This window comes from Agrobacterium sp. ST15.13.015 (assembly GCF_027871645.1).
Taxonomy (GTDB): Bacteria; Pseudomonadota; Alphaproteobacteria; order Rhizobiales; family Rhizobiaceae; genus Agrobacterium; species Agrobacterium leguminum.
On the sequence record NZ_JAQAHF010000001.1, the window covers coordinates 450,387 to 657,417 of the forward strand.

Here is a 207,031-nt window from a genome sequence, read left to right on the forward strand (position 1 = left end):
CGCCTTCAGCGCGTAATTGTAAAGGCGCGTATCGGCCATGAAATCGTCGATGGATTTCACATCGCCGATCTTCGCGCGGTAATATTCGGTCTCGCGCGCCACGTCGGGCTGCTCCGACACCCGCTCAAGCGATTTGCCGATATCCTGACTGATCAGTCTGTAGCTGGTGTAGGTGGAAGTCACTGAACCGCCGCTCTCGTTTGATCCCGATCTCAAGGCGCACGTCCGCCTTTGCCGGCATAGTGCCGTGGCTTGCTTGTGCGAAACTGGCTGGAGGCGGCAGCGGGGGAGAGGCTTTGCGGACAGGTTCACGCAAGCCACATTTTTTAGACATGGGGGCATGGAACACTGTTCGGGCGTGGTCGATCAATGAATATTGTAATTGGACTTATAATCACCTTCGGCTGCATCATCGGCGGCTATATGGCGATGGGCGGTCATCTGGACGTGCTGGTTCAGCCGTTCGAATTGATGATCATCGGCGGCGCCGGTCTCGGCGGCTTCATCATGGCGAACCCCATGAAGGTCGTGAAGGACTCGGGCAAGGCGCTCGGCGAGGCCTTCAAGCATTCGGTCCCGAAGGAGCGAAACTATCTCGACGTGCTCGGCGTGCTTTATTCGCTGATGCGCGATCTGCGCACGAAATCGCGCAACGAGATCGAGGCCCATATCGACAATCCGGAAGAATCCTCAATCTTCCAGAGCGCGCCCTCGGTTCTGAAAAACAAGGAACTGACCTCGTTCATCTGTGACTATGTCCGCCTCATCATCATCGGCAACGCCCGCAGCCACGAAATCGAGGCGCTGATGGATGAGGAAATCGAGACCATCCTGAACGACAAGCTGAAACCCTATCACGCGATCACCACCATGGGCGATTCTTTCCCCGCCATCGGTATCGTCGCGGCGGTTCTCGGCGTCATCAAGGCCATGGGCAAGATCAACGAATCGCCGGAAGTGCTGGGCGGCCTGATCGGCGCCGCACTCGTCGGCACCATGCTCGGCATTATCCTGTCCTATTCGATCTGCAACCCGCTGGCGTCCCAGGTCAAGATCGTCCGCACCAAGCAGCACCGCCTCTACATCATCGTCAAGCAGACGCTGATCGCCTACATGAACGGCTCGGTGCCGCAGGTCGCGCTCGAATACGGCCGCAAGACCATCTCCAACTACGAGCGGCCGTCGATTGACGCTGTCGAGCAGGAGATGATGAACCCCGGCGGCGAAAACAAGGCGGCATGACGATGGCAAAAGCTGCAGCGCAACAAGCACCTGCCATCGACACCGCCCTTCTCGCAAAATTGACGGGAGGGTTGTCCGACCGCAAGACGATCGCCAAGATCGGCTCCGATATCGGCCATCTCTACAGCGAATTCCTGCCTGATATTTTCCACAGCGAGACCGGCATCGCAATCGACGTCGAATATGTCGGCTCCGAATCGGGACTGATGACCGACCTGATTGCCAATGTCGGGCGCAATGTCGCGGTTGCCGATTGTTCCCTGCGCAACTGGTGCCCCAATTTCATGATGACGGTCGGCAACGGCTTCGTCATCGCGCTCATGGAGCGCATGCTGGGCGCGTCGCCGGACATGATCGGCGAACCGGACGAGCGCAGCCTGTCCCATATCGAGCTCGACCTCGCGGCCATGGTTCTTGGCCGCATCGCTGGCGTCCTGCGCTCCGGTGTCAACGCGCCGGGCGGTTTTGAAGCGACCATTGAGCCGCCCTTCAATTCCAACGGAAAGAGCGCCTTCGACGAGATGATCGCCGGCCTTTACGGCGTGACCATCCGCATGAAGATCGTTATCGGCAAGGTATCCTCGGAGTTTTCTCTCATCGTGCCGCAGCGGCCGCTGCTCAAGACCTCAATCGTCGCGCCCAAGGCTTCAGCCCAGGCGCTGAAGAAGCAGGAAGAGTGGATGGAGATGATCTCGGAGCAGGTGAAGCGGTCGCAGGTCACGCTCGAGGCGCGCATCAAGCTTGAAACACTGACGCTCAGGACGATTTCCAAGCTGGTGGCCGGTGATGTCATCCCGTTCCAGGCTCTGAAGCAGGACGATATCGGCGTCGAGGTCAGCGCCAACGGTTCCAAGCTCTACAATTGCGAATTCGGCAAGTCCGGCGACCGCTACATGGTTCGGGTGAAGAACAATGTCAGCACGGACGACGAGATCTTACGACATTTGATGGGTTAAATCCTGCCTGGCCTTTTCGGGTTCTGGGCAGGCTGACGCAAGTTTCAAAGGGAATAATCAGCGCATGGCTACGAAGAAAACACCTGTGACCGATGATGCGGCGTTGCCGTCGTTTGAAGACGCCGGCGACCTCGACCAGGCTATCGGCGATCTGCGTGGCGTCCTCAAGACGGATGCGGAAGGTTCGCTCTCCGATTTCGGCGACTTCGGCGATTTCGGCAGCACGGACGAGGTCTCGACGGATACCGACCTTTCCGCTTTCGGTGGCGGAACGGCCGATTTTGGGATGGATGATTTTGCCGCCGCCCCGCAGGTTGCGGGGGTTAAGGCGCCGCTTGGCAGCGGATTGTCCGAAAACATGGAAATGATCATGGACATCCCGATCGATGTCCAGATCGTGCTTGGCACCAGCAGAATGCTCGTTTCGGGGCTGATGAGCCTTGAAGAGGGCGCAACGATCGCGCTTGATCGCAAGATCGGCGAGCCGGTCGAGATCATGGTGAATGGCCGCCGTATTGCGCGCGGTGAAATAACGGTTCTGGAAGACGACGATACGCGCTTCGGCGTAAAATTGATTGAAGTACTGAGTACGAAGAAAGCCTGATCCCTGTGGGGACGGAGAGGAAAGACCATGATGGACTTCGAGGATTTCGGTAACCCCCTGGCAGGGAAACCGTTGTCTCAGGCCGACAAGGCGGCCGCGGTGCTTCTTGCCATGGGCAAGGGCGTCGCCGGCAAGCTGCTGAAATTTTTCACGCAGCACGAATTGCAGATGATCATTTCCTCGGCCCAGACCCTGCGTGTCATTCCTCCCGATGAGCTTGCCCAGATAGTCGCCGAATTCGAAGACCTGTTCACCGAGGGAACGGGCCTCATGGACAATGCCAAGGCAATCGAGAGCATTCTCGAAGAGGGCCTCACCCCTGAAGAGGTGGACAGCCTTCTCGGCCGTCGCGCGGCCTTCCAGGCCTATGAAGCGTCGATCTGGGACCGCCTGCAGGAAGCCGAGCCGGAATTCGTCGGCAAGTTCCTGCTGCGCGAACATCCGCAGACCATCGCCTATATCCTCTCCATGCTGCCTTCTTCCTTCGGCGCTAAGGTTCTCCTGACCATTCCGGAAGAGCAGCGCGCCGATATCATGAACCGTACCGTCAATATGAAGGAAGTCAGCCCGACGGCTGCCCAGATCATCGAGAAGCGTGTGGTCAACCTCATCAACGAAATCGAGGCCGAGCGCAATGCCGGCGGTTCCACGAAGGTTGCCGATCTGATGAACGAACTGGACAAGCCGCAAGTCGATACGCTGCTCAGCTCGCTCGAGACGCTCAGCAAGGAAGCCGCAAACAAGGTCAAGCCGAAGATCTTCCTCTTCGACGACCTCATGTTCATGCCGCAGCGCAGCCGCGTCCTGCTGCTCAACGATGTCTCGGCCGATGTTCTGACGATGGCGCTGCGCGGCGCCACGATGGAAATCAAGGAATGCGTGCTCTCCAGCATCAGCCCGCGCCAGCGCCGCATGATCGAATCGGACCTTGCGGTGCCGCAGGCCTCGATCAACACCCGCGAAGTGGCAATCGCACGCCGCGCCGTCGCGCAGGAAGCGATCCGGCTCGCCAATTCCGGCCAGATCCAGCTGAAGGAAGCTTCCGCGGAGGAACAACCGGCCGCCGCTTGAGCGGAAGCCGGTTGATAACCCGCCCTTACGGCGGAAGCGGCCATTGCGATGGCCGGTCACGGACGCTAGTTTCGGGAATGACGGCCTGCCGGGATCGGCGGGCCTTTTTTTGATCCCGGAGACGTGCCTTGGCAGACGATCAGGACAAGGACAGTAAAACAGAAGCCCCGACGGAGAAAAAACTCCGCGATGCGGCGGAAAAGGGCAATCTTCCCTTTTCCCGCGAAGTGCCGATCTTTGCCTCCTCGCTTGCCTTTTATTGTTACCTGGTCTTCTTCCTGCCCGATGGCGCCGGTCGTCTTGGCGTCACATTGAAGGACCTGTTCGGCCAGCCCGAACAGTGGGACCTCAGCACCCGGCCGGATGCCCTGTCGCTATTGTATTTTCTCGGCACCTCGATGGCCTATCTGCTCATGCCGGCGATGATCATGTTCATCGTCTTCGGGCTTGCCTCGTCGTTTTTCCAGAACCTGCCGTCGCCGGTGCTTGAGCGGGTGCGTCCGCAATGGTCGCGCGTCTCGCCGGCGAAGGGCTTCACGCGCATCTACAGCAAGCAGGGTTTCGTTGAATTCGGCAAATCCGTATTCAAGATCATGATCGTCTCGGTGATCATGTTCCTTGCCCTGCGTGGCGATTTTTACAGCCTCATCGATCTGATGTTCTCCGATCCGCAGGTGATTTTCGTCCGCGTCGTCGAGATCGTCAAAAAGATGATGGTCGTTATTCTGCTTTCGACCGCGCTGCTTGCCGCCGTCGACGTTTTGTGGACGCGCCACCACTGGTTCAGCCAGCTGAAGATGACGAAGCATGAGGTGAAGGAAGAATACAAGCAGTCGCAGGGCGACCCCGTGGTCAAATCCCGCCAGCGCTCCATCGCCCGCGACCGTGCCCGCCGCCGCATGATCAACAATGTGCCGCGCGCCACACTCGTCATCGCCAACCCGACACACTTTGCGGTGGCGCTGCGTTATGTTCGCGAAGAAGGCGACGCACCTGTCGTCGTCGCCAAGGGTCAGGACCTTATCGCATTGAAAATCCGCGAGATTGCGGAAGAAAACAATATCCCCGTTTTTGAAGACCCGCCGCTTGCACGCTCCATGTTTGCGCAAGTCTCGGTAGATAGTGTGATTCCACCAGTCTTTTACAAGGCTGTGGCTGAGCTCGTTCACCGGGTTTACGCCATGAAGTCATCGAAAATACGGGTTCAATAAAACCAATGAAAAAATCCGCCTATTCCGAACAGCGGGAAATGATCGTCGCAGAGGCGATCAACCCGATTGCCACCGAACTTCGATTGTTAGACCCGGCCGACCTGATTTCGCTGCTTCGATTCGAGTGCTACGGCAGTATCGCCGACCTCGTTTCATCGGCTGCGGAGCTTTATTATCATCCCGGTACGATCAATTTCGGCGCCGGCGGCGAATATAAGCTCGAATGGGAAGGCGCGCCGGAGATCGTTCTCGATCTCGAACTGAAGCCGAAGGGCGCCACGGTCTATGCGCGATTGACGCTCGCCAACGAACATGCGGCGATTGAGATCAATCACGTCTCGTTTCAGAATCCTTCCGAAAATCCGGACGAGAACACCGAGTTTCTTCGTCAAAGCCTGACGGCTGCTCGATTCGTGCCCACCCGTCAGGGCGAAGCGGCTTAACCGGATCACCCGCTCCCCATTTCCGTCATGTCCGTTGCGCGCGCCGAAATCGCGGGCGCAACGGCCTCGTTCCGGTGCGTTTTAACCCGAGCTTGCCTGAAGCCTGCCGGTTTATGCGAAACCCGGCTGCGAAAGCGAGGAACGCCTTGCAAATCAGTCTCGTTGTTTGTTACCTATCGCATTAACGATTTGTTAACGAACGGCAGGTCGCGGTGGTCGGTTCAGGCCATTGCCGATGCGCATGATGCCCCTGGTCGTTGTCGGCACAGCGCCGGATTTTTTCTTAAATTTTGAGTTGGGTGGACCCCATGACCAGCATTTTGACCAATGCGGCGGCAATGGCCGCGCTGCAAACCCTGCGGATGATCGACAAGAATCTGGAAACGACGCAGGCGCGCGTGTCTTCAGGCTATCGTGTCGAGACTGCGGCGGACAACGCGGCCTACTGGTCCATTGCAACGACAATGCGCTCCGACAATAATGCGCTTTCGGCCGTGCAGGATGCTTTGGGTCTGGGCGCCGCCAAGGTGGATACCGCCTATGACGCGCTTGAAAGCACGATCGAGGTCGTCAAGCAGATCAAGGCCAAGCTCGTCGCCGCCTATGGCGTGGGTGCCGACCGCAGCAAGATTCAGGATGAAATAAAACAGCTTCAGGAACAGCTGAAGAGCATCTCCGAATCGGCCTCCTTCTCGGGTGAAAATTGGCTGCAGGCCAGTATCAGCAACGGTGGCACGCCTCCGGTTGAAGAATCGATCACCAAAAAGGTCGTTGCATCCTTCACCCGCACTGGCTCGGGCAATGTCGGGGTCACCACCGTTGACTACACGCTCGACAGCAGCACCGTCCTGTTCGACCTCAGTGGCGGAAAGCTCGGTATTCTCGACAAAAACGCCGTTTTCGTCAGCAAGACGGAATATGAAGTCACCCAGACCTCGACGACCGCCGGCACGGCGACGCAGGCGGGTTTTGTCGTACCGAAGCTCACCGACGCAGAAATCGGCGCGCTGAATGCCGCAACGACGGATACGAATACGGATCCGAATGTCTATAGCGACGGCACCGCCAATTATCTCCGCCTTGCCGAAAATGTATGGGTCAAGGTGACGGGGACGGATCCGTCGAGCGGCGGCACCACCGTTTCTCCTGCCTATCGCGACACCAGCAGCAACGATTGGTTTTACGATACCAGCAGCGGAGCGGCTTCAGCCGCTCGTTCCCTCGGCTTTTCCGTTTCCACCCTCGATCTCGGCAATCTCGATATCGTTGCCGCGGCCATGGGCGGTTTTGCCGGCGGCGGCACGACCTATACCGACGCAGACGCCATCGACATGATGATGTCCTTCGTCGACGGGCAGCTTGAGGCGATGACCAGCACGGCTTCCAGCCTGGGTTCGTTGCAGAGCCGCATCAGCATGCAGGACAACTTCGTTTCCAGCCTGATGGATGTGATCGACAAGGGCATCGGCCGTCTCGTCGATGCCGACATGAACGAGGAATCGACCAGGCTGAAGGCGCTGCAGACGCAGCAGCAGCTCGGCATCCAGGCGCTCTCCATCGCCAACGCCAATGCGGAAAATATCCTCCAGCTCTTCAAGTAACGGCTCTGGCCGGCGTGGGCGCGCGGGGATGAATTGGCGCAGGCTTCCTGATCGAGCCCGCCTTCATCCTCGCACAAGTTTGAACACCTAACGTCGGGTCAATATGGGGCGGATCGCATGGCGTGATCCGGCCGGGAAACATGGAAGAGACGGGCAGGGTAGCAAGGATGACGGTGGTGCCGCCAAACGGCTTAGAGCATTTCCAGGAAAAGTGGACCCCGGTTTTCCGTCCGGAAATGCGGCGAGGCTTTTGCGATTCGCGCGGGCAACGAAACATGTCTGGCCGCTTTCTCCTATTTTGCCGGGGGCAGGCATGAGCGCGTCCATTGCACGGTTTCTCAAGGACTTCGGTGAAGCGCAACCGCAACCGGCGGCGCAGACCTTCGGCGACCCGTTGGCCGATACGGATTTCCTGTCCGGTTTTGCCGATGGCGCTTCCGGTTTCGACGAATTTGCTCCCGTCGATGTGGAGAGCGAGAAACAGGCGGCCTATGACCGCGGCCGGGAAGATGCTACCCGCGAGATCACCGAGAAGATGCAGGCGGAGCGGGAAGAGCTGATCGCTGCCCATGCGGCCGAGCTGGAGGCCCTGCGTTCGGGACACCTCGAAGAAATCGCGTCTTCCCTGTCGCGTGGTCTGCGCGAGGGTATCGACGCGATTGCGGCCAATCTCAGCGAACAGACCGCCAATATCCTTGCTCCGGTCCTGACGGAAAAGCTGTCGCTCAAGGCGGTCTCGGCGCTGGCGGATGTGGTGCGTAGCGCCATGCCGGATGGCGAAGGGGTCACGCTTGTCGTGAAAGGCCCGAAAGATTTGTTCGAGCGGCTGAAGACGCAGCCGGGCTTTGAAGAAGAAACGATGAAATTTACCGAGACCACCGATATCGATCTTTCCGTCGAGTTGGGTGAAAGCGTGTTCGTGACGCGCATGTCCGCCTGGGCGTCCAGTCTTCGCAAGGTGATGAAATGAGTGAAGGCGAAAATCACCACCACGGTAAAAATGAGATCATCATCGTCAAGCGCCACAAGGGCGGTCATGACGGCGCTCATGGCGGCGCGTGGAAAATCGCCTATGCCGACTTCATGACGGCTATGATGGCGTTCTTCCTCGTCATGTGGCTGGTCAATGCCGCCAATGAGGAAACCAAGGCCTCGGTCGCCAGCTATTTCAACCCGATCAAGCTGTCCGATGAGAAACCCTCGTCCAAGGGGCTGGAAAAGCCAGTGGACAAGGAGGAGGGCGTCCAGAAGAAGGACCAGTCCAACATCCAGGCGGAAAAGGTCACCAAAGGCTCGGCCGCGGCGACGGGCGAAGACCTTACCTCGCAAACCGGTGAGCAGTCGAACTTCTCCGAAGCCGACTTTTTCGAAAATCCCTATTCCGTGCTGGCGGAAATCGCCCAGCAGGTGGGGCAGCAGGCCAATGTCAGCGCCAAGGGCGAGGGCGGCGCCGCCGATTCCGGCCCGGCGACGGGCGCAAGCGGCGGTGAAGCCTATCGCGATCCGTTCGATCCCGATTTCTGGACCCAGCAGGTGAAAATCACCCGCGCCGATCAGCCGCAGAAACCGGTTGAACAGCAGCAAGTCGCCGAGAACAAGCAGGAAGATGCGGCCGAAAACGCTCAGGCGGTCGCGCTCAAGGCGTCCGAGACACCGGCCGACAAGGTGGAAGACGGCAAACCGATGGAAGTCGCCGCCGTTGTGCCGCAGCAGCGCCCCGATGCGGCCGAGCAGGCAGCGCTCGCACAGCCAAAGCCGGACGAGCCGCACCAGGCAAGCGATGCAGAGCAAAAGGCCAGCGACGCCGACTGGGAAAAGGCCGACACGCTGCGCGAAGAGATCGAGAAGCAGATATCCGGCATTACCGGCAAGCTTTCCGAAGGTCTGGTGGTGACGCCGGCCGAAGGCGGATTGCTGCTCACCATTTCCGACCAGACGGAAACGCCGATGTTCAATATCGGATCGGCCGTTCCCCGGCGTGAAATGGTTCTGGCCATGGAAAAAATCGGTAAACTGCTTCAGGCGCGTGGTGGCAGCGTGGTGATACGCGGCCATACCGACGGACGGCAGTTCAAGGGCGAGGCCAATGACAACTGGCGGCTTTCCATGGATCGCGCCCATAGCGCCTATTACATGCTGGTGCGCGGCGGCCTGTCGGAAGAGCGGGTAAAGCAGGTCTCGGGTTTTGCGGACCGCAGATTGCAGGTGCCGGCGGACCCTCTGGCGGACGCCAACCGCCGCATCGAAATTCTGCTTGAGGCCGATCGGGGGTGAGTGTGACGAAAACCTCGAAACGCTGGCTTCTTCTTGCGGTGACGCTTTGCGGTCTCGGCTCCGAGCCGGGCAGGGCGTTTTCGCAGTCGCAAGACAATCTCATGCCCTATGCCATGCTGCGCTCCCTGCAATTCGTGCAGGATTCGGTCGCCATGGGCGATCATTCCGCTTCGGAAATGCAGCGGTTTCTACTCCAGACCATCGACGAGCGGCTGAAGAGCGCGCCTTCGGCGATCTTCAAGGATCCGCGCAATGTCGATGCGGCGCTCATCTATGCGATGAGCGGCGGCAATCCGGCCACGCTGGAACTGCTGGTCGCGCGCGATGTGGATGGCAATTTCGACAGCCGCGTTGCCGATATCCTGCGCAAATACCTCTCCGGCAAGGGAACGCTTGTCGCGCAGAGCATTGCGGCCATGGTGCCGGAATATCGCGGCAAGCGGATTGGCGCTTATCTGGCGCTGATCGGCGGCAATGTGACGATCCCGCGCGATCCGCTGGCGGCGCTTGGTTTTTACGATATCGCCCGGCTCGAAGCGCCGGGCACCATCGTTGAGGAGGCCGCATTGCGCCGTTCGCTCGCCATCGCGGTCGAGGACGGCGATGCGGCACGTGGCGTCGAATATGCGCAGCGTTATGCGCGGCGGTTCCTGCATTCGCCCTATGCCAGCCAGTTCGCGGACCTTCTGGTCTCGCTGGTGGTCAAGCGCGCCGATTCCATCGGGGAGGAGGCGATACAGGAAACCTTCGCCATGATGGATACAGAGAGGCAGAAGGAAGCCTATCTGCGGCTTTCCCGCCTCGCGGCGATCAGCGGCAAGGATTCGCTGGCGCGCATGGCGGCGTTGAAGGCGAAGGCGCTATCTCCTGCTCTGCCGGGTGAGCCGGAAGTACAGGCAAATCTCTATGAAAGCCTTTCCAACATCGGCACGCCCGATGTGGTGAGCGCAATCGAGACAATAGGGCAGATTCCCGAAGCGCAGCTTTCGGATCGGGACAGGGCCTTGCGGGAGGCGGCAAGGGCGATTGCCGAGCAGGTGGTTCGTCCTCCTTCCCCGCAGTCCGGCGTCGAGGCTGACACTGCGGCCACGAAGGACACCGGGCGGAATGCGCCCGAAAACGAAGCGAACGCTGCCGATGCAAAGAGCATATGGCGGGTCGAAACCCAGAAGGCTGACGATGAGGGCGACAACGTGCGGCAACTCGTGACGAGCGGTCGCAGCAAGCTCGATGAAATCGACAGCCTGTTGAAGAAAGGCGAGGGGGCACCATGATCGACGCAGCCATCAATGCGATAATGAATGCGCCGCCATCCGATCCGCGCGCCGGCACCGCCAGCGTCCGGGACGACGCCAAGGGCGGCAGTTTCGGCGATGCCCTTTCCACGGTTCGGGACGAGCGCCCGCCGCAGGCGCTGCATTCGCGGCATCAGCAGGACGAGAACCCTGCTGAAGAGCAGCAGGCGCAGCCCGATGGCGAGGCGGAAAAGATGGATGTCCCGGTCAAGCGGCCCGCAACATTTCTCAATGTGATCGTCAACGAGCATGCCGGCGAAGGTCGTGCCCAGAAGACGGTGGCCGAGTTTCAAAACGCCGTGAAAACGGCCCGCACAACGCCGGAAAACGGCAAGACCGGCAAGAAGCTCAAGGACGACGCCGACAAGGACGCCGAGGTGACGGACGATGCGATCGATCCGAAGCTGGCGGCACTGCAGCTGGTGACGGCCGATGCCGCCGATATGGCGACGGCCAAGACACCGCTTGAGGAAATTGCACAGGCGATTGCCGGCAAGGCCAACGCGGTGAAATCAGACCGTGCTGAACCTGTCCGGGGCAAGGTCGAGCATTCGGTCAAGGACATGCCGACAGGGATCGCACCAGCCGGTAACGAGGCGGGTTCTGCTTCGGAAAACGAGGGGGATGCCTCGGCATTCCGTTTTTCGTCTCCGCGCTCAGGCGCGGCGCGGGCTCTGGATATGAGCACCGTTCAGCGTGAAGGCCGTGTCGAGTTCGATGCACGCGAAAGCACCGGCAAGGCGACCGACACCATAACGGTTCTCGATTCGCGGCGGTTCATCGGCCTGGCGCCCTCGACCAACGCGTCGGCCCTGACCAGCCTGATCGTCAACGATCCGGAATGGGTGAGCGCCATGCAGCCCGGTTCGTCGCTCTCCAATGCGGCCGCCCAGAGCAGCACCGGCAAGGTTGTCCATACGCTGAAGCTGCACATGACGCCGATCGAGCTTGGATCGGTGACAATGTCGCTGCGTCTTGCCGGTGACGAGCTTGCCGTTCACATGACGGTGGAGAGTGTTGCGGCCTATAAAAAGCTGCAGGAAGACAGCAAGAGCATCCTCGATGGTCTCAAGGCGCAGGGTCTGACGGTCGATAACATCACCATCAGCATCGCTTCTTCCGACAAGAGTGACCAAACGGGCACACAAGGCAACAATCAGCAAAATCAGCAGGCGCAGCAGCAGGGTCAGCAGGCCGCCGCCGGGCGCAACCGTGACGAGTCCGGGGCACGGGGCGACCGGCAAGGCAATGGCGATAATTTGGGGGTGCATAATGAAGGCATGGATGGCGTTTCTGGCTCTGCCCGCTCTTCTGCTGACAATGGCGTCTACCTCTGAGAACGCGTCCGCTTCGGCAACGTCAGGTGTCTGTGAAAGAGAGATCCAGTCGGCGGCCCGCAAATATGGCGTGCCGGAGGGAATTCTCTATTCGGTGGGGCTGACCGAAACGGGCCGCAAGGGGCGTCTCGACCCCAACGCCATGAATATCGAGGGAAAACCGGTATTTGCCTCCTCCACCGAGGAGGCTTTGACCACTTTTGAAGCGGCGAAGCGCAACGGCGCCAAGCTGATCGACCTCGGATGCATGCAGATAAATCATTATTTCCATGGCGAAAACTTCGCATCCGCACGGGAAATGTTCGATCCGCGCCGCAATGTGGAATATGCCGCCATGTTTCTGCGCAACCTCCACAACAGGCATGAAACCTGGACCATGGCGGTCGCCCGTTATCATGCCGGCCCCAACAATGACCCGGCGCAGAAGAAATATGTTTGCCGTGTCATCGCCAATCTGGTGGCGACGGGCTACGGAAAATGGACCGCCAACGCGAAAAATTTCTGCGACGGTTAACAACCTGAAATTGCTTTAAGGCGCCGCGGGACTCGTATTTTGAAATGTGGCGATAGATTGATCGAAAAAAGGCATTTCAAGCGGTTTTTTCGGAATTTTGAAATTTCTACACAAAAATTTTGTACCATATATGGTTAATACCCACTATATATAGATCAAATCGGCACAAAATGGTTAATCAATTATTAATATCTATCGATGATTTCCTACAGTTGTCCCTGAATCGCCCGATTCGTACCAATGCCTCATTGGAAAACACCACACTGATTCGGAGGCGGACGAATGATCGTAGTGGTTGATGAGCGCGAGCTCGTTAAAGACGGCTATACATCTCTATTTGGGCGTGAGGGCATTCCCTCGACCGGGTTCGATCCGGTCGAATTCGGGGAGTGGGTCTCGACGGCGGCGGAAAGCGATCTTGCGGCTGTGGAAGCCTTCCTGATCGGCCAGGGCGACCGGAGCTTTTCTTTGCCGAAGGCGATCAGGGATCGCACGACGGCCCCGGTGATCGCGGTCAGCGACCAGCCCTCGCTGGAATCGACGCTGGCGCTTTTCGACAGCGGCGTCGACGACGTCGTGCGCAAGCCGGTACACCCCCGTGAAATCCTTGCACGTGCGGCGGCGATCCGTCGCCGATTGCAGGTCATCTCGAACTTCACCGATGCTGGACCGATCCGGGTTTTCTCCGACGGCCGCGACCCGGAAGTGGGTGGTGAAGTGTTCCCCTTGCCGCGCCGTGAGCGCCGCATCCTCGAATATTTGATCGCCAATCGCGGACGCCGCGTTTCCAAGGCGCAGATTTTCAATGCCATCTACGGCATCTTCGATGACGACGTCGAAGAAAACGTCGTTGAAAGCCACATCAGCAAGCTGCGCAAGAAGCTGCGTAAGAAGCTTGGCTACGATCCGGTCGATTCCAAACGTTTCCTCGGCTACAGCATTGATTGGCAATGATTTTCATTGACCCGCGTGGTCTTTTTCAAACGCGGTATTTCCGACAGCTTCACGCAAGCCAAACGCTTTACCTTCTCCCTGAAAGATGACCACGAGGGTTTTTGAATGAGTATTTTCGGCACTATGCGAACCGGTGTGTCCGGCATGAATGCGCAGGCGAACAAGCTGGGGACCGTGGGCGACAACATCGCCAATGCAAGCACCACCGGCTACAAGCGCGCATCGACGTCGTTCTCCTCGCTCGTTCTGCCCTCCTCGTCGGGCAGCTATGCGTCCGGCGGCGTGCAGTCCAACGTTCGCTACAGCATTTCGGAGCAGGGCAACCTCTCCTACACCACCTCCAGCACCGACCTTGCCGTTCAGGGCAACGGTTTCTTCGTGGTTCAGGACGGTGCAGGCACACCCTACCTCACGCGCGCTGGCTCCTTCCAGAAGAATTCGGAAGGTTATCTGGAGAATGCGGCAGGCTTCATGCTGATGGGTTACCCTTACGGCGCCAACCCGCCGGCTGCGGTCGTCAACGGCTTTACCGGCCTTGAAGCCATCAATATCAATGACTTCGGTCTGACGGCGTCTCCCTCCACACAGGGCAGCTTCCCGGCCAACCTTAATCGTGATGAGGCAATCGTTGCTGCGGGATCGCGCCCAAGTGCCAACGTCGCAACGTCGACGGTTGGCAGCAAGACGTCGCTCACGGCGTTCGACAGCGGCGGAGCCAAGGTTCTTTACGACTTCTATTACACGCGCATTGACAACGATGCGTCCGGCAATCCGCAGTGGGAAGTGTCCGTTTATCGTCAGGATCAGTCGACGGATGGCGGCTTCCCCTATACGGCAACCGCCCCGGCTACGCTCGTCAAGGAAACGGTCACCCTGACCTTCGATCCCGCCACCAACAAGCTCACCACCGGATCGGATAGCTCGATCACGATTAATGACAACAACAGCGGCGTGGCGCAGGCGATCGAGATCGACCTGTCGCAGATGACGCAGTTCTCCTCGAAGTTCACGCCTGGCACCGCTGTTCTGAACGGTAACGGCCCGAGCCAGATCAAGGACGTCGAAATCGGCAAGGATGGCCTGGTGACGGCGGTCTATCAGGATGGTGGTCGCCGCAATATCTACCAGCTGGCGCTAGCCACGGTGCCGAGCGTCGACAATCTCAGCCCGCAGAACGGTAACGTCTATCTGCCTAGCAACGAGTCGGGTGTCGTGACCATCGGCTTCGCGCAGACCGGCAGCTTCGGTTACATCCAGAAGGGCGCGCTGGAAGGCTCGAACGTCGATATCGCCAGCGAACTCACCGACATGATTGAATCCCAGCGTATCTACACAGCGAATTCGAAAGTCTTCCAGACTGGATCGGATTTGATGGACGTCCTGATCAATCTGAAGAGATAATACTTCTCACGAGGACAGATGAATGTCGCTCACGTCAGCAATGAATACTGCGCAGTCGATTTTCAATAATACAGGTAAGCAGACGGACGTTACCTCCAAGAACATTGCCAATGTCGGCAATGCTAACTACGTCAAGCGAACCGCCATTCTCGGCACGACCATGGCTGGAGCGAGTATCGTCTCCAACGGCCGTGCCCAGAATGAAAGTCTTCTCAGGCAGACGATTTCCAGCTCTTCTCTCGCTTCCGGCCAGAGTACGGTTCTGACCGGCCTTGAGGAAATGAAGAGCATTTTCGGCGGCAACGATTATGAGAGTTCGCCGGCCACCTATATGAAGGAACTGCTGAAGAGCCTGGACGCTTACGCCGCCAAGCCGAGCGATGCCGCTCTGGCCGCAACGGCCGTCACCTCGGCCACCGATGTTGCCAGTTCCCTGAACAAGGCCTCGAACGAATTGCAGGCGATGCGTCTGCGCGCCGACAAGGAAATCGCCCTTCAGGTCGACAAGCTGAACGGGCTGCTTGCGAAGTTCGAGGAAGCCAATAACGAGGTCAAGGCGCAGACGGCGATAGGCGGCGATCCAAGCGACGCTCTCGATCAGCGCGAGACGCTTCTGAAGGATATTTCCTCCATCATCGGCATCAATGTCGTCAATCGTCCCAACAACGATGTGGCGCTTTATACGACGGATGGCGCGACGCTGTTCGAAATCGTGCCGCGCAGCGTCACCTTCAAGACGCAGCCGGGCTATGATGCGACGACCACGGGCAACGCAATCTATGTCGATGGCGTAGCGCTGAAGGCAGGAAGCGGCAGCAACACGACGTCTGAGGGCTCGCTTCAGGGCCTGATGCAGGTTCGTGACGATCTGGCGCCGACGATGCAGAGCCAGCTCGACGAAATCGCCCGCGGCCTCATCACCATGTTTGCGGAAAAGCCGGCCGACGCGACCAGCGGCCTGCCGGATATGCCGGGTCTCTTCACCTACGGCTCGCCGGCGGCGACGACCATTCCGGCAGACGGGATTGTCTCTCCCGGGCTCGCAGCCAGCATTACCGTCAACCCGGCGTTAATTATTTCCAAAGGTGGCAATCCGGAATTGTTGCGCGATGGCGGTATCAACGGTACCGATTACGTGATCAATACCGCAGCGTCGGGGGGAACCGGTTTCTCCGAGCTGATCCGCAGCTATGTTACTGCTTTCGACGCGCCCATGAATTTTGCCGCGTCGACACGTATCGATACGAATACCAGCATCCTGAAATACGGCACCAACTCGATGGGGTGGCTCGAACAGGAACGTTCCGGCGCGACTTCTGCGAACGAAGCGAAAAGCGCGCTTTATGAGCGCTCCGCCACGTCCTATTCGAACAATACGGCGGTCAGTCTGGACGAGGAACTGTCGCTGCTCATGGATATCGAGCAATCCTACAAGGCCGCGACCAAACTGGTGACGACCGTTGACGAAATGCTCAAGTCCCTGATGGACATGGTGAGGTAAACGATGAAAACGTCATTCATTTCATCGCTGGCGATGCAGAACAGCATGCGCAGCACCATCCTCAAGGCTCAGCTCGAGATGACCAATCTCAATACCGAGCTGACAACGGGCAAGCACGCCGATCTCGGCGTGACGCTTGGCGCCAACACCGCCCGCAGCCTCGATCTCAATCGCGATATCGACCGCATCTCTTCGCTGGTGAGCGTCAATTCGATTGCAACGCAACGCCTCAAATCCTCGCAGACGGCGCTGGACGGCATGGCGCAGGCCGCACAGGAAATTCAGAAGGTTCTCGTCCCCAACACCAGCAGCGAAGCGCCGACGCTGACGACGGTTGCCAAAACCATCTCGAATGCCTTCAACAATTTCACCAGCTTCGCCAATACGGCGGTCAATGGCGAGTTTCTGTTCTCCGGCATCAATACGGATGTGAAGCCCGTCGATGACTATTTCGCTGAAGGGTCTACCCTGAAGGAAGCCTATGAGACCGAGCTGAACGCATTCATGGCGGCGCAGACGCCGGCGGTTGGCGACATTACCGGCCTGTCCAAGACCCAGGCCGAAGCCTTCATGACCCATATCGAAGGTGTGTTCAACGGCACCACGACGGTAACGAACCCGCCCCATAGCAGCCTGACGGCCGGCCAGAACTACGATTTCTGGACGACTTTCGGCTCCAAGGCGAGCGACACCAACATGACGAGCCGCATCAGCCAGAACGAGGTCGTGGAAACCTCCAGCAACAGCAATTCGCAGGGCATGCGTTATTTTGCACTGACGGCGATGACGGCGATGACCTTCCTCGACGAAAAGGTGGATAGCGGCGTTCGCGAAATGGTGGCGACCAAGTCGGTGACCAATATCGGCACCGCCATCAGTGGCCTGAACCAGCAGCAAAGCCAGCTCGGCCTTTCCGAAAGCCGCGTTTCGAAGGCCAATGATTCGCTGGCAGCCCAGAAGAAGATCATCGAAACGCATCTGTTGGATATTGAGGGGATCGATACCTACGAGGCGAAGACCCGCCTCGATCTGCTGCAGCAGCAGATTGAAATCGCATACAGCCTCACGTCGCGTCTGCAAAAAATGAGTCTGGTGAACTACCTCTGATGAACAGGGGTGGCGGCAGATAAAGGATACATGAATGTACCAGTTTTCCTACGCCGAAATCATGGAGGATGGTGTCGCCAACGCGAAGGATCGCGAGCGGCAGGCGTTGACAAAATCGATCGACCTTCTGGTGGAGGCAAGGGATTCCTCTTCGCAGCGCCACACGATCGAAGCGCTTTTTTACACTCGACGGGTCTGGATCCGCTTCATTGAGGATCTCAAGCAACCCGACAACCAGCTTGCCATGGAGCTCAGGGCCAATCTGATTTCCATCGCGATCTGGATATTGAAAGAGTGCGAACTGATCCGGAAACGTCAGTCGACGAATTTCCAGGGCATAATTGACGTGACAACCATCATCAGGGATGGACTTAAATGAAAAGTACACTTCGGATTTCGCTGAAATCGGGCGAAAAGATTTTTATCAACGGCGCGGTTCTGCGTGTGGATCGCAAGGTGGCGCTCGAATTCCTGAACGATGTCACGTTTCTGCTTGAAAACCACGTCTTGCAGCCCGATCAGGCGACGACGCCGCTGAGGCAGCTTTATTTCATCGCGCAGATGATCCTCATCAACCCGGAAGGGCGCGACCAATCCACCAACATGTTCCGCAAGTCGGTCAGCATGCTGTTGAACTGCTTCCAGCATGACGAGGTTCTGGCGGAACTCAAGCGGATCGACGGACTGGTTGCCTCGGGCAAGGCTTTCGAAGCGCTGAAGGCCATTCGCGGTCTCTACCCGATCGAGGAAAAAATCCTCAACAATCAGGAAATGACCCCCGCAACGATCGAGCAGATTCGCAAGGAGATAGCACCATGGCGGTAGATGCAGTCACTTCGGCAGCGTCAAATCCCTGGGCCAATGCCGGGGCGAGCAGCTCCGACGGCAGCGCGGCGTCGCTGAACTACGACAGCTTCCTGAAGCTCCTCATCGCCCAGATGAAGAACCAGGATCCGACCAGCCCGATGGATGCGGGCGAGCAGATGTCGCAGCTCGCAAGCTTCTCGCAGGTCGAGCAGACCATCAAGACCAACACCCATCTCAAAAGCATGCTGCAGGCGGAAGCCCTGACGCGCGCCTCCGATCTGGTCGGCAAGACGGTCAAGAGCGCCGACGACACCGTCACCGGCGTGGTGAAGGAAGTCGAGGTCTATTCGGACGGCGTTGTCGCCATCACCGAAGCTGGTGACAAGGTGCTGCTGCAGGCCGGCGTGACCTTCTCCAACGGCCCGATTACGAGTACATCTGATAGCGGAACCGATTCGGATAGCGCGACCGGTTCCTGACATTGAAGAGGCGGCATGACGCCGCCTTTCCGGATTAAGGATGCGACGATGAACGAGGCCGATGCGCTTGACATCATGCAGGCGGCTGTCTGGACGGTTCTCGTCGCGGCCGGTCCCGCGGTTCTCGCCGCCATGATCGTCGGTGTCGTCATCGCCTTCATTCAGGCCCTGACCCAGGTTCAGGAAATGACGCTGACCTTCGTTCCCAAGATCGTCACGATCATGCTCGTGCTCGGCGTCGCCGCGCCCTTTGTGGGCGCGCAGATATCGCTCTTTTCCAATCTCGTCTTTTCCCGCATCCAGTCCGGCTTCTGACGCCGTCCGCTGCGGATGCCACCTTCGCGCAAGCTTCAGCCGCTAGGGATAGGCGCAAAGCATCGGGCCGAATTGCGTGCGCTTTTCGAAAACCGTTGTTACGGAACCGTGCGGCGGCTTTTCCGTCGCCCTTCTCATGAAGAGACAGGACGAATTTATGGCGCAACCACCAGTCATCTCCCTGCCCAAGGTCAGTCCGAGCACGCGTGACATCGGTTTCGCACTGGGCATCGTGGCGATCCTCTGCGTTCTCTTCCTGCCCATTCCGGTCATGCTGGTGGATATCGGTCTGGCCTTTTCGATTGCGCTTTCGGTCCTCATCCTCATGGTGGCGCTCTGGATTCAGCGGCCGCTGGATTTCTCGTCCTTCCCGACCGTGCTGCTGATCGCGACGATGATCCGCCTGTCGCTGAACATCGCGACGACGCGCGTTATCCTCTCCCACGGCAATGAAGGGCCGACGGCGGCGGGCGGCGTGATTGCGGGCTTCTCCAGCCTCGTCATGTCCGGCGATTTCGTGATCGGTCTGATCGTCTTCCTGATCCTGATCACCGTCAACTTCATCGTCATCACCAAGGGTGCGACGCGTATCGCCGAAGTCGGCGCACGTTTCACCCTGGACGCCATTCCCGGCAAGCAGATGTCGATCGATGCGGATTTGTCCGCCGGCATCATCGACGAAAAGGAAGCGCAGCGCCGCCGTCGCGAGCTGGAAGAGGAAAGCTCCTTCTTCGGTTCGATGGACGGCGCCTCGAAATTCGTGCGTGGCGACGCCATTGCCGGCCTCATCATCACCGCGATCAATATTTTCGGCGGCATCATCATCGGTTATTTCCGCCACGGCATGCCCATCGGCGAAGCGGCCGACGTTTTCGTCAAGCTTTCGGTCGGTGACGGTATCGTCTCGCAGATCCCGGCCCTGATCGTATCGCTGGCAGCCGGCCTTCTGGTCTCGCGCGGCGGCACCGCCGGCTCGACGGACCAGGCGGTCGTCAATCAGCTCAGCGGTTATCCGCGCGCGCTGATGGTCTCGGCCATGCTGATGGGACTGCTCGCCATCATTCCGGGCCTTCCCTTCCTGCCCTTCATCTTCCTCGGCGGCATCATGGCCTTCGGCAGCTGGTATATTCCGCGCCAGGCGGAGGCCGAAAGCGCGCTGCGGCGTCAGGAAGAGGAGAACAAGGTTCTCCAGACCACCGAGGCGGAAAAGGATTCGGTCAAGCAGGTGCTGAAGACGGCCGAGATCGAACTGGCGCTCGGCAAGCAGGTTTCCACCCGCCTTCTCGGGGCGCATCAGGAACTGGCCTTCCGTGTCGGCAAGATGCGCAAGAAATTCGCGACCCAATACGGTTTCGTCGTACCCGAGATCAAGGTTTCCGACGACATCATGATCCCGGAAAAAGCCTATCAGATTCGCGTTCACGGCACGACCATCGCATCCAGCAACCTGCGCGTCGGCGACGTGCTGGTCGTGACCGGGGCAGGGCGCAAGCCGAGCATTCCCGGCGACGAAATCCGCGAACCCGCTTTCGGCATGCCCGCCGTCTCCATTCTTGAGACCTTCACCGAGGATCTGAAGCGCGAAGGCTTCCATCCGATCGACAACGTCTCCGTGGTGCTGACGCATCTGAGCGAAGTCATCCGCAACAACCTGCCGCAGCTCCTGTCCTACAAGGACGTCAAAATCCTCATCGACAGGCTCGATCCGGAATACAAGAAGCTGGCCGACGAGATTTGCTCGTCGCACATGTCCTATTCCGGCCTGCAGGCGGTGCTGAAACTGCTGCTCGCCGAGCGCGTCTCAATCCGCAACCTGCATCTCATTCTCGAAGCGGTCGCCGAACTTGCGCCGCATGTGCGCAAGACGGAACAGATCGTCGAACATGTGCGGGTGCGCATGTCGCAGCAGCTCTGCGGCGATCTTGCCGACAATGGCGTGTTGCGCGTCCTGCGCCTCGGCAACAAATGGGATATGGTCTTCCATCAGGCGCTGAAGCGCGACCAGAAGGGCGAAATCGTCGAATTCGACATCGATCCCCGCCATCTTGAGGAGTTTTCCGAGCAGGCATCCAAAGTTATCCGTGAATTCATGGATCGCGGCCTGCCCTTTGTCCTTGTAACCTCGCCGGAAACGCGGTCCTATGTGCGCATGATTATCGAGCGACTCTTTGCGACCCTGCCGGTTCTTTCGCATGTGGAACTGGCCAAGGGTCTCGAGATCAAGATTCTGGGCGCCATTTCATGATAACCGACCCGCAGGGGACAATCATTGCATTGTTCCTTGCCATCTGCCGTATCGGCGCATGCTTCATGACCATGCCGGGCTTTTCAAGCTCGCGCATTTCGCCGCAGATTCGCATGCTTCTGTGCGTCGCGGTGTCCATGGCGCTTCTGCCCGTGCTGTGGGACACGATTTATCCGAAAGTTTCCGGCGCAAGCCAGGGCACGGTCGTCGGCCTCATCTTCACAGAGGTCGTCATCGGTTCGATGTATGGCCTGATCGCGCGGTTCTACACCCTCGGTTTCCAGTTCACCGGTGCGCTCATCGGCGCTTCCATCGGTCTCAGTGCGCCGGGCGGGGCCGATGTGATCGAAGACGTGCAGGAAAACCAGATATCCAACTTCATCACCTTCGGCGGCCTGCTGGTTCTGTTCATATTCGATTTCCACCACATCGTCCTCAAAGCGCTGGTGGATTCCTACACCGCCACGCCGGTCGGTGCGCTGATCAGCGGCCAGAAGATGCTGATTACGCTGACCGACACGCTCAGGGCCTCTTTTTCGATCATGCTGCGTCTTGCCAGCCCCTTCGTGATTTACGGCTTGATGTTCAACGTCGCGGTCGGCCTCATCAACAAGCTCGCGCCGCAGATTCCGGTCTTCTTTATCTCGACACCCTTCGTTCTCGCGGGTGGTCTTTTCATGCTTTACCTGTCGGTCGCGGCCCTCATCCGCCAATTCGTGGATGGTTTCGGGCCCGTCTTCATCGGCTTTTGATCGGGGGAAATGCGATGGCTTCGGACAAGCGCTCGGCCAAACTCAAGCGTCTGGTAACCGTCCAGCGGCATATGGAAAAAATGGCCGAAGTGGAACTGGCCGATACCACCCGCACACGGGCGGAAGTTGCGCAATCCATGGAGAACGTGCTGGAAGCCATGAGTTCCATGGAACCGGTGCATCAGACATTTTCCCGACACTATTCGGACCGCTACGGCCGTCTCGTCGTCCAGGACCGCCAGCTTGAAGGCGTTCAGCAGTTTCAGGAAAACAAGGTCCTGAAGGAAAAGACCAAGGCTGACCGGCTGGAGGACAGGATGCACCTTGCGCGCGATCTTGAGGACCGCGAGGCCGACGATAATGCAATCTATGATTTGTTAGAAATTACGAATGTTTCCCACACACCAGCCTCCAGCAAGGTTGGCGATCCATAGTCTGTCCTATTGTTGCATCGCGGGCGTTTTTGACGACGTCTCCGGCGATGTTTCTTGATGGAGCGGATGCGCCGGCTTTCTGTGCCGCCCATTCGTCAGCTCGGGAGATCTGGACGTGGCGATATCGGTGATAAGTGATCTGGTGATGGATGTGGTTCGCGCTGCGGACCCCCAGGAAGTTCAGGTCGCCCAGGAAAAACTCAAGGCGAACAAGGCGGCTTTTGCCGCAACCAGCCTTGCCGATGCCGGCAAGGGCTTTGGCGCCGCGGTCGACATGCTGGATGGCGCCTCCTCCAAGGCTGGTCTCGGCGACACCAATATTCGCGCGGCCCGCACCGAAATCCCGGAAACATACCGCAAATATGAAGCCTCGGTGCTCCAGACCTTCGTGGCCAACATGCTGCCGAAAGACAGCGAGGAAGTTTACGGCAAGGGCAATGCCGGCGAGATCTGGAAGAGCATGATGGCCGAACAGTTTGCCGACACGATTTCCAGAAATGGCGGCGTCGGCATCGCGGAACAGGCTTACAAGGATGCGCTTCGGAAGGCTGAAAGCAAAGGCATTACCGACGTATCGATGAATGAAAAAGACAATAATGCTGCAATTCGGATGGTGGCGGAGTTCGAGCGGCAGGTCCTCGGCGTTTCCAATGAGAAAACGGACGAGGCTTGAGAATGAAAAACCTTAACGAGGAGACAAGCATGGACCTTATGTCGAACGACCACCGTATCCAATCCGTTCTCGGCCGCCTTGAGATGATCATCGACAACGAGAACGACAATATCGGTAAGGACCCCCAGTTCGACTTCAAGGTCTCCAACGCCCACAAGAGCCGTTGCCTCTATGAGCTGACGATGCTGTTCCGCGATACCCCGCGCGAGGAAATCGCCGCCGGTTACATGGAGCAGGTCAAGGGCATCAAGTCCAAGCTCGCCACCAATGCCAGCCGCGTCGAGGCGCATCTGAATGCGGTTCGCGCGGTTGCGGACCTCTTGAAGAACGCCATTCAGGAAGCCGATACGGACGGCACCTATTCGCAGGAACAGTTCATGTACGGCGCAGCCTCCTGATGTTGAAGCTTCTTCTCACTGGCGTCTGGGTTTGCGCCGTCACGCTCGGCGCGGTGTATTTCTCCGTCCAGTTGGCGACGGCGCCCGCGCCGGATGAGGCGGGGGCGAAAAAGGCCAATCTGCAACTGGTCAAGGGCGAAAGCATCACGATCCCCGTCATCAATGACGGCGGGGTAAACGGCTATTTCCTCAGCCGTATTTCGCTGCGCGTCGACAAGACCAAGATGGCGAAGATCGAGCTGCCGGCAACGCAGCTGATGACCGACGAACTGTTCACGCTGCTTGCGGGTTCTTCCATGGTCAATATCGCCAATATTTCCACCTTCGATCCCGAAGCCTTCAAGCAGCGCATCCGCGAGGGGCTGAACAAAAGGCTCGATGACGAGGTGGTCGAGGACGTGCTGATCGAACAGCTCGATTATCTGTCGAAAGCCGACATCCGCGAGCAGAACGGCAATGGCACGCCCCGTTCGGTCAAGCTCGTCGAGGGCGAGAAGGCCGAGGCCGGCAAAGAAGCGGCGCCAAGCCACTGACGACCAGCAGGCGAGGGGCGTCGGCCGGATAGGGTATGCGGAGCATCCTTCTGGTTAATTGTCTCTTGCCGCATCCCCAGGCATTCTAGAGATTGCTTTCAAGCTAAATTCAACCTGCACCTGTATAACAAGCCCATGAACCACGATCCCGCAGACCATGCATTGGATCGGTGGCGATGGGTTTGGCATTTGGGGGTTGGCAATGAGTTTCGCGTCAGGTTTCGCGCGGCCGGAATCGCAACGGAATATCCACGGACTGCGCGTCTGTGATCTCGACTGGAATGGGGCGCTGGAATTGGTCAGCGGCAGGGCGTCTGCCTGTGAAGGGCACACGATGCTGTCCTTTCTCACCATCGAGAAGGCGAAGCTTTCGCTCAAGGACAACGCCTACCGGCAGATTCTGGAAAGCTGCCTGCTTCTGCCGCAGGGCAAGGCAATGAGGCGCGCCGCGCGCAGCGAGAATGGGGAGCCTTTGCCTGCGCCCATCGACGGCGTCGCCTTTGTGATGGCGCTTCTGACCTATATGGCCGTGCCGAAGCGTATCGGTGTGGCGGGAGATGATGCGGCGCAGATCGGCGAGGTTCTCGCCAGATTGCGGGCGCACGCGCCCTGGCACGATTTCGTCATGCTGAACCGCGATGCATCGGGCGTCAAGGTGGATATTCTGCTGGCGGGAATGTCGAAGGAAAACCAGGAGACATGGCTGCACCGCACCGTCAGCCGTGAGAATGCACGGGTCACCATCGCGGTTGGTCCGCTGTTCAAGGTCCTGTCTTCGGAAGTGGCCGGCATGCCGGAAATTTTCCGCAAGCTTCACATGAGCTGGCTCTACAGCCTCTGCGCCGAACCCTGGCACATCGCGCTCGGCAAGAGCTGAGGCCGTTCTCGCAGGCGTTGCGTTAACCATTTGTTTGCCACGATCCTTTAACCTCTCGTAAGGTTTTGACAGTCGCCCGTTGCGGGCGGCACCGAGGGCGGCAGACGGCTTCAGATGGTTGATGACAATCCGGACATGATGGCGATCCGCCCTGACGAGGATGATGTCGCTGTGCCCGTATCGCAATGGCGCAGACATTGTCGGCGGCTCCTGACGTCCGGCTGCATCGCCGCCGCCACCGTTGCCGGGGCTGCCCTTCCGCTTCTGCTGGTCGATTCGGGCTTTCGCGGGTATGTTTCGCGGGCCCGGATCGAGGTCTCCCAGACCGCTTACGATGCCCCCGATGCTGCCCGTTTTCTCGCGATGGCGCGTCGTACCCTGCTTTCACCCTCCGGGCTCGACCGTATAACCGCCGATCTCAAGCTGAAGTCCGCCGATATGGTCGGCGTTCGCAATCAGGGTGAGCTTGGCCTGCTTTTCGACCTTCTGACCGGCGCGGATGCGCGTCCGCTATCCGAGCGTGAGGCGGTGAACGGTGCGGTGGGCGAAGCGATCCGGCTGGAACTCACTCCGGATGAAAATACGCTCATCGTGACCGGCAAGGCCGCAACGCCGGAAACCGCCATGCGGCTGACCGATTACCTCTCGATGCGTGTGATCGCCGATGGCAAGGCCGGCACCATGACTCCTGCCATGCGCGAGACGGAGAGGGCGCGGACAAGGCTCGATGAGGCGGAAGCGGCGCTAAACGGTTTCCAGATGCGCCACGGTGACGCCGTGATGGCCGAGGCGCAGCAACTCGAACAGCAGCTGCGCGACGTAAACGACAGTCTGGCGCGAACCACCCGGCAGCAATTGGCCATTCAGGCCGATCTGACGGCGGCTTCGGCGCTGAAGCCGAATGATGTCTTTGCGAAGCCTCTGCCGGCCGGCGTGGGTTTTTCAGCGCTTGAGGATATCAGGCAGAAACACTCGACCGCCAGCATGGCGCTTGCTGCGGTTTCGGTCGATTACGGCCCGAAACACCCCCGCCGCATCGCCGCCCAGAATGCGGTGGATGCCGCACAGGCGCTTGCCGCCCCCGCATTGCGGCAATTGCTGGAAGGCCTGCGGGCGGATGAAAAGCGCATCTCTCAGGAGATCGCGACCGCCAATGGCGAGCAAAAGAAATACCTCGACCGCCTGAACGAACTCGGTGTCGCCCCCGGCGAGTTCTCCAGATTGCAGGGCGAACTGGAAACGGCGCGAAATGTCTATCTCGAGGCAAGCGAACGCCGCGACCTCTCCGCCTCCGCCACGCCCGCGGTCGAGACCCGTTTGGTGAAAAAGGCCGCCCCCGGCGAGTTGACCCGCGATCTGACGCAAGCTGCCATGCTGGCGGGCGGCGGCGCCTTGATCGGCCTGATGGGCAGTCTTTATCTCCTGAGCTACCGTCGCCATGATGAGGAAGAGGAGGGCGCATTGCTCAGCGAAGAGGGCGCGCAACTTCCATCCTCCGTCGAGCCGCCGGTCGAGTCTCTGCAGATTTCCGAATTCGAACCGATCGAGCCCGCTGTGTTCGACGATCTGCCGGACGTCGCCGCAGAGGACATCAAGCCGGAGGAAGACGGCTTTGCCGATTATTACGGCGAGGCCGTCAATGACGACGACGACATGCCGCTGGACGAGCGCGTGCGGCAGGTCCTGATGGGCAACCGCACGGTCAGGAGTGCTGATCCGGCCTCTTCCGGACTTCCACCGCTTCTGGCCGAAGCCTTGGCCGGGGACTTCGACCATGCCCAGGCCGAAGCCGAGGAACTGATGGAATTGCGACGCGAACTGGCGTTCCTGAGAGAGCGTCTTGCCGATTACGCCGATCGCCGCGAAGACTACCGCAAAACAGCCTGAAAACGCCGCATTTTCGCTTGCATTCCTGCGAAGGGGGCACCATACGGAGCCTACGTAACCCAGCAGGAGCAGGACGCATGGCAGTTGTGATTGACGGGAAGGCGAAGGCGGCTTCGGTAACGGAGGCGGTCCGCAAATCGGCAGAAGCGCTTGAGGCGGAAAAGGGCGTAAAGCCCGGTCTCGCGGTTGTCATCGTCGGAAACGATCCGGCCAGCCATGCCTACGTGAACTCCAAGAGCAAGATGGCCAAGCAATGCGGTTTCAACTCCATCCAGCACACGCTGCCGGAGGAAACCACGCAGGCCGCACTCCTCAAGCTGGTCGGCGAATTGAATGCCGATGCCTCCATCCATGGCATTCTGGTGCAGCTTCCCCTGCCGAAACACTTCAATTCCGATGAGATCATCCAGTCGATCCTGCCGGAGAAGGATGTGGATGGCTTGAGCGTGCTGAATGCCGGTAAGCTCGCGACCGGCGATCTCGCAACCGGTCTCATTTCCTGCACGCCTGCCGGCGCCATGCTTCTGGTACGTGGTATTCACGGCGAAGACCTTTCCGGCCTCAACGCCGTGGTCATCGGCCGCTCCAACCTGTTCGGCAAGCCCATGGGCCAGCTTCTCCTGAATGCCAATGCCACGGTGACGATGGCGCATTCCCGCACCAAGGATCTGGCCGGCATCTGCAAAACGGCGGATATTCTGGTCGCGGCGGTCGGTCGCGCGGCGATGGTCAAGGGCGACTGGGTAAAACCCGGCGCGACGGTCATCGATGTCGGCATCAACCGCATTCCGGCGCCGGAAAAAGGCGAAGGCAAGTCGAAGCTGGTGGGCGATGTCGCCTATGACGAGGCGAGCGCCGTCGCCGCCGCTATCACGCCGGTTCCCGGCGGCGTCGGCCCGATGACGATCGCCATGCTGATGGCCAACACCGTCATCGCCGCACATCGCGCGCTGGGTCTGACCGCGCCAAAGTTTTAATCCTGTTGCGTTCAATCAAACTACACGGCACAGCGATTTTTGTGCGCTGCGCCCTCACTTCCGTCATTCCGGCCTGGAGCCGGAATCCAGCCGACGCGCGTCTGCGCGGCGAGACGACTCTTTTCAGCCCAAGGACTTGGGCTGGCTGGATACCGGCTCAAGGCCGGTATGACGGCCGGGGGATTGAGGCCAGACTTTACGCTTTCGGAGCCGGCCCCGTCGAGGCGCGCACCACGAGTTCCGCCTTCCAGAGTTCCTGATGCGGTTCCGTGTGGTTCAGCTTGATGCGATTGATCAGGCGTTGGCCCACGCGCACCCCGGCCGCCCGGAGTGATGAGCGGGTGGTGGTCAGCGGCACGGAGAAATTATCGGGCTTCAAAAGTGGCAGCACGTCGTCATGGGCGATCAGCGAAATATCCTTGCCGGGTTTCAAGCCCCGCTGGTTGAGCGAACGGATCGCGCCGAGCGCAAGCGCGGTACTGGCGCAAAGGATGGCGGTCGGTTTTTCCGGGCGTGACAGCAACGCTTCCATGCCGAGATAACCTTCCTCATCGGTCATGCTGCTGTGTCTCTTGTTGTTCGCATGCAATGTCAGGCCATTTGCCGAAAGCGCGTTTTCGACCCCGAGACAGCGCCGGTAGGTGAAATCATAACCCTCCGGGCCGTTCAGAAGCCCGATCCGCGTATGGCCAAGCTGGAGGAGAAGCTGGGTCGCATCGCGGAAGGCACCCTCATTGTCCACGTCGAGATAGGGATAATCCTCCTCCACGCCAACGGAGCGGCCATGCACGAGGAAGGGCAGGGAGAGCGATTGCATCATGGCGATGCGCGGGTCGTTCTTCTTCATATAGGCGAGATAGATGCCATCGACGCTGCCGCTTGCGGCGAGCCCCCGCAGGGCTTCGCGCTCTTTTTCCGGCTCGGTCGGCATGATCACGAGATGAAAGCCGCTGCGTGATGCCTCCTCACCGAGACCGCTCAGGAATTCGCCGAAATGCACGTCGGAACGGTGATGCTCGCCAATCGGCATGACAAGCCCGATGGAGCCGACCTTACCTGTCGCCAGCCGTTGCGCGGCCGCATTCGGGCGATAGCCTGTCTTTTCGGCAGCCTCCATGACGCGGCGGCGCGTCTCGGCGCTGACCTCGGGATAGCCGTTGAGCGCCCTGCTGATGGTCGTCTGCGAAATGCCCAGCAGTTGCGACAGCTGTTTCAGGTTCATGTCTGTCATTCCTCCATGCGCGCGCCCGGGAATACGGCAAAGCCTCTCCTCAATTCCCAAAGCGCTTTAGATTTTTACCAGTCTCCACCGTATTTCTCAATCGAAAAGGATAGCCGCCTTCCGAATTAAATATGACTATTCATAGGGCGCTGCAACGTTTCCGCAGAAAGAGCCTCTTGACTCCGTCTTAATGACAATGAGATGAATAGGCAGCCAAAGCGCTTTGATTGGAGAGGACGCTTTGAGCCTTTTATGTGATGGGAGGTAAATCACATGCAGAAGACTCTTTTGGCGACGGCCGCCGTCATGGCTTTGCTGTCCGGTGCGGCCTTCGCCGCCGACCTGAAGTTTGCACCCGGCGGCGACGCCAAGTTCAACTGGAAAAGCTACGAGGACTTCAAGGCGGCCCATGCCGATCTGAAAGGCCAGACGCTGACGATTTTCGGCCCGTGGCGCGGTGAAGACGAGGCCCTGTTCCAGTCGGTGCTCGCCTACTTCGCCGATGCGACCGGCGTGAACGTCCGTTATTCCTCGTCGGAAAATTACGAGCAGCAGATCGTCATCGATACGCAGGCGGGTTCGCCGCCCAATATCGCCATCCTGCCGCAGCCCGGCCTTCTGGCCGATCTGGCCGCCAAGGGCTTCCTCGTGCCGCTCGGCGAAAAGACTGCCGACTGGGTCAAGGAAAATTACGGCGCGGGCCAGTCCTGGGTCGACCTCGGCAGCTACAAGGGCAAGGACGGCAACAAGGCCTATTTCGCCTTTCCCTTCAAGGCGGACGTGAAGTCGCTTGTCTGGTACGTGCCTGAGAACTTCGAGGAAGCGGGCTACAAGGTGCCCGAGAGCATGGAAGACCTGTTCAAGCTGACGGACCAGATCGTTGCCGATGGCGGCACGCCCTGGTGCATCGGTCTCGGCTCCGGCGGGGCAACCGGCTGGCCGGCAACGGACTGGGTGGAAGACCTGATGCTGCGCACCCAGCCGCTCGACGTTTATCAAAAATGGACGACCAACGAGGTCAAGTTCACCGATCCGGCCGTGGTCGAAGCGATCAACGAATTCGGCAAATTCGCCAAGAACGAAAAATATGTCAGCGGCGGCGTCGCGGCGGTGGCCTCCACCGATTTCCGCGACAGCCCCAAGGGCCTCTTCGACATTCCGCCGAAATGCTATCTGCACCATCAGGCGTCGTTCATTCCGTCCTTCTTCCCGGAAGGCACCAAAGTGGGTACGGATGCGGATTTCTTCTACATGCCGACTTACGCGTCCAAGCCTGATCTCGGCAAGCCGGTTCTCGGCGCCGGCACGCTGGTCACCATCACCAAGGAAGCGCCTGCCGCCAAGGCTTTCGTCGAATTCCTGCAGACCCCGATCGCCCATGAGGTCTGGATGGCGCAGTCCAGCTTCCTCACGCCCTATAAGGGTGTGAATGTCGAAACCTATGCCAATGAGCAGATGAAGCGACAGGGCGAAATCCTGACGACCGCGACAAGCTTCGGCTTCGATGGTTCCGACCTGATGCCCGGCAAGATCGGTGCCGGCGCATTCTGGACCGGCATGATCGATTTCGTCGGCGGCAAGTCCGCCGATCAGGTCGCGAGCGATATCCAGAAGGCCTGGGACGGCCTGAAGTAAAGATATCGGATCAGGCCCGGCGGTTTGCTGCCGGGCCCTTACCAAGGGCGCTGCCCCGACGACCGCATAAATCAGCGCGGCGCGGAGAGGATCAAGGGAGGGAACATGGCTCAACAACTCGTTTCGGCCATCGGCGTGATGGTGGCGGGGGTCTTTGCCTGCGCTGCTTATTACTGGCTATCCGACAAGGTGCTTCAGGCGATCTTTCCGGTCCGCTCGGGAGACGTGCTGCAGGCATCCCGCAACCTCAATCGCCGCGCGGCGGTCCGGCCCTGGCTGTTCATCGGCCCGGCTTTGATCCTCCTGCTGGTCTATCTGGTCTACCCCGTCATCGCCACGCTGATCCTGTCCTTCTATGACCGGACCGGCAGCGAATTCGTCGGTCTTGCCAATTATCGCTGGGCGTTTTTCGATGCCGGTTTCCGGCAGTCGATCTTCAACAATATCCTTTGGCTCGCCGTCGTTCCGGCCGCCTGCACCTTTTTCGGCCTCGTCATCGCCGTCATGACCGACCGCATCTGGTGGGGCAATATCGCCAAATCCATCGTCTTCATGCCGATGGCGATCTCCTTCGTCGGTGCCTCCGTCATCTGGAAATTCATCTATGAATACCGTGCCGAAGGGCAGGTGCAGATCGGCCTCTTGAACGCCATCGTCGAGTTTTTCGGCGGCAATCCCGAAGTCTGGATTTCCATGCCCTTCTGGAACAATTTCTTCCTGATGATCATCCTCATCTGGATCCAGACCGGTTTCGCCATGGTCATCCTGTCGGCGGCGCTGCGCGGCATCCCTGAAGAAACCATCGAGGCGGCCGTCATCGACGGGGCCAATGGCTGGCAGATCTTCTGGAAGATCATGGTGCCGCAGATCTGGGGTACCATCGCCGTCGTCTGGACGACGATCACCATTCTCGTGCTCAAGGTCTTCGATATCGTGCTGACCATGACCAACGGCCAATGGAACACCATGGTCCTCGCCAATCTCATGTTCGACTGGATGTTCCGCGGCGGTGGCGACAGCGGCCGAAGTGCGGTCATCGCGCTCATCATCATGGCGGCCGTCACCCCCATCATGGTCTGGAACATCCGCCAGGCGAACCGTGAGATGGAGGGCCGCTGAGATGAATATTTTCAAACGCCTTCGCCGCGTCGGCCTGCCGCGCCTCATCGTCCATGCAAGCGTTCTGGTGGTCGTGCTGCTCTGGCTCCTGCCAACGCTCGGCATTCTCGTCAGCTCGCTGCGCGACAAGGACCAGATCACCGTGTCGGGCTGGTGGACGGCCTTCTCCAGTTCAGAACAGACCTCGGCAGTGCGCCTCGCCGATGCTTCCGTGCAGAAGCAGGATGGCAGCCGCTATGTGATATCGGGCAATGTTTTCGAAAGCGGACAGGGCGGCAAGGTTGCAGCCTTCGGCGTTCGCGTACAGGAGCCCACGGCGTTCAAAGCCGGCGAGGCGGCCGATATCGGTGACGGCGAAACATTGCTCGTCAATACGGACGGCACCTATGAATACAGCAAGGCATCCAGCTTTGAAGGCTCTCGCGGCAAGCGCGTCTATATTTCCGTCGCGACGCCGCCCGTCTTCACGCTCGATAATTATCGCACGGTCCTGACCTCGGAAGGCATCGGCCAGTCCTTCGTCAACTCGCTCACCGTCGCCGTGCCGGCGACCGTCATCCCGATCCTCATTGCCGCCTTCGCCGCCTATGCGCTGTCATGGATGAGCTTTTCCGGCCGCAATCTGCTGATTGCCATGGTAGTGGGCCTTATCGTCGTGCCGCTGCAGATGTCGCTGATCCCGCTTCTCAGGCTCTATAATGAAATCGGCACCATCTTCGGCGTGCCATCCAAGACCTATGCCGGCATCTGGCTGGCGCACACCGCCTTCGGCCTGCCGCTCGCCATCTATCTGCTACGCAACTATATTTCCGGCCTGCCGAAAGAGATCATCGAAAGCGCCCGTGTCGATGGCGCGAGCGATTTTGAAATATTCGTCAAGATCATCCTGCCGCTCTCCTTTCCGGCGCTCGCCTCCTTCGCCATCTTCCAGTTCCTGTGGACCTGGAATGACCTGCTCGTGGCCATGGTCTTCCTCGGCACGCAGAAGGACGAGCTGGTGCTGACCGGTGCGCTCAATGCGCTGCTCGGTTCGCGCGGCGGCAACTGGGAAATCCTCACCGCCTCGGCCTTCGTCACCATCGTCGTGCCGCTCTGCGTTTTCTTCGCTCTTCAACGTTATCTCGTGCGTGGCCTGCTCGCAGGCTCCGTCAAGGGAGGCTGATTATTCCATGAACGCCCATACCAGACAGGACACTTCCATGACCGCTTCGGTGACTTCCGCTTTGACACCCAACAAGGACTGGTGGCGCGGCGCTGTTATCTATCAGATTTACCCGCGCTCCTATCAGGACTCCAATGGCGATGGCATTGGCGACCTCAAGGGCATCACCGACCGATTGGCGCATATCGCCAATCTGGGTGCCGACGCGATCTGGATTTCGCCCTTCTTCACCTCGCCGATGAAGGATTTCGGTTACGACGTCTCGAATTATGTCGATGTCGATCCGATGTTCGGCACGCTTGCCGATTTCGACGGCCTGATCGCCGAGGCCCATCGCCTCGGTATCCGCGTCATGATCGACCTCGTCATGTCGCATACCTCGGACCAGCACCCGTGGTTCGTGGAAAGCCGCGCCAGCCGCAGCAATCCGAAATCGAACTGGTATGTCTGGTCGGACAGCAAGCCGGACGGCACGCCGCCCAATAACTGGCTGTCGATCTTTGGCGGTTCCGCCTGGCAGTGGGATCCGACCCGCATGCAATATTACATGCACAACTTCCTGACCTCGCAGCCTGACCTCAACCTGCATAATCCGGAAGTGCAGGAAGAGCTGCTGAACATCACCCGTTTCTGGCTGAAGCGCGGCGTCGACGGTTTCCGCCTCGACACCATCAATTTCTATTTCCACGACCTCGAGCTGCGCGACAACCCGGCGCTCGCGCCGGAGCGCCGCAACGCCTCCACGGCTCCGGCGGTCAATCCCTATAACTTCCAGGAGCATCTCTACGACAAGAACCGCCCGGAAAACATCGCCTTCCTGAAGCGCTTCCGCGCGGTGCTGGACGAGTTCCCTGACATCGCCGCCGTCGGCGAAGTCGGTGACAGCCAGCGCGGCCTCGAAATCGTCGGCGAATATACATCCGGCGATGACAAGATGCAGATGTGCTACGCCTTCGAATTCCTCGCCCCCGATGCGCTCACTCCGCAGCGCGTCGCCGATGTGCAGGCGGATTTTGCGAAAGCCGCACCGGAAGGCTGGGCCTGCTGGGCTTTCTCCAACCACGATGTCGTGCGCCATGTCAGCCGCTGGGGCGAGCATGTCGAGGACAAGGACGCCTTCGCCAAGGTGCTTTCGGCACTCTTGATGACGCAGCGCGGTTCCGTCTGCATCTATGAGGGCGAGGAGCTCGGCCTCACCGAAGCGGACATCGCTTTTGAAGATTTGCAGGATCCCTACGGCATCCAGTTCTGGCCGGAATTCAAGGGCCGCGACGGTTGCCGCACGCCGATGGTGTGGGATGCCGGTCATGCCCAGGCGGGCTTCTCGACGTCGGAAAAGACGTGGCTGCCCATTCCGGCCGAGCACAAGCAGCGCGCCGTCAGCGCCCAGCAGGGCAACGGGGCCTCGGTGCTGGAACATTATCGCCGCTTCCTGAGCTTCCGCAAAAAGCATCCCGCTTTTGCCAAGGGCGGCATCGAATTCCAGCCGGTTGAGGGCGAAGTGCTAAGCTACACCCGCACACTCGGCAATGAAACCGTGCTTTGCCTCTTCAATCTGTCCGCAACGCCGGCAAAGGCGACGCTGCCGGAAGGGAACTGGGAGGTTCTCGAAGGCCACGGCTTTGCAGGCGGTCTTGAAGGCAGAAGCGTAGAACTTCCGGCATGGGGCGCATTCTTCGCCCGTTACGCCTGACAGATGAGGGAGGAACACCCATGACAAGTCTCGTTCTCAAGGATATCCGCAAATCATACGGGCAGGTGAAGGTCCTGCACGGCATCGATCTTCAGATCGAACAGGGCGAATTCATCGTTTTCGTCGGTCCCTCGGGCTGCGGAAAATCGACGCTTCTGCGCATGATCGCCGGCCTGGAGGAAATTACCGGCGGCGAGATGTTTATTGACGGCCAGCTCGTCAACGAAATCCCGCCCTCGCGGCGGGGTATCGCCATGGTGTTCCAGTCCTATGCGCTTTATCCGCATATGACCGTCTATGACAACATGGCCTTCGGCATGAAGATCGCGAAAGAGAACAAGCAGGAAATCGACCGCCGCGTCCGTGCCGCCGCCGAAATCCTGCAACTGACGCAATATCTGGAACGTTTGCCCAAGGCTCTGTCAGGCGGCCAGCGACAGCGTGTTGCGATTGGCCGCGCCATCTGCCGCAATCCCAAGGTCTTCCTGTTCGATGAGCCGCTTTCGAACCTCGATGCGGCGCTGCGTGTCGCCACCCGCATCGAGATCGCCAAGCTCAACGAGCAGATGGCCGATACGACGATGATCTACGTCACCCACGACCAGGTGGAGGCGATGACGCTGGCGGACCGTATCGTCGTTTTGAATGCGGGCCGTGTGGAACAGGTGGGTGCGCCGCTCGAACTTTACGAAAGGCCGGCCAATCTTTTCGTGGCGCGTTTCATCGGCTCGCCCGCCATGAACATCATCGCTGCAAAGATCACCGAAACCGGTGAGAGGACCTCCATCGAACTTGCCGGCGGCAAGACGCTCGCCGTTTATGTTCCGACGCCCGCAACCGAAAAGGGCAAGGCTGCGAGCTTCGGTGTCCGGCCGGAAGATCTGAGCATCGTCACCGGGGACGATTATCTTTTCGAGGGAAAAGTCGCGATCGTCGAGGCGCTCGGCGAAGTGACGCTGCTTTATCTCGAAGCGCCCAAGGGGCAGGAACCGATTATCGTCAAGGTGCCGGGCATCGTTTCCGTCGGCAAGGGCGAAACCCTGCGTTTTGCGGCACCGCAGGAAAAGCTCCACCTCTTCGACGCCGAGGGCAAGACCTATCGCAGCTAATCGCCGTCGATACCGAAACCATGCCCCGGAACCTCCTCGTTCCGGGGTTTTTGCTGACCTTTTTACCGCTGTGGAAAAATGTCAGAAATGTCCCGCTTCCGGTCTGTTTAAGCCTGCGCTGATATGAATTGTTAAAGACTATGACCTAGTCTCAATCCATTGATCGAGCATGGGAGTCTGGGCGTGCAGAGCGGTACGGGTGTCATCAGGAACCATTACCTGAGCAAGGAAGAATCCTTCATGTATGACCGCGAAAGCCGGTTTCGCATGGAAGATACCATGAACGCCGCACGCATCGAATATACCGAAAAGGCCGTGATGCACATGGCGGCGCGCCGCTGCGATGTCATCCGCATCTCCCAGACCGAAGCGGTGCTGGCTCTGCTGACGAAATATAACCTGCCGAACCAGTTCTATCTCGATATTCCCGACGCCCGCATCACCAAGATCGGCTGCGTGATGTTGCGCGTCAACGCCAACAACACCATCCACGTCCGCTTCCTGCGCATGCTGACGCAGAAGGAACTGGACCGCATTTTCGTGTTCAGCACGCATCCGGCGCATAGAGACCGGAAGCTCGATATCCGGTCGTTCTGAAGGCAATGTGATGAAGTGGGCTTAAGAGAGCCCACCCAGAACCGTCTGCTTCAACTTCAACTCTGGCACTTCCGTGAAGGCAAGATCGCTGCGGCCGAAATATTTTTGCTGATTGATGGCGGACCAGTCGTTGCAGACGAGTTTGTAGCGCTGTTTCGTTTCGGGCTTTTCCGGCATGGCGTAAAGATAATCGCCGGTGCGCGCGGCGAGCGGAATGTCGCCGTGCTGGTTGCAGCGCTTGAGGATTTGGGCAAGCGCCGCGCCATCCACTTCCGTCACCATCAGCGTGCCGTCGAAACGCACCGAGGCATTAAAATCATAGCGGCGAATATCGCCATCAGGCAGGCCCGCGCCCAGCGAGGTATGGGCAATGAAGCCGACATCCGCGCCGGTTTTTGCGGCGATGAGCTGCGCCACATGGCGGCCCGCCTCATCGACGTTCATCGCCTTCGCGCTTTTACCGACGATGGCCCGCTCTTCCGCCGTCAGGTGCTTTTCGAGCGTCTGCTCGATCAGCGTTTTGAGAGCCGGGGAGGCAGGCGCATTGAGGTCGATCGCGACCGTTTCCATGGCAGCCGCCTTGCCGGGTGTCGCAATGGTCGCAATCGTCATGGAGGTGCACCAGGAGCCGGTGTGAATATATCGGGTCGCGCCCTGTTCATGCACGAAGTTCAGGTGGTCATGGCCGCCGATCATCAACGTGCCGTCCGGCAGCAGGGGCAGGATATCGCGGTCGGCAACGACACCGGCATGGCTCATAACGATGTTGATCGCACCCGCCTTGACGATGCCGGGAAGATTGGCCTTGGCCCATTCGACCGGCTGCGGAATGTCGAGCGTCTCGCGCGTCGTCTTTGGATAGGTGTTGATCGCGTTGGTGGCGAGACCCGTAACGACGACTCTCTGTCCGCCGACATTCACTTCGGCGCTACCAGGAGCAAAAGGCTTTCCGCTGCGCTTGTCGACGATGTTGGACAGCACGGTGATGCCGAGCGCCTGGGCGCGGCTTACGAAATTGGCGAGATCGTTGTCGATATCGGGCTCATGATTGCCGATATTGACGACGGTGGGGGCGAGCTTTGCGAGCGCCGCCAGGAATGTCCATTCGATTTCCCCGGCAGACCGTGTGGCCACCGCATTGCCGATTTCGAAAAGGTCGCCGTTCAGCAAGACGATATGGGGCGCCTTGTCGGCGGCGATGCGCGTTTCGATGGCTGCGAGAAGCTGGCCGATACGCTCATAGGCCGAATGCAGGTCGGAGATGACGATTGCACGCAGCGCCACGTCCTGCGCTAGCGCTGGCTTTGCCGCTACCATCAGCGGCAACAGGGCGGTGCCCGCCATAAGCTTCAGCACATCGCGGCGTTTGCTTGAGAATATCGTCATGTCAGGCCCCATCATCCGAAACTATACCGCCGTCCCGCGGCCGGCTGAGAAGGCCCTAACGGGCGATCATCACAGCCGCATGACAAGTCTGACGTTTAAGACATGGGAAATAAAGCGGTTTCTGCACCAGCTCTCGGCGATGAGAGGTGCATTCAGGCGATACCGCAAAGTGGGGTTGAAAGGCGAAAGCCGCACCCGGCCTTCGCCCATCAAAAATCAATGGAACAGAACGCTGGCGCCCTGATCGGCCGGACCGGCATTGCGGCGGAAGGGGGCGAACAACTCGCGGCCCATGCCCCATTCATTGCCGGAAAGATCGGCCCGCGCCGGTTCGCGTTTCGCCAGTTCGGCGGCGGAAACCAGCACTTCCAGCGTGCCTGAGATTGCGTCCAGACGGATGATGTCGCCGTCGCGGATAAGCGAGATCGGGCCGCAATCGGAGGCTTCCGGCGTGACATGGATGGCGGCCGGCACCTTGCCGGAAGCGCCGGACATGCGCCCGTCGGTCACCAGCGCCACCTTGAAACCGCGATCCTGCAGCACACCGAGCGGCGGTGTCAGGCGGTGCAGCTCAGGCATGCCATTGGCCTTCGGCCCCTGGAAGCGGACGACGGCGATGAAATCGCGGTTGAGTTTGCCGTCCTTGAACGCGTCCTGAAGCTCCTGCTGGTCGTGGAACACGATAGCCGGCGCTTCGATGATGTGACGTTCCGGCTTGACGGCGGAAATCTTGATAACCGATTTGCCGAGATTACCGGTCAGCATCTTCAGACCACCGGTTGGCTGGAACGGGGTCTCGATGCTGGAAAGCACCTTCGGGTCGTGGCTCTGCTCGGGGGAGGGCTGGCGGACAACCGCGCCCTTCTCGTCAAGCATGGCATCCACGGTATAAGCCTCGAGGCCCTGTCCGAAGACGGTGCGCACATCGTCATGCACGAAGCCCTGTTTCAAAAGCTGCTTGATGAGGAAGCCCATGCCGCCGGCGGCGTGGAAATGGTTCACATCGGCAAGGCCGTTGGGATAAACGCGGGCGAGCAGCGGCACGACGTCGGAGAGATCGGAAATATCCTGCCAGGTGAGGATGATGCCGGCGGCGCGCGCCATGGCGATCAGATGCATTGTGTGGTTGGTGGAGCCACCCGTCGCATGCAGGCCGACGACGCCGTTGACGACGGATCTTTCATCGATCATCTCGCCTGCCGGGGTGAACTCGTTGCCCTGCGCGGTAATCGCCAGCGCACGCTTGGCAGCTTCACGCGTCAGCGCATCGCGCAGCGGCGTGCCGGGATTGATGAAGGAGGAGCCGGGCATGTGGAAACCCATGATCTCCATCAGCATCTGGTTGGAATTGGCGGTGCCGTAGAAGGTGCAGGTGCCAGGACCATGATAGGATTTCGATTCCGCTTCCAGAAGCTCGGCGCGGCCGACCTTGCCTTCGGCATAAAGCTGGCGCACGCGCGACTTCTCGTCATTCGGCAGGCCGGATGTCATCGGGCCTGCGGGAACGAAGACGGCGGGCAGATGGCCGAAGGCGAGGGCTGCGATGACGAGGCCGGGCACGATCTTGTCACAGACACCGAGATAGACAGCGGCGTCGAACATGTTGTGCGACAGGCCGATGCCGGCCGCCATGGCGATGGCGTCGCGGGAAAACAGCGAAAGCTCCATGCCCGGCTGGCCTTGGGTCACGCCATCGCACATGGCGGGAACCGCGCCTGCCACCTGCGCTATGCCACCCGCTTCTTTTGCCGCATCGCGGATGATCGCGGGGAAGGTCTCATAGGGCTGGTGCGCCGAGAGCATGTCGTTATAGGCGGTGATGATGCCGAGGTTTGGAACCCGGTCGCCGGCAAGGATGTCCTTGTCGGCGGGGGAACAGACGGCAAATCCATGCGCAAGATTGCCGCAGGAAAGCACGGAACGGTGAACGCCCTTCGAGACCTGCAGCCGCAGCCGCTCGAGATAGGTCTCGCGGTAGGGCTTGGAACGTTCGACGATGCGGGCGGTGATGGCCTGAATGCGGGAATCGGCGGACATGGGCGTTCATCCTGTTCGTTGGTCGGCAACCGGCGTTCCGGGAGGTGAACGGCCGGTTGTCGTGTTTCAGTCTTCATGTCTTCGGGGCGCTTTGTCGCCGGGCCGCAATCGCGGCGGTGGCGTTCGGCTTATGGCGCCCAGTATATATCCACGGGCGTTTCTGCCCGGTTCAGCACGGCGCGGATCGGCATTTCATCCTCATCCTCGCCCGACTGTGCCTTCTCCAGCGTCGCCTTCTTGGCAGCACCTTCGATATGCAGCACCAGAAACCCGGCATCGTGCAGGCTGGAGAAGTTGAAGGTCAACCGCTCCTCTCCCGCATTCTCCGCCGCCATGGTCAAAACGCCGCGCGGCTCATCGAGGTCCAGTGCTTCGTAGAGATTGTCTCCACCGGGGAAGAACGATGCCGTATGGCCATCCGTTCCCATGCCGAGAATGACGACATCGAACGGGTCGCAGATCGCCTCGGTCTTGACGGTCGCAAGCGTCGCGGCATCCTCCGGCGAGGCCGCCGGCTGGAACAGCGGCACGAAATAAGCCGACTTCGCCTTGTGCTGCAAAAGGTTCTCGGCAACGAGACGATGGTTAGAGCGGTCGCTTTCCGGCGGCACGAAACGTTCGTCCACCAGCGTCACGCTGATATTGGGCCAGTCGAGATCGTGTTTGGAAAGCGCCTGAAAGAACAGCTTGGGCGTCGAACCGCCGGAGACGGCAATGCTTGCCGCACCGCGATCCTTCGTTGCCGCATCAAGGCGTTTGGCAACCTCTGCCGAAAGAGCGGTTGCCAGTTCGGCGGCGGTGTCGAAGACGTGTATCGTTTCGCTCATCGCCGGGCCCTCAATCGGCATCGTGCCAGGTGCGGCCGTCGCGCTCGATCAGCGCGATGGAGCCGCTCGGACCCCAGGTGCCGGCGGTATAACCCTGCACGCCCTGTCCCAGATCTTCCCAGCTCTTGAGAATGGGATCGACCCAATCCCACGCCGCTTCCACTTCGTCGCGGCGCATGAACAGCGTCTGGTTGGAGCGGATCGTATCCATCAACAGACGCTCATAGGCATCGGGGCTGCGCACGTTGAAGGCTTCGGCAAAGCTCATGTCCAGCGAGACCTGACGCAGGCGCATACCGCCCGGGCCGGGGTCCTTGATGAGCAGAGACTGCTTGACGCCCTCATCCGGCTGCAGGCGAATGACCAGCTTGTTGGCCTCGATCTTGCCGGCCGCATCGTCGAAGATCGAATGCGGGATCTGCTTGAAGGTGACGACGATTTCCGAAACGCGGGTCGCAAGGCGTTTGCCCGTGCGGATGTAGAAGGGAACGCCGGCCCAGCGCCAGTTGGCGATTTCAGCCTTGATGGCGACGAAGGTTTCGGTGTTGGAAACGCCGCCTTCCAGCTCTTCCAGATAGCCCTTGACCGGGCCACCGGCGGAAGCGCCGGCACGGTACTGGCCGCGAACCGTCTGCTTTTCGACGTTGCTGGTGTCGATTGGCTTCAGCGAGCGCAGAACCTTGAGCTTTTCGTCACGCACGGCTTCGGCATTCATCGATGCCGGCGGTTCCATGGCGACAAGGCAAAGCAGCTGCAGGATATGGTTCTGCACCATGTCGCGCAGCGCACCGGCCTTGTCATAATAACCCGCGCGGCCTTCAAGGCCGACCGCTTCGGCAACGGTGATCTGCACATGGTCGATATGGGCGGAATTCCACAGCGGCTCATAAAGCGCATTGGCGAAACGCAGCGCCATCAGGTTCTGCACCGTCTCCTTGCCGAGATAGTGGTCGATGCGGAAGATCTGCTCTTCCTTGAAGACGTGGCCGATGGTGTCGTTCAGTTCCTGCGCGGAAGCCAGATCGCGGCCAATCGGCTTTTCAACGACGATACGGGTCGAGCGGGTGATGAGCTTGTGCTCGCGGATCTTGTCGGCGATATCGCCGAAAATGCCGGGCGCGACGGCCAGATAGAAGGCGCGCACGCGCTCCTTGCCCTCGTCCAGCAGCTTCTTCAGCACGTCCCAGCCATTATTGCCCTTGGCATCGACTGGCACGTAGAAAAGCCTGTTCAGGAAGGTGGCGACCTGCGCATCGTCATATTCGCCGGCCTTCAGGTGCTCCTTCAGCGCGTCCTGCGCGAATTTGCGATATTCCTCGTGGGTCATGACCGAACGCGACGCGCCAATGATGCGGGTCGGCTCCGTGAACTGGCCTTCGACCTGCCGGTGATAAAGGGCCGGCAGAAGCTTGCGCTCGGCAAGATCGCCCGTGCCGCCGAAAACGACACAATCAAAAGGTTCAACAGGAATGATCTGACTGCTCATATCGATTCTCTCGATCTTCAAAGGTTGGGGCATCAATAATCTAATCGATTTAAAAATGCCAGACTCAGTTATGTGAAATTATGAATTTTGCTTCCGCCAACTCGTCCGCCGCCGGCAACAGTCTGTAAACATTGGCCTAAAACCTGTCTCGCAACGCGTACCACGAGAGCGCGAGGAAAAGCAGCGGCGCGCGCAGCGACGCCCCGCCGGGAAAAGAGGGCACCTTCAGCTGCGCGAAGGGCGCCAGCATGTCCTTTTTGCCGAGAACGAGATCGGCATAGAGCTTGCCGCAATAGTTCGACAGCATCACCCCATGGCCGGAATAACCGCCGATGGAGGTGACGCCCGGCATGACGTCGCGCACGAAGACTTTACGCGGCAGGGTAATGCCGACGGAGCCGCCCCAGGAATGGCTGATCTCTATATCTTTCAGCGCAGGATAGATTTCCGCGATCTGCCGGCGGATATGGCTGGAAATATCGCGCGGCGTATCGGCCGTATAGGCCTCACGCCCGCCGAACAGCAGCCGGTTATCGGCCGTCTTGCGAAAGTACCGTACCACGAAACGGGAATCGGCCACCGCTTCTTTGCCGGGGATGATATCCGGATAGGCATCAAGCGGTGCGGTTGCGCCGATGAAGGAACGGATCGGCATGATATGGGCTGCCGTTACCGGTTCCAGATTGCCGATATAGGCATTGGTCGCGATCAACACCCGTGGCGCGGTGATCGCGCCGAAAGGGGTCTCGATGATCGTCTTGCCGCCCACTTGCCGGATGGATTTCGCAGGCGTCATTTCGTAAATGCCGGCACCCGCATCTTTCGCCGCTTTTGCCAGCCCCACCAGCAGCTTCAGCGGGTGGATATGGCCGGTGCCTGTATCGCGTGTGCCGCCGAAATAATGGGTGGAGCCGACGCGTTTGCGTGCTTCTGCACGTTCCATGTAGGAAATATGCGGATAGCCATAGCGATTATTCATCGCATCGACACTGCGGCGATAATCGTCCTCGTAAGCGGCCTTGTGCGCCACATAGAGCTGCCCGGGAAGATATTCCATGTCGATGCCGCGGCTGACGGCGAAGCCGCGCAGGTAGTTTTTGGCGTCCTCGGCAATGTCGAACAGCAGCTTGGATTGCTCGAAGCCGATCTCTTCTTCCATCTCGTCGGGGAAGGAACGCTGGCCGGTGCCGAATTGCCCGCCATTGCGGCCGGAAGCGCCATCGCCGAAACGATGCGCCTCGATGAGGGCGACCGAGATGCCATTTTCGGCGAGGTTACACGCGGCCTGGAGGCCGGTATAACCACCGCCAATGATCGCGACATCAACCTGCTTCGACCCGTCGAGAGCCGGATAGTCCGGCCGCTCTCCGACGGTTGCCTGATACCAGGATAGTCCCGGCGCAATCGGGCTCTGCCATGTCATGCTTTAAGAACCCCTCACACGTTGAGAAGCAGGAATTCCCGCTCCCAGGGGCTGATGACCTGCATGAAGGTCTCGAATTCCCCGCGTTTCAGGCCGGCATAAAGGCCCACGAATTCATGGCCGAATACCCGGTCGAACTGCTCTTCGCCTTCCAGCAGCGCCACGGCCTCCAGGAGACCACGCGGCAGTTCGATGGAGCCTTCATTGGCCGTATCGGCGGTGGGTTCGGTCGGCTCGATATTGTTGACGATGCCGAGCCAGCCGCAGCCGAGCGAGGCGGCAAGCGCGAGATAGGGATTGGCGTCCGAACTCGGCAGGCGGTTTTCGACACGCCGCGCCTGCGGGCCGGAAATCGGCACGCGGAAGGCGGTCGTGCGGTTGTCGTAACCCCAGGCATTGTTGACCGGGCAGGCCATGTCGGGCGTCAGGCGGCGATAGGAATTCACATAGGGCGCCAGCATGACGAGCGCATTCGGAACATAACGCTGCATGCCGCCGACGAAAGAGAAGAATTCTTTCGAAGGGCTGCCATCGGCATTGGAAAAGATATTGCGGCCGCTGTCGATCTCCACCACCGACTGGTGGATGTGCATGGCCGAACCCGGCTGGCCCTGCATGGGCTTGGCCATGAAGGTGGCGTAGATACCGTGCTTCAGCGCCGCTTCGCGGATGGTGCGCTTGAACAGGAACACCTGGTCGGCGAGCTCAATCGGATCGCCATGGCGCAGGTTGATCTCCAGCTGCGCCGGACCTTCCTCATGGATCAGCGTATCGATCTCAAGGCCCTGCTTTTCTGAGAAATGGTAGATGTCGTCGATCAGCTCGTCGAATTCGTTGATGCCGGCGATGGAATAGCTCTGCCCGCCGACGATGGAACGGCCGGACCGGCCCTTCGGCGGATGCAGCGGATAATCCGGATCGTCATTCATGGCGACGAGGTAGAATTCGATTTCCGGCGCCACGACCGGCTTCCAGCCCTTTTCGGTATAGAGCGAAAGCACGTTCTTCAGCACGTTGCGCGGCGTGTAGGGTACGAAATTGCCTTCCGCATCCACCACGTCGCAGATCACCTGCGCGGTCGGGTCCGTTTCCCAGGGCACGACGGAAAGGGTGGAAAGATCTGGCACCAGCTTCAGGTCGCTGTCGCGCGGCTCGTAACGGAAATTCGCGGTCTCATCGGGATATTCGCCGGAAATCGTATGGCGGTAGAGCGCGGATGGCAGGGCAAGCGAGGTATCGCCCGTGAACTTCGCCGTCGGCATCATCTTGCCGCGCGGAACGCCGGCAAGGTCGGGCGTGATGCATTCTATGTCTTCTATCCCGCGCGCCCGCAGCCATTGCGCGGCTTCGCGCCAGGAGGAAACGCCACGGGGGGAGGAAAGGTCGAGGGGAGGTGTCTTTGCCATGGTTGCCTGTTTCTTCGGGCGGAGCATGGTTTTCTTGGCGGGCATGTATCACCGGGTCTGTGTTTCGACTGGCGCCATCATAACCGTAGTTTGGCAATTGGCGAGGGGGAAAGCGCCATTGACAACGGGCGGCACTTCGAAAAGAGGAAAGGAAACGGATCGGATGGAATGATGACAGAGAAATGTGACGTGCTGATTTTGGGGGCGGGCGCCGCGGGCATGATGTGCGCCATCCGCGCCGGCCAGCGAGGCCGCTCCGTCGTCATTCTCGACCATGCGAAAGCGCCGGGCGAAAAGATCCGCATCTCCGGTGGCGGTCGCTGCAACTTCACCAATATCCATGCCGGGCCGAAGAATTATCTCTCCGCCAACCCGCATTTCGCCAAATCCGCGCTCGCCCGCTATACGCCGCGCGATTTCATCGCCCTTGTCGAAAAACACCGCATCGCCTGGCATGAAAAAACGCTCGGCCAGCTCTTTTGCGATAACAGCGCCAAGGACATTATCCGTATGCTGCTCGGCGAAATGCAGGCGGTGAATGCGAAGCTGCGGCTCGAAACCTCAGTCTCGGCCGTCACCCATGATGGCGGGCGTTTTCGCGTCACGACATCCGCCGGCGTCATCGAAGCGGAAAGCCTCATTGTGGCGACGGGCGGCAAGTCGATCCCGAAAATGGGCGCGACCGGTTTTGCCTATCAGATCGCCGAACAATTCGGCCTCAAGCTCATCGAGACCCGTCCGGGCCTGGTGCCGCTGACGCTCGATCCCGCAGCGCTTGAAAGGCTGAGCCCGCTTGCCGGTGTCGCGGTCCCGGCAGAAGTTTTCCACGGCAAGACCTCGTTTGAGGGAGCGCTGCTCTTCACCCATCGCGGTTTGAGCGGACCCTCGATCCTGCAAATCTCCTCCTACTGGCGTGAGGGCGATACGATCCGCCTCAAGCTGGAACCGGCGCGCGATATAGTCGCCTTGCTAAAGGAAGCGAAGCAGAAGAACGGCCGACAGTCGGCCCAAACGGCTCTTGCGGAAATCCTGCCGAAACGGCTGGCCCAACATGTGGTCGAAAAATCAGGCCTCACCGGCAATCTTGCCGATATGTCCGACAAGGCTCTGACGACGTTAGCGAATGAGGTGCAGGACTGGCAGATCAAGCCCGCCGGCTCCGAAGGCTATCGCACGGCGGAAGTCACGCTCGGCGGTGTTGATACGACCGGCCTCGATTCCCGCAGCATGGCGGCGAAATCCCTGGCCAACCTCTATTTCATCGGCGAATGCGTGGATGTGACCGGCTGGCTGGGCGGCTATAATTTCCAGTGGGCCTGGGCGTCTGGGCAGGCGGCAGGCGAATTCGCGTGACTGTCTCTGGCCATGGAGTAAGTTCGCAACTTTCTCCTCCGTCATACCGGCCTTGAGCCGGTATCCAGTCAGCCCAAGTTTTTGGGCTGAAAAGACTACTCTCGCCGCACAGACGTGCGTCGGCTGGACCCCGGATCTAGTCCGGGGTGACGGAGTATGATGAGGCCTGTTCGCCAAACTTGCTGGCTGAGTTTATTGTCCCTCTTCGCCCTTTTTAACAACCTGTTAACGGGCCCGGAGTCATCCTGACCAAATGCCAGCAAAGCCGGATCGCATTGCGCTCCCGCTGCACATGATGTCCTGCTGGAGGCCCTCAACAGGGCATGGGTCGGTTGAGTTTTTCGTCAGGAACCCGCGCATGAACAGATCTGCACATCGCCGCCCTCGCGCCATTGCCATCGTCCGCACTGACAACGAGAGCCGTCAACTGGCTTTTCGCCTGAACCTCATCGCAGCCGGTGCTCTGGCAGCTCTGATCGCTCTGTTTCACTGATCCGCGGCTCTTTGCCTTCATCCGGCTTATAAGCGCGCTGAAAAGCCGCCACGGCCGAGATGCCTGCGCCATATCGGCATAAAATTTCTCTTCTTGTAGAATGGCTTCGCGCCGTGTGCGCGGCTGCTGGTTTTCGATGATCGTCCGGGCTGCAAAAATCGCGTGCATGTCGCTCTCCTTCTAATGCGGAGGGCCATGATGCACGCCGTTTTTTGATTTATCTGCGCAAGAAAATGCGCTACGTTTTTCATCGATGAAAAACGTCACCTGGGATTCCTATCAGCTTTTCCTCGATGTGTCACGCAGCGGCGGCCTGACGGGTGCTGCGTCGCTGACGGGCTTGAGCCCCGCGACGGTGGGACGACGCATGGTAGAGCTGGAGGAGCGTATCGGCAAGGCGCTGTTCCAGCGCAGCCAGACGGGATACGCCCTGACGGCAGACGGCCGAACGCTGTTCGACCGGCTTCAGGCGATGGAGAATGCGGCGAGGGACATCGAGGGATGGCAGAAGGCGTCGTCGGCCTCGTCTGTCGTGCGCATTGCCGTCGGCACCTGGAACGCCTGGCTGCTGACCGGGAATTTTTCCGCCATCTGCACCGACCGCGACGATTTCCGCATCGACCTTTTCATTGCCGAACAGAGGGCGTCTCTGGCCCATCGCGAAAACGATATCGGCATTCGCGCTTTCGAACCGCAGGAAAAGAACCTTGCCGCCATCCGGACGGGGGAGGTGGCCTATGCGCCCTACAGGCTGCGCAACGCAGCCGTTTCCGTCGCCGACCGCTGGCTCGCGGTGGCGGAGGAAACCGCCATTTCAACCTATCTGCGCTGGCCGCATGAAAATCGTAACAACGAGATCGTGGTAACGGTGAACCGCCCGACGGCGCTTCTCGATCTGGTGCTGGCCGGGGCGGGGGTCGCGGTGCTTCCGTGTTTCGTGGGTGATGCGGATGCGCGGCTCGCTCGGGAAGGCGAAGAACTGGAGAGCCTTCGCCACAATCAATGGATCGTCATGAACAATGACGATCGCCACCGCCGTGATATCAGGACGGTGGCGGATCGGATGACCCGTCTGATCAAGAGCCATTCCGATCTCTATGCCGGGCGCAAGAGCCGCCCGGCATAGAAAGGAGGCCGTTTCAGGCGGCCGCACTTCCCTGTGCGACGATGACGGGGATAAGCAGATCGCCCCAGTTGCCGCCGCCGCCATGGTGGCGGGCCGAGCGGACCAGCTCGACGGAAACACCGGCCTCGACGGCTTTCATGACGGCCTGATTGAGGCGGTGCAGATCATTGGCCAGCATGCGGATGGCGGCCTGCTGATCCTGCGTCATGGCGGAGGACTGCTCCTCGGCGCGTTCCTTGACGTGGGTCTTGATGGGGTTATGGGCATTCATGGCATTTCTCCTCTCATTATTGGTTGGGGTTCTTGATCCGGTTTGCAAGCCCTTCCCGTCACCGGGAAGGGCAGTTTTTCGATTTTATTCGGCCGCCGGGCGGAACTGGTCGTGCTCGGTGGATTCCTTCATGGCGGTGGTCGAAGACGTGCCGCCCGAGATCGCCAGAGACACGGCGTCGAAATAGCCGGTGCCGACTTCGCGCTGGTGCTTGGTGGCGGTGTAGCCATTGGCCTCGGCTGCGAATTCCGCTTCCTGAAGCTCGGAATAGGCCGCCATCTGCCGATCCTTGTAGCCGCGTGCCAGTTCGAACATGCCGAAATTCAGCTGGTGGAAACCGGCAAGCGTGATGAACTGGAACTTGTAGCCCATCGCGCCCAGCTCGCGCTGGAACTTGGCAATCGTCGCGTCGTCGAGGTTCTTTTTCCAGTTGAACGACGGCGAGCAATTGTAAGCGAGTTTCTTGCCCGGATGCACCTTGTGCACGCCCTCGGCAAACCTGCGCGCCTGTTCGAGATCCGGCTTGGAAGTCTCGCACCAGATCAGGTCGCAATAGGGCGCATAGGCCACCGCGCGGGCGATGCAGGGCTCAAGACCGTTCTTGACCTGATAGAAGCCCTCGACGGTGCGGCCGGCATCGTAATCCACAAAGGGGCGGTCGCGCTCGTCGATGTCGGAGGTCAGAAGCTTGGCGGCCTCCGCATCCGTGCGGGCGATAACCAGCGTCGGTACACCCATGACGTCAGCCGCAAGCCGCGCCGCCGTCAGGTTGCGGATATGCGCCGCCGTCGGGATCAGAACCTTGCCGCCGAGGTGGCCGCATTTCTTTTCCGATGCCAGCTGGTCTTCATAATGAACACCCGCAGCACCTGCCTCGATAAAGGCCTTCATGATCTCGAAGGCATTGAGCGGCCCGCCGAAGCCGGCCTCGGCATCGGCGACGATCGGCGCGAACCAGGTGTCGACCGAAAGGCCCTTGCCCTCCGCCGTCTCGATCTGGTCGGCGCGTTGCAAAGTGCGGTTGATGCGCTTTGCAAGCTCCGGTGCGGCATTGGCCGGATAAAGCGACTGGTCAGGATACATGGCCGACGCCGTATTGGCATCCGCCGCAACCTGCCAGCCGGAAAGATAGATCGCCTTCAGTCCGGCGCGAACCATCTGCATGGCCTGGTTGCCGGAAAGCGCGCCGAGCGCGTTGACGAAATTTTCCTCGTTGATCAGCTTCCACAGTCGGTTCGCGCCCATCTCGGCCAGCGAATGGCGGATGTCGACGGAGCCGCGCAGCCGTTCCACGTCGGCGGCGGTGTAGGTGCGCTCGATGCCGTCGAAACGTCCCTGCGGTGCGCCCGGAACAAGTTTGTAAAAATCCGTCATACTTCTCTCTCCCATGATAAATGCGGTTTCCTTACCGGGCCGTCTTTCAACATCATATGGCGCCGTTTGATGTGACTACATTTACATTTTTCGAGATTTGAGTGCCAGAACAAACATAAAAACAGTGACTTGAAAGAGGTTATCCTGTAGTGTGCGTGACAGGCGGGGGCTGTAAAATTGTAAATTTTGTAAAATTCTTTCGCCCGCAGAGTTTGTAACAGCTTTGTATGAGTTCGCAGGCACGGGGAGGTGAGGCGGTGTCGGAAAACAAGATTTTTGCAGGCCCGCGCGTGCGTCGCATTCGCAACGGTCTGGCGCTGACGCAGACGGCCATGGCCGAGGCGCTGGCGATTTCGCCGTCCTATCTCAATCTCATCGAGCGCAACCAGCGGCCGCTGACGGTGCAGCTGCTTTTGAAGCTTGCCTCCGTCTACAAGGTCGATCTGGATGACTTGCAGGGTGAAAGCGCCGGTTCCGCCGGGCAGCTGCGTGAGGTCTTCGCCGATCCCTTGCTGGCCGGTGAAGTGCCGTCGCCGCAGGAACTGATCGAGGTTGCCGATGCCGCGCCCAATGCGGCAAGCGGTGTCCTAAAGCTTTACCGGGCCTATAGGGAGCAGGCGCAGCGCCTTTCCGACCTCTCCGATCTTCTGGCGCGGGAAGGGCATGAGACGGCGCTCTCCTCCACCCGTCTGCCGATTGACGAGGTGCGCCACGTCTTTGAAAACCGGCCGGCCTATTTCCATGCCATCGATGCGGCGGCGGAAGAACTTCACAAACACCTGTCGGCGGGCGACGATCTGGCCTCCGGGCTGAGGGCATGGCTTCAGAAAAACCACGGCATCGTGGTCCGCACCCTGCCGGTTCATGCCATGCCGAACCTCAGGAGGCGTTATGACCGCCATTCCATGCGGCTGTTTTTATCCGAACGCCTGTCGCAACCGGACCAGCTCAGGGAAATGGCGATGGAGACCTGTCTTCTGGCGCTTCGCGAAGAAATCGGGACGGAGCTTGAAGGACTCGGCCTGAAAGGGGAGGAGGCAAGGCGTATCGCCCGCTTCGAACTGGCGCGTTACGCCGCCCATGCGTTGATGATGCCCTATGGCGCATTCCTCAGCGCCGCCCAGCGGGCGAAATACGATCTCGAGGTTTTGCGGTCGCGCTTCAACGTTTCTTTCGAACAGGCAGCCAACCGTCTTGTCAGCCTGCAACGGCCGTCAGCCGCGGCGATCCCGTTTTTCCTGATGGAGATCGACAATGCCGGCAACCGTTTCCGCCTTGCAGGGGCCGGCGGTTTTCCAAGGGCGCGTTTTGGCGGCCTCTGTCCGCGTCTCAACATCCATGCCGCTTTCGCCCAGCCGGGACAGGTGCTGGTGGAGGCGGTGGAGATGCCGGATGGCGACGCGTTTCTCACAGTGTCGCGCACGCTGGAAGGTCCTCAGGCGGGTTTCGGCGAAAGGGTGAGGCGTACCGCCGTGCTTCTCGGCTGCGATCTCGCCCAGGCCGGAGAGACCGTCTATGGCCCGGCCGCTTCGGGTGCCGCGCCCGTCGCCGTCGGGCCTTCGTGCCGGCTGTGCGAAAGGCAGGGCTGTCTGTCGCGGGCGGAAGCGCCGCTGACGCGACCGCTGGGGCTCGATGAAATGGTCACCGGTCTCAGTGTTTTCGACTTCCAGTAGGTGTTTCCATTCGCTTTTTCCCGGCCGGCACACATTTGGTTGAAAATGCTGTGCTGCACATTTCCCGCTTGCTCCCTTCTGTTTTCCTTTCTAGTCTCTCCCAAAAAAGGGGATCACGCTCCCATCGTGAGGATGCGTTAACAGGAGACATCATGAAAAACCGTTCTCTCCGCCTGACCTTGGCTCTCACCACCGCGCTCGTTGCAGCAGGCTCGGCAATGGCCCAGGAGAAGGTTGTCCACGTCTATAACTGGTCGGATTATATCGACGAATCGATCCTTGCCGATTTCACCAAGGAAACCGGCATCAAGGTCGTCTATGACGTTTTCGACAGCAACGAGCTTGTGGAAACCAAGCTTCTGGCCGGCAGCTCCGGTTATGATGTCGTGGTGCCGACCGGGCCCTTCCTCGCCCGCCAGATCAATGCCGGCGTGTTCCAGAAACTCGACAAGTCCAAGTTGCCGAATCTGAAGAACATGTGGCCCGAGGTTTCCGAGCGTCTGGCGAAATACGACCCCGGCAACGAATATGCCGTGAACTACATGTGGGGCACCACCGGCATCGGTTACAACGTTGCCAAGGTAAAGGCGGCGCTCGGCGATGTTCCGGTCGACAGCTGGGATATTCTCTTCAAGCCGGAAAATGCCGAAAAGCTGAAATCCTGCGGCATCAATATTCTCGATGCGTCGGACGAGACCTTCGCCATCGCCATGAACTATCTCGGCAAGAATCCGGATAGCAAGGAAACCGCCGATCTCGAGGCGGGCGGCGACGTCTACATGAAGATTCGCCCCTATGTGAAGACCTTCAACTCCTCCGCCTACATCGATGAGCTGGCGAACGGCGACAGCTGCATCACCATCGGCTGGTCCGGCGATATCCTGCAGGCGAAAAGCCGCGCCGAGGAAGCCAAGAACGGCGTCGAGGTGAACTACGTCATTCCGAAGGAAGGCACCTATATGTGGTTCGACAACCTTGCCATCCCGGCGGATGCCAAGAATGTCGAGGAAGCCCACGCCTTCATCAATTATCTGATGCGGCCGGAAGTCATCGCCAAGGCTTCCAATTATGTTCAGTATGCGAATGGCAACCTCGCCTCGCAGGCGCTGATGGATGAGGCCGTCGCCAAGAACCCGGCGGTTTATCCCGATGCCGAGACGCTGAAGAAGCTCTTCACCATCTCGCCCTACGGACCGAAGGAACAGCGCGTCCTGAACCGCGTCTGGACGCAGATAAAGACCGGCAGCTGACACTTCCGCCCGCTGGTTGAGGAACGGCCGGCGGGCCTGTTTCTCTGATCCTTTGCCGGCAGGTTCCGTTACCTGCCGGCGCTGCCCGCCTCAAAGCATCGGACCGAAAGTCGGAAAATCCGATGCTCAAATCTACACGACCAACGGGATTTGAGGGTAGGGTGAATGGCGAAAACTCTGGGGCCGGTCAAACGCAAATTTAGCCCTTGGGACAATCCCGATGCGGTGCCCTTCATCCGCTTTGAAAACGTCACCAAACGTTTTGGCGATTTCGTCGCCGTCAACAATCTGACGCTCGATATCTATGAACGCGAATTCTTCTCGCTGCTCGGTCCCTCCGGCTGCGGCAAGACCACGCTGATGCGCATGCTGGCCGGTTTCGAGGAACCGACCGAAGGCCGCATCCTGCTGCAGGGCAAGGATATTTCCGGCGTGCCGCCCTATAAGCGCCCCACCAACATGATGTTCCAGTCCTACGCGCTTTTCCCGCATATGTCGGTGGAAAAGAACATCGCCTTCGGTCTCGAACAGGACGGCCTGCCAAAAGCGGAAATCGCCTCGCGCGTCGAGGAAATGCTGCGGCTCGTCAAACTCAGTGAGTTCGCCAAACGCAAGCCCAGCCAGCTTTCCGGCGGCCAGCGGCAGCGCGTGGCGCTCGCCCGGTCGCTTGCCAAGCGGCCGAAGGTGCTTCTGCTGGATGAACCGCTCGGCGCGCTCGACAAGAAGCTGCGCGAGGAAACGCAATTCGAACTGATGGACATCCAGACCAATCTCGGTCTCACCTTCCTCATCGTTACCCACGATCAGGAAGAGGCGATGACGGTGTCGGACCGGATTGCGGTGATGGACAAGGGCAATGTCGTGCAGGTGGCGACGCCGGCCGAGATTTACGAAGCGCCGAACAGCCGCTACGTGGCGGATTTCATCGGCGATATCAATATTTTCGACGCCAATGTCGTCGCCAATGCTTCCGATATTGGCAAACCGGGTCTGGTGACGCTGGATTGCGAAGGGCTGAAGGTGGCGGTGGAGCAGGAATGCGCCGCTGCGACCGGCAGCCAGGTGGCTTTCGCCATCCGCCCTGAAAAGGTCCGCATCTCGCTCGATCAGCCCGCCGATAGCAGCATCAATTCCGCCTATGGCGAGGTCTGGGATATCGGCTATCTCGGCGACTTCTCCGTCTTCATCGTCAAGCTTGCCGATGGCCGCGTCATTCGCGCCGCGCAGGCGAATGTCTCGCGTCTCGTCGATCGCCCGATCACCTTCGGCGATATGGTGTGGCTGAACTGGAAACCGGATTCAGGTCTTGTCCTGACACGCTGAGGGAGGCTTTCATGGCGATCACCACTCCCGAAAACCGGCAAAGCCCCTGGCGCTGGCTGGTCGTCGCGGTTCCCTATTTCTGGCTGCTGCTATTCTTCGCAGCACCGTTTTTCATCATCTTCAAAATCTCGCTGTCGGATACGGCGATCTCCATGCCGCCCTATACGCCGGTTTTCGAAGGGTTTTCGAAGCTCGGCGCCTTCTTCTCCGAACTGGATTTCGAAAATTACCTCTTCCTGACGGAAGACCCGCTTTACATTGACGCCTATCTATCATCGCTGCGCATCGCCTTCATCTCCACCTTTCTGCTTTTGCTGATCGGTTATCCCATGGCGCTCGCCATGGCGCGCGCGCCGTCTTCCGTTCGTCCGACGCTGGTGATGCTGGTGATCCTGCCGTTCTGGACCTCGTTCCTGATCCGCGTTTACGCCTGGATCGGCATTCTGAAGCCAGAAGGCCTGCTGACGGTGCTGTTCCAATGGCTCGGTCTTCTCGGGCCGGACCAGCAGGTCAATATCTTCCGCACCGAGACGGCGATCTTCATCGGCATCGTTTATTCCTATCTGCCCTTCATGGTGCTGCCGCTCTATTCGGCGCTGGAAAAGCTCGACAATACGCTGCTGGAAGCGGCCGCCGATCTCGGCTGCCCGCCATGGAAGGCCTTCTGGAAGATCACCTTCCCGCTGTCGTTGCCGGGCGTCGTTGCCGGCTCGATGATCTGCTTCATTCCGATAACAGGCGAATTCGTCATTCCCGATCTGCTCGGCGGCGCCCAGACGCTGATGATTGGCAAGACGCTGTGGACGGAATTCTTCGGCAACCGCGACTGGCCCCTGGCATCGGCCGTCGCCGTTCTGCTTCTGCTGTTGCTGGTGGTGCCCATCGCCATCTTCCAGAACCAGCAGAAGAAGGTGGGGTGAGGCCATGAAGCGCGGAAAATTCGACATCACCGTCCTCACCCTCGGTTTTGCCTTTCTTTATATCCCGATCATCATCCTGATAGTTTATTCCTTCAACGCCTCGAAGCTCGTTACCGTCTGGGGCGGTTTCTCGCTGCAATGGTACCGCTCCATGTGGTCCAACCAGGGGCTGATGGATGCGGCCTGGGTGACGCTGCGTGTCGGTATCCTCAGCGCCACCATCGGCACCATCCTCGGAACGCTGGCGGCGCTGTCGCTGACGCGGTTCGCGCGGTTTCCGGGCCGGGTGCTGTTTTCCGGTATGATCTATGCGCCGCTCGTCATGCCGGAGGTCATCACCGGCCTGTCGTTGCTGCTGCTCTTCGTGGCCGTCGGCGTGGATCGCGGTTTCTGGACGGTGGTTATCGCCCATACGACTTTCACCATGTGTTACGTGGCGATCGTCGTGCAGTCGCGGTTGCTTACTTTCGATCGTAGTCTCGAGGAAGCCGCGCTCGATCTTGGCTGCCCGCCGGTCAAGACTTTCTTCCGCATCACCCTGCCGCTCATCTTTCCCGCCGTCATTGCCGGCTGGATGCTGGCCTTCACCCTGTCGCTGGACGATCTGGTGATCGCCAGCTTCGCCACCGGCCCCGGCGCAACCACGTTGCCGATCAAGATTTATTCGCAGGTTCGCCTCGGTGTGACGCCGGAAATCAACGCCATCTGCACGATCCTGATCGGGCTTGTCACCATCGGCGTGATTGTTGCCTCCATCGCTTCCAAACGCACCGAATTGCAGCGGATGCGCGACGAACATGCGGCGGCGCGGAACTGATCGAATATCCTGCGTCGATTTTTACGCGTTACTGTTGAAATCGCGAGAAAAGTAGAAACTGTTAATTTAGTTTCGGCGCTTTACGGTCTCAGAATAGGAATTTTCGTCGGTAATTGATCGATTTTGGTTTTAACCGCTTGTTAATAGGAGTTGGCGGAAAGTAAACCCAACGCAGGGCCGTCAAATTTTTGATAGCCGGGACTGATAATTTCCATCTGGCGAGATTGTCCCCCTTTCTCTCGTTGAAAAGCACAACTCATCCAGGCGGCCGCAAGGCCGCCTTTCTTTTTGCCGCAAAGGCCCGTGCCACTCAGCGGTTTTCTGGATGATCCATCGATTTCGAGACGAGAAGCACGGGAATAAGCCCGGCAATGATGATGATGATCGCCGGCACGGCCGCATCCTGCACCCTTGAACGCGACGCATCCTCATAAACCAGCGTGGCCAGCGTGTTGAAACCGAAAGGCCGGAGCAGGATCGTGGCCGGAAGTTCCTTCATGGATTCGATCAGGACGAGCAGAAAAGCCGTCAGCGCCGCGGGCCGCATGTTGGGCAACAGCACCTTGAACAGCGTCTGCGCCCGGTTGCGCCCAAGCGTCCTCGAGGCCATGTCGATATGCGGCGAAAGCTTCTGAAAACCGGCATCGAGCGTGCCTTCCGCCATGGTCATGAAGCGCACGGCGTGGGCATAGATGATGGCGAAGGCGGTGCCGGAGAGCAGAAGCCCGGTGGAAAAGCCGAAATGTGCGCGGATAAAGCCATCGACGCCATTGTCCAGACTGGCGAGCGGAATGAGCACCCCGATGGCGAGCACGGTTCCCGGCACGCCATATCCCATGGAGCCGAAGCGGGCGGCCACCTTCGAGGTGCGCGAGCGCTCGGTGCGGATGGCATAGGAAAACACGAAAGCGGCTATCAGCGTCACGAAGGCAGCGGAAAGCGAGACTTCGAGACTGTGTCCGAGCGCTTTCAGAAGCTTCGGCGCAAACAGCGCATCGAGCCTCCTCGCGGCGTAACCGCCCAGCACGATGACGGGAATGAAAAAGCCGCTCGCCACGGGAACGAAGCAGAAAAGGCTTGCACCCCAGCGCCGCCAGCCGGTGAGCGCCTTCAGCCGGTGGCGCTGCGCCATGCTTGTCGCTTTCGGCGCGCCAAAGCGCTGTTTTTCCCGCGCATTGCGTTCGATGACGATCAGCGCACCGACGATGACGAGGATGACGGCGGCGATCTGCGTCGCATTGGCGAGATTGCCGCGATTGAGCCAGGTTTCGTAGATGGTGAAGGTCAGCGTCTGGACGCCGAGATATTCAACCGCGCCGATATCGTTCAGCGTTTCCATCAGGACCAGAGAAAGCCCGATGGCGATGGCCGGCCGGGCCATCGGCAATTGCACGGAGAAAAACACGTTCAGCGGTTTTGCGCCGAGCGTGCGGGCCGCTTCGGCCGCAAACCGTCCCTGCATGGAAAAGGCGGCGCGGGCCGAGAGATAAACGTAAGGATAGAGGACCGAACTTAGAACGATCACCGCACCGCCGAGTGAGCGTATGTCCGGAAACCAGTAATCGCGGATGCTGTGATAACCGAAAGCGGCGCGCAACGCGCTCTGCACCGGGCCGGTAAAGTCGAGAAACTCGCCGAAAGCATAGGCGGCGAGATAGGAGGGGATGGCGAGCGGCAGCACGAGTGCCGCGGACAATAACCGCCGCAGCGGAAATTCGAATGTGGTGACAAGCCAGGCGCAGACGATGCCGAAAAAAGCCGTCGTCGCGGCCGTCATCCCCAGGAGCAGGAAGGTGCGAAACCCGGCGCGCGGCAGGACATTGGCGAGAAGATGCTGCCATCCTTCCGTGCTGCCGGTCAGCGCCAGCCAGAAAATTGCCAGAATGGGCATGGCGGCAATGGCCGCGACGATGACCGCCGTGATGGGCAACACCGAGAAGCGTCTTGTTGCCGGAAGGGAAACCGTCATGGACATGCCAGTCTACTGTCGTGCAAAGGCCTCAACCGGCGACCATCGTGTCGGCGGCCTCCGCATTGCTACGCCCGCATGGCCTCAGTTGGCAAGAACCCGCTGCGACGGAAAGGTGATTTCCACCAGCGTGCCTTCATTCGGCGTGGAGGTAATGGAGAAATTCGCCCGGTTGGCGTCCACCATGGCCTTGGTCAGCGGCAGGCCGAGCCCGGTGCCGTCGCCGCGCACGCGCTTGCCGGAGGAGGCCACCTGCCGGAACGGCTTCATGGCCTGTTCCAGTTCCGCCCGGGTCATGCCAATGCCGGTGTCGCGAATGCGCAGCGACACGCTGCCATTGGCCTCATAGGCGGTGGACACCACGATCTGGCCGCCGGATGGCGTGAAGCGGATGGCGTTCGACAGGATGTTCAGCACGATCTGCTTGATCGAGCGCAGGTCGGCAACGATCTGCGGCACGGATTGCGCAAGTGCGGTGCGGATGATGACGCGCTGGTTATTGGCCTGCGGCTGCACCAGCGAGACCGCCTCGGCCACCGTTTCGTTGAGCGGCACGGCGACGAAATCCACATCCATCTGCCCGGCCTCGATCTTGGAAATATCGAGCAGATCATTGACGATATCGAGCACATGCCGGCCGGAACGGCCGATATCATTGGCATATTCCACATAACGCGGATGGCCGATCGGCCCGAAACGTTCGGTCGCCATCATGTCGGCAAAGCCGATGATGGCGTTGAGCGGCGTGCGGATTTCATGGCTGACGCGCGCCAGGAAGTCGGTCTTGTGGGCATTGGCGGTTTCCGCCGCCCGCTTGGCGTTGCGCAGTTCTTCTTCGGTGCGCTTCCACTGGGTGATGTCGCGGATAACCGCGCAATAGCCATGCGAGGATTTTAGCCGGCCGATGGTCATGAACAGCGGCAGGAAGCCGCCGGATGCTTCGCGGCCGATCACTTCGCGGCCGTCATTCAGCACGCTGGCGACACCGTTATTGGCAAGGCCGGAGAGATAATCCAGCACGGCGCGCTGGCTCTCATGGGCAAAGAGCGTAACAAAAGGCTTGCCGGCGATTTCACCATTGTCATAGTTGAACAGCGCGCTGGCGGAACGGTTGAGCGAGCGGATTTCGCCTTCGTCTCCCAGAAGCACCACGCCGTCGGTGGCCGTTTCCAGAATGGAATGCAGCTCCTCCACTTCGCCCTGCAACAGGGAGAGGCTGCCTGCTTCCGCATTTTCGGCATCGCCGGCAGCAATATTTTCGTTGGCGGCCGCAACCGGCGCCTGCTTTTCCTCAAGCGGCACCAGCGAAAGCATCAGCGCCTTGGTTTCTTCCCAGCGGATGGATTGCAGCCGGGCCTTGACGGGAATGATGTCGTTGTCAGAGCTGACGACCACCATGCCGCCTTCGTTGTCCGGCATGTCCTCCAGCTCCTGCCGCTGCAGCAGCGCTTCCAGACCGCCCACCTCTTCGAGTTCGGCGAGAGAGCCATAGCCCGTCAAGCGCAGGAAATCCGGGTTGGCGTGGATCAGCCTGTCGCCGGCATGCACCAGAAGCGCCACGGGCATCTGGTCCAGCGTCTCGGCCGTCAAGGCATTCGCGGGGCGAACGGATGGGCTGACCATGGCGGCGGCAATATCGGCCGCCGGCCGCTCGTCAGCCGCAGGCTCCTGCTTTTCGTCGGAACCGCTTTCATCCGCCGCTGCGTGAATGGCAGCAGGCTGCTCGCCACGAACATAGTCGGCGAAAAGATCGTCTTCCTCCGCCGGTTCGGTTTTCCTGTCGTCATTTTCCGTATCGGAAGGCGCGCTTTCCGAAGCATCCGCATCGATATCCCGCTGGATATCCTGCATGGTCGGCTCAGCGGAAATGGCTTCCGCATCCGTTTCCCGGTCTTCTTCGGAAGCAGCATCCGCCGGCGCAAGGGCCCGGCCGATTTCGCGGAAGGCGGCCTGCTCGCCTGCGGTCAGCCCCTCGCGGGAGCGCGAGCGGCGCTCCTCCAGATGGACGACCTTGTCGGAATAGTCCGGCTCCAGCGCGGGTGCTGCAACCGGCGCTTCGAATTCCGGCGGGGTATAATCATGGTGCTGTTCTTCAGCCGAATGCGCGGCCGCCGCATCGGCCTCCGTTGCCGGGACCTCGTCCTCAGCGATGGAACCGGTGTCTTGCGCCGCGTCGTCATCCTCATCGATAAAGGCCAGCAATTCGTGGCTTTCATCCTCAATAGTGGGCTGCGGCAGGGCTTCCGCCGGATCGGCTTCTTCGCCGTTGAGGAAGGTCAGGCCCGTGGCATGCGGGTCTTCGGCGGCATCGGCAAGCCGCACGATGCCGAAACCGCGGAAACCGTCGAATTCGCGTGAGCGCGTATAGGTGGGCAGGGCGGCAAGATCTATCGGCACCATTAGCGATGTGCCTTCCACCGGCCAGTAGATCGTCTTGCCCGACCATGTGTCGCGCCGGCCGAGAAGCTCGCGGATCTTGCCGTCGGGATCGAGATTGAACAGGGCCGCGACATCGGCAAAGCCCATGCCTTCCACCGCAGCCGCCTTGGCGCCCACAGCCTCTGCAAATTCATGCGAGATCGAACTGAAGCGTCCTTCCGCATCGATTTTCCAGACGAAACGGGAAGCGCGCGCACCGGCATTGAAAACAAAAGGCTGTGCTTCTGCGCCAGCGCCGATGTCCGTCTCCTCGGTCTCCGTTTCCGCCGTTATCTCCTCATCCGCCGCAGGAGCAGCGTCTGACGGCGCGGTTTCGACGATTTCATCGTCCGTGACTGCGTTTTCTTCGGCAGGGGCTTCGGCGATTGCCCGCTCGGTCAAGGGGGCGTTTGCTTCATCCTCATCGAGTTCGAAAAGATCGGCGATGTCGTCGGTCATCGCCACATGTGCAGCGGCGTCGGCATCCTGCGCGGAAAGCGCCGCCGGGGTCTCCGCTCCGATTGCCGGCAATGAGAGAAGGCTGTTCTCATCCTGCTGCGCTGCCACTTCTTCTTCGGGATCGGCCGGCAGTTCCTGCACCTCTTCCACATCCTCGATGCCAGCGACGGCATCGAGCACGGAATCGAAGGAGGTTGCAGCGGCAACGGGCGCGACCTCCGCAACCGGCAGGGCGGCCTCGGCGGCGGCTGGCGTTTCCTGTGGCCTGTCTTCTGCGAAACCATTGACGGGATCGAGTGTGCCCAGCGCGGTTTCGACCACGAACATCAGGTTCAGTTCGGGCGATGCCGCAATCTGGCCGGTGGCGGCGGGCAGGTAACCCTTGCCGGTCGGCACCGGCCGCTTGACGAGATGGCCGGACTGTCCGGCTGCCATTTTCACCAGTGTCCGTGCCGTGTGCGGCGTGATGCCCAGCGACGAAAAGCCGGGCGAGGCGGCGACAATCTCGTTCTCGCCGTTCAGAACCGCCATATGGATATCGGGGTCGTCGAAACCTTCGATCATGCGTCTGGCGCATTCCGCCGTGTCGGGTGCGACTTGGTCGGTGAGGGCGGAAAACAGGATGGCGGGCTGGCCGGGTTCGGCCTCGATGATTTCCGCGCGCGCCGTAACGGCAAGGCTGCGGAAACCCGACGTAATGCGAATGGTAAACGGCAGGCTGTCGCCTGCTTTGGAAAGCCGCGCCGCCGTGGCTGCCAGTTGCCGGAAGGTCACGTCCTGCGGTTTCGGGCCCTGTTCCAGAAAATCATAAACCATCGGCGTGCCGAACAGCGCCGCACCCCGGCCATTGGCCCAAAGGGCGTTTTTAAGGTCGAGCGAGAACAACGCCATGGCCTCGCCACGCCCGAAACCTTCACGCACCCGTTCATGCACTGCGATATCGATAAAGGGATACTGGACGGCGGGCATGTCGAAACCTATTCTGGCACTACCGGACCTTGCGGGCTTTTCGGCTTCCTCATGAAGCTCTAAACGTAAACCCGCCGAGGCATCACGTTAACAGAATTTTAAATAACTTCACAGCGCGGTCCGGTCCACCATCCGCCGGATGAATCGCCAAATAGAGTTAACATCAACAGGCCGCTGCGGCCTCTTTATGTCAGCCCGGCCCCTTGAAAAGCACTTGCCTTTCTCAGCCTTTTTTCGCAAAATTCGAACAGGCACTTGCAAATGGGGAAAACACCTTTTATGTCACCCCCCGTGACGCCGCTTCGGCGTTTCATGTGCGGTTGTAGCTCAGTTGGTTAGAGCGCAGGTTTGTGGCACCTGAGGTCGGTGGTTCGACCCCACTCAACCGTACCATTCCCCTCTCCCAGTAAGTTATGCGTCACAAGGACTTTCCGGGAGAGGGGAATACTTTACCAGCCCCATCCGCGCAGGCCCCTCCCGATTTCCGAAAATCCTCAAAATTATTGCCATGTCCGTGGTGGTTCCCACGCAACCTTGGTGACGTGTGAGCTTTGCGACACGCCGCCCGGCAAAAACCATTTGGCTAAAATCGCTTGCGCTGGTATTGTCCGCCCAACGAAACCTTATGAAAGCCAGCAGCATAGCGTCTACGCTTGTGCGCGGCGAAATGGACAAGACAGTGATCGACCCCGGAAACGGCTCAAAGCCGTCGGAACAAGGGGCGTCGGTGGCGAACAAAGGGAAAGCGAAGCGATCCCGTCGTGGCAAGAAACACAAGTGTGACGGTCAGCCCCGTGACGCTGCTGTGCTGTCGCATGATGTTGCCGCGGATGTTCCGGCCGGTTCCTCCTATGCATCGGCTCTTGAGCCGGATGCCGAGCCGCGCAAGAGAAAGCGCCGCAGGCGCTCTCGCGGCAAGGGTGCTTCTCAGCAGGCTGCCTCAGCTTCCACCGTGCCGGCGCAGGCTCCAGCCGCAACAGATGCTGCCAATCCATCCGCCGTGCCGCCAGGCGCAGGGCGAAAGTCGCGCCACCGCAAGCGTGGTCACCGCGATCCGCGCAGCCGCGATCCACAGGGCCGTCCGCTGGTTCCCACCCATGCGCCGAAACACGTCGGCAAGCAGAATGGTCGCGCCAATGGGGCCGGGCAGGAACCGCACCGGCAATCCGAAATATCCGCTCGCCACGCAGGCCGCCAGCATGAACATGGCCAGGAGCCGCCGGCGGATATGTATGCCGCGCTCGATCTCGGCACCAATAATTGCCGGCTTCTGATCGCGCAGCCGACGCGGCCCGGTCAGTTTCGGGTCGTCGATGCCTTTTCGCGCATCGTCCGGCTGGGCGAGGGGCTGGTGTCGAGCGGCCGGCTGTCCGACGACGCCATGGATCGAGCTGTCGAGGCTCTGAAAGTCTGCTCCGCGAAACTCTCCGGTCGCCCGATCAGGCGCATGCGGCTCATCGCCACCGAGGCCTGCCGCGCGGCGTCGAATGGCGAGGAATTTCTGGCGCGTGTCACGCGGGAAACGGGCCTGAAGCTCGAAATCATCAGCCGCGAGACGGAAGCCCGCCTTGCGGTGTCTGGCTGCGCCTCTCTCGTTGGGCGCGAGGCGCGTTCGGTCGTGCTGTTCGATATCGGTGGCGGATCGTCGGAAATCGCCGTCATCAAGGTCGGGGAAAATCGCTCGAACCGGCTCGCCAATCACATCACCCACTGGACCTCGTTGCCGGTCGGTGTCGTCACGCTCTCGGAACGCCATGGCGGGCGCGATGTGACGCCGGACGTCTTCGCCGCGATGGTGCGGGAAGTCGAAGGGTTGCTCGATGCCTTCCATTGCCCGCCTCTCGCGCCGCAAACCCATCACGAGGATTTTCATCTTATCGGAACTTCGGGCACGGTCACGACGCTTGCCGGCGTCCATCTCGATCTGCCACGATACGATCGCCGCAAGGTGGATGGCCTCTGGCTTTCCGATGCAGAGGTTACGGCGATGCAGGACAAGTTGCTGGCATGGGATTTCGCCGGCCGCGCCGCCAATGCCTGCATCGGGCCTGACAGGGCCGATCTGGTTCTGGCCGGCTGCGCCATTCTCGAGGCCATTCGCCGCCGCTGGCCGGCACGCCGTATGCGCGTGGCGGATCGCGGTCTTCGCGAAGGCCTTTTGACGGATATGATGGCGGATGACGGCGCATGGCGGCGCAACCGCATTCGGCGCATGCAGATGACACGGCAGGACAGGACGGAAGGTTTGACATGAGCAAGGCGCCGACAAGCAACAACCGCACCGGCCGCAAGATCGGCCAGAAGGTCAAGAAGACCAAGCTCAAGGCCTCGTCGCGCCGCTGGCTGGAACGTCATATCAACGACCCCTATGTGCAGCGCGCCAGGCTTGAGGGCTATCGCGCCCGCGCCGCCTTCAAGCTCCTGGAAATCAACGACAAGCACCAGATCCTCAAAGGCGCGCGCCGCATCATCGACCTTGGGGCGGCACCTGGAAGCTGGTCGCAGATCGCTTCGAAGGTGACGGATTCCACCGAGGACGATATTCGCGTTGCCGCCATCGATTTCCTCGAGATCGATCCCATTCCCGGTGTGAAAATCCTCCAGCTCGACTTCCTCGATCCCTCCGCGCCGGAAAAGCTGATGGAGGCTGTTGGCGGCACGCCCGATCTGGTGCTGTCGGACATGGCCGCGCCCACCACCGGTCACCAGAAGACCGACCATATCCGCACCATGCATCTGTGCGAAGTCGCGGCCGATTTCGCCGTTCAGGTGCTGGCGGAAGGCGGCCACTTCCTTGCGAAGACCTTTCAGGGCGGCACGGAAAAGGCATTGCTGGATATGCTGAAGAAGAACTTCAAGCAGGTTCTGCACATCAAGCCGGCGTCCTCACGCTCGGAATCTGTGGAAATGTTCCTGCTTGCCAAGCACTTCAAGGGCCGCAAGGGCGAGCCGACCGACGCATCCGAAGCCGAAGAGGCTTCCGAAGACTGATCACTCCGCCGGTTGTGAGACCTTGCCCCGGTGGCCGGAGACGGCCGCCCCGGCATTGCCGTCCATGCGGATGATCGGCACGATGGCGAACAGCGATACCAGCGCCACGATGGTGAAGGCGATGTGGAAATCGGCGAGCTGCAGGTGCGTGCCGGACATCATGCTGCTGACTTCCAGAATGGAGGCGGCGAAAGCCACACCCAGCGCCAGGCTGATCTGCTGCAGCACCGACGCCATCGAAGTCGCCTGGCTGGCCTGACTGTCCTCGATATCGGAATAGCTGAGCGCGTTCGATCCGGTGAAGAAGAAGGACCGGGCAAATCCCGCTGTTACAAGGAAGATCATGATCAGCGGATAAGGCGTTTCTGGAGTGAAGAAGCTGTTGGCGAGCGTGGTGCAGGCGCCGACGATGCCGGCCCCGATCAGTGTCGAGCGGAATCCTGTTGCCGCAAATACCCGCTTGGCCATGAATTTCGTGGTGATCGCGCCGATTGCGCCGGCAAAGGTGATCATGCCCGACTGGAACGGGTTAAGCCCGAAACCGATCTGCAGCATCAGCGGCATCAGAAAGGGTATGGCGCCCGTGGAAATGCGGAAAACGGTGCCGCCGACGGACGCTGCCCGGAAGGTCGCGTTCTGGAATATGCGAAAATCGAGAATGGGGGCGGGGTGGCGCGCGGCGTGGCGCAGATAAAGAAAACCGCAGATGAAACCGATGATCGTCGAGGCGATGCCGATGGCGGGCGGCAGCGCGGGCAGGCTGACGACGGAGAGGCCGAACACCACGCCGGAGGCGGCGATGCCTGACAGCACGAAGCCCTTCCCGTCCATCGGCGGCGGGTTGGTGGTTTCGATTTCCGGCAGGAAGATCGTCGAGAGCCAGATGCCGATGACGCCGATTGGCACGTTGATCAGGAAAATCCAGTGCCATGAAAAATAGGTGGTGATGAAGCCGCCGATGGGTGGGCCGGTAAGCGGTCCCACCAGCCCCGGAATTGTCAGCAGCGCCATGGCGGAGACGAGTTCGCTGCGCTTGGTTGTGCGCAAAAGCACGAGGCGGCCAACGGGCGTCATCATCGCCCCGCCCATGCCCTGTAGGAAACGCGAGAGCACGAATTCGAACACCGAGGACGACACCGCGCAGCAGATCGACCCCACCACGAAGACGCCGATGGCGAAACGGAAGATTTTCTTCGCGCCATATTTGTCGGCCATCCAGCCGCTGATCGGAATGAAGATCGCCAGCGCCACCATATAGGCCGTCAATGCGAGCTTGAGCGTGATCGGGCCGACATGAAGGTCGGCGGCAATTGCCGGCAGCGAGGTGGCGATGACGGTGGAGTCCATCTGCTCCATGAAGAGAGCGACTGCCAGGATGAGGGGAATGATGCGGTTCATGAGGCTGCCTGCGGCTTTCCGCTGCGACAAAGGATATCGCCGTTCCTCCTACGCCTGATAAGCGGGCTTGCCAACACGTTAATTATCAATTTCTCAAGTTCCGATCAAACCTGCGTGAGGCCGGTTTTCTTGCAACTTTATCGCTCTATTGTCCGTTGGCATGGTTCAGTTGGCGATCACGGCCAGTTGGCGATATCGGGAGAAAGATGATGACCCAATCCTTGAGCATGAGCAGACGCGGCCTCATCGGTGCGGCGGGCGCAAGCGTTCTCGGTGCGCCGCTGTTGATGGCGCGCACGGCAACGGCCCAGACCAGCCAGCCGCAAACCTCCATGGAGATAGAACACGCGATGCCGCCTGAAACCAACCGCTTCAAGCTCGGCAATTTCGAAGTACTGGTGGTGAAGGATGGCGCACGCGCGGCTCCCAATCCCGGCGAGACCTTCGGGACCGATCAGTCGGCGGAGACGGTCGGAAAATTGCTGGAAGACAATTTTCTGCCGAAGGAGCAATTCGTCAATTCCTTCTCGCCGGTCCTCGTCAATACCGGCACGGATCTCGTGCTGTTCGATACCGGTTTCGGTGAAGCCGGGCGCGGTGCGGGCAATGGCCGGTTGATCGAGGGCATGGCGGCGGCCGGTTATACGCCGGAAGATGTGACCGTGGTGGTGCTGACCCACATGCATGGCGACCATATCGGTGGGCTGATGGAAAAGGGTGCTCCGGCTTTTTCCAAGGCGCGCTACGTGTTCGGCCAGGCGGAATATGATTTCTGGACGAATGAGAAACGTGTCGGCACGCCTGCGGAAGGCGGTCACAAGGGCGTTCTCACGAACGTCAAGCCGCTGGCGGAAAAGGCGACCTTCATCGGCGACGGCGCCAGTGTCGTATCCGGGATTACCGGTGTGGCGGCCTTCGGTCATTCGCCGGGTCACATGATTTTCCGTGTCGAATCGGAAGGCAAACAACTCATCCTGACGGCGGATACAGCCAACCATTTCGTCCTTTCCCTGCAGAAACCAGACTGGGAGGTGAAATTCGACATGGACAAGGCGGCAGCCGCCGCGACCCGCAAGAAGGTCTATGACATGATCGCCACCGACCGTCTGCCTTTCCTTGGGTATCACATGCCTTTCCCGGCGGTCGGTTACGCCGAAAAGCTGGATACCGGCTATCGTTTCGTGCCGAAATCCTATCAGTTCGACATCTGATATCTGCTGCAATGCAGCAACAAAGAAAGCCCGGAAGGCAATTCCGGGTTTTTTCTATTCCCTTCCTGTCATGAACGTGTTACCAGCCCTCGCCAACTTCCAAGCAATCCTTGCAGGGCGCCGGGGTGAACTTTTCGTTCCGGAACGGCCACGCATTTTCAGTATGAAGGAATTTGGTCATGGCACGCATCATTCAAACACCCACTGGTTTGGACGCTCTCACATTTGACGATGTGTTGCTGCAACCCGGACATTCCGAAGTCATGCCGGGACAGACGAATATCGCCACGCGCATTGCCCGCGATATCGATCTCAACCTGCCGATCCTCTCTTCCGCCATGGATACGGTTACCGAAGGCCGCCTCGCCATCGCCATGGCGCAGGCCGGCGGCATCGGTGTCATCCACCGCAACCTGACCCCCATCGAGCAGGCCGAAGAAGTACGGCAGGTGAAGAAGTTCGAAAGCGGCATGGTCGTCAACCCGGTCACCATCGGCCCGGATGCGACGCTTGCTGAAGCACAGGCCTTGATGAAGGCGCATGGCATTTCCGGTATTCCGGTCGTTGAAAACGGCGGTTCCGGCGGCCACAAGAACGGCCGTCTGGTCGGCATTCTGACCAACCGCGACGTGCGCTTCGCCTCCGATCCGCAGCAGAAAATCTACGAACTGATGACCCGCGAAAACCTGGTCACGGTCAAGGAAAGCAGCGTCGATCAGCAGGAAGCGCGCCGCCTGCTGCACAAGCACCGCATTGAAAAGCTGCTGGTTGTGGATGCCAAGGGCAACTGCGTCGGCCTCATCACCGTCAAGGATATCGAGAAGTCGCAGCTGAACCCCAACGCCACCAAGGATGCGCAGGGTCGCCTTCGCGCCGCTGCCGCCATCAGCGTCGGTGCTGACGCCATCGAGCGCGCCGAGCGCCTCATCGATGCCGGTGTCGACCTTCTGGTCGTCGATACCGCGCATGGCCATTCGCAGCGCGTGCTGGATGCCGTCTCGCAGGTCAAGAAGATGTCGAACTCGGTTCGCATCATCGCCGGCAATGTCGCCACCGCCGACGGCACCAAGGCGTTGATCGATGCCGGCGCCGATGGCGTCAAGGTCGGTATCGGCCCCGGCTCCATCTGCACCACCCGCATCGTCGCCGGCGTCGGCGTTCCGCAGCTCGCTGCCATCATGTCGTCGGTTGAAGTCGCCAATGCGGCTGATATCCCCGTCATCGCCGATGGCGGCATCAAGTTCTCGGGCGATCTGGCCAAGGCAATCGCCGCCGGCGCTTCCGCCGTCATGATCGGCTCGCTGCTGGCCGGCACGGATGAAAGCCCGGGCGAAGTGTTCCTCTACCAGGGCCGTTCCTTCAAGGCCTATCGCGGCATGGGCTCCGTAGGCGCCATGGCGCGCGGCTCGGCAGACCGTTATTTCCAGGCGGAAGTACGCGACACGCTGAAGCTCGTTCCGGAAGGCATCGAAGGTCAGGTTCCCTATAAGGGCCCGGTTTCCGGCGTCCTGCACCAGCTGGCCGGCGGCCTCAAGGCCGCCATGGGTTATGTCGGCGGCAGCAACATCAAGGAATTCCAGGAGCGCGCCACCTTCGTTCGCATCTCCAGCGCGGGCCTGCGCGAAAGCCACGCCCATGACGTGACGATCACCCGCGAAAGCCCGAACTACCCCGGCGCGGTTTGATCTTTCGAGGCGAATCCGTAAAAGGATACTGAGTATTTGGCGCTCCCCGATTCATGCCGGATCGGGGAGCGTTTTCATGATTGGAGAAGAAAGCATGTCACCCACGACCGCAATGTTCTGGCCGATGATCGCCCATGTCTTTCTGGTCTTCTGGCTTTACGGGCTTCTGATCGTCCGGCGCAACAAATACACCTTCAAGGATCGCGAATCGGCGATCAAGCTGCGCGACCGGGGCGAAGAGGCGCGCGAAAGCCATCTGGTGAACCGCAACATCGCCAACCAGTTCGAATTGCCGGTGCTGTTTCACATCGCCTGCCTGCTGCTCTACATCACGGATGCGGACAATATCGTCACCGTCGTTCTGGCATGGCTGTTCGTGCTCTCGCGTTATGCCCATTCCTATGTCCACGTCACCAGCAACCGCCTGCGTCAGCGTGGCGCATTGTTCGGCATCGGCTTTGCGCTGGTCGTCTGCCTGTGGGCGTGGCTCGCCATATGGTTGGCGCTGGAGTAAATCAGCACCGTGAGGTTGCCTCATAAGTGAGACAATCCCGCCTTGCAAAATGCTCCGATTTGCGATGGGTCAATTCCATGACGCCCCATCCCCGTTAATCTCTGCCTGCCGTCGAGGATTCCAGGCGAGCAGAGATTAGGGAGTATGTCATGGCTAAGACAATGAAGGCAGCCGTCGTCCGCGCGTTTGGAAAACCGCTGACCATCGAGGAAGTGGCGATACCGGATCCCGGCCCGGGTGAAATTCTCATCAACTACAAGGCGACGGGCATTTGCCACACCGACCTGCACGCCGCAACCGGCGACTGGCCGGTCAAACCCAACCCGCCCTTCATCCCCGGCCATGAAGGCGTCGGTTATGTCGCCAAGATCGGCGCTGGCGTCACCGGCATCAAGGAAGGCGACCGCGCCGGCACGCCCTGGCTCTACACCGCCTGCGGATGCTGCATTCCGTGCCGCACGGGCTGGGAAACGCTGTGCCCGAGCCAGAAGAATTCCGGCTATTCCGTCAATGGCAGCTTTGCCGAATACGGCCTCGCCGATCCGAAATTCGTCGGCCGCCTGCCGGATAATCTCGATTTCGGCCCGGCCGCACCGGTGCTCTGCGCCGGCGTTACCGTCTATAAGGGGCTGAAGGAAACCGAAGTCAGGCCCGGTGAGTGGGTGGTCATTTCAGGCATTGGCGGGCTTGGCCACATGGCCGTGCAATATGCCAAGTCCATGGGCATGCATGTCGTTGCCGCCGATATTTTCGACGACAAGCTGGCGCTTGCGAAAAAACTCGGAGCCGATGTCACCGTCAATGGCCGCGCGCCAGATGCGGTGGAGCAGGTACAGAAAGCGACGGGCGGTGTCCATGGCGCGCTGGTGACGGCGGTGTCGCCCAAGGCCATGGAGCAGGCTTACGGCTTCCTGCGCTCCAAGGGCACCATGGCGCTTGTCGGCCTGCCGCCGGGCTTCATCTCCATTCCGGTGTTCGACACGGTGCTGAAGCGCATCACGGTGCGCGGCTCCATCGTCGGCACGCGGCAGGATCTGGAGGAAGCGCTGACCTTTGCCGGCGAAGGCAAGGTGGCGGCCCACTTCTCCTGGGATAAGCTCGAAAACATCAACGATATCTTCCACCGCATGGAAGAGGGCAAGATCGACGGTCGTATCGTCGTGGACCTCGCCGCCTGATGTGAAAATCCGGAAGCGGCGCTCACGTAAATGTGTGGCGCCGCTTGCCCCCGCCTCGTTCCCCACGGGGCGATCTGCGCTATCCTCCCGCATCCGTGCGTTCAAGGAGGATAGAGCGATGGACAAGCCCAAGATCACGCAGGCCATGATCGACGCTTACGATGAATATACCCATCTCAGCCTCGATCGCCGCAAATTCATGGAAAAGCTCACCGTACTGGCCGGGTCTGGTGCAGCGGCGGCGGCCATCGCTCCGCTTCTTTCGGCCAACAGCGCCCGTGCGGCGGTTATCGCGGCCGATGACGACAGGATCGTCGCCGAGGAGGTGACCTATTCCGCCCCCGGTGGCGAGATGAAGGGTTACCTCGTTACGCCGAAATCCGCTTCCGGCCCCATCGGCTCGGTCATCGTCATTCATGAGAACCGTGGTCTGAACGACCATATTCGTGACGTGGCAAGGCGGGTGGCGCTCGCCGGTTTCCGCGCGCTTGCGGTCGATTTCCTATCCCCGCAGGGCGGCACGCCCGCCGATGAGGAGAAGGCACGGCAGATGTTCAGCGGTCTCGACATGGACGCGACCGTCGCCAATGCCGAAGCGGGCCGGGTATGGCTCGCGGCCCGGCAGGGGGCGAATGGCAAAGTGGGCGCGGTCGGTTTCTGCTGGGGCGGCGGGCTGGTCAATCGTTTCGCCACCAAATCGGCAGGTTTAAATGCCGGCGTCGCCTATTACGGCCAGCAGGCCCCGGCGGCCGATGTATCAGCCATCAAGGCGCCGCTGCTTTTGCACTATGCGGGTCTCGATGAGCGCATCAATGCCGGCATCGACGCCTATAAGAAGGCGCTGGAGGAAAACGGCAAGACCTTTGAAATCTTCGTCTATGACGGCGTCAACCACGCCTTCAACAATGACACGTCCTCGGCGCGCTACGATAAGACGGCTGCCGATCTCGCCTGGGGCCGGACGACGGAGTTCTTCAAGAAATATCTGGCGTGATGGGGGGGGCGGCGGGCGTCTGTTCTGTTCCTTGGCAAGGGAAGGTGGAGAAGCTCTGGATATTGTCAATTGATAGCGGACCGAAGGCGTGTGGAGCTTCACCCCCCTCTGCCCTGCCGGGCATCTCCCCCTCAAAGGGGGAGATCGGCAAGAGGCCCTCTTGTCGCTTCATTCTCAAGCTTCAAGATGGACGAGACATCGCCGCAGATCGATCTCCCCCCTTGAGGGGGAGATGCCCGGCAGGGCAGAGGGGGGTAAGCCCCACGCACCTCTGGTCCGCTGATCTAAACGCCCCCAGCCCCACGCTTCAAATGCTCGTCGAGCCTCGGCATGATCTCCACGAAATTGCAGGGCAAGTGGCGATAATCGAGCTGGGCTTTCAGAATGCCGTCCCACGCATCCTTGCACGCACCCGGCGAGCCGGGCAGCACGAAGATGAAGGTCGCGTTCGCCACGCCGCCGGTCGCGCGTGACTGGATGGTGGCGGTGCCGATCTTGTCATAGGAGATGCGGTGGAAGAGGGCGGAAAACCCATCCATGCGCTTTTCGAACAGCGGCTCCAGCGCTTCGGGCGTCACATCGCGGCCGGTAAAGCCGGTGCCGCCGGTGGTGATGACCACATCCACGCCTTCAGCGAGCGTCCAGTCGCGAACCGTGCCGGCAATCGCTGCCCTGTCATCAGGCACGATGGCGCGGGCCGCGAGCCTGTGGCCCGCTTCCTCCAGCCTTGCGACGAGCGTATCGCCGGATTTGTCATTCTCCAGCGTGCGGCTGTCCGAAACGGTCAAAACCGCAATGCCAAGGGGAATGAAGGGTCTTTCGCCTGCCATGGCCTTATCCTCGAATGCCGGAGCATCGGACCGAAAAGTGTATTGCGGTTTTCGGAAAATCCGATGCTCAAACAAAACTGGGAGCGGCGGGCCCGCCGCTCTAATCTTCAAATGGTCCGCGTCGCCTGAAAATACCAGCCGGGGCGTTTCCTCCGAAGCGATGTTTCCGCTTTCCTGGCCGCTTCAAGGGAATGAAAAATCCCGAAACAGGTTGCCCCCGAGCCAGACATGCGCACAAGCGCAGCACCTTCCTGCGACAGTAACCCAATGATTTCCCCGATCTCCGGCAGAAGCGCCTGAGCTGGCGGTTGCAGATCGTTACGGCTTTGCGCGAGAAAATCCATCCAGCCGATTGTCGCAGAGGCGGGCAGGGGCGCATTGGTCTTGGTCTGCAATCGCCGGAAAATCTCCGGCGTCGAGACCGCCTTCAGCGGATTGGCGAGAACCATCACCAGTTCCGGCAGATCGGTGAGCGGTTCGATGTCCTCGCCGATGCCGCGCGCGATCAGGGATCGGCTCTCAAGGCACATCGGCACATCCGCCCCGAGCGTCAGCGCCATAGATGCAAGCGTATCCGGTGCGATCCCGGCACGCCAGTGCCGCAAAAGGCCCCGAAGCGTCGCCGCCGCATCCGCCGAGCCGCCGCCGATACCGGAAGCCACCGGCAGGTTCTTTTCAAGATGAATGGCGACCGGGGGTGCAGGTTGCCCTGTCGATGCAAGCGCATCGCGCAACAGGTCCCTGGCGCGGGTGACGAGGTTATCGCCGCCATCGCCCGCGCGCAAAAGATCGCCGAAAGGGCCTGAGATGGAGAAACTGTCGGCATCGGCGTCGCGAATACGGATCGTGTCGCCGGCTTCGGTAAAGGTCACCAGCGTTTCGAGCAGGTGATACCCATCCGCTCGCTGGCCGGTCACATGCAGCGCCAGATTGATCTTCGCCGGGGCCGCCTCGATGGTCTCTGTGGCCCCGGAAACGTCATGCCCGCGCATGCGGCGTCAGGATTTCTTGTCCGGAGTGGCAGCCGGTGCCGGTGCCGGAGGAGCCGGTGGCACCGGCGCGACTTCCTTCTTGGCGGTATTTTCGGCGTCCTTTTCCACCGGCGGCAGGCCGTTGGCGATCTTTTCCTTCACCTTGGCCTTGTCCACGTCGTCGCTGTCGCCGATCAATGCGCGGTTCCACTGATAGACCGCCTCGATCTTGCGGCCGACCCGCCAGTAGGCGTCGCCCAGATGGTCGTTGATGGTCGGATCGCCGGCTTTCAGTTCGATTGCCCGCTCCAGCTCGGTCACGGCCTCATCGAAAGCTCCGAGGCGATAATGCGCCCAGCCGAGCGAGTCGACGATGTAGCCGTCATTCGGCCGAAGCTCGACGGCGCGGCTGATCATCTTCATGCCTTCATCGAGATTAATGCCCTTGTCCACCCAGGAATAACCCAGATAGTTCAGAACCTGCGGCTGTTCCGGGTTCAGCTCCAGCGCCCGCTTGAAATTCGGTTCGGCCTTGTCCCATTCCTTCAGCCGCTCATAGGCGATGCCGCGCTGGAAGAAAACGGACCAGTCGGATTTCTGCGGCACGGAGCCGATGACCTCGATGGCCTTGTCGTAGTTCTCGGCCATCGCCTTGTAGTCCTTGGCGTCCGAAAGCACGCTGCCATAGGCGAGATAGGAACGAATGTCCTTCGGATCGGATTCGAGCAGGGATTTGAGGTGCTTGCGCGCCTCATCCACCTTGCCGGTCTGCGCAAGCGTCAGTCCGAGCTGCAGCTCGGAAATGCGATACATCGGCGAATCCTTCGGCACCTCGCGGTAGAAGGCAATGGCGCGGTCAGGCTGTTTCAGCGCTTCGGAAAGGCCGCCGAGAAGGATGAGCGTATCCGGGCTCTTCGGATCGAGTGCGCGCGACGTCTGCAGATAAAGCGTCACGATCTCTTCGGCGCCTTCGCGGTTCAGCGCGCCGGCGATGGAGAACATGACGCTGGCGGCACCTTCAACCGCATTGGTGATCTGCTGTTCCGGCTTTTCACCGTTTTCGATGGACTGGCGAAGCGCCTTCAGCGGCGCGTAATTCGGTGCGAACGTGTCTCCGACTGCAATCGCATCCAGCGCCTTTTGCTTGTTGCCGGCGGAAGCCTCCAGCCGGGCAAGCGCCATCACAGCGCGCATATAGGTATCGGAGGCGGTTGCCCCGCCTTCGCGGTCCGTCACCGCTTCGTTCAGGCTCTTGCGGGCGGCTTCATTGTTGCCGGAAACAAGGGCGATGGCCGCCGCATTGTATTTCTGGAAGATCGAAATCCAGCCCGGGCCCTTCATATTGTTGACCAGCGCCAGCGCTTCCTTCGGCTTGCCGGAACCGGCACGCGCCCACGCGGTCAAAAGCGTGTTGACCATGCGGTCGAGATCGTTCGGACCGGTATATTTCAGAATCTTCTCGGCCTTGGCGAATTCCTTATCCTTGATGGCGTCGAGACCGCGCACGATGGTCGTCACGCGCTCCACCGAGGTATCGTCCTTCATCGAATCGGCGATCTTGGCGCCGGCCTCGAAATTGCCGCTGAGAAGTTCGGCGATCATCAGCCGCTGGCGGATTTCCGTATTGGCCGGATCGAATTCCAGCGCCTTTTTGTAAAGCAAAATCGCGGTGGGATAATCCTGATCGACATCGGCATTGCGCCCGGCGAGGAAGGCGCCGGAGAAGGTGTTGACCTTGCCGGGATCGAACGTAACGGCTTTGTCTTCCGGTGTCGCCTTCGTATCCGCAAAGCCGGGGCTTGCACCCGCGCCGATTGCGAGAGCAGCGGCAAGAGCCGCGCTGCAGAGAAGACGGAGTGCTGGTTTACGCCGCATGAGGGAACCTTTGCCTTTGTGCAGAAGCACGGAAAAATCAGTTTCCATTGTTGGTCACGATAGAATGGCTTTTTTGAAGCAGCCCCGCAAGAAATTATGGCCCCGGCCACAATCACGCCTTGCGGAGAAGCTGGCCCGGAACATTGGGCGGATGGTCTTTTCCATCCGCCTTTCGCCCGGCCTCTAGCGTCAGTTCAGACGCTCGATGCAGAAGTCGATCACTTCCAGAAGCGCATCTTTCCAGGGGCTCTGCGGCAGCGGTGCGAGCGCATCGCGGGCGATGGTGCCGTAGTGCGTGGCGCGGCCGATCGTATCGCCAAGACCGTTGTATTTGGTGATCAGGCCCAGCGCCTTTTCAAGGTTCTCGTCGCTGCTTTCACCCTTCTCGATGGCCTTGCGCCAGAAGGCGCGCTCATCCTGCGTGCCGCGACGATAGGAGAGGATGACCGGCAGGGTGATCTTGCCTTCGCGGAAATCGTCGCCGGTATTCTTGCCAAGATCGGCGGATTTTCCACCGTAGTCCAGCACGTCGTCAACGAGCTGGAAGGCGAGGCCGAGATTCATGCCGTAGGATTTCAGCGCGCTGCGGGTCGCCTTGTCGGTCTTGGCGACGATGGGGCCGACTTCCGCCGCCGCCGCGAAAAGGGCGGCCGTCTTGGCGCGAATCACCTGCAGATAATCGTCTTCCGTCGTTTCCATGTTCTTGGCGACAGAAAGCTGCAGCACCTCGCCCTCGGCGATCACCGAGGCGGCGGTGGACAGCACATCGAGCGCATCGAGGGAGCCGACATCCACCATCATGCGGAAGGCCTGACCGAGCAGGAAGTCGCCGACGAGAACGCTCGCCTGGTTGCCCCAGATGGTGCGGGCGGTGGATTTGCCGCGGCGCAGATCGCTTTCATCCACCACATCGTCATGCAGAAGCGTCGCCGTGTGCATGAATTCGACGCTGGTGGCGAGCTTGATGTGATTATCGCCCTCGTAACCGAACATCGAGGCGGAGGCGAGCGTCAGCATCGGCCGCAGGCGCTTGCCGCCGGAAGAGATGAGGTGGTTGGCCACCTCGGGTATCATCTGGACATCGGAACCGGCCTTGGAAAGGATAAGCTGGTTCACCCGTTCCATATCGGGGCGGGTCAGGTCGACAAGCGGCTTGACGGATGCGAGTTTGTTTTTGCTTTCTTCAAGCGGTATGACGACGCCCAAGGGACAGGACTCCAGTTCGAATTTGAATTCGACAATAAAAACTGACGCCTTGCGCGGCAAGGGGCGAATTGCCGCTAGCCATTCAAAAAGATGGGAATTTAAGGTCTATCCATGCGTGAACTGATCCGTACCAACGATGCCGTGCTGCTCTCCTTCGCCGAAAGCCTGATGAAGGATGCCGGCATCCATTGCCTCATCGCCGATCAGGCGATGAGCATTCTGGAAGGATCGCTCGGTCTTTTGCCGCGAAGGTTTCTGGTGGAGGAAGATCGGGCCGATCAGGCCCGCCGCATTCTCATCGATGCCGGGCTCGGCGACGAGTTGCGCAACGAAGAGGCTTGAGCGGCGGTGGGCGACGGCATTTCCGAAACGATCGACGCCTTTCACCGGGGCCGGTTTCACGTCATCCAGCCGAAGGGCAGGGGACACCGGGCCGGCATGGACGCCATGCTTCTGGCGTCATTGGTGGCGGATGAGCGTGCCTGCCGGATAGCCGATCTCGGCGCGGGCGCAGGTGCCGCCGGCATGGCGGTTGCGGCGCGGCTGGAAAAGGCCGAGGTGACGCTGTACGAACGCTCGCCGGAAATGGCGCAATTTGCCCGACGCAGCCTCGAACTGCCTGAGAATGCTGCATTTTCTGCGCGCGTCAGCGTGCGCGAAGCCGATGTGACGCTGCGGGCGAAAGCACGCGCCGAAGCGGGGTTGCCCGACGAGCATTTCCATCACGTCATCATGAACCCGCCCTATAACGATGCGGGCGACCGCCGCACGCCGGATGCCCTGAAGGCCGAAGCGCATGCCATGACCGATGGCCTGTTCGAAGACTGGATCAGGACCGCAGGCGCGATCATGGTGCCGGGTGGTCAGCTTTCCCTGATTTCAAGGCCGCAATCGGTGGCGGAGATCATCGCCGCCTGCGGCAGCCGTTTCGGCGGCCTCGAAATCACCCTCATTCATCCGCGCCCTGGCGAGGATGCGGTGCGCATGCTCGTCACCGCCATCAAGGGTTCACGGGCGCGGCTGTCCTTCCGTGCGCCGCTCATCATGCATGAGACCCGCAGCCATGCCTTCACCCCATTCGTCGATGACCTGAACAATGGCCGCGCCGCCTATTCGCGTAATGTAAGGGCAATCCGGCCGGCGTCATAAATATCGCCGTTCCGCCGGCCGCAAACCATTGTGTTTTCCGGGGCGATACATACATCCCTGACGAACGGATAAATGCTGCGAGGATTGAGTAGTGGGTTTTCTGAAGTATCTGGTGCCGAAACGCTTTCGTAAAAAAGAGCTCGTCATCCCGGTGGTGCGCATGCACGGCGCGATCATGGCCGGCGGCAACCAGTTCCGCCCCGCCCTCAATCTCGCCTCCTATGCGCCGCTTCTGGAAAAGGCCTTCGCCGTCAAGGATGCCCCGGCCGTCGCCATTTCGCTCAACTCGCCCGGCGGTTCGCCGGTGCAGGCGCGCATGATCTATAACCGCATCCGCCAGCTCGCCGAGGAAAAGGAAAAGAAGGTCCTGATCTTCGTGGAGGATGTTGCAGCCTCCGGCGGATACATGATCGCGCTTGCCGGCGACGAGATCATCGCCGATCCCACCTCCATCGTCGGTTCGATCGGCGTCGTTTCCGGCGGTTTCGGTTTTCCGGAAATGCTGAAGAAGATCGGCGTGGAGCGCCGTGTCTATACGGCCGGCGAGAACAAGGTCATCCTCGATCCCTTCCAGCCGGAAAAGGAAGGCGATATCGATTACCTGAAGTCGCTTCAGGTCGAAATCCACAATGTTTTCATTGATATGGTGAAGATGCGCCGCGGCTCGAAACTGAAGGGCGACGAGGCGATCTTCTCGGGCCTGTTCTGGACCGGCATGCGCGGCCTCGACCTCGGCCTGATCGACGGGCTGGGCGACATGCGTGAGGTTCTTCGCCGCCGTTACGGCACCAAGGTCAAGCTGCAGCTCGTCAGTGGCGGTCGCACTCTGTTCGGCAAAAAGGTGCCGGGCGTCAATGCTGCTCTGGACGTGAATGCCGAAAGGCTGGCCGCCGGTGCGGTATCAGGGCTTGCGGAGGTTGCCGAAGAAAAGGCATTGTGGTCGCGTTTCGGTCTATGATGTCTCAGGAATAAAGCCTTATGGCGCAGCTCATTACAATTATTCTTCTGGTGGTGGGATCCGTCATCCTTTACCGCCGCTTCGTCCGCGATGCGGAAAAGCTCTCGGCAAAATCGAAACAGCGCGAGAAGGAACGCGAGACCGGCGCCATCGGCACGCTGATCAAGGACCCGGAAACCGGCGAATACCGCGTGAAGCGCGAGGATGAGGCGTAATTTTCCTGTAACGCAGAATTTGCTATAGTCGCTTTCGAGTAAGGAGGCTGTCATGCGTGTCACGAAATGGGGCGATAGTCTTGCGGTCCGCATCCCGGCGGATGTCGCGGAAGCCTTGCATATCAAGGAAGGCGACGAGGTGGATGTCGTTGCAGCAACCGATGCGGTTGTCAACGCGACGACTGACGAAGAGCGGCGACAGGCGCTTGAAAAAATTCGTTCCCTGCGATGGACATTGCCGCCGGACTATAAATTTGATCGTGACGAGGCTAATGAGCGTTGAGCAAGGCGCCCTTCGTTGACACCAATATTCTGGTCTATGCTTCGACCTCCGACCCGCGCTCCGAGGTGGCCAATACGATAATATCGCAGCCATTCGTTATCAGCGTCCAGGCACTTAACGAGTTTTCGGTTGTCGCGCGTAAAAAATTGCGAATGGAATGGAGCGGTATACGTTCCGCTTTGGAAGATTTCAGAACGGCGGCGGCGCAGATTGTGCCGCTGGACGTTGGTCTGCACATGGACGCGCTTGATCTTGTGCAGAGATACAATGTTGCTTTTTACGACGCCTTGATGCTGGCGGCAGCGCTGAAGGCGGAAAGCAATGTTTTCCTCTCCGAAGACATGCAGGATGGCCTCACCGTCGAAGGGCGAATGAAGATCGTCAACCCGTTCACCGCCCCTCTCCACGCATAAAACCTTGACCCTCACGCCATGCCGTGGCACGTGTCCGCATCCGAAGTAAGTCAATGCTTACTTGTCCTCCTAACGCCGCGATGACTGCAATGACCGATGTTCCCGACCATATGAACCCGAAGCGTTCTTTTCAGGCGCTGATCCTGACGCTGCACAATTACTGGGCCGACAAGGGCTGCGCGGTGTTGCAGCCATACGATATGGAAGTGGGCGCGGGTACGTTCCATCCGGCAACCACGCTACGCGCGCTCGGTCCCAAGCCATGGAAGGCCGCTTACGTGCAGCCCTCACGCCGCCCGTCCGATGGGCGTTACGGCGAGAACCCCAACCGTCTGCAGCACTATTACCAGTATCAGGTGATCCTGAAACCAAACCCCTCGAACCTGCAGGAACTCTATCTGGGTTCGCTGAAGGCCATCGGCCTCGACCCTCTGCTGCACGATGTGCGGTTCGTCGAAGACGACTGGGAAAGCCCGACGCTCGGCGCCTGGGGCCTTGGCTGGGAGTGCTGGTGCGACGGCATGGAAGTATCGCAGTTCACTTACTTCCAGCAGGTCTGCGGCATCGAATGCTCGCCGGTTGCGGGCGAGCTGACCTATGGTCTGGAGCGTCTGGCCATGTATGTCCAGGGCGTCGATAATGTCTATGACCTGAACTTCAACGGCCGCGAAGGTGAAGAAAAGATTTCCTACGGCGACGTGTTTTTGCAGGCCGAGCAGGAATATTCCCGGCATAACTTCGAGTTCGCCGATACAGCCATGCTGCATCGCCATTTCATCGACGCCGAAAAGGAATGCCAGGCGCTTCTCGCCGCCGGCGCGCCCGGTGACAACGACAACCAGCGCCTGCACAAATGCGTTTTCCCGGCCTATGACCAGTGCATCAAGGCCAGCCACGTCTTCAACCTTCTGGATGCACGCGGCGTAATTTCGGTCACGGAACGCCAGAGCTATATCCTGCGCGTGCGCACGCTGGCGAAAGCCTGCGGCGAAGCCTTCCTGCTGACGGATGCGGGCGGGCTGAACTGGAACAGGGCCGCCTGAACGTTTATGTAAGGCGGGGCAACAGTCTAACGTGCGGACGCCACTACGGTGTCCGCGCCTCTTGAGGAGGGGTCGGGAATGTTCATCACGCTGGCAGTCATCGCGGCAATCGCGCTCTATGTCGTCTTCATCTATAACGGGCTGGTCAAGGCGCGGCAGATGAAGGAAGAGGCGTGGTCGGGCATCGACGTGCAGCTGAAGCGCCGCGCTGATCTCATTCCCAATCTCATCGAGACAGTGAAGGGTTACGCGGCGCATGAAAAGAGCACCTTCGAGGAGGTGATTGCCATGCGCAACCGGGCGCAGGCCGTGCCGGCGGGCGATGTCGAGGGTCGTGCGCAGGCGGAAGGGCTGCTGTCGCAGGCGCTCGGCAAGCTCTTTGCGCTTGCCGAAGCCTATCCCGATCTCAAGGCCAATACGAATTTTCTGGAATTGCAGCGTTCGCTGGAAACCATCGAAAGCGAAATCCAGATGTCGCGCCGTTATTACAATGGCGCCGCCCGCGACCTCAACGTCAAGGTGGAAAGCTTCCCCTCCAATCTGGTCGCAGGCCAGTTCGGTTTTGCCAAGGCGCCGTATTTCGAGATCGACAACCCGGCCGACCGCGCCGTGCCGACTGTGAAATTCTAAGCGCACTGTTCCCTCGGCGGCTTAAGACCTCCCGTTCAAATTCCGATAATCCGGCTCTTCGCTGCATTCTTTGACAAGACGACAATCATGATCGAACTGACCATCACCCCGCCCGACCATCCGCTTTCCGGCAAGGTCGAGCCGCCCGGCTCCAAGTCCATCACCAACCGCGCGCTTCTCCTGGCTGGTCTTGCCAAGGGCAAAAGCCGGTTGACCGGCGCACTGAAAAGCGACGACACGCTTTATATGGCCGAAGCCCTGCGTGAGATGGGCGTTAAGGTCACCGAGCCAGATGCCACCACCTTCGTCGTGGAGGGTACTGGCGTGTTGCAGCAGCCGGAAAAGCCGCTTTTCCTCGGCAATGCCGGCACCGCCACACGGTTCCTCACCGCAGCTGCCGCACTTGTCGATGGTGCCGTCATCATCGATGGCGACGAGCACATGCGCAAACGCCCGATCATGCCGCTGGTAGAGGCCCTGCGCTCCCTCGGTGTCGAGGCGGAAGCGCCGACCGGCTGCCCGCCCGTCACCGTCTGCGGCAAGGGCACGGGTTTCCCGAAGGGCAGCGTCACCATCGATGCCAACCTCTCCAGCCAATATGTGTCGGCGCTTCTGATGGCCGCCGCCTGCGGCGACAAGCCTGTCGATATCCTCCTCAAGGGTGAGGAAATCGGCGCCAAGGGCTATATCGATCTCACCACATCGGCCATGGAGGCTTTCGGTGCGAAGATTGAGCGCGTCAGCAACGCCATCTGGCGCGTGCATCCGACGGGCTATACGGCCACCGATTTCCACATCGAGCCGGATGCCTCCGCCGCCACCTATCTCTGGGGCGCGGAACTGCTGACCGGCGGCGCGATCGATATCGGCACGCCGGCCGATAAATTCACCCAGCCGGACGCCAAGGCCTATGATGTCATGGCCAAGTTTCCGCACCTGCCCGCCGAAATCGACGGCTCGCAGATGCAGGACGCCATTCCGACCATCGCGGTTCTGGCCGCCTTCAACGAGACGCCGGTGCGTTTCGTCGGCATCGCCAATCTGCGCGTCAAGGAATGCGACCGTATCCGCGCCGTCTCGCTCGGCCTCAACGAAATACGTAACGGTCTGGCACATGAAGAGGGCGACGACCTGATCGTGCATGCCGATCCGGCCCTTGCAGGCCAGACGGTCAAGGCCTCCATCGATACTTTTGCCGACCACCGCATCGCCATGAGCTTTGCGCTGGCGGCGCTGAAAGTCGGCGGCATTGCCATCCAGAATCCGGCCTGCGTCGGCAAGACCTATCCCGGTTACTGGAAGGCGCTTGCTTCGCTCGGCGTCGACTACACCGAAAAGGAAAGCGCTGCCGAGCCGCGGCACTGAGCCATTGAGGAGGGACCGCCCGTGAAGACCATCGCCGCAAGACTTCTCGCGCTGTTCGTCTTCCTGGGCGCGGCCTTCCCGGCCTTCGCGGATGAATTCATCCGCTCCTACCATTCCGTCATCGAGCTGGCGGCGGATGGCAAGCTGACGGTGACGGAAACCATCACCGCCCGCGCGGAAGGGCAGAACATCAAACGCGGCATCTTCCGCGATTTCCCGCTTTATGCGCTGGATGCGAATAACCGCCGCACCAAGGTGGATTTCAACGTCGTTTCGGTGGAGCGCGATGGCGCGCCGGAAAACTGGCGCACCGAGAATATCGAGGGCGGCATCCGCATCTATACCGGCAGCGCCGAGCGTTTTCTGCCGACCGGCGAGCACATCTTCCAGATCACTTACACCACCGCCCGGCAGATTCGTTATTTCAGCGATTATGACGAGCTGACCTGGAATGTCACCGGCAATGGCTGGCAATTCCCCATGGGCGAGATTTCCGCGACCATCACTCTGCCGGAGGGCGTGAAGGCAACGGATACCGACGTCTTCACCGGGCCGCGGGGTGCGAAGGGCAAGGATGCGCGCATCTTGAGCGAAGGTAACGAGGTATTCTTCGCCTCCACCCGCCCGTTTACGGTTGGCGAGGGCATGACGGTCGCCGTCAAGCTCCCCAAGGGCGCGATTGCGGCACCAGACACCTCACAGGAGGCGGGCTGGTGGCTGCGGGATAATCTCGCCATCCTGCTTTCGGGCGGCGGGCTTTTCGCCGTGCTGCTTTATTACCTGCGCGCCTGGTTCGCCGTCGGCCGCGATCCGGCGAAGGGTGTGGTCGTGCCGCGCTGGGATGCGCCGGAGGGGCTTTCGCCGGCTCTGGTCAATTACGTCGATAATCGCGGGTTTTCAGGTGCCGGCTGGACGGCGCTCTTTGCCTCGGCTCTTGATCTGGCGGTGAAGGGTTATGTCGTTCTGGAGGATTTGAAGAACGCCATCGTCATCCGCCGCACGCAAAAGGCGACGGCCGACAACCTGCCGACCGGCCAGAAGACGCTGCTTGCCTCCATCGGCAGTCCGGGCGAGACTTTGACCATCGACAAGGCCCATGGGACGGAAGTTGAAAAGGTCGGAAAACAGTTCCGCGCGGCGATAGAGAAAGAACATCGCGGCAAATATTACCGCAGCAATGCCGGTTACACCGTGTTCGGCATCTTCCTCAGCATCGCCCTCATCGTTGCGACGTTGATCTTCGGCGATCTGGATGAAAGCGCCATTGCCGCCGTGCTGGTCTTCGGCTTTTTCGCCTTCTTCTTCAGCATCCTGTCGATCGGCATCGGCCGCCAGTTTTCGCGCGGCGCACCGCTACGCAAGCGGATAGGCGGCATTGTCATGCTGGCTTTTGCCGGTTTCGTGGCCTTTTCCGCCATTGGCGGCATCGCCACACAAATCCTGCTGGATGTGACGCATGACACCAAGTCGCTGGCACTGGCCGCCATCGGCGGCATCGTGCTCACCAACGCGCTGTTCCTGTTCCTGATGGGCGCGCCGACGCCGCTCGGCCGCAAGCTGATGGATGGCATTGAGGGCCTCCGAACCTATCTGACGCTGGCGGAAAAAGACCGGATGAACATGGCCGGCGCGCCCGCCATGTCGCCGCAGCATTTCGAGACGTTGCTGCCCTATGCCGTGGCGCTCGGCGTTGAAAAACCGTGGAGCCGCACCTTCGAGGCATGGCTTGCAACGGCCGCTGCCGGTGCCGCTGCTGCAAGTTATGCGCCCGGCTGGTATGCGGGCAGCAATTACGGAACCTTTGGCGACAGGATCGGCGGCTTTTCCACCTCCATGGCCAATACCATCGCCTCCACCATTCCCCAGCCTGTCAGCTCGTCCGGCTCCAGCTTTTCGGGCGGTGGCGGCGGCGGTTTTTCCGGCTCCGGCGGCGGGGGCGGTGGTGGTGGCGGCTGGTAACGCCCGCCGGCGGTAATTTAACCGATAGCTGGTGACTTTTGCCGCTGGTCTTGCTAAGTCCGCGACACTCTTTTGCAACAGATTAAAGTCCTTATCCCATGCCCGATCTTCTGCTTGAACTTCGCTCCGAAGAAATCCCTGCCCGCATGCAGCGCAAGGCGGCGGGCGATCTGAAGAAACTCGTCACCGATGCCTTGGTGGAGAGAGGGCTGACCTATGAGGGTGCGCGCGAATATTGGACGCCGCGCCGCCTGACGCTGGATATTCGCGGCCTCAACGCCCGCTCCGCCGATGTGCGCGAGGAAAAGAAGGGCCCGCGCACCGACGCCAATGAAAAGGCCATCGAGGGCTTTCTGCGCGGCGCCGGCCTCAACGACATTTCGGAAGCGCAGGTCGTTTCCGATCCGAAGAAGGGCGATTTCTACATCGCCATCATCAACAAGCCCGGCCGCCCGGCGGAAGAGATCATCGCCGAGGTGATGCCTGGCATCATCCGCTCCTTCCCCTGGCCGAAATCCATGCGCTCCGGCCCCGCCTCCATGCCGAAGGGTTCGAGCTATGCCGGTATCGAAGGCAAGGGTTCGGAAAGCCTGCGCTGGGTGCGCCCGCTGCAATCCATCGTCTGCCTGTTCGGCCCCGAACATGACGAAACGCAGGTCATTCCTTTCGCCATCGACGGCATCGTCGCCGGAAACGTCACCTATGGCCATCGTTTCCATGCACCCGGCCCGATCACCGTGCGCCGTTTCGAGGATTATGTCTCGAGCCTCGAAAAGGCGAAGGTCGTTCTCGATGCCGAACGCCGCAAGGATATCATCCTGCACGACGCCAAGGATCTCGCTTTCGCCAACGGTCTTGAACTGGTGGAAGATGAAGGCCTGCTGGAAGAAGTCTCTGGCCTCGTCGAATGGCCGCAGGTTCTGATGGGCACCTTCGAGGAAGATTACCTGCAGATCCCGGCGGAAATCATTCGCCTCACCATCAAGACCAACCAGAAGTGTTTCGTCACCCGCAATCAGGGTGCGGAAGAGGGTCTTTCCAACCGCTTCATCCTGATCTCGAACATCGAGGCAAGCGACGGCGGCAAGGAAATCATCCACGGAAACGGCAAGGTCGTGCGCGCACGCCTGTCCGACGCCCGTCATTTCTGGACCCGTGACCAGGGCGATCTGCCTGATCTTGAGACGCTGAAGGACTCGGCCGCGAAATTCGGCCTCGACCTCAATAAGCCGCTCGACCAGCGCATGGCCAAGCTCGATGCGCTCAACGTGACCTTCCATGCAAAGCTCGGTACGCAGGGTGAGCGCGTCGCCCGTATTCGCGAACTGGCAAAGGCGCTGGCCCCGGTTGTCGGCGCCGATGCCGATCTGGTGGACCGCGCCGTTGTTCTGGCGAAAGCCGACCTGCGCACCGAAGCCGTCGGTGAATTCCCAGAGCTTCAGGGCCTGATGGGCCGCAAATATGCGACGCTGCAGGGCGAAAACGAAAGCGTGGCTGCCGCCATCGAAGACCATTACAAGCCGCAGGGTCCTTCCGACCGCCTGCCGGCCGACAAGGTGGCGATCACGGTCGCTCTGGCCGACAAGCTCGATACACTCGTTGGTTTCTGGGCCATCGACGAGAAGCCGACCGGTTCGAAGGACCCCTTCGCGCTGCGCCGTGCGGCGCTGGGTGTGGTCCGCATTCTGCTTGAGAAAAACGTGCGGCTTCCGCTGCTGAGCGTTGCGAAGGACCCGGACCTTCTCTCCTTCTTCCATGATCGCCTGAAGGTCTATCTGCGCGACCTCGGCGCGCGTTACGATCTGATCGACGCCGTTTTGACGCCGGAATCCGACGATCTGCTGATGATCGCCCGCCGTGTTGAGGCGCTCACCGCCTTCATCACCGGCGAGGATGGCCGCAACCTTCTGGCAGGCGCCAAGCGCGCCACCCAGCTTCTGGCTGCCGAGGAAAAGAAGGGCACCGTGGTGGCCGATGGCGTTTCGGAAGAGCTGTTGAAGCTCGATGCCGAAAAGGCGCTTTATGCGGCGATCAAGACCGCATCTGCCGACGCTGCGAAGGCTGTTGCGGGCGAGGATCTCCGCTCTGCCATGCAGGCGCTTTCGACGCTTCGTGCGCCGGTCGATAAGTTCTTTGAGGATGTGCTCGTTAATGACGAGGATGTCGCCATCCGTGCAAACCGTCTGGCGCTGCTGAAGGCTATTCGCGAAGCGACCGGAACAGTTGCGGATTTCTCGAAGATAACGGGGTGAGGGGTTTCGGGGTAGACGTACATGTCAGTGTGTGCGGTTCACCCCCCTCTGTCCTGCCGGACATCTCCCCCTCAAGGGGGGAGATCGACCCGTGGCAACCTCTCAGCCACATTGAACGTCTAGGGAAGAGCGGTGAGCATGCCCCTTGCCGATCTCCCCCCTTGAGGGGGAGATGCCCGGCAGGGCAGAGGGGGGTAAGCTGCGCCCGCGACCTTGCAGGATGACCCCATTGACCCACACCCCCAAAATCCTCATCAGCGCCTGCCTCCTCGGCCAACCGGTCCGCTATGACGGCAGAGGTAAACCCTTCGCCCACCCGGCGATAGACCGCTGGCGAAGCGAGGGCAGGCTGGTCACGATCTGTCCGGAGATGGCGGGCGGCATGCCCGTGCCGCGGCCGCAGGCGGAAATCGAAAATGGTGCCTCCGGTGTCGATGTGCTGGAGGGCCGCGCCCGTGTGCTGGAGGTCAGCGGTGGCGATGTCACGGTGCAATTTATCGCCGGCGCGGAAAGGGCGCTGGCCTTCGCCAGGGCCAATGGCTGCACATACGCGCTTCTGATTGACGGCAGCCCGTCCTGCGGGTCGGTTGCGATCTATGACGGTTCGTTTTCTGGCGTCAAACACGCGGGCAACGGGGTGACGGCGGCGCTGCTCGAAAAAGCCGGTATTGCCGTATTTTCACCTGCCGATATCGACCGGCTGGATGCGCTGACCCGTTAGAGTGTTTTGGCGCATTTCCGGACGGAAAACCGGGTTCCACTTTTCCTGGAAATGCTTGAAAAGAAAACGCCGGAGTTTCCCCCGGCGCCGGTGTTCATCGATGGTCCTGGGGCGTATCACCCCGCCATGCGCATCTGCTCTGCCATGCCATGAAGCTGGTGGCCGGAGGAGACGCGGAAGCCGCGGATGAGGTTCAGCAGTTCCTCGGTGTCCACGGCCAGCGCCTCCGCCGAAGCCGTGGTTTCTTCCGCCATCGCCGCATTGTGCTGGGTGGCGACATCCAGCTGGTTGAGCGACGAGGAGATCGAGCGCAGCGTCGTATCCTGTTCGGCGGCCGAATGGGCGATCTTACTGACGATCTCGTTTGCGGATTTGATCTGGTCCGAGATGCGTTTCAGCGCATCACCGGCCTCGCCGACGAGGCGCACGCCGTTTTCCACCTGGGCGGAAGAGCGGGCGATCTGGTCCTTGATCTCCTTGGCGGCGGCGGCGGATTTCTGCGCCAGTTCGCGCACTTCCTGCGCCACCACGGCAAAGCCCTTGCCGGCCTCACCGGCACGTGCCGCTTCCACACCGGCATTCAGCGCCAGAAGGTTGGTCTGGAAGGCGATGTCGTCGATTACGCCGATGATGTTGGAAATCTGGTCGGAAGACTGTTCGATACCGCTCATCGCGGTGATCGCCTCTTCCACCACCCGGTCGCTGCGGATGGCTTCGGAGCTGACGGTGGTGACGCGCTTGGCGGCGTCGGCCGCCCCTTCCGCCGTCTGGCGCACCGCAACCGTCAATTCATCGAGAGCGGCCGAGGTTTCTTCCAGATTGGCCGCCTGCCGTTCGGTGCGCTGCGAAAGCTCGTTGGAAGCCTTGCGGATTTCCTCCTTGGAGCCGCCGATGTCGATGCTCTTGGAATTCACCTTGGCCATGGCGGCGTCGAGATGGATCAGGGCCTCGTTAAAATTGGCGCGCAGCGCCGCGTAGCGATTACCGAGATCGCCGCAACGCACGGTCAGATCGCCGCCCGCCAGCTTTTCCAGCGCCTCGCCGATGGTGGTGACGACGCGCGCCTGCAATTCTGCCTCGTCGCGCTGCATGTCGAGATTGCTCTGGCGCTCCGCATTGAGCTGCCGCTGCTGTTCTTCCTCACGGCGCTGCATGGCATGGCGCTCGCGCACCTTGTCCTGAAGCGAGGCGGTGGCCTTCGCCATCATGCCCACCTCGTTGGTCAGGCCGGTATGGGGAATGGCGAGCGAGACGTTTTCATTGGCCACTTCACCAAGCGCACGGTGGATGTCGCCGAGCGGCTTTGAAATGCCACGGATGACGTAGAAGGCTGCGGCAAGCGCCAGCACGAAGATCAGCGCGCCGATCGACAGCGCCTTCATCACATCGCCGCGAACCTGCGCGTTCAGATCATCGATGTAAACGCCCGTCACGACCACCACCTGCCAGGGCTCAAAGGCAAGGGCATAGGAGCTCTTGGCGTAGTCATTGCCTTCCATGCCGGGCTTCGGACCGTAAAAATCCGTCTGGCCGCCGCCATTGCGGCCAAGCCGCACCAGCTCGTCACGATAGGCGAAACCCTTGCTGTCCGGCTTGCCCTTGAAGCTTTCGCCGACGCGCTTGGCATCGGGATGGAACTTCATCGTCACGTCGTAATCGTAACCAAACAGATAGCCGTCCGGCGTGAAGCGCATGGCGCTGACGGTGGCGTAAGCCTGTTTCATGGCCTCGTCGCGCGAAAGCGTTCCGGCCTTTTCCTTGTCGTGGAAGGATTGCAGGATAGAGATTGCCGATTGCACCTGCGTCCGCAGCATGCCGTAGCGTTCCTCATAGATCGCGTCGGTGGCGGATTTCAGCTGGTAAAACGTCGCCACGGCGAAGGCGGCCATCAGGGCCACCACGAGAACGATCAACTGACGGGAAATGGAAAGGTTCTTCATGGGCGCTCACAAGCGTTTGGGATCGCGCGCCTGAAAACGCCGCGCGGTACCGATGTTTCGGAGAAGGGAGAGGCGCATGATGCGCGATAAAAGGGCCCAAAAGCGCGTGTCCGCGCCGTGGCCTCATTCTGTGCTGCATCGCACTATAGACGCACTTAGCGGCTAAAAATTTGAATAAATATTTAATTAGCGAAAGCTTTATCAGGCCCGACAGGTAGAATATGCGGGAGAAAAAGCAATATTCCCCGCATGGTTGCGGCGCCATTTCGGGAATGCAGCGATGACGCGATTATTTGACCTTCGTCATGAAAGACGTCATCGGCCGGTCAATTGCCGCGCAATTGGAAATCCGGGAACTGGGGGGCGGCGATCACCGAGGCGCTGGCCGGTTCGGCTGCGTTTTCGGTGGAAATTTCCTTGACGGCTGCCGTGGTCGTCGTCACGTCGATACCGGCCGATGTCGAAACCGTCTCAGCGGGATGTGCCACGGGTTCTGCGTCGTCATAGGTCGCGATGGCCGTGCTCGGGGTTTCCGCCATCCATGCCGGATTGGTGCTGACGAAGGTAACGGGCGCGCCGCCAAGCCAGGCTTCGGTGCGCAGCAGGGTGCGCTTGCCGTCGACTTCGCGCATTTCCGTGTGCTGCGTGCCCGGCTCAATGGAGGGAACGGCGTAACCCTGCGCCACGGCTTTGCCCTTCATGGGCTTGCAGCCCGCGCAATCGCGACGAATGAAGCTGCCGTTGGCCACATGCACGCCGTTTATATATTCGATGGAAGACGCCATCGCCGACCCGCCGGTCAGCGCGACAATCGCTGTCAGAAAAAGACGACGCATCGAAAAACCCCCGAAATGACGGCGCGGCCTCGTGATCGAGACGCAATGCGCCCTTCAATGTTCCGGCGAGTATTACCGATGTTTCGTTTCCATCGGGTCAGCAAACTTGGTAAAAATTGAACGAAATATTCGCGCCCAATCCCGTTTGCCTTAAGGATCAGGCCTTTTCGCGCGCGACGGCCTGCCAGCCGATATCGCGGCGGCAGAAGCCGTTTTCCCACTCCACCTTGTCGGCCAACGCATAGGCGCGGGACTGCGCTTCCGTGACGGTCTTTCCAAGGGCGGTAACGTTCAGCACGCGTCCGCCCGTCGCCACCAGCCCGCCGTCCTTCAGCGCGGTTCCGGCATGGAACACCTTTGCCTCTTCGCTCGCCTCGGGAATATGGGCGATCGGCGTGTTCTTGTCATAAGCGCCGGGATAACCCTTCGAGGCGAGAACGACAGTCAGCGCCGCATCGTCGCGCCATTCCGCCTCAACCTTGTCCAGCGTGCCGGTGGCGGTGGCATAGAGGATCGGCAGCAGATCGCTTTTCAGGCGCATCATCAGCACCTGGCATTCGGGATCGCCGAAACGCACGTTATATTCGATGAGTTCAGGGCCCTTGGCGGTAATCATCAACCCGGCGAAGAACACGCCGGAGAAGGGATTGCCATCCTTGGCCATGCCCGAAATCGTCGGCTCGATGATTTCCTTCATGGTGCGCTCCACCATGGCCGGTGTCATCACAGGAGCGGGGGAATAGGCACCCATGCCGCCGGTGTTCGGGCCGGTGTCCCCATCGCCGACCCGTTTGTGATCCTGCGCGGTGGCGAGCGCCAGTGCGGTCTTGCCGTCGGAAAGGCAGAAGAAGCTGGCTTCCTCGCCATCGAGGAAGGCCTCCACCACCACTTCGGCGCCGGCCGCGCCGAAAGCGCCGTCGAAACAGTCGTCAATCGCGGCAAGCGCTTCCGCTTCCGTCATGGCCACGGTCACGCCCTTGCCTGCGGCAAGCCCGTCCGCCTTGATGACGATGGGAGCGCCCTGGTGACGAACATAATCCTTGGCCGGTTCGACGGTCTTGAAACGCTGGTAGGCGCCGGTCGGAATATCGTAGCGCGCGCAGAGATCCTTGGTGAAGCCCTTGGAGCCCTCAAGCTGGGCGGCGGCTTTCGAGGGGCCGAAGGTGGCGATGCCGGCGGCGCGCAGGTCATCCGCAAGACCCGCAACCAGCGGCGCTTCCGGACCGACGACGACGAAGTCGATTGCCTTTTCCTTGGCAAAGACGATGACGGCCGCATGGTCTTCCACGTTCAGCGCCACCAGCGTCGCATGGTCGGCAATGCCGGGATTGCCGGGGGCGGCATAAAGCTCATCGAGCAGGGGAGACTGGGCGATTTTCCACGCCAGCGCATGTTCGCGTCCGCCGGAACCGATCAACAGAACTTTCATGGTCAATATCCCTGCAAATTCGCCAGTAACCTTGTGTCAGGGGCGTTAAGGGCAGGGGGGCGAAAGGTCAAGGAGAAAGCGCCGCAAATGCCCGTCTTTCCCTTGAAGGCCGCCTTTCCTGTGGAATCGTTGCCGCCTCTTGTTGTCACGCCACAATCAGACATTATGTTCGCCGCTCCAGACGTGAAAGCAGAGAACCCCCAAGAGTCCCCTATGACCGCAGATAATGCCCGCCTCGCCTCGCTCATCGCCACCGAAATCAACGCCCGCCCCGATCAGGTAAAGGCGGCGGTGGCGCTGCTGGACGAGGGTGCAACCGTTCCCTTCATCGCCCGTTACCGCAAGGAAGTGACGGGAGGGCTGGACGACACCCAGCTTCGCACGCTTTCGGAACGTCTTGTCTATCTGCGCGAACTTAATGCGCGCCGCGCCTCCATCGTCGATTCCATCACCGGTCAGGGCAAGATGACCGATGAACTGATGGTCAAGATCATGCAGGCGGGCACCAAGGCGGAGCTGGAAGACCTCTATCTGCCCTATAAGCCGAAGCGCCGCACCCGTGCCGAAATCGCCCGCGAACGCGGTCTCGGCCCGCTGGCGGAAGCCATCTGGGAGAACCGCGCCGCCGATCCGGCGAAACTGGCGGAAGCTTATGTTCAGGGTGAGGTGGCCGATGTGAAGGCGGCACTGGAGGGCGCGCGCGACATCGTGGCGGAAACCATGACGGAAAATGCCGATCTGCTCGGCCGCCTGCGCGATTACATGCGCCAGAACGCCACCTTCCGCGCCAAAGTCGTGGATGGCAAGCAGGCGGCGGGTGAGAAATTCTCCGACTATTTCGATCATTTCGAGCGCTGGGCGACGGTGCCGGGCCACCGGGCGCTGGCCATGCTGCGCGGCTGGAACGAGGAAGTGCTGACGCTGACAATCGATGTCGATGCGGACGATCCCTCACCGGTCAAACCCGCACAGCGTACCATCGCCGCCGCCTTCGATATCCGCAATGCCGGCCCCGCCGATCAATGGCTGATGGAAGTGGCTGGCTGGACGTGGCGGGTGAAGCTTTCCATGTCGCTCTCGCTCGATCTGATGCGCGAATTGCGCGAGCGCGCAGAAGAAGAGGCGATCCATGTTTTCGCCCGCAATCTCAAGGATCTGCTGCTGGCAGCCCCCGCCGGTTCCCGCGCCACCATGGGGCTCGATCCGGGCATCCGCACCGGCGTCAAGGTGGCGGTGGTGGATGGCACCGGCAAGCTGCTTGATACCACGACGGTCTATCCCTTCCCGCCGAAGAACGATGTGCGCGGCACGCAGGCGGAACTTGCGGTCCTCATCCGCAAGCACAATGTTGAGCTGATCGCCATCGGCAATGGCACCGGCAGCCGCGAGACGGAAAAGCTGGTCGCCGATCTTCTGGCGCAGATGCCGGCTTCGGGGGCAAAGCCCACCAAGGTCATCGTCTCGGAGGCGGGCGCTTCGGTCTATTCCGCCTCGGAACGGGCCGCCGCCGAATTCCCCAATCTCGATGTCTCGCTGCGCGGCGCCGTCTCCATCGCCCGCCGCCTTCAGGACCCGCTGGCGGAACTGGTGAAGATCGAGCCGAAATCCATCGGTGTCGGTCAGTACCAGCATGACGTCGATCAGGGCCGTCTCAGCCGCTCGCTCGATGCTGTGGTGGAAGATGCGGTGAACGCCGTCGGCGTCGATCTCAATACCGCCTCTTCGCCGCTTCTGGCGCGGGTGTCCGGTCTTGGCAGCTCGATTGCCGATGCCATCGTCGCCCATCGCGACCAGACCGGCCCCTTCGCCAGCCGCAAGGAATTGCTGAAGGTACCGCGCCTCGGCCAGCGCACCTTCGAACAATGCGCCGGCTTCCTGCGCATCCCGAACGGCAAGGAGCCGCTGGATGCTTCCTCGGTTCACCCGGAAGCCTATGGCGTGGCAAAAAAAATCGTTGCCGCCTGCGGCCGCGATTTGCGCTCGCTGATGGGCGACAGCGCCGCGTTGAAGGCGCTCGATCCGAAGAAGTTCATCGACGAGCAATTCGGCCTGCCGACGGTAAAAGACATCATCGCCGAACTGGAAAAGCCCGGCCGCGACCCGCGCCCGAGCTTCAAGACCGCGACCTTCGCCGAGGGTGTGGACGAGATCACCGATCTGAAACCGGGCATGCTTTTGGAAGGCACCGTCACCAATGTCGCCGCCTTCGGCGCTTTCGTGGATATCGGCGTGCATCAGGACGGGCTGGTGCATGTCTCGCAGCTGGCCGATCGTTTCGTGAAGGATCCGCATGAGGTCGTGAAGGCGGGCGATGTCGTCAAGGTGCGTGTCGTGGAAGTGGATGTGAAGCGCAAGCGCATCGGTCTCACCATGCGCAAGGATGGCGGCGAGGCAGCGCCGCAGCCGATGCGCGAGAAGGGCAATGCCAGCGCCATGCGGCACGCGACATCCAAGCCGAAGGAGCGCAACGAGGGGTCGCAAACCGGTGGTGCGCTTGCCGCCGCTCTGGCTGAAGCCATGAAGCGACGCTGACCTGCGGTTGAAATGATTTTTTACCAAAAAGCCTCGCCGCACACCCCGGCGGGGCTTTTTGCTTGATGAAATCGTTCAATTTTTTTGAAATAAGACTATCTTGAAACTTGTGCCGAAAGGAATACGGTCAGCGAAATTGATAAGTGAGACTTAGCAATTGGGGGTGCCATGGCGTCGTCTCTGCATGTTCTTCTCGAAAAGATAATCAAGACCGGTGATCTCACCGTCAACAGCCCGGGCGGCAGCCGCACATTCGGCAACGGCGCGGGAAAAAAGGTGGTTCTGGACTTCACCGACGAAGCCGCCATGCAGGAGATCGCCGCCGATCCGGCGCTAAAGCTGGCTGAAATGTATATGGAAGGCCGGGCGAAGGTCGCGGAAGGCGACATCTACGATTTCCTTGCACTGGTGAAGGGCAATACGCTGAGTGAGGCGCTGTCCTTCGGCATGATCTGGCGCGGCATGGCGCGCATCATCGCCGCCCGCATCAAGATGCATCTGCCGGTCAACCACAACAAGAGCAACGTCGCCCATCATTACGATCTGAGCGCCAAGCTGTTCGATCTCTTCCTCGATGAGGACTGGCAATATTCCTGCGCCTATTTCAATCCGCCCGGCATCAGTCTCTATGAAGCGCAGGTCGCGAAAAAACGGCACATAGCCGCCAAGCTGATGACCGAGCCGGGCCAGAGCGTGTTGGAAATCGGCTCCGGCTGGGGCGGCATGGCGATGTATATTGCCGAAAGCGCCGGTGCGGATGTGACCGGCATTACGCTCAGCGAAGAACAGCTGCGCGTTTCCCGCGACCGCGCCGCCAAACGGGGCCTTGCGGCAAATGTCCGTTTCGAATTGCAGGACTATCGCTACCTGCCGGCTTCGAAAAAATACGATCGCATCGTCTCCGTCGGCATGTTCGAACATGTCGGGCCGACCCATTATCGCGATTATTTCGACAAGGTGGCGGAGGTGCTGGACGATAAGGGCGTGATGGTGCTGCATTCCATCGGCCAGCCCTATCCGGCGCTGGCGACCAACCCCTTCATCGAAAAATATATTTTCCCCGGCGGGTATATTCCCTCGCTTGCCGAGGTGCTGCCGGCCATCGAAAAATCGCGGCTGCTGGTGAAGGATATCGAAATCCTGCCCATGCATTACGCCCATACGCTTCGCCACTGGCGGGAGCGTTTCGTGGCGCGCAGGGCAGAAGCGGTAGCGCTTTATGACGAACGCTTCTTCCGCATGTGGGAATTTTATCTGGCGGGGTCGGAAATGGCCTTTACCCACGAAAACTTCCACATTTTCCAGATCCAGATCGCCAAGGATCGCGATGCCGTGCCGCATAGTCGCGACTACATTGCGCAGAACGAAGCGAAGCTGCTGGAATTCGAGAAGACGCGCACGCCGCTGGAGAAGGTGACGTTCTGACGAGGGCCCAGTGACGGTTAATGGAATGGAAAGACAATCCCTCTAATTCTACGGACACCTGTCTGTATTGCGTTTCTGGGGTTCTTTCATGTTCAAGCCATCAGCGGCAGCCGCCGCCTGTGTCCTGTCGCTTTTTGCCGTGGGCAATGCCCATGCGGAAGGCTGGTTTTCCGGCGACTGGTATCTGAAGCTCGGCGGCGCGGGTTTTACCGCACCGAAATATCAGGGCGACAACAAGAATGAATTCGGCTTTTCGCCCATCATTTCGCTCGGCCGCCAGGGCCAGGGCGCGCGTTTCACCTCGCGTAACGACAGCGCCTCGATTTCGCTTCTGGACAATGGCCCGATCAGCATGGGTCTTGCCGGAAAGCTGGTATCCCCGCGTGACGAGGGCGACTCGTCCGATCTGAAGGGCATGACCCGCATCAAGCGCGGCGGCGAGCTTGGCGGTTTCGCTGAGGCCTATCCGACCGACTGGCTGCGCGTTCGCGGCGAAGTCCGTCAGGGCATTCGCAGCCATAGCGGCGTGGTCGGAGATGTTGCCGTCGATGCCTTCACCGATATCGCCCCCGGCATCCAGATTTCTGCCGGTCCGCGCGCGACATGGGTGAGCAGCAAATACAATGAGCGTTATTACGGCGTAAGCGCCGCGCAGACGGCTGCCGGCGCGCCATCGCCCTATAGCCCGGGCGGCGGCCTGCATTCCGCCGGCATCGGCGCTGCCATCACCTGGAAAGTCACCGAAAACGCCGAAGTCGGCTCGTTTGCGGAATATCGCCGCCTGACCGGTGACGCCGCCGACAGTTCGCTAGTGCGCGAGCGCGGCTCGAAGAACCAGTTCATCATCGGCGTTCAGGCGAGCTACAAGTTCAATTTCTCGCTGCCCTGATAAATAGCCGAGATATCGTCCTGCAAAGCCCCGTGGCGAAACCGCTGCGGGGCTTTTCCGCGTGTGCGGCCGGGTGCTGAAATCCATTCCGATTTTCCTGCCGATGCTGTAGAACCATCCCATGGTTCACCACAGCGATTTGTCAGATCGCGTCTCCGACGCGCCATCCAATAATTGGGTCTATCGGATTTTGCCGAGGCCCCTCTGGCCCTATGCGCAACTGGCCCGGTGGGATCGCCCCATCGGCTGGCAATTGCTGATGTGGCCATGTTTCTGGTCCGCAGCCCTTGCGGCAAATGTCGCGATGGCGAGCGGCGGCTTTTCCTGGGCGACGCTGATCTGGCATCTGGTGCTGTTCTTCATCGGATCGGTGGCGATGCGCGGCGCGGGCTGCACCTATAATGATCTGGCCGACCACAAGATCGACATGGCCGTGGCGCGCACCCGTTCGCGGCCGCTGCCTTCCGGCCGCGTGAGCCGGTCGCAGGCCAAGCTCTTCATCGTCCTGCAGGCGCTTGCGGGGCTTGTCGTGCTCCTGCAGTTCAACAGTTTCGCAATCGCCACCGGCATATTCTCGCTGATCTTCGTGGCGATCTATCCCTTCGCCAAGCGCTTCACCAACTGGCCGCAATTTTTCCTCGGCCTTGCCTTTTCCTGGGGTGCGCCGATGGGCTGGGCGGGACAGTTCGGATCGATCGCCTGGCCGGCTGTCCTGCTTTATGTCGGCTCCATCGCCTGGACGATCGGTTATGATACAATCTACGCCCATCAGGACAAGGAAGACGACACCGCCGTGGGCATCGGTTCAACCGCCCTGCTGTTTGGCGAGAATACACATCGCTGGCTGGTTTTCCTTTATGGCACAGCCCTTGTCATGATGTTCCTGTCGTTCTGGATCGCGGGGGTTAACGTCATTGCCTATAGCGGCCTTGCCGCTGCGGCCATCATGCTGTTCCGGCAGGTCTGGGTGCTTAATATCGACGACGTCGATCAGTGCCTCGTGCTGTTCAAATCCAACAACCGCGTCGGCGTGCTGATTTTCGCAGGCCTCATCCTGCCGCTCCTGCTGGCGTAAGCCTGTGAAAACACGAAATGAAAAAGCCCGGCCGCGTCATCCGCGCCGGGCTTTTTGATTTGTCTGGCTGAAGATTATCAGCTGCGGGCGATGATTTCCTTGCCCTCGATCTTCATGCTCATGCCCAGCGAACCGGTGGAGCGGCGAACGAGGAAGCGGGGACGGCGGTCCGCGAAATAGGAATGGCGGCGGCGCGGGCGGGTATTCTGGGTGCGCACCTTGCCGAGATGTTCTTCCAGCGGACGGGCGACGCCATCGGCTTCCACCATCAGCATGGGAATACGGTAGGCCTCGGACCAGCTGCGCCAGTCGGCGGCGATATCGCAGAGATCGTGGGCGACGAGAAGCGGAACGCAGAGATCCGGATCGTCATGGTGCAGCTCCAGCGTCACCGTTACCTGTCCGTCGCCATGGTCGATGGCGCGGGCGGCAACGCCCTTGAAGGCGCGGGCTGGCAAAGCGAAGGACAGAGGCAGGCCGGAAGAGGAAAGAACCTTTCTCAGAACGGCGCCCCGTTCATCGAGGGTGACGGCGACATCGCTCGCGCCGTTGCCTTTTCCATAAGTGACCTGTTGCGGAAAACGTGCCGGGTCGAGTCTGAGAGTGGCGACGGCCCAGTCGGGCTTCAGAACGGTCTTGGTCATGTTTATTCTACCCTTGTTTTACCTGAGAGCCGGTTTCCGGTCTTCTCATCGGGACTTTTCGTCCTCTGATGTCGGGAGAATATCCGCCGCCTGTTCGAGACTGCTTAAAAATCGCGGTTAAGAAAACTTTGCATTCCCAAATGGTTAGCAAAACACACTGTGGCATGGTTTCGCTTAGGTAAAAGAGATCGGGACAATGCGGTTTTTATCCCGGCCGAAATTGTGCTCTTTCAAGCTCCGGGCAAGGCGTCTCCCGCACAGTCAGGCAAAGGCTTGCCGTGCGTCCCGATGGAGGCGCGATGGGTGGATTGAAAACCGGAGCATTCGGCGTCTGAAGCGACGCGCGGGTCTCCAAGGGGCATTCGGATGGTATCGACTTATCTCAGCTACGACCTGATCAACCGCGATATGAAGGCAAGCCTGTCGCGCGTGTCGCAGCAGGGGCTCATCGAGCGGCAGACGACATATTACAAGGAAAACATCGGCAATGTGAAAAGCGTCGATGAGTTCCTCGACAATTACCAGCTCTATTCCTATGCCATGGATGCCTTTGGTCTCGGCGAGATGACCTATGCCAAGGCCTTCATGAAAAAGGTGCTGGAAAGCGATCTGAACGACCAGAACAGCTTCGCCAACAAGCTCACCGATGAGCGGTATCGGGAATTTGCCGCAGCCTTCAACTTCACCACATCGACGAAGACCGTTCAGACGGAAGCGCAGCTCGACAAGATGATCGGGCTTTACGATACGTCGATAACCGATCTCGATGACAGCCTTGCGGAAGAGACCCGTTATTACAAGGCGATCGTCGGCACGGTGACCAATGTCGACCAGCTGCTGCGCAACGACCGCACCCGCGCCTATATCTTTCAGGTCTTCGGCATCGATGAGAAGACCTATTCCTATGCCCATATCAAGGGATTGATGACGAGCGACATCAACGATCCCGACAGCTACATCAACCAGAAATACGGCGCGGCCTATAATGACGCGGTCGAAAAACTGACGATGAAGGGCAATATCGAACTGCACGCGCAGGTCACCGCCCGGATTACCGCAATCGACACCGAACTCGCCGGCACCGGTTTGACGGCCGAGGAGCGCACGGCGCTGGAGGCGGAAAAGGTGACGCGCCAGGACCAGCTGACCCAGCTCGAGGCGGTGTTGCCGCCGCAGGATGAGTGGGAAGCGAAGCTCGCCGCCATCAAGGCCGAGCAGACGACGCTCACCAGCACCGTGACGCAATATAACAAGATGGCGCAGCTCGCCACCGCCTTCGAGTTCAAGAACGACGGCACGGTGACCGCCGGTCAAGCGCAGACGGCGGATAATCTCAAGGCCCTGACGGATGCCTATATCGGCAGCGCCCCGCGCGTGACGCCGACCGTCGCCACGCTGAACCGCGATTATTTCGAATCGAAGATCGGTTCGATCAAGACGGTAACCGAACTGACGTCGGATACCCGGCTTCTCAACTATATCAGGACGGCCTTCGACCTGAACGACCTCACAGTCGTCACGGCAACGATCCAGAATATCCTGACCAGCGATCTGAGCGATCCGAGCAACTACATCGCGACCGTTGGCAAGAATGACAAGCGTTATATTGCCTTGAGAAATGCCTTCAATTTCCAGACCGACGGAACGCTGGCAGCCGGCACGACACCACAGACGACGGCACAGACCGCGACCACCACCAGCGGTTATATGACCTATTATAACGACAAGGATGATGCCGCCGACGAGAAGGCGCTGAAGCTGTTCAAGAGCGATATAGCCAGCGTCACATCCGTCAAGGATTTCATCGACAGCAGCGCGGTCTATACCTATGCGCTGAAAGCCGTCGGCCTCGATCCGGCCAAGGTGAATTCTGCCGATATTCGCAAGGTGCTCACCAGCGATCTGCAGGATAAAAAGAGCTTCGTCTACACGCTGAAAGACGAGCGTTATGTCAAGCTGGCGGAGCTGTTCAATTTCGCCTCCGATGGCAGCGTCGGAACACCGGTTCTGGCGCAGTCGGAAATCGAGATGCAGACCATGTCGGCCGACTACATCAAGAAAAAATCGGCTTTCGGCACGGAAAAGGACAAGGAAACGGCGAAGAAGGAATCGGAATATTTCACGGCCGAGATGCAGAAGATCAAGACGCTCAAGGAATTCCTGAGCGATGATCGCCTGACGAAATTCGCGATGGAATCGCTCGGCATCGATCCCGAAAGCGTGACGAAGGAACAGCTCGAAAAGGCCTTCACCTCGAAGCTCGATGACAAGGACAGTTACGTCAACAAGGAGATGGATCCGGTCTTCCGCCGCCTCGTCACCGCCTTCAACTTCAATACCGACGGTACGCTTCTTCACGAGGACCGCAGCCTGATCCAGACGCGGCGCGGCCTTTACAAGACGCTGGACAACTACCTCACCCAGACGCTGGAAACGCAGGCGGGCGAAGAAAATGCCGGTGTGCGCCTGGCGCTCTATTTCCAGCGCATGGCGGCCGGAACGACGTCCTATTACTCGATCCTCGCCGACACGGCGCTCCAGAGCTTCATCAACACCACTTTCGGGATTCCGGACGAACTCGCCAATGCCGAGGTCGATACGCAGGTGACGATGATGAAGAAATATTTCGACATCGAGGATTTTCAGGATCCGGAAAAGGTCAAGAAGCTGGTCGCCCGTTTCACCATCATGTACGACAATCAGCAGAACACCACCGATCCGATCATGACGCTCTTCAACGGCAGTGGTTCGGTGGGCATCAGCGCCGATACGCTGCTGGCGGTTGCCACGCTGCGGGCGCGGTAACAGAGAAAGCGCGGACGAGCGACGGGAGGAGCGGGGTTAGCCGGCTTGAGGCTGATGACAAAGCCTCACGCATAGGCGACGCCATCCCCGGGTATTTGTACTATCCTCTTACCACCCCGGCAGCATGTGCCCGGCGCGCAGGCGTGGCATCTTGGGGTAGGTCTTCACATCGCTGTCCATTTCGTCGGCAACGCTCATCGGCGAGATATTGTCGAGGCAGGCAGTGATGTGGTCGGTGATGGCGTTCACCAGCGAAGGGGAGAGGCCGGGCCGTTTCATCAGGCCGATCTGCACCGGCGGCAGGGGCGGGAAGCCGTCCGCGGCGGTCAGAACCTTCATGCCGGTGCGCAGCGCCGATTCCGGCAGCACCGAGACGGCCATGCCCGCCAGCACGGCGGCGGCGACGACGGTGGAAGACCAGCTCGTGAACAGGACCTGATAGTCACGCCCATCGGCATCGAGTGCCGAACAGGCAAGCTGGCGCCAGTGGCAATCGCGCCGCCCGACGGCGAGCGGCACGGGTGCATCGTCCTTCAGCGGATGGTTGGCGGAAGCGACCCAGCAGAGCGGTTCGGTGCGCACCACATCCGAGGAGCGCGCGCGCGGATTATGGGTGACGAGCGCGATATCCAGCTCGCCGCGCGCCATTTTTTCGGCAAGGCTGACCGAAGGTTCGCAGACGATATAAAGCTCGACATTGGGATGGGTCTTGGCGAAGCGCCCGATAATCTCCGGCATGTAGCGGTCGGCATAGTCATCGGGCGTGCCGATGCGCAGCATGCCTTCCAGCCGGTTGTCGTCGAAGGCGGCGATTGCCTCGTTATTGAGGCGGATGATGCGGCGGGCGTAATTCATCAGCTTCTCGCCCTCCGCCGTCAGGCGGTTGCCACGCCCGTCCTTGGCGAAAAGCTGCTTGCCGATCCGTTCTTCCAGCCGTCGCATCTGCATGGAAACGGCGGATTGCGTCTTGAAAACGCGGTCTGCGGCCTTGGTGAAGCTGCCCGTATCGACGATGGCGATGAAGGTATGCAGCTGATCTATGTCGAGAGGTGCGGACATGGATGGTCATCCATCAGAATGATTGATGCCTCACATTAGAAACATTCGTTGGACTGATCAATAGTCTTGCGACATTTTGACACCCAGCAAATCAATATCAACCCCGGGCCGGTGAAACGTCAGGCCCTCAACCCGAGGCAGCTTCTCGCGCGTGGTGCGCCGGGGGCGGTGCCGCATCGTGCCGTTACGAGAGGATAAGTGTCATGCGCACGGCAGAACGGAGAATGGAACTGGAACTCGCAACCTCCAGGCAGAACGATACGCTTCGTCGTGTCGCCAGCCTCTTTGCTTTCCGCGTCAAAACGTTCTTGCAGCGCATCTACAATCGTATCGTGGCCAATGGTCTCACGGAACTCGATGACCGCCTTCTGGCCGATATCGGTCTGGCGCGCTCGGATGTGAGGGATGCGCTCAATACCGGCCTGCTCGAGGATCCGACCGCGCATCTGACCCGCGCCGCACGCAACCGCGCGGTGACCCGGTTCAAGACCGTTTAAAGCATTTCGAGGAAAAGCGGGCCCCGGTTTTCCGTCCGGAAATGCGCCAAAACGTTCCAGAATGTTCGGGCAATTCCGGCAGACCTCCAGCCGCCGGAATTGCTTTCGAACGGAAAAGTTTTCCCCGCAGGGTGATTTGCCAATAGCCCTGCCTTTGCCCGGTGTCAGGCCCCTCAGCCGCGCCGGGCTTTTTTAATGGCGTCGCAATTTTAGCGGCACTGCCTCAATACTGATATTCTTCGAACACCGGCAGCACGGAGCCACCCCAGCGACCGTTGTAAAGCGCAAGCAGGTCTTCGGCGAGCGTGGTCTTCTTGGCAAGAACTTCATCCAGCGACGACAGGAACACGGTCTCGTCCTGGCCTTCGCCGTTCAGGCGCTTGCGGTTTTTGAGGCCGGTGCGGGAAATGTCGAGCACCTCGCGGGCGAGACCGAGAAGCGGCTTGCCGGCGATCTCGGCGGAAAGACCCTTGGCCGGAACGGCATCGCGAAGGGCGATGACCTCGTCGAAGCTCCAGCCGGCGGTCAGCGCATCGGCAGCGGTCAGCGCCTCGTCATCGTAAAGAAGGCCGACCCAGAAAGCGGGAAGGGCGCAGATGCGTCTCCACGGGCCGCCATCCGCACCGCGCATTTCCAGAAAGCGCTTCAGGCGCACATCCGGGAACAGGGTGGAAAGATGGTTCGTCCAGTCACCCATGGTCGGCTGCCAGTCGGCGATTTCACCCTTCAGCGCACCGTTCATGAACTGGCGGAAAGTGACATGGGTGCAATCATGATATTTGCCGTCGCGCACGATGAAATACATCGGCACGTCGAGCGCCCATTCCACATAGTCCTTGAAGCCGAAGTCATCGCTGAAGGTGAAGGGCAGCACGCCCGAGCGGCGATTGTCGGTGTCGCGCCAGATATCGCCGCGCCAGGAAAGAAGACCGTTCGGCTTGCCTTCGGTGAAGGGCGAGGAGGCGAAGAGCGCCGTTGCCAGCGATTGCAGCTTCATGGAAACGCGCATCTTCCGGCGCATGTCCGCTTCGGAGGAGAAATCGAGGTTAACCTGAATGGTGCAGGTGCGGTACATCATGTCGAGACCCTTGGTCCCGACCTTCGGCATATAGCGCGTCATGATCGCATAACGCGATTTCGGCATGCGCGGCGTTTCGTCGTAGCTCCACAGCGGGCTACCGCCGATGCCGAGGAAACGGATGCCCATCGGCTCGGCCACTTCGCGCAGCGTCGCCAGATGCTGGTTGGATTCCTTGCAGGTCTGGTGCAGGTTTTCGAGCGGCGCGCCCGACAGCTCGAACTGGCCGCCCGGCTCGATGGAAATGGCGCCCATGCCGTGCTGCTCGCCAAGGCCGATGATGTTTCCGCCGTCCATGATCGGCTCCCAGCCGAGCTTTTCCTGCATGCCCTTCAAAAGTGCTGAAATGCTGGCTTCGCCGAAATAGGGAACGGGACTGTTATCCTCGCGGAAAAACGCGAATTTTTCATGTTCGGTGCCGATGCGGAAGTCGGCTTCAGCTTTGCAACCGCCCGCCAGATAATCTGTAAGCTCCGTGACGGAGGAGAGGGGGGTCTGGTCGGTCGTGTCGCGTGCCATGGCTTACCTTGTTATGACGTCTCTGTTGCGGCGAGGCATATGATTGGCAGATAGGGCCGGATCGTATCCGGAGGCAAATGAATTTCTTTTAAAGATGCATGAAGCGCAATGGGGCCATTCAATTCCAGTCGCCGATCGCCGCCTGAATGACCGCGAGCGCAGCGACGGCGGCCGTATCGGCCCTCAGGATACGCGGCCCCAACGGAATGGGGGTAACGAAGGCAAGGCCGCGCAGAAGCTCCCTTTCTTCCTCGGAAAATCCGCCTTCCGGGCCGACCAGCAGGGCAAGTTTGCGCTCCGTGACGGCTTGCAGGATCGGCAGCGGATTTTGCCCCGCATCGCCTTCGTCGCAATAGATGATGCGCCGGTCGTGGGGCCAGGTTTCGAGCATATCCCTCAGTTTCACCGGCTCGGCCACCTCGGGCAGGGACAGTATGCCGCACTGCTCGGCGGCTTCGATGGCGTTGGCGCGCAGTTTTTCGGTATTGTGGATCTTGCCCTGAACATGCTGCGTCATCACCGGCTGCAACAGGCCGGCGCCCATCTCCACCGCCTTCTGCACCAGATAATCCATGCGCCCGACTTTCAGCGGCGCGAAAAGATAATGCAGGTCCGGGGCGTTCGGCTGGGGCCGTGTCTGCTCGAGGGGGACGAGCACGATCTTCTTGCGGCTCGGAAAGGCAAGTTTCGCTTTCCATTCGCCATCGCGACCGTTGAACAGCAGGATTTCCGCACCGTCGGTCATGCGCAGCACATTGGCGAGATAGTTGAACTGTTCCCCCGTCGCCTCCTGCGCGACGCCTTCGACAAGGCTGGCTTCGATATACAGGCGTTGCATCCGGAAATTGGCGCGCATGGGATTCTGTTTCTGGTTCAGAGAAAGAGGGACGACATGAGCCAGTAAAGCAGCGCCGCAAGCGCTGCACTGGAAGGAACGGTGACCAGCCAGGCGGCGATGATCGTCATGAAGTGGGAGCGGCGGACGAGATAACGGCGGCGTATCTCGGAAGGATTGTCGGCATATCTTTCGGACCGGCGGGGCCTGCCGTCACCAGCCTGAACGAGCTCCTGCCGTCGCCGCGACGATTGCGTGTACCATTCGCGGAAGAAACCCACTCCAAACACCGCGCCGATTGCCGTGTGGGTGGTGCTGACCGGCAGGCCGAAGCGTGAGGCAACGAGCACGGTGAGCGCCGTGGCCACGGAAACGCAGAAGGCGCGCATCGGATTGAGCTTGGTGATCTGCTCGCCGACGAGACGGATGAGGCGCGGGCCATAAAGAAGAATACCGCAGGAAAGCCCGAAGGCACCGACCAGCATTACCCACATCGGTGCGCGGGCGGATGTGCTCACCGCCTCGTCATGCAGGGCCCGCACGATGGCAACAACGGGCCCGATGGCATTCGAAACGTCGTTCGCCCCATGGGCGAAAGACATAAGGCCGGCGGCGAGAACCAGCGGCCACTGGAACAGGATTCGAAGCGACTGGTTGCGGTTTTCCAATCCTTCCGATTGTTTGCGGATGATCGGCACGCAGAGCCGCCAGACCACGAGCCCGGTCACCAGCCCAGTGAGGCTGGCATGGCCAAGCGACACATGCATGAGCTGCCGCAATCCCACCCAGATGAGATAGGCCATAAAGACGCCCGCCATCAAACCGATGAGAACCGGAACCCACAGTCGGGCGGAGGTGAGCTTGTCCTCGCGGTAAATGATGAATTCCTTGATGAAAGCAAGGATGGCGACGGCGATGATGGCGCTGATAAAGGGTGCCAGAACCCATGCGAAGGCAATGCTGCCGAGCGAAATCCAGTCGACCGCCTTCGCCCCATAGGCGGCCATTCCCGCGCCCGCAACCCCGCCCACCACCGTATGGGTGGTGGAAATCGGCGCCTTGGTCCATGTCGAGATATTGACGAGAAGGCCGGCGGCGAGAAGCGCCGACAGCATTGCCCATGAAAAGGCGGTCCTGTCGGGAATTGTCTCGATATTGATGATGCCGCTGGAGATGGTCTCGACCACATTGCCGCCGGTGATCAGCGCGCCGGCAATCTCGCAGATGGCGGCGATGATGAGGGCGGCGGCAAGCGGCATGGCTTTGGCCCCAACCGCCGGGCCGACATTGTTCGTGACGTCATTCGCGCCGATATTGATAGCCATATAGGCGCCGATGGCGACGGCGGCGATGATGATGACCGAACCCGCGGTGCCGGTGACGAAGACGCCGGCGAAGATGGCCGCCAGGACAACGAACATGAACCCCGCGCCAAGGCCGGCAAGCTGCTGCGTGACATGCAGCGTCGCCTCTTCGACACGGGTAATCTTGTCGAGATCCTTGTCGAGCGTCGGTTTCATATTCGATGGCGGCTTGATTGCCATTCAGACCTCGTTTGCCAGCATTCCCTTTCGTCCGGCAGTGTCGCAGGTTGAAGGCAATTTTACAGAAAGACTGTTACATCTCGCACATCTTTCCAAAAGGAAAGACGATAAAAGCCATGTTGGAAAAACAAACTGCACATTGCCACGTTCGGGGCGGGCGCGCTATTTCGAATGCGTCATCCGTTTGTCGAAAGCGTGCATCAGTGCTTTCAATTCCGGCTCGTTGACGCGTTTTCCCGCTTCCTGGGGACTGACCCATTCCAGCCGTCTGGATTGCTTTTCGGGAAAGCTTTCCTGCATCTCCGAAACTTCGAGCAGATGCACCTGAACCCTGCACGGTACGTTGACGCCGCTGTTCAGCTTTTTCTCATATTCGTAATAACCGAAGGGCGCCTTTTCCACCGTGCCTTTGACACCGGCTTCCTCATAGGCTTCCTGCTCGGCCACCGCATGGGCCTTCTTGTTGGCCATGGGCCAGCCCTTGGGAATGACCCAGCGTCCCGTATCCCGGCTGGTCAGCAGCAACACTTCCGGCTCCGGATTCTTCTTGGACAATCGATAGCACAGCGCCGCATATTGCTGTCGCGGCGGTCTGCGCAACATCAAGCCAACATCTGTCGCCAATCGATTCAAAATCTTCAATCCGGATTGATCCTTTTTTGCTGGGTAGTGACAATTGCTAATATAGATGTGCCGTAAGTTCCGCCAATCCCCTTTCACCCATAACCCACTACTGTCTTCACGCTGATGAAGCCTGCGGGCAAAGGTGGGCATGGTAGATATGCGAACAAAGCTGCGACCGGGTGGTTCCCCGGCCGGACAGCCGATGCGGTAATACCCTCTCCGCCCGCCTTCAAGCATACGGATTGCAAAGCCGCTATGAATTGTAGCCGGGGCTGTTTTTAGTCCGGGGTTAATCCCCAGTGCCGGAGGCCTTCGACCACACCGTCCGCCTCCTTCGCAGCCGAGTGAAAGAAGCGCGTATCATGATATGTCAGCGAGACGAGCTCCGGCAGGGCATTGCCCACGATCACGCCGCGAATATTCTTTAGCTCAAACATCGCCCTATCATTGCCAGTATCGCCTGCAACCACTGATTCGTCGAGGCCGATCTGTAGTTGTCCACATAGCCATGTCAGCGCGGCACCCTTATCGGCGGCTTTCGGCAAGACGTCGAGGTCGCGGTCGCTGGAATAGACGATACGGGCATCGATATCGGCCGCCACAAGTGCGGCCTCAATCTCTTCGAGCGCGGCGTCATCGGCGTCATGCAGGAACCAGCTCGATTTCAGGCCGTGCTGGTAACGCTCTTCCTGCATCGTCACACCGGGAATTCCGGCCATGACCTCGGCAATCTTCTGGGGGTCGAAACCGGTGCCGAGAGACTGTGTATAGGCGTCTGCCAACTCGCCTCGCTCTTTCGCGTGCAGCATGGTGCCGACCCCGCCGATGATGTAGTCGGGCTGCGGCAGCGGCACCTCTTCGATGAGCGCAAGCTGGTCGTCGATCAGCCTGCCACTATTGAAAACCAGAAGGGGACGTTGACCCTCCGGCAACGAATGCCAGAAATCGCGGAACCGGCGCGTGGCGTCGTTATCGCCGACGACGGTTCCGTCGAGATCGGTGGAAAAAAGGCGAAGCGGTCTCAATCGCCGTCGTTCCATGGTTCGGCCCAATCGGCTTCTTCCAGAACCGGCATCATGGTTCTGCCTTCCACAAGGGCGAGAAGCTGCTGGGCAATGCCGGTCCATGTGAACAGGCTGCGCGCCTTGTGCGCCCCCATGCGGGAAAGCCGCCCGTAAAGTCGCTCATGCTTGAACGGCTTCATCATGGTGATGCCGAGGTCTTCCTTGTCGAAAGGATCGGCAAACAGCGCATGGCGGCCATAACTGACGGCCCGGAACAACCCGCCATGAATGGTAACGACGGTTGGTGTGCCGCTCGCCATCGCTTCGATAGCGGTCATGCCGAAGGGCTCGTAACGGCTGGAAAGCACGAAGAGATCGGCCGCGCGATAGATGTCCGGCAGGTCTTCATCCGCGACATAACCGGAAAAAGCCACCTTATCCTCTAGGCCGAGCGCTTTCACCCGCTCCTTCAACTGGTTGAGGATCGTGGTTTCCTGCTCGTCCATATTCTCGCCGCCGACCGCCAGATGCAGCCGGGCTTCCGGTTCGCGTTCGGCAAGCACGGAAAAACCGTCGATCAGCAGGTCATAACCTTTGTTGGTCGCAAGGCGTCCGAGCGCCAGCACCGTCTTGCCCTCGAAACCGAAACGCTGCCGGATCATCTGCCGCGTCGCATCGGAAACAGGGAAGAAACGGTTGTCGTCATAACCCGGCGGGATCATGTGGATGTGCTTGCGCTTCAGACCGTAATCCTCGATCAGAACGTCGAGCTGCACCGGCGTCGTGGCAATCACCATATCGCAGCTGCGATAGATGATCAGCTCGTGCTGGATACGTTCCCTGAAGTTGAATTCCAGTTCGAACGTATCGGCCTTTTCCGGATAGTCGGTTTCCATCTGGCGCTTTTTCCAGATGCCGAGCGAATGCGGCGTGTGCAAATGTGGGATTTTCAGCGCTTCGGAAAGCCGCTGGCCGGCGACGCCCGCATCCCAATAATGGCTGTTGATGAACGAATAATTCAGGTCGTTTTTCTTGATGAAGCGCAGCGCATTTTCGCACCATTCCATCAGGTGACGGTGCAGATATTCCTTGGGAATGAAATCGCGCCCGCCGCAGGGAATGCGCACCACGCGGACGCGCTCATCGACCTCATCGAATTCCGGCTGGTCTTCGAAGCGGCGGGTGTAAAGATCGACAGTATAACCGAGCTGGCCGAGTTTGCGTGCAAGCTCAAGCACATAAACCACCTGTCCACCGGTGTCCGCAGCGCCCAGCGGCGGGTGCGCGGCGACATAGCCATGCGTCGATATGAGAGCTATCCGCGGATAGCGTTCAGTTTCGCTCGTGGTCGTCATGGGTCCCATCTTGGTAAATTTTTCCAATTAACCCGATAAAAAGACCAAAGAGCACAAAAGGTTCCATCAAAATCTGAAAAAACCGGGTGCCGCATTTCGCCGGATGGCGTTTTCAGGGGCTGCGCTGCTGTTGCCTCAGGCGCGAAATCCGGTCCCATTCCCGCGCCTGATGTGCCTTGGATGTCGTCTCCACGATGAAGTCGATATGGGCCTCCGCCGCCGCTCTTGCCGCAGCCGCATCGCCGGCGGCAATCGCATCGTGGATGGCGATATGTTGCCTCAGCACCTCGTCATGGGCGCCGGCGACGGTGAAGATGAGATGGCGATTGTAGAAGATGTCGTCGCTTAGAAGCCGGTAGCAGGAGCGTAACGTATGCATCAGCACGATATTATGCGCCGCTTCGCCGATGGCGTTGTGAAATTCCACATCGCCCGCAAGCTCTTCTTCGAAACGGCCCGCCTCATGCGCTTCCCGCATTCTGTCCACGATGGCGGCGAGGTTGCGCCTGTCCGGCTCGGTCGCGCGCTGTGCGGCAAGTTCGGCGGTCATGCCTTCGATATAGCGGCGATATTCGAGGAAATCGCGCGTCGCCCGGCTGTGGCGGGTAATCAGCGCGCTCAAGGGGTCTGAAAAGACCGGGCCGACAATATCGGCAACATAGGTGCCGCCGCCATGCCGGCTGGTAAGGAGGCCACGGGTCTCAAGCTCCTTCAGCGCTTCCCGCAGGATCGGCCGCGAGACATCGAGGCGTTGCGCCAGTTCGCGCTCGCCGGGCAGCCTGTCGCCATCGCGCAATATGCCGTCGAGGATCAGTTCCTCGAAACGTAAGATCACCTCCTGCGATGTGCGGCTGTGCTCGATGCGCGCAAAAAGCGTTTCGTCCATCGCAGAAGTCTCCGGCGAAATCCCGCCCCGTATTTCGATGGGGGCAAATTATCAGCGAAGCATCGTACTGGTCAAATATTCTATCCAGTTACACGCCTCGTCCGTGCCATGCCTGCGGCAACACGGCATCTGCCTTTTCGAATTGGCTTTTGTTAATGCAGCGGCAGGACAGGATAGCGGATTTTTCCGCCAGGTGGATCAAAACAATGACAACGGCTTCGATTGCGGTGTTTTCATCGCGATCAATGCTCTAATAAAACCGGCGCAACAGGCGGGGACGATATCGCAATGGCCAAGGGTAGATTTGCTTTCGCAAGCGCGCCGGAAAGATCGCTGGCGCTCGGGGAGGTTCATGCGCGACCGACGGTGCTTCTCGCACCCTCGCGCATCATCGTCCAGCTTGCCTTCATGATGGATGGTGGTTCGGCCGTGCATCACTCGGTCATCGCGGAAATGTCGCGCAGCCGCGGTGTCGCGCCACCGGAGCGCGATGCCCGCCACCATGCCATGCCCTGGGGGCAGGGGACCTTGCGCTGGGAGCGGCATACCGAATTTTCGACCTGGTTCTGGGATGGCCCCGCGCCGGAAAAATTCGGCGGCGAGATTGCCGGCGATCCCTTCGGCGACGGCTTTTCGCCGCCCGGCTCGCTGATCTCGGGCGTGCGGCTGGAAATCCGCCCGGAAAATGGCGTGGCGTCTCAGGCGGAGACGATCTTCGAGCCGACCAGCCTCTGTCACAGCGACGTGCGCGACGGTCAGGCGGCGATCCTCACCGATTTCCGGCAGGATCGCGACGGGTTGACACAGATATTGGTGATCGACCGGGGCTTGAGCGATTACAGCCGCGGCGCGCTGGTGCAGCGGCTGTTGGATATCGAGACCTATCGCACCCTTGCCATGCTCGGCCTGCCGATGGCGCAGACGCTCTCGCCGGAAATCCGCCGTATCGAAGATGGCCTGACGGGTATCACCCAGCGCATGAAAAACGGCGCGCGCGACGAGGCCGATGCGCTGCTGGCGGAAATGACCCGCCTTGCGGCCGAACTGGAAGCCAATGCCGCGCTCAGCCTCTATCGTTTCGGCGCCAGCCGCGCCTATGACGGCATCGTGCGCGAACGTATCCGGGCGCTTGCGGAAACCCCGGTGCAGGGCCACGAGACCATGGGCAGTTTTCTGGAACGGCGCATGGCGCCCGCCATGCGCACCTGCCAGTCGGTGGAGGAGCGGCAGGCCAACCTGTCGCGCAAGCTCTATCGCGCCACGGCGCTCGTCCGAAGCTGGATCGATGTGGAACTGGAGCGGCAGAATACGGTGTTGCTCAACACCATGAACAAGCGCGCCGCCATGCAGCTTCGCCTGCAGCAGACGGTCGAAGGCCTCTCGGTCGCCGCCATTTCCTATTATGTTGTGGGCCTCATCGGTTATCTCACCAAGGCGATCAGCCATTATGTGCTGCCGCTCGACCCCGCCGTCGTCACCGGCATCTCCGTTCCCTTCGCGGTCCTCGGCGTCTGGTGGGTGGTGCGCCGCATCCGCCGCTCCCATGCCGAGGGCGGGCACTGAGGGGTAATCCCATCTCCCTCAACCCTGCTCCCAATAGGGTGAAGGCCCATAAAGCCCGGCCAGATAATCGATAAACAGCCGCACTTTTGCAGGCAGGAACTGCCGGCTCGGATAAACCGCCGAGAGCGTGACGTTTCGCGATCCCTCATAACCCGGCAGAACCTGCACCAGCTTGCCGCTGCGCAATTCATGGCCGATATCCCAGGTAGAGCGCAGCGCAACGCCGAGCCCCGATATTACCGCCTCGCGGATCACCTCGCTGGAATTGGTGATGAGCATCCCCTCCGGGCGAATGCTCATCGCGCCGCCCGGTCCTTCCAGCCGCCAGACATCGTTATTATGAGCCGGCAGGCAGCGGTGCTTTTTCAGATCCTCGATTGTCGCCGGCATACCATGGGCCGCAACGTATTCCGCCGAAGCGCAAAGCACGCGGCGCACTGGCGCGAGCCTGCGGGCCACGAGGCTGGAGGAATTCAGATCGGCGATACGGATGGCCAGATCGTAACCACCCTCGATGATGTCGATGAATTCGTCGCTCAGCACCAGATTGACCGAAAGATCAGGATGCCGCTCCATGAAACCTTTCAGATGCGGCGCGATATGCATGCGCCCGAAGGATGTCGGCGCGGAAACCTTCAGCGTGCCGTTGACCGTATTGGCGCGGCCGGACACGAAATCCTCGGCCTCCTCCAGCCCTTCCAGCACGGCAAGCACCCGCTCGTAAAAGCCCTGTCCCGCTTCGGTCAGCGAGATTTGCCGTGTGGTGCGCTGGAAAAGCCGCGCGCCGAGTTTTTCTTCCAGCCGCTTGATGCGTTTGGAAATGACGGCGGGCGAATAACCAAGCTCCCTTGCGGCCAGCGACATGCTGCCGGAGGCGGCAACGCTTGCGAAGACTTCCAGATCGCCCAGATTCGTCATAGTTGCCCTCAATTGTTTCCAGAAAGGAAAAAATCCATAACATTTGATTGCGCCGTTTCAAAGTGGTAAAGAAAGAATACCAGTTGGCGAAATGGCATGGAGGAGGGGCGGTGACGCAGCCGATCAAGTTTCTGGAGTCGCGCGCGAAAGTCGTCGCAGGCCGCGACCGCATCATAGCGGACCTCAAGGATATTCTGGCCGCGGACTGTCTTGTGCACGAGCCGCGCGAACTTGTGCCTTTCGAGACCGACGCCTTCGTTTCCTATCGCCGCCTGCCGCTGGCCGTGGCGTTGCCGAAAACGACGGAAGAGGTGGCGGCGGTGATGAAATATTGCCACCGTTACGGCATTCCGGTCGTGCCGCGCGGGGCTGGCACCTCGCTCTCCGGCGGCGCCATTCCGCAGGAAGATGCGGTGGTGATCGGCCTTTCGAAGATGGCCTCGATCCTCGAACTGGATTTTTATAATCGTACGGCGCGGGTGCAGGCGGGCGTCACCAATCTTTCCATTTCCGATGCGGCAGCTGCTGAAGGTTTCTTTTATGCGCCGGACCCCAGCTCGCAGCTTGCCTGCACCATCGGCGGCAATATCGGCATGAATTCCGGCGGCGCACATTGCCTGAAATACGGCGTTACCACCAATAATCTGCTCGGTGTGAAAATGGTGCTTGTCGATGGCACAGTGCTGGAACTGGGCGGCAAGCACCTCGATGCCGCCGGCTACGATCTGCTCGCCCTCGTCTGCGGCTCGGAAGGCCAGCTCGGTATCGTGACGGAAGCGACGGTGCGGCTGATCGCCAGACCGGAAGGCGCGCGACCGGTGCTGTTCGGCTTCGAGACGTCGGAGGACGCCGGCTCCTGCGTGGCCGATATTATCGGCGCGGGCATCATCCCGGTCGCCATCGAATTCATGGACAAGCCGGCCATCGAAATTTGCGAGGCCTTCGCCAAAGCGGGCTATCCGCTGGATGTCGGCGCGCTGCTGATTGTCGAGGTCGAAGGCTCCGAGGCGGAAATGGACGCAATGCTGGCTGACATCGTGGCGATTGCCCGAAAACATGGCGTGAAGACGGTGAAGGAATGTCAGTCGGCCATGGAGGCGGCGGCGATCTGGAAAGGCCGCAAATCCGCCTTCGGCGCAACCGGCCGCATCGCGGATTACATCTGCATGGATGGCACCGTGCCGCTCTCCCAGCTTTCCTACGTGCTGAAAAAGACGAGCGAAATCACCGACCGCCTCGGCCTGCGCGTCGCCAATGTCTTCCATGCCGGCGATGGCAACATGCACCCGCTCATCCTGTTCAACGCCAACGATCCGGAAGATGCGGCCCGCGCCGAAGAGGCCGGCAATGAAATATTGAAGCTCTGCGTCGATGCCGGCGGCTGTCTGACCGGCGAACATGGTGTGGGCATCGAAAAACGGGATTTGATGGGCCACCAGTATGGCGAGGCCGATCTTGCCCAGCAGATGGCGGTGCGTGCGGCTTTCGATGAGGGCTGGCTGATGAACCCTTCCAAGGTGTTTCCGCTGGAGGGGAGGGGATGATGGGTGTGAGTTTTGTGACGATGGTGGGTGTGGCTTACCCCCCTCTGCCCTGCCGGGCATCTCCCCCTCAAGGGGGGAGATCGATATGCCGCCCTCGCTCGTTTCATTGGCAGGGTGCCATCCGCTTGTCGATCTCCCCCCTTGAGGGGGAGATGCCCGGCAGGGCAGAGGGGGGTGTCTCTTGCTCCGAGCGCAGTGTTTCCCACACAAACGTCGCTATCCCATGCCCGGAGCCCGCCACCCCATGCTGACCCCCTACGCAGAAATCCAGGTCGCCGACATCATCCGCGACCACGCAACCCGAAAAGCCGCGCTGAAAATCATCGGCGGCAACACCCGCTCCGGTTTCGGCAATGCTGTCGTAGCAGATGAAGCACTCTCTTCCCGCGCGATGAACGGCATCGTCTCCTACCTGCCCGCCGAAATGGTCATGACCGTCAAGGCCGGAACCCCGCTCGCAACCGTCAAAGCCGCCCTTGCAGAAAACCGCCAGATGATGGCCTTCGAGCCGATGGATCACCGCCCGATCATGGGCACCGAAGGTGAACCGACCATCGGCGGCGTCTTCGCCGCCAATGTTTCCGGCCCCCGCCGTTATGTGGCCGGTGCGGCCCGCGACAGCCTGCTCGGCATCCGTTTCGTCAATGGCAGCGGTGAGGTCATCAAGGCCGGCGGCCGGGTGATGAAGAATGTCACCGGGCTCGATCTGTCGAAGTTCCTGGCCGGGTCTTTCGGCACGCTCGGTTTCCTCACCGAAGTCACCTTCCGCGTGCTGCCGAAACCGTCGGCGGAAAAAACCGTGGTCGTTTCCGGTCTCGACGATGAAGCGGCGACGCGCATCATGGCGGCGGCGATGGCGATGAGTGTCGAGGTTTCCGGCGCGGCGCATCTGCCGGAAAGCGTTCGTTCCCGTTTCATCGATGGCGGATTGCCGGACGGCCCGGCGACCATCCTGCGGCTGGAAGGGCTTTCCGCCTCGGTGGAGGCGCGCACGGCCAAACTCCTTTCCGTCATGGACCGGGTCGGGCCGTGGGCGCTGCTGGAGGGTGAGGAGAGCAGGCTTTTGTGGCGTCAGGTGCGCGATGTCGCGCCCTATGCCGGACAGGCGGCGAAGCCCTTGTGGAAAGTATCGGTCGCGCCTTCGGTTGGTCATCAGCTTGTCGCGGCGCTGCGCATGGAAGCGGGCATCGACGCCTTTTACGACTGGCAGGGCGGCCTCATTTGGATGCAGATGGAGGCGGACCCCGAGGCGGATTTGCTGCGCGGCGCGATCCGGGCGCTTGGCGGCGGCCACGCAACTTTGGTGAGAGCGAGCGATGCGGTGCGCGCCACGGTCGCTGCCTTCGAGCCGCGCCCGGCGGCGGAAGCGCTGCTTTCTGCGCGTATCAGGGAGAAGCTCGATCCGGCGGGCATCTTCAATCCCGGCAAGATGGCCGTAACGATGGAAGGGGCCGTCTGAACCATGCAAACATCCTTCACGCCCGAACAGCTGGCCGATCCGCATGTGGCGGAATCCGAAAAAATCCTGCGCAAATGTGTGCATTGCGGCTTCTGCACCGCCACCTGTCCCACCTATGTCACGCTCGGCAACGAGCTGGACAGCCCGCGGGGCCGCATCTACCTTATCAAGGATATGCTGGAAAACAGCCGCCCGGCGGACCGCGAGGTCGTCACCCATATCGACCGCTGTCTTTCCTGCCTTGCCTGCACCACCACCTGTCCCTCCGGCGTGGATTACATGCATCTGGTCGATCATGCCCGCGCCCATATCGAACAGACATACAAGCGCCCCTTCATGGATCGGCTGATCCGCAATCTTCTGGTTGCCGTCCTGCCCCATCCCGCCCGTTTCCGGCTGGCGCTGCATCTGGCCCGGCTGGCGCGGCCTTTCTCGGGTCTGCTTGCCAAAGTTCCGGCGCTGAAGCCGCTGCAATCCATGCTCGCTCTCGCCCCCGCCGCCGTGCCTGCGGCCTCCGCATCAACCCGTCCGGGAGAGCGGCCGGCCGAAGGCGAAAAGCGTGGGCGCGTTGCGATCCTCACCGGCTGCGCCCAGCCGGTGCTCGATCCCGGTATCAACGAGGCGACGTTGCGCCTGCTTGCGCGGCTCAGCATCGAGGTCGTGGTGCCGAAGGGGGAGGGCTGTTGCGGTTCGCTGGTGCATCATATGGGCCGCGAGGAAGAGGCGCTCGCCTCGGCAAGGCGCAATGTCGATGTCTGGACGCGCGAGATGGAGAGTGGCGGTCTCGATGCCATCATCATCACCGCTTCCGGCTGCGGCACCACCATCAAGGATTACGGCCATATGCTGCGGCTCGATCCGGCTTACGCCGAAAAAGCCGCGCGGGTCTCGGCTTTGGCGAAGGACATCACCGAGTATCTCGCCACTCTCGATCTGCCGCAAGGGCAAAGCCAGGGTCTCACGGTCGCCTATCATTCGGCCTGCTCCATGCAGCATGGCCAGAAGATCACGCTTGCGCCGAAACAACTCCTGAAGGCGGCGGGTTTTACTGTGCGCGATCCGGCGGAAGGGCATCTCTGCTGCGGCTCCGCCGGAACCTACAACATCCTGCAGCCGGAGATTTCCGCCAAACTCAAGGCGCGCAAGGTGAAGAACATCGAGGCCACCCGGGCGGATGTCATCGCCACCGGCAATATCGGCTGCATCACGCAGATCGGAACCGGCACGGATATGCCTATCCTGCACACGGTGGAGCTGTTGGACTGGGCCTATGGCGGGCCGAAACCGGCGAGGCTTTTGGTTTAGAAACGTCCCGTGGTACTTTCGACTGCGCAGTACCCGAGGCAGCTTTCGCGCACGCACTTTCGGCATCCGTCATGCCGGGCTTGACCCGGCATCCAGCCGGCGCGCGTCGGCGCGACGAGAAGAGTCTTTCCAGCCCAATGACTTGGGCTGACTGGATTCCGGCTCATGGCCGGAATGACGAAGAAAGAGAGCGTCGTCCACGCGGCACGCTTTGCGCCATATCTCTTAGAACTTATACGCCACGCCGAAATTCACCGCATTGGTGATGATATCGGTTTTCAACGAGCCGCCATTGTCGATATCGACGTCGACGAAAGAATAGGTGCCCTTATATTCCACGAAGGTCGACCAGTTGTCGGTGATGCGGTAGCTGAGGCCGGCCTGCGCCTGCAGGGTTGCGCCGCCGAACTGATATTCGAAGGTCTTGCCCGAGGGACGGTACACTTCCACATGCGGCACGTTGATGCCGACGCCGGCGCCAACGTAAGGGGTGATGGGCAGCGATTCCAGCGGAAAGCGGTAGAGCGCGTTCAGCGTCAGTAGGTTCAGGCCGTCGGTGAATTCGAAATGCGACCAGCCGGAGCGGGCAAGCGTCTGGTCGTCGGCATAGACCTTGTCATGGGTGAAATCGAGCGAAATACCGAAATTCCGCAGCTGGCCCTCATCGAACCAGTAGGTGCCGCGCACGCCCCAATAGGGCGGATTGGAAAACGACTTGCCTTCCCATCCGGCCCGGAAATCCGGCCCGTCGGAGACCTTCACATCGCTGTGCGGCGCGCTTTGCCAGCCGCCATAACCGGAAATTTCAAATTCGCCCGCGATTGCGGCAGAGAAGGAAACGCCGCTGAACAGCAGGGCGCAAACAAATAAACTATGGCGCGGCATGAAGTGAATCCAGATTGATATCAGTAATTCACCAAACCGTTTTTTGATAACATTTGAATGACAGAAACGAAAAACGGGCGGCCGATTGACCACCCGTTTTAAGACCGTTCCATCATCCCCTGAGAGAGGTCCGGCTCCTGGCGTCCCCCGCCAAGTTTCATTCCAATGAAGTGAGCCGGATTGTACCGCCGCAAGGCGGCAATTCAAGCGGATACGCCGCCACACCGGCCCTGAAGCGGCCGGAATGGCTGAACCGTTGCCATCATATCACTATGACCTTGGTTCCGACGTTGACGCGCTCGTAAAGATCGGTGACATCCTCGTTGCGCATGCGGATGCAGCCGGAGGAATTGTTGCTGCCGATCGTCCACGGCTGGTTGGTGCCGTGGATGCGATAAAGCGTGGAGCCGAGATACATGGCGCGCGCGCCCATCGGGTTGGCCGGGCCGCCTTCCATGAAGGCCGGCAGATAGTGTCCCTTCCTCGCCTCGCGGCTGATCATTTCCTTCGGCGGGGTCCAGCTCGGCCATTCCGCCTTGCGGGTTACCTTGTGGGTGCCGGCCCATTCGAAACCGGGCTTGCCGACGCCGACGCCGTACCGCCGGGCCTTGCCATCGGCGAGCACGAGATAGAGGAAACGGTTCGGCGTATCGATGACTATGGTGCCGGGTTTTTCATTGGTCGGGTAGGTGACGATCTGCGGCAGGAATTGCGGCGCGATCTGGGTGCGCACCGGCGCGTTGGGGCGTACGGCGGCATTCTGCACCCGTGCCGGGCGCTGCGATGTGAAGCCGGAGCTGGGGCGCTGCGGCATGGCGGCCTGGCGCTGCTGGAAGAACGGCTGGCGTGCGGCAGGCGCGCGCGGATAAACCACGGGCCGCACATTGCCGCGACCGCCGAGCTGGGTGACCCAGGGCGCGGAAAGATCCGGGCTGACGACGACGGGCGGGCGCTCGCGATAACGCTCATTGGCCATGGCGGCCGGGGCGGCAAAGGTGGAAACGAGGCTCAGCGCCAGAAAAACGGACTTCATCGTCATCGGGTGGACTCTCTCTGCGGGATGTCGCAACTATGGATTTGCGGGACTGTTCGCCCGCTTTGCCGGACACGTTCGCACCTCGACGCCAGCGAATCGTAAATGGCTGTTCATTAAAAAGCGCTTGATTAGGGAAAGCTGGATTTAAGGTTAGCACCCGGTTTTGAAACGTGGTGAATGAGTGGTAAGTGCGCAGTCTGAACCGGTCACGGGCGGGAGCGGAAAAGGGTGGTTGCGAAATGAATGAAGCCGGACTTGAAACAGGCGCGGATGGCCTTGTGCGGTGTTTCTGGCAGCAGGGGCTTGCGGATTACAGCCGTTATCACGACGAGGAATGGGGTTATCCCGTCACCGACGATCGCCGCCTTTTCGAGAAAATCTGTCTGGAAGGTTTCCAGTCCGGCCTTTCCTGGCTGACGGTTCTGCGCAAGCGCGAGGCGTTCCGTCTCGCTTTCGCCAATTTCGAATTCGAAAAAGTGGCGGAATTCGGAGAGGCCGATATCGGGCGTTGCCTTGCCGACAAGGGCATCATCCGCCATCGCGGCAAGATCGTTTCGACCATCAACAATGCCCGCCGCGCCATGGAGTTGCGCGATGAATTCGGTTCGCTCGCCCGTTATTTCTGGGGTTTCGAACCGGCCGCCGCAGAAAGGCCGCAAAGGCTGGACTATGCGACGTTAAGGGCCAACCCCACCAGCGCCGCCTCCATCCGTCTTTCGAAGGACTTGAAGAAGCGGGGCTGGAGTTTCGTCGGCCCGACGACCGTCTATGCATTCATGCAGGCCATGGGTATGGTCAACGACCATATCGAAGGCTGTCATTGCCGCCAGCCGATAGAGGCCATGCGGCGGGAGTTTGTACGTCCATGAAGATAACCTCCCTTCTTCTGGCTCTCACCATGACTGTGGCCGCCGTGCCGCATCTCTCCTTCGCGGAGGGCCGCAATGTCGACGGTATCTGGCTCGATGACGGCGAAAGGCTGAAGCAGGTGGCGCTGCCGCCGGCCGGGCCGCTGAAGCTTGACGGCTGGACGCGGCGCGGGCGCGGCGATGTCTATCGCCTGAAGGTGAAGGCCGGGCAGACGGTAAAGATCGAGCTTGCCGCCTCCAGCGAATTCGTGCTGATGGCGGTCTTCGATTTTTCAACGCCGGATGAGGACGCGATCTTCTTCAGCGATTCCGAAGGCAAGGTCGCAACCCTGACGCCGAAGGCGGATACGGAGTGGCTGATTCGCCCGACGCTCATCCTGGGATCGCCGCGCCGCGGTCTCGGCGCACATTACACGCTGACGGTCAGCACCGGGAAATAACAGCCCGCCTTTTGCTTAGGCCGCCTGGGTCAGCACGATCAGGCCGAAGCTCAGAACGCCCAGCAGCACCAGCGACAGGCTGGCGGCGACGATGACCTTGCCGCCGGCATGGCGAAGGCTGCGAATATCGACCGAAAGGCCCAGCGCCGCCATCGACATGATGGTGAGGATGTTGGAGAGCGAGGCGACAGGGCCGATCAGAGCCTCGGGAATGAGGCCGAAGGACCGGGCCATGATCATCAGCACGAAGGCGATGATGAACCACGGAACCATCTGCTGCAATCTCAGGCGTTCCGTGCCGGACTGGCCATGGATGACGGAGAGGGCGGCGATCACAGGCCCCAGCATCAGCACGCGGATGAGCTTGACGATGGTGCCGGTCTGCACGGCGATTGCGCCGAGCGGGGCTGTAGCGGCCAGAACCTGCGGCACGGCATAGACCGTCAGGCCGGCAAAGATGCCATATTGGGTGGCGTCGAGACCCAGAAGCTGCGGCAGGAACGGCATCAGCAGCACGGCGGCGACGCCGAGAACGGCCGTGAAGGCAATCGAGGCGGCGACATCTTCCGGCTTGGCGCCGATGGCGGGTGCGGCGGCGGCAATCGCGGAATTGCCGCAGATGGAGTTGCCGCAGGCGATCAGCGTCGCAAGCTTGGGCGGCAGACCGAGCATCCGCCCGGCGGCATAGCTGACGATCAGCGACAGCGCCACGATCAGCGCAATGCCGCCGATCAGCAAACCGCCGGCACCTTTGAGGATGGAGAGGCTCAAGGATGCGCCGAGAAGCGCCACCGCGATTTCAAGCAGCGTCTTGGCGCTGAATTTGATGCCGGCCGAGGCAACCGCGGGCAGAGACACCAGCGAACGCAGCAGCGTGCCGATCAGAATGGCGAGCACCAGATCGCCGAGCCATGCATGGCCTGCAAGCCGCACCTGAAAGCGCTCCGCCAGAATGGCGGCGCAGCTGACCGCCGCGCAGATGAGAATGCCCGGCAGAAGCGGGGTGAGCCAGCGAAGCGAAAACTGAAAGGGATGAGCGAGGGTGCGATGTTGTGCCATGGCCAGACAATGCCGTAGCGACCTGTTTTATTCTATCAAATAATATGGCATATATTATTCGATAAAATCGAATGAAAAGCCATGACCTTCGAACAACTCCGCATCTTCATCGCCGTTGCCGAACGCGAGCACCTTACAAGGGCCGCCGAAGCCATCGGTTTGACCGCCTCCGCCGTCAGCTCCGCCATCAAGAATCTCGAGGCCTTTTATAATGTCGAGCTGTTCCATCGCGTCGGCCGCAACATCGAACTGACGGAAAGCGGCCGGGCGTTTCTGGGCGAAGCGAAGGCGACTCTGGCGCGTGTGCGCAATGCCGAATTGATTCTTTCTGAAATGGGCGGGCTGACGCGCGGCGAAATCACCGTCTGCGCCAGCCAGACGATTGCAAGCTACTGGCTGCCGCCGATCCTGATGCAGTTCAAGAAGCTTTATCCGGGCGTGACCGTGCGGCTCGATATCGGCAATACCAAGACGGTTACACAGGCCGTGCTTGACGGTCTGGCAGAGGTCGGTTTCATCGAAGGCAGGATCGATGAGCCGGCTTTGATGGTGCAGCCGGTCGTCTCCGACAAGCTGCTGGTGGTCACCGGTTCGGCCCATCCCTTCGCGGATGGCCGTTATCTCACCGCGCTCGATATGCTCTACGGCACCTCATGGGTTCTGCGCGAACAGGGCTCTGGCACCCGCTCCGCCTTCGAGGCGGCGGTGCGGCAGATGGGGGTGGACCCCGCTGAACTGTCCGTCATGCTGGAACTGCCGTCCAATGAGGCGGTGGTAATGGCGGCACGCTCCGGCGGCGCGGCCACGGCAGTTTCTGCCTCCGTCGCCTCGCTATTTCTGCGGCAGGGGCTGCTGGTCCGAGCCGGCATCGATTTGCCTGCCCGCAACTTTGCTTTGCTGCGCCACAAGGAACGCCATACCAGCCGGGCGGCCATGGAGCTGGAGCGCCTCAGCCGTGCGGCCTCGGAGGACTACAAGGCCGGTCTTGCGGGGTTGTAACCTTGGGGGAGGGAGCGCCAGCCGGCGCTCCCCGTTTGACACTAGCGGTCGTCACTTGCCCTTGGACTTCAGCCAGGCCTTCATCATGGCGATCTCGCCTTCCTGCGCCTTGATGACCTCTTCGGCCAGCTTGCGGATTTCCGGGTCCTTGCCGTATTCGAGCTGGACCTTGGCCATGTCGATTGCGCCCTGATGGTGCGGGATCATGCCGCGCACGAAATCGACATCGGCATCGCCGCTATAATCGATGGCCATATCGCCATGCATCTTCTTGCTGGCTTTCATGAAGGCCTTGGTGGAAGCGCTGTCGCTCATAGTGCCTTTTGACATGTCATGTCCGGCATGGCCGCCCGCTTCCTGTGCGAGAACGGGCATGGCGAGAGAGGCCGCAAAAGCGGCGGCGAGCGTAATGGTCTTGATAGACATGGATTATCCTTCCTGTGTCTGACGGATTTTTCGAAGACGGGTCTGAAAAAATCTGGGGTCAGGCGCGGGGAGGCGGTAGCGGCGGCGCGGAAGCCTTGCCGTGAAAGACGATGCCGCGCTGCGGCTTGGGATAGTCAAAGGTCACCCGGCCACTATCGGCGAAGATAGTTCGCGGAACCACGATCAGGCAGGCGGCGCAGGAACCGGGATGTGCGGCATCTTCACCATGCGGGCAGCAACCGCCCGTGCCCCCTCCGTGAGCCCCATTCTCCGCATGCGCCCGAGACACTTGGTCCCGATCCGGGGCTCGATGCGAATGGGCACCGTCATGTTTCATTGGCACTTGCGAGGACGCTGCCATGCCCTTGGCTATCGGCATGCTCATCGCCATCTGCGCCGGCATTGCGCCGTATAGCAGGCAGGCAAGGAACATCAATGTGCGGACCACCTGGGACATGGCGTGAATTTACTGCTGGAATTATGGAATAAGCATGACGATCAGGTCAGTTCACGCGCGATGACGTGATGCACGATGCGATAATCCCTGCTTTCCTCGCCAAACGGGGCAAGCGGCCATTCCCATGCGGCGGCGGGGGCGGGAAGCTCGATGCCATGCAGCAGGTCTTCATGCTGGTGCAGGTTGCCGTCTTTGCCGATCACGTCGAAGGAGGTGTCCGTTATCAGGCAGGCCTTGCAGGGCAGGCCAGCCAGCGCTTCTAGATGGGTGTGAATGAGCTTCGGCAGAAGATCGTCCGGGGCATCTGCGATCTTTTCCCGCTCCAGCCGGTGGCGTGCGCCGGTGCCGATCTGTGACAGGAGATTGGCCGATACCACGAGATCGAGATAGGGCACCCGCCGCAGGAAATCGAGCGGTTCCGCCGGCCGACCGGCGAGAACATCGTCAAAGCCGGAAAGATCGCGGTTGGCGATGCGGACATTCTTTTTGGCATTGAGGCGCAGCTTCGCCTGCACGCTGGCGAGATGCACCAGATCGACCAGCACGACCGTATCGAACATCGCCACCAGCGCATCATAGGGCACATCGCGTAACAGGCCAGACCCCAGCACGACGGCCGTTCGCCGCTGCTTCAGCTTTCTGGCCGATTGCAGCACGAATTGCCGGCTGTTGTTTTCATGCTCCGCCCAGGCTTTGGCGCAGCGGTTGGCGCGCGCCCAGAGGTTGACGGAATAGCGGATATGCGGCCGGAATTCTTTCGGCGTGACCGCGCGCGTGGCGGCATATTGCAGGGCTTCGAGGATCATGAATGCCTAACGGTAGATTTCACGGCGATGGCCGATTTCGACCACCAGCACGACGAGCTTGTGATCCTGTATATCGCAGATGATGCGGTAATCGCCCACCCGGTAGCGCCAGAAATTTCCGAGTTCGGAGCCTTGCAGGGCGGCGCCGGTCTGGCGTGGATCATCCAGTGCCGCCAATCGTTCATGCAGAAAACTCCGGATTCGCTGGCGCATTTCCGGATTTATCTTGCGCATCTCTTTCTGGACAAGTGTGTGATATTCAATTGTCCAGATCACGCCAGAACTCCTCGGCGCTTACAATCTTCGATTCTCCACGTTGGATGCGCCGCGTCGCCTCCTCCGCAAGATAGAGATCCTCCATATCTTCGATATGTTTCTCGATTGCCTCGCGGATGTAATAGGCGGATGTGCGGCCGGTGCGCTCGGACAGCGCTTTCAGCCGCTCATAGGTCTCGTCCGGCAGGCGTATGGCCGTCTGTTTGCTCATGGGTCGCGTCCTTCCCGATCCGAATTGGGATACATGTATCCCATATAGCACCGCTTGGCCGCAGCGGCCAGTAAAACCGGAGCCTTTGCGGCTTGCCGCACCGGGCTTCATCCTCTAATACACCGGCATAATTTCAGGAAAATATCGGATCGGCATCATGAGCGAAAAAGTAAAAAAGCCTCAGAAACTGAAAGCCCGCCTGCCGCGCGGCTTCGTGGATCGCTCGGTTGCCGATATTCATGCCACCAACGAGATGATCGAGAAGATCCGCAGGGTCTATGAGCTTTACGGCTTCGATCCGGTGGAAACACCGCTGTTCGAATATACCGATGCGCTCGGCAAGTTCCTGCCCGATAGCGACCGCCCGAACGAAGGCGTGTTTTCGCTGCAGGACGATGACGACCAGTGGATGAGCCTGCGCTACGATCTCACCGCGCCGCTCGCCCGTCATGTTGCGGAAAATTTCAACGAAATCCAGCTGCCCTACCGAACCTATCGCGCCGGTTACGTGTTCCGCAATGAAAAGCCCGGCCCAGGCCGTTTCCGGCAGTTCATGCAGTTCGATGCTGATACGGTGGGCGCCGCCGGCGTGCAGGCCGATGCCGAAATGTGCATGATGATGGCCGATACGCTGGAAGCGCTCGGAATTCAGCGCGGCGACTATGTCATTCGCGTCAACAATCGCAAGGTGCTCGATGGTGTACTGACTTCCATCGGTCTGGGTGGTGAACATAATACCAATAGAAGACTTGGTGTCTTGAGAGCGGTCGATAAGCTCGACAAATTCGGAAAAGAAGGTGTTAGACTTCTACTCGGAACTGGTCGAAAAGATGAAAGTGGTGATTTCACCAAGGGTATGGGGCTGGATGATGACCAAATTTCTCGTATCTTCAAATTACTAGACGTAAGTTTCGGTACCCACGAACTTGGTGGTCTCAGCATTTCAGGTCTAACTACAGATATTCGTGGCGGCGTATATTTGGATCAAATGCTGTCAGATGGTCTCGGCGAACTCAATGACATACAGCAACTGGTCAGTTCGGCTGGTTATGGCCCGGATCGTATTAGAATTGACACCTCCGTCGTTCGCGGCCTCGAATATTACACCGGCCCGGTCTATGAGGCCGAGCTGAGCTTCGACGTCACCAATGAAAAGGGCGAAAAGGTCGTGTTCGGCTCTGTCGGCGGCGGCGGCCGTTATGACGGCCTCGTTTCGCGCTTCATGGGCCAGCCGGTTCCGGCCACGGGCTTCTCCATCGGCGTGTCGCGCCTGATGACGGCGCTGAAGAACCTCGGCAAGCTCGGTCAGGTCAAGCCGCTCGCACCGGTTCTCATCACCGTCATGGATGGCGATGTGGAAAGCATGGGCCGTTACCAGCGCTTCACGCAGGCGCTGCGCGCCGAGGGCATCCGCGCTGAAATGTACCAGGGCAACTGGAAAAAATTCGGCAACCAGCTGAAATATGCCGACCGTCTCGGCTCGCCCATCGCCATCATCCAGGGTGGAGATGAACGCGCCGAAGGCGTGGTGCAGATCAAGGATCTGATCGAAGGCAAGCGCCTGTCCGGCGAGATCGAGGACAATGCCAGCTGGCGCGAGGCGCGTGTGGCGCAGGTCAGCGTGCCGGAAGCCGAGCTGGTGGCGAAGGTCCGCGAGATTCTGGCCGCGCAAGCTGAAGATTTGGCGCGGGCGCAAGGCAAGTAACGTGGTGTCAGCCGCTTACCCCCCTCTGTCCTGCCGGACATCTCCCCCTCAAGGGGGGAGATCTGCAAGCGGCCGGCGCGGCGTACTCCTATTGATCTCCCCCCTTGAGGGGGAGATGTCACGAAGTGACAGAGGGGGGTATCTAGCGGCGTATACAGGAAATATCCCATGCCCCTGATCGACATGCCGGAATTTTCCGGAGAGCTACTGGAAGAATTCGCCGCGCGCCGCACGAGCCGCGTGAACACGCCCGTCATCCAGCCCGCCGAACCGTTTCTGGATATGGCCGGCGAGGATTTGCGCCGCCGTATCTTCATGACGGAGAGCGAAACGGGTGAGAGCCTGTGCCTGCGCCCGGAATTCACCATTCCGGTCTGCCTGCGCCATATCGAGACGGCGACCGGCACGCCGAAGCGTTATTCCTATCTCGGCGAAGTCTTCCGCCAGCGCCGCGAAGGTGCCAACGAGTTTTATCAGGCGGGCATCGAGGATCTCGGCGATACCGATATTGCCGCCGCCGACGCCCGTGCCGTCATTGACGCCACCGGCATTCTGCAGCGCCTGCTGCCGGGCCGGGCGCTTGCCGTCACGCTGGGCGACCAGCAGGTGTTCGAGGCGGTGGTTGCCGCCCTTGGCCTGCCGCTCGGCTGGCAGAAGCGGCTGGTGCAGGCATTCGGCGATATGGCGCAGCTGGAAGCGCTGCTGGAAAGCCTTGTACATCCTAAGCCCATGACCGGGCTGGACGCGCGGGTTGCCGGCCTTCTGGCAACGGGCGACGAGACAGTGCTGGTCGATTATCTCGATACGGTGATGCAGGAGACCGGCTATTCCACCAATGCCAGCCGCTCGCCGCAGGAAATCGCCCGCCGCCTGCGGGAAAAACTGGCGCTTGCCGCCACGCGCCTGCCGGATGAAAGCTTCGCGCTGCTCAAGCAGTTCCTGGCCCTGAAGGCGCCTCTGCCGCAGGCCTCGCAGGTTCTGGCGGATTTTGCCGCAAAGGCGAAACTGAAACTGGATAGCGCGCTTTCCGCTTTCGATAAACGCGTCGCAGCGCTTGGCAATGCCGGTGTCGATCTCGAAACCGTCACCTATGGCGCGGCCTTCGGCCGTCCGCTCGATTATTATACAGGCCTCGTTTTCGAAGTGGTGGAAGCGGGCGGAGACAGTGTGCTGGCCGGTGGCGGCCGTTTCGACCGGCTGCTGACCCTGCTCGGCGCACAGGAAAAAATCCCGGCCGTGGGCTTTTCGCTCTGGCTGGATCGCATCGAAACGGTGCGCGGGAGCGACAAGCCATGATTACCATCGCATTGCCCTCCAAGGGCCGGATGAAGGAAGACGCCTCCGCCGTTCTGGAACGCGCCGGGCTGAAAGTCGCGGCTGTCGGCAATGACCGCTCCTATCGCGGCCGCATCGAAGGGCGCGACGATATCGAGATCGCTTATCTCTCGGCTTCCGAGATCGCCCGCGAGATCGGTGCCGGCACTGTGGATTTCGGCGTGACGGGAGAGGACCTCGTACGCGAGGGGCTGACCAATGCCGATGCGCAGGTGGAGTTCTGCGCACGCCTCGGTTTCGGCCATGCGGATGTCGTGGTCGCCGTGCCGGAAATCTGGCTGGATGTGGACAGCATGGCCGATCTCGGCGATGTCGCTTCGGAATTCCGCGCCCGTCATGGCCGCAGGCTTGCCATCGCCACCAAATATTGGCGGCTGACGCAGCAGTTCTTTTCGCGCCAGCACGGCATTCAGCTTTATCGCATCGTTGAAAGCCTTGGCGCGACCGAGGGTGCGCCGGCCGCAGGGCAGGCGGATATCATCGTCGATATCACCTCGACCGGCTCGACGCTGAAGGCCAACCACCTGAAAATTCTCTCCGACGGCATCATCGTCCGTTCGGAAGCCTGCTTCGTGCGCGCCCGCAAGCCGGAACATGACGGCGATGCGGCGGTTCAGGAGATCGCCTCGCGCATCAGGGCTGCGGTCTGACGACGTAAAAAAAAAAGCCGCCGGAGCGATCCGGCGGCTTTTTTATTGGTCGATCCATTTGGCTTATGCGTGGGCCACAGCCGCACCGCGCTTGGCGTCGACGGAGTAGGCGCCGGGGCCGAAGGCGGCAAGCAGGATATAAGCGCCGGCAAGTGTGATGTTCTTCACCATCATGATGCCGTTCAGCGTGTTGATCCAGCCAAGAGCCGGCTCAGGCCAGCCGGGTACGGCAACGGTGCCGCTGTGGAACACCAGACCGGTGAAGACGCAGAAGACGGCAAGCGCCCAGGCAGCGATTTTGGTCTGGAAACCAGCGAGAATGGCAAGACCGGCAACGAGTTCGAACAGGCCTGCAATATAGGCAAGCGCGGTTGCAGCGGGTAGGCCGGCACCAGTGATCATGCCGGCCGTACCGGCCGGATCGACGAGCTTGCTGAAGCCCGAGGTGATGAAGATGAAGGAAAGCAGAATACGGGCGATGAGAACGAGAACGTTCTGGCTGCTGGACATGGATATCTCCGGTAAATAATCGGCGTGTCGCCGGTTGAACTGCAATGTCTGGAGATATCAATGACCGAAAATCATCCGCCCATAAAGATGAACAATAGAAGACAAATCGTCTTCATTTTGTGAACGGTGCTGGGCGTCTGTCCCGCTATGTTCAGGCGGCGAAGCGAATATCCTCAAAGCGCGGAAACAGGAAAAGCCCTGATATGCGCCCTTGCTGGCCGTCTTCGAAGCCGGAAGATTCTCCCATGCAGATGACCGGCTGCCGCATCGCCGGCAAGATGGAGAGGCCGGATGAAAAACAGAAACGTGAAGGTGCGGTGGAAACCTGCTCGAAAAGTTCCAGAACACGGGCGTGGTCAGCGCGGTCGTAACAGCGGACAAGGCTGAGCAATCCGCACTCGCCTGGCGGCAGGCCGTGCATGAACGATGCGTGTTCGCCGAGCCGGATGACGCCACTGGAAAGATCGCTGCTCCACTCCTCCGACATGAAGAAATGCGACAGGGTCCGGGGATCGGGCGTGGCTGTTACCGCCGCAGGCAGAGCATCGTTGCGTCTTGATATTTCAAACAAATCGCGCCCCCGCATGAACACGTGCCAGCGCCGCCACTTCAAGCGCCACTGCCAGGTTGAACCTTTACCGCCACCCGCAGTCGAACGTATTTGCCAGGCATCGAAACCCCTTTCAATGCTGGCCGCCCCGTCGCGGAACCCTTACGGGGGGTGACTTATAGTTTATTTTCCCCTACCTACAACAACCAGACAGTGAGAAAATCAAAAATATTATGTATTTCTTCTTCAAAATCGCGAGACATGCGAAAAAGCACAACTAAATAGCGCACTTATAAGCCGGTCCGAGTGGAAATCGGCCCCGTATGGGGTGGTGATTCGCTCTTGGATGTGCCCCATTATTGCATGGGGTTGCAAAAATAGCCGGATAAAATCACGCCTGTTCCAAAACGGGACAATACACGAACCCTTCCGCGTCGGCCTTCAGAATTATGCAACCTGTTGATTTCATGAGGCATCTCTTGCGAGAGCGTCGATAAGGTGCGCCGCCTTCCGTCAATCACACAGGCGCGGCAAAGAAAAAGGGCGGTCCGAAGACCGCCCTTTCTTAATTCCGGTGACAGGACCGATTAGAAGTCCATGCCGCCCGTCGGGCGCGCTTGCGACGCCGGACCCACCTAAAGGGCATGGGCGACAAAGAAAAAGGGCGATCCGAAGACCGCCCTTTCTTATTCCGGTGGCAGGGCTGATTAGAAGTCCATGCCGCCCGTCGGGCGCGCTTGCGACGCCGGACCACTTAAAGGGCATGGGCGGCAACGAAAAAGGGCGGTCCGAAGACCGCCCTTTCTTAATCCGGAGACAGGACTGATTAGAAGTCCATGCCGCCCATGCCGCCGCCCGGCATTGCCGGCATCGGAGCGTCCTTCTTCGGAAGCTCGGCGATCATGGCTTCGGTGGTGATCAGCAGCGAAGCAACCGAGGCTGCGTTCTGCAGAGCCGTACGAACAACCTTGACCGGGTCGACGATGCCGAGCTGGATCAGGTCGCCATATTCACCGGTCTGGGCGTTGTAGCCGTAGTTGTCTTCGTTCTTCTCGAGGATCTTGCCGACAACGATGGAAGCTTCGTCACCTGCGTTGTCTGCAATCTGGCGAACCAGAGCCTGCAGGGCGCGGCGGATGATGTTGATACCGGCTTCCTGGTCGTCGTTTTCACCCTTTGCGGTGATCTTCGTGGACGAACGCAGCAGGGCAACGCCGCCGCCCGGTACGATGCCTTCCTGAACAGCAGCGCGCGTCGCGTTGAGAGCGTCGTCGATGCGGTCCTTCTTTTCCTTCACTTCAACTTCCGTCGAACCGCCAACGCGGATAACGGCAACGCCGCCAGCGAGCTTGGCAAGACGTTCCTGCAGCTTTTCGCGGTCGTAGTCGGAGGTGGTTTCTTCGATCTGAGCCTTGATCTGGGCAACACGACCTTCGATGTCGGACTTCTGGCCGGCGCCGTCAACGATCGTGGTGTTTTCCTTGGAGATCGAAACCTTCTTCGACTTACCGAGCATGTCGAGGGTAACGTTTTCGAGCTTGATGCCGAGGTCTTCGGAAATGACGGTACCACCGGTCAGGATGGCGATGTCTTCCAGCATGGCCTTGCGGCGGTCGCCGAAGCCGGGAGCCTTGACGGCAGCGATCTTGAGGCCGCCACGCAGCTTGTTGACGACGAGCGTTGCAAGGGCTTCACCTTCAACGTCTTCAGCGATGATGACGAGCGGCTTGCCGGTCTGAACGACGGCTTCGAGAACCGGCAGCATGGCCTGAAGGTTCGAAAGCTTCTTTTCGTGCAGGAGGATGTATGCGTCTTCGAGGTCCGCAACCATCTTTTCCGGGTTGGTCACGAAGTAGGGCGACAGGTAGCCGCGGTCGAACTGCATGCCTTCAACGACTTCGAGTTCGGTTTCAGCGGTCTTGGCTTCTTCAACGGTGATGACGCCTTCGTTGCCGACCTTCTGCATTGCTTCAGCAATGTCGAGACCGATCTGACGCTCGCCGTTTGCAGAGATCGTGCCGACCTGTGCAACTTCTTCAGACGTGTTGATCTTCTTGGCCTTGGCCTGAAGGTCCTTGACGACTTCAGCAACGGCCAGATCGATACCGCGCTTCAGGTCCATCGGGTTCATGCCGGCAGCAACTGCCTTGGAACCCTCGCGAACGATGGCCTGGGCCAGAACGGTCGCGGTGGTGGTGCCGTCGCCGGCGATGTCGTTGGTCTTGGAGGCAACTTCGCGAACGAGCTGTGCGCCCATGTTCTCGAACTTGTCTTCCAGTTCGATTTCCTTGGCGACGGAAACGCCGTCCTTGGTGATGCGCGGAGCGCCGAAGGACTTGTCGATAACGACGTTACGACCCTTCGGGCCGAGGGTTACCTTCACTGCATCAGCAAGAACGTCGACGCCCTTGAGCATCTTTTCGCGTGCTGTGCGGCCGAATTTTACTTCTTTGGCTGCCATTTTCAAAACTCCTGGTTTCGAATGGCCGGACCGGGTCCGGCTTGAAATTTAAGGAAACGATGGGTCGACTGAAATCAGCCGATAATGCCCATGATGTCGGCTTCCTTCATGATCAGAAGGTCTTCGCCGTTGAGCTTGACTTCGGTGCCCGACCACTTGCCGAACAGAACGCGATCGCCAACCTTGACGTCGAGAGCGACGACCTTGCCGGCCTCGTCACGTGCGCCGGAACCGACGGCGACGATTTCGCCTTCCTGCGGCTTTTCCTTGGCGGTGTCGGGAATGATGATGCCGCCCTTGGTCTTTTCTTCGGACTCAACGCGACGAACGACGACGCGATCGTGAAGCGGGCGGAAATTGGTGCTTGTCATTGTCTAATCCCTCGATCAAATGACTGCGCGAGCTTTTGGAACTCGCCTGATGGGTGTTAGCACTCTCCTTTATCGAGTGCCAGCGGAACCGAGATAAGGAGGGCTTCTGCCGGAGTCAAGAACGCCCTGTCTGAAAAATTTCATGGCTTATGGTTATCAGCGTTCCATGACAGAAATTTCCCATGCGCGGACGGGCGCGGCGACGTCGTTCTTTTTGCCCGTTGCGGCCGCATCGCATCTAAGGGGCATTTGTGTTCATGCTGCGTCAGGCGGGCCAAGACCGGTCTGGCGGCGCTTTTTTCCTTGCCATCGGCGTCCCGCTTTGCGATGTGACGCTCACCCTCTTCTCGCATCCGGAAAGCATCTCATGGCCCATCGCATTCTCACTCTCGGCGAAATTACGGCTGGGTTCGACGTTATTCTTTCGGATGTCTGGGGCGTGCTGCACAATGGCGTCAGCGCTTTTCCGGATGCGGCGGTTGCGTTGCGGGAAGCGCGCGAGGCCGGCAAGACGGTGGTGCTCATCACCAATTCGCCGCGCCCCGCTCCCGGCGTCATCGCCCAGCTTCGCGTTCTCGGCGTGCCGGATGAGGCCTATGACCGCATTATCACCTCCGGTGACGTCACCCGCGGCCTGATCGCGGAAGGCCCGAAAAAAGTATTCCTGCTCGGCCCGGAACGCGATCTGCCGCTGCTGGACGGTCTCGATGTCGAGCGCGTCGGCGAGGCGGAAGCGCAGTCCGTGGTCTGCACCGGCTTTTTCGATGACGAGACGGAAACGCCCGAGGACTATACCGAAATGCTCAAGGGCTTCATTGCCCGCAACGTGCCGATGATCTGCGCCAATCCCGATCTGGTGGTGGAGCGCGGCGAGCGCATCATTCCATGCGCCGGCGCCATGGCCGCTTACTACGAACAGCTCGGCGGCGAGGTCCGCATTGCCGGCAAGCCGCATGCGCCGATCTATGAGGCCTGCCTTGCGGCGGCCAAAGAAGTGCGCGGCGCCTTCGCCAAGGATCGCGTGCTCGCCATCGGCGACGGCATGCCGACGGATGTGAAGGGCGCGATTGCGAGCGGTCTCAACCTTCTTTATATCAGCGGCGGAATTCACGCCGCCGAATATACGCTGAACGGCCAGACGGACGAGGCGCTTCTCAATGCCTATCTCAAGGGGCAGGGTGCTGCTCCCGGCTGGTGGATGCCCCGTCTCGCCTGAGGACGTCTTGCCTCAAGGAATAGCTGGCGCAGGAATGGATCGATTGCCATGACCGTTTTTCACCGCAATGAAAAAAAGGAACCGCTGCCGGAAGCTCTTCGCGGCGGCGTCATCGCCATCGGCAATTTCGACGGCGTGCATCGCGGCCACCGGGCTGTCCTGGATCGTGCCCTGGAGCTGGCGGACGCCCGTGGCGTTCCCGCGCTGGTGCTGACCTTCGAGCCGCATCCCCGTTCCGTCTTCCGTCCCGATACGCCGGTTTTTCGCCTCACGCCCGCGCCACTCAAGGCGCGCATCCTTGAGGCCATCGGTTTCCGCTCCGTCATCGAATATCCCTTCGACCGGGAATTTTCGCAGCGCTCGGCGGAGGAATTCGTCCAGTCCATTCTGGTCGACTGGCTTCATGCCAGCGCTGTCGTCACCGGCTTCGATTTCCATTTCGGCAAGGGCCGCGAAGGCGGCCCGGCGTTCCTGATGGAGGCCGGCAAACGCCATGGCTTCGACGTGACGCTGGTGGATGCCTTCCGCGACGAGGGCGCGGATGTCGTCTCCTCCAGCCGGATTCGCTCGCTTCTATGCGAAGGCGATGTGGCGGGCGCCGCAGGCCTGCTCGGTTATCGCTTCACGGTGGAAAGCGAAGTCATCGGCGGCCAGAAGCTCGGCCGCACGCTGGGTTATCCCACCGCCAACATGGCGCTGGCGCCGGAAACGGAACTGAAAGCGGGCATCTATGCCGTGCGGTTCCGCCGCCCGGACGGGTCGATCCGCGATGGGGTGGCAAGCTTCGGTTACCGCCCGACCGTCACCGAAAACGGTGCGGCGCTGCTTGAAACATTCGTCTTCGATTTTTCCGGCGACCTTTATGGCGAGGTCTGTTCGGTCTCCTTCTTCGGGCACCTGCGCGACGAGCTGAAATTCGACGGTCTCGATCCGCTCGTCGCCCAGATCAGGCGCGATGAAGAAGAGGCGAGGGCGATGTTATCGGGCGTGCGCCCGCTCAGCGAACTGGACGCCAGGATCGCGTTCTGACCGGGTAAGGCCGGTCAGCCTCTGTTCCGGCCGATATTGCCGTCGCTTTTCTCTTCCTTTTTGCCGGAAAACCGCATAAACAACCGGCCATGTCCCAATACCGGTTGATGTTCAAAACTCAGATTGGCCGAATTATTGGCCCGGCCTTCCGCCCGCTCTGACGAGCCGGAAGGTCCGGGATTTTGGCGCTTGTCATGACTTTGGTCATGGCGCTTTCCGTATTTGCCCTCTTTGAAATTGAGACGGCGCGACCGACACGGCGCGCAACAACGGTACGATTATGAGCGACACCGCAGAAAAACTCGACTATTCCGCCACCCTCTATTTGCCGCAGACGGATTTTCCAATGCGCGCCGGCCTGCCGCAGAAGGAACCGGAAACGGTGAAACGCTGGCAGGAAATGGGCCTCTACAAGCGCTTGCGCGCCTCCGCCGCCGGCCGCGAAAAATTCGTGCTGCATGACGGCCCGCCCTATGCCAATGGCAACATCCACATCGGCCATGCGCTGAACAAGATCCTGAAGGATGTCATCACCCGCTCGTTCCAGATGCGCGGTTACGACGCCAATTACGTGCCCGGCTGGGATTGCCACGGCCTGCCGATCGAATGGAAGATTGAGGAAGCCTACCGCGCCAAGGGCAAGAACAAGGACGAGGTTCCGGTCAACGAGTTCCGCAGGGAATGCCGTGACTTCGCGGCCGGCTGGATCAAGGTCCAGTCGGAAGAGTTCAAGCGCCTCGGCATCGAGGGCGATTTTGAAAACCCCTATACGACGATGAACTTCCACGCCGAAGCCCGCATCGCCGGCGAACTTTTGAAGATCGCCAAGAGCGGCCAGCTATACCGCGGTTCCAAGCCGATCATGTGGTCGGTTGTCGAGCGCACGGCGCTGGCGGAAGCGGAAGTCGAATATCATGACGTCGAGAGCGACACGATCTGGGTGAAGTTCCCGGTCGTTGAAGGTTCTGCTGCGCTTGAAGGCGCCTCCATCGTCATCTGGACGACCACGCCGTGGACGATCCCCGGCAACCGCGCCATCTCGTTTTCGTCACGCATCGCCTACGGTCTTTATGAGGTCACGGCGGCGGCAAATGATTTCGGGCCGCAGCCGGGCGAAAAACTCGTCTTCGCAGACAAGCTGGCAGCGGAATGCTTTGCCAAGGCAAAGCTCGAATTTACACGCCTGCGCGACGTCAAGGCGGAAGAGCTCGCGGCTGTCACCTGCGCCCACCCGCTGGCATCGCTGGGTTACACCTTCCCTGTTCCGGTTCTCGATGGCGATCACGTCACCGACGATGCCGGTACCGGTTTTGTGCACACGGCTCCCGGCCATGGCCGCGAGGACTTTGATGCGTGGATGGCGCAGGCGCGCGATCTGGAAGCGCGCGGCATCTCCTCCAAGATCCCCTTCACGGTCGGCGACGACGGTTTCTACACCGAAGACGCCCCCGGTTTCGGCCCGTCCGCTGAAGGCGGCGCTGCCCGCGTCATGGACGATAACGGCAAGAAGGGTGACGCCAACGAGCGCGTCATCAAGGCGCTGATCGCGGAAAACAACCTGTTTGCCCGCGGCCGTCTGAAGCACAGCTATCCGCATAGCTGGCGCTCCAAGAAGCCGGTCATCTTCCGCAACACGCCGCAATGGTTCGTCTATATGGACAAGGAACTGGGCGACGGCACCACGCTGCGCTCGCGTTCGCTTTCCGCCATCGACCAGACCCGTTTCGTTCCGGCCTCCGGCCAGAACCGTCTCCGCGCCATGATCGAAGGCCGCCCCGACTGGGTCTTGTCGCGCCAGCGCAGCTGGGGCGTGCCGATCGCCGTCTTCGCGGATGAGAAGGGTGAAGTCCTGATCGATGAGGCCGTCAACGCCCGCATCCTCGAGGCCTTCGAGGCCGAAGGTGCTGACGCCTGGTTCGCCGAAGGCGCCAAGGAACGCTTCCTCGGCAATGATCACGACCACGCCAAGTGGCAGCAGGTCATGGACATCCTCGACGTCTGGTTCGACAGCGGCTGCACCCACACCTTCACGCTGGAAGACCGCCCGGACTTGAAGTGGCCGGCGGATGTCTATCTCGAAGGCTCCGACCAACATCGCGGCTGGTTCCATTCGTCGCTGCTTGAAAGCTGCGCGACGCGTGGTCGTGCGCCTTACAATGCCGTTGTCACCCACGGTTTCACCATGGACGAGCAGGGCCGCAAGCAGTCGAAGTCGCTCGGCAACGTGGTCGCCCCGCAGGAAGTCATGAGCCAGTCTGGCGCCGACATCCTGCGCCTGTGGGTGATGACGACGGATTACTGGGAAGACCAGCGCCTCGGCAAGGCCATCATCCAGACCAATGTCGATGCCTATCGCAAGCTGCGCAACACCATCCGATGGATGCTCGGCACGCTCGCCCATTTTGAGGGCGAGGAGATCGCCTATGACGATCTGCCGGAGCTGGAAAAGCTGGTGCTGCACCGCCTGTCCGAACTGGATGGCGTTGTCCGTGAAGGTTATGACGGCTTCGAGTTCAAGAAGATCACCCGCGCGCTGATCGACTTTGCCAATGTCGAGCTTTCGGCCTTCTATTTTGACGTCCGCAAGGACACGCTGTATTGCGACGCGCCGTCGTCGCTGAAGCGCCGCGCGGCCCTGTCGGTCATCGCCAAGCTGTTCGATTGCCTGGTGACGTGGCTTGCCCCCATGCTGCCCTTCACGACGGAAGAAGCGTGGCTGTCGCGTTACCCGGATGCGGAGTCGGTGCATCTCGCCCAGTTCCCGGAAATCCCGGCAAACTGGAAGAACGATGCGCTGGAAGCGAAGTGGGAGAAAATCCGCAAGGTCCGCACCGTCGTGACGGGCGCGCTTGAAGTCGAGCGCCGTGAAAAGCGCATCGGCTCCTCGCTGGAGGCGGCACCTGTCGTCCACATCGCCGACGCCGATCTGCTGACCGCGCTGAAGGATCAGGACTTCGCCGAAATCTGCATCACCTCGGCCATCACGGTTGTGGGTGACGAAGGCCCTGCCGATGGCTTCCGCCTGCCGGAAGTGCCGAAGGTTGTGGTCGAGCAGAAGCTCGCGGAAGGTGAAAAATGCGCGCGTTCGTGGCGCATCACCACCGATGTCGGGTCTGATCCGGATTATCCTGACGTTTCTGCCCGCGATGCAGCGGCCCTGCGTGAGCTTGACGCACTCTCGTAACGAAAATGACCGGATGAATTGCGCTTTGCCTCTTCATCCGGTACACCTGCCTGAAAATGGCCGGATTTGCACGGCAATGCGGGCTGCCGCCTGCCGAAAGACGATGTCTGGCGAAGTGGGACGGACGGCTGGAAGGGTTTCAATGAAGACGATGCAGGGTAATGCGCAGGGTTTGGGCATGTTTCGCACGGTTATTGGCATCACGACGATAGGCGTGTTGCTTGGCGCGTGCACGAGCCCGACCTACGGCACGGGCAAGACGGCGGCGGAACAGCTTGTCGACGATCTTGGCAACGCGACCTCGATCACCGGCAATGACCAGGAAAAGCGCAACCTGAAATACAGCCCCCGCCCGGGCCTCGTCGTTCCTGCTCAGGCCCGTGCCGAACAGTTGGCCACGCCGCAGCAGAATATGGCAAGCCGCGAAAACAATCCGCAATGGGTCGAATCGCCGGAAGAAACCCGCGAACGCCTGCGCGAAGAGGCGGATGCGAACAAGAACAACCCGCATTATCGCTCGCCGCTGCTTGCAGGCAACGGCACCGCCGGCCAGATGACCGAAACCCAGAAATGGGAAGCCTTCCGCAAGGCCAAGGCCGAAGCCCAGGGCGGCTCCGTCGTCAACGCCCAGCGCAGGTTCCTCACCGATCCGCCGGCTGAATACCGCAGCGTTCCCCAGGATCAGCTGACCGATCTCGGCGAACCGGAGCTGAAGAAGGAAAAGCGCCGCAAGAAAGAAGCGGCCGTGGCAAATACCGGCAAGAGCTGGTGGAACCCCTTCCAGTAATAACGAATGGCTGATGGCCTGCGGGAAAGCTTGCGTCTCCCGCCGGTCGCTCAATCGTCGAGGCGTTTCTCGCGAAAAAATTGCCGCAGGATTTCCGCACTTTCGCTTTCCGCCAGTCCCGAATAGACATCCGGCGCATGGTGGCATGTCGGCTGGCTGAAGAAACGCACGCCACTCTCCACTGCGCCGCCCTTCGGGTCTCGCGCGCCGTAATAGAGTCGGCGGATACGGGCAAATGAAATTGCCGCCGCACACATGGTGCAGGGCTCCAGTGTCACGTAGAGATCGGCGCCAGGCAGGCGTTCCTGCTCCAGCGCCTCGCAGGCCATGCGGATCACGGCGATTTCGGCGTGAGCCGTCACATCGTTCAATTCACGGGTGCGGTTGCCGGAACGGGCGATGACGCGGCCGTCCATAACCAGTACCGCGCCGATCGGAACCTCCTGCCGCTTAGCCGCGGCACGGGCTTCCGAAAGCGCCAGCTCCATGAAATGCGTCCTTTCGGCCATTGCGTTTCAATTTCCTCTTAACCCTTGTGCTTGGACCTGATAGGACAGCCCAAACAACAGGCAAACAGCAAATGACTTTTAAAGACAAGCCGAAGCGTGACGGCGGCAAGACATTTAGCCGCGACAGGAAGCCGAAAGGGCCCGGCAAGCCCGCCGCAGAGCGCGAAAAGAAACCGACCGAGGCAAAGGCCGCCCCGGTGCCGGAAACCGTTGGCGCTTCCAAGCCCGAGCGCATTTCCAAGATCATGGCGCGCGCCGGTGTGGCCTCGCGCCGCGATGTCGAGCGCATGATCATGGAAGGCCGCGTGTCGCTGAACGGCGTCAAGCTGGATACGCCGGTGGTGAACGCCACACTCTCCGACAAGATCGAAGTCGACGGCATGCCGATTCGCGGCGCCGAGCGCACGCGCCTGTGGCTTTACCACAAGCCCGCCGGTCTGGTGACGACCAATTCCGACCCGGAAGGCCGCCCGACCGTTTTCGACAATCTGCCCGGTGAACTGCCGCGCGTTCTGTCCATCGGCCGTCTCGATATCAATACCGAAGGCCTGCTGCTGCTCACCAACGATGGCGGACTTTCCCGCGTGCTGGAACTGCCGACCACCGGCTGGCTGCGCCGCTACCGCGTGCGCGCCCATGGCGAGGTCGATCAGGCCGCACTCGACAAGCTGAAGGAAGGCATTGCCGTCGATGGCGTGCTCTACGGCGCAATCGACGCCACGCTCGACCGCACCCAGGGCCACAATGTCTGGATCAGCATGGGCCTGCGTGAAGGCAAGAACCGCGAAATCAAGAACGTGCTCGGCGCGCTAGGTCTCGAGGTCAACCGCCTGATCCGCGTTTCCTATGGTCCGTTCCAGCTCGGCGATCTCGCTGAAGGCAAGGTGCTGGAAGTGCGCGGCCGCATGCTGCGCGACCAGCTCGGCCCGCGTCTGATCGAACAGGCCGGCGCGAATTTCGATGCGCCGATCTACAATGCGCCCGTTGAGGATGAAGAAGACGACGCGCCGAAGCGGCCCGTGAAATCCGAATGGGCAAAGAGCGATGCGCCGGAAAGCAAGCCGCGCTTCGAAAAGAGCGGCAAGTCCGAGGATCGTCGTGAAAAGGCGCTCGGCCGTCTTGACGCCAAGCGCGGCGACAAGCCGGCCGGCAAGTTCGGCTCCAAGCCCGCCGGGAAATTTGGCGCCAAGGGCCGCAGCGAGGATGAAGGCGACGACCGCCGCCCACGCCAGGCCGCCGGCACCAGCCGCACGGCCAATGTCTGGATGGCGCCCGGTGCAAGGCCCACCCGTGACGGCAAGGAGCGCAAGTCTTCCGCCCGCGCGGAAGCCGAAAACCTCTTCAAGAAGCCTTCCGCCCAGGATGAAGCGCGACGTAACGTCGTGCGGCATGCGGATGCCGAGGGCGAGTGGATCCGCTCAGATTCCCCCCGCGAAGAAGAAGGTGGTCGCGGACGTGGCGACCGTCCGCGTGGCGAAAAGAGCTTCGGTGATCGTGGTGGGCGCGGCGGAAAGCCGTTCGGCGACCGGCCATTCCGCGACAGGCCGCGTGAAGATGGCGACCGTCCGCGCGGTGAAAAGAGCTTCGGTGACCGCCCGGCACGCGGCGGCAAACCTTTCGGCGACCGGCCGTTCCGTGACAAGCCTCGCGAAGAGGGTGACCGCCCGCGCAGCGACCGTCCGCGTGGCGAAAAGAGTTTTGGTGATCGCACCGCTCGCGGTGAAAAACCTTTCGGTGACCGTCCGTTCCGCGACAGACCCCGTGAAGACGGTGACCGCCCACGCGGCGAACGCCCGGCGGGCGAAAAGCCCCGTGGCGGCAAGCCGGCCGGTAAATCCGGATTCGGCAAGCCATCTTTCGGAAAGTCGGGCGAGCGTGGCGAACGTTCGGGTTTCTCAGGCAAGAGCAAAGGCCCCGGTGGTCCCGGCGGCGGCAAGCCGGGCGGCAAAGGCCCGGGTGGCAAACCTTCTGGAGGCAGGGGAATGACACGTAATGCGGATCGTAGGCGGTGAGTTCCGCGGCCGGAGTCTGGCCGCGCCGAAATCGAATTCCATTCGTCCGACCATCGACAGGACGCGGGAAAGCCTCTTCAATATTCTGAGCCATGCCTATCCGGAAAGTCTGGATGGCACGCGCGTTCTGGATGTTTTTGCCGGAACCGGTGCGGTCGGTCTGGAGGCGCTTTCGCGCGGCTGTCGCGTGGCGCTCTTCGTCGAAAACGGCGTCGAGGGCAGGGGGCTGCTCTGGGAAAATATCGATGCGCTGGGTCTGCATGGCCGCGCCCGTATCCTGCGGCGTGACGCCACCAAGCTCGGCGGCGTCAACAATATCGAACCCTTCGATCTTCTCTTCGCCGATCCGCCCTATGGCTATGGCCATGGCGAGAAGGCTTTCGCGGCCGCCCATGGCGGCGGCTGGCTGAACCCCGGCGCCCTCGCTATCCTCGAAGAGCGCGGCGATGTGACGGTCAAGGTCGATCCGGTTTTCAAACCGCTCGAAAGCCGCATCTTCGGCGATACGAAAATGCATTTCTACCGTTACGAGCCCTAAAGCATTTCCAGGAAAAGCGGAGCCCGGTTTTCCGTCCGGAAATGTGACATAACAAAGAGTTAGAGTGTTTTCGCGATTCGAAGAAAAGCGAGAATGCTCTAACAGGAGCACCTTCCCGTCACGCCACGGTCTTGTCTTGTTTGCGCAATAGGCAGAGTCTTTGCCGTGGAAAGAATTTGGGTATTCGCATGGAGCAGGGTGTAAACGAGAGCATAACGATCGTCCGCGCCGGGGAAGAGGTTCTCGAAGGTGACGGTGCGGGCGGCCATGAGCCGACCTTTGGACTGGCGCTCGGCGGCGGCGGCGCACGCGGCATCTGCCACATCAACGTCATCGAGGCGCTGGACGAACTCGGCATCCGGCCCGTGGCGATTTCCGGTTCGTCCATCGGCTCCATCATCGGCGCTGGCATGGCGGCCGGCATGACCGGCCGGGAAATCCGTGAATACACACTTGAACTGATGGGACGAAAAGGCTCGGTTGCCAACCGGCTCTGGAGCCTCGGCCCGGCATCGATGCGCCATGCGGTGGACGGTTTTCGCCTCGGGCAATTCAACCTCGAACTCATCCTGCACGCCCTGATGCCGCAGGCTCTGCCGAAGGATTTTTCCGAGCTTGCCATTCCGCTTAAAGTGATAGCCACGGATTATTACGCCCAGACCGAAGTGGTGGTGGAACGCGGCGAGATCATCCAGGCGCTGGCCGCATCTGCCGCCATTCCCGCATTGTTCATGCCGGTGCGTATCGATGGCCGCATCATGATCGACGGCGGCATTTTTAATCCGGTGCCCTATGAGCATCTGCTCGATCACGCCGATATCGTCATCGGCGTTGATGTCGTCGGTGGCCCGGAAGGTGATGGAACCACCATGCCGAACCGGCTGGACAGCCTGTTCGGCGCCAGCCAGCTGATGATGCAGGCGGCGATTGCCCTGAAACTGAGGCTACGCCCGCCGCATATTTTCCTGCGCCCGCCGGTGCACCGTTTCGGTGTGCTGGATTTCCTGAAGTCCGAAGAGGTGCTGAACGCATCGGCTAGCATCAAGGACGATCTGAAGCGGCAGATCGACATGCAGGTGGAACTGTTTCACCGCGGGCAGGGTGTGGAGGCGTGACGAGTGAGGCGAGTTTTCTTCTCCCCGAGGGGGAGAAGGTGGCCCGAAGGGCCGGATGAGGGGGTACCCTCTCCCAATGTCGCTACTCTTGCCCCCTCATCCCGCTGCCGCGGACTTCTCCCCGGCGGGGAGAAGAAACAAGCGCTGCGCTCCCAGTCACTAAGTTGAACTCAATTCACAGCGAAACTTCCGTCTCGCTGTCCTCCGCAATCTCTTCTTCTTCCCACTTTTCCGCCTTGGTCTTCGGCTTCATCAGCGGTTCGGGCTTCACCTCGCGCACCGGCTTGTTGTGCAGCATCTGCCGGCCGGCGGCGAGGCCTTCCACGGCCTGTAGCTGCAACCGCTCCTCGTCGCGCTCGCGAATGTCGTCGGCAATCGCCAGCGCCCTTTCGCCATCCATATCCAGCCCCTCCAGAATGCGCCTGCCGAACAGCAGACCCGATTCCAGCGTCTCGCGGAGCTCATATTCCACGCCCTTTTTCCTGAGGTCGAGGGAATGCACGCGGTCATAGGAGCGGGCATAGATGCGCACGCTCGGAAATTCCGACTGGATCATGTCGATGATACGGTCTGTCACCTCCTTCTTGTGGGTGCAGACCGCAACGAGATCGGCCCGCTCGATGCCGGCGGCGATCAGCACGTCCTTGCGGGTGCCATCGCCGAAAAAGATGCGGAAGCCGAAACGGGCGGCCTGACGCACGCGGTCGGCCGAGCTGTCGATGACAGTCACGTCGCGCCCGCCGGCGAGAAGGATCTGCGAGGCGATCTGGCCGAAGCGGGAAAAGCCGATCATAAGCACATCCGCGCCCGCCCCGTCGAAATCCTCTTCCAGCTTGTCCTCTTCCGCATCCTCCGCCGTCAGCCGGCGTGAAATCACCGCCAGAAGCGGCGTCAGCGCCATGGAAAGCGTGACGACGGCAACGAGGATCGAGGCCGTCGCCTGCGGAAACAGCCCGGAGGCGGCAGCGGTGGTGAAGAGCACGAAGCCGAATTCGCCGCCCTGCGCCAGAAGCAGCGCGATGCGGCTCGATGCATAACGCGACGAGCCGGCGATGCGGCAGAGGCCATAGATCAGCGCCGCCTTCACCGCCATCATCGCCGGCACGGCGATCAGGATGAGCAAAATATGCTCATAGACGATATGGATATGCAGCGACATGCCGACCGCCATGAAGAACAGTGCCAGAAACAGGCCGCGAAACGGCTCGATATCGGCTTCCAGCTCATGCCGGTAGGAGGATTCCGACAGCATCAGCCCCGCCAGCAGCGCGCCCATGCCCATCGACAAACCCACCGCCTCCATGATGGCGGCGGCGCCGATGACGACGAAGAGGGCGGCGGCGATCATCACCTCCCGCGCGCCGGTGCGGGCGATGATCTGGAACATCGGCGTCAGCAGATACCGCCCGGCCAGCACCATGCCGGCCACCGCGACGACGGAGGCGATGAGATCGGATACCATGGAATCCGTCGGCACATCCGGCCGGTTGGAAAGAATGGTGACGAGGGCAAGAAGCGGCACGATGGCGAGGTCCTGAAACAGCAGGATCGAAAAGGAGCGGTTGCCGTGCCGCGTATTCATGTCGCCGTCATCAGCAAGGATTTGCAGCGCAAAGGCGGTGGAGGAAAGCGCAAGGCCGAAACCTGCGACGAGGCTGCCGCGCCAGTCGATCAGCCCTGCCCACCAGGCAATGGCCGCCAGCACGCTGCCCGTCACCAGCACCTGCGCCATCCCAAGCCCTAAAATATCGCGCCGCATCTGCCAGATGCGCGACGGCTTCAGTTCGAGACCGATGATGAAGAGCAGGAAAACCACGCCCAGTTCCGAGACATTGAAGATGTCCTTCGCATCCGTAACCAGATGCAGAAACGGCCCGATGATGATGCCCGCCACCAGATAACCGAGCACGGTGCCGAGCCCGAGCTTGCGGAAAACCGAGGCCGCGATGACCGCGCCGGCGAGAAGCAGCAGGGGTTCGGAAAAGAGAGCGTCGTGCTCGGTCATGCGGGCGGACTTTCGAATAGGGTGGCGACAATACCGTCCGAATGGAGAAAGCGGCGTTTCGCCCTTGATGCGGGGTTCTTGGCACAATAAATGGAACAGGAATGAAAGGCCAACTCATGTCCTCAGAAATAGATTCTTCCAAACTTCTCGATCGCGCCAGCCAGCTTGTCGATCTTGCCCGCGCCGCCGGTGCCGATGAGGCGGATGCCGTTGTCGTCCGCTCCCGCTCGCAATCGGTCGGCGTGCGGCTCGGCAAGGTGGAAAGCACCGAATCCTCCGAAAGCGACGATTTTTCCTTGCGCGTCTTCGTTGGCCGCCGGGTGGCAAGCGTTTCCGCCAATCCGGGCTTCGACCTGAAGACCTTGGCGGAGCGGGCCGTGGCGATGGCGAAGGTTTCGCCGGAAGACCCCTTTGCCTGCCTCGCGGACAAGGAACGGCTGGCCACTTCCTATGACGATCTTCAGCTTTTCGATGCGACGGAAGTGTCGGCCGATCAGCTGCGTGAGGCAGCCCTTGCTTCGGAAGAGGCAGCACTTGCGGTCAAGGGCGTCAGCAATTCCTCCGGCGCCGGCGCATCGAGCGGCATGGGCGGCCTCGTGCTTGCCACCTCGCACGGTTTTTCCGGCAGCTATATGGGCAGCCGCTTCAGTCGTTCCGTCAGCGTCATTGCCGGCGAAGGCACGAAGATGGAGCGCGACTACGATTTCGACAGCCGCCTTTATTATGCCGATCTGGATGCCGCCGAAGAAATCGGCCGCCGCGCCGGGGAAAAAGTCGTGCGCCGTGTCGGCCCGCGCCAGGTCGATACCGGCAGCAACATCACCGTGGTTTTCGATCCGCGCATCGCCCGCGGTTTCGTCGGTGCGATTGCCGGCGCCATCAACGGCGCGTCGGTTGCCCGCAAAACCAGCTTCCTGCGCGATAAGATGGGTCAGCAGGTTCTGAAAAAGGGCCTTTATCTCACCGACGATCCACAGATCGTGCGCGGCCCGTCCTCGCGTCCCTTCGATGGCGAGGGCGTGCGCGGCGAGAAGATGACGATGATTGAGGACGGTGTTCTCAAGCACTGGTTCCTGTCCACCTCGGCGGCACGGGAACTCGGCCTTGAAACCAACGGTCGCGGCGTGCGCGGCGGCACGGCGGTTTCGCCGGCTTCCACCAATCTGACGCTGGAGCCAGGCGATCTCTCGCCGGAGGACCTGCTGCGACAGGTCGGAACCGGCTTTTACGTCACCGAGCTGATCGGCCACGGCGCCAATATGATCACGGGTGAATATAGCTGCGGGGCGAGCGGTTTCTGGATCGAGAACGGCGAAAAGACCTTTGCGGTTTCCGAGGTCACCATTGCCTCGAACCTGAAGGACATGTTCATGCGGGTCACGCCGGCTAACGATATCGACCGTAAATACGGCGTCGCCGCCCCGACGCTCGCCATTGAAGGCATGACGATCGCGGGCAAGTGAGACGGCCCGCGGGTTGTTTTCGCCGGCACTTTGTGTGCAAGTGCGAGAAGAAAAACGGGCGCGCCGTGTGAGGCGCGCGGAAAAGACGGCAAAATGAACGATATGGCTGAGGCCCGCTGGGCCTCCGATCTGAGGCTGGTCCTAGAAGCCGCCCGCAAGGCGGGCGAGACGGCCCTCGGTTTCTTCCGCAAGGATCCCGAGGTCTGGTGGAAGAATGGCGGGCTTTCGCCGGTCAGTGCGGCCGACTACGCCGCCAATGAAATTCTCGAAACCATCCTGCGCTCCGCCCGGCCGGAATACGGCTGGCTCTCCGAAGAGACGGATGACGATACGGACAGGCTTTCCCGCTCCACCGTCTTCGTTGTCGACCCCATCGATGGCACCCGCGCCTTCATCGGCGGCCGCGATACCTGGTGCGTCAGCGTCGCGGTGGTGCATGAGGGCCGGCCGGTGGTCGCGGCCCTTGTCGCCCCGGCGCTTGCCGAGGAGTTCACCGCATTGGAAGGCGGCGAAGCGCTGAAAAACGGAGCGCCCGTTTTTGCCGCGCGTGAAAATGCCGGCATCTTCCATCTGGCGGCGCCCGAAGACGTGATCGCGCATCTGCCGGAAGAGGTGCGGGGCGGCGTCAAGCGCATTCCGCACGTGCCCTCGCTCGCCTACCGGCTGGCCATGGTGGCGGATGGCCGCATCGACGGAACGCTGGTCAAGGCCAACTCGCACGAGTGGGATCTCGCCGCCGCCGACCTCATTCTGGAGAAGGCCGGCGGCCGGCTGGTCGGGCTGGATGGAAAACCTCTGATGTATAATCGCCGGCAGGTGAACCACCCCGCATTGTGCGCTGCAGCAGATTATGCGCTGCCTGCACTTTTGAAAGCGTTTTCACATCTGTCTGACAGTTGACGTTTGCCGGGAAATCCCGCAGATGAAGGCCTCTCTCAGAGTTTAAGAAAGAGACAAAGACATGACGGAATCTGGCAAACAGAAACAGCTGCTGCACCTCGTATTCGGCGGCGAACTGGAAAACCTTCAGGATGTTCAGTTCCGGGATTTGAACGCGCTCGATATCGTCGGTATCTATCCGGACTATGCTTCCGCGCTCACCGCATGGAAGTCCAAGGCGCAGATGACCGTCGATAACGCCCATATGCGTTATTTTATCGTGCATATGCACCGTCTTCTCAATCCGGACGACAAAATTTGAGTCCTTTTGCCCTTGCGTTGTAATACTATTGGGTGAAAGCGAGTTTTTCCGTGATTCCTGCGCGAGCGGCGCAGGCCGGGAATACCGCGGCGAGAAAATGTGATCGCGCTTTCGTTTCCGATGACAAAAAATGACGCAATTTGAGAAGAAGTAGGCGGCGATAACAACCAAAAACAGGGGAAGGGCATTGCGCGGAATGATCAAGGGCAGAATGTCATGAGCAGCCGTATCGCACGTTTCGCTCTTTCCGGTTACCGCATTGCCGGTATCGCCGCTTACCCGTTCGCGAAGCCCTATCTTTCCTACCGGGCGGCAAAGGGCAAGGAGGACAAGCGCCGTCGGCTCGAACGTTTCGGTTATGCGAGCGCCGAGCGCCCGCGCGGGCCGCTGGTCTGGTTCCATGCCGCAAGCGTGGGTGAAACGCTGGCGCTTATTCCGCTGATCCGCGAAATCCGCAAGCGCGATATCTTCGTGCTTTTGACCACCGGCACCGTCACCTCGGCCGAACTGACCCGCACGCGGCTGGGCGACGATGTGATCCATCAATATGTGCCGCTCGATATCAAAATCGCGGTCAACCGTTTCCTGACCTACTGGGCACCGGATGCAGCCATCACTGCGGAATCGGAAATCTGGCCGGTGACGATGATGGAGCTGGAACGCCGGCACATTCCGCAGATCCGGGTCAATGCGCGCCTCTCCGACCGTTCCTTCGACCGCTGGAAAGCCCGGCATGACATTGCTGAATCGCTGTTTTCCAAGCTGGCGCTGGTGGTTGCGCAGTCCGATCTCGATGCCGAACGCTTCCGCGATCTCGGCTCCTGGCCGGTGGTGATTTCTGGTAACCTCAAGGGCGACACCGACCCGCCGCCATGCGACGAGGCGCTGCTGGAGAGCTATCGCAAGCAGGTCGGCAATCGCAAGACATGGGCCGCCATCTCCACTTTCGACGGCGAGGAGAAGGCTGCCGCCACCGTTCATGCGGCGATCAAGTCGCGCAATGGGCAACTGACCATCATCGTGCCGCGCCATCCCGAGCGTGGCGACGATGTCGAGGCGATGCTGAAGGGCATGAATCTTTCGGTCGCCCGCCGCAGCCGCAATGACGTGATTACGCCGGAAACCGATATTTTCCTCGGCGATTCCATCGGCGAAATGGGGCTTTATCTGCGCCTGACCGAGCTTGCCTTCGTCGGCCGCTCCTTGACTGCCGAGGGCGGGCAGAACCCGCTGGAACCGGCCATGCTCGGCTGCGCCGTTCTGTCTGGCGCACATGTGCAGAATTTCCGCGAGGCCTATCAGAAACTGATCCGCGCCGGCGGCGGTCGTATCATCCGCGATGTGGAGATGCTGGCCAAGGCGGTTCATTATCTGCTGGTCAACGACAATGAGCGTTACAAGATGATCGATGCCGGCAACCGGGTCATTCAGGATATGCGCGGTGCGCTGTCCTCCACCGTCAAGGCGCTGGAACCCTATATCAATCCGCTTACCGTTTCCGCCAAGCTGCAACCGCGGAGCGCCATCGGTTCATGGTAGCGGATATCGAACTCAACGCGGCGCAATCGATTGCCGCAGTCCTTTTCGACAAGGACGGCACGCTTCTCGGCTATGACGCCAGCTGGGGTCCGGTGAACCGCGAGCTTGCGGCGATTGCCGCCAAGGGCGATCCCGCTCTTGCCGACCGGCTTCTTTCCGCCTGCGGCATGGACCCCGTTACCGGTCATGTGGTACCGGACAGCCTTCTGGCCGCCGGCAATACGGCTGAAATCGCCGCCGGTCTGGTTGCCGCCGGCTCGCCCTGCGATGTCGGGGAACTGACGGCGCGCCTCGACCGGTTGTTCACCGAGGCGGCGGATAAATCCGTGCCGGTGACCGATCTCAAGGCGTTTTTCGCAAGGCTGAAGGCCCGCGGCTACAAGCTCGGCATCGCCTCCAGCGACAATGAAAACTCCATCCGCCAGACGGCCATCCGCTTCGGTTTCGAAAAGGACGTCGATTTTGTCGCGGGATATGACAGCGGTTACGGCACCAAGCCGCAGCCCGGCATGGTTCTCGGTTTCTGCGAGGCGATAGGCTTCCCGCCGGAGCGTGTGGCGGTGGTCGGCGACAATAATCACGATCTGCATATGGCGAAGAACGCCGGTGCCGGTTTGCGTATCGCCGTTTTGACCGGAACAGGCTCACGCGAAAGCCTTGGCGCAGATGCCGATTTTTGTTTCGATGACATCACGGCGCTTGAAGCGCTTTTGCCGGAACGGGCTCTCTGAGCCCGGTGGAATTTCCGCCGGGCCGGGTGCGGCTCCATCAAGCCCGTTTATTCCATTTTTGCAATTTACGGTTTTTTCTGGCAAACAACCTCCTGACATGTGACGGGCGAACGGAATGCCGTGGGCGACGCGGCCGGGAGCGGGAATAGATGGTTTCTGAAGCGCCGCCGTTCTGGTGGCAGAAAGCGGGCTGGCAGGCGTGGCTCCTGTCTCCTTTCTCGCTTCTTTACGGCAAGATCGCCGGCCGGCGGATGCGAACGGCGAAGAGGGCAAGCGTTGCCGTTCCGGTCATCTGCATTGGCAACTTCACCGTGGGTGGCGCCGGCAAAACACCGACGGCGATGGCAATTGCGAGAGCCGCCGCCGCAAAGGGCTTGAAACCCGGATTTCTCAGCCGCGGTTACGGCGGCACGCTCGACGTCACCACCCTTGTCGATCCCGGACAGCACCGCTCGGCCGATGTCGGCGATGAGCCGCTGCTCCTGGCGCGGGAGGCGGTCACGGTCATTTCCCGCAAGCGCGTGGAAGGCGCGCACCGGCTGGTGAAGGAAGGCGTCGATCTCATCATCATGGATGACGGCTTCCAGAGCGCACGCCTGACGCTGGATTATGCGCTCGTCGTCATCGATACGATGCGCGGCATCGGCAACGGCCATCTTGTGCCGGGCGGTCCGGTGAGGGCGCCGCTTGCCGAGCAGATGCGGCACATGACCGGGCTCCTGAAGGTCGGCAATGGCCATGCGGCCGATGCCCTGGTCCGGAAGGCGGCAAAGGCCGCCAAACCCGTCTTCGTGGCGGCAATCACGCCGCAGGAGCCGCAGGATTTCAGGGGAAAGCGCGTGCTGGCCTATGCGGGCATCGCCGACCCGGCCAAGTTCTATCGAACCGTCGAGGCGCTCGGCGGCGATATCGTGCTGCAGCGCTCTTTCCCGGATCATCACCATTTCAGCGACGACGAGATCGCCGATCTTCTGCAGGACGCCGATAAAGAGAACCTGCAACTGGTGACGACGGCCAAGGACGCGGTACGGCTTAACGGGCACCACGGCCGGGCGGAAGAATTGCTGTGGAACAGCCTGGTGATCGAAATCGACATGGTGTTCGACGACCCCAACGCGGCCGCGACGATCATCGATACGGCGGTGAGGAACTGCCGTGCGCGTCTCCTGCGGGACAATGCGCGGACGTCGGTTTAGAGCACCGAAGAAGATAAACCGCCGTATACTCACTTCCCCTCATTCCTGTGCTTGTCACAGGAATCCAGTCGACGCGCGTCCGCGCGGCGGGAAGAGTCCTTTCAGCCCAAAGACTTGGGCTGGCTGGATCCCTGTGACAAGCACAGGGATGAGGGGAGGCACACGCGCCATACTCGACGCGCCGCTTCCCAACTCACGCGGGCAAATTGCCAGCCTTCTTTTCGGCTTCCAGCGAAGCCGCCGCATCCACATAGGCTTCCTGCCGCGCCACGCTCCAGTAGCGCAGCTCATCTACGGGGATTGTCTTGCCTGTCACGGAGCAGATGACGTGCGAGCCGGTCTGGACGATGCGGAAGTCACCGTAGAGATATTCGATGACGGCGAGGCGGTTGCCGCCTCCTTCAAATCTGTTCATCCGTTTTCGTCTCCTGCTCTGTCCCGTCAGGGCACCCAGTCCGAAACGGCGCAGCGTTTTCCTGAACAATTGGGTGCTCCAGTATCTCAAATTTATATAGCCCGGCGCGGCGCAAGGCCAGCCCCACCGTTCGTGCGTGTATGAAGCGTCAGCTACGGCCGAAGAGCCGTTCTATATCGGAAAGTTTCAGTTCGATATAGGTCGGACGGCCGTGATTGCACTGGCCGGAACCCGGCGTGTTTTCCATCTGCCGCAGAAGCGCGTTCATCTCCTCCGGCCGCATGCGCCGGCCGGAGCGCACGGAGCCATGGCAGGCCATGGTGGCTGCGACATATTCCAGCTTGTTGGCAAGCGTGGAAGCGGCGTCCCATTCGGCGATCTCGTCGGCAAGCTGGCGCACCAGTCCCTGTACATTGACCTCGCCCAGCATGGCGGGCGTTTCGCGAACGGCAACCGCGCCCGGCCCGAAACGCTCGATGACGAGCCCCAGCGCATCGAAACCGGCGGCATGATCCATCAGCCGGTCGCAATCCTCTTCCGGCAGGTCGACGATTTCAGGGATGAGCAGCACCTGCGAAGGCGGCCGCCTTGAATGCAGCGCATTGCGCATCTGTTCGAACACCAGCCGCTCATGCGCGGCATGCTGGTCGACGATGACGAGGCCGTTTTCCGTCTGCGCGATGATGTAGTTCTCGTGCAGCTGCGCCCGTGCCGCTCCAAGCGGATACACCACCGGCTCTGGTGAAGAGTTAGGGAAGGCCTCGTAAGCCTCGCGCGGTTCGGCCCGGGCCGTCGGCATGGTGATATCGGAAAAGCGCGATTGCACCGCTTCGGCAAATTGCATGTTTCCGGAAACGGCGAGCGGCCGTGACGGGGACGTGGCCGCGGACCATGGCGCGGGGGCCGCCATGGAAGGCGAGGGCCGGAGGCCGGACGGGCTGTAGCCGGGGCGGAAGGCGTTCATCATCTGGTTCGCACCCGTCGTTGCGGCCCTGTCGCCGTCACGGGTCAGCGCCTGCCGGATCGCGCCGACGATCAGCCCGCGAATGAGGCCTGGATTGCGAAAACGCACATCGGATTTTGCCGGGTGCACGTTCACGTCCACAAAGGCGGGATCGAGCGTGATGGACAACACCGCGACCGGATATCGCCCATGCGGCACGGTTTCGGCATAAGCGCCGCGAATGGCGGATAAAAGCAGCTTGTCCTGCACCGGGCGACCATTGACGAAGACATATTGATGCGCCGAGTTACCGCGATTGAAGGTCGGCACGCCGGCAAAACCGGTGAGCGTCACATCCTCGCGCCCGGCATCGATTTCGATGGCGTTGTCCTTGAACTCGGCACCGAGGATTTGCGCCATGCGGGCAAGATGGTCGTCACCGGTCGAAGGGATTTCGAGCGTCGAGCGGTCGGTGCCGGAAAGTACGAAACGGATATGCGGAAAGGCGATTGCCATCCGTTTGACGACCTCGGTGATGGCCGCCGCCTCCGCCCGTTCCGTCTTCAGGAATTTCAGCCGCGCCGGCGTGGCGAAGAACAGGTCGCGCACCTCGACGATTGTGCCGGCATTCGAGGCGGCGGGCCGCACATCGGACACCTTGCCGCCGGTGACGGAAATCACCGAACCCTGTTCCGCACCCTGTTGGCGGCTGGTAATCGTCAGCTTGGCGACCGAGCCGATGGAGGGAAGCGCCTCGCCGCGAAATCCGAGTGTGCGGATGTCATCAAGCGTATCGGAAATCTTCGAGGTGCAGTGACGCCTGACCGCAAGCTCCAGATCGGCTGGCGACATGCCGGAGCCGTTGTCGGTGATCCGCACCAGCCCCTTGCCGCCGCCCGCCGTGGCGATCTCGATCCGGGTCGCGCCGGCGTCGATGGCGTTTTCCACCAGTTCCTTCGTGGCGCTGGAGGGTCTTTCGATGACCTCGCCGGCGGCGATCTGGTTGATGAGGGTTTCTGAAAGCTGCTTGATGGCCATGATCGTCATTTTCGCGGATTCGCCGTGGCTTCGAAAGCAAAAAACTCGAACTGCGGAAATTTGCACATGTTTTGCGGCCTGTCCGGCATTCGATCATTTCCGTCAACTTGGCGTTAAGCGTTAATCCGCCTTTAATCGGCCTTGATTATGGTGAGGCGGCTTGAAATGACCGCAGGAACGGGGCCGCCTTCGCCGGGCGGTGTGTGACGTCGAATATGGGTGAGCGTCATCTTCCCCTCAAGACTGCTTCAAGTTGCAAACCCTGATGTCTCTTTTTCGGAATTTTTCGTTTCATCCCGGCATCAGCCCCGGACGATTCCACTAGAAACATAAGCCTGACCCCTGAAAAACAGGCGGGAGTTTGCAGTTGAGTGATTTGGCGTCCTCTGGCGCGGGCGTTCATACGGTGATGCTTGATGCCCTTTGCGACGCGCTTGGCGCGGCGATCGTCGTTTACGACCGGAACGATCACATTATTTTCGCAAGCCGGAAACTCTTGAGCTTTTTTCCGCTGGAAGAGGCCGTCGTTGGCCCGGGCGCACGGCTGCGCGACTATCTGAGCGCGCTTTACGATTGTTATCTGCTGGAGGCGGAAAGCCTCTCCGCCAATGCCCGCCCGCTCGGGCGGGAGGAATGGATCGGCGAGCGGCTGGCCCTGCACTGGAAGGAAAGATCGGAAAAAACCGAGCGGCTGAAGGGAGAACGCTTCCTGCGCTTCGTCATGAACCGCCTGCCGTCGGGCCTCGGCATCAGCGTGGTTGCCGATATTTCCGAACAGAAGAAGCGTGAGGAGCAATGGCGCATCGACCTCGAGCGCGTGCAGCTCATCGAGGATATTCTCGACAATCTGCCGTTTCCCGTCTTCGTCAAGGACCGGAACATGGCCTATGCCGCCGTCAACAAATCCGCCTGCGCTTTGGTCGAAACCAGCCCCGAGAGCATTCTCGGCCGCACCGTTTTCGATCTCCACTCGCGCAAGGTCGCCGGACGGATCGATATTGCCGATCGCATGGTGCTGGATAGCGGCACGCCGAGCGTCATCCCCGAAAGGGTGCGGCGGCTGAATGGCGAAGAGGTGCTGACCATCACCCGCAAACAGCGTGTGGGCAGGCCCGGGCGATATTTCCTGGTGACGACGATGGAGGACGTGACCGCTCTCGCCACCATCGATGCCAACGGCATGCCCGTCATCCCCTCGCTCGAACATGTCCCTTTCGTCGCCTCCACTTACGGCAGGGATGAGGAAACGGACAAGCGCGGCGGCGTTTTAAAGAGCAAGGCGGTGCTGATCGTCTCTGAAAACGGACGCTTTGCGGAAGCCGCCGGTCGCCGGCTGACGGCTGGCGGCATGGACCATGCGGCGGTGACGAGCGAGGACGAGCAGCGCGCCTTCATCGATGTCGCGACCTCCGCCGGTGTGAGCATCGATGTGGTCGTTGTCGACGCCCAGATGAGCGTCGCCTGCCTCGATATTGCCGCCGCGCATGATCTGCCCGTCGTCACCATCGAGGAAGAGGAAATAGACGCTTCGCTGCTGCATTATCTTGCGGCCGGGCTGCAATCGTCCCCGAAGGAGAAAACCGCTGACGAGGACTGGGAGATCATGACGGAGGACCTGCCTGAAATCCTCAAGACCGGCGGCGTCTGCGATATACTTCTTGTCGAGGATAACAGGGTCAACCAGATCGTCTTTTCGCAGATACTCGAGGGTCTCGGGCTTTCCTGGCGGCTTGCCACTTCGGGCGAGGAAGCCCTGCGTCTCTTTGCCGAACAGCCGCCTTCCGCCGTCCTGCTCGACACGACGCTGGGCGATATCGACGGCTTCGAGGTCGCGCGCCGCATGCGCAGCCTTTGCTGCGAAAAGCACATTCCCATCGTCGGTGTCATCACCCACGCTTTCGAGGGCGATCTCGATAAATGCCGGGCGTCCGGCATGGATGACATGCTGCTGAAGCCCGTCAGCCCGGATATGGTCGAGGCGGTTTTCCTGCGGCTTTTCGGCAAGGATGTCCTGCGGCTGCAGGCATGACGTAGCCTTTGTCAGGAGGCTATGGCTTTTTTAATACTTGCCCTGCATTGTGAGCGCGGTCGACACAGGATTCACGAGATGCAGGAATGAAACGGGCAGAGCCGCAAACGTTGCAGGTCAGCCAGAACGAGCTGCAGGCGATGGCCTACAGCGACCCGCTGACGGGGCTCGGCAACCGCTACCGTCTGCGGGACAAGATTCGCATGCTTGCCAGCGAGCGCTCCAGCGATCCCGCGCCCTTCACGGTCGGCATCGCCAATATAGACGGCTTCAAACCCATCAACGATCTGTTCGGCGTGCAGGCGGGCGATGAAATCCTCTGCCAGGTCGCGCACCGGCTGAAGGCCTGCATTCCCGATGGCGCGGTCGTGACGCGCCATGACGGCGACGAATTCGCCTTCGTGCTGCCGCTGGTGTTCGAGCGCACGGGCGCCGAGCGCATCGGCAACATGATCAAGGACGTGCTTTCGGCCCCTTACGATCTCGGCGACCGCAATGTCCGCCTGTCCTCCTCCTTCGGTTTTGCCATCTATCCCTTCGCCGGCGATGAATTCGAGGATTTGCTGAAAAGCGCCGAGACGGCGCTCTATCGCTCCAAGAGACGTGGCCGCGGCCAGATCACGGTCTATTCGCGCGAAATCGCGCAGGAAATGAAGCGCGCCACGCAACTGGAACAGGCGCTCAGAAACGCCATCATCACCGATGCCATCGACGTGCATTTTCAGCCCATCGTCAGGCTGGAAGAGGCGAAGGTCATCGGTTTCGAAGCGCTGGCCCGCTGGAACGATCCGGACCTCGGTTTCGTATCGCCCGCCGTTTTCGTGCCGCTTGCCGAAGAGCGCGGCTTCATCGACGCGCTGTCGGAAGCTCTGCTCCGAAAGGCGGCGGAGGCAGCCCTGTTCTGGCCGCGTGAACTCTTCCTGTCCTTCAACCTCTCTTCCGCGCAATTGATGGACCCCAGCACGGCGGACAATATTCTCTCCATTCTCTCGCGTGTCGGCCTAGATCCGCACCGGCTGGAGCTTGAAATCACCGAAACGGCTGTGATGACTTCCGCCGATACCGCCCAGCGCATCATCAGCGAGTTGCAGAGCGCCGGCGTTCGCATTTCTCTGGATGATTTCGGCACCGGCCAGTCGAGCCTCGGCCGCTTGCGCGATTTCACTTTCGACAAGGTGAAGATCGACCGCGCCTTCGTCTCGCGCATCAGCAGCGACCGCCCTTCCGAACATATCATCAAGGCGATCGTCGCCATGTGCGAAGGGCTCGATCTCGAAGTCGTGGCCGAAGGGATCGAAGAACGGGCGGAAGAGGAAAAGCTGCGCGCACTCGGCTGCGCCATGGGCCAGGGCTATTTCTACGGCCGCCCCGCCGATGCCGCCGCGACCCAGCGCTATCTGCACGAGAATTACCGCGAGATATTGTCGGATATTTCCTGAGGCGGTACGGCTTGGCCGTGACGCTTGTTGGAGAAAACTGCATCTCGGCCAAGCTTGTGTGCGCCGGCGCATCCCCACAACCCTCATTCCTGTGCTTGTCACAGGAATCCAGCCGACGCGCGTCTGCGCGGCGAAACGACTCCTTTCAGCCCAAGGACTTGGGCTGGCTAGATTCCTGTGACAAGCACAGGAATGAGGGAGGTCGTTTCGGGAACAACCCTTGCCAGAAGGCTCTCCACGTTTTGTTGCGTGCGGCCTGCGCCGCGCCTTAGAGCCTGTAAAGCGGCTCGAACCGGCCCTTCACCTCAACCCCCAGCTCGAACGTCAACCCATGCTGCGGGTTCGCGGCAAGGGCGTCGTCATCGAGATTTTCGCGCGCCGAGGTGACGAGAAGGCGCGATGCGTCGGGGCCGATGAAGGCCGGGCAGGTCGTCTGTGTGCCGGGCACCTCATATCGGGCAATGTGATTGCCGTCCGCATCGTAACGATCCACAGCGCCCACGCCCCAGCGGGCGTTCCAGATATGCCCTTCGGCATCGCAGACCGACCCGTCGATGCCGCCTTTGATACCGGTGGAATCGATGAAGACTTCAGCCTTGCCTGCGGGAAGGCCGGTCTCGGCATCGAGCGGCACCCGCATCAGCTTGTTCACCTTGGTATCGACGTAATATCCCGTCGCGCCATCGGGAGAAAAGCAGATCGAATTCGGAATGCTGATCTCGGCAAACAGCTTGGTCACGGTGCCCTTCGCGACATGATAGATGCTGCCCGCGCCGGTCTCCGCCTTGCGGCCCATGGTGCCGATCCATAGCGCGCCGGAGGGGTGCATGCGCCCGTCATTGGAGCGGTTGCCGGGCAGGTCCTTTTCCAGCTCCGCATGCAGCGTCAGCACGCCGGTAGCCGTGTCGCGCAGGAAAAGCCCGTCATCGGAGGCGATCAGCTGCTTGCTGTCGCTGACCTTGGCGAGCGCACTGCCCATGAAGGGCAAAGCGTGCACGGTCTTGCGGCCGGAGGCGAGGTGCAGCTCATGCAGTTCCCGCTCGAGAATATTGAACCACCAGGCGGTGCCGGTCGCAGGGTCGAAGGTCGGGCCTTCGCCGAGCAGCATCGGCGTTTCATCCAGAACACGTCCGGCAAAGGGAAAAACAGTCGCCAAGCTCTTATCCTCCGATGGCTGCATCATAGGCTGAAAGTGTGACAGTGGCGCGTTCGCGCACCTCCGCCGCCGTCATGCCCGGCTTGTAAAGGCTGGTGCCAAGCCCGAAAGCCACGATACCGGCCGAGGTATATTCAGCGAAATTCTTGTCCGAGACGCCGCCGACGGCGGCGATGACCAGATCCTTCGGCAGGATCGTCCGGATCGCATTGATGCCGGCGGGGCCGATGATGCTGGCGGGAAAGAACTTCAGCCCCGTCGCACCGGCCTTCGCGGCCACCAGCGCCTCGGTGGGGGTGAGAACACCCGGCATCGTCACCATGCCCTTGACGCGCGCGGCGACGATCACATCGGCGTCGGCATTGGGGCTCACCATCAGCTTGCCGCCGGCCGCATCCAGCGAGGCCACGTCTTCCACGCTGAGCACGGTACCCGCGCCGATCAGGCAATCGGCGGGCGCCATCTTCGCGGCGATCTCGATGGAGCGGAACGGATCGGGCGAGTTGAGCGGAATTTCAATGGCGCGGAAGCCGGTTTCGATCAGCGCGCCGACGACGCCTTCGGTTTCCTCGGGCTTCAGACCGCGCAGGATGGCGATTAGCGGATATTTGATGGAAGGGAAGGGAATACGCATGGTAGATCTTTCTTCTTATGGCCAGATGGCATTTGCAGCGGCCAGCAATCCGCGCCGCACGGCCTCGTCTGCATCGATGACCGTATAGTGGATATCAAGGGCGGTGAAGGCGCCTTCGTAAAGCGCGCCGAGCGCACCGGAGCCGATCAGCACCACCGGCGTCTCGCGCCGGGCGGTGGAATGCGCGCTGGCGATTTCCAGCCCGATCATGATGCCGGAAAGCTTGGCCTTGGCGTCGGTGGCGGTGAGGCCGTGCAGCAACTGGCCGGAGCGAAGGGTGAAAAAGCGATTGGTCGCAAGCTGCGGATTGGCGTAGATGTCGCGCACCGCGGCCGTGAAAGCCGCATGCTCGCCGGTAAAGGCTTCGGCCTCGGCCACCGCATGGGAAAGGATCGTCTGTTTCGAGACGACTTCGAAAAGTTCGCCGGTCATGAACGTGGCGAAACCCGTCACGCCGCCATCCTTAACGGTCACCCATTTGGAATGGGTGCCGGGCATGCAGACGAGCTTTTCACCGGCATCCGAGGAAGCGAGAGCGCCAAGCAATTGCGTTTCCTCGCCGCGCATGACGTCGGGCGCGTTTTTGTCCCGTTGCGCCAGCCCGGGCAGAATCCGCACATCCCGCGCCTGGCCCGGCACGCGAACCGCGCCGTCGAGAACCGCCGAAAGCGATGTCGGCACATCGATATAACCCGCCTCGACCCAGCCCTGCCGCGCGCCTGCCATGCCGCAGACGAGAACCGGCAAACCTTCCGGCGCGCCGATGGCGTCGAGATGCGATTGCAGCACATCGGCAAAACCGGTCCGCATGGCGGTGGTCATGCCTTCCGTGCTTCTGCGCTCCGCCAGCACCGCGCCCGATCGGCTCATGAGCCAGAGCCGGAAACTGGTCGTACCCCAGTCGACGGCGATGAAAGCGGGTTCAGACATTATAGGAGGCCTCCGTCTACGATTATGGATTGTGCCGTGATGGCGCTCGATGCCGATGATGCGAGAAACAGGCACGGACCCGCCAGATCGGCGGCGACGAGCGTGCGTTTCAGACATTGCCGCGCGGTGGTGGCGGCAATGCCCTCATCCGTCAGCCATAGTTCCTTCTGCCGCTCCGTCACGATCATGCCGGGCAGCAGCGTGTTGACGCGGATGTTTTCCGGGCCCAGCCGGCCGGCGAGGCTTTTCGTCAGCCCGATAATGCCGGCCTTGGCCGCCGCATAGGAGGGCAACTCGCCCATGTTGAGCAGAAACGAGATGGACGAGAAGTTGACGATGGAGGCGTCCTTCGCCTGCCGCAGATAGGGCAGGGCTGCCTGAACCGTGAAGAACATCTGCTTGAGATTGACCGCTTGATTGGCGTCCCAATAGGCTTCCGTCACCGTGTCTATGTCGTGGCGGTCGTCCCAGGCGGCGTTGTTGACAAGCACCTTGATGCCACCGGTGGCGGAGGCCGCGGCCTCCACCGTCTTTCCGATCGCCGCAATATCGCGAAGGTCGGTCTTGAAGAAGTGGACGGGATGCTGCGCCGTCATTGCAAGCCGCTTGACGAGCGCCAGGCTCGGCTCTTCGGCGATATCGATGAACGAAACCTTCGCGCCCTGCATCGCAAAGGCTTCCACCAGCGATGCCCCGATGCCGGAACCGCCGCCGGTGACGAGCACGCCCGCATCCTTGAGGTCCGGAAATTGGGCTTGCGTCATCGGCGTCATCTCGTCCACGAAAGGCTTGATTGTTCCATTATTTGGAACTAGATTTTACTAAATGGAATTATTCTCTTGGCGTCACGCTTATGTCAAGGCAGATGATGGTGGATGTTGCCATGCCCGATAATAAAAAGCCCAATCGGCAAAAGCCTGATGCGGTTCCGGTGATGCAACGGAAAACCGGAGTTGAGACGGGCACGCTCGGCAAGGCCGTCTCGCTGCTGGAGTTGATCGCCTTTGCTGAAAAACCGATGCGCTTTACCGATGTGGTCGAAGCCTGCGGCCAGCCGCGCGGCACGGTTCATCGCCAGCTCGCCCATCTTGTCGCCGAAGGCCTTGTCGATCACGCTGCCGATCAGACCTATGCCGTCGGGCTGCGATTGCTGCAACTGGCCGCGAAGGCCTGGAGCGGCAACGACCTGCGAAGCGTCGCGGCTCCCCATCTGGCGGCGTTGCAGGAGGTGACGCAGGAGTCCGTGCATCTCGCCGTGCTGAACGGCAGACAGGTCACCTATCTCGACAAGATGGAGGGGCAGCACACATTGCGCATGCATTCGCAGGTCGGCAAAACCTCGCCAGCCTATTGCACCGGCGTGGGCAAGGCGGCGCTGTCGCTGCTCTCCGCCGACGATCTGGCGCAGCTGGCGGCGGAACTGGATTTTCATCGCTTCACGGAAAGCACGCTCACGACGCCGGAAGCGCTGATGGCGGAAGTGGCGACCATTCGCGACAAGGGCTACGGATTCGACCTTCAGGAGCACGAGATCGGAATTCACTGCGTCGCAGCACCCGTCCGGGCGCCCGGGCGCAATTTTCGCGCGGCGATTTCCGTCACCGGTCCGGCCTATCGTGTGGATGTGGAACAGCTTCGCAAATGGGCCCCTCTGGTGCGCGAGACCGCCGACAGGATTTCCGACGATCTTGCCTGCCGATTATCCCCGGTTGCGGATGGTTGAAGAAAACAGGGCGCGCAGTCCCTGGATTTGCCCGTCCGGAACCGCCGGCCATGCACCCATTCTTATGCGTTCGACATTATTTTCGACTATTATGAATTAAGTTTTCAACTTTTGTTTGCATGAATCGTTTTGCTGGGTAACATCCGCAACAATTTCCGGGCAAGGGCGGGCCTTTGCGGCGGCATTTTCTCATTCTCGAAGAACAGCTTTGATGCAGAAAACAGAGACGACCGCCGTTCAGTCGATTGGTGTTGATTGCGTTCGCGAGATCGCCGATCTCAACACGCAGTTCGATATATTCCGGTTTTTGAAACGGCTGACGGAGGCCTGGGAATTCAAGGCTTTCATGGTACTCGACCTGTCTTCGGAAGTGGCGAGCGAACTGTCGCAATATACGATCATCACCAGCTGGCCGGCCGAGCTTCTGCAGCGTTACGATGAAGAGGGCATGCTCCAGACCAGCCGGGTGATGGCGCAGTTGAAAAAATCGACCGTGCCCTTTTCCGTCTCCATGGATTTTCTGGTCAGGGGCGACGGAGAAATCGCCAGGAAAACCGTAATCAACCTTTTCGAACGGTTCGAAATGATCAATTCGGTCTGGTTCCCCGTTCACGACATCACCATGCGACGGGGCGCGGTATCCTTTTCCGGCAACAAGACGGCTGTGCCCGCCAGCCGGCTTGCGGAGCTTTTTTACATTTCCAGCCATGTCTTTGCCCGGCTGTCTGAAATCCGCCGCCTCGATCTCAGGGTTCCCGAAACCTTGAGCGAGCGGGAGATTGACTGCCTGAACTGGACCGCCGCCGGCAAGACCAGCGCCGAAATCGCTGAAATCATGATGCTGTCGGAACATACCATCAATCATTACCTGAACCGTGCGACGAAAAAACTCGACACGGTCAACCGCACCCAGGCCGTCGCAAAAGCGCTGCGGGTCGGCCTGATAAAATAGCGAAATCTTAATTTTATCATTGTGATAAACCGCTTCCTGGGCGATCCTCTTTTCGAATCACCGGAAAGGAGAAATCGTTTGCCGGAACGGCATAAGGTAAAAGCAGGATTTTCTCCGACTATCGATTGCGCCGTGCTGATAGCCGCTGCCGAAAAAGGCTTTGCTGCCGATGAAGGCATAGAACTCGAACTTTTCCGAAAACAGTCCGCCCGCGCCGTGCTTGCGGCGCTTGGCGAGGATGGCGTTCACGTCGCGCATCTGCCCGCTCCGGTTCCCGTCGGCTCCGCTGTCGGCCTCGATGACCTGCCGGCCGATATTGTCGGCGTTTTCACGCTTTCGCTCGGTGGATCCGCAACGACCGTTTCCCACGGATTTTATGACGAGCTCTACCGCGAAGGGCTGAAGCTGCCGGACCCGGCGACTTTTGGACGCGCCATGGCCCGTGTCTGCGCCGCGCGCCGGGCGGCGGGGAAAAATCCGCCGGTCTTTGCGGTCGAGGATATCGTCTCCACGCCGTTTTATGCGCTGCGTTACCTGCTCGGAAGCTGCGGCGTGCTGCTCGGCCGGGATATGGAAATCGTCGAGGCCCTGCCGAAGGCGATGCCGGCGCTCCTGGAAAGCGGCGAGGTCGATGCGCTCTGTACCGCCGAACCCGCGGGCAGCGCCGTGGTGCTCGGCGGCGCGGGCCGGATCGTCACCACCGGGGCGTTGATCTGGCATAATGCGCCGGAAAAGATACTGGCTGCGAAGAAGCGCTGGGTGGAGGACAATCCCGCCCTTCTGGAAGGGCTGCTGCGTGCCCTTTACCGTGCCGGCGAATGGTGCGCCAATGCCGCCAATATCGAGGAACTGGCCGGCATCCTCGCCGCCCCTCAATATATGGATGAGAACGGCGAATTCCTGCTGCCGGCGCTGACGGGCTATATTTCAACCTCGCAGCGGGACATGCAGCGTTTTCAGGAGTTTTTCGTGACCAGCGCCAAGGCCGCCAATTTTCCATGGCAGAGCCAAGCCCTGTGGTTCTTCAGCCAGATGTTGCGCTGGGGCGAGGTTTCCGCCGATTACCGGTTCGATCCCGCCGTGGTGGAGGCGGCCCGCAACGCCTACCGGCCGGATATTTTCCGCAAGGCGATGAAGCCGCTTTTCGTGCCGGTGCCGGGTGCTAATCTGAAGCTCGAGGGCACGCTGCGCGAGCCTGTTCACGTCGGCGCATCGCGAACGGGTCTGGTGCTCGGCCCCGACTGTTTTTTCGACGGCCATGTTTTCGATCCGGAAACGCTGGCGATGGACGACGAAATCTGAAACCGCAGCGTTAAATCGTCGCGAATGCCGGACTGTCGCGCTTTGGCATTGGCGAAGCGCTCCGGCTTCTCTATGGATGGCACGCAATACCGGTCGGATGATGAAGCGGAGCAGGAATATGGCAGAGGTCAGCAAGAGCCAGGTGGAAAAGGCGCTGGAAGCGGTAATTTATCCCGGCAGCGGCAAGAGCATCGTCGCACTCGGCATGGTCTCGGAAATCTTCATCGCCGATGCGAAGGCCTATTTCTCGATCACTGTCCCGGCCGACAAGGCTGCGGAGATGGAGCCGCTGCGGCTTGCCGCCGAACAGGCGGCCAAAAGCGTGGAAGGTATCGTCGGCGCGGTCGTGGCGCTGACGGCCGACCGCAAGCCTGGCCAGCAGCAACCCGCACCCGCGCGCCCCGCCGCCGCAACCGGCCGGCCGGCCCAACAGCCCGGCTCCTCGAAGGTCGGCGTTCCGGGTGTGCGGGCCATCATCGCCGTCGCCTCGGGCAAGGGCGGGGTGGGCAAGTCGACGACCGCGGTCAATCTGGCGCTCGGTCTTCAGGCCCTCGGCCTCAAGGTCGGTATGCTCGATGCCGATATTTATGGCCCTTCGCTGCCGCGACTGCTGAAAATTTCCGGCCGCCCGCAGCAGCAGGAAGACCGCATCATTCTTCCCATGGAAAATTATGGGCTGAAGGTCATGTCCATGGGCTTTCTGGTGGATGAGGAAGCCGCGATGATCTGGCGCGGGCCGATGGTGCAGTCCGCCCTGATGCAGATGCTGCGCGAAGTGGCCTGGGGCGAACTGGATGTGCTGGTGCTGGACATGCCGCCCGGCACTGGCGATGCGCAGTTGACCATCGCCCAGCAGGTGCCGCTCGCCGGCGCCGTCATCGTTTCCACGCCGCAGGATCTGGCGCTGATCGACGCACGCAAGGGCATCACCATGTTCCGCAAGGTGGAGGTTCCGCTCCTGGGCGTCATCGAGAACATGAGCTATTTCATCGCGCCCGATACCCGCGCGCGCTACGATATTTTCGGCCATGGCGGCGCGAAGGCGGAGGCTGAAAGGATCGGCGTGCCCTTCCTCGGCGAAGTTCCGCTCACCATCTCCATCCGCGAAATGTCGGACGCCGGAACGCCGGTCGTCGCCGCCGAGCCCAATGGCCCGCAGGCCGCGATCTATCGCGATATTGCCGAAAAAGTCTGGGCGCGCATCGGTGCGGGCGAGAGAAAAGCGGCGCCGAAGATCGTTTTCGAGTAGCGCGGCAATCATGGGCGCAAAATCGGGCAGGTGTCTGCCCGCTTTGAAAAATCCTTTGAAAACAGAAGATTAATCGCCAGTATCGGGCAGGCATTCCGGATTTGAACTGCAGAAATGCTTCGCCTGCAATGCTGTCGAGAAAAAATATTGCTTGATTGCATCTCGCTTTGGGCGCATACGCCTGCGCCGTTTGGCTCTTGGTCCATCGGGCTGGCGAGATTGTGAAAATCCCGCTCGTCCGGCGTTCCCTGAAGTGTCGTCCAAGGGTTTGCCGAGCGCAAACAGGATATGTTAAGCAGCATTGCGGCTGAAGCCTGCAATGTGGAGCGGAGAAACGGATTGATAAAAGCCTATCGCGCCAATTGCGAGGCGATCAGCCTGTCGTCAGACGACGGCTCCGGACAGATTCCCGACGACATCGTCTGGATCGATCTCGTCAATCCGGACAGGGCGGAAGAGCAGCATGTGGAAAAGCTGCTGGGCGTGGAACTGCCGACGCGCGAAGACCTGAAGGATATCGAGCCTTCCAGTCGTCTCTATATGGAAGACGCCAATGTCTTCATGACCGCGTCTCTGGTATGGAAGGCGGATTCGGATGATCCCCGTCTCACCGACGTCGCCTTCGTTCTGGTTGGCAAGCGTCTGGTGACAATCCGTTATGCCGAGCCGAAATCGTTCCACCTTTTCATTGCCGCCATTACCCGCGCGCCGCACGAAATGCGCAGCGGCACGGCGCTGCTTTTGAAGCTGCTCGAAACGATCGTCGACCGCACGGCTGAAATTCTCGAAAACTCTGTCGCCGGCATCGACAATCTCGCCGCCGACATTCTCGGCAGCCAGGCTCGTTCCAAACGCAAGGCGCCGCGCTATCTCGAAGACCGCCTCGGCAACATCGCCGCCTATCACCGGCTGATATCGAAGGTCCGCGTGAGCCTTGCATCTCTGGCGCGCCTGCAGACCTTTCTGTCCACCAGCGATCAGGTGCGCGAAGACAAGGGCGCGCGGGAGCAGGGCAAGTCGATCGGCCGCGATATTCAGTCGCTGAACGAACATGCCTCCTTCGTTTCCGGCAATCTGACCTTCCTGCTGGATGCCTCGCTTGGTATCATCAACATCGAGCAGAACAGCATCATCAAGATTTTCTCCATCGCTTCGGTGGTGTTCCTGCCGCCGACGCTGGTGGCCTCTGTTTATGGAATGAACTTTCAGCTCATGCCGGAGTTGAACTGGACATTCGGTTACCCACTCGCGCTCATCGTCATGCTGATGTCCGCCATCATCCCGTTTCTCTTTTTTCGTTGGAAGGGCTGGCTCTGAGGAGCCAGGATCATCATGTCCCAGATCGCTGACAAGGATGTTGCCGAGAAACCGGATGCGGATGACGAGCACAAGAACAAGGGGCTTTATGCCGCGATCCTTGGTTCCATCGGCGTCGTTTATGGCGATATCGGCACCAGCCCGCTCTACGCCTTCCGCGAGGCGCTGCGGCCCATCGCCTATGACGGCGTGACGCAGGAAGAAGTCATCGGCCTCACATCGCTGATGATCTGGTCTTTGACCATCATCGTCACCTTCAAATACATTACCCTGCTGCTGCGCGCCGACAATGACGGAGAGGGCGGCACGCTGTCGCTGCTGGCGCTGCTGATGAAAACGGCGGGCACCCATCGCGGCGTTCTCATTGTACTCGGCCTCATCGGCGCGGCACTGTTTCTGGGCGACGCCATGATTACCCCGGCGCTATCGGTGCTTTCGGCGGTGGAGGGCCTGAAGCTCGTCACGCCGGAAATGGACGCCTTCATCATCCCGATCTCAGTCGGCATTCTCATCGGCCTTTTTGCCATCCAGTCCCACGGCACGGGCACGGTGGCGAAATTCTTCGGACCGATCACTGCCGTCTGGTTCATCGTCATGGGTCTGGCCGGTCTCCTTCATATTGCCGATGATTTCAGCATCCTCTTCGCCTTCAACCCGTGGCATGCGGTGGAGTTTCTGGCCAGTGAAGGCTTCTACGGCATCGTTGTGCTTGGCGCGGTTTTCCTGACGATCACCGGGGCGGAAGCGCTTTACGCCGATCTCGGCCATTTCGGCCGCCGTCCCATCCAGTGGGCGTGGTTCTGTCTGGTTTTCCCGGCATTGACGCTGAACTATCTCGGGCAGGGCGCGCTGGTGCTGAAAGACCCGGCGGCGATGTCCAATCCCTTCTACCTGATGTTCCCGCAATGGGCGATCCTGCCGGCCGTCATTCTGGCGACCGCCGCCACCATCATCGCCAGCCAGGCAGTCATAACAGGTGCGTTTTCGCTCGTGCGTCAGGCGATCCATCTCGGCTACCTGCCGCGCATGGAAATCCTCTTCACCTCGGAAACCAATACCGGGCAGATTTACCTGCCGGCCGTCAACACCATCCTGCTGTTCGGCGTTGTGGCGCTGGTGCTCACCTTCAAGAGTTCGGATGCGCTGGCCACCGCTTATGGTATTTCCGTCACCGGCGCGATGGTCGTCACCAGCCTGATGTTCTTCGAATTCGTGCGCAAGCGCTGGCAATGGTCGGTCTGGCTGGCCATTGCCGTGCTGGCTCCGCTTCTGGCGCTGGAGCTGATCTTCCTCGGCGCGAACCTCTTGAAGATTCACGACGGCGGTTATGTGCCGGTGCTGCTGGCAATCGCCTTCACCGTCATCATGACCACCTGGCAGCGCGGTTCGAGAATCCTCTTCGCCAAGACCCGCCGCACCGATGTGCCGTTGAAGGCCTTCGTCGCCTCTGTGGAAAAGGAAAGCCCGCATGCGCCGGTGCGCGTGCCCGGCACCGCCATCTTCCTCACCGGCGATCCCGAGACAGCGCCGGCCGCACTGTTGCACAATCTCAAGCATAACCACGTGCTGCACGACAAGAACGTCATCCTGACGATCCGCACCGAAGACCAGCCCCGCGTCCATCCTGCCGAACGATATACGCTGACGAAACTGAGCGACCGTTTCGCCGTGGTCGAACTGCATTTCGGCTTCATGGAAACCCAGAACGTCACCCAGGCGCTGGGGTATCTCCGGCGCACCGGCTACAAGTTCGACATCATGTCCACCTCGTTTTATCTCGGCCGCCGCAAGCTGGTGCCGGATCCGAAATCGGGCATGCCGGGCTGGCAGAACCGCCTGTTCATCGCGCTCGCCGAAACCGCCGCCGATCCGTCCGATTATTTCCGTCTACCGGCCAACCGCGTGGTAGAACTGGGCTCGCACGTCGTCGTCTGACTATTCGAAGATGATTACACATTAACGTGAAGCCGCGTCCACGCGCGGCGTTAACCAAGCATCAAGGTTAATAAGAGATTCTCGAACACCTGTAGCAAATATGGTTGTCGGTGTTCGGAGTGCTGGTTTTGCGTTCGAAAAGAGTAATGCGTCGTCGGTCCCCCGTGTCCCTTCAGGGGTGGGCGTCAAAATGGACCTCGCCTGTCGTCTTCGGCCTTGCCGCCTGGCTCGTTTTTCCCTCCCTCGCTGCGCGCGCGGATCTGGCCTCGCTTCTGGCTGGTCTGGACAAGGGCGGCGAGCAATGGCGCATGGTGCTGACGGCCTCTCCGGCGGGCTCGGTGCACAATGCCTCGCTCACCTTTAACGATGCGGCAGGGGAGGCGGCGCTGCACGGCGGCGGCATGACCCTGCCCAATGGCAGCAAGGTTGCCTTCGTCACCAACAAGAAGGGCGAGGCAACGACGCCCGACAGCGAGCGCGTCAACCGCGCCGCCAAGAAGGGCCGCATCGTCGCCACCGAAATCATGCAGCCGCCCAAGGCCTTCACAGCCGGTTCCGTCCTGCAGCGCACCAGCATGCTGGATATCGAGCCGCTGAAGCGCAAGGACCGCACCGCTTTCGTCAAGCCGAAGCGCGGCAAGGACGTGGAACTCGCCTCCTTCTATTTCCGCCGTGAGGAAAAGAAGGCGGACAGAAGCGTCTCGCCAATGCTGGCGGAGCTCATCACCAATCGCACGCCGGATATTCTCGCCACGGCCTATGCGCCGGCCGAACCGGATTTCGCCCGCGAGTCGCCCTTCGACGCCATTCTCAAAAAGCCCGAGGCTGGCCGTTTCGTGCCGCAGATCGCCGAGGACGACCACGCCTGGGCAGCCACCCCGCTGCCCGCCACCGTGTTTTCCGCAGCCGAACAGCAATGCCTTGCCTCCGGCATCTATTTCGAGGCGCGCGGAGAATCGGTGAAGGGACAGGCGGCGGTGGCGCAGGTCATTCTTAACCGCGTGCGCAATCCCGCCTATCCGAAAACCATCTGCGGCGTCGTCTATCAGAACAAGGACTGGCGCAACCGCTGCCAGTTTTCCTTCGCCTGCGACAATATCAAGGACCGCGTGAATTCCGAACGCCACTGGAAAATGGCGCGCGAAGTGGCCATGGCCACCACCGCCGGCAAAATCTGGATGAAGGAAGTGGGTTCGGCAACCCATTATCACGCCGTTTATGTGCGTCCCGCCTGGGGCCGCACGATGAAGAAGGTCGGCAGAATCGGATTGCACGTCTTTTACCGTACCTATGGTGGCGGCTGGAGCTGATACCACCGCCGATTTGTCGCATTTTGCGTGTCAAAAATGCCGATTCCTTTGCGAAACATCGCGGTCAAACGGCGATTTGAGGTCAAGCTGTTGTTTTTGCGTGATTAATTTGTGCTGCAACAACCGTCGCCAGTGCCTTGACTAGAGAAGCCCCTAAAACTATGTTGCGCGCGACTTCAGAGCGGGCTGGAACAGGCTTAATCCGTCACCGTTTACAACTCCAAAGGGTTCTGGCATGGCTGGAACGGAGAAAATGGGTGGGATTTTAAGATGACTGGCAACCGTGACGATAGTCTGGACGAGCGCCGCAAGCGCCTTGCTGACGAGTTGGCCAAGGTGAAGGCGGAGGATGAGGCGGAAGTGAGGGCGGAGACCAACGCTGCGGAAAGCCGGAAGGGCTTTGCGATGGCGGTTAAGCTCTCATCGGAGTTCATTTCGGCCATCGTGGTCGGCGCTATGCTGGGTTATCTTCTGGACTATTTTGCCGGCACGACGCCGTGGGGGATGATCGTTCTTCTTCTTCTCGGTTTCTGCGCAGGCGTATTGAATGTGTTGCGCTCGACGGGCGCGGTGGCCAAGCCGCCGCTGCTGGAGAAGGCGGACAGGCGAGACGAGGGTGGAAAAGGCGGCGTTTAAGCTGTTTTTTCTTGCAGTTGAGATGCCGCGACAGGCGGCGACAGGTAAAGAGGGCAGCCGGTGGCAAACGATCCGACCCATCAGTTCTTGGTGCAGCCGATCATTCCGATCGAAATTGGCGGCGTCGATTTTTCCTTCACCAATGCGTCGCTCTTCATGGTCGCGACCGTGGCTGCGGCTTCCGGTTTCCTTTATTTCGCAACGTCGAACCGCGGTCTGATCCCGACCCGCATGCAGTCCGTCGCTGAAATGTCCTATGAATTCATCGCCTCCATGCTGCGCGAAGGCGCCGGCAAGAAGGGCATGGTGTTCTTCCCCTTCGTCTTCTCGCTGTTCATGTTCGTGCTGACGGCCAACCTTCTCGGCATGTTCCCGTATTTCTTCACGGTCACCAGCCAGATTATCGTCACCTTCGCGCTCGCCTGCCTCGTCATCGGTACGGTCCTGGTTTACGGTTTCTGGAAGCATGGCCTGCATTTCTTCGGCATCTTCGCCCCCTCGGGCGTGCCCAAGGCGCTTTTGCCGCTTGTGGCGTCGATTGAAATGATCTCGTTCCTGTCGCGCCCGATCAGCCTTTCGGTTCGTCTTTTTGCGAACATGCTGGCCGGCCACATCACGCTCAAGGTTTTCGCAGGCTTCGTCGCCTCCATGAGCGCGCTCGGCGCGCTCGGCGTCGGCGGTGCAGTCCTGCCTCTCATCATGACGGTCGCCATGACCGCTCTCGAATTTCTCGTTGCCTTCCTGCAGGCTTATGTCTTCGCGGTACTGACTTGCATGTACCTGAACGACGCCGTGCATGGTGGTCACTGAGAAGTAAAGTCGCTGGCCCCGGCAACGGGCGTCAAAAACAGCCGCAACAACCAATATCTCAAGGAGTCTCACATGGAAGCGGAAGCAGCAAAGTACATCGGCGCAGGTCTCGCATGCCTCGGCATGGCTGGTACGTCCCTCGCACTCGGCCGTATCTTCGGTGATTACCTGTCCGGCGCACTGCGCAACCCCTCTGCTGCCGACAGCCAGTTCGGCCGTCTGGTATTCGGCTTCGCCGTTACGGAAGCTCTGGGCATCTTCTCGCTGCTCGTTGCTCTCCTTCTCCTGTTCGCTGTCTAATATCGGCATCAGGTCTGGATCACGGCCCGCAAATGGCGTGCCGTGATCCTTCGCATTTGCAGTACCCCTGGAGGTGAGCATGTTCGTGACCGAGGCTTATGCCCAGTCAGCACCGACCGTAGGTGAAACGCATACGGAAACTCCGGCTGTCGGCCAGCCGCAACCGGAAGCCACGCACACGGAAACCGGTGTGGCGCACGGCGCCGAACACGGCGCTTCCGGCGTATTCCCGCCGTTCGACCAGTCTACTTATGCATCGCAGGTTCTCTGGCTGGCGATCACGTTCGGCCTTTTCTACCTGCTCATGCAGAAGGTCATCGTTCCGCGCGTCGGCGGCATTCTCGAAAACCGCCATGGACGCATCGCACAGGATCTCGATGAAGCGGCACGGCTGAAAAGCGAAGCCGACGCTGCCGTCGAAACCTATGAAAAAGAACTCGCGGCAGCCCGCGCCAAGGCAGGCTCCATCGGCGCTGCGGCCCGTGACGCCGCAAAGGCGAAGGCCGATGCCGACCGCGCCGCTATCGAAGCCGGTCTTGCCGAAAAGCTTGCCGCCGCCGAAAAGCGCATTGCCGGCATCAAGGAACAGGCATTCGCCGATGTCGGCGCCATTGCCGAAGAAACCGCGACCGCGATCGTCGACCAGCTGGTCGGCGCCAAGGTCAAGGACACGGACGTGAAGGCAGCGATTGCCGCCGCTTCGAACGTGAAGGGAGCCTGATATGGCATTTGATGCATCATTTTTCGCTCTCGTCGGTCTCGTCCTCTTCTTCGTTCTGGTCGCCTATCTCAAGGTTCCCGGCATGCTCGCCAAGTCTCTGGACGAGCGCGCCCAGAACATTCAGGACGAGTTGGCCGAAGCCAAGCGCCTGCGCGAAGAGGCCCAGCACCTGCTGGCCGAATATCAGCGCAAGCGTAAGGAAGCAGAAGCCGAAGCCGCAGGTATCGTTGCCGCCGCCGAGCGTGAGGCCGCAGCCCTGACGGAAGAAGCCAAGCAGAAGACGGAAGAATTCGTCGCCCGCCGCACGGCCCTTTCGGAACAGAAGATCAAGCAGGCCGAAGACGACGCCATCGGCGCCGTCCGCGCCGCCGCCGTGGATATCGCCATTGCCGCTTCCGAGAAGCTCATTGCCGAAAAGACCACCGCTGCTGCAAAGGCCAAGCTTTTCACCGCCACGATCGGCGAAGTGAAGTCGAAGCTGAACTGAGATTTATCTCGGTATTGTTTAAAACCCCTCCGGCGCAAGCCGTGAGGGGTTTTTCGTTTGAGGTGGAAAAGCTGGTTCGGGATATGGTGCCGCCTGCGCTATGGAAATGCGGCATGCGCTCCAGCAGGCCTCCCTCGGAGGTGGCGGTGATCGGCTCTAGTGTTTTTGATGCTGAATGTCGGATTGCGTTTTCGCTTTGCGCCAGAAGCGGACGGATGAAGTGTGCATCGCCTGATTGCCGCGGCGCCGAAAGCGAAGGCGGCCATTCCATACCTGGCGCAGCATTTTCCAAGGGTCGACCGTCAACAGTGTGGGCTTAGCCGCCGTTCGTCTAATCGTTCAGACTCTTTAGAACTTGTTGATAGAACGCGCCTTGTGCATTCTCAGCAGTAGACCTTACGATCCATTCCCAATCCAAATTCAGTTTTCCTAGCGGGACCAGTTGCTGCGCGATCTCAACCGGTGTGGTCTCGTCGCTGGTTCCGTTCTCCCAGTCGTGAAAGGCCGATGAGTATCGAACGACCGCTCCGCTGATCGGCAAATCCAGCAACCCTCCCTCGGCAAAAAACCTCAACCCGTCGCCCATTTCTTCCCCGATAAGTTTGAGCCTACGTCCCAAACGATGTTTGAGGATGGCTACAAACACTATCGCTGCGGAAAACGTGAATTTGTCGACAAGCACAGCAACCCGCCTGCTAGCGTTTTCAGAGATGGCGTCGATCAAGGGCATCGTTTGAAGGAAGTCGCCACCGGTGTTTCCGCGAACGTCAATCAAGAGTTTTTGGTTTGAGCGGGTGCTTACATGCTCCGCTGCATCAGAGATGGCTTTCGGCAACGCAGTTTCGCTTGGATCGAAGAAACTTGGCAGTGATATTGAAAGCCCAAGCCCCTGCCAGTCCTTGATCTCCAAAAATCTCTCGGGCTTCCAGGCCGGATCAGCCTTGCCATGCTCGTTTCTCGGGTAGAGCATCGATGCAGGAACCGTACGCCCGTTCTCCACTTTCAAATCGGTTATCTGCCCATTCTCGTCTTTCAAGCGATATTCGGTCGTATTTTCTTTTGAAGAAAAACCGAGGTGGGCCAATGCATACGGCCACGCGAGAAGAAGCGGTCCAATGACCCGCTTCCTCTGGCGCGTTCCCGCCAGAAATTTCTCTGCGGCGGCATCAATTTGGCCCAAAGGTGTGCCGTTGACTGCTATCAGCTCTCCTCTTGTCGCAGTTGTTTCCAGTGCCGTGTCAGTTAACTGTACCACCGTCCCGACGCTCACAAACCTCAGCGGGAGCACCGAGATGGAATCGTTCGGGATCAGCCGTGTGTGTCCGTTGTCGGGAAGTGCGAGCAGGCGCATGGCGGAGAACAGAAAGGCCTCTTTGGAGCCCTCCAAAGCGTATCGTCGAGTGTCACAAATGCAGCTGTCTATCGTCGCCTGTTCGATCCGCCGAAAACTGGGATCGGTTGGCAGGACAGTTTCCAGAATTTTCTCGAGGTCTTGCGTCAGGGACATGATTTACGGTGCACATAGTTGCTCGTCGATGTCCAGATCGGGTCGATAGCGGAGGTTCTGGCTGGAACTCCATTATTTGTCATCAATCCCGCTTCAGCGGCCTGAAGCTCATCCGGTGCAGCGGGCAAGGCCCGTGGCTTTCGATGGCGCGCAGGTGGGCTGGAGTGCCGTAACCAGCATGGCCTTCAAAGCCGTAGGATGTGTGCACCACACCCGCGCGTTCCATCATCCGGTCGCGGGTCACTTTGGCGATGATCGAGGCGGCGGCGATGGAGAGGGAGCGGGAATCGCCCTTGATGACGGCTTTGGCCTCGCAGGCGATGCCGGGCGGGCGGTCGCGGCCGTCGGCCAAAACGAGGGCAGGGAAGATTTCGAGACCGAGCACGGCGCGGCGCATGGCGTCGAGGCTGGCGCGCAGGATATTCATGCTGTCGATCAGGCCGGGGCCGGAAGAGGCGACGGATACGATCGAGGTTTCCATGATCTGTACGAACAGGCTTTCCCGCTTCTGCTTCGTCAGCTTCTTGGAATCGTCCATCCCCTCAGGAATATTGTCCGGATCGAGAATGACGGCGGCCGCAACCACCGGTCCGGCCAGAGGTCCCCGTCCTGCCTCATCCGTGCCGGCCACGGGCCAGAGGCCCTTCTTTTTCGCTTCCAGTTCGAAGGAAAAATCCGGACCGGTATCGGCAATATCAAAAAGAGCAGGAGAATCGGGTGTGGCCGTGCGTTTCATGCGGCGAAACTGGCACACACACCCGATCTCCTGCAAGCCCCCGGAAGCGGGCGATGACGGGCGCGGTGAGCCGGGGTCAAGGGGCGTGGCTCGCCGTGCCCCGAAGGTCATCATGACCTTTGATCCTCCAACGGGGCGGCGGAGGAAAAACGATCGCACGCGAGGCGGCGGTTCCGGGAGCGATGTCCGGCGGGCCAGGGAAAACCCACCGGGCATGTCGTGGGAGCGTGGCCAGTCTAAAAAAGAGGCCGCCGCTTCCTGTCATGTTCTGCCTGATATCGCCGCACGTTCCGTATGGTGCTTCGATCAGGCGGAGTTGTTTTCAGCCTCGGTCTTTCAAAGCAGCGACAATTGCACGCCTGCACCGCCCGGCGGCACGAAGAGATCGTCGCGCAGATGGATGCCGCGGCGGATGAGGCCGAGCCTTTTTGTCGCCATCTCGAAACGCCTGCCGATCTGCCAGGCATAGGGGCCGGCGCCCTTCATGCGTTTTCCGAATTCCGCGTCATAATCCTTGCCGTCGCGCATGGAGCGCACCAGCGACATGACATGACGGTAGCGGTCCGGATAGTTGCGCAGCAGCCAGTCGCGGAACAACGGGCTCACCTCCAGCGGCAGACGCAAAAGCACATAAGACGCTTCGGTAGCGCCGGCGGCTTTGCCGGCCTCGAGAATACGCTCGATCTCATGATCGTTGAGCGCCGGAATGACAGGCGCCATCATCACGGCCACGGGAATGCCGGCCTCGGTCAGCGCCTTGACGGCCTCCAGCCGCTTCTCCGGCGTGGCGGCGCGCGGTTCCATGTTGCGCGCGAGCTTCCGGTCCAGCGTGGTGACGGAAATACCGACCTTGGCGAGTCCCTTTTTGGCCATGGGCGCGAGAATATCGATATCCCGCTTGATAAGCGCCGATTTGGTGACGATGGCGACGGGATGATCGGCCTTGGCCAGCACTTCCAGTATCTGCCGCATGATGCGCCATTCGCGCTCGATCGGCTGATAGGGATCGGTATTGGTGCCGATGGCGATCACCCGCGGCTTGTAGCCCGGCTTTGCCAGTTCCCGTTCCAGCAGCTTTGCCGCATCCGGCTTGGCGAAAAGCTTGGCCTCGAAATCCAGCCCGGCCGAAAGCCCCATATAGCTGTGCGTAGGACGTGCAAAGCAATAGATGCAGCCATGTTCGCAGCCGCGATAGGGATTGATGGAGCGGTCGAAGGGGATGTCGGGCGATTCATTACGGGTGATGATGCTGCGCGGCTTTTCCACCTGCACCTCGGTGCGGAATTCCGGCATGTCCTCGAGAGTCTGCCAGCCATCGTCGAAAACCTCGTGCTGCAGGGTCTCGAAGCGTCCATCCGGGTTCAGCCCGGCGCCACGACCGCGACGGCGGTCGATCTCGATGCGCAGGCCGGATGCATCGGCCAGCGCATTGGCAATATCCGGCATATGGCTCGGCTGGAAGGCAGCCTGCCCCGAAAGCGTATGGTTTCTCATCTGGATGCTCCCAGGACGCCGCACGCCTCTCAAGGCCCGCTCAACGCCCTAAACCGTTTCCATCCGGACAGGCTTTCAACCGCCTTCCGAATGATTAAATTCCTACATCAGGAATGAGAACAATACAAGAACAAAATTGCAAATTCGGCCGTTCTTCAGAGAAGGATGGGTGACCGCGACGGGCAGGGCCACGTCGGAGACCGTGCGGTCGGTGGGCATGGGAAGCCGCGTATTTTTACCGCGATGAGCATAGTGGCAATTTATTGTGCGATGCGTTAGAGCTATGCAGATGTTGACAGTCATAATGGAATGCCGGGATCACGAGCCGGAACTGGCGCACACCTTGTCTGCGCTTGTAACCGGGGCCGTGGAAGGGCTTGTAAGCGATGTTGTGATCCTCGATCACGGTTCGCGCGATGGATCGTCGCGCGTCGCCGATGCCGCCGGTTGCCGTTTTTATGGGCAGTGGGACATCGAAGACGTCGTGAAGTCCGCACGCGGCGGCTGGCTGCTTCTGATCGAGCCGGGCGCGCGCCCGCAGGCGGGCTGGATCGACGAGATTCTCGAATATGTGGCGATCTGCGCGCAGCCGGCCCGCTTTTCGCCCTCGCGCTATCACCGGCGTAATGTTTTCAGCCGCATGCTGCGGCGTATTCCGCCATTGGAACACGGATATCTTCTGCCAAAGAAGCATGCGGTGTCGATTGCGAAATCGGGCATGAGCCTGACGCAATTTGTCGGTGCGCAGAAACCGCGCCGGCTGAATGCGGAAATGGTGCCCGCCTGGGCGCTGCGGGCCTCGGCCTAACCTCGGGGCCTGCTTTACCCGGCCAGAACCTTGCCGGGGTTCATGATGCCGGCGGGATCGAAAGCGTGCTTGATGCGCCGCATCAACTCCATTTCGATGCCGGGGCGGATGGCGGCCAGTTCGTCGCGCTTCAATTGCCCGATGCCGTGTTCGGCCGAGATCGACCCGCCGAGCGACAGCACGATGCCATGCACGATCTCGTTCATGTCCCGCCAGCGGCCAATGAATTCTGCCTTGTCGGCACCCACCGGCTGGGAAATATTGTAATGAATATTGCCGTCGCCCAGATGTCCGAAGGCGCAGACGCGGGCGCCGGGTATGGCGGCAAGAACCGCTTTTTCCGCCGTCGCCATGAATTCCGGTATTTTCGACACCGGAACGGAAACATCGTGCTTGATCGAGCCGCCTTCGGGTTTCTGCGCCTCCGACATGCTTTCGCGCATGTGCCAGAGCGCCTGCCGCTGCGCTTCGGACGCGGCGATCACCGCATCCTGGACCAGCCCGGCCTCAAAACCGCGCTCCAGCAGCGATTGCATCATGCTATCTGCCGTTTCGGCCGAGTCGGAGGTGGAAATATCGATGAGCGCGTACCAGTCATGCGGCTGTTCCAGGGGATCGCGCACGCCGGGAATATGCCGCGCGGTGAATTCGACGCCGATTCGCGGCATGAGTTCGAAACCGGTCAGCGCCGTGCCGCAGAGGTTAGAGGCCATCTCGAACAGCTTCAGCGCATCTTCGGTGGAGCTGAGACCGGCAAAGGCTACCTGATGGCCGAGCGGTTTCGGGAAGAGTTTCAGCACCGCGCCGGTGATGATGCCAAGCGTGCCTTCGGAACCGATGAAGAGATCGCGCAGATCGTAACCCGTATTGTCCTTTTTCAGCCGGCGCAGCCCGTTCCAGATTTCGCCGGTCGGCAGCACCACTTCCAGCCCGAGGCAGAGCTGGCGCATGTTGCCATAGGCGAGCACCGCCGTGCCGCCGGCATTGGTGGCGAGATTGCCGCCGATGCGGCAGGAGCCTTGAGAGCCGAGCGACAGCGGGAACATGCGCTCCACGGAATCAGCAGCCTTGTGGATGTCATCGAGAATGCAGCCGGCATCGGCGACGATGATATTGGCAACGGGATCGATATCGCGAACGCGGTTCATGCGCTCCAGCGACAGGATGATGTCCGTTCCTTCGGCGCGTGGCGTCTGGCCGCCCACGAGGCCGGTATTGCCGGTCTGCGGCACGATGGCGGTGCCGGTCTCGCTGGCGAGCTTCAGGATGGCGGCAACTTCTTCAACCGAACCGGGCTTGATGAGCAGCGGCGAGGCGCCGCGATAAAGCCCGCGATTTTCCACCAGACGCGGCGCCATTTCCGCCGGGTCGCGGACCGCGTTTTTTTCGCCGACAATGGCGGTGAAGCGGTCGAGGATGTCGGAGGAGGGGATGGCGGTGGTCGTCATGGGTGGCGTCTCGCTGTCTTTTGAAACATGGGCGAAAGGATTGGGTGCCGTCAGCCTCGCGGCGCGGCGGCGCGGGAAAGGCGGTCGTTGATCGCCTCTCCAAGACCATGGGTGGGAATGGCGGTGATGGCGATCATGTCTGCGCCGCTTGCATCGGCGGCTTTCAGATAATCGAACAGATTGGCGGCGGCCTCGGAAAGATCGCCGGAAGGGCTGAGATCGAGCACGGTGCGCGCCGTCTCTTCGCCGGCAACGGTGATGCCGCCGAAGCGGATCAGCGCTTCGCCCGGCAGAACGGATGTGGCGTGAAGGCGCACGGCCGCACCCGGCGCGTAATGCGAGGCCAGCATTCCCGGCGCTTCAATGGCGGCGGCTGCTTTTTTCGGCCGTTCAAGCCGTTTGCCGGCAATGCGCTCTATGTCCGCGGTAACGATGCCGCCGGGACGAAGCAGCCGCACCCGGCCATCCTCTTCCACCTTGACGATGGTGGATTCGACGCCGACAGCGGCCGCGCCCCCATCGAGAATGAGATTGATCTTCTGGCCGAGATCCGCCTCCACATGGGAGGCACTTGTCGGGCTGATCTTGCCGGAACTATTGGCGCTGGGGGCGGCGAGAGGCCTGTCGAAACGGCGGATCAGATCGCTGGCAAAACCCTGCGGCACACGAATGCCGACCGTATCGAGGCCAGCTGTCGCCAGCGAATGAATGTCGCTCGCCGGTTTCAGCGGCAGCACCAGCGTCAGCGGGCCGGGCCAGAAGGCTTCTGCCAGCTTCAGCGATATGGGGTCGAAGACGGCGTAACGTTCGGCCATGGCGATATCGGCCATGTGGCAGATCAGGGGGTTGAACTGCGGCCGGCCTTTTGTCTCGTAAATGCGGGTAATCGCCGCCGGATTGGTGGCGTCGGCGGCAAGGCCGTAGACCGTTTCGGTCGGCAGGGCGATGGGCTGGCCGGCGGCAAGCTCCGCCACGGATGCCTGCAGGGCCGTTTCCCGCTCTTTCTCTATATCGATATGACGCGCCATGATGCTGCCTTTCAGGGCGGTCAATAGCGTATTTCAGAGGCCTATGGAAAGTTTTATATCGCCTTGATGATCCTGCGCATCTCCTCGGACCGCGCGCCGAGCATGAGCACGTTTTTCAGCGCCACCCGCGGATCGTGGGTCTGGAACAGCAGGCCGCCGCGATGCACGGAGGTATCGACGGCGAGTTCCTGATCGGGAAGCGCGTTGATGGCGACGGCGAAATACATCCTCGAATAGCGCGCATCGATATTTTCGAAGAAGTTTTCGGCCCCGCTCAGCTCGGCGAAGAAATTCGCGAAATAGAAGGACCAGAGCACATGGCGCTCGGCATCGAAGCTGGTTTTCGCCGCCGTGACGTGACAATAGCCAAGGTGCGGCCGGTCATTGAGCAGATGGTGAAAAACCATCTTGGGAAAACGGATGGACTGGTGAAAGCCGTTCAGCCGGCTGTGGGTGGCATCGGCGGCAGCTTCCAGCTTTCGCCCGGTCAGCGCAGCCACTTCGTCATGGCTGTAATAGACGCGTTCTTTCGGCAGCCATCGTTCTTCATAACGGCTGATACGCCCTGTGCGCAGAAAATCGGAATGCGCGGTCTTCGAGCGTATCGGTGTGACCGAATGCCTGCTCGCATCGAAATAGCGTATGCGTGTCGCCTTCTCCACCGGGAACACCCTCGTTGCTGTCGATCCGGCAAGATAATTTAGGGCGCGTTAATACTCCGTTGCGCCGCATCCCCCGTTTTCTAACGGGTGGGGAGCAGGACGCGCGCCATCATGCGTCATATTGCGACGTCATTTCCGTCATTGAATAGCTGTTGGATTTCCCAGCGGAATGGGCTGAGAGGGCGAATTGAGCATGTCGCAATTTGTCGCCAATGCGGAAGGTAATGTCGCTGTTTGTGCTGCCGCAAATGAGCGCCGGTGTTTAGATGAGCACATGCTTCCGCAACCCCGCAAATGGTGTCGGGCAGGGCGGTTTGATCGAGGATTTGGCCATGGAATTGCGTGATACCGTATTGCGCCAGCTGAAAAACCGCCGCGAAGGCTTCAGCCTGGAACAGCCCTTCTACACGGACCCGGATTATTTCAAGCTGGATATGGAAACGATCTGGTATCGCGACTGGCTGTTTGTCGGCCATGATTGCGAAGTGCAGAAATCCGGCAGCTATTTCACCGTGCAGGTCGGGGCCTATTCCGTGGTCATCGTTCGCGGCCGTGACGGGCAGATCCGCGCCTTCCACAATTCCTGCCGCCATCGCGGCTCGCGCGTCTGCACCACGCAGAAGGGCCAGTCGGCCCGCCTCGTCTGTCCCTATCACCAGTGGACCTACGATCTTGACGGCAAGCTGCTGTTTGCGCGCCATATGGGCGAAGAGTTCGACAAGGGCGATTTCGGCCTGAAGCCGGTCGCCTGCGAAACCGTCGCCGGTTACGTCTTCATCTGCCTTGCCGATCAGCCGGCCGATTTCGAGCCCATGCGCAAGGAAGTCGAGAGCTACATGGCGCCGCACCGCATCTGGGATGCGAAGGTCGCGCATGAGAGCACGATCATCGAAAAGGGCAACTGGAAGCTCGTCTGGGAAAATAACCGCGAGTGCTACCATTGCGCCGCCAACCATCCGGAACTCTGCCGCACCTATCCCGAAAACCCGAGTGTGACGGGAACGGACGGCGGGGCGAGCGATCCAGAGATCGGCGGCCACTGGGCACGCTGCGAGGCCGCCGGCCTGCCGAGCCGTTTCAAGATCGACCCAAAGGGCCAGTTCCGCGTCGCCCGCATGCCGCTGATCGGCGAGGCGGAAAGCTACACCATGTCCGGCAAGCGCGCCGTGCGCCGGCCGCTGTCTGACGATGTCAGCATCAGCCATATCGGCGCGCTGCTCCTGTTCCATTATCCGACGACCTGGAACCACTTCCTCGGCGACCACACCATTTCCTTCCGGGTGCTGCCGCTCAGCGCCACGGAAACCATGGTCACCACCAAATGGCTGGTGCACAAGGATGCGGTGGAAGGCGTGGATTACGATCTCGAGGACCTGACCCACGTCTGGAACGAGACCAACGATCAGGACCGCCGCATCGTCGAGGAAAATGCCTTCGGCATTCGTTCCCCTGCCTATGAGCCGGGCCCCTATTCCATGGAGGACGAGGGCGGCGTGATGCAGTTCGTCAACTGGTACTCCGATTTCATGGTCGACCGGCTCTCCGGCGATAAGGCCCGGCTTTCGGCTGTAGCGTGATGCGAAGATGAATATGGTTGTGACCTATAAGCATATTGACGAGATGAAGCCATGGAGCGACAAGCTCCAGCTTCTGGAGTGCATCTCGGTGACGCCCGAGACGCCTGATGTGATGACGTTCCTGTTCCGCTCGGAAGATCAGAACTGGTTCCGTTATTTGCCGGGGCAGTTCGTCACCTTGGAATTGCCGGTGGGCAAGGAGCCGCTTTACCGCACCTACACATTGTCCTCCAGCCCGTCGCGGCCCTATGCGCTGTCGGTCACGGTCAAGGCACAGGCCAATAGCATCGGCACGCGCTGGATGTTCGACAATCTGAAGCCCGGCATGAAAATCCGGGCGCTCGGGCCGCTCGGCGACTTTTCCTACGTCAAACATCCCGGCGACAAATATCTGTTCATCTCGGCAGGCTCCGGCGTTACGCCGATGATGTCGATGGTGCGCGACATGAGCGACCGCGCCCCGCAGAGCGATATTGCCTTCATCAATTGTTCGCGCACACCCGGCGATATCGTCTTCCGTCACGAGCTGGAATATCTCGCCCGCTTCATGCCGAACCTGTCTCTCGGCTTCATTGTCGAGAAATGCGGCCGCACCGATCTGTGGTCCGGCCTGAAGGGCATGGTCGACAAGGCCAAGATTGCGCTGCTCGCGCATGATTTCATGGAGCGCACCGTCTTCTGCTGCGGGCCGGAGCCGTTCATGGCCGCCGTCCGCTCGATGCTCGATGCCTCCGGCTTCGACATGAGCCGCTATCATCAGGAGAGCTTCGCGCCGGCCGCGCCGGTCACCGTTGGTGAAACAGTTCTCACCGGTGCGGATGGCGAAACGCTGTCGATGGTGGGCTTCACCCTTTCCGGCAAAGAAATGCCCTGTCAGCCCGGCCAGACGGTTCTGATGACGGCGCGCGCCGCCGGGGTCCGTATCGGGGCGGCCTGCGAATCGGGGATTTGCGGCACCTGCCGGGTGCTGAAGCTTTCCGGTGAGGTGGAGATGAACCACAATGGCGGCATTCTCGATGAGGAAATCGAGGAGGGCTATATTCTCGCCTGCTGCTCACGCCCGTTGACCGACGTAAAGGTGGAAGCGTGACGTCCAACGGCGTCCTGTCGCAATCTTTATTCGCCGGATAGTTGTCTGGAACCAAATTTTCCGAAACTCGTTTGCACGTCATCGAATTCTTCTCGGGCAAGGGGCTGACCCTGATCTCCGGCAAGAGAGCGGTGAAAGGCGCTGACAAAGGCGTCAAAGCAAATGGAGGAAGATCATGCTGAATTTCCGGACAACGAGCGTCGCTACAGCGATTGTCGTGTTCTTCACCAGCTTCACGCCATCGCAGGCGTTTCAGGTGCCGGTGCCAATTTCCAAGCCGGCGGTAGCGACCGAAAACGTTGTGCCCGTACAGTACCGTGAGTGGGATCGCCGCCGCCATTGGGACGGTCGTCATATGCGTCGTCCGCCCCCGCATCGCGACGGGTTTTACAATGGTCACCGCGGCTACCGTGACCGTCGTCCGGGCTACCGTTATCACAACGGTTACTGGTTCCCGCTCGCTGCTTTCGCCACCGGCGCTATCATCGGCGGCGCAATGCAGCAGCCCCGTCCGGCGTATGGCGGCAGCCATGTCTCCTGGTGTCAGAACCGCTGGCGTTCGTATCGCGCCTACGACAACACCTATCAGCCCAACAGCGGCCCGCGTCGCATCTGCGTCTCGCCATACAGCCGTTAATTGCAAAAGCAAAAGCCCGGTCTTTACCGGGCTTTTGTCTGAGCCCGGAATTGTCGGGGTTTTGATAAACGAAGCGTGATCGCTCCGTTAATCGTGGGTTCAGCCACACGTCCCTAGGCTGTAGAAGTATACGACACCGCCCACACAAAGGCGGAAATCAGAACAACAGAAATTCACGTTATACGGCCTGTCGACCGTCGTGAATGGAGGAAGTCAGATGAAAAGCTATGTGAAGAATATCCTGGCTGTCGGTCTTTCTGCAATCGTGGTTGCAGGCGCGATCGTTCCGGCCGAAGCCGCCATGCCGGTGCCCGTCGCGCCGAAGAGCGTTGAATCCACCGGCAACGACGCCAGCAAGAACATCGTCAACGTCCAATACTGGCGTGATCGCGATGGCTGGGGCGATCGCCGCGGCTGGTATCGCGGCCACCGTGGTTATCGCGATTACCGTCCGGGCTATCGTCACCATGACGGTTACTGGTTCCCGCTCGCAGCCTTTGCGACGGGCGCGATCATCGGCGGCGCACTCTCGCAGCCGCGTGAAGTGTACCGCCCGGTACCGGAATATCGTCCGCGCCCGGTCTATCGCGAATATCGCCCGGTCCGCCGCGGCGGGCTGAGCCAGGCGCATGTGAACTGGTGCTATGGCCGCTATCGTTCCTACGATGCCTATAGCAACACGTTCCAGCCTTACCATGGTCCGCGCCAGCCCTGCTATTCGCCTTACAGCTGATAGAATAGAGGCTTAAATTGAAAGAGCCGTCCGGTCATTGCCGGGCGGCTCTTTGCGTTACAGGATTCGCGCGCGTTTCAGCACGAACCAGGCGAGCGCAACCGAAATCGCGATGAAGATGCTGGCCGACAATGTGCCGCCCGTGCCAACGGTAAACGGCAGCTCATCCGTATTCATGCCGAAGAAACCGGTGACCAGCGAGGGCGGCAGCAGGAATGCCGTCATCAGCGACAGGATATAAAGGTGCCGGTTGGTTTCGGACGAGAGTTTGGAATCGATTTCTTCATGCAGCAGCCTTGCCCGCTCCTGCAGGGCGTAGACGTCGTGGTCGACAGCCTCCAGACGGCCCATCAGGCGTGAGGCGACATCCTCGAAACCATTCGGCATCTCGTCATCATCGGCGGCCGAAGCCCGCCGCATCAGGGTCAGCACGGTGCGCAGATGCCGGTGCAGGCGAACCACCGTGCGGCGCAGCGGGGCAAGACGCCGCCGTTCGTCACGGTTCTCGCTGTCATAGACCATATCCTCGATGGCGTTCAGTTCTTCCGTCGTCTCCATCACCAGATTGATGAGCGAGCGCTGGAATTCCGCCACCAGCCCCTCGAACACATGCGATGGCGTGAGGTAACGGTTGGAATTCTTGTCGATCGCTGCTTTCAGCCGGTCCACCGAATGCAGCGGCTGCAGGCGGGTGGTGATGATGAAACGGTCGCTCACCGCAAAATGCAGCCAGCCGAAATCGCGCGTTTCCTTGTCGAATTCCCGCTGGAAATCGACAAGCGTGCCGTAAAGCGATTTTTCATCGACCACGATGGACGGATGCGTCTCATGGGTGGTGAGGATTGCCCGCGCCGCCGGATCGAGACCGTCGATGGTCTCGAGAAAACCCGCCACACGCTGATCGGCGAGGTTGAGATGCAGCCAGAAGAACCCTTCGCACTCGGCCATTTCGTGAAAGCCGGCATCGGGCGCGAGCCGCCGGCAGGGGGCTGTGCCGGGATGAAACTGATAGGCCCAGACAAGGCCGGGAATAACGGGTGTTACGAGATCCATCGTGGCAGTCCTGACCGGCTGGATGGGAGGAGGGAGGCGTCCGTCGTTCCGGTGTGGGAGCGGCGGCGGCGAGGCGCCTTTCAGCGCATGCTGAGCAAATTCATATGACAGTTTTATAACAATCCCGCCGAAATGACGGGAATTTTCAAATTGACGTTTACGTAAAAATCATTTAGCCCGAAGGCAGTAGCAAGATGCCAGAGCTTCGGGAGGAGGCAGCATGTATAGCGCGCCGGTGGACGATATCGCCTTTACACTCAAACATGTAGCGGGTCTTGAAGACGCGCTGTCTGCGGGTGCGCTGGGAGACCTTGGGGAAGATCTGGTCGATGCCATTCTGCACGAAGCCGGCCGTTTCGCCACCGCACAGGTCGCGCCGCTCGCCGAGATCGGCGACCGCCAGGGCGCAAAGCTTGCCGACGGCAAGGTGACGACACCGGATGGCTGGGCCGATCTTTACCGCCGCTGGGCGGAAGCGGGCTGGAACAGCCTGACGGCGCCGGAAGAATTCGGCGGCCAGAACCTGCCGCATATGCTGAATGTCGCCGCACTCGAAATGTGGAATTCCGGCTCCATGGCCTTTGCGCTGGCCCCGACGCTGACCATGGGCGCGGTGGAAGCCCTTGTCGCCCACGGCAGCGATGACCTCAAGCGCACCTATCTGCCGAAACTCGTCTCCGGCGAATGGACCGGCACGATGAACCTCACCGAGCCGCATGCGGGTTCGGATCTCGGCGTCCTGAAGACCCGGGCGGAGCGCAATAGTGATGGGACCTACCGCATCTTCGGGCAGAAGATTTTCATCACCTGGGGCGAACACGATGCGGCGGACAATATCATCCACCTCGTTCTCGCCCGCCTGCCGGATGCGCCGGCCGGCACGCGCGGCATCTCGCTTTTCCTCGTGCCGAAATTCCTGCCCGATGACAACGGTGCGCCGGGCAGCCGTAACGATCTGTTCTGCCATTCGCTCGAACACAAGCTCGGCATTCACGGCTCGCCCACCTGCACGATGGTCTTCGGCGATGGCAAATTCGGCGAAGAGAAGGGCGCTCTTGGCTGGCTGGTCGGTGAAGAGAACAAGGGTCTCGCCTGCATGTTCACCATGATGAACAACGCCCGCCTTGCCGTCGGCATGCAGGGCGTGGCGATCTGCGAAGCGGCGACTCAGAAGGCCATCGAATATGCCAGGGAGCGCACGCAGGGCAAGGCGCCCGGCTGGCAGGGTTCCGGCATGAGCCCGATCATCGAACACCCGGATATCGCCAGAACGCTTCTTACGATGAAGGCGCTGACGCAAGGATCGCGGGCAATTTCCTTCAGCTGCGCGCACGCCATTGACATGGCGCACGCGAGCGAAGACGCCCCGCAGCGCGCTCACTGGCAGGAGCGCGCTGCCCTTTTGACACCCATCGCCAAATCCTTCTCCACCGATGCCGGCGTCGATGTCGCCTCCATGGGCATTCAGGTGCATGGCGGCATGGGCTTTATCGAGGAGACCGGTGCTGCGCGTTATCTGCGCGATGCCCGCATCGCGCCGATTTATGAAGGCACCAATGGCATTCAGGCCATCGATCTGGTGCTGCGCAAGCTGCCGCTCTCCGAAGGCGCGCAGGTGCGCGGTTTCATCGCCGAATTGCGTGAGGTCGCCGCCCGCACAGCCGCTTCGAACCGCGACGATCTTGGCGAGACCGGCCGTTATCTCGAAGCCAGCCTCGCCGATCTGGAAACGGCGACCGACTGGCTGCTGGACCGCATCAAGGCAGGCGAAACCGAAACCGCGCTCGCCGGCGCGACACCCTATCAGCGCCTTTTCGGCCTGGCGCTCACCGGCGCCTATCTCGCCAAGGGCGCTTTGGCCGCCGTCGATGATGGCAGGAGCGGGCATCGCGCAGCCCTTTGCCGTTTCGCGGCGGAAAATCTGCTGGCGGAAACGGCAGCGCTGAAGGACCGCGTTATCGCCGGCGCGGCAAGCCTTGCCGCCGCCCGCACCGTATTGGCTTGAGGAGGCTCAGATGTCGGACGAACACATTCTCGTCGAGCGCGTCGGCCATGCGCCGGAAGTTTTGACCATCCGCTTCAACCGGCCGGACAAGAAAAACGCCATCACCGATGCCATGTATCTGCGCATGGCAGACGCCCTGCATGCCGCCAATGCGGACCCGGAAATCCGCGTCGTCGCCTTTCTCGGCACGGAAGGCTGCTTCTCCGCCGGTAACGACATGGCCGATTTTCTGGCCTTCGCCATGTCGGGCGGAAAGGGGAAGCTTGCCGCGCTCGAGCTTCTGAAAGCGCTCGTCGCTTTCGAAAAGCCCATGGTATCCGGCGTCGACGGGCTCGCCATCGGCATCGGCACGACGCTGAACCTGCATTGCGACCTGACGGTCGCTTCCAGCCGCAGCCTGTTCAAGACCCCATTCGTGGATTTGGCGCTGGTGCCGGAAGCGGCCTCCAGCCTGCTCGTGCCGAAGCTCATGGGACACCAGCGCGCCTTTGCGCTGCTTGCCATGGGCGAAGGTTTTACTGCTGAACAGGCGTTGCAGGCCGGGATGATCTGGAAAGTCGTCGCCCCTGAACAGGTGGAGAGCGAAACGCTGGCGCTTGCCACCCGGCTTGCGGCCAAACCGCAGCAGGCGCTGAAGATCGCCCGAGATCTGGTTCGCGGCAACCCGGACGATCTTCTCGCCCGCATCGAAGAGGAAGGCCGTCATTTCATCGCGCAGCTGCAAAGCGCCGAAGCGCGCGCCGCCTTCGAGGCATTCATGCGCCGTTAAGCGTTCCGGCAGGAATTCCTTGCGGTTAAGCAACCGGGCAATATGGGTTGGGTTAAATAATGCAACGTCATCGCCCGAAAGCCACCCGCATGCGTCACGTCGTGTTCGCCCTGTCCGTCTTCCTCTGCGCCGCCACTGTCACCGAAGCGGCGGCGATAACGCGCCCTCCGGCGGCTTCCGCCGGCAATATCATTCTGGCGCAATCCGTCATTACCGAAGATGATGGCTCGGATTATTATTCCGGCCGCAATCGCGACCGCCAGCGCCGCGCCCGTTTCGTCTGCGTCATCACCCCGCCGGAGAGCGCCAATCGCCGCCGGCCCTATGTCTGCCCCATCGAGCGGGGCCGCGTGGGCGGCGCCTGCCGCTGCTCGGGCGTGGTCGGTAACGGCACGGTCGATACGGCCTGGTGATTATTTCTCCAGCGTCGCCACCGCTTCCACATGCGGCGACCACAGGAACTGGTCGACCGGCGTGACGCGGGTGATGCGATAGCCGCCTTCCATAAGGATGGTGAGATCGCGCGCAAGCGTCAGCGGATTGCAGCTCACCGCAACGATCTTCTTCACCGTGCTGCGGGCCAGTTCCTTGCACTGGAATTCCGCACCGGCGCGCGGCGGATCGAAGACGACAGCATCGTAATTCTTCAGTTCGCTTGTCATCAACGGCCGGCGGAAGAGATCGCGTTTCTCGACACTCACCGGTTTCAGGCCCTGCGTGTTGCGAGCGGCGAAGTCCAGGGCCTTCAGCGGCTTGTCTTCCGCTTCCACCGCATGCACCTTGCCGATGCGTGCGAGCCTCAGCGCGAAGGTGCCGGAACCGCAGAAGAGATCGGCAATGCGCTTGGATTTGCCGATATGGGCAAGCACCAGCTCGGCCATGGCGTCTTCCGCCTGTTTCGTCGCCTGCGTGAAGCTGCCGGCTGGCGGCGAAACCGCAACGCCGCCGAATTCGATGATCGGCTTTTGCGGTTCGATCAGAATTTCACCTGAGAGCGAAACACGGGCAATGCCGCGCATGGCAAGCACCGTTTCTGTGAGTGTGCGCCGCTGCTTGTCGCTGACCGACTTGATGCCTTCGACCGAAATATCGAGACCCGAGAGCGTTTCCAGAACGGTGATGCGGAACGGTTCGGCATTCGCCACCATGGAAAGGCCGATGGCGCGGATAGCGTCCAGCCGCGAGACGATCCCGGGCGAGGTGACGGGACATTCCTCGATAGCGACGATGTGATGGCTGTTCGCCTGACTGAAACCGAGCAGCAGGCCCTTTTCCGTCTTGCGGGCGGCGAACACCGCGCGGCGGCGCTCGCCGGGGCGACAGATGACGAGATCCTCCACCGGCGGCGTCAGGCCTTTTGATTTCAGTGCCGAAACCACCAGCTCCCGTTTGTAGACATGGTAAGGTTGGTCGGCGAGGTGCTGCAGCGAACAGCCGCCGCAGGTGCCGTTCTTGCCATCGGGTCCGAAATGGCGGCAGGCCGGTTCACGGCGCTCCGCCGAGGCTTCCGTTATCGACATGACGGTGCCGTGATCTTTCACCTTCGCAATCGCGACCGTTTCGCCGGGCAACGCGAAGGGCACATAGACCGGGCCGTCGGGACAGTGCGCGATGCCGTCGCCCTGCGCGCCGAGGCTCTTGATGGTGACGGTCTGTGTGCTCATGGCTTTTCGCCTCCGAGAAGAAATTCGATGTTGCCGTCGCCGCCGGAAATCGGCGAGGGAATGAGGCCGAGGCTTTTCCAGCCCATGTCCTCGGTCAGCCAGCGTTCCAGTTCGGCGGCCACGGCAGGCGCCGTTTCCGGTTCTTTCAACAGTCCGGCCTTGCTGATGGCGTCACGCCCCGCCTCGAATTGCGGCTTCACCAGCAGAACCGCGAGAGCGCCGGTTTCCGCAAGCTCGAGTGCCGGCGCAAGCGCAAGCTTCAGCGAAATAAAGGACACGTCGGAGACGATGAAGCCGATGGGCCGGTCATCGATATCTTCCGCCGTCAGGAAGCGCGCATTCAGCCCTTCCAGATTGGTCACGCGCGGATCGTTCTCGATTCTGGCATGCATCTGCCCGTGGCCGACATCGATGGCGGTGACGTGTTTTGCGCCGCGCTCCAGCAGTACCTCGGTGAAGCCGCCGGTCGAAGCGCCGACATCGAGACAGTCATGGCCCGACGGGTCGAGCCGGAAATGATCGAGCGCGGCCACGAGCTTCAGCGCTGCGCGCGAAACATAGGCCTGCGCCGGATCGCTGATGGCGATTTCGGCATCGCCGGCGACGGTCTGGCTCGGTTTGGTGACGATTTTACCGTTGACGCTCACGGTGCCGCGCGCAACCGCGTCGCGCGCGCGCGAGCGGCTGGCGAAGTGGCCGAGCGACACGAGAAGCTGGTCAAGCCGTTCATTTTCAGATGTTTTGGACATGGTCCCGTGTCAATGACCGCCAAACCCCGCCGATGCAAGCGATTTATCGCTGAAAGAGGCCCGCGATGCCCGCTGTCGCCCATTGATGTTGCACCGCAAAGTCAGAATGTTCGATTAATCCAATATAAAGGCTTGTATTGCACTTTGTGCACAAGGCCCGTGCGGCCACCGGAACCTGCCATGACGGCATCTCCTCCCATCCACAAAATTGCGGCCGTTGCAGCGCAGACGCTTGCTTCGAGGCATCGGGTCGCCGAGAGAGTTTGCGATGTCGCTTAAAAACCTCCCCATCAATCTGAAGCTCATAGCCACCTTCTGTGCCTTGATGAGTGTGTGCCTGCTCGCGTCCGCGGTCGTATTCTGGCAGACGCTGGGGAGCGAGCGTGTCACCATCGAAAACAACCGCACCAAGGATATCATTCAGGCCGTGGATGGCGCGACGGCCGCCATGCTGGAGCAGGCCGTCAACCAGCGGGGCTTCCTGCTGTTTCGCAGTGACAGCACCTATAACGATGTATTCGCCCAGCGCGATCTGATGCTGAAGAAGCTCGATGAGGCTCGCGCGCTGGCTGTCGGCCAGCCGGACATCCTGTCATCCATCGACGACATGCAGAAATCCGCCACCGTGTTCTTCAAGGAACTGGCGGAACCGCAGATCGCCGCACGCAAGACGACCGAAGCGCCGATTTCCGAAATCATCGAAATCGGCCGCAATCAGGCCAAGGGCCAGCTCGATGGCTTCCGCGCCTCCGCCGCCAAGATCAAGGAGCAGTTGAACGGCCTGTCCGCCGCTTACGCGGCAGAACAGCAGGCAGCCGCACTGAACCTGAAATATGCGCTTCTGGGTGGCGGCGCTGTCGCCGGTCTTCTGGCCGTTGCCCTCATCTGGGCGTTGTCGCGCTCCATCGTCACGCCCATCGTTGGCATGACGGCGGCGATGAGCAGGCTCGCCGATGGCGATCTGACGACGGAAGTTCCCGCCACGGATCGTGGCGACGAAGTCGGCAAGATGGCGAAGGCCGTTCTGGTCTTCAAGGAAGCCGGGCTGGAAAAATCCCGCCTTGCCGGCGAGACCGATCGCATGCGCTCCGCGACGGAGGCTGAACGCCGCCGCAACGAGGAAGAAAAGGCCAAGGACGAAGCCGCCAGCGCTTTTGCCAGCGCCGAGCTTGGCAAGGGCCTTGCCGCTCTCGCGGATGGCGATCTTTCCTATCGCATCGAGACGCCTTTTGCGCCTGCCATCGATCCGGTTCGCGTGAATTTCAACAGCGCCGTCGAAAAACTCCAGCAGGCGCTGCGCACCGTCGGTGAGAACGCCGCCGCGATCAATGCCGGCGCTTCGGAAATGCTCTCCGCCGCCGACGACCTGTCGCGCCGCACCGAGCAGCAGGCGGCCTCCATCGAGGAAACCGCCGCAGCCTTGGAAGAAGTCACCACCACGGTGCGCGACAGCGCCCGCGGCGCGGAAGATGCCGGCAATCTGGTTCAGCGCGCTCGCGCCGGTGCGGAAAAGTCCGGTGTCGTGGTCCGCAAGGCGGTCGCCGCCATGCGCGAAATCGAGAAGTCCTCGGGCGAAATCGGCAACATCATCGGTGTCATCGACGATATCGCCTTCCAGACCAACCTGCTGGCGCTGAACGCCGGCGTCGAAGCCGCCCGCGCCGGTGATGCCGGCAAGGGCTTTGCGGTGGTTGCGCAGGAAGTCCGCGAACTTGCCCAGCGTTCCGCCAATGCCGCCAAGGAAATCAAGACGCTGATCGGCGCTTCCAGCCAGCAGGTGGAAAACGGCGTCAATCTGGTCGACGAGACCGGCAAGGCTCTGGAACTCATCGTGGCGGAAGTCGAAGAGATCAATGCCCATGTCAGCGCCATCGTTGTCGCTGCCCGCGAACAGGCGACCGGCCTGCAGGAGATCAATACAGCCGTAAACACCATGGATCAGGGCACGCAGCAGAATGCCGCCATGGTGGAGCAGCAGACCGCCGCCAGCCATTCGCTGGCCCGCGAAGCGGAAGCGCTGAACAGCCTGCTCGGCCAGTTCAGAATGGATGGCGCACGCGCTGCCGTTGCCAGTGCCGGCGGCTATTCCGCGCCGCGCCAGTCTTCCGCCAGACCCGCCTTCCAGTCCGCGCCGGCCGCACCGGCCCGCAAGGCTCCGGTAAAATCGGCCTCCGCAACCGCAAGGCCTGTCGCCTCGCCGGCGCGTGCGCTTGGTCAGAGCCTCGCCCGCGCCTTCGGTGGTGCTGCCGAAGCACCGGCTGCCAAGGATCAGGACTGGACGGAGTTCTGAGCGGGCTTTCAGATTGAACCTATGGATTGGGGGCCGAAAGGCCCCCTTTTTGCGTCGGTCATTTCAGGCGGGAAACGCCGCTTGGAGTTTTTTCGCTTTTCTTCGAATCGCGAAAACACTCTAACTCTTTGTTTTGGCGCATTTCCGGACGGAAGACCGGGGTCCACTTTTTCTGGAAATGTTCTATGTGCCCTGTAGCCGGAACATCCGCGCAAAGAACAGCTCGTCCGACAGGCGGTGAAGCAGGGCGGCAATACCGGCGGTCGCGGCAATGGCGAAAACAAGCCGCCCGGCCAGGACGCCATAGACATCCGCGCCAAGCGACATCACCACGAGCGTGTCCTCGATCACGCTATGGGCAAAACCCATGAACACGCAGGACAGAAACACCTGCCGCGGCGAGATCGTCCCCGATTGCGCCTCGCGGATCAGGAAGCCGGCGCCGTAGGAAATGCCGAGAAACAAGCCGATCGCGGTAAGATGTTCAGCCTCGCCGCGAATGCCCGCAAGACGCAGCAGGGGCGAGAGCGCTTTCATCATTAGCGCCAGAAGGCCGGTCAGCCTGAGGATTTCAAGGCAAAGGGAAAGTGCAAGCAGGATGACGAGCATCCAGACCATGGTTTCCCCGAGGCCGAGGAAATAGGCGGTCCATTCAGGTGTGGCGCTCATCGCAATCCAGGCGGGGTTTACCGGGCCCGATAGCCATCCCATCGCCTCCAGAACGTGATGCAGCATGAAGGCATAGAGCAATCCGCCGCCGACGCGCAGCGCCGTGGTGACGATCATGCCCGGTCCCGCCTTTTCAATGATCTTCTGTTCGATGGGCAGGCCATGGGCGAACAGGATGAGTGCCGAAAAAACGGTGATATCCGCAACGGTGAGTGACGATGCGGGCACAAGCGTGAAGATGAGCGGCACCGCACCCCATATGCCGACCAGCATTGCTGTCAGCCAGGCAAGACCAAGCTCCGGCGGCAGCCCGATGAGGTTCATGACCGGCGCAAAGGCAGGCGCCACCGCCTCGATTGCGCCCATCCTCGACAAGAGCTCGGTCAGAATGGCAATCGGAACCGTGATCCGCACAAGCACCCAGTAGATTGCAAGCGTTTCCCGCGTTTTTTGCCAGACGGGCAGGAAAAGTGACATGTGAGGCTCCCTGAAGGTTGTTCCCATTCACTAATCCCGGCGCGTTCGCATTTGCGGTCAAAGATTGCAGTTTCATGCAATTTTATTGCAAATCTAGTGGCGAGCGATATGCTGCCGGCATGGATCGGATCGACCGGAAACTTCTGAACCTTTTGCAGAACGATGCGTCGCGCACCAATGTGGATATGGCCGATGAAGTCGGGCTGTCTCCATCCAGTTGCCTGCGCCGCCTGCAGCGGCTGCGCAAGTCTGGCGTGATCGACCGCATCGTGGCGATCCTCAACCCCGCAAAGGCGGGACGGGTGATCAAGGCTCTGGTGACGGTGGAGCTGAAATTGCACGGCGAGCAGCATATGCGCCGCTTTCTGGATATTGTGAGCGCCGAAGAGGCCGTGTCGCAGGCCTATGCCGTCACCGGCGCAACCGATGTCGTGCTGATGCTGCGCCTGCGGGATATGGAAGAATTCGACGCCCTGTGCGACAGGCTCTTCCGCGACCAGCACAATGTTGCGCGCTTTGTCACCATGGTCGTCATCAAGACGGCGAAAGAGGAAACGGCCATAAGGCTTTAACCGGAGCCCTTCAACGCGGGACATTCCCTCGTCTAGGAACCCGTTTCGCCACGACGTTTTTTGGAGAGGTGTGTTTTGAATAGTGAAATCGAACTGCCGGTACAAAAGCAGCTTGAGGCGTACAATGCCCGTGACATCGATGCCTTCATGCTCTGGTGGGCGGATGATTGTCAGTATTACGCTTTCCCGGCGACGCTTCTGGCAGGAAGCGCGGCAGAGATTCGGGAGCGTCACATCGAGCGCTTCAAGGAACCGGATTTACATGGGAAACTGCTGACGCGCATTGTCGTTGGCAATGTCGTCATCGACCATGAAACGGTCACCCGGAACTTTCCGGAAGGAAAGGGAGAGGTCGACGTTGCCTGTATCTATGAAGTTGAGAACGGCAGGATCGCCAAGGCCTGGTTCAAGATCGGCGAACCGCTGATATTGTCGCGAAAATCCTAGCGCCGCGCAAAGGATAGGCGCGCGCGGCTTTCCCATCGTCCGTGTCGCTATGCGGCGTGATTCGCACGCATGGGGTGCCAGACGGAAATATCGCGCGGGGCGTCGAGAAGCTCGGGCAGGGCATCGTGCCATGCCTGCCGATAGGGGCGGTGGATCTGAACGTCGATGACGTCCTGATGGTCGCTCCAGGTCTCGTGCAGCAGGAAGCGGTTCTCGTTTTCGCCATCCCGGTGCAGGGTTGCGTTCACGAAGGTCTTTTCATGCCGCATGGCGTCGAGCAGCGCATTCAGCAATTCGAGAAAGCGGTCGCGCTGGCCGGGACGGACCTGGAAACCGATGAGATAGGTGGTGTGCACGGGGTCTTACTCCTTGGTGCCTTGCATCAGTGCTTCGCGGGTTGCCGGGTCGGCGGGATAAAAACACTCCAGCACCAGTTCGGACAGCGTGACGTCTGTGGCCGTTCCGAAAACCGTGGTGGTGGAAATGAAGCTCAATATGCCGCCCGAAGATGGATCGCGAAGCTGGAGCGGTATGGCCAGAGGGTCGGCCCCGGGGGCATGGGGCGAGGCCTTTGGCGCGGGATAGGCCGCAAGCTCCGCATGCAGCCGGGAAAGCACCTCGTCTCCCGTCTCTTCGACCTGACGGCGCAGGCGTTCCAGCAGGTGATGACGCCATTCGGCAAGATTGACGATGCGCGAACTCAGGCCCTGCGGATGCAGGCTCAGCCTCAAGGCATTGAGCGGCGGGCGACGCAGCTCCTCGGAAACGCCCGCCAGAAGCGACGTGATCGCCCCATTGGCGAGAACGATGTTCCAGTGCCGGTCGACGGCAAGGGCGGGGAAGGGCATATGTCCGTGCACCACGGTTTCAACCGCCTGCCGGGCCGCCGCCATATCAGGCGCATCCATCGGCCGTTCGGAATGAACAGGCGCATAACCAGCCGCCAGCATCAGCCGGTTGGCGGCGCGGGCGGGCATGGAAAGCTGCTCTGCCAGTTTCGCGAGCATCTCGCGGCTGGGGGATGATCGCCCGCTTTCCACGAAACTCAGATGGCGCGCGGATATGTCCGCCTCCATCGCCAGATCGAGCTGGCTTAACCTACGGCGCGCACGCCATTCCTTCAGCACCTGGCCGACATGTTCTCGATGATGTGTCATGCCCGCAGCCTAGCAGAAGAGAGCGCCAATGCGATTACCTCTGAGGTAATTGTTCCGCTTCCCGACCCCCGGCATGTTTGGGCCGTCAACCAGAAGGAGCGCAATCATGACGCAGCATCTCGCAATCGCCCAAACCTATCTCGCAGCCTGGAACGAAGAGGACAGTGAACGCCGCAGGCATCTCGTCGGTCAGGCATGGGCAGAAAATACGCGCTACGTCGATCCGCTGATGCAGGGCGAGGGGCAGCAGGGGATTGCCGCGATGATCGAGGCGGCGCGGCAGAAATTTCCGGGATATCGTTTCGTGCTCACAGGCACCCCGGACGGCCACGGCAATTTCACCCGTTTCTCATGGCGTCTGATTTCGCCTGACGGAGACGATGTCGCTGGCGGAACCGATGTCGTCAGCCTGAATGCCGAGGGGCGGATCGAAAATGTCGTCGGTTTTCTCGACGGCGCTGCATCCTGAGGCAGAGGCGGGATCGTCCCGCCTCCTGTCCCGGCAATCGTGTCAGCCGGCGAAACCGACGCCGGCCTGACGCTGGCCGAGCGCATTGAACACGGTGGAAACGATGCCGGCCCGGTCGAGGCCGGCATTAGCATACATGGTCTCGGGCTTGGCCTGCTCCACCCACTGGTCGGGCAGGGTCAGCGTCCGGACCTTGGGGCCGTGGTCGAGCAGGCCGGCGCTCGCCATGAAATGCAGCACATGCGCGCCGAAACCGCCAACGGAGCCTTCTTCGATGGTCACCAGCACCTCGTGGTGGCTGGCCAGCTGGCGGATAAGATCGAGATCGAGCGGCTTGGCGAAGCGCGCATCGGCGACCGTCGTGGAAAGGCCAGCTGCTTCAAGGTCTTCGGCCGCCGCCAGGCATTCCGCCAGGCGCGTGCCGAAGGAGAGCAGCGCGACCTTGGTGCCTTCCTTGATGATGCGGCCCTTGCCGATCTCAAGAATCTCACCGCGCGCGGGCATCTCGACGCCCACACCTTCGCCGCGCGGGTAACGGAAGGAAATCGGGCCTTCGTCATAGGCCGCCGCCGTGCGCACCATATGTTTCAGCTCCGCCTCGTCGGACGCCGCCATCACCACCATGCCGGGCAGGGTGGCGAGGAACGTCGTGTCGAAGGAACCGGCATGGGTCGGTCCATCCGCACCGACAAAACCGGCGCGGTCGATGGGGAAACGCACCGGCAGGCTCTGGATCGCCACATCATGCACCAGCTGGTCGTAACCGCGTTGCAGGAAGGTGGAATAAAGCGCGCAGAACGGCTTGTAACCGTCCGCCGCAAGTCCGGCCGCAAAGGTGACGGCGTGCTGCTCGGCAATGCCGACATCGAACGTGCGGGCCGGGAAAAGCTCGGCCATCTTGTCGAGGCCGGTGCCGTTCGGCATGGCGGCGGTGACGCCGATGATCTTGTCGTCGAGGGTGGCTTCCTGAATCAGCGCTTCGGCGAAGACGCTGGTATAGCTCGGCGCATTCGGCTTGGCTTTCGCCTGCGCGCCGGTGATGACATCGAACTTGTTGACGCCGTGATATTTGTCGGCCGCCGCTTCCGCCGGCGCATAACCCTTGCCCTTCTGCGTCACCACATGGATGAGAACAGGGCCTTTCTGGTTGTCGCGCACATTGCGCAGCACCGGCAGCAGGTGATCGAAGGAGTGACCGTCGATCGGGCCGATGTGATAGAAGCCAAGCTCCTCGAACAGCGTGCCGCCGGTCACGTAACCGCGCGCATGGGTCACGGCGCGGGTAATGGCGCGGTCGATGGTCTTGCCGAGATAGGCGGTGAGTTTCTTGCCGAAATCGCGGAAGCCCATATAGGTGCGGCCGGAGGCGAGGCGCGCCAGATAGGCGCTCATCGCGCCCGTCGGCGGCGCAATCGACATGTCGTTATCATTGAGGATGACGATCAGCCGCGCATCGAGCGCGCCGGCATTGTTCAACGCTTCGAACGCCATGCCCGCCGACATCGAGCCGTCACCGATGACGGCGATAACCTTGCGGTCGCTCTGATCCAGACCCGCCGCTACCGCCATGCCGAGACCGGCGGAAATGGAGGTGGAGGAATGGCCGGCGCCGAAATCGTCATAGTCGCTTTCGGCCCGCCGGGTGAAGCCGGAAAGCCCGCCTTCCTGACGCAGGGTGCGAATGCGGTCGCGACGACCGGTCAGGATTTTATGCGGATAACATTGGTGGCCGACATCGAAGATCAGCCGGTCTTCGGGCGTGTTGAAGACCTTGTGGATGGCAATCGTCAATTCCACCACGCCGAGGCCCGCACCCAGATGGCCACCAGTCTTCGACACCGCGTCGATCATCTCGTCGCGCAGTTCCCGTGCCAGTTCCGGCAGGTCGCGATCGTCGATCTCCTTGAGATCGGAGGGGAAATTCACCCGGTCGAGCAGTGGGGTCTGGGGCATTCCGGTCAATCGTTCGGCCTTTTCTCGTGGTCAGCAGGGGGCACCGGAGCGTCTTTCATGGTGAAAGCCGACGGTCCATTCCTGCATGTCGTACACTTCTATAGAATTTCAACCTTCCGGCAAAGGGACAAACTCTTCTTCGTCGCCGGGAACGATATCGAAGCGTCCGGTTCTCCACTCCTGTTTGGCCTGCTCTATGCGTTCTTTTGATGACGAAACGAAGTTCCACCAGATGTAGCGACGCTGATTGAGCGCCGCCCCGCCAAAGATCATGATGTGACAGCCATTGCTGCCGGCCTGAAGCGTGATGTCGTCACCCGGCCGGAAGACGAGCAACTGATCGGCGGCGAAGATATCGCCCGCTACATCGAGCGAACCGGACAGAATATAGATCGCCCGTTCCTCATGATCGGCGGAGAAGGGAAACTTTACGCCCGGTTCCAGCGTCAGGTCGACATAAAGCGTATCGGTAAAGGCTGAAACCGGGGAGGTGAGGCCTTCGAATTCGCCGATCACCACCCGGCCGGTAGCGCCCTTGATATCGATCAGCGGCATGTCTTCCCTGGCCGTATGGGCAAAGGCCGGGTCGATTTCTTCCATATGGTCCGGCAGGGCAAGCCATGTCTGCAGGCCGGACATGGAAAGCGGATGGCCGCGCAGGTTTTCCGGCGTGCGTTCCGAATGCACGATGCCGCGCCCGGCCGTCATCAGGTTGATGTCGCCGGGGCGGATGACGAGTTCGGTGCCGAGACTGTCGCGATGCTTGATTTCGCCGTCGAACAGATAGGTGACGGTGGAAAGCCCGATATGTGGATGCGGTTTGACGTCGAGCGCCTCGCCCGCTTTCAGGATCGCCGGTCCCATGCGGTCGAAAAAGATGAAGGGGCCGACGAGACGCCGCTGCCGGGTCGGCAGCGCACGACGCACGGCAAAGCCCCCAATGTCGCTGGTGCGCGGAATGATGAGGTTTTCGATGGCGTCGCAGGCAAAGGCGTCACCCGCGACGGGATCGTTGCCGGGAAAGAAGGACATATTTTGCTCCTCGTATCTTCGAACGGGAGTTTATCACAACTGATGGTGCGGGGGAGCATCGGGATATCGAACGCTGTGTTTGTGCGTCGTTAGCAGATGGGGGGAGCGAATTTAACTCTGCTTAACCTACAAACTCCCTCATTCCTGTGCTTGTCACAGGAATCCAGCCAGCCCAAGTCCTTGGGCTGAAAAGACTTTTCCCGCCGCGCAGACGCGCGTCGACTGGATTCCTGTGACAAGCACAGGAATGAGGGAGGGTGGGGTCGTTTGTCGAAGCAACGAAACGTTCCGCCTGCCGGACAATCACTCCCCGTCCAGCGGCTCCACGCCCTGCGGCTTGCCCGCACGATCGAGGCGAATCTTCTCGATTCGCTTTTCGGCAGCGTTCAACAGTGTTTCGCAATGCTTCTTCAGGGCTTCGCCGCGCTCATAGATGGCGATGGATTCGTCCAAGGCCACGTCTCCGCGTTCCAGGCGTGCGACAATGCTTTCCAGCTCGGCGACGGCTTTTTCAAAGGAATAACCGCTGACATCGGCTGTGTTGGCATTTTCCGTCATGTTCAACCCTTCATCATTCTCAAAATATGCATGGCTGCCGATTCCGCCAGCCCTTCCAGATCATAACCGCCTTCCAGCAGGCTGACGACCCGGTTCGACGTGTATTTATCGGCCATTTCCAGAAGCCGGCCCGTTGCCCAGTCGAAATCCTCGCCCACCAGATTGATCTGCGCCAAGGGATCGCGGTGATGCGCGTCGAAGCCGGCGGAGATGAGGATGAGATCGGGCGAAAAATCGGCAATCGCCGGCAATACGCGGGATTTGAAGGCCTCGCGGAAATATTCGCTGCCGGTGTTGGGCGAAAGCGGCGCGTTGACGATGTTGTTCTTCACGCCGGTTTCGTTTTTGTCGCCGCTCCACGGGTAAAGCGGCATCTGGTGGGTGGAACAGAACAGCACGGAGGTGTCGTTCCAGAAGATATCCTGCGTGCCGTTGCCGTGATGCACGTCCCAGTCGATGATGGCGACGCGCTCCGCGCCGTGCGCCTTCTGCGCATGGCGGGCGGCAATCGCCACATTGTTGAAAAGACAGAAGCCCATGGCCTTTGCGGTTTCGGCATGGTGGCCGGGGGGGCGGGCGGCGACGAAGACATTATCGGCAGCGCCGGTAAACACGTCATCCACCGCCGCCATGGCGGCACCGATGCCGGTCAGTGCCGCCTGCAGGCTTTTTTGCGAGACGTAGGTGTCGGCCTCGACGCGGTTGATCTCGCCATCCTCTTCGGGGATCTGCCGCATGATGGCAAGCAGATGCTCCTCCGGATGCGCCAGCAGCACCGCATCCTCATTCGCCTGCGGCGCTTCTTTGCGTTCCAGCCGCTCGAAATTCGGGTGTTCGAGCGCGATGTTCAGCGACCGCAGGCGGTCCGGCCGCTCGGGGTGGCCGGATGGCGTGATATGCTCCAGGAAGATCGGATGTTCGTATAAACGCGTCGCCATTCTTTTCCTCCCGAAGAAAGTCCGTTCAGGCGCGCTGCGGCAGAAGCGGATAACCGGCCATCACGGCGCGGCCGGCAAGTGCGGCAAGCACGGCCTTCAGCGCATCGCCCGGAATGAAGGCGAGCGAACCCATGAAGGCCTTTTCGAAACCAAGGCCGACGACCAGCGCCAGATAGGTGATGCCGAAAGCATAAAGCACGACCACGCCGCCAATCAGGCTGGCGACGAAAAAGCCGATGCCCTGTGTGAGAGCGGACTGGCCGCGATTGACGAGTTTTTCCGAGAGCGTGCCGGTGACGAAAACCGCCGCGATCCAGCCGATCAGGAAGCCCGTGGTCGGCGTCGTGAAGATCGAAAGGCCGCCGCGTCCGCCCGAAAGCACCGGCAGGCCGATGGCGGCAATCAGGATCGTCAGGAGAACCGCCAGCGTACCGCGCTTCGCGCCCAGCACGACACCGGCCAGCATGACGCCGAGCGACTGCGCGGTGATCGGCACGGGAATGAAACCGAGCGTGATCGGCGGCAGAAGCCCGAGTGCGATGATGATGGCGGAAAACAGCGAAATCAGCACAAGGTCGCGGGTCGTCATGGCTCGGAAACTCCGGATGGTTATCTGGCCGTCAGCTTTGGCCTCTGAAACCGCGCGCGTCAATGGCGTCGGCAATGGCATCGGCATCCTTCAACGTCATAATCACCAGCGGCACGATGATGGTGGCCATCCGCACAGGCAGGCCGCGCGCCCGATGCGCATCGCGCACCGCATGGTAACGGTTGACGATTTCAGGCACGAAGCGCACGACGAGCCCGACAGAGAGCCCGATATCGGCGGCCTTCACCAGCCCCAACTTCTCGAGAGGGGCGGCGGCAAGCGCAATTTCGTCCATGAATTGCGAGATGCTGACGGTGATGGTGACAGCGGTGGCAAGCAGCGCCAGCGCCGTCAGCCGCAAAAGATTGACACTGGCATCATGGGCCGGAAGCAGCAGGTAGCTGAAGGCGGCGACGAGGAAGATGGTCAGCATCACCGGCCGCAGCCGCAGGCCGATATCCTTGAAGGGCAGCCGTGTGGCGCCCAGAATAAGTGCGGCCAGAACCGTCGCGCATGCGAGAACCAGCAGATCGCGGGTGAGGAACAATGCGATGCTGAAACCCATGAGCGTCAGGAGTTTGAGGCGCGGCGAGACGCGGTAGAGCCAGCCGGTGCCTTCCACATGCAGCGATTTCATCGCGATGCCACCTCCAGATAGTGCGCCACCGCTTCTTCGGGTGCGGCGTCGGCAACCAGTGCGCCTTCATGGAACACCAGCACCCGGTCGAAACCCGCAACCAGCGGCAGATCGTGGGTGATGACGATCAGCGCCTGCGACAGCGCCGCCATGGTCTTTTCCACGGTGGCTCGGTTTTTGAGATCGAGCTGGTTGGTCGGCTCATCGAGAATGAGGATTTGCGGTTCGGTGACCAGAAGCGCCGCCAGCGCTGCAAGCTGCAATTCGCCGCCGGAAAGCTCATGCGCGCGCCGTTCTTCGAGGTGAGGTATGTCGAGCCGGGCGAGAACGGCTTTCACCCGGGCTTCGGTTTCGGCCTTGCCGAGGCCGAGCCGCTTCAGCCCGAAGGCGACATCGTCACGCACGATTGGCAGGATGATCTGGTTCTGCGGATTCTGGAAGATGAAGCCGACCGCCTGCAAGACCGCCTTGGCGTCGCTCACGGTGTCGAGGCCGTTCACCGAAACCTTGCCCTCGCTCGGTTTGTTCAGCCCGTTGATCAGCCGCGCAAAGGTGGTCTTGCCGGAACCATTGAGGCCGATCACGCCGATGCGCCGTTCCGTCAATGTCACAGACAGCGGCTGCAGGGCCTGGCGGCCCTCGAAAGCGACGCCGGCGGCGGTAAAACGGATTTCCAAGCTTACATCCTCACGCTCTTTTTCCGGTTCTATACCCCGTCATCAACAGAAGTGAAACAAGGAACAAAAAAAGAACATTGCAATCGCGAAAAAGCCGTTCTACCTTCTGCGCCATGGCGATCAAGGTTTCGAACGAAGCGGCAAGGCGGATTTTTCTGGCGCGGCAGGGGCTTTCCTCTCCGCCCGGCAAGGCGCTTTCCAAGGATGGCCTGTTGCAGCTCATCACCGATATCGGTTTTGTGCAGGTGGACAGCATCGGCACGGTGGAGCGCGCCCACCACCAGATTATTTTCTCCCGCAACCAGACCTACAGGCGCGGCCATCTGACCACGCTTTTGGAAAAGGACCGGGCGCTTTTCGAGCACTGGACGCATGACGCCTCCATCCTGCCGACGGAATTTTATCCCTATTGGAAACATCGTTTCCGCCGCCGCGAGCCGATCATTCAGGAGCGCTGGCGCAAATGGCACGGCGAGGGCTTCGATGCGGCTTTCGGGGAAACGCTGGAGCGCATCGCCGCCACCGGTCCGGTTCTGGCGCGTGAACTGAAGGAGGAGGGGCATCAGTCCGGCGGCTGGTGGAACTGGCATCCCTCCAAAACCGCACTCGAATATCTCTGGCACACCGGCAAGCTCGCGATTGCCGGCCGCGTCAATTTCCAGAAGGTCTATGATCTCGCCGAACGGGTCATTCCCGGCGAGCATCACGAAACCGAGGTAGAACACACGGAATTTGTCGACTGGGCCTGCCGTGAGGCGCTGAAGCGGCTGGGTTTCGCCACCCATGGCGAAATCGCCGCGTTTTTCGATCTCGTCACGCCGCAGGAGGCGAGGGACTGGGTCAAAAGCCATCGCGATGAACTCTGCGAGGTTTCGCTTCTCTCCAGCGACGGGGACAATGCCCGCGCGTCTTTTGTCTTTGCCGATTTCACCGCTGACCTGACAGACGTGCCGGAACCTTCCGCCCGCGTCCGCGTCCTCAGCCCCTTCGACCCGCTGCTGCGCGACCGAAACCGCACGGAGCGGCTGTTCGGCTTCTATTACCGCATCGAGGTCTTCGTGCCGGAGCCGAAACGGCAATATGGCTATTACGTCTTCCCCCTTCTGGAGGGTGACAGGCTGATCGGCCGCATCGACATGAAGGCGGATCGCAAGCGCGGCACGCTGGATGTGCGCCGCCTGTGGCTGGAGCCCGGTGTGCGTGCTTCGGCCGGTCGGCTGGAGAAGCTCGACGCGGAACTGGTGAGGCTGGCGAAGTTTACCGGGGTGGAGAGTGTGAACTATCTGAAGGGCTGGCGGGAGGAAAACTGAGGTCTTTCGCTCGGGACACTGTGAGAGTGACATCCCACCGCGCGATGCCGTCTTCGCCTCTGAGGTAGCACGGCGTCGCCGCTTGTTTCTTCTCCCCGTCGGGGAGAAGGTGGCCCGAAGGGTCGGATGAGGGGGCAAGCTCTCCGTATATCGGCAACGTGGCCCCCCTCAACCCGCTGCCGCGACCTTCTCCCCGGCGGGGAGAAGGCGAGGATGCATCCACTCGCTTCACAATTGCCTGGAAAACCAAGGCAAACCCCAAAACATCACCCGATATCCGTCGCCGAAATCTTGATGCCGAAGCCTTCAAGGCCGACATAATGCCGCTCCCGCGTGGTCATCAGCTTGATGGAACTGATGCCGAGGTCTTTCAGGATTTGCGCGCCGAGGCCGATTTCCAGCCATTCGTTTTCGCGCGAACGGGCCTGCGCATGCGCCTCATCCGGATCGCGCGCCTTGCGACGTCCGGCCACCTGGCCGACGCCGACCGAGCCTTCACGCAGATAGACGATGACGCCGCGGCCTTCTTCGGCGATCTTCTGCATGTAATGCCGCACCGGCTGACGGTCGCCGAACACGTCGTCGGCGACATTTTCCGGGTGCAGGCGCACGGGAATGTCGATGCCGTCACGGATATCGCCGAAAATCACCGCCATATGCTGCATCGGGTCCCAGGGCAGGGAATAGGTCTGCGCCTTGGCGGGTCCGAAGGGCGTCTCGATGGTGAAGGAGGACTCCATCTCCACCAGCGTTTCCTTGCGCTGGCGATAGGCGATGAGATCGGCGACCGAAACGTGCTTCATGCCGTGTTTTTCGGCGAAATCCAGCACCTGCGGGCCGCGCATCACCGTGCCGTCGTCATTCACCAGCTCGCTGATGACGCCGATGGGCGGCAGGCCGGCGAGCCGGCAGAGATCGACCGCCGCTTCGGTATGGCCGGAGCGCATCAAGACGCCGCCCTCGCGGGAAATCAGCGGGAAGATGTGGCCCGGCCGGGTGAAATCGGAAGCGCCGACATTGGGATTGGCAAGGTTGCGCACCGTGAGCGTGCGGTCATCGGCGGAAATGCCTGTCGTGGTGCCGTGCTTGAAATCGACGCTGACCGTGAAGGCCGTGGTATGGGCGCTGTCATTTTCCGCCACCATGGCGTTGAGGTTCAGCCGCTTGGCTTCCTCGCGCGGCATGGGCGCACAGACGATACCGGAGGTGTGGCGCACGATCAGCGCCATCTTCTCCGGCGTGCAGTGAACCGCCGAAATGATCAGATCGCCTTCGTTCTCACGGTCGTCATCATCGGTCACGACAACGATTTCACCGGCTTCGAAAGCGCGGATGGCGTCCACGACGCGTTTCTGGTCATAGGCCATGGCGATATCCCCTCACTTCAAACGGCCGGTCTGGCCGCGATCCCTCAGATAATGGTCGGCAACGGTGCAGGCGATCATCGCTTCGCCGATAGGCACGGCGCGGATGCCGACGCAGGGGTCGTGGCGGCCCTTGGTGCGCACATCCACATTGTTGCCGTCGGTATCGATGGAAAGACGCTCCGTCAGAATGGAGGAGGTGGGCTTGATGGCGAAGCGGGCGATGACAGGCTCGCCGGTCGCAATGCCGCCCAGAATGCCGCCGGCATGGTTGGAGAGGAAGATCGGCTTGCCGTCATTGCCCATGCGCATCTCATCGGCATTTTCCTCGCCGGAAAGCTCGGCCGATGCGAAACCTTCGCCGATCTCCACGCCCTTGACGGCGTTGATCGACATCAGGCTGGAGGCGATATCCTGATCGAGCTTGGCATAGATCGGCGCGCCGATGCCGGCCGGAACCCCTTCCGCCACCACTTCGACGACGGCCCCGATGGAGGAGCCGGCCTTGCGGATGCCGTCGAGATACTCTTCCCACACTGGCACCATGGCGGCATCCGGGCAGAAGAACGGGTTCTGGTCGACCTGAGCCCAATCCCAGTTGTCGCGGTTGATTTTGTGCTTGCCGATCTGCACCAGCGCGCCGCGCACATTGAGGCTCGGCACCACCTTGCGGGCAATCGCACCGGCCGCGACACGCGCCGCCGTCTCGCGCGCGGAAGAACGTCCGCCGCCGCGATAGTCGCGAATGCCGTATTTCAGGTCATAGGTGAAATCCGCATGGCCGGGGCGGAAGCGCTTGGCGATCTCGCCGTAATCCTTGGAGCGCTGGTCGGTATTTTCGATCAGCATGGAAATCGGCGTGCCGGTGGTTATCATCGTCTCGCCGTCCTCATCCAGCATCACGCCGGAGAGAACCTTGACGATGTCATCCTCGCGGCGCTGCGTCACGAAACGGCTTTGGCCCGGTTTGCGTTTGTCCATCCAGTGCTGCACCTCGGCAAGGGTGAAGCGAATGCCGGGCGGGCAGCCATCCACCACGCAGCCAAGTGCAGGCCCGTGGCTTTCTCCCCAGGTGGTAACGCGGAAAAGATGACCGAAACTGTTATGCGACATATTTTCAAAACCGGAAAACAGGGCGCCTGCGGGGAGCGCCGTTTAAGACAAGCGGATTTGTCTTAGTGGAAAATCCGGGCAAGGCAAAAGCCTTTCTTTCGCTGCGGCGGGATAAGTGCGGGGCACGGCGCCCTGACTGGAGACCCGCATGTCCGCGCCCTCATTTCTGGCGTGGCACGGGGAAGAGGGCAACGGGGCGATTCGCGCCGGCCGGAGACGTTTTTCGAAATGACGAAAATGTAAAAGCGCCGTCGTTTTCCACGTTAATCCGGAGTTTTCCAATATTGCCGGGAAATGCGGTGTAAAAATCACTAACGGCTTGAACACGATCCCAAATCCGTTCATCAATTGGGCCGAAAATGTCATGGTTGCGGGCAATTTCCGCCACATTCGAAAGGCAATTCTTCATGCATGTAAGGTTTTCACGCAAATCCACGAAAGCTAGATCGATGCGTATGATGATTGCCGCCCTTCTGGCCACCGCCAACCTCCTGATGCCGATCAACGGCTACGCCCAGAGCGTCGACGTGGAAGGCACGATCAGCAAGATCGATGCAAATGGGCTGAGCATTACGCTCAACGACGGCAAGACCTATCGCGTGCCGGAAGAGTTTAATTTCGAAGGTCTGAAAGCGGGCGTGAAGGTCGTGGTTTTCTACACGGAAGTGGATGGGAAACGCGTGGTCGACGATCTTCAGGTCGTGCAGTAAGCACCAGCCCCTCACGCCAAAACCTCCGTTGTGAAACGAGCGGATGCCTCTTGTTTCTTCTCCCCTTTCGGGGAGAAGTCCGCGGCAGCGGGATGAGCGACTGTCTTTGATGTCAAGCGTTTTGCCATGGTTTGTTGTCTCTGATGATGGCGTTGAGCATTGTCAGAAGCTTTCGCATGGTTGCGACGGTAGCGAGGATTT

General features: G+C 60.6%; 191 protein-coding genes and 1 tRNA gene (1 of these 192 running past the window's edge). 119 read left to right on the forward strand and 73 right to left on the reverse strand.

The window, feature by feature from the left end:
• Positions 1-183: the start of a DUF1217 domain-containing protein gene (locus PIB16_RS02230; protein ID WP_035263933.1), read on the reverse strand. Its footprint begins 597 nt before the window's first position; the window shows 183 of its 780 coding nt (coding positions 1-183); the start codon lies at positions 181-183; its stop codon lies beyond the left edge, outside the window.
• A 186-nt stretch (positions 184-369) separates the two neighbouring features.
• On the opposite strand from PIB16_RS02230, the gene motA reads away from it, so the two are divergent.
• From motA to folD, 29 genes are all read left to right on the forward strand, one after another.
• Positions 370-1,242: a flagellar motor stator protein MotA gene (gene motA, locus PIB16_RS02235; RefSeq protein ID WP_020010426.1), complete on the forward strand. Its 873-nt coding sequence runs from the start codon at positions 370-372 to the stop codon at positions 1,240-1,242.
• Positions 1,239-2,198, forward strand: a complete 960-nt coding sequence (locus PIB16_RS02240; protein WP_065654455.1) for a FliM/FliN family flagellar motor switch protein — start codon at positions 1,239-1,241, stop codon at positions 2,196-2,198. The genes motA and PIB16_RS02240 overlap by 4 nt, the downstream gene beginning before the upstream one ends.
• Before the next feature lie 64 nt (positions 2,199-2,262).
• A complete protein-coding gene (gene fliN / locus PIB16_RS02245; RefSeq protein ID WP_271044899.1) occupies positions 2,263-2,802 on the forward strand; it encodes a flagellar motor switch protein FliN in 540 nt (179 codons plus the stop codon).
• A gap of 27 nt (positions 2,803-2,829) precedes the next feature.
• Positions 2,830-3,873: a flagellar motor switch protein FliG gene (fliG, locus tag PIB16_RS02250; RefSeq protein ID WP_020811423.1), complete on the forward strand. Its 1,044-nt coding sequence runs from the start codon at positions 2,830-2,832 to the stop codon at positions 3,871-3,873.
• 128 nt (positions 3,874-4,001) lie between these two features.
• Complete coding sequence (flhB, locus tag PIB16_RS02255) at positions 4,002-5,084, forward strand: flagellar biosynthesis protein FlhB (protein WP_004432517.1); 1,083 nt, start codon at positions 4,002-4,004, stop codon at positions 5,082-5,084.
• Positions 5,085-5,089: 5 nt separating this feature from the next.
• Positions 5,090-5,527, forward strand: a complete 438-nt coding sequence (locus PIB16_RS02260; RefSeq protein WP_004432518.1) for a hypothetical protein — start codon at positions 5,090-5,092, stop codon at positions 5,525-5,527.
• A gap of 308 nt (positions 5,528-5,835) precedes the next feature.
• Complete coding sequence (locus tag PIB16_RS02265; RefSeq protein WP_065654453.1) at positions 5,836-7,128, forward strand: flagellin N-terminal helical domain-containing protein; 1,293 nt, start codon at positions 5,836-5,838, stop codon at positions 7,126-7,128.
• Between the two features lie 313 nt (positions 7,129-7,441).
• Positions 7,442-8,098 (forward strand): hypothetical protein, encoded by a 657-nt coding sequence (locus PIB16_RS02270; protein WP_271044900.1) that lies wholly within the window; start codon positions 7,442-7,444, stop codon positions 8,096-8,098.
• Positions 8,095-9,402, forward strand: a complete 1,308-nt coding sequence (locus PIB16_RS02275; protein ID WP_271044901.1) for a MotB family protein — start codon at positions 8,095-8,097, stop codon at positions 9,400-9,402. The genes PIB16_RS02270 and PIB16_RS02275 overlap by 4 nt, the downstream gene beginning before the upstream one ends.
• Positions 9,399-10,676 (forward strand): chemotaxis protein MotC, encoded by a 1,278-nt coding sequence (motC, locus tag PIB16_RS02280; protein ID WP_271044902.1) that lies wholly within the window; start codon positions 9,399-9,401, stop codon positions 10,674-10,676. The genes PIB16_RS02275 and motC overlap by 4 nt, the downstream gene beginning before the upstream one ends.
• Entirely contained in the window at positions 10,673-12,034 is a 1,362-nt protein-coding gene (fliK, locus tag PIB16_RS02285) for a flagellar hook-length control protein FliK (RefSeq protein WP_271044903.1), read from the forward strand. The genes motC and fliK overlap by 4 nt, the downstream gene beginning before the upstream one ends.
• A complete protein-coding gene (locus PIB16_RS02290) occupies positions 11,982-12,548 on the forward strand; it encodes a lytic transglycosylase domain-containing protein (RefSeq protein ID WP_059760571.1) in 567 nt (188 codons plus the stop codon). The genes fliK and PIB16_RS02290 overlap by 53 nt, the downstream gene beginning before the upstream one ends.
• A gap of 282 nt (positions 12,549-12,830) precedes the next feature.
• Positions 12,831-13,502 carry a response regulator transcription factor gene (locus PIB16_RS02295; protein WP_004432529.1) on the forward strand — a complete coding sequence of 224 codons (672 nt, stop codon included), beginning with the start codon at positions 12,831-12,833 and terminating at the stop codon, positions 13,500-13,502.
• 105 nt (positions 13,503-13,607) lie between these two features.
• Complete coding sequence (locus tag PIB16_RS02300; RefSeq protein ID WP_065654448.1) at positions 13,608-14,903, forward strand: flagellar hook protein FlgE; 1,296 nt, start codon at positions 13,608-13,610, stop codon at positions 14,901-14,903.
• A gap of 22 nt (positions 14,904-14,925) precedes the next feature.
• Positions 14,926-16,404, forward strand: coding sequence for a flagellar hook-associated protein FlgK (flgK, locus tag PIB16_RS02305; protein WP_065654447.1), 1,479 nt, complete (start codon positions 14,926-14,928; stop codon positions 16,402-16,404).
• A gap of 3 nt (positions 16,405-16,407) precedes the next feature.
• Positions 16,408-17,511, forward strand: a complete 1,104-nt coding sequence (locus PIB16_RS02310; protein WP_065654446.1) for a flagellar hook-associated family protein — start codon at positions 16,408-16,410, stop codon at positions 17,509-17,511.
• A gap of 34 nt (positions 17,512-17,545) precedes the next feature.
• Positions 17,546-17,890, forward strand: a complete 345-nt coding sequence (gene flaF, locus PIB16_RS02315; protein ID WP_004432537.1) for a flagellar biosynthesis regulator FlaF — start codon at positions 17,546-17,548, stop codon at positions 17,888-17,890.
• Positions 17,887-18,336: a flagellar biosynthesis repressor FlbT gene (gene flbT / locus PIB16_RS02320; RefSeq protein WP_003503362.1), complete on the forward strand. Its 450-nt coding sequence runs from the start codon at positions 17,887-17,889 to the stop codon at positions 18,334-18,336. The genes flaF and flbT overlap by 4 nt, the downstream gene beginning before the upstream one ends.
• Positions 18,327-18,797: a flagellar hook assembly protein FlgD gene (gene flgD, locus PIB16_RS02325; protein ID WP_065654445.1), complete on the forward strand. Its 471-nt coding sequence runs from the start codon at positions 18,327-18,329 to the stop codon at positions 18,795-18,797. The genes flbT and flgD overlap by 10 nt, the downstream gene beginning before the upstream one ends.
• 48 nt (positions 18,798-18,845) lie before the next feature.
• On the forward strand, positions 18,846-19,112 hold the full coding sequence (gene fliQ, locus PIB16_RS02330) for a flagellar biosynthesis protein FliQ (RefSeq protein WP_003503352.1): 267 nt from the start codon (positions 18,846-18,848) through the stop codon (positions 19,110-19,112).
• A 157-nt stretch (positions 19,113-19,269) separates the two neighbouring features.
• The gene (flhA, locus tag PIB16_RS02335) at positions 19,270-21,357 is read left to right on the forward strand and encodes a flagellar biosynthesis protein FlhA (protein ID WP_004432552.1); all 2,088 of its coding nucleotides are present in this window, start codon (positions 19,270-19,272) and stop codon (positions 21,355-21,357) included.
• Positions 21,354-22,109 (forward strand): flagellar biosynthetic protein FliR, encoded by a 756-nt coding sequence (gene fliR / locus PIB16_RS02340; RefSeq protein ID WP_020812910.1) that lies wholly within the window; start codon positions 21,354-21,356, stop codon positions 22,107-22,109. Before flhA ends, fliR begins: the two co-directional genes overlap by 4 nt.
• A gap of 14 nt (positions 22,110-22,123) precedes the next feature.
• On the forward strand, positions 22,124-22,543 hold the full coding sequence (locus tag PIB16_RS02345) for a hypothetical protein (RefSeq protein ID WP_004432556.1): 420 nt from the start codon (positions 22,124-22,126) through the stop codon (positions 22,541-22,543).
• Positions 22,544-22,658: 115 nt separating this feature from the next.
• Positions 22,659-23,216 carry a rod-binding protein gene (locus PIB16_RS02350; protein ID WP_065654443.1) on the forward strand — a complete coding sequence of 186 codons (558 nt, stop codon included), beginning with the start codon at positions 22,659-22,661 and terminating at the stop codon, positions 23,214-23,216.
• Between the two features lie 29 nt (positions 23,217-23,245).
• On the forward strand, positions 23,246-23,614 hold the full coding sequence (locus PIB16_RS02355; protein ID WP_026363659.1) for a hypothetical protein: 369 nt from the start codon (positions 23,246-23,248) through the stop codon (positions 23,612-23,614).
• Positions 23,614-24,147: a flagellar basal body-associated FliL family protein gene (locus PIB16_RS02360; protein ID WP_004432561.1), complete on the forward strand. Its 534-nt coding sequence runs from the start codon at positions 23,614-23,616 to the stop codon at positions 24,145-24,147. Before PIB16_RS02355 ends, PIB16_RS02360 begins: the two co-directional genes overlap by 1 nt.
• Positions 24,148-24,349: 202 nt before the next feature.
• Positions 24,350-25,024, forward strand: a complete 675-nt coding sequence (locus tag PIB16_RS02365) for a WecB/TagA/CpsF family glycosyltransferase (protein WP_271044904.1) — start codon at positions 24,350-24,352, stop codon at positions 25,022-25,024.
• A 114-nt stretch (positions 25,025-25,138) separates the two neighbouring features.
• Positions 25,139-26,911, forward strand: a complete 1,773-nt coding sequence (locus PIB16_RS02370) for a GumC family protein (RefSeq protein ID WP_271044905.1) — start codon at positions 25,139-25,141, stop codon at positions 26,909-26,911.
• A gap of 77 nt (positions 26,912-26,988) precedes the next feature.
• The gene (gene folD, locus PIB16_RS02375) at positions 26,989-27,888 is read left to right on the forward strand and encodes a bifunctional methylenetetrahydrofolate dehydrogenase/methenyltetrahydrofolate cyclohydrolase FolD (protein ID WP_078051250.1); all 900 of its coding nucleotides are present in this window, start codon (positions 26,989-26,991) and stop codon (positions 27,886-27,888) included.
• A gap of 196 nt (positions 27,889-28,084) precedes the next feature.
• On the opposite strand, the gene PIB16_RS02380 is transcribed toward folD, so the two are convergent.
• On the reverse strand, positions 28,085-29,110 hold the full coding sequence (locus tag PIB16_RS02380) for a LacI family DNA-binding transcriptional regulator (protein ID WP_125144803.1): 1,026 nt from the start codon (positions 29,108-29,110) through the stop codon (positions 28,085-28,087).
• 273 nt (positions 29,111-29,383) lie between these two features.
• Between PIB16_RS02380 and PIB16_RS02385 the strand changes: the two genes are divergently transcribed.
• The 6 genes from PIB16_RS02385 to PIB16_RS02410 all read left to right on the forward strand — a co-directional run bounded on the left by PIB16_RS02385 (position 29,384) and on the right by PIB16_RS02410 (position 36,425).
• Positions 29,384-30,745: an ABC transporter substrate-binding protein gene (locus PIB16_RS02385; protein ID WP_220319280.1), complete on the forward strand. Its 1,362-nt coding sequence runs from the start codon at positions 29,384-29,386 to the stop codon at positions 30,743-30,745.
• A gap of 105 nt (positions 30,746-30,850) precedes the next feature.
• Positions 30,851-31,864 carry a carbohydrate ABC transporter permease gene (locus PIB16_RS02390; protein ID WP_004432574.1) on the forward strand — a complete coding sequence of 338 codons (1,014 nt, stop codon included), beginning with the start codon at positions 30,851-30,853 and terminating at the stop codon, positions 31,862-31,864.
• A 1-nt stretch (position 31,865) separates the two neighbouring features.
• Positions 31,866-33,026, forward strand: a complete 1,161-nt coding sequence (locus tag PIB16_RS02395) for a carbohydrate ABC transporter permease (protein ID WP_125144802.1) — start codon at positions 31,866-31,868, stop codon at positions 33,024-33,026.
• 37 nt (positions 33,027-33,063) lie between these two features.
• Positions 33,064-34,719 carry a beta-galactosidase BglA gene (gene bglA / locus PIB16_RS02400; protein WP_271044906.1) on the forward strand — a complete coding sequence of 552 codons (1,656 nt, stop codon included), beginning with the start codon at positions 33,064-33,066 and terminating at the stop codon, positions 34,717-34,719.
• A 20-nt stretch (positions 34,720-34,739) separates the two neighbouring features.
• A complete protein-coding gene (locus PIB16_RS02405) occupies positions 34,740-35,828 on the forward strand; it encodes an ABC transporter ATP-binding protein (RefSeq protein WP_220319284.1) in 1,089 nt (362 codons plus the stop codon).
• Between the two features lie 240 nt (positions 35,829-36,068).
• Positions 36,069-36,425: a hypothetical protein gene (locus PIB16_RS02410; RefSeq protein WP_035236048.1), complete on the forward strand. Its 357-nt coding sequence runs from the start codon at positions 36,069-36,071 to the stop codon at positions 36,423-36,425.
• Between the two features lie 21 nt (positions 36,426-36,446).
• On the opposite strand, the gene PIB16_RS02415 is transcribed toward PIB16_RS02410, so the two are convergent.
• The 6 genes from PIB16_RS02415 to PIB16_RS02440 form a co-directional block, all read right to left on the reverse strand.
• Entirely contained in the window at positions 36,447-37,811 is a 1,365-nt protein-coding gene (locus tag PIB16_RS02415) for a metallophosphoesterase (protein WP_271044907.1), read from the reverse strand.
• Positions 37,812-38,027: 216 nt separating this feature from the next.
• A complete protein-coding gene (edd, locus tag PIB16_RS02420; RefSeq protein WP_271044908.1) occupies positions 38,028-39,848 on the reverse strand; it encodes a phosphogluconate dehydratase in 1,821 nt (606 codons plus the stop codon).
• A gap of 128 nt (positions 39,849-39,976) precedes the next feature.
• Positions 39,977-40,675, reverse strand: a complete 699-nt coding sequence (gene pgl, locus PIB16_RS02425) for a 6-phosphogluconolactonase (protein ID WP_271044909.1) — start codon at positions 40,673-40,675, stop codon at positions 39,977-39,979.
• A 10-nt stretch (positions 40,676-40,685) separates the two neighbouring features.
• Positions 40,686-42,161 carry a glucose-6-phosphate dehydrogenase gene (zwf, locus tag PIB16_RS02430; RefSeq protein ID WP_065654429.1) on the reverse strand — a complete coding sequence of 492 codons (1,476 nt, stop codon included), beginning with the start codon at positions 42,159-42,161 and terminating at the stop codon, positions 40,686-40,688.
• Positions 42,162-42,297: 136 nt separating this feature from the next.
• Positions 42,298-43,584 (reverse strand): NAD(P)/FAD-dependent oxidoreductase, encoded by a 1,287-nt coding sequence (locus PIB16_RS02435; RefSeq protein ID WP_142844019.1) that lies wholly within the window; start codon positions 43,582-43,584, stop codon positions 42,298-42,300.
• Positions 43,585-43,598: 14 nt separating this feature from the next.
• Positions 43,599-45,035 carry a glutamine synthetase family protein gene (locus tag PIB16_RS02440; RefSeq protein WP_035260676.1) on the reverse strand — a complete coding sequence of 479 codons (1,437 nt, stop codon included), beginning with the start codon at positions 45,033-45,035 and terminating at the stop codon, positions 43,599-43,601.
• A 123-nt stretch (positions 45,036-45,158) separates the two neighbouring features.
• Between PIB16_RS02440 and PIB16_RS02445 the strand changes: the two genes are divergently transcribed.
• Positions 45,159-46,343: an NAD(P)/FAD-dependent oxidoreductase gene (locus PIB16_RS02445; RefSeq protein WP_271044910.1), complete on the forward strand. Its 1,185-nt coding sequence runs from the start codon at positions 45,159-45,161 to the stop codon at positions 46,341-46,343.
• Positions 46,344-46,656: 313 nt separating this feature from the next.
• Here the strand turns inward: PIB16_RS02445 and PIB16_RS02450 are convergent, their stop codons facing one another.
• Positions 46,657-47,004 (reverse strand): hypothetical protein, encoded by a 348-nt coding sequence (locus PIB16_RS02450; RefSeq protein WP_271044911.1) that lies wholly within the window; start codon positions 47,002-47,004, stop codon positions 46,657-46,659.
• Positions 47,005-47,089: 85 nt separating this feature from the next.
• On the opposite strand from PIB16_RS02450, the gene PIB16_RS02455 reads away from it, so the two are divergent.
• A complete protein-coding gene (locus PIB16_RS02455) occupies positions 47,090-47,962 on the forward strand; it encodes a LysR family transcriptional regulator (RefSeq protein WP_271044912.1) in 873 nt (290 codons plus the stop codon).
• Between the two features lie 13 nt (positions 47,963-47,975).
• Here PIB16_RS02455 and PIB16_RS02460 read toward each other — a convergent pair whose 3' ends face one another.
• Positions 47,976-48,233 (reverse strand): SMc00767 family acetate metabolism repressor, encoded by a 258-nt coding sequence (locus PIB16_RS02460; protein ID WP_003493954.1) that lies wholly within the window; start codon positions 48,231-48,233, stop codon positions 47,976-47,978.
• 84 nt (positions 48,234-48,317) lie between these two features.
• Entirely contained in the window at positions 48,318-49,607 is a 1,290-nt protein-coding gene (gene aceA / locus PIB16_RS02465; protein WP_004432607.1) for an isocitrate lyase, read from the reverse strand.
• 257 nt (positions 49,608-49,864) lie between these two features.
• Between aceA and PIB16_RS02470 the strand changes: the two genes are divergently transcribed.
• From PIB16_RS02470 to PIB16_RS02490, 5 genes are all read left to right on the forward strand, one after another.
• On the forward strand, positions 49,865-51,280 hold the full coding sequence (locus PIB16_RS02470; RefSeq protein ID WP_065654424.1) for a helix-turn-helix domain-containing protein: 1,416 nt from the start codon (positions 49,865-49,867) through the stop codon (positions 51,278-51,280).
• 152 nt (positions 51,281-51,432) lie between these two features.
• Positions 51,433-52,530, forward strand: a complete 1,098-nt coding sequence (locus tag PIB16_RS02475) for a polyamine ABC transporter substrate-binding protein (RefSeq protein ID WP_078051237.1) — start codon at positions 51,433-51,435, stop codon at positions 52,528-52,530.
• Positions 52,531-52,695: 165 nt separating this feature from the next.
• Positions 52,696-53,853: an ABC transporter ATP-binding protein gene (locus PIB16_RS02480; protein WP_065654422.1), complete on the forward strand. Its 1,158-nt coding sequence runs from the start codon at positions 52,696-52,698 to the stop codon at positions 53,851-53,853.
• An 11-nt stretch (positions 53,854-53,864) separates the two neighbouring features.
• Complete coding sequence (locus tag PIB16_RS02485; protein ID WP_078051236.1) at positions 53,865-54,773, forward strand: ABC transporter permease subunit; 909 nt, start codon at positions 53,865-53,867, stop codon at positions 54,771-54,773.
• Positions 54,774-54,777: 4 nt separating this feature from the next.
• Positions 54,778-55,590: an ABC transporter permease gene (locus PIB16_RS02490; RefSeq protein ID WP_004432617.1), complete on the forward strand. Its 813-nt coding sequence runs from the start codon at positions 54,778-54,780 to the stop codon at positions 55,588-55,590.
• Between the two features lie 310 nt (positions 55,591-55,900).
• Here PIB16_RS02490 and PIB16_RS02495 read toward each other — a convergent pair whose 3' ends face one another.
• Together PIB16_RS02495 and PIB16_RS02500 are read right to left on the reverse strand one after the other, a co-directional pair.
• A complete protein-coding gene (locus PIB16_RS02495; RefSeq protein ID WP_065654419.1) occupies positions 55,901-57,565 on the reverse strand; it encodes an ABC transporter permease in 1,665 nt (554 codons plus the stop codon).
• A gap of 78 nt (positions 57,566-57,643) precedes the next feature.
• Complete coding sequence (locus PIB16_RS02500) at positions 57,644-61,405, reverse strand: ATP-binding protein (protein WP_271044913.1); 3,762 nt, start codon at positions 61,403-61,405, stop codon at positions 57,644-57,646.
• A 316-nt stretch (positions 61,406-61,721) separates the two neighbouring features.
• On the opposite strand from PIB16_RS02500, the gene PIB16_RS02505 reads away from it, so the two are divergent.
• The 3 genes from PIB16_RS02505 to PIB16_RS02515 all read left to right on the forward strand — a co-directional run bounded on the left by PIB16_RS02505 (position 61,722) and on the right by PIB16_RS02515 (position 64,396).
• A tRNA-His gene (locus PIB16_RS02505) sits at positions 61,722-61,798 on the forward strand.
• Between the two features lie 232 nt (positions 61,799-62,030).
• Positions 62,031-63,659 (forward strand): Ppx/GppA phosphatase family protein, encoded by a 1,629-nt coding sequence (locus tag PIB16_RS02510; RefSeq protein WP_271044914.1) that lies wholly within the window; start codon positions 62,031-62,033, stop codon positions 63,657-63,659.
• On the forward strand, positions 63,656-64,396 hold the full coding sequence (locus PIB16_RS02515; protein ID WP_078051233.1) for an RlmE family RNA methyltransferase: 741 nt from the start codon (positions 63,656-63,658) through the stop codon (positions 64,394-64,396). Before PIB16_RS02510 ends, PIB16_RS02515 begins: the two co-directional genes overlap by 4 nt.
• On the opposite strand, the gene PIB16_RS02520 is transcribed toward PIB16_RS02515, so the two are convergent.
• The gene (locus PIB16_RS02520; RefSeq protein ID WP_035236057.1) at positions 64,397-65,794 is read right to left on the reverse strand and encodes an MDR family MFS transporter; all 1,398 of its coding nucleotides are present in this window, start codon (positions 65,792-65,794) and stop codon (positions 64,397-64,399) included.
• A 209-nt stretch (positions 65,795-66,003) separates the two neighbouring features.
• On the opposite strand from PIB16_RS02520, the gene PIB16_RS02525 reads away from it, so the two are divergent.
• The 5 genes from PIB16_RS02525 to PIB16_RS02545 all read left to right on the forward strand — a co-directional run bounded on the left by PIB16_RS02525 (position 66,004) and on the right by PIB16_RS02545 (position 71,376).
• Positions 66,004-67,005: an MBL fold metallo-hydrolase gene (locus tag PIB16_RS02525; RefSeq protein ID WP_174038809.1), complete on the forward strand. Its 1,002-nt coding sequence runs from the start codon at positions 66,004-66,006 to the stop codon at positions 67,003-67,005.
• 179 nt (positions 67,006-67,184) lie between these two features.
• On the forward strand, positions 67,185-68,690 hold the full coding sequence (gene guaB / locus PIB16_RS02530) for an IMP dehydrogenase (RefSeq protein WP_065654415.1): 1,506 nt from the start codon (positions 67,185-67,187) through the stop codon (positions 68,688-68,690).
• Between the two features lie 112 nt (positions 68,691-68,802).
• Complete coding sequence (locus tag PIB16_RS02535) at positions 68,803-69,204, forward strand: MAPEG family protein (protein ID WP_035263190.1); 402 nt, start codon at positions 68,803-68,805, stop codon at positions 69,202-69,204.
• Positions 69,205-69,353: 149 nt separating this feature from the next.
• Complete coding sequence (gene adhP / locus PIB16_RS02540) at positions 69,354-70,382, forward strand: alcohol dehydrogenase AdhP (protein WP_271044915.1); 1,029 nt, start codon at positions 69,354-69,356, stop codon at positions 70,380-70,382.
• A 118-nt stretch (positions 70,383-70,500) separates the two neighbouring features.
• Positions 70,501-71,376, forward strand: coding sequence for a dienelactone hydrolase family protein (locus tag PIB16_RS02545; RefSeq protein ID WP_271044916.1), 876 nt, complete (start codon positions 70,501-70,503; stop codon positions 71,374-71,376).
• Between the two features lie 284 nt (positions 71,377-71,660).
• Here the strand turns inward: PIB16_RS02545 and moaB are convergent, their stop codons facing one another.
• The 4 genes from moaB to PIB16_RS02565 all read right to left on the reverse strand — a co-directional run bounded on the left by moaB (position 71,661) and on the right by PIB16_RS02565 (position 76,258).
• Positions 71,661-72,206: a molybdenum cofactor biosynthesis protein B gene (gene moaB, locus PIB16_RS02550; RefSeq protein WP_004432727.1), complete on the reverse strand. Its 546-nt coding sequence runs from the start codon at positions 72,204-72,206 to the stop codon at positions 71,661-71,663.
• Between the two features lie 107 nt (positions 72,207-72,313).
• Positions 72,314-73,198 carry a 4-(cytidine 5'-diphospho)-2-C-methyl-D-erythritol kinase gene (locus PIB16_RS02555; protein WP_271044917.1) on the reverse strand — a complete coding sequence of 295 codons (885 nt, stop codon included), beginning with the start codon at positions 73,196-73,198 and terminating at the stop codon, positions 72,314-72,316.
• Positions 73,199-73,204: 6 nt separating this feature from the next.
• Positions 73,205-75,100, reverse strand: a complete 1,896-nt coding sequence (locus PIB16_RS02560) for a tetratricopeptide repeat protein (protein ID WP_271044918.1) — start codon at positions 75,098-75,100, stop codon at positions 73,205-73,207.
• Positions 75,101-75,241: 141 nt separating this feature from the next.
• A complete protein-coding gene (locus PIB16_RS02565) occupies positions 75,242-76,258 on the reverse strand; it encodes a polyprenyl synthetase family protein (RefSeq protein WP_080856960.1) in 1,017 nt (338 codons plus the stop codon).
• A gap of 111 nt (positions 76,259-76,369) precedes the next feature.
• Between PIB16_RS02565 and PIB16_RS02570 the strand changes: the two genes are divergently transcribed.
• The 12 genes from PIB16_RS02570 (at position 76,370) to PIB16_RS02625 (ending at position 87,246) form a co-directional block, all read left to right on the forward strand.
• Positions 76,370-76,600, forward strand: a complete 231-nt coding sequence (locus PIB16_RS02570; protein WP_003503261.1) for a putative signal transducing protein — start codon at positions 76,370-76,372, stop codon at positions 76,598-76,600.
• Positions 76,601-76,606: 6 nt separating this feature from the next.
• Entirely contained in the window at positions 76,607-77,407 is an 801-nt protein-coding gene (locus tag PIB16_RS02575; RefSeq protein ID WP_271044919.1) for a tRNA1(Val) (adenine(37)-N6)-methyltransferase, read from the forward strand.
• A gap of 91 nt (positions 77,408-77,498) precedes the next feature.
• Entirely contained in the window at positions 77,499-78,365 is an 867-nt protein-coding gene (locus PIB16_RS02580) for a S49 family peptidase (protein ID WP_161987679.1), read from the forward strand.
• A gap of 20 nt (positions 78,366-78,385) precedes the next feature.
• Complete coding sequence (locus tag PIB16_RS02585; RefSeq protein WP_004432742.1) at positions 78,386-78,580, forward strand: NfeD family protein; 195 nt, start codon at positions 78,386-78,388, stop codon at positions 78,578-78,580.
• A gap of 52 nt (positions 78,581-78,632) precedes the next feature.
• Positions 78,633-78,863 (forward strand): AbrB/MazE/SpoVT family DNA-binding domain-containing protein, encoded by a 231-nt coding sequence (locus PIB16_RS02590; protein ID WP_065654408.1) that lies wholly within the window; start codon positions 78,633-78,635, stop codon positions 78,861-78,863.
• The gene (locus PIB16_RS02595) at positions 78,860-79,276 is read left to right on the forward strand and encodes a PIN domain-containing protein (RefSeq protein WP_271044920.1); all 417 of its coding nucleotides are present in this window, start codon (positions 78,860-78,862) and stop codon (positions 79,274-79,276) included. The genes PIB16_RS02590 and PIB16_RS02595 overlap by 4 nt, the downstream gene beginning before the upstream one ends.
• An 80-nt stretch (positions 79,277-79,356) precedes the next feature.
• Complete coding sequence (locus PIB16_RS02600) at positions 79,357-80,319, forward strand: glycine--tRNA ligase subunit alpha (RefSeq protein WP_020813609.1); 963 nt, start codon at positions 79,357-79,359, stop codon at positions 80,317-80,319.
• A gap of 78 nt (positions 80,320-80,397) precedes the next feature.
• Positions 80,398-80,949 carry a LemA family protein gene (locus tag PIB16_RS02605; protein WP_065654406.1) on the forward strand — a complete coding sequence of 184 codons (552 nt, stop codon included), beginning with the start codon at positions 80,398-80,400 and terminating at the stop codon, positions 80,947-80,949.
• Positions 80,950-81,036: 87 nt separating this feature from the next.
• Entirely contained in the window at positions 81,037-82,314 is a 1,278-nt protein-coding gene (gene aroA, locus PIB16_RS02610; RefSeq protein WP_271044921.1) for a 3-phosphoshikimate 1-carboxyvinyltransferase, read from the forward strand.
• Between the two features lie 21 nt (positions 82,315-82,335).
• A complete protein-coding gene (locus PIB16_RS02615; protein WP_271044922.1) occupies positions 82,336-84,273 on the forward strand; it encodes a DUF2207 domain-containing protein in 1,938 nt (645 codons plus the stop codon).
• Positions 84,274-84,371: 98 nt separating this feature from the next.
• The gene (gene glyS / locus PIB16_RS02620) at positions 84,372-86,525 is read left to right on the forward strand and encodes a glycine--tRNA ligase subunit beta (protein WP_271044923.1); all 2,154 of its coding nucleotides are present in this window, start codon (positions 84,372-84,374) and stop codon (positions 86,523-86,525) included.
• Between the two features lie 229 nt (positions 86,526-86,754).
• Positions 86,755-87,246, forward strand: a complete 492-nt coding sequence (locus PIB16_RS02625) for a DUF523 domain-containing protein (RefSeq protein WP_271044924.1) — start codon at positions 86,755-86,757, stop codon at positions 87,244-87,246.
• Between the two features lie 116 nt (positions 87,247-87,362).
• Here PIB16_RS02625 and PIB16_RS02630 read toward each other — a convergent pair whose 3' ends face one another.
• From PIB16_RS02630 to purD, 3 genes are all read right to left on the reverse strand, one after another.
• Positions 87,363-89,186: a methyl-accepting chemotaxis protein gene (locus PIB16_RS02630; RefSeq protein WP_271044925.1), complete on the reverse strand. Its 1,824-nt coding sequence runs from the start codon at positions 89,184-89,186 to the stop codon at positions 87,363-87,365.
• Between the two features lie 326 nt (positions 89,187-89,512).
• Positions 89,513-90,022, reverse strand: a complete 510-nt coding sequence (locus PIB16_RS02635; RefSeq protein WP_065654400.1) for a plant virulence effector HPE1-like domain-containing protein — start codon at positions 90,020-90,022, stop codon at positions 89,513-89,515.
• A 157-nt stretch (positions 90,023-90,179) separates the two neighbouring features.
• On the reverse strand, positions 90,180-91,451 hold the full coding sequence (gene purD, locus PIB16_RS02640) for a phosphoribosylamine--glycine ligase (protein ID WP_271044926.1): 1,272 nt from the start codon (positions 91,449-91,451) through the stop codon (positions 90,180-90,182).
• Positions 91,452-91,664: 213 nt separating this feature from the next.
• Between purD and PIB16_RS02645 the strand changes: the two genes are divergently transcribed.
• The 4 genes from PIB16_RS02645 to ubiA all read left to right on the forward strand — a co-directional run bounded on the left by PIB16_RS02645 (position 91,665) and on the right by ubiA (position 97,372).
• Positions 91,665-93,983, forward strand: coding sequence for a Tex family protein (locus PIB16_RS02645; RefSeq protein WP_142844002.1), 2,319 nt, complete (start codon positions 91,665-91,667; stop codon positions 93,981-93,983).
• 168 nt (positions 93,984-94,151) lie between these two features.
• On the forward strand, positions 94,152-95,408 hold the full coding sequence (locus PIB16_RS02650; protein WP_174035660.1) for an SAM-dependent methyltransferase: 1,257 nt from the start codon (positions 94,152-94,154) through the stop codon (positions 95,406-95,408).
• 88 nt (positions 95,409-95,496) lie between these two features.
• Positions 95,497-96,297 (forward strand): MipA/OmpV family protein, encoded by an 801-nt coding sequence (locus tag PIB16_RS02655; RefSeq protein ID WP_031234593.1) that lies wholly within the window; start codon positions 95,497-95,499, stop codon positions 96,295-96,297.
• A 121-nt stretch (positions 96,298-96,418) separates the two neighbouring features.
• A complete protein-coding gene (gene ubiA / locus PIB16_RS02660) occupies positions 96,419-97,372 on the forward strand; it encodes a 4-hydroxybenzoate octaprenyltransferase (RefSeq protein WP_059760697.1) in 954 nt (317 codons plus the stop codon).
• 77 nt (positions 97,373-97,449) lie between these two features.
• Here ubiA and PIB16_RS02665 read toward each other — a convergent pair whose 3' ends face one another.
• Positions 97,450-98,016 carry a DUF6101 family protein gene (locus PIB16_RS02665; protein WP_080855983.1) on the reverse strand — a complete coding sequence of 189 codons (567 nt, stop codon included), beginning with the start codon at positions 98,014-98,016 and terminating at the stop codon, positions 97,450-97,452.
• Between the two features lie 366 nt (positions 98,017-98,382).
• Here PIB16_RS02665 and PIB16_RS02670 point away from each other — a divergent pair, with 366 nt between their 5' ends.
• Entirely contained in the window at positions 98,383-100,821 is a 2,439-nt protein-coding gene (locus PIB16_RS02670; protein WP_271044927.1) for a DUF1217 domain-containing protein, read from the forward strand.
• A 108-nt stretch (positions 100,822-100,929) separates the two neighbouring features.
• Here the strand turns inward: PIB16_RS02670 and PIB16_RS02675 are convergent, their stop codons facing one another.
• Positions 100,930-101,880, reverse strand: coding sequence for a LysR substrate-binding domain-containing protein (locus tag PIB16_RS02675; protein ID WP_004432791.1), 951 nt, complete (start codon positions 101,878-101,880; stop codon positions 100,930-100,932).
• Positions 101,881-102,083: 203 nt separating this feature from the next.
• Between PIB16_RS02675 and PIB16_RS02680 the strand changes: the two genes are divergently transcribed.
• Complete coding sequence (locus PIB16_RS02680) at positions 102,084-102,377, forward strand: DUF1127 domain-containing protein (RefSeq protein WP_174035662.1); 294 nt, start codon at positions 102,084-102,086, stop codon at positions 102,375-102,377.
• Positions 102,378-102,600: 223 nt separating this feature from the next.
• On the opposite strand, the gene PIB16_RS02685 is transcribed toward PIB16_RS02680, so the two are convergent.
• From PIB16_RS02685 to PIB16_RS02715, 7 genes are all read right to left on the reverse strand, one after another.
• Positions 102,601-103,974, reverse strand: coding sequence for a glutamate--cysteine ligase (locus PIB16_RS02685; RefSeq protein WP_004432797.1), 1,374 nt, complete (start codon positions 103,972-103,974; stop codon positions 102,601-102,603).
• A gap of 118 nt (positions 103,975-104,092) precedes the next feature.
• Positions 104,093-104,830 carry a 16S rRNA (uracil(1498)-N(3))-methyltransferase gene (locus PIB16_RS02690; protein ID WP_174035664.1) on the reverse strand — a complete coding sequence of 246 codons (738 nt, stop codon included), beginning with the start codon at positions 104,828-104,830 and terminating at the stop codon, positions 104,093-104,095.
• A gap of 17 nt (positions 104,831-104,847) precedes the next feature.
• Complete coding sequence (locus tag PIB16_RS02695; protein ID WP_065654392.1) at positions 104,848-106,353, reverse strand: inorganic phosphate transporter; 1,506 nt, start codon at positions 106,351-106,353, stop codon at positions 104,848-104,850.
• Between the two features lie 162 nt (positions 106,354-106,515).
• Positions 106,516-106,956, reverse strand: a complete 441-nt coding sequence (locus PIB16_RS02700; RefSeq protein WP_065654391.1) for an NUDIX hydrolase — start codon at positions 106,954-106,956, stop codon at positions 106,516-106,518.
• A 299-nt stretch (positions 106,957-107,255) separates the two neighbouring features.
• Positions 107,256-108,002 (reverse strand): HAD family hydrolase, encoded by a 747-nt coding sequence (locus tag PIB16_RS02705; protein WP_271044928.1) that lies wholly within the window; start codon positions 108,000-108,002, stop codon positions 107,256-107,258.
• A complete protein-coding gene (locus PIB16_RS02710) occupies positions 107,999-109,345 on the reverse strand; it encodes a glycosyltransferase family 4 protein (protein WP_161987672.1) in 1,347 nt (448 codons plus the stop codon). Before PIB16_RS02710 ends, PIB16_RS02705 begins: the two co-directional genes overlap by 4 nt.
• Before the next feature lie 103 nt (positions 109,346-109,448).
• Positions 109,449-110,222, reverse strand: coding sequence for a FadR/GntR family transcriptional regulator (locus PIB16_RS02715; protein ID WP_065654388.1), 774 nt, complete (start codon positions 110,220-110,222; stop codon positions 109,449-109,451).
• A gap of 288 nt (positions 110,223-110,510) precedes the next feature.
• On the opposite strand from PIB16_RS02715, the gene PIB16_RS02720 reads away from it, so the two are divergent.
• Positions 110,511-111,785 carry a DUF3422 family protein gene (locus PIB16_RS02720; RefSeq protein ID WP_065654387.1) on the forward strand — a complete coding sequence of 425 codons (1,275 nt, stop codon included), beginning with the start codon at positions 110,511-110,513 and terminating at the stop codon, positions 111,783-111,785.
• Positions 111,786-111,803: 18 nt separating this feature from the next.
• On the opposite strand, the gene PIB16_RS02725 is transcribed toward PIB16_RS02720, so the two are convergent.
• A complete protein-coding gene (locus PIB16_RS02725) occupies positions 111,804-112,703 on the reverse strand; it encodes a LysR family transcriptional regulator (protein ID WP_271044929.1) in 900 nt (299 codons plus the stop codon).
• 110 nt (positions 112,704-112,813) lie between these two features.
• Here PIB16_RS02725 and PIB16_RS02730 point away from each other — a divergent pair, with 110 nt between their 5' ends.
• From PIB16_RS02730 to glcF, 3 genes are all read left to right on the forward strand, one after another.
• A complete protein-coding gene (locus PIB16_RS02730; RefSeq protein WP_271044930.1) occupies positions 112,814-114,247 on the forward strand; it encodes an FAD-binding oxidoreductase in 1,434 nt (477 codons plus the stop codon).
• Positions 114,248-114,491: 244 nt separating this feature from the next.
• Positions 114,492-115,706: an FAD-binding protein gene (locus PIB16_RS02735; RefSeq protein WP_271044931.1), complete on the forward strand. Its 1,215-nt coding sequence runs from the start codon at positions 114,492-114,494 to the stop codon at positions 115,704-115,706.
• A 3-nt stretch (positions 115,707-115,709) separates the two neighbouring features.
• Positions 115,710-117,011, forward strand: a complete 1,302-nt coding sequence (gene glcF / locus PIB16_RS02740; RefSeq protein ID WP_271044932.1) for a glycolate oxidase subunit GlcF — start codon at positions 115,710-115,712, stop codon at positions 117,009-117,011.
• A gap of 225 nt (positions 117,012-117,236) precedes the next feature.
• Here the strand turns inward: glcF and PIB16_RS02745 are convergent, their stop codons facing one another.
• Positions 117,237-117,896, reverse strand: a complete 660-nt coding sequence (locus PIB16_RS02745; RefSeq protein WP_080852615.1) for an outer membrane beta-barrel protein — start codon at positions 117,894-117,896, stop codon at positions 117,237-117,239.
• 262 nt (positions 117,897-118,158) lie between these two features.
• Positions 118,159-118,935: a L,D-transpeptidase gene (locus tag PIB16_RS02750; RefSeq protein WP_271044933.1), complete on the reverse strand. Its 777-nt coding sequence runs from the start codon at positions 118,933-118,935 to the stop codon at positions 118,159-118,161.
• Between the two features lie 236 nt (positions 118,936-119,171).
• On the opposite strand from PIB16_RS02750, the gene PIB16_RS02755 reads away from it, so the two are divergent.
• Positions 119,172-119,801 carry a DNA-3-methyladenine glycosylase I gene (locus PIB16_RS02755; RefSeq protein WP_271044934.1) on the forward strand — a complete coding sequence of 210 codons (630 nt, stop codon included), beginning with the start codon at positions 119,172-119,174 and terminating at the stop codon, positions 119,799-119,801.
• On the forward strand, positions 119,798-120,241 hold the full coding sequence (locus PIB16_RS02760; protein ID WP_271044935.1) for a hypothetical protein: 444 nt from the start codon (positions 119,798-119,800) through the stop codon (positions 120,239-120,241). The genes PIB16_RS02755 and PIB16_RS02760 overlap by 4 nt, the downstream gene beginning before the upstream one ends.
• A 15-nt stretch (positions 120,242-120,256) precedes the next feature.
• Here PIB16_RS02760 and PIB16_RS02765 read toward each other — a convergent pair whose 3' ends face one another.
• A complete protein-coding gene (locus tag PIB16_RS02765; RefSeq protein ID WP_121490279.1) occupies positions 120,257-121,300 on the reverse strand; it encodes a YeiH family protein in 1,044 nt (347 codons plus the stop codon).
• An 81-nt stretch (positions 121,301-121,381) separates the two neighbouring features.
• Here PIB16_RS02765 and PIB16_RS02770 point away from each other — a divergent pair, with 81 nt between their 5' ends.
• A complete protein-coding gene (locus tag PIB16_RS02770) occupies positions 121,382-122,299 on the forward strand; it encodes a LysR family transcriptional regulator (RefSeq protein WP_080855993.1) in 918 nt (305 codons plus the stop codon).
• A 51-nt stretch (positions 122,300-122,350) separates the two neighbouring features.
• Here PIB16_RS02770 and copM read toward each other — a convergent pair whose 3' ends face one another.
• The 4 genes from copM to relB form a co-directional block, all read right to left on the reverse strand.
• Entirely contained in the window at positions 122,351-122,725 is a 375-nt protein-coding gene (copM, locus tag PIB16_RS02775) for a CopM family metallochaperone (RefSeq protein WP_271044936.1), read from the reverse strand.
• Positions 122,726-123,223: 498 nt separating this feature from the next.
• Positions 123,224-123,988 carry a hypothetical protein gene (locus PIB16_RS02780; RefSeq protein WP_080855994.1) on the reverse strand — a complete coding sequence of 255 codons (765 nt, stop codon included), beginning with the start codon at positions 123,986-123,988 and terminating at the stop codon, positions 123,224-123,226.
• A gap of 6 nt (positions 123,989-123,994) precedes the next feature.
• Positions 123,995-124,264: a type II toxin-antitoxin system RelE family toxin gene (locus PIB16_RS02785; RefSeq protein WP_142843990.1), complete on the reverse strand. Its 270-nt coding sequence runs from the start codon at positions 124,262-124,264 to the stop codon at positions 123,995-123,997.
• Positions 124,248-124,475: a type II toxin-antitoxin system RelB family antitoxin gene (gene relB / locus PIB16_RS02790; RefSeq protein WP_142843989.1), complete on the reverse strand. Its 228-nt coding sequence runs from the start codon at positions 124,473-124,475 to the stop codon at positions 124,248-124,250. Before relB ends, PIB16_RS02785 begins: the two co-directional genes overlap by 17 nt.
• Before the next feature lie 157 nt (positions 124,476-124,632).
• Between relB and hisS the strand changes: the two genes are divergently transcribed.
• The 3 genes from hisS to hisG all read left to right on the forward strand — a co-directional run bounded on the left by hisS (position 124,633) and on the right by hisG (position 128,165).
• Positions 124,633-126,180 (forward strand): histidine--tRNA ligase, encoded by a 1,548-nt coding sequence (gene hisS, locus PIB16_RS02795; RefSeq protein WP_271044937.1) that lies wholly within the window; start codon positions 124,633-124,635, stop codon positions 126,178-126,180.
• Positions 126,181-126,348: 168 nt separating this feature from the next.
• A complete protein-coding gene (locus PIB16_RS02800; RefSeq protein ID WP_271044938.1) occupies positions 126,349-127,476 on the forward strand; it encodes an ATP phosphoribosyltransferase regulatory subunit in 1,128 nt (375 codons plus the stop codon).
• Complete coding sequence (gene hisG, locus PIB16_RS02805) at positions 127,473-128,165, forward strand: ATP phosphoribosyltransferase (RefSeq protein WP_065654370.1); 693 nt, start codon at positions 127,473-127,475, stop codon at positions 128,163-128,165. Before PIB16_RS02800 ends, hisG begins: the two co-directional genes overlap by 4 nt.
• A 63-nt stretch (positions 128,166-128,228) precedes the next feature.
• Here hisG and PIB16_RS02810 read toward each other — a convergent pair whose 3' ends face one another.
• The 4 genes from PIB16_RS02810 to groES all read right to left on the reverse strand — a co-directional run bounded on the left by PIB16_RS02810 (position 128,229) and on the right by groES (position 132,057).
• Positions 128,229-128,675 carry a DoxX family protein gene (locus PIB16_RS02810; protein ID WP_003519535.1) on the reverse strand — a complete coding sequence of 149 codons (447 nt, stop codon included), beginning with the start codon at positions 128,673-128,675 and terminating at the stop codon, positions 128,229-128,231.
• A 151-nt stretch (positions 128,676-128,826) separates the two neighbouring features.
• The gene (locus tag PIB16_RS02815; RefSeq protein ID WP_065654369.1) at positions 128,827-129,261 is read right to left on the reverse strand and encodes a hypothetical protein; all 435 of its coding nucleotides are present in this window, start codon (positions 129,259-129,261) and stop codon (positions 128,827-128,829) included.
• Between the two features lie 790 nt (positions 129,262-130,051).
• The gene (groL, locus tag PIB16_RS02820; RefSeq protein WP_063947704.1) at positions 130,052-131,686 is read right to left on the reverse strand and encodes a chaperonin GroEL; all 1,635 of its coding nucleotides are present in this window, start codon (positions 131,684-131,686) and stop codon (positions 130,052-130,054) included.
• Positions 131,687-131,760: 74 nt separating this feature from the next.
• The gene (gene groES / locus PIB16_RS02825) at positions 131,761-132,057 is read right to left on the reverse strand and encodes a co-chaperone GroES (RefSeq protein ID WP_004440196.1); all 297 of its coding nucleotides are present in this window, start codon (positions 132,055-132,057) and stop codon (positions 131,761-131,763) included.
• Between the two features lie 367 nt (positions 132,058-132,424).
• Here groES and PIB16_RS02830 point away from each other — a divergent pair, with 367 nt between their 5' ends.
• The 4 genes from PIB16_RS02830 (at position 132,425) to PIB16_RS02845 (ending at position 138,273) form a co-directional block, all read left to right on the forward strand.
• On the forward strand, positions 132,425-133,273 hold the full coding sequence (locus PIB16_RS02830; RefSeq protein ID WP_065654367.1) for a TIGR01459 family HAD-type hydrolase: 849 nt from the start codon (positions 132,425-132,427) through the stop codon (positions 133,271-133,273).
• 48 nt (positions 133,274-133,321) lie between these two features.
• The gene (locus PIB16_RS02835) at positions 133,322-134,302 is read left to right on the forward strand and encodes a bifunctional riboflavin kinase/FAD synthetase (protein ID WP_078051201.1); all 981 of its coding nucleotides are present in this window, start codon (positions 133,322-133,324) and stop codon (positions 134,300-134,302) included.
• A gap of 280 nt (positions 134,303-134,582) precedes the next feature.
• Positions 134,583-137,486 carry an isoleucine--tRNA ligase gene (gene ileS / locus PIB16_RS02840; protein ID WP_271044939.1) on the forward strand — a complete coding sequence of 968 codons (2,904 nt, stop codon included), beginning with the start codon at positions 134,583-134,585 and terminating at the stop codon, positions 137,484-137,486.
• A gap of 142 nt (positions 137,487-137,628) precedes the next feature.
• Positions 137,629-138,273: a hypothetical protein gene (locus PIB16_RS02845; protein WP_162934031.1), complete on the forward strand. Its 645-nt coding sequence runs from the start codon at positions 137,629-137,631 to the stop codon at positions 138,271-138,273.
• Between the two features lie 50 nt (positions 138,274-138,323).
• Here the strand turns inward: PIB16_RS02845 and PIB16_RS02850 are convergent, their stop codons facing one another.
• A complete protein-coding gene (locus PIB16_RS02850) occupies positions 138,324-138,782 on the reverse strand; it encodes a nucleoside deaminase (protein ID WP_059760756.1) in 459 nt (152 codons plus the stop codon).
• Between the two features lie 71 nt (positions 138,783-138,853).
• On the opposite strand from PIB16_RS02850, the gene PIB16_RS02855 reads away from it, so the two are divergent.
• The 3 genes from PIB16_RS02855 to PIB16_RS02865 all read left to right on the forward strand — a co-directional run bounded on the left by PIB16_RS02855 (position 138,854) and on the right by PIB16_RS02865 (position 142,447).
• Positions 138,854-140,794: a pseudouridine synthase gene (locus tag PIB16_RS02855; protein ID WP_271044940.1), complete on the forward strand. Its 1,941-nt coding sequence runs from the start codon at positions 138,854-138,856 to the stop codon at positions 140,792-140,794.
• The gene (gene rsmD, locus PIB16_RS02860) at positions 140,775-141,332 is read left to right on the forward strand and encodes a 16S rRNA (guanine(966)-N(2))-methyltransferase RsmD (protein WP_035259743.1); all 558 of its coding nucleotides are present in this window, start codon (positions 140,775-140,777) and stop codon (positions 141,330-141,332) included. The genes PIB16_RS02855 and rsmD overlap by 20 nt, the downstream gene beginning before the upstream one ends.
• A 188-nt stretch (positions 141,333-141,520) precedes the next feature.
• The gene (locus PIB16_RS02865; protein ID WP_271044941.1) at positions 141,521-142,447 is read left to right on the forward strand and encodes a patatin-like phospholipase family protein; all 927 of its coding nucleotides are present in this window, start codon (positions 141,521-141,523) and stop codon (positions 142,445-142,447) included.
• A 175-nt stretch (positions 142,448-142,622) separates the two neighbouring features.
• On the opposite strand, the gene PIB16_RS02870 is transcribed toward PIB16_RS02865, so the two are convergent.
• Complete coding sequence (locus PIB16_RS02870) at positions 142,623-144,452, reverse strand: monovalent cation:proton antiporter-2 (CPA2) family protein (RefSeq protein WP_271044942.1); 1,830 nt, start codon at positions 144,450-144,452, stop codon at positions 142,623-142,625.
• Between the two features lie 116 nt (positions 144,453-144,568).
• Between PIB16_RS02870 and PIB16_RS02875 the strand changes: the two genes are divergently transcribed.
• The 6 genes from PIB16_RS02875 to lpxK all read left to right on the forward strand — a co-directional run bounded on the left by PIB16_RS02875 (position 144,569) and on the right by lpxK (position 150,582).
• A complete protein-coding gene (locus PIB16_RS02875; RefSeq protein ID WP_271044943.1) occupies positions 144,569-145,915 on the forward strand; it encodes a TldD/PmbA family protein in 1,347 nt (448 codons plus the stop codon).
• A gap of 93 nt (positions 145,916-146,008) precedes the next feature.
• On the forward strand, positions 146,009-146,815 hold the full coding sequence (locus PIB16_RS02880; RefSeq protein WP_065654359.1) for a 3'(2'),5'-bisphosphate nucleotidase CysQ: 807 nt from the start codon (positions 146,009-146,011) through the stop codon (positions 146,813-146,815).
• A gap of 61 nt (positions 146,816-146,876) precedes the next feature.
• Positions 146,877-147,116, forward strand: coding sequence for a DUF4170 domain-containing protein (locus tag PIB16_RS02885; protein ID WP_003494094.1), 240 nt, complete (start codon positions 146,877-146,879; stop codon positions 147,114-147,116).
• Between the two features lie 216 nt (positions 147,117-147,332).
• A complete protein-coding gene (waaA, locus tag PIB16_RS02890; RefSeq protein ID WP_003521024.1) occupies positions 147,333-148,655 on the forward strand; it encodes a lipid IV(A) 3-deoxy-D-manno-octulosonic acid transferase in 1,323 nt (440 codons plus the stop codon).
• A complete protein-coding gene (locus PIB16_RS02895) occupies positions 148,649-149,386 on the forward strand; it encodes an HAD family hydrolase (protein WP_174035680.1) in 738 nt (245 codons plus the stop codon). The genes waaA and PIB16_RS02895 overlap by 7 nt, the downstream gene beginning before the upstream one ends.
• A 149-nt stretch (positions 149,387-149,535) precedes the next feature.
• The gene (lpxK, locus tag PIB16_RS02900; protein ID WP_271044944.1) at positions 149,536-150,582 is read left to right on the forward strand and encodes a tetraacyldisaccharide 4'-kinase; all 1,047 of its coding nucleotides are present in this window, start codon (positions 149,536-149,538) and stop codon (positions 150,580-150,582) included.
• Positions 150,583-150,775: 193 nt separating this feature from the next.
• Here lpxK and PIB16_RS02905 read toward each other — a convergent pair whose 3' ends face one another.
• A complete protein-coding gene (locus PIB16_RS02905) occupies positions 150,776-150,997 on the reverse strand; it encodes a DUF2093 domain-containing protein (protein WP_271044945.1) in 222 nt (73 codons plus the stop codon).
• A 148-nt stretch (positions 150,998-151,145) separates the two neighbouring features.
• Entirely contained in the window at positions 151,146-152,978 is a 1,833-nt protein-coding gene (gene mutL / locus PIB16_RS02910) for a DNA mismatch repair endonuclease MutL (RefSeq protein ID WP_271044972.1), read from the reverse strand.
• A gap of 409 nt (positions 152,979-153,387) precedes the next feature.
• Between mutL and PIB16_RS02915 the strand changes: the two genes are divergently transcribed.
• Together PIB16_RS02915 and PIB16_RS02920 are read left to right on the forward strand one after the other, a co-directional pair.
• Complete coding sequence (locus tag PIB16_RS02915; RefSeq protein WP_333779988.1) at positions 153,388-155,007, forward strand: response regulator; 1,620 nt, start codon at positions 153,388-153,390, stop codon at positions 155,005-155,007.
• Between the two features lie 86 nt (positions 155,008-155,093).
• Positions 155,094-156,446, forward strand: a complete 1,353-nt coding sequence (locus PIB16_RS02920) for a putative bifunctional diguanylate cyclase/phosphodiesterase (RefSeq protein WP_003521030.1) — start codon at positions 155,094-155,096, stop codon at positions 156,444-156,446.
• A gap of 268 nt (positions 156,447-156,714) precedes the next feature.
• On the opposite strand, the gene PIB16_RS02925 is transcribed toward PIB16_RS02920, so the two are convergent.
• From PIB16_RS02925 to PIB16_RS02940, 4 genes are read right to left on the reverse strand one after another with little or no spacing between them, the layout of a single operon-like run.
• On the reverse strand, positions 156,715-157,602 hold the full coding sequence (locus tag PIB16_RS02925; RefSeq protein ID WP_080856007.1) for an SMP-30/gluconolactonase/LRE family protein: 888 nt from the start codon (positions 157,600-157,602) through the stop codon (positions 156,715-156,717).
• 4 nt (positions 157,603-157,606) lie between these two features.
• Positions 157,607-158,236, reverse strand: a complete 630-nt coding sequence (locus tag PIB16_RS02930) for a 2-dehydro-3-deoxy-6-phosphogalactonate aldolase (RefSeq protein ID WP_003521032.1) — start codon at positions 158,234-158,236, stop codon at positions 157,607-157,609.
• 15 nt (positions 158,237-158,251) lie between these two features.
• Entirely contained in the window at positions 158,252-159,166 is a 915-nt protein-coding gene (locus tag PIB16_RS02935; RefSeq protein WP_271044947.1) for a 2-dehydro-3-deoxygalactonokinase, read from the reverse strand.
• Entirely contained in the window at positions 159,166-159,939 is a 774-nt protein-coding gene (locus PIB16_RS02940; RefSeq protein WP_174035749.1) for an SDR family NAD(P)-dependent oxidoreductase, read from the reverse strand. Before PIB16_RS02940 ends, PIB16_RS02935 begins: the two co-directional genes overlap by 1 nt.
• Before the next feature lie 80 nt (positions 159,940-160,019).
• On the opposite strand from PIB16_RS02940, the gene PIB16_RS02945 reads away from it, so the two are divergent.
• The 12 genes from PIB16_RS02945 to PIB16_RS03000 all read left to right on the forward strand — a co-directional run bounded on the left by PIB16_RS02945 (position 160,020) and on the right by PIB16_RS03000 (position 171,908).
• Complete coding sequence (locus PIB16_RS02945) at positions 160,020-160,889, forward strand: IclR family transcriptional regulator (RefSeq protein ID WP_174035682.1); 870 nt, start codon at positions 160,020-160,022, stop codon at positions 160,887-160,889.
• Positions 160,890-161,100: 211 nt separating this feature from the next.
• Complete coding sequence (locus PIB16_RS02950; RefSeq protein ID WP_003521038.1) at positions 161,101-161,841, forward strand: helix-turn-helix transcriptional regulator; 741 nt, start codon at positions 161,101-161,103, stop codon at positions 161,839-161,841.
• A gap of 78 nt (positions 161,842-161,919) precedes the next feature.
• Complete coding sequence (locus PIB16_RS02955) at positions 161,920-163,143, forward strand: CmpA/NrtA family ABC transporter substrate-binding protein (RefSeq protein WP_078051190.1); 1,224 nt, start codon at positions 161,920-161,922, stop codon at positions 163,141-163,143.
• A gap of 118 nt (positions 163,144-163,261) precedes the next feature.
• A complete protein-coding gene (locus PIB16_RS02960) occupies positions 163,262-164,392 on the forward strand; it encodes an Mrp/NBP35 family ATP-binding protein (RefSeq protein ID WP_271044948.1) in 1,131 nt (376 codons plus the stop codon).
• Positions 164,393-164,731: 339 nt separating this feature from the next.
• Entirely contained in the window at positions 164,732-165,709 is a 978-nt protein-coding gene (locus tag PIB16_RS02965) for a magnesium transporter CorA family protein (RefSeq protein WP_065654349.1), read from the forward strand.
• A 15-nt stretch (positions 165,710-165,724) separates the two neighbouring features.
• Entirely contained in the window at positions 165,725-167,644 is a 1,920-nt protein-coding gene (locus PIB16_RS02970) for a potassium transporter Kup (RefSeq protein ID WP_065654348.1), read from the forward strand.
• A gap of 146 nt (positions 167,645-167,790) precedes the next feature.
• Positions 167,791-168,954, forward strand: a complete 1,164-nt coding sequence (locus PIB16_RS02975; RefSeq protein WP_065654347.1) for a cell wall hydrolase — start codon at positions 167,791-167,793, stop codon at positions 168,952-168,954.
• Between the two features lie 270 nt (positions 168,955-169,224).
• Positions 169,225-169,590: an AtpZ/AtpI family protein gene (locus PIB16_RS02980; protein ID WP_035261818.1), complete on the forward strand. Its 366-nt coding sequence runs from the start codon at positions 169,225-169,227 to the stop codon at positions 169,588-169,590.
• Positions 169,591-169,650: 60 nt separating this feature from the next.
• The gene (locus PIB16_RS02985) at positions 169,651-170,400 is read left to right on the forward strand and encodes a F0F1 ATP synthase subunit A (protein WP_003521045.1); all 750 of its coding nucleotides are present in this window, start codon (positions 169,651-169,653) and stop codon (positions 170,398-170,400) included.
• A gap of 72 nt (positions 170,401-170,472) precedes the next feature.
• Positions 170,473-170,700 (forward strand): F0F1 ATP synthase subunit C, encoded by a 228-nt coding sequence (locus tag PIB16_RS02990; protein WP_003494147.1) that lies wholly within the window; start codon positions 170,473-170,475, stop codon positions 170,698-170,700.
• A 79-nt stretch (positions 170,701-170,779) separates the two neighbouring features.
• Complete coding sequence (locus PIB16_RS02995) at positions 170,780-171,421, forward strand: F0F1 ATP synthase subunit B (RefSeq protein WP_059760786.1); 642 nt, start codon at positions 170,780-170,782, stop codon at positions 171,419-171,421.
• 1 nt (position 171,422) lies between these two features.
• Positions 171,423-171,908 carry a F0F1 ATP synthase subunit B gene (locus PIB16_RS03000; protein ID WP_020810758.1) on the forward strand — a complete coding sequence of 162 codons (486 nt, stop codon included), beginning with the start codon at positions 171,423-171,425 and terminating at the stop codon, positions 171,906-171,908.
• A gap of 331 nt (positions 171,909-172,239) precedes the next feature.
• On the opposite strand, the gene PIB16_RS03005 is transcribed toward PIB16_RS03000, so the two are convergent.
• The 3 genes from PIB16_RS03005 to PIB16_RS03015 form a co-directional block, all read right to left on the reverse strand.
• The gene (locus PIB16_RS03005) at positions 172,240-173,415 is read right to left on the reverse strand and encodes a peptidase S41 (RefSeq protein WP_271044949.1); all 1,176 of its coding nucleotides are present in this window, start codon (positions 173,413-173,415) and stop codon (positions 172,240-172,242) included.
• Positions 173,416-173,497: 82 nt separating this feature from the next.
• The gene (locus PIB16_RS03010; RefSeq protein WP_078051185.1) at positions 173,498-174,151 is read right to left on the reverse strand and encodes a ribonuclease HII; all 654 of its coding nucleotides are present in this window, start codon (positions 174,149-174,151) and stop codon (positions 173,498-173,500) included.
• A 336-nt stretch (positions 174,152-174,487) separates the two neighbouring features.
• Complete coding sequence (locus tag PIB16_RS03015; RefSeq protein WP_020810756.1) at positions 174,488-175,645, reverse strand: PA0069 family radical SAM protein; 1,158 nt, start codon at positions 175,643-175,645, stop codon at positions 174,488-174,490.
• Positions 175,646-175,934: 289 nt separating this feature from the next.
• Here PIB16_RS03015 and PIB16_RS03020 point away from each other — a divergent pair, with 289 nt between their 5' ends.
• Positions 175,935-176,453 carry a hypothetical protein gene (locus tag PIB16_RS03020; protein WP_003521054.1) on the forward strand — a complete coding sequence of 173 codons (519 nt, stop codon included), beginning with the start codon at positions 175,935-175,937 and terminating at the stop codon, positions 176,451-176,453.
• 14 nt (positions 176,454-176,467) lie between these two features.
• Here PIB16_RS03020 and PIB16_RS03025 read toward each other — a convergent pair whose 3' ends face one another.
• Genes PIB16_RS03025 through PIB16_RS03035 form a run of 3 tightly spaced genes read right to left on the reverse strand, consistent with a single transcriptional unit; the run spans position 176,468 to position 179,591 of the window.
• Positions 176,468-177,901 carry an FAD-binding oxidoreductase gene (locus tag PIB16_RS03025; RefSeq protein ID WP_020810754.1) on the reverse strand — a complete coding sequence of 478 codons (1,434 nt, stop codon included), beginning with the start codon at positions 177,899-177,901 and terminating at the stop codon, positions 176,468-176,470.
• A 50-nt stretch (positions 177,902-177,951) separates the two neighbouring features.
• A complete protein-coding gene (locus PIB16_RS03030; protein ID WP_080856971.1) occupies positions 177,952-178,929 on the reverse strand; it encodes an L-threonylcarbamoyladenylate synthase in 978 nt (325 codons plus the stop codon).
• 53 nt (positions 178,930-178,982) lie between these two features.
• Entirely contained in the window at positions 178,983-179,591 is a 609-nt protein-coding gene (locus PIB16_RS03035) for a DUF6656 family protein (RefSeq protein ID WP_065654341.1), read from the reverse strand.
• 332 nt (positions 179,592-179,923) lie between these two features.
• Here PIB16_RS03035 and PIB16_RS03040 point away from each other — a divergent pair, with 332 nt between their 5' ends.
• From PIB16_RS03040 to PIB16_RS03055, 4 genes are all read left to right on the forward strand, one after another.
• A complete protein-coding gene (locus PIB16_RS03040; RefSeq protein WP_065654836.1) occupies positions 179,924-181,168 on the forward strand; it encodes an aromatic ring-hydroxylating oxygenase subunit alpha in 1,245 nt (414 codons plus the stop codon).
• A 7-nt stretch (positions 181,169-181,175) separates the two neighbouring features.
• Positions 181,176-182,258 (forward strand): hybrid-cluster NAD(P)-dependent oxidoreductase, encoded by a 1,083-nt coding sequence (locus tag PIB16_RS03045; protein WP_271044950.1) that lies wholly within the window; start codon positions 181,176-181,178, stop codon positions 182,256-182,258.
• Between the two features lie 175 nt (positions 182,259-182,433).
• On the forward strand, positions 182,434-182,895 hold the full coding sequence (locus PIB16_RS03050; protein ID WP_065654339.1) for a BA14K family protein: 462 nt from the start codon (positions 182,434-182,436) through the stop codon (positions 182,893-182,895).
• A gap of 217 nt (positions 182,896-183,112) precedes the next feature.
• Positions 183,113-183,628: a BA14K family protein gene (locus PIB16_RS03055; RefSeq protein WP_065654338.1), complete on the forward strand. Its 516-nt coding sequence runs from the start codon at positions 183,113-183,115 to the stop codon at positions 183,626-183,628.
• Between the two features lie 57 nt (positions 183,629-183,685).
• On the opposite strand, the gene PIB16_RS03060 is transcribed toward PIB16_RS03055, so the two are convergent.
• Positions 183,686-184,681, reverse strand: a complete 996-nt coding sequence (locus tag PIB16_RS03060) for a transporter (RefSeq protein ID WP_271044951.1) — start codon at positions 184,679-184,681, stop codon at positions 183,686-183,688.
• Between the two features lie 220 nt (positions 184,682-184,901).
• Between PIB16_RS03060 and PIB16_RS03065 the strand changes: the two genes are divergently transcribed.
• From PIB16_RS03065 to PIB16_RS03075, 3 genes are all read left to right on the forward strand, one after another.
• Positions 184,902-186,686 carry an acyl-CoA dehydrogenase gene (locus tag PIB16_RS03065; RefSeq protein ID WP_271044952.1) on the forward strand — a complete coding sequence of 595 codons (1,785 nt, stop codon included), beginning with the start codon at positions 184,902-184,904 and terminating at the stop codon, positions 186,684-186,686.
• A gap of 10 nt (positions 186,687-186,696) precedes the next feature.
• Positions 186,697-187,455 carry a crotonase/enoyl-CoA hydratase family protein gene (locus PIB16_RS03070; RefSeq protein ID WP_271044953.1) on the forward strand — a complete coding sequence of 253 codons (759 nt, stop codon included), beginning with the start codon at positions 186,697-186,699 and terminating at the stop codon, positions 187,453-187,455.
• 89 nt (positions 187,456-187,544) lie between these two features.
• Positions 187,545-187,868 carry a hypothetical protein gene (locus tag PIB16_RS03075; RefSeq protein ID WP_065654334.1) on the forward strand — a complete coding sequence of 108 codons (324 nt, stop codon included), beginning with the start codon at positions 187,545-187,547 and terminating at the stop codon, positions 187,866-187,868.
• Here the strand turns inward: PIB16_RS03075 and PIB16_RS03080 are convergent, their stop codons facing one another.
• Together PIB16_RS03080 and PIB16_RS03085 are read right to left on the reverse strand one after the other, a co-directional pair.
• Positions 187,869-189,119, reverse strand: a complete 1,251-nt coding sequence (locus PIB16_RS03080) for a class I SAM-dependent RNA methyltransferase (RefSeq protein ID WP_125144732.1) — start codon at positions 189,117-189,119, stop codon at positions 187,869-187,871.
• Complete coding sequence (locus PIB16_RS03085) at positions 189,116-189,868, reverse strand: TlyA family RNA methyltransferase (RefSeq protein WP_125144731.1); 753 nt, start codon at positions 189,866-189,868, stop codon at positions 189,116-189,118. Before PIB16_RS03085 ends, PIB16_RS03080 begins: the two co-directional genes overlap by 4 nt.
• 268 nt (positions 189,869-190,136) lie before the next feature.
• Here PIB16_RS03085 and PIB16_RS03090 point away from each other — a divergent pair, with 268 nt between their 5' ends.
• Positions 190,137-192,158, forward strand: a complete 2,022-nt coding sequence (locus PIB16_RS03090) for a methyl-accepting chemotaxis protein (protein WP_271044954.1) — start codon at positions 190,137-190,139, stop codon at positions 192,156-192,158.
• 183 nt (positions 192,159-192,341) lie between these two features.
• Here the strand turns inward: PIB16_RS03090 and PIB16_RS03095 are convergent, their stop codons facing one another.
• Positions 192,342-193,304 (reverse strand): nucleoside recognition domain-containing protein, encoded by a 963-nt coding sequence (locus PIB16_RS03095; RefSeq protein ID WP_271044955.1) that lies wholly within the window; start codon positions 193,302-193,304, stop codon positions 192,342-192,344.
• A 119-nt stretch (positions 193,305-193,423) separates the two neighbouring features.
• On the opposite strand from PIB16_RS03095, the gene PIB16_RS03100 reads away from it, so the two are divergent.
• Both PIB16_RS03100 and PIB16_RS03105 read left to right on the forward strand, forming a co-directional pair.
• Entirely contained in the window at positions 193,424-193,876 is a 453-nt protein-coding gene (locus PIB16_RS03100) for an Lrp/AsnC family transcriptional regulator (RefSeq protein ID WP_078051176.1), read from the forward strand.
• A 75-nt stretch (positions 193,877-193,951) separates the two neighbouring features.
• Positions 193,952-194,323 carry a nuclear transport factor 2 family protein gene (locus PIB16_RS03105; protein WP_271044956.1) on the forward strand — a complete coding sequence of 124 codons (372 nt, stop codon included), beginning with the start codon at positions 193,952-193,954 and terminating at the stop codon, positions 194,321-194,323.
• 47 nt (positions 194,324-194,370) lie between these two features.
• Here the strand turns inward: PIB16_RS03105 and PIB16_RS03110 are convergent, their stop codons facing one another.
• The gene (locus PIB16_RS03110) at positions 194,371-194,679 is read right to left on the reverse strand and encodes a putative quinol monooxygenase (protein WP_271044957.1); all 309 of its coding nucleotides are present in this window, start codon (positions 194,677-194,679) and stop codon (positions 194,371-194,373) included.
• 6 nt (positions 194,680-194,685) lie between these two features.
• On the reverse strand, positions 194,686-195,480 hold the full coding sequence (locus tag PIB16_RS03115) for a helix-turn-helix domain-containing protein (RefSeq protein WP_271044958.1): 795 nt from the start codon (positions 195,478-195,480) through the stop codon (positions 194,686-194,688).
• Between the two features lie 106 nt (positions 195,481-195,586).
• Here PIB16_RS03115 and PIB16_RS03120 point away from each other — a divergent pair, with 106 nt between their 5' ends.
• Entirely contained in the window at positions 195,587-195,949 is a 363-nt protein-coding gene (locus PIB16_RS03120) for a nuclear transport factor 2 family protein (protein WP_271044959.1), read from the forward strand.
• A gap of 42 nt (positions 195,950-195,991) precedes the next feature.
• Here the strand turns inward: PIB16_RS03120 and dxs are convergent, their stop codons facing one another.
• From dxs to PIB16_RS03155, 7 genes are all read right to left on the reverse strand, one after another.
• On the reverse strand, positions 195,992-197,911 hold the full coding sequence (gene dxs, locus PIB16_RS03125; RefSeq protein ID WP_271044960.1) for a 1-deoxy-D-xylulose-5-phosphate synthase: 1,920 nt from the start codon (positions 197,909-197,911) through the stop codon (positions 195,992-195,994).
• A 99-nt stretch (positions 197,912-198,010) separates the two neighbouring features.
• Positions 198,011-198,934 carry a pirin family protein gene (locus PIB16_RS03130; RefSeq protein WP_065654322.1) on the reverse strand — a complete coding sequence of 308 codons (924 nt, stop codon included), beginning with the start codon at positions 198,932-198,934 and terminating at the stop codon, positions 198,011-198,013.
• A gap of 303 nt (positions 198,935-199,237) precedes the next feature.
• Positions 199,238-199,492 carry an exodeoxyribonuclease VII small subunit gene (locus tag PIB16_RS03135; RefSeq protein ID WP_003503059.1) on the reverse strand — a complete coding sequence of 85 codons (255 nt, stop codon included), beginning with the start codon at positions 199,490-199,492 and terminating at the stop codon, positions 199,238-199,240.
• A 2-nt stretch (positions 199,493-199,494) separates the two neighbouring features.
• Positions 199,495-200,430 carry a histone deacetylase family protein gene (locus tag PIB16_RS03140; protein ID WP_269828044.1) on the reverse strand — a complete coding sequence of 312 codons (936 nt, stop codon included), beginning with the start codon at positions 200,428-200,430 and terminating at the stop codon, positions 199,495-199,497.
• Between the two features lie 25 nt (positions 200,431-200,455).
• A complete protein-coding gene (locus tag PIB16_RS03145; RefSeq protein WP_020010590.1) occupies positions 200,456-201,019 on the reverse strand; it encodes a biotin transporter BioY in 564 nt (187 codons plus the stop codon).
• Between the two features lie 31 nt (positions 201,020-201,050).
• Complete coding sequence (locus tag PIB16_RS03150) at positions 201,051-201,656, reverse strand: energy-coupling factor transporter transmembrane component T family protein (RefSeq protein WP_271044961.1); 606 nt, start codon at positions 201,654-201,656, stop codon at positions 201,051-201,053.
• Complete coding sequence (locus tag PIB16_RS03155) at positions 201,653-202,333, reverse strand: energy-coupling factor ABC transporter ATP-binding protein (protein WP_174038872.1); 681 nt, start codon at positions 202,331-202,333, stop codon at positions 201,653-201,655. The genes PIB16_RS03150 and PIB16_RS03155 overlap by 4 nt, the downstream gene beginning before the upstream one ends.
• Positions 202,334-202,446: 113 nt before the next feature.
• Between PIB16_RS03155 and PIB16_RS03160 the strand changes: the two genes are divergently transcribed.
• The gene (locus tag PIB16_RS03160; protein ID WP_271044973.1) at positions 202,447-203,643 is read left to right on the forward strand and encodes a winged helix-turn-helix domain-containing protein; all 1,197 of its coding nucleotides are present in this window, start codon (positions 202,447-202,449) and stop codon (positions 203,641-203,643) included.
• 266 nt (positions 203,644-203,909) lie between these two features.
• Here the strand turns inward: PIB16_RS03160 and ribB are convergent, their stop codons facing one another.
• The 3 genes from ribB to PIB16_RS03175 form a co-directional block, all read right to left on the reverse strand.
• Positions 203,910-205,010, reverse strand: coding sequence for a 3,4-dihydroxy-2-butanone-4-phosphate synthase (gene ribB / locus PIB16_RS03165; protein ID WP_003521085.1), 1,101 nt, complete (start codon positions 205,008-205,010; stop codon positions 203,910-203,912).
• 12 nt (positions 205,011-205,022) lie between these two features.
• Positions 205,023-206,120 carry a chorismate synthase gene (gene aroC / locus PIB16_RS03170; protein WP_080856033.1) on the reverse strand — a complete coding sequence of 366 codons (1,098 nt, stop codon included), beginning with the start codon at positions 206,118-206,120 and terminating at the stop codon, positions 205,023-205,025.
• A gap of 160 nt (positions 206,121-206,280) precedes the next feature.
• Positions 206,281-206,529, reverse strand: a complete 249-nt coding sequence (locus PIB16_RS03175; protein ID WP_162933995.1) for a hypothetical protein — start codon at positions 206,527-206,529, stop codon at positions 206,281-206,283.
• A 40-nt stretch (positions 206,530-206,569) separates the two neighbouring features.
• Here PIB16_RS03175 and PIB16_RS03180 point away from each other — a divergent pair, with 40 nt between their 5' ends.
• Positions 206,570-206,830 carry a DUF1344 domain-containing protein gene (locus tag PIB16_RS03180; protein ID WP_003521088.1) on the forward strand — a complete coding sequence of 87 codons (261 nt, stop codon included), beginning with the start codon at positions 206,570-206,572 and terminating at the stop codon, positions 206,828-206,830.
• Between the two features lie 11 nt (positions 206,831-206,841).
• On the opposite strand, the gene PIB16_RS03185 is transcribed toward PIB16_RS03180, so the two are convergent.
• The coding region (locus PIB16_RS03185) for a hypothetical protein (protein WP_271044962.1) at positions 206,842-207,031 on the reverse strand (190 nt) is incomplete at its 5' end.

Bases quoted from the DNA above. Each gene is read 5' to 3' on its own strand.
- groES (WP_004440196.1), bottom strand. From the start codon at position 132,057: ATGACAAGCACCAATTTCCGCCCGCTTCACGATCGCGTCGTCGTTCGT.
- aceA (WP_004432607.1), bottom strand. From the start codon at position 49,607: ATGACGGATTTTTACAAACTTGTTCCGGGCGCACCGCAGGGACGTTTC.
- PIB16_RS02715 (WP_065654388.1), bottom strand. From the start codon at position 110,222: ATGGACGAAACGCTTTTTGCGCGCATCGAGCACAGCCGCACATCGCAG.
- PIB16_RS03060 (WP_271044951.1), bottom strand. From the start codon at position 184,681: ATGGATCTCGTAACACCCGTTATTCCCGGCCTTGTCTGGGCCTATCAG.
- PIB16_RS02665 (WP_080855983.1), bottom strand. From the start codon at position 98,016: ATGACCAAGACCGTTCTGAAGCCCGACTGGGCCGTCGCCACTCTCAGA.
- adhP (WP_271044915.1), top strand. From the start codon at position 69,354: ATGGCTAAGACAATGAAGGCAGCCGTCGTCCGCGCGTTTGGAAAACCG.
- flhA (WP_004432552.1), top strand. From the start codon at position 19,270: ATGGCGCAACCACCAGTCATCTCCCTGCCCAAGGTCAGTCCGAGCACG.
- PIB16_RS03180 (WP_003521088.1), top strand. From the start codon at position 206,570: ATGCGTATGATGATTGCCGCCCTTCTGGCCACCGCCAACCTCCTGATG.
- PIB16_RS02270 (WP_271044900.1), top strand. From the start codon at position 7,442: ATGAGCGCGTCCATTGCACGGTTTCTCAAGGACTTCGGTGAAGCGCAA.
- PIB16_RS03130 (WP_065654322.1), bottom strand. From the start codon at position 198,934: ATGTCCTTCTTTCCCGGCAACGATCCCGTCGCGGGTGACGCCTTTGCC.
- PIB16_RS02490 (WP_004432617.1), top strand. From the start codon at position 54,778: ATGAAGCGCGGAAAATTCGACATCACCGTCCTCACCCTCGGTTTTGCC.
- PIB16_RS02460 (WP_003493954.1), bottom strand. From the start codon at position 48,233: ATGAATGCCCATAACCCCATCAAGACCCACGTCAAGGAACGCGCCGAG.
- moaB (WP_004432727.1), bottom strand. From the start codon at position 72,206: ATGGCAGGCGAAAGACCCTTCATTCCCCTTGGCATTGCGGTTTTGACC.
- PIB16_RS03085 (WP_125144731.1), bottom strand. From the start codon at position 189,868: ATGTCCAAAACATCTGAAAATGAACGGCTTGACCAGCTTCTCGTGTCG.
- PIB16_RS02645 (WP_142844002.1), top strand. From the start codon at position 91,665: ATGACCGCAGATAATGCCCGCCTCGCCTCGCTCATCGCCACCGAAATC.
- hisS (WP_271044937.1), top strand. From the start codon at position 124,633: ATGAGCGAAAAAGTAAAAAAGCCTCAGAAACTGAAAGCCCGCCTGCCG.
- PIB16_RS02525 (WP_174038809.1), top strand. From the start codon at position 66,004: ATGACCCAATCCTTGAGCATGAGCAGACGCGGCCTCATCGGTGCGGCG.
- PIB16_RS03050 (WP_065654339.1), top strand. From the start codon at position 182,434: ATGCTGAATTTCCGGACAACGAGCGTCGCTACAGCGATTGTCGTGTTC.
- PIB16_RS02745 (WP_080852615.1), bottom strand. From the start codon at position 117,896: ATGCCGCGCCATAGTTTATTTGTTTGCGCCCTGCTGTTCAGCGGCGTT.
- PIB16_RS02545 (WP_271044916.1), top strand. From the start codon at position 70,501: ATGGACAAGCCCAAGATCACGCAGGCCATGATCGACGCTTACGATGAA.
- PIB16_RS02970 (WP_065654348.1), top strand. From the start codon at position 165,725: ATGTCCCAGATCGCTGACAAGGATGTTGCCGAGAAACCGGATGCGGAT.
- PIB16_RS02450 (WP_271044911.1), bottom strand. From the start codon at position 47,004: ATGCACGCGATTTTTGCAGCCCGGACGATCATCGAAAACCAGCAGCCG.
- glcF (WP_271044932.1), top strand. From the start codon at position 115,710: ATGCAAACATCCTTCACGCCCGAACAGCTGGCCGATCCGCATGTGGCG.
- flgD (WP_065654445.1), top strand. From the start codon at position 18,327: ATGGCGGTAGATGCAGTCACTTCGGCAGCGTCAAATCCCTGGGCCAAT.
- PIB16_RS02510 (WP_271044914.1), top strand. From the start codon at position 62,031: ATGAAAGCCAGCAGCATAGCGTCTACGCTTGTGCGCGGCGAAATGGAC.
- mutL (WP_271044972.1), bottom strand. From the start codon at position 152,978: ATGGCCATCAAGCAGCTTTCAGAAACCCTCATCAACCAGATCGCCGCC.
- PIB16_RS02930 (WP_003521032.1), bottom strand. From the start codon at position 158,236: ATGCGTATTCCCTTCCCTTCCATCAAATATCCGCTAATCGCCATCCTG.
- PIB16_RS02870 (WP_271044942.1), bottom strand. From the start codon at position 144,452: ATGACCGAGCACGACGCTCTCTTTTCCGAACCCCTGCTGCTTCTCGCC.
- PIB16_RS03175 (WP_162933995.1), bottom strand. From the start codon at position 206,529: ATGAAGAATTGCCTTTCGAATGTGGCGGAAATTGCCCGCAACCATGAC.
- PIB16_RS02915 (WP_333779988.1), top strand. From the start codon at position 153,388: ATGCTTGATGCCCTTTGCGACGCGCTTGGCGCGGCGATCGTCGTTTAC.
- PIB16_RS02455 (WP_271044912.1), top strand. From the start codon at position 47,090: ATGAAAAACGTCACCTGGGATTCCTATCAGCTTTTCCTCGATGTGTCA.
- PIB16_RS03070 (WP_271044953.1), top strand. From the start codon at position 186,697: ATGTCGGACGAACACATTCTCGTCGAGCGCGTCGGCCATGCGCCGGAA.
- PIB16_RS02940 (WP_174035749.1), bottom strand. From the start codon at position 159,939: ATGACGCCGATGACGCAAGCCCAATTTCCGGACCTCAAGGATGCGGGC.
- folD (WP_078051250.1), top strand. From the start codon at position 26,989: ATGGCAGTTGTGATTGACGGGAAGGCGAAGGCGGCTTCGGTAACGGAG.
- PIB16_RS02815 (WP_065654369.1), bottom strand. From the start codon at position 129,261: ATGCGGGGGCGCGATTTGTTTGAAATATCAAGACGCAACGATGCTCTG.
- PIB16_RS02655 (WP_031234593.1), top strand. From the start codon at position 95,497: ATGTTCAAGCCATCAGCGGCAGCCGCCGCCTGTGTCCTGTCGCTTTTT.
- PIB16_RS02895 (WP_174035680.1), top strand. From the start codon at position 148,649: ATGGTAGCGGATATCGAACTCAACGCGGCGCAATCGATTGCCGCAGTC.
- PIB16_RS02310 (WP_065654446.1), top strand. From the start codon at position 16,408: ATGAAAACGTCATTCATTTCATCGCTGGCGATGCAGAACAGCATGCGC.
- PIB16_RS03100 (WP_078051176.1), top strand. From the start codon at position 193,424: ATGGATCGGATCGACCGGAAACTTCTGAACCTTTTGCAGAACGATGCG.
- PIB16_RS02675 (WP_004432791.1), bottom strand. From the start codon at position 101,880: ATGTCCGCACCTCTCGACATAGATCAGCTGCATACCTTCATCGCCATC.
- PIB16_RS02410 (WP_035236048.1), top strand. From the start codon at position 36,069: ATGTATGACCGCGAAAGCCGGTTTCGCATGGAAGATACCATGAACGCC.
- PIB16_RS02695 (WP_065654392.1), bottom strand. From the start codon at position 106,353: ATGGCAATCAAGCCGCCATCGAATATGAAACCGACGCTCGACAAGGAT.
- PIB16_RS02680 (WP_174035662.1), top strand. From the start codon at position 102,084: ATGCGCACGGCAGAACGGAGAATGGAACTGGAACTCGCAACCTCCAGG.
- glyS (WP_271044923.1), top strand. From the start codon at position 84,372: ATGCCCGATCTTCTGCTTGAACTTCGCTCCGAAGAAATCCCTGCCCGC.
- PIB16_RS03115 (WP_271044958.1), bottom strand. From the start codon at position 195,480: ATGACACATCATCGAGAACATGTCGGCCAGGTGCTGAAGGAATGGCGT.
- PIB16_RS02990 (WP_003494147.1), top strand. From the start codon at position 170,473: ATGGAAGCGGAAGCAGCAAAGTACATCGGCGCAGGTCTCGCATGCCTC.
- PIB16_RS03045 (WP_271044950.1), top strand. From the start codon at position 181,176: ATGAATATGGTTGTGACCTATAAGCATATTGACGAGATGAAGCCATGG.
- PIB16_RS02905 (WP_271044945.1), bottom strand. From the start codon at position 150,997: ATGAACAGATTTGAAGGAGGCGGCAACCGCCTCGCCGTCATCGAATAT.
- pgl (WP_271044909.1), bottom strand. From the start codon at position 40,675: ATGAGCGAAACGATACACGTCTTCGACACCGCCGCCGAACTGGCAACC.
- PIB16_RS02300 (WP_065654448.1), top strand. From the start codon at position 13,608: ATGAGTATTTTCGGCACTATGCGAACCGGTGTGTCCGGCATGAATGCG.
- PIB16_RS03095 (WP_271044955.1), bottom strand. From the start codon at position 193,304: ATGTCACTTTTCCTGCCCGTCTGGCAAAAAACGCGGGAAACGCTTGCA.
- PIB16_RS03005 (WP_271044949.1), bottom strand. From the start codon at position 173,415: ATGTCCCTGACGCAAGACCTCGAGAAAATTCTGGAAACTGTCCTGCCA.
- aroC (WP_080856033.1), bottom strand. From the start codon at position 206,120: ATGTCGCATAACAGTTTCGGTCATCTTTTCCGCGTTACCACCTGGGGA.
- PIB16_RS02755 (WP_271044934.1), top strand. From the start codon at position 119,172: ATGAATGAAGCCGGACTTGAAACAGGCGCGGATGGCCTTGTGCGGTGT.
- PIB16_RS03025 (WP_020810754.1), bottom strand. From the start codon at position 177,901: ATGACGACCACCGCCATCCCCTCCTCCGACATCCTCGACCGCTTCACC.
- guaB (WP_065654415.1), top strand. From the start codon at position 67,185: ATGGCACGCATCATTCAAACACCCACTGGTTTGGACGCTCTCACATTT.
- PIB16_RS02710 (WP_161987672.1), bottom strand. From the start codon at position 109,345: ATGGGACCCATGACGACCACGAGCGAAACTGAACGCTATCCGCGGATA.
- PIB16_RS02920 (WP_003521030.1), top strand. From the start codon at position 155,094: ATGAAACGGGCAGAGCCGCAAACGTTGCAGGTCAGCCAGAACGAGCTG.
- PIB16_RS03000 (WP_020810758.1), top strand. From the start codon at position 171,423: ATGGCATTTGATGCATCATTTTTCGCTCTCGTCGGTCTCGTCCTCTTC.
- motA (WP_020010426.1), top strand. From the start codon at position 370: ATGAATATTGTAATTGGACTTATAATCACCTTCGGCTGCATCATCGGC.
- edd (WP_271044908.1), bottom strand. From the start codon at position 39,848: ATGTCCGCCGATTCCCGCATTCAGGCCATCACCGCCCGCATCGTCGAA.
- PIB16_RS02535 (WP_035263190.1), top strand. From the start codon at position 68,803: ATGTTCTGGCCGATGATCGCCCATGTCTTTCTGGTCTTCTGGCTTTAC.
- PIB16_RS02355 (WP_026363659.1), top strand. From the start codon at position 23,246: ATGGACCTTATGTCGAACGACCACCGTATCCAATCCGTTCTCGGCCGC.
- PIB16_RS02750 (WP_271044933.1), bottom strand. From the start codon at position 118,935: ATGACGATGAAGTCCGTTTTTCTGGCGCTGAGCCTCGTTTCCACCTTT.
- PIB16_RS02590 (WP_065654408.1), top strand. From the start codon at position 78,633: ATGCGTGTCACGAAATGGGGCGATAGTCTTGCGGTCCGCATCCCGGCG.
- zwf (WP_065654429.1), bottom strand. From the start codon at position 42,161: ATGAGCAGTCAGATCATTCCTGTTGAACCTTTTGATTGTGTCGTTTTC.
- flaF (WP_004432537.1), top strand. From the start codon at position 17,546: ATGTACCAGTTTTCCTACGCCGAAATCATGGAGGATGGTGTCGCCAAC.
- PIB16_RS02845 (WP_162934031.1), top strand. From the start codon at position 137,629: ATGAAGACGATGCAGGGTAATGCGCAGGGTTTGGGCATGTTTCGCACG.
- fliK (WP_271044903.1), top strand. From the start codon at position 10,673: ATGATCGACGCAGCCATCAATGCGATAATGAATGCGCCGCCATCCGAT.
- PIB16_RS02600 (WP_020813609.1), top strand. From the start codon at position 79,357: ATGACTGCAATGACCGATGTTCCCGACCATATGAACCCGAAGCGTTCT.
- PIB16_RS02555 (WP_271044917.1), bottom strand. From the start codon at position 73,198: ATGCGCGGGCATGACGTTTCCGGGGCCACAGAGACCATCGAGGCGGCC.
- PIB16_RS02480 (WP_065654422.1), top strand. From the start codon at position 52,696: ATGGCGAAAACTCTGGGGCCGGTCAAACGCAAATTTAGCCCTTGGGAC.
- PIB16_RS02260 (WP_004432518.1), top strand. From the start codon at position 5,090: ATGAAAAAATCCGCCTATTCCGAACAGCGGGAAATGATCGTCGCAGAG.
- PIB16_RS02855 (WP_271044940.1), top strand. From the start codon at position 138,854: ATGACTTTTAAAGACAAGCCGAAGCGTGACGGCGGCAAGACATTTAGC.
- PIB16_RS02685 (WP_004432797.1), bottom strand. From the start codon at position 103,974: ATGGCACGCGACACGACCGACCAGACCCCCCTCTCCTCCGTCACGGAG.
- PIB16_RS02520 (WP_035236057.1), bottom strand. From the start codon at position 65,794: ATGAACCGCATCATTCCCCTCATCCTGGCAGTCGCTCTCTTCATGGAG.
- PIB16_RS03040 (WP_065654836.1), top strand. From the start codon at position 179,924: ATGGAATTGCGTGATACCGTATTGCGCCAGCTGAAAAACCGCCGCGAA.
- PIB16_RS02975 (WP_065654347.1), top strand. From the start codon at position 167,791: ATGCGTCGTCGGTCCCCCGTGTCCCTTCAGGGGTGGGCGTCAAAATGG.
- PIB16_RS03150 (WP_271044961.1), bottom strand. From the start codon at position 201,656: ATGAAATCGCTGCATGTGGAAGGCACCGGCTGGCTCTACCGCGTCTCG.
- ileS (WP_271044939.1), top strand. From the start codon at position 134,583: ATGAGCGACACCGCAGAAAAACTCGACTATTCCGCCACCCTCTATTTG.
- PIB16_RS02810 (WP_003519535.1), bottom strand. From the start codon at position 128,675: ATGTCCAGCAGCCAGAACGTTCTCGTTCTCATCGCCCGTATTCTGCTT.
- PIB16_RS02390 (WP_004432574.1), top strand. From the start codon at position 30,851: ATGGCTCAACAACTCGTTTCGGCCATCGGCGTGATGGTGGCGGGGGTC.
- relB (WP_142843989.1), bottom strand. From the start codon at position 124,475: ATGAGCAAACAGACGGCCATACGCCTGCCGGACGAGACCTATGAGCGG.
- PIB16_RS02440 (WP_035260676.1), bottom strand. From the start codon at position 45,035: ATGCCCGCCAAGAAAACCATGCTCCGCCCGAAGAAACAGGCAACCATG.
- rsmD (WP_035259743.1), top strand. From the start codon at position 140,775: ATGCGGATCGTAGGCGGTGAGTTCCGCGGCCGGAGTCTGGCCGCGCCG.
- PIB16_RS02345 (WP_004432556.1), top strand. From the start codon at position 22,124: ATGGCTTCGGACAAGCGCTCGGCCAAACTCAAGCGTCTGGTAACCGTC.
- fliN (WP_271044899.1), top strand. From the start codon at position 2,263: ATGGCTACGAAGAAAACACCTGTGACCGATGATGCGGCGTTGCCGTCG.
- PIB16_RS02850 (WP_059760756.1), bottom strand. From the start codon at position 138,782: ATGGCCGAAAGGACGCATTTCATGGAGCTGGCGCTTTCGGAAGCCCGT.
- PIB16_RS02760 (WP_271044935.1), top strand. From the start codon at position 119,798: ATGAAGATAACCTCCCTTCTTCTGGCTCTCACCATGACTGTGGCCGCC.
- PIB16_RS03065 (WP_271044952.1), top strand. From the start codon at position 184,902: ATGTATAGCGCGCCGGTGGACGATATCGCCTTTACACTCAAACATGTA.
- PIB16_RS02835 (WP_078051201.1), top strand. From the start codon at position 133,322: ATGACCGTTTTTCACCGCAATGAAAAAAAGGAACCGCTGCCGGAAGCT.
- PIB16_RS02735 (WP_271044931.1), top strand. From the start codon at position 114,492: ATGCTGACCCCCTACGCAGAAATCCAGGTCGCCGACATCATCCGCGAC.
- PIB16_RS02295 (WP_004432529.1), top strand. From the start codon at position 12,831: ATGATCGTAGTGGTTGATGAGCGCGAGCTCGTTAAAGACGGCTATACA.
- flbT (WP_003503362.1), top strand. From the start codon at position 17,887: ATGAAAAGTACACTTCGGATTTCGCTGAAATCGGGCGAAAAGATTTTT.
- PIB16_RS02485 (WP_078051236.1), top strand. From the start codon at position 53,865: ATGGCGATCACCACTCCCGAAAACCGGCAAAGCCCCTGGCGCTGGCTG.
- PIB16_RS03020 (WP_003521054.1), top strand. From the start codon at position 175,935: ATGTTGACAGTCATAATGGAATGCCGGGATCACGAGCCGGAACTGGCG.
- PIB16_RS03030 (WP_080856971.1), bottom strand. From the start codon at position 178,929: ATGGCGCGTCATATCGATATAGAGAAAGAGCGGGAAACGGCCCTGCAG.
- PIB16_RS02515 (WP_078051233.1), top strand. From the start codon at position 63,656: ATGAGCAAGGCGCCGACAAGCAACAACCGCACCGGCCGCAAGATCGGC.
- PIB16_RS02800 (WP_271044938.1), top strand. From the start codon at position 126,349: ATGCCCCTGATCGACATGCCGGAATTTTCCGGAGAGCTACTGGAAGAA.
- PIB16_RS02435 (WP_142844019.1), bottom strand. From the start codon at position 43,584: ATGACATGGCAGAGCCCGATTGCGCCGGGACTATCCTGGTATCAGGCA.
- PIB16_RS02360 (WP_004432561.1), top strand. From the start codon at position 23,614: ATGTTGAAGCTTCTTCTCACTGGCGTCTGGGTTTGCGCCGTCACGCTC.
- PIB16_RS03090 (WP_271044954.1), top strand. From the start codon at position 190,137: ATGTCGCTTAAAAACCTCCCCATCAATCTGAAGCTCATAGCCACCTTC.
- purD (WP_271044926.1), bottom strand. From the start codon at position 91,451: ATGAAAGTTCTGTTGATCGGTTCCGGCGGACGCGAACATGCGCTGGCG.
- PIB16_RS02995 (WP_059760786.1), top strand. From the start codon at position 170,780: ATGTTCGTGACCGAGGCTTATGCCCAGTCAGCACCGACCGTAGGTGAA.
- PIB16_RS02405 (WP_220319284.1), top strand. From the start codon at position 34,740: ATGACAAGTCTCGTTCTCAAGGATATCCGCAAATCATACGGGCAGGTG.
- PIB16_RS02670 (WP_271044927.1), top strand. From the start codon at position 98,383: ATGGTATCGACTTATCTCAGCTACGACCTGATCAACCGCGATATGAAG.
- ubiA (WP_059760697.1), top strand. From the start codon at position 96,419: ATGGTTCACCACAGCGATTTGTCAGATCGCGTCTCCGACGCGCCATCC.
- groL (WP_063947704.1), bottom strand. From the start codon at position 131,686: ATGGCAGCCAAAGAAGTAAAATTCGGCCGCACAGCACGCGAAAAGATG.
- PIB16_RS02415 (WP_271044907.1), bottom strand. From the start codon at position 37,811: ATGACGATATTCTCAAGCAAACGCCGCGATGTGCTGAAGCTTATGGCG.
- PIB16_RS03010 (WP_078051185.1), bottom strand. From the start codon at position 174,151: ATGAAACGCACGGCCACACCCGATTCTCCTGCTCTTTTTGATATTGCC.
- PIB16_RS02885 (WP_003494094.1), top strand. From the start codon at position 146,877: ATGACGGAATCTGGCAAACAGAAACAGCTGCTGCACCTCGTATTCGGC.
- lpxK (WP_271044944.1), top strand. From the start codon at position 149,536: ATGGTTTCTGAAGCGCCGCCGTTCTGGTGGCAGAAAGCGGGCTGGCAG.
- PIB16_RS02500 (WP_271044913.1), bottom strand. From the start codon at position 61,405: ATGCCCGCCGTCCAGTATCCCTTTATCGATATCGCAGTGCATGAACGG.
- PIB16_RS02475 (WP_078051237.1), top strand. From the start codon at position 51,433: ATGAAAAACCGTTCTCTCCGCCTGACCTTGGCTCTCACCACCGCGCTC.
- PIB16_RS02635 (WP_065654400.1), bottom strand. From the start codon at position 90,022: ATGCGTCGTCTTTTTCTGACAGCGATTGTCGCGCTGACCGGCGGGTCG.
- PIB16_RS02690 (WP_174035664.1), bottom strand. From the start codon at position 104,830: ATGCGCGCCAATTTCCGGATGCAACGCCTGTATATCGAAGCCAGCCTT.
- bglA (WP_271044906.1), top strand. From the start codon at position 33,064: ATGACCGCTTCGGTGACTTCCGCTTTGACACCCAACAAGGACTGGTGG.
- PIB16_RS02275 (WP_271044901.1), top strand. From the start codon at position 8,095: ATGAGTGAAGGCGAAAATCACCACCACGGTAAAAATGAGATCATCATC.
- PIB16_RS03160 (WP_271044973.1), top strand. From the start codon at position 202,447: ATGGCGATCAAGGTTTCGAACGAAGCGGCAAGGCGGATTTTTCTGGCG.
- PIB16_RS02725 (WP_271044929.1), bottom strand. From the start codon at position 112,703: ATGACGAATCTGGGCGATCTGGAAGTCTTCGCAAGCGTTGCCGCCTCC.
- PIB16_RS02960 (WP_271044948.1), top strand. From the start codon at position 163,262: ATGGCAGAGGTCAGCAAGAGCCAGGTGGAAAAGGCGCTGGAAGCGGTA.
- fliR (WP_020812910.1), top strand. From the start codon at position 21,354: ATGATAACCGACCCGCAGGGGACAATCATTGCATTGTTCCTTGCCATC.
- PIB16_RS02380 (WP_125144803.1), bottom strand. From the start codon at position 29,110: ATGAACCTGAAACAGCTGTCGCAACTGCTGGGCATTTCGCAGACGACC.
- PIB16_RS02385 (WP_220319280.1), top strand. From the start codon at position 29,384: ATGCAGAAGACTCTTTTGGCGACGGCCGCCGTCATGGCTTTGCTGTCC.
- PIB16_RS02495 (WP_065654419.1), bottom strand. From the start codon at position 57,565: ATGTCCATGACGGTTTCCCTTCCGGCAACAAGACGCTTCTCGGTGTTG.
- waaA (WP_003521024.1), top strand. From the start codon at position 147,333: ATGAGCAGCCGTATCGCACGTTTCGCTCTTTCCGGTTACCGCATTGCC.
- PIB16_RS03055 (WP_065654338.1), top strand. From the start codon at position 183,113: ATGAAAAGCTATGTGAAGAATATCCTGGCTGTCGGTCTTTCTGCAATC.
- PIB16_RS02700 (WP_065654391.1), bottom strand. From the start codon at position 106,956: ATGTTGCGCAGACCGCCGCGACAGCAATATGCGGCGCTGTGCTATCGA.
- PIB16_RS02880 (WP_065654359.1), top strand. From the start codon at position 146,009: ATGAACGATATGGCTGAGGCCCGCTGGGCCTCCGATCTGAGGCTGGTC.
- aroA (WP_271044921.1), top strand. From the start codon at position 81,037: ATGATCGAACTGACCATCACCCCGCCCGACCATCCGCTTTCCGGCAAG.
- PIB16_RS02605 (WP_065654406.1), top strand. From the start codon at position 80,398: ATGTTCATCACGCTGGCAGTCATCGCGGCAATCGCGCTCTATGTCGTC.
- copM (WP_271044936.1), bottom strand. From the start codon at position 122,725: ATGTCTATCAAGACCATTACGCTCGCCGCCGCTTTTGCGGCCTCTCTC.
- PIB16_RS02950 (WP_003521038.1), top strand. From the start codon at position 161,101: ATGCAGAAAACAGAGACGACCGCCGTTCAGTCGATTGGTGTTGATTGC.
- PIB16_RS03120 (WP_271044959.1), top strand. From the start codon at position 195,587: ATGACGCAGCATCTCGCAATCGCCCAAACCTATCTCGCAGCCTGGAAC.
- PIB16_RS02765 (WP_121490279.1), bottom strand. From the start codon at position 121,300: ATGGCACAACATCGCACCCTCGCTCATCCCTTTCAGTTTTCGCTTCGC.
- PIB16_RS03135 (WP_003503059.1), bottom strand. From the start codon at position 199,492: ATGACGGAAAATGCCAACACAGCCGATGTCAGCGGTTATTCCTTTGAA.
- PIB16_RS02875 (WP_271044943.1), top strand. From the start codon at position 144,569: ATGTCCTCAGAAATAGATTCTTCCAAACTTCTCGATCGCGCCAGCCAG.
- PIB16_RS02445 (WP_271044910.1), top strand. From the start codon at position 45,159: ATGATGACAGAGAAATGTGACGTGCTGATTTTGGGGGCGGGCGCCGCG.
- PIB16_RS02780 (WP_080855994.1), bottom strand. From the start codon at position 123,988: ATGATCCTCGAAGCCCTGCAATATGCCGCCACGCGCGCGGTCACGCCG.
- PIB16_RS02945 (WP_174035682.1), top strand. From the start codon at position 160,020: ATGTCAAGGCAGATGATGGTGGATGTTGCCATGCCCGATAATAAAAAG.
- fliQ (WP_003503352.1), top strand. From the start codon at position 18,846: ATGAACGAGGCCGATGCGCTTGACATCATGCAGGCGGCTGTCTGGACG.
- PIB16_RS02560 (WP_271044918.1), bottom strand. From the start codon at position 75,100: ATGGAAACTGATTTTTCCGTGCTTCTGCACAAAGGCAAAGGTTCCCTC.
- PIB16_RS02395 (WP_125144802.1), top strand. From the start codon at position 31,866: ATGAATATTTTCAAACGCCTTCGCCGCGTCGGCCTGCCGCGCCTCATC.
- fliG (WP_020811423.1), top strand. From the start codon at position 2,830: ATGATGGACTTCGAGGATTTCGGTAACCCCCTGGCAGGGAAACCGTTG.
- PIB16_RS02980 (WP_035261818.1), top strand. From the start codon at position 169,225: ATGACTGGCAACCGTGACGATAGTCTGGACGAGCGCCGCAAGCGCCTT.
- PIB16_RS02290 (WP_059760571.1), top strand. From the start codon at position 11,982: ATGGCGTTTCTGGCTCTGCCCGCTCTTCTGCTGACAATGGCGTCTACC.
- PIB16_RS02570 (WP_003503261.1), top strand. From the start codon at position 76,370: ATGCGTGAACTGATCCGTACCAACGATGCCGTGCTGCTCTCCTTCGCC.
- PIB16_RS02630 (WP_271044925.1), bottom strand. From the start codon at position 89,186: ATGAAGAACCTTTCCATTTCCCGTCAGTTGATCGTTCTCGTGGTGGCC.
- PIB16_RS02935 (WP_271044947.1), bottom strand. From the start codon at position 159,166: ATGTCTGAACCCGCTTTCATCGCCGTCGACTGGGGTACGACCAGTTTC.
- PIB16_RS02365 (WP_271044904.1), top strand. From the start codon at position 24,350: ATGAGTTTCGCGTCAGGTTTCGCGCGGCCGGAATCGCAACGGAATATC.
- PIB16_RS03075 (WP_065654334.1), top strand. From the start codon at position 187,545: ATGCGTCACGTCGTGTTCGCCCTGTCCGTCTTCCTCTGCGCCGCCACT.
- PIB16_RS02265 (WP_065654453.1), top strand. From the start codon at position 5,836: ATGACCAGCATTTTGACCAATGCGGCGGCAATGGCCGCGCTGCAAACC.
- ribB (WP_003521085.1), bottom strand. From the start codon at position 205,010: ATGGCCTATGACCAGAAACGCGTCGTGGACGCCATCCGCGCTTTCGAA.
- PIB16_RS03145 (WP_020010590.1), bottom strand. From the start codon at position 201,019: ATGACGACCCGCGACCTTGTGCTGATTTCGCTGTTTTCCGCCATCATC.
- flgK (WP_065654447.1), top strand. From the start codon at position 14,926: ATGTCGCTCACGTCAGCAATGAATACTGCGCAGTCGATTTTCAATAAT.
- PIB16_RS02585 (WP_004432742.1), top strand. From the start codon at position 78,386: ATGGCGCAGCTCATTACAATTATTCTTCTGGTGGTGGGATCCGTCATC.
- PIB16_RS02650 (WP_174035660.1), top strand. From the start codon at position 94,152: ATGGCGTCGTCTCTGCATGTTCTTCTCGAAAAGATAATCAAGACCGGT.
- PIB16_RS03015 (WP_020810756.1), bottom strand. From the start codon at position 175,645: ATGAGAAACCATACGCTTTCGGGGCAGGCTGCCTTCCAGCCGAGCCAT.
- PIB16_RS02240 (WP_065654455.1), top strand. From the start codon at position 1,239: ATGACGATGGCAAAAGCTGCAGCGCAACAAGCACCTGCCATCGACACC.
- PIB16_RS02720 (WP_065654387.1), top strand. From the start codon at position 110,511: ATGGCCAAGGGTAGATTTGCTTTCGCAAGCGCGCCGGAAAGATCGCTG.
- PIB16_RS03080 (WP_125144732.1), bottom strand. From the start codon at position 189,119: ATGAGCACACAGACCGTCACCATCAAGAGCCTCGGCGCGCAGGGCGAC.
- hisG (WP_065654370.1), top strand. From the start codon at position 127,473: ATGATTACCATCGCATTGCCCTCCAAGGGCCGGATGAAGGAAGACGCC.
- PIB16_RS02370 (WP_271044905.1), top strand. From the start codon at position 25,139: ATGGTTGATGACAATCCGGACATGATGGCGATCCGCCCTGACGAGGAT.
- PIB16_RS02865 (WP_271044941.1), top strand. From the start codon at position 141,521: ATGGAGCAGGGTGTAAACGAGAGCATAACGATCGTCCGCGCCGGGGAA.
- PIB16_RS02770 (WP_080855993.1), top strand. From the start codon at position 121,382: ATGACCTTCGAACAACTCCGCATCTTCATCGCCGTTGCCGAACGCGAG.
- PIB16_RS03140 (WP_269828044.1), bottom strand. From the start codon at position 200,430: ATGGCGACGCGTTTATACGAACATCCGATCTTCCTGGAGCATATCACG.
- PIB16_RS02830 (WP_065654367.1), top strand. From the start codon at position 132,425: ATGGCCCATCGCATTCTCACTCTCGGCGAAATTACGGCTGGGTTCGAC.